The sequence below is a fragment of the Enterobacter cloacae complex sp. IR5422 genome (assembly GCF_049238165.1).
Classification (GTDB): domain Bacteria; phylum Pseudomonadota; class Gammaproteobacteria; order Enterobacterales; family Enterobacteriaceae; genus Enterobacter; species Enterobacter roggenkampii.
On the sequence record NZ_JBMKHT010000001.1, the window covers coordinates 1 to 230,686 of the forward strand.

Consider the following 230,686-nt stretch of genomic DNA (forward strand, 5'->3'; position numbering starts at 1 on the left):
AAATTGGAAAATTGAGCCACAGGACGTCGATAAAGGACGGTTTGGGGCGTCATATCGGGAGCTGCGGACCACTTAATCGCAACTTCCTTAACTATTTTTACACCGACGTGCTGGGGATCTCGGCGCTGGCGGCCAGTACCATCTTCCTGATTGCCCGCGCGTGGGACGCGGTTCACGATCCGCTGTTTGCCAGCATTATGGACACCATTAACAGCCGGTTCGGCAAGTTTCGCCACTTTTTGCTGATCGCCCCGCTGCTGATCACCGGCGTCACGCTGCTGTCGTTCTATAAAATCGAAGCGGACATGACCACCAAAATCCTCTACGCCGGGGTGACGTATATCCTGTGGGGGACGCTGTACGCCATCTCCGATATCCCGTTCTGGTCGATGTCGTCGGTGATGACCAACGACTCCGCCCAGCGCACCCGCGCGGTGACGGCGGCGATGCTCGGGGTGAACGCGGGGATTGCCTGCGCCAACATCTTCTTCCCGAAGCTGGCGGCGTTCTTCGCCCAGTACAGCAGCGATAAAGGCTACTTTATGGCGGCGCTGGTGATGATGCTGGTGGGCCTGCCGCTGATGCTTAACGGCTTTATGCAGATCAAAGAGCGCGTGCCGCCGAGCCCGGAAAAGGTGACCATCCGCGACACCTTCCACAACCTGCGCCAGAACAAGCCGCTGTTTATCGTCCTGCTGTCGTTCTTCTTCTGCGTGTTCCACAACGTGGCGGGTGGTCTCTATATATACTTCTTTATCAACAACCTGGGCGACGGCAGCCTGCAGATGGCGATTGGCGTGATGGGGATTGTCGCGGCGGTGCTGTGCCTGGTCGCCCCGATGCTGACGCGCCGGATGCAGAAGCGGAAGCTGTTTATGATCCTCTGCGGGCTGGACGTGGCGGTGCGCGTGGTGATGTGGTTTGTTGGCTATCAGCAGGTGACGATGCTGTTTATTCTCCTCGGCCTGAGCACGCTGTTCGTGATGATGACCAACATCCTCACCTCGTCGATGATTGCCGACACCATCGAGTACGCGGAGTACCACACCCACAAGCGCTGCGCGGCAATCACCTTCTCCGGGCAGACCTTTACCGGCAAGATGTCGGTGGCGGTGGGCGGCGGGTTAATCGGCGTGTTTCTGACGATGATCGGCTACGTGCCGCAGGCGCAAATCCAGAGTGCAGGCGTGCTGTCGGGGCTGTTCTTCGGGATTTGCCTGCTGCCGGCGATAGGGTCGCTGATCCGCATGGGCTTTATGTCGCGCTTTACCTTTACCGAGGAGAAGCATGCGGAGATTTGTCGGCTGCTGGCGGAGCGGAACGCGTCTGCGAAAGCGCCGGGTGGCGGCTGCGCCTTACCCGGCCTACAGGACCAGCCCTTGTAGGCCTGATAAGCGAAGCGCCATCAGGCTTCGCTTTTAAAGACTTACAGCGCCTTCACAAACGCCAGCAGATCTTCGTTGAGCTGGTCCTGGTGGGTCAGCGCGAAGCCGTGCGGCGCGTTGTCGTACACCTTCAGCGTGGCGTTTTTGATCATCTCTGCCGCCAGCTTGCCGGTGCTTTCAAACGGCACGATCTGGTCGTTACTGCCGTGAATAACCAGCGTCGGCACGTCGATTTTCGCCATATCCGGGCGGAAGTCGGTTTCGCCGAAGGCGGTCACGCAGTCGATGGTGCCCTTCAGGGACGCCAGCAGGGCGATGTTCAGCGTCTGGGTCAGGGCACCGGCGGAAACGGTCTGCCCGGCGTTGATGCCGTAGAACGGGGTGGCGAAGTCGCTGATGAACTGGGCGCGATCTTTACGCAGTCCGTCGCGAATGCCGTCGAACACGCTCTGATCCACACCCTGCGGGAAGGTCTCAGATTTACCAAAGATCGGCGTGACCGCGCCCAGCAGCGCCAGACCGGCCACGCGCGCGCTGCCGTAGTTGTTGATGTAGCGGGTCACGTCGCCGCCGCCCATGGAGAAGCCCACCAGCGTAACGTCCTGGAGGTCCAGGGTGGTGATCAGGTCGTTGATGTCGGATGCAAAGGTGTCGTAGTCGTAACCGTTCCACGGCTGATCCGAGCGGCCAAACCCGCGACGGTCAAAGGCGATGGCGCGGAAGCCGCGCTCCGCCAGGTAGTTCAGCTGGCTGTCCCACATGTCGCCGTCCAGCGGCCAGCCGTGGCTGAAGAGAACCGGTTTGCCCGCGCCGCAATCTTTGTAGTAAATCTGCGTGCCGTCTTTTGCCTTAAACGTTGCCATAGTGTGTTCCTGTGCAGGTGATGGTTGTGGTTATACCGGCGCGACCAGGTAGCGAATAGCCGGTGATGTTGTGCCCTGATGAAAAGCCAGAACGCGGCTCTGCAGCAGGAGGTCATTCATGGTGTGGCGCTCCTGCTGGCGCAGATGCTCAATCCAGGAGCCCATCAGGAAGGTCTCGATAAACAGGCCGGGGCGCTCGATATCCTCGTACACCGCCCAGCTCATCGCCCCGGCGCGGCGGCGTACCCGGCGCAGCTCGTGGACCGCCTCCAGGAAGGCCTTCGCGTTGTGCGGGTCAATGAGGTACTCGTGCGAGACCAGCACCGGGCCGCGCTCGTTCGGCAGGTCGATCTCCACGCCGTCCAGCGGCTGGCCGCTCAGGTCGAGGTTCAATTCCGGGTCTTTCTCCAGCTTCCAGCGGAACACGGTGGCGCTTGCCAGCACCATCCCCAGCGTGGCGACCACCAGCGCGGTCGGGGTGCCGAACTGCGACGCGATCTGCCCCCAGATGGCGCTGCCAGTGGTCATTGAGCCGAAGAACACCGTCAGGTAGACCGCCAGCGCGCGGGCCTTCACCCAGCGGGCGGCGCTGCGCTGGGCGCCGAGGTTCAGCGTCGAGAGCACCGCAATCCACGCGAAGCCGGTGAAGAACTCAAACAGGTTGAGCAGCCAGACGTGGCGCACAAACGCCAGCGCCAGCATGGTGAGGGCAAAGACCAGGCTCGCGGCCACCATCAGGCGGTCGGCGTTCAGCCGCTGGCGCAGGCGCGGCAGCAGGATCGCCCCGGCAATCGCCCCCAGGCCAATGCAGGCCAGCATCACGCCGTAGCCCGCCGGGCCTAAGCCCAGCTCGCGGCGCGCCACCAGCGGCAGCAGCGCCCAGCCCGCGCTGCCGAAAACGAAGAACGCCACGGTACGCACCAGCACGTTGCGCAGCACCGGGGCGGCGTGCACGTAGCGGATGCCGGTGCGCACCGCAGAGAAGAAGTGCTCCGGCGGCAGACGCTGAATGGACGGGGCCGGACGCCAGCGCCACAGTACCCACGCCACGCCCACCACGGACAGCGCGTTCAGGGCAAACACCATCCACGGCCCGGCGAGCGACAGCAGGAAACCGCCCAGCGCGGGGCCAATCGCCCGGCTGATGTTCACCCCGAGCGAGTTCAGCGCCACGGCGGCGCCCAGCTCCGGCTTGCTCACCAGATCGGGCACCACGGCCTGGAACGGCGGCGAGCTCATCGCCGCGCCCACGCTCAGCAGAAACGTCGCCACCAGCAGCACGGCGGGGGTAACGTGTCCGGTGAAGGAGAGCGCCGTCAGCCCGGCGGCGGCGATGAACACCCACAGCTGGGAGAAGAGCAGGTATTTACGTCGGTCGACGATGTCTGCCATCACCCCGGACGGCAGGGCGAAGAGGAACATCGGCAGGCTGCTGGCCGCCTGCACCAGCGCGATATCCAGCGGATCGGCGCTCAGGGTCAGCATGCTCCAGTTGATGCCGACGTCGCTCATCCATGAGCCGACGTTAGAGACCACCGTGGCGATCCACAGCATGCGGAACACCGGCTGGCTCAGCGGCTGCCACGGCGAAACCGTCGGTGCGGGCGTCGTCTCGACGTGTGCGTCGCGAACGTCGTTAACCTGGGTCATGCGAACCTCTCCGTTGCCTTACGCTGCAGCCGCCACTGGCCCGGCCCGGTGAGGGCGAGAGTGGTGAAGATAATCAGCAGCAGCCAGCCAAACTGCCCTTCGGCAATCGACCAGTTCGGGTGGACCGCCAGCATCGCCACCAGCAGCACGGCGATGATCGGCAGGCACGCCAGGCGGGTGTAGACGCCCGCAATGATCAACAGCGGGCAGATCACCTCCGCGAATATTGCCGGGATCAGGCTCGCGTAAGGCCCGAAGCCAAACGGATCTTCAATGCGCGTCAGCTCTTCGCTGAAGTGCAGCACCTTCGGCAGGCCGTGGACGTACAGCAGCAGCAGGCTGCCGGTCAGGCGCAGGAAGAACAGCCCCAGGTCGACCCGGGGCGGCACAGTGGTGTTTTTCATCAGAATGCAAAGCAGCTGCAGCCCAGCGCCCCCCAGAAAGCGTTATCGTCGGATACCGGCATCGCTGACGTGCGGGCGAAATCGTGCTGGTGGCTGTGAACCCCGCACGGGCCGCTGCAGTGGTGAGCCACACTCATGCCCACGCGGGCGGCCTGCGGCGGCGCGCTGCGGTAGTGACCCGGCACCTTCACCACCGGGGACCACTCGGGCAGGACCGGGATGGCCGGGGGCGCGAGCGGGCCAAAGCTGCCTGCGGCGTAGACGATGTCGCCGTTCACCACCGTGAGAACGGACTCGATGCCCTTGATCTCCTCTTCCGGCACGCGGAAGTAGTCTTTGCTCAGCACCGCCAGATCGGCGAGCTGGCCGACCTTGATCTGCCCCTTCTGGTTCTGCTCGCTGGAGAACCACGCGCTGCCCTGGGTCCAGAGCATCAGGGCGGTATCGCGATCCAGTCGGGCGCTGTGATCGTACATCTGCATCCCGCCGACGGTGCGGCCGGAGACCAGCCAGTAGAGCGCGGTCCACGGGTTGTAGCTCGCCACGCGGGTGGCATCGGTGCCTAAGCCCACCGGCACGCCGGTCTCGAGCATTTTCGCCACCGGCGGCGTGTGGCGGGTGGCTTCGATGCCGTAACGCTCGGCAAAGTATTCCCCCTGGAAGGCCATGCGGTGCTGGACGGCAATGCCGCCGCCGAGCGCTTTGATGCGGTCGATGTTGGCCTGGGTGACGGTTTCCGCGTGGTCGAAGAACCAGTGCAGACCGTTGAACGGAATGTCGCGGTTCACCTTCTCGAAGACGTCCAGCATGCGGCTGATGGATTCGTTATAGGTGGCGTGCAGGCGGAACGGCCAGCGGTGCTCCACCAGATGGCGCACCACGCGCTCCAGCTCGTCCTCCATGCCCGGCGCGAGGTCCGGGCGCGGCTCGAGGAAATCTTCAAAATCGGCGGCAGAGAAGACCAGCATCTCGCCCGCGCCGTTGTGGCGGAAGAAGTCACTGCCCTGGCCCGGCGTGAGCATGTCGGTCCATTTTTCAAAGTCTTCCAGCTCGTGGCCCGGACGCTGGGTAAACAGGTTGTAGGCGATGCGGATGGTCATCTGCTTCTTCTCGTGCAGCTCGGCAATCACCTCGTAATCTTCCGGGTAGTTCTGGAAGCCGCCGCCCGCGTCGATGGCGCTGGTCAGCCCCAGACGGTTCAGCTCGCGCATGAACTGGCGGGTGGAATTCACCTGCTGCTCCAGCGGCAGCTTCGGCCCTTTGGCCAGCGTGGCGTAGAGGATCATGGCGTTCGGACGGGCAATCAGCATCCCGGTCGGGTTGCCGTTGGCGTCGCGCTGGATCTCGCCGCCCGGCGGGTTTGGCGTGTCTTTGGTGTAGCCGACCACCTTCAGCGCGGCGCGGTTGAGCAGGGCGCGGTCGTACAGGTGCAGGATGAAGACCGGGGTATCCGGCGCGGCGTCGTTGATTTCGTCCAGGGTTGGCATGCGGCGCTCGGCAAACTGGAACTCGGTCCAGCCGCCCACCACGCGCACCCACTGCGGCGACGGGGTGCGCAGCGCCTGCTCTTTCAGCATCCGCAGGGCGTCGGCCAGGGACGGCACGCCTTCCCAGCGCAGCTCGAGGTTGTAGTTCAGCCCGCCGCGGATCAGGTGCAGGTGCGAGTCGTTCAGGCCGGGGATGGCGGTGTGGCCTTTTAAGTCGACCACTTTGGTGCCGTCGCCGTGGTGCTGCATCACCTCGGCGACGGTACCCACTTCCAGAAATTTTCCGTCGCGCACGGCAACGGCTTCCGCGACGGGGTTTTCGCGATCGACGGTGTGAAACTGGCCGTTAACCAGAATGAGATCGGCTTTACCGAGGGTAACCATAACTGCTCCTGACTGAGAGGGGAATGGTCAGGATTATGGGAACCGGTTTCGGAAAAGATCCAGTTATACAATAGGATAGGTATACCAAAGTATAACTATACCTAAGGTTAACTATACGAAGAGATAATTACGCGCGGAGAGGGAAAACCGCAGGATGAGGGTGACTTTATCGTCGCGGCGCTCGCGGCGATTTCTACCCTTAACCACTGGAAAATGCTATGACCTCTTCAAAGCTCGAAGTGTTAACCCCTGCGAACTGTCAGATCATCTTTATCGATCACCAGCCACAGATGGCGTTTGGCGTGCAGTCGATTGACCGTCAGGTGCTGAAAAACAACACCGTGGCGCTGGCGAAAGCGGCTAAGGTGTTCAACATCCCGACCATCATCACCACCGTTGAGACCGAAAGCTTCTCCGGTAACACCTATCCGGAGCTGCTGGACGTGTTCCCGGGCCAGGACATTCTGGAGCGTACCTCCATGAACTCCTGGGACGACCAGAAGGTGCGCGACGCGCTGAAGGCCAACGGCAAGAAGAAGGTGGTGGTGGCCGGCCTGTGGACCGAAGTGTGCAACAACAGCTTTGCCCTGTGCGCGATGCTGGAAGGTGACTACGAAATTTATATGGTGGCGGACGCGTCCGGCGGCACCTCCAAAGAAGCCCACGACTACGCGATGCAGCGCATGATCCAGGCGGGCGTGATCCCGGTGACCTGGCAGCAGGTGATGCTGGAGTGGCAGCGCGACTGGGCGCGTAAAGAGACCTACACCGCGGTGATGGACATCGTGCGCGAGCACTCCGGCGCGTACGGCATGGGCGTGGATTACGCCTACACCATGGTGCACAAAGCGCCGTCTCGCCAGAAGAGCGAGCACCGCACCTTAGCGCCGGTTCCGGCTCGCTAAGTCCCGTCGGCGGGCTGGTCCCTCATCCGGCTCGCCGCTGCCTCTTTCTCTGGAGTTCACGATGAGTACTGGGCTGATATCCCTTGCGGCAGGCGTGTTGATTGGCCTGATGTATGCCGTGCTGAAGGTGCGCTCCCCCGCGCCGCCCGCGCTGGCGCTGATTGGCCTGCTGGGGATGCTGGCGGGTGAACAGGCGACGCGCCATCTCTTATCCCGCGACGGCGCGCCGCCGCCTCAGGCGATCGTTCCGCAGGCCAGTTCGCAGACGGGAGCGTCGTCATGAAAGCATGGATAATTTCGCTGGTGTGCGGCGTGGGTGCTGGGGTAATTTACGCTCTGCTCGACGTCCATTCCCCGGCGCCGCCGGTTGTCGCCCTGCTTGGCCTGTTTGGCATGCTGGTGGGTGAACAGCTCATCCCGGTGGGACGGCGTTTACTGAGTCGCGAACCGCTTACCCTCGCCTGGTTTCGTCACGAATGCGTACCGAAAATCAGCGGCACGGCGCCCCCTGCGCCCGCGAAGGATACCCGCGACGTTAAATGACTGGTTAGAGGAATAACAGCATGACGCTGCCGTGGCGCATTGCCATCATTGATGACGAACGTTCCGTCCGCAGCGGGTTGAGTAATCTCCTGGAGTCGGAAGGCTATTCGACCGATACGTTTGATTCGGCAGAGGTATTTCTGAGCCATCCGCTCGCCCTGTCCGGCGCGGCGCTGGTGATCACCGATATCAAGCTGCGGGGCATGAGCGGCCTTGAGCTGTTTGACAAGCTGCGGCTGCTGGCCGTACCGCCGCCGCCCGTGCTCTTTATCTCCGGTCATGCTGATGAAAATATGCAGCGGTACGCTCTCGGTCTGGGCGCCGCTGCTTTTTTGCGTAAGCCGATTAACATCGATATTCTGCTGGATCATATTCAGCGGGAGCTGGCCCGCCGACAATAAGGATCGCGGATGAACGAAAACGAGCAGCCTGCATTCTGGCCCGCCCAGGGGAATCTTCACCAGGGGCGGGTTTTTGTCCTTAAAGAGGATGTGATTTTTACCGTGCTGGCGCAGGAGGGCGGAATCGCCTGGATGCACGCGCGACATCCTCATTCCGGCGGCTCGTTCATTATCGCCACCGCGGTCAGCGACGAAGAGGAAGAGCGGGCCACCCGGCTGCTCAAAAACGAGTTTGCGCTGCGCGATATGCTGCAGGACAGCTGGGCCATTCGCGCCGTCGCCTCCACCCAGTACCGGGGACGCTTCGCGCTGGTGTACGCCCCGTTTTCCTTTGAGCTACTGGCGCGGCGCGCGGGCAGGGCGATCTCGGGGATCGCGCGCTTTATCGAGCTGGCGATCCAGATCTGCGTCCCTCTGCGCCAGATGCATCTGCAAAACCTGATCCACGGCGATATCAAGCCCGGCAGCATTTTTGTTCAGCACGATGCCACCTGCCGTCTGGGCAGCTTTGGCCTCTCCTGCACGCTCTCCGATGCTTTCTCCCAGACCCGGCTTGCCGTTTCGGGCGGTACGCCTGCGTGGATGTCGCCGGAACACACCTCCCGCACCCAGCGTCCCGTGGATAACCGCAGCGATCTCTACAGCCTCGGCATGGTGCTGTATGAACTCCTGACCGGCCGCCTGCCGTTTGAGCTGGGAAAGGACGACCAGACCAACTGGGCGCATTACCACATCGCCTCGGCGCCGCTGGCCCCGGATGCGATACGCCCGGACGTGCCGGGGATGCTGTCGACCATCATCCTGAAGCTGCTGGAAAAGCACCCCGATAACCGCTACCAGACGGTCGACGGGCTGATTGCCGACCTTCGCCGCTGCCAGGCGACGCTGACCTGCGAGGGCGAAATCGTCGCCTTTACTCCCGGCCAGCAGGACCGTACCCCGGCGATCCATCTGGCGGACTCCCTGTTCGCGACCCATCCGCAGGCGAACGACGTCATTGCCGCGTTTGAGCGGGTGGGGCAGAACCGCGTGCCGGAGCTGGTGACCATCGGCGGGCCGTCGGGGATCGGCAAATCCTCGATCATCGCGACGGTGCTTAAAACGCTGCAGCAGCGCACGGTGCTGCTGGCGGTGGGCAAAGTCGATCAGTTTTCACCGTCGCTGCCCTACGGCGTATTAAGCTCCGCGTTCCGCACCCTGACGCTGCACCTGCTGGGGCTGCCGGCAGACGAGGTGGCGAAGTGGAAAATCCGCCTCTCGCGCGCCCTTGAAGGCTATGAAGAACTGGCCGTCAGCCTGGTGCCCGAGCTGGGCCTGCTGCTTGAGCGCAAGCCGCGCTTCTCGGCGGATACGTTTTCAATTGATGCCCGGGCGCGCTTCAGCCATATGGTGCTGGCGCTGGTGAAAACCTTTGCCTCGCAGGGCTGCCCGCTGGTGCTGGTGCTGGACGATCTTCAGTGGAGCGACGCCGCCAGCCTGCAAACGCTCAACGCTCTGCTGGTGAACTGCGGCGCCATCCCGCTGCTGGTGGTTGTCGCTCACCGCGATATCGGCTCGTTGTCCGACCCCACGCTGCAACAGCAGCTGGCGAGCCTGCCGGAGGCGGCACAGCACGCGAGCGAGATTGTCCCGCAGGCGCTCTCTGTTAAAGCCGTGGCGCGCTGGCTGGCAACGGTGTTTCGCACCCGCAGCGCGGCGACGACCGACCTTGCCACCCTGATCCACGAGAAGACGGGCGGCAACCCGCTTTTTGTGCATGAATTTTTCCGCCGCATCGTCGACGACGGGCTGGTGGTGCATAACAAATACCAGGACAAGTGGCATTACGATCTGCAGGCGATCCGCGCCCGGCATTACACCGAAAACGTCGTCACCCTGGTGCTGGAGCAGCTCGAAGAGCTGCCCGACGAGACGCGCCGCCTGCTGGGCAGCATCGCCTGTCTCGGCGGCACGGGCGAGATGGAGATGATCTGCCGCGTGGTCGGCATGTCGATGGCGGAAATGCGCTATGCGCTGCACCCGGCGGTGATGGCGCAGCTTATCGTGCTGACGGAAAAAAAGTACGCCTTCACCCACGACCGGGTGCAGGAGGCCGCCTTTGCGCTGCTGGATCGGCATGAGAAAAGCCATCTTCACCTGACCACCGCCAGCCTGCTGGCCGACGCCGCGCGCCAGGCGGCGGGGAATGAGCTGCTGTTCCGCGCCGTACATCACGTCACGGCCGCACTGGACAGCATCCAGCCCGCTCCGCAGCGCCAGCGGTTCCGCGAGCTGAGCCTGCTGGCCGCGCGACGCGCGAAGCGTTCGGGAGATTATCTTTCGGCGCTGAGCTATATCCAGACCGCCAGAGCGCTGGGCAACGCCGGGACGGTGTCGGACTTTATGCTCGATATCGAAGAGGCGGGCTGCGAGTTTGCGCTGGGGCACCTGGAGCGGACCCGCGAGCTGTGTGACGCCATCCTCGGCTGCCCCGGCGGGCTGACCGAAAAAGCGCTGGCGGCCAACCTGCTGGTGGAAGTCTACATTCGTCAGTCGGACAGCCGTCTGGCGCTGGAGGCGGCGCTCTGCTGGCTGGGGGTGTTTGGCATCCAGATTGGCCGCTATCCGGAAGATGCCGACTGCGACGAGGCCTGGGAACGCTTTTGCAACCGCGCAAATGACGCGCCGCAACATCTCTTTGCCCCGCTCTCGCGGATGGAGAACCCGGAAACGGAAGCGGTGATGAACCTGCTCTACAGCGCCAGCATTTGCGCCAGCTTCATCTGCCCGCGCCTGCACTTTTTACTGCTCTGCCGCATGATGCACCTGACCCTCGACCACGGCATCACCGGCGCCTCCACCACGGCGATGGCCTGGTTTGGCGTGCTGATGGGCCACCGCTACGCCGAGTATCGCCTCGGGTTTCAGTACGGCACGCTGGCCCGCGAGCTGGTGACCCGCCACGGCTACGATGCCTTTGAAGCCAAGACCCTGCTGCCGCTGGACCAGCTCAGCGTCTGGACCCAGCCTTTGTCGTTCACCATCGAGTGCGCGAAAGCCTGCTTCAGCGCGGCGGTCACCCACGGGGATATGACGATGGCCTGCTTTGCGGCCTGCCACCAAGTGATCAACTTCCTCTCGCGGGGCGATCACCTGGACGGGGTGCTGACCAGCATCGATCGCGGCCTGGCGTTCGTGCGTAAAACCCACTTCCAGGACGTGGAAAGCATTTTGATGGTGCAGCGCGGCTACGTTGAGTTCCTGCGCACGCCGGTCATCGGCACCTGGACCGCGTCGCAGGTCTTGCCCGAGGCGCTGCTTCCCGCGTCGCCGGAGCAGGCACCGGAGCAGACCTCCACCATGCTGTTCTGGTACTGGCTCTATCGCGGCATGGCGCACTTTACCTGCGGCGAGTACGCCGACGCGCAGGCGGATCTGGAGATGGCGGGGTGGTACGCGTGGTCCGCGCCGGGGCACGTCCATCTGCTGGATTACCATCTTTACAGCGCTCTGGCGCTCTCCCGTCAGCTGACGCCGGAGACCTTCTCGGCGAACCACCGCCGCAGCATTCACGCCCACTACGACAAAATTGCCCTCTGGGCGCGCATTAATCCGGGCACGTTCGCGGATAAAGAGGCGCTGATCTACGCCGAAATCGTGCGTCTGGACGGGATGAACAGCATCGCGCTTGAGCAGTACGAGAAGGCGGTCCGGCTCTCCCGCGAGGGTGGGTTTAATCCGATTAACGCCCTGGCCCACGAGCTGGCGGGCCGCTTTGCGCTGGCCTGCGGCTATCCAACCGCCTCGGACGCACACTTCCGCGGGGCCATCTCCGCCTGGGGCCGCGCGGGCGCGCAGGCCAAGGTGCGCCAGCTGGAGCAGGATTTCCCGCACCTGCTGGCCTCCGGGCAGGCGAGCGCCTATGACACGGTAGCGTTCGCCCAGAACGAGACCATCCGCGATCTGCAGAGCGTGATCAAAGCCTCCCGCGCGCTGTCGGAAGAGATCAACCTTGAGCGCTTAATCGAAAACCTGATGACGATCCTCCTCGAACGCGCCGGGGCGCAGCGCGGGCTGCTGCTTCGCGTGAGCGATAGCCTCATTCCGGAGATCGAGGCCAGCGCCTGGACCAGCACCGACGGCGTGCGGGTGCGGATCCTGAAAGACGTGCCGACGGCGACCGACCTGCCGCTGTCGGTGCTCGCGGCGGTGATCCGCACCGGGCAGGAGATCCGCACCGGCAGGCCGGAGGAGTTTCACCCCTTCAGTCAGGACCCCTATCTGGTGACCTCGGGGGCGGCGGTGATGTGCGTCCCGATGTTCAAACAGGCGCGGCTGGTGGGCGTGCTGTACCTGGAAAACCGGCTGATGCCGGAAGTGTTTACCGCCGAGCACTCGCGCGTGGTCAGCCTGCTGGGCGCGCAGGCGGCGGTCTCCCTGGAGACGGCGCGGCTGTACGCCGAGCTGCTGGCGGAGAACATCCAGCGCCGCCGGGTGGAGAAAGAGCTGCGCGCCAGCCAGACCTCGCTGATGCTGGGCGAGCAGATCAGCCACACCGGCAGCTGGCGCTGGGAGCTGGAGCAGGATCTGATGTTTGTCTCGGACGAGTACGCCCGCATTCTCGGCCTGCCCGAGCAGCAAAAGACGATCTCCATGGCGGAGTTTTTGACCTTCGTCCATGAGGACGATTACGCCCGCATCAGCGCCATTGTTACCCAAAGCGTGCGCGACGGGCTCTCGATGCGCGCGGAGTTTCGCGTTAAGCGTCCCGACGGCTCAACGCGCTACATCCTTGGCATTGGCGATCCGGTGGGCGTGGGCAGCGAGGTGAACGAGTATTACGGCATCATCACCGATATCACCAGCCAGCGCGCCGCGGAGGATGCCATGCGGGTGGCGCAGGCGGATCTGGCGCGGGTGTCCCGGGCCACCACCGTCGGACAGCTGACCTCCTCCATCGCCCATGAGATCAACCAGCCGCTGATGTCGATCGTCTCGAACGCCGGAGCGAGCCTGCGCTGGCTCAGCCGCGAGCCCGCCCGGCTGGATAAAGTGCGGGAAGGGCTGGAGGAGATCGCCGCAGAAGGCGCGCGGGCGGGGGAGATCATTCGCAGCATTCAGTCCCTGACGCGCAAGCAGGATCCCACCTTCTCGCGTATCGACATGCACTCCCTGATCCACCATATCATCACGCTTTCGCGCAGCGAGCTGGAGCAGCGACACATAAGCGTTGATTATCTGTTGAACGCCAGCGACAGCTTTATCACCGGCGATAGCGTGCAGATCCAGCAGGTGCTGTTGAATCTGGTGATGAACGCGGTTGAGGCGATGGCCGAGGTGAAGGAGCGTGCCAGCACCATCACCCTCAGCACCAGCAACGCGGACGGGAAGGTGATCGTTGAGATCGCCGACACCGGCAGCGGCATTGAGCCCGAGCGGCTGGAGCAGATTTTTGACTCGTTCTATTCCACCAAGCCGCAGGGAATGGGGATGGGGCTGACCATCAGCGCCAGCATTATCGAGCGCCACTGCGGGAAGCTGAGCGCGCGCCGCCGGGAGCCGCACGGCACGGTATTTGCCTTCGCGCTGCCGCTGGCCGCGCAGGAAGCGTAAACGTTACTCCGCGGGCTGGCTTTTGGTCAGGCGCTCAACGGCCCTGACCAGCTCGGCCACGGAGCGCACCTGCATTTTCTCCATCACGCGGCGGCGGTGCACCTTCACCGTGATCTCGCTGACGCCCAGCTCCGCGGCAATTTGTTTGTTCAGCATGCCGCTTATCGCCAGCGTCAGCACCTCGTGCTCGCGCGGCGTGAGGGACATGTGGCGCTGCTTCAGGGCGTAGTGCTCTTTATTGCGCTCGGCGTTGTTTTCCGCCAGCTGCAGTGCGGATTCGATGGCGTCGATCAGCGCGTTAGATTCGACGGGCTTGGTGAGGAATTCGTAAGCGCCACCTTTGATGGCGCGCACCGACATCGGGATGGTGCCGTGGCCGGTGAGGAAAATAATCGGGATTTCGCGCCCGCTTTCCTTGAGGGCGTCTGCTACCTCAAAACCCGAAATGGCGGGCATTTGCATATCGAGGATCACGCACGACGGCAGATCCTCAAAGCGGTATTGCAGAAACGCTTCTGCCGATGAAAAGCCGATGGCGTTCAGGCCTGCCGATTCCAGCAGCCCGATCACGGACTGTCTGACGGCGTCATCGTCATCTACCACATACACAATGTGTTCCATTCACCGCCCCGGTGCTGATTGACATGTCGAGGATGCAAACAGTCACTACGGCGACGTAAGAGACTGTTTATGCTGCCTTTCATCTTAACACATTAACTATCATTATCATTTAACAATATGATAACCGTATGAAGTATAGCGAGCCGGGGCGGGGGCGGTGAAGGAACGAAACGCTGTTTTTATGCACCGACAAGCTCAATGCGGTTGCCGTCCGGGTCCGCGATCACCGCCTCATAAAAGCCGTCTCCGGTCAGGCGCGGAGCGCTGAGCAGCGTGCCGTTGGCCTGGGCTCGCTCGGCCATGCTGTCCACTTTTGCCTTGCTGCCAACATTGATGGCGATATGCGCCCAGCCGATAAACTCCGGGTGCAGCGGAGCGTCGGGCAGCTCCGGCAGCGTCATGAGCTCGATGGTCGGACCGTCATCCAGCGTAATAAAGTGTGATTCAAACCCCGGACGATTTTTACTGACGTAGCGTTCGTTGCTGCGGCCATTAAAAACCGTTTCCCAGAACTGAACCTGGGCGTTCAGGCTGCGGGTCCAGAGTGCAACATGGGCAATATGCATAAGTTCCCTCGTGATGTGTCGGTGAGGACTTTCACCGGTAAAACAGGCTACACTCTGGTTTTGAGCGCGACAAGCTGAGGAAAAGACAATGCACTACACACTGAAAGAAAGCGACAAGGATAAAGCGGAAGGGTCAAACGGCGCGGGCGCTCTGCAGCAAAAACTGCTGGAGTCCCGTTCGATTGTGATCTCCGGTGAGATCAACCAGGAGCTGGCGCAGAAAGTGATCACCCAGATGATCCTGCTGCAAAGCGTCAGCAACGATCCGATCAAGCTGTACATCAACAGCCAGGGCGGCCATGTGGAAGCGGGCGACACCATCCACGACTTCATCAAATTCATTCGCCCGGAAGTGCACGTCATCGGCACCGGCTGGGTGGCGAGCGCCGGGATCACCATCTTCCTGGCCGCGAAAAAAGAGCACCGCTACTCGCTGCCAAATACCCGCTTTATGATCCACCAGCCGCTGGGCGGCGTGCGCGGCCAGGCGACGGATATTGAGATCGAAGCGCGCGAGATCATCCGCATGCTGGATCGCGTGAACAAGCTGATCGCTGACGCTACCGGCCAGCCGCTGGAAAAAGTGAAAAAAGACACCGACCGCAACTTCTGGATGTCCCCGGCGGAAGCGCTGGACTACGGCATCGTGGGCAAGCTGATCACCCATTATGACGAGCTGAAGCTGGACTAAGTTTTTACCGCCGTGTACGTGTCGGGTGGCGGCTACGCCTTACCCGACCTACACGCCCTCGTTTGACCCATGACAAGTTCCCCCTCTGCTTTCTTACCTATAATCGCGCCTGTTTCCCCTCTCACTGGTGCTACCCATGGCGTATCAACTGAACCTGAACTGGCCGGAATTTCTTGAGAAATACTGGCAAAAACAACCCGTTGTGCTGAAAAATGCCTTCCCGAATTTTGTCGATCCGATTACCCCGGACGAGCTGGCGGGGCTGGCGATGGAGCCGGAGGTCGATAGCCGTCTGGTGAGCCATTTCAACGGTAAATGGCAGGCCAGCAATGGCCCGTTCGAGCACTTCGACGATCTGGGCGAAACCGGCTGGTCGCTGCTGGCGCAGGCGGTGAACCACTGGCATATGCCCGCCGCGGAGCTGGTGCGTCCGTTCCGCGTTCTGCCGGACTGGCGTCTGGACGATCTGATGATCTCCTTCTCCGTGCCCGGCGGCGGCGTGGGTCCGCATATCGATCAGTACGACGTGTTTATCATTCAGGGGATGGGCAGCCGCCGCTGGCGCGTGGGCGACAAGCTGCCGATGCGTCAGTTCTGCCCGCATCCGGCGCTGCTGCATGTGGATCCGTTCGAGCCGATTATTGACGAAGATCTGGCCCCGGGCGATATCCTCTACATCCCGCCTGGATTCCCGCACGACGGCTTTACCCATGAAACGGCGCTCAACTACTCCGTCGGCTTCCGCGGGCCGAACGGCCGCGATCTGATCAGCAGCTTCGCCGATTACGCGCTGGAAAACGATCTGGGCGGCGAGCACTACAGCGATCCGGATCTGACCTGTCGCGAACACCCGGGCCGCGTGGAGCAGTACGAGCTCGATCGCATTCGTCAGATGATGATCGACATGATCGGCAAGCCGGACGATTTCACAAAATGGTTTGGCAGCTTTGTCTCCACGCCGCGCCACGAGCTGGATATCGCCGCCGCCGAGCCGCCGTACGCGCCGGAAGAGGTGCTGGACGCGCTACAGGGCGGCGAAACGCTGTCTCGCCTGAGCGGCCTGCGCGTGCTGAACATCAACGGCAGCTTCTTCATCAACAGCGAACAGCTGGAGACGGTAGACGCGAAGGCGGCGGATGCGCTGTGCCGCTACACCGAACTCGGTCAGGCCGAGCTGGGCGATGCGCTGAAAAACCCGGCGTTTGTCGAGGAGCTCACCGGGCTGATTAATCAGGGGTACTGGTACTTCGACGAGTAGTGCGGCCTGTTGCCCGGTGGCGCTGCGCTTACCGGGCCTACAACGGCGAGAACGTAGGCCGGGTAAGGCGAAGCCGCCACCCGGCAAAAACTACTCCTCCATCGCAATCACAATCGCTTCACCCATCTTCCTCAACGCCTCGCGATTTTTCTCCGTTGGCGGCAGCGCCACGTTGATCCGCAGGCAGTTGCGGTACTTCCCGGAGGCGGAAAACAGCGACCCGGCCGCCGCCTGGATTTTCAGCCGGCACAGCTGCTTGCTAACGCACACCATATCCACGTTTTCCGGCAGCTCCACCCACAGCAGGAAGCTGCCCTGCGGGCGCGTGACGCAAATCTCTGCCGGAAAATACTGCCGCACCCAGCAGGTGTAGGTTTCCATATTCTGCTGATAAATCTGGCGCATGCGCCGTACGTGGCGATGGTAATGGCCGTCGCGGATAAACGCCGCCACCGCCATCTGCGTGCCCGGCACGTTAAACCCGCCCGCGGCGTATTTCATGTGCATCACCCGGTCGTAGTAGCGCCCCGGCACAATCCAGCCGACGCGCAGGCCCGGCGCCACGGTTTTGGTAAACGAGCTGCAGAGGATCACGCGGCCGTCGATATCCATGGAATGAATGGTGCGCGGGCGCGGGTACTCCGCCGCCAGCTCGCCGTAAATATCATCCTCGACAATCACGATATCGTGCCGCTGGGCGAGGGCCAGCACCTGCTTTTTCCGCGCCTCCGGCATGATAAACCCGAGCGGGTTATTGCAGTTGGGCACCAGGATCACCGCCTTGATCGGCCACTGCTCCATTGCCAGCTCTAGCGCTTCGATGCTGATCCCGGTTTCAGAGTCGGTGGGAATTTCAATCGCCTTGATGTCAAACCCGCGCAGCATCTGCATGGTGCCGTGAAACGACGGTGATTCCACCGCCACGATATCCCCCGGTTTGCACACCGACAGCAGGGCGATCGACAGCGCGCCGTGGCAGCCGTTGGTGATCACAATGTCGCTTGCCGAGACGGTGGAGCCGCCGTCCAGCATCAGACGGGCGATCTGCTCGCGCAGCTCCAGGCGCCCGTCAAGCACGTCATAGCTCAGCATCTCGCCGGGGTTATGTTGCGCGATGCGGCTCATCTCGCGCCACAGGGGCTTCAGGCTCGGCTGGTTAATGTCCGGCGAACCGCCGCCGAAGGAGATCATCTCTTTGTCGGCGCGGGCGTCCAGCAGCATCATCACCTCATCCCACTGGGTAACGTCCACCGGGCGCTGCACCGGGCGCGTCATCGCCGGGACGGGCGGCTGGGCCTTGCGCGGCGAGACAAAATAGCCGGAGCGCGGCTGAGGCGTGATCAACTGGAGGTTCTCGAGGATCTGGTAGGCCTGCTGTATGGTGCTGATGCTCACGCCGTGCTCCTGGCTCAGCGCGCGCACCGACGGCAGACGTTCGCCGCTGCGATACAGCCCTTGTTCAATGCGTTCTGCCAGAAGGTTGGCGAGATGTTGATAGCGCGTCATGCTGTATCCTCTGTTTTCACCATACAGATTATAAAACCAGTACAGATTGCTGCGAAAATTGCCATGCAGATACTGTTTTAGCGGATCTGTATGTTAAACAAAAGTTGTTTTTGCATCTGTATTGCACAGGCCGATTTCCGGGATGATAACCCCACTGACACAGTGAGGAGAGCATCATGGAATTCTACGAGAATCGTTCAAAACGTCCGTTTGTTGTGTTTGTCTGGCTCGCGAAAACGCTGCGTAACTGGTATCGCATCAACCGCACCCGCCGCATCCTGAGCCAGATGAGCGACGAGCAACTCAAGGACGTTGGGTTATCGCGATATGATGTGTGAGCCTTATCATCGCCCGGTGGCGCTACGCTTACCGGGCCTACGGGATCGAGTAGGCCGGGTAAGGCGAAGCCGCCACCCGGCGATGTTTAGCGCAACAGCGCAAGCGTCTGCCGCTTCGGTCTTTCCAGCAAATCCAGCGCCTCCTGATACGAGCGCACGTTGTTATAGCCCATCACCAGCCCGTAGCGTTTGCCTGACCCGCGATACCACTCCGATAGCGCATTGACCTGCAGCTGTTGTTCCTGCCAGCAGCGGGCCACTTCCCGGTCGCAGCTCCCTTTGGTGAGAAACGCCACGATATGCATCCCGCCGTCGTTTTGCTCGGTGAAAAACAGATCGCCATATACCTCCTGCAGGGCGGCAATCATCCCGTCGCGGCGGGTCTGATACAGCGCGCGCATCTTTTTCAGGTGACGGAAAAAATGCCCTTCGTTGAGAAACGCGGTGAGGATCTTTTGCGTCAGCACCGGCTGGCCGCTGGTGGTGATGTCCGCGCAGTCGGTAAAGGCCCCGACGGTGCTGGCGGGCATCACCACGTAGCCCATGCGCAGCGACGGCATAATGGTTTTACTGAAGGAGCCCATAAAAATCACCCGATCGCGCTGGTCGAGGCTTTTCAGCGACGGCAGCACCTTGCGCGTATAGTGAAACTCTCCGTCGTAATCGTCTTCGATAATCCACGCCTCGTTCTGGCTGGCCCAGTCGAGCAGCTGCTGTTTACGCGGCAGCGAGAGCGTGACCGCCAGCGGACTCTGGTGCGACGGGGTGACGATGGCAAAACGGGCGTCGCGATGGTGGCGGAGCAGGTAGTCCGTGTCGATGCCGCAGCGATCGACCGGCACCGTGTGCAGGCGCGGCACGATCCGCTTCAGCAACTGCTGGCCCATAAAATAGCCCGGATCTTCAAACACCACCTTGTCGCTGCGGCTGGCGAGGGTGTCGAGGATCAGCCGCAGGCTGCCGCTGTAGCCACTGGTGATCAGCACCTGCTCGGCGGTGCAGGACAAGCCGCGCGAGATGTTGAGGTAGCTGGCGATGGCCTGGCGCAGCGGATACCAGCCCAGCACCGGCGGGTTGAGCATCTCCTCCTGACGCATGGCCCGCGTTGCCTGGCCCGCCAGCAGCAGCCACTTTTTATACGGGAAGCTGTCGAGGGCGGGGATGCCGGGGCGCAGAAAACCCGCCCGCTCGCGCTGGCTGATGAGCGAGGCCGGAAGCGCTCCGGTGGGCTGCTCCGCCGGGGCATGCTTGTCCGGCAGCAGGAGGTCCGGGTTAACCCGCGTGCCGCGCGCCCCCTGGCTCACCAGATACCCTTCACCCGTCAGAATGGCATACGCCGTTTCGACGGTTTTACGCGCCACCTTCAGCTCTTCCGCCAGCACGCGGATGGCAGGCACCTTATCGCCCGGCTTCAGCACGCCGCGCATAATGTTGTCGCGATAGCGGGAATAAATCTCGTGATAGCCCGGCTTCATGTCCTACCTCGTTTCACGATTTTTGTATCTTTTTACTATGTCATGAACGGCGTAGATTTGCCTCATCGCACGGCACATGCCGCACAAAAAGAGGAAAGACCATGAGCACTCGCGTTAACCACCATAAAGCTACACCTGCCCTCGCCAACGCGCTGTCTGTCCTGAGCATGGAGGTGGCAAAAACCTCCATCGATCCGGCGCTGAAGCACCTGATCGACATTCGCGTGTCGCAGCTGAACGGCTGTACGTTCTGTCTGGATATGCACTCAAAAGAGGCGAAAATCGCCGGCGAGCGCGAGCTGCGCCTGTACCATCTGGCGGCCTGGCGCGAGTCCCCGCTGTTCAGCGCCCGCGAGAAAGCGGCGCTGGCGTTCACCGAAGCGCTGACCCAGATTGGCGTACACGGCGTGAGCGACGCCCTCTACCGCAGCGTGGCGGAGCACTTCTCGGACGTGGAGATTTCAGAGCTGAACTTCGCCATCGTGGCGATCAACGCCTGGAACCGCCTGGGCATTACCTCCCGCATGGCGCCCGGCTCGCTGGACGCGGCGTACGGGCTGAATAAGGCTAACCTGGAATAATCCCGCGCTCGCGGATCATCGCCACCAGCGCCCGCAGTCCCGGCGGGACGTGGCGATGGCCCGGGTAGTACAGGCGCAGCCCGGCAAACGGCTGCGCCCAGTCGTTTAAGACGCTCACCAGCTCCCCGCTTTTCAGCTCGTCCTGAATATAGAGTTCCGGTAAAAATCCCATCCCTAACCCCGCTTTTACGGCGCGGATCGAGGCAAAAAGATCGGACGTCGCAAAGCGCGGCGGCACGGCAAGCGCGTACGTTTCCCCCCGACGGGCCAGCTCCCAGCGGTAGATCCCACCGTGAGCCATACGCATGCCGATCCCCTGATGTGAAAGCAGATCGTCCGGCGTCTCGGGTATGCCGTGAAGGGCGAAATAGTCCGGCGTGGCGGTGACGAGCTGGCGGATCTCACCGGTCAGCGGCACGGCGATCATGTCCTGCGGAACGGACTCTTCGAGGCGGATCCCCGCGTCATAGCCTTCGGCGACGATGTCGATCATCCTTGCTTCGCTCACCGTTTCCACGCGCATTTTCGGGTAGCGGATCATGAAGTCGATCAGCAGCTGGTCCAGAAACAGCGTGCCGATATGGTTCGGCACGTTGAGGCGCAGCGTTCCGGCGGGTTCCCCGGTGTCGCTGTGGATCGCCTCCCCGGCGAGACGGATCTCCTGTAGCGCCGGGCCGATACGCGCCACGTAGCGCTGTCCGGCGTCGGTGAGCGCCACGCTGCGGGTGGTGCGGTTGAAAAGTCGCGTCTGAAGGCGGCTCTCCAGCCCGGCGATGGCGTTGCTGACCGCCGTGGCGGACATCCCCAGCTCCTGCGCCGCACCGCGAAAACTGCCGCGCCGTACCACCGCCATCACCACTTCCAGCTCTGTCAGACCTGAACGATGCATAGATTATCCTGAAAATCGAAACAACCCTTGCAGCATAGCGTGGATTATCGCAACGGAGAAGCCGTGACAGACTGGGCTCACACAGCCTGAGGAGGTTTATATGCACACCATCGAACAGATCTTTATTAACGGCGAATTTGTTACCCCGCACGGTACCGAGTGGTTTGATTTGTACAACCCGGCGACGGCGCAGGTCATCGGTCAGGTTCGTCTGGCGGATGAGGTTGACGCAGCGCGCGCCGTTGCGGCGGCGAAAGCGGCGTTTCCGGCGTGGTCCCGGACCACAAAGCAGGAACGCATCGCCGCGCTCAAGCGCATGCACGCCGCCGTGGCCGCCCGTCACGACGATCTGCTGGCAGCGGTCATTGAAGAGTACGGCGCGCCCGCCTCGCGCTCGGCATGGATGGCAAGCTATCCGGCAGAGGTGATTGCTCAGGCCATCGAGGCGCTGGAGGCGTTTGAGTTTGTCACCTCCGCAGGTGCCGCAACGGTGCAGATGACGCCGCTCGGCGTGTCCGGGCTGATTACGCCGTGGAACAGCGATGCGGGGTTTATCTGCGGCAAACTGGCGGCCGCGCTGGCGGCGGGCTGCACGGCGGTCATCAAGCCGAGTGAAATGAGCGCCCTGCAAACGCAGATTGTCACCGAAGCGCTGCGCGACGCCGCGCTGCCGCCGGGCGTGTTTAACATCGTCACCGGACGCGGCGAGACGGTGGGCGAAACGCTCAGCCGCCACCCGGACGTCGCGAAAATCTCGTTCACCGGTTCCACGAATACCGGCAAGGCGATCCTGCGCAACGCGGCAGAAAGCTTTAAGCGCGTCACGCTGGAGTTGGGCGGTAAATCGCCGACGATCCTGCTGAATGATGTGGATCTCGTGCAGGCGATCCCGCTGGTGATCCAGGCCGGGTTTATGAACAGCGGGCAGGCGTGCGTGGCCGGGACGCGCATTCTGGTGCCTTACTCGCGCAAGGCGGAGATCGAAACCGCGCTGGCGCAGGCCGTGGCGGCGGTGAAATCCGGCGACCCGCGCAACAGTGCGACAGACGTCGGCCCGATGGTCAGCGAAAAGCAGTGGCTGCGGGTGCAGGGCTATATCCGCAAAGGAATCGAAGAAGGGGCGCGCCTGCTGGCGGGCGGCGAAGGGCGACCGGACGGCACGCGGGACGGCTGGTTCGTGCGTCCGACGCTGTTTGCCGACGTGAACAACCAGATGACGGTTGCCCGCGACGAGATTTTCGGCCCGGTGCTGTGCGTCATCCCTTATCAGGACGAGGCGGAGGCGATCGCCATTGCCAACGATACCGAGTACGGCCTGAGCGCGATGGTGCTGGGCGCCGATGTGGACCGCGCGCGACGCGTGGCACAGCAGATTGTTTCCGGTCGCGTGCTGGTGAACACCCTGGCTCATGAACCGAAAGCGCCATTTGGTGGCTTCAAACACTCCGGCGTGGGGCGCGAGATGGGCGAGTGGGGAATTCGGGCGTTTATGGAGCCGAGGTCGATGGTGGGCTAAAACCCGCCCGGTGGCGCTGCGCTTACCGGGCCTACATGAGCCGTAGGCCGGATAAGCGCAGCGCCATCCGGCACAACGCTTCGCTCTTTGCCGAAGCATTGTGCTTTTCCCTCCTGCATTCTCTCCCCAACATCACAACGGAGAGAAAACCATGATCGCAGTCCTTTTCGAAGCCAAAGCCGAGCCTGCCCATCAGGCGCGCTATCTTCAGCTTGCCGCAGAGCTTAAGCCGCTGCTGGCGGACATCGACGGCTTTATTGATATCGAACGGTTCCAGAGCCTGACCACCGACGGCAAAATCCTCTCCCTTTCCTGGTGGCGGGATGAAGAGGCCGTCCGCCGCTGGAAGCAGAACGTCTTTCATCAGGCGGCGCAGGCCGAAGGGCGGGCGTCGATTTTTTCTTTCTACCGTATTCGGGTGGCGCAGCTGGTGCGGGAATACAGTTCCGAAACCGGAGGGCACGCGGCGTGTCTATCCTGACTCAGTACAGCGACCATGCGAATCACCTTATTCTGCTGACGGATGATGATAAGCTGGCCGCAGAGATCACCGAACCCTGGGCGGCCCATGCTTAAGACGAGTTTACCCCCCGATAACAGCGCGATGCTGGAAAAGGCGATTGCCGCGGTGGCGGCTGCCATGGCCGATCCGTCGCGCGTGAAGATGCTCTGTGCGCTAATGGACGGGCGGGCGTGGACGGCCACTGAACTGAGTGCGGCGGCAGACGTTGCGCCGTCGACCGCCAGCGGGCATCTTGCCCGGCTGGTTGAAGGGCAGCTAATAACCTGCCTGTCGCAAGGGCGGCATCGCTATTATCGTCTTGCCGGGCACGACGTGGCGGCGCTGGTGGAACAGATGATGGGGCTTTCGTGGAGCCGCATTACCCCGCCGGAAACCAGCGCGCCGAAAGCCATGCGTGACGCCCGGACCTGCTACGACCATCTCGCAGGCGCGGTGGCGGTGCAGATCTATGATTTCATGCAGGCGGAAGGCTGGCTGGAGGCTGACGGTTCCGCATTGACCCTCTATGGCCGGGAGCAGTTCCTGGCGCTCGGTATTCCGTTAAGCGCGCATCCGCGCCGGAAGGCCTGCTGCGCCTGCCTGGACTGGAGCGAGCGACGGTTTCACCTGGGCGGAGAAGCCGGTGCGTTGTTGCTCGACCATCTGGAAAGTAAAGGCTGGATCCAGCGGGTGGCGGGGTATCGGGAGGTGGTGGTGACGGCGTCGGGGAAGGCCGCTGTAAAAAGACTTTTTAGCCGCTAAAAATGCCCGGTGGCGCTGCGCTTACCGGGCCTACGCGTACATCGCTTCCAGTAACACCTTTCGCAATTCCTGCGCTTTAACTTCTCGTTTCTTGATACTTACCCTGATAACTATTATCTTGACCGCGTGTGACGAGAGGTTTCCCCATGAGTGAAGAAGAACTGTTCTGCCGCAGGCCGATGGGCATGCGGATGGCGATGATCGTGCGCCAGTGGCGTGCCGTCATCGACGACGCCATTCTCGATACCGGGTTAACCCAGTCGAGCTGGACGGTGATGATGCAGCTTCATCAGCTCGGGGATAACGTCTCAATGAGTGAGCTTGCGGAGGTGCAGGGCATTGAACTGCCGCCGCTGATGCGCACCCTCACACAGCTGGAAAAACAGGGTTACCTGCTGCGCACCACATCGCCTTATGACAAGCGCATCCGGCTTCTGACGCTGACGCCTGAGGGAAAAGCCATATTAAAAAGGCTCACTCAGGTGATTGAGACGTATCAGGCGCGCGTATCGCAAAACATCGCGCCGGAACATCTCGACATTTTCAGCGCCACGTTGAATCAAATCGCCTGCAATTTGCGGACAATCCGCGAAGAAGATAACAAGACCGAAAAATAATGACCCCTGAACAAAAGTTTGCCCGCTGGGTAAGGGTGAGTATTGCCTCTTTCCTGCTGATGTTTGTCTACTTTATCGTCGCGGATATCTGGATCCCGCTGACGCCGGACTCCACCGTGATGCGCGTGGTGACGCCGGTGTCTCCGCGCGTCTCCGGCTACGTGGCGGCGGTACATGTCCATAACAACAGCCAGGTGAAGAGAGGCGATCTGCTGTTTGAACTCGACGACACGCCGTTTCGCAATAAGGTAGAAGCGGCGCAAATCGCGCTCGAGCAGGCTCGCCTGTCCAACGAACAGCTGGATGCGCAGATCGCTGCCGCGCAGGCCAGCCTGAAAACCGCCGTGCTGACCGCGCGTAACGACAAAGTGACCTTTGATCGCTACCAGAAGCTGAGCACCCTGCAGAACGTCTCGCAGGCGGATCTGGATAAGGTTCGCACCACCTGGCAGAGCAGCGAGCAGTCCGTCAGCACGATTCAGGCCAACATCCGCAACCTGCGCATCCAGCGTGGTGAGCGCGAAGAACACCGCAACGTGACGCTGCAAAAATACCGCAACGCGCTGGATGACGCTGAGCTGAACCTCGGCTGGACGAAGGTCTACGCCCAGGCGGACGGCACGGTCAGTAACCTGCAGCTGAGCCCGGGCTTCTACGCTTCATCCGGTTCGGCCGCGCTGGCGCTGGTAAACAACCAGACCGATATCGTGGCCGATTTCCGTGAGAAGAGCCTGCGCCATACCCATCAGGGCACCGATGCGGCCGTGGTGTTTGACGCCTTCCCGGGACACGTTTTCCGCGCCCACGTCACCAGCAGCGACGCGGGGATCCTCGCAGGTCAGGAGGCCGTTAATGGCCAGCTCTCCGAGCCGGAAACCTCTAACCGCTGGGTACGCGATGCCCAGCGCATGCGCATTCACGTCTCGCTGGACGAGCCGCTGCCGAAGCATCTGCCGACCGGCGCCCGCGCGACCGTGCAGCTCTACAACAGCGAAGGGCCGTTTGCGCGCTTCTTCTCCGGGATGCAGATCCACCTGGTGAGCCTGCTTCACTATGTCTATTAGCACCCTGGCGCGGGTGTTTACCCCGCACGGCAATATCGTCTATACGGCAAACGACTTTCGCCAGACCCTGCGCATCGTCTTTGCCGGGATGATTGCGCTGAGCATTTCGAGCTTCTACAACACCCGCTACGGCGTGTTTTTCGTGGTCTACCCGATCATGCTGCTGTCGCTGGTGCCGGTGTTTAACCGCCACGTGGCGAAGCAGTTTATCTTCAGCGCATCGCTGAACTGCGTCGAAATGGTGATCATCATCGGCTATCTGTCGCAATGGCCGGCGATCATGACGCTGGTGGTCTTCGCCCTCTACGTGATGCGTTTTCGCTTTATGAGTAAAGGGCCGCTGTTTTTGTTCGGGTCCATGGGCGTGGTGTGCCAGAGCGTGATGCTCAACTTTATGAGCTACCCCACCACCAACTGGCATACGCTTTTGTTCTCGAACATCGAAGCCAGCGTGATGGCGGTGTGCCTGAGCGCGCTGATGAACTATCTCCTGCCGGACGTGGAGCCCCGCAAGCCGCCGCCGCTGATCGAGAAAGACGACGCCCGCGTGCGCCACGAGTCGCTGCTCTCCGGCACCGTCGCGACGATGATTTTCGTGGTGTTTCAGATCAGCGACTTAAGCGATTCGCTCTCGGCGCTGATGGCAGGGATTTTGATCCTGTTCCCGATGCACTATCGCGGCGCGGTGATGAGCTCCATCTGGCGCGTGGTCGGCGTGGTGCTGGGCTGCCTCTATATTTTGGTGGTGCAGCTGATCCTCTACGATCACAGCAGCCATATGCTGTTGATGATGCCGCTGATCGGCCTTGGGCTGGCGTTTGGCGCGCGGCTGCACGTAATGGAGAAGGTCGGGGCGGGCGTGGGGTTCTCCAGCATCACCACCATCGGCATTATGTTCGGGCAGAACATGCACCCGGACACTGACCTGGTGTTCAGCGATCTCTACCGCATCACCTCCGTTACCTTTTCGCTGGTGGCGACGCTGACGATGGTCTTTCTGATGCACCTGATCCTCAACCGCTTCGAGGCGACGCGCTACGTCATCGCGCCGCCCAAAGTAGATTAATGTCCCAGCACGGCAGGCAGCTGCGAGAGTAAAAACAGGATCAGGCCAATCGTCCCGCCCACCAGCGTACCGTTGACGCGGATAAACTGCAGATCCTTGCCAATGTTCAGTTCAATCTGGCGGGACATGTCTTTGGCGTCCCAGCTTTTGACCGTGTCGCTGATGTGGCGGGTCAGAAACGCCGCGAAATCCGGCGCCACGCGATGCGCGGCCTGCTCCAGATGCTCGTTCAGCGACGCCCGCAGGCTGGCGTCGTTAGACAGCGTTTCGCCAAACCACAGCCCGGCGTTGGCGATGCGCTGCTTCACGCGCGAGTCCTCACTCTGCATATCCGCCTTCAGCCACTGGCGCAGGTCGGCCCACATCTCCCCCAGATAGCGGTTAAACGCCTCGTCGTTTTTCAGGTAGTGCTTAATGTTGTCGGCTTTTGCCGCCATGTCCGGATCGTTTTTCAGGTTGTCGATAAGCTTCAGCGTGGCGCGGTCAAACGCCTGGCGGATCTGGTGCGTGCGGTCGTGGCTGATATCGTCCAGCAGCGTGTTGACCGCGTTCGATACCATCTCCGCACTCTGATCGCCCAGCCACTCGGTGGGCAGCACCATCGCCTTGCGCGGGTGCTCGGTCTTCAGCCAGTGGACAATCTGGTCGGCAATAAAGTCCCGCGTGCTTTCTCGCTGAATCAGGGTAATCAGGCGGTTGATGATGGCGTCCAGCAGCACCTGGTGGCGGTTGTTTTTGGTCATGCTCTCCAGCATCACGGCGCTGGTTTCGGTGAAGTCGACCTTGTCGATGGCCTTATGCACCGCGCGTTTGAGCAGGCGCTGAATGCGCCCGTCGTCGGTGAGTTCGAGAAAACCGCTCATCACCTGCATCAGATGCAGCCCGACGCGCTGGGCGTTGTCGGGCTTGCTGAACCAGGCGCCAATCATCTGTGCGGGCTCATAGCGGCGGATCAACGCCACCAGCGACTGGGTATCCAGAAACTTCTCCTGCACGAACTGGCCGAGATTGTCGCCAATCCGGTCTTTATTGCGCGGGATGATCGCCGTATGGCGCGAGATAAAGGGAATGGGCACCCGGCGGAAAAGCGCGACCACCGCAAACCAGTCCGCCAGCGCGCCGACCATCGCCGCCTCGGCAATGGCCTTGACGCCGCGCACCCAGAAGGTCTGCGGCAGGAACAGGGTGGTGATAAAGGCCGCGGCGGCAACCAGCAGCAGCGACAGCGCCAGCAGCTTGGCGCGTTTGAGTTCAGCTATTTTTTCCATGGGTTAAGGATAGAGGGAAGCGGGGGGAAAGTGCAAAGCAGGGAGCGTTATGGCATTCCCGCTTCTGGAACCTGCCTTCCGGAATTAAACACCTTTTTACATATTTGGTTAAATCCTTGCGTAATTTGTATATGCTTTTTTGTATATACAATCAGGGAAGGGTACACTATGCCAACGGAGTATGAGTGGGATAGCAATAAGGCGAAAAGTAACCTGCAAAAACATGGCATACGCTTTGAGGATGCGGTTATGGTTTTCGACGATCCTTATCATTTGTCTGTTCAGGATCGCTATGAGAACGGTGAATTTCGCTGGCAAACCATCGGCCTTGTGCAAGGTCTTCTTGTTATTCTGGTCGCACATACGGTACGTTTTGAAAGCGGAGGAGAAATCATCCGTATCATTAGCGCACGAAAGGCGGACCGCAAAGAGAGGAGCCGTTATGAGCATCGTTAAACATAAACGCGGCAGTGCGCCTGAGGTAAGCGCTCGTCGTGTGGCTGAGCTCAAAGCATTAGCTGAAAAACCAGATGCGGAGATTGATTACAGCGATATTCCTGCCACGGACGATGAACAGTGGTCAGGGGCGGTGCGAGGGAAGTTCTATCGACCACTCAAAACTCAGGCATCTGTACGCATTGACGCCGATGTGATGGAGTGGCTTAAACGGCCTGGGAAAGGTTATCAGACGCGGCTCAATGCCATTTTGCGTGAAGCAATGCTGCGCGATCAAAACAAAAAATAAATAGCGGGCAGCGTTTGGCTGCCCGCTATCTCAGCGTATATTTCCCAGCAGCCGCCACATCACCCACCCGCCAAACCCCATCAGCACCACCCCCGCCGTGCGCTCTATCAGCCACAGCGCACGGCTGAGCTTCTGCTGGACCGCGGGCAAACCCATCAGCGACACCAGTGCCAGATCCCACGCCAGCACCACCGTCACCATCCAGACGCCGCAGGTCGCCTGCTGAAGCAGCGTGACGTCCGGCCCCAGTAGCGCCGTCATCAGCGCCAGATAAAACAGCGCATTCTTCGGGTTAAGCAGCGCCGAGCCGAGCCCCAGCAGGATCTGCTTGCGCAGCGAGGGGCAGCGCTGATGGGTTTCATGCAGCCTCATCGCCTGCGGTTGGCTGCGCACCAGATGCGAGCCGATCCACAGCAGGTACAGCGCCCCGCAAAGCTCTATCAGCGTAAACAGCCACGCAAACTGCCGCAGCGCGCTCCAGCCGATAATCACCAGAACAATATAAAGCGCGTTACCCGCGGCGATGCCGACGCACAATCCGGCGCTGCCGCGCAGTCGGTAGCGCGCCGCGTAGCCCACCAGCAGGAAGAAGTCCGGCCCCGGGCTTAACAGGGCGACAAAATGCGCCAGCGCCAGGGCGAGAAAAGCGGAAGGGAAGAACAGTTCCATAGCAACCTCGGTTAACAATCTGAGGTCAGGCTACGGTGATGCCAACGTTATTTATTGTCAGATATTGATCGGCCCGTCGCGTACTGGCGCGGCGTGGCGGCGGTATAGCTGACGAAGGTCTTATGAAAATGGCTCTGGTCGGCAAAGCCGCTCTGGTAGCCAACGTCGGCGATGTCGTCCCCGGCACGTAGCCGTGCTTTGGCGAACTCCACGCGAGAGATGTTGAGGAAGCTGCCCGGCGTCAGGCCGGTATCCTGCCGGAAGGTGCGGATCAGCGTCTCCTTGCGCAGCGAGAATCGTTGGGCAAGTTCGTCAAGCGAAGGCGGTGCGGCCAGGTCGGCAAGAAACGCCTGCCGCACGTGCTGGCTGGTTGAGCGAAGCGCGTCTGCGTTTTCCACGCGGCGGGGCAGGGCTGAAAGCAGCGTGTCCACGGATACAGGCGACATCGCCTCAACAATATCCAGGTAGCGCTTAAAGAGCGCAGGGTCGCGAATCACCTGTAACGCCAGAGGAATATCGGTGTCGATATAGAGCATATAGTAGCTGCGCCGTTGCCCGGCGACGGGGTTGCAGCTGTGCGGCGCAGAGGCCGGGATCACAATGAGGTCCCCGGGGTTAAGGATGTATTCTTTGTCATGACAAATGCAGCAGGTCTGGCCTTCCATAATCGCGCCGATAGAGAGCTGAGGGTGACTGTGGCGTTTGTACGCCTGCGTGCTCTGCCACGTGCTGCGCAGCTCAAGGCCTGAGGCGTGGTGAAAAGTCTGCCGGATATGTCGGGTATCGGTCATATGAACTCCTTCTGGACGTTTTTTATACCACGTCAGCGAACCGTCTTGCAGCGCTTCATTAAGAACCTTCCGGATATACCCAACTTTACGTCCACAGCCAGTCATGTTGACTACCCTTAATACCCTAAGCGGTAAAACAAGGAGATTCGACATGGCTTATCAGACAGTAAATCCTGCCACTAACCAGCTCATCAAAGAATACCCCTCACATACCGACGCGGATATCGAAGCGGCGCTGAAGGCGGCCGATGCGCTTTACCATTCGGACTGGGCGAAAGGCGACATCAATCAGCGCCTGCCGGTGCTGCATAAGCTTGCCGATCTGATCGACGAGCGCACCGAGGAGCTGGCGAAAATTGCCAGTCAGGAGATGGGCAAGCTCATCGAACAGAGCCGTGGCGAAGTGAAGCTGTGCGCGCAGATCGCCCGCTACTACGCCGACAACGCGAAGCAGTTCCTGGCCCCGGTGAAGTATCAATCCGAACTCGGGGAAGCGTGGGTGGAACATCACCCCATCGGCGTGCTGATGGCCGTTGAGCCGTGGAACTTCCCGTATTACCAGCTGATGCGCGTTCTGGCGCCAAACCTGGCGGCGGGTAACCCCGTTATCGCCAAGCATGCCAGCATCGTGCCGCACTGCGCCGAGACCTTTGCCCACCTGGTGCGTGAGGCGGGGGCGCCGGAAGGGGCGTGGACCAACCTGTTTATCTCGTCCGAGCAGGTGGCGAACATCATTGCTGACGATCGCGTGCAGGGTGCCGCATTAACCGGCTCCGAAAAAGCCGGCAGCGTGGTGGCCGCGCAGGCGGCGAAGCACATCAAGAAATCCACCCTTGAACTGGGCGGTAACGACGTGTTCGTGGTGCTGGACGATGCGGACCTGGACAAAGCCGTCAGGATTGGCGTGAATGCGCGGCTCAACAACGCCGGGCAGGTCTGTACCGCGGCGAAGCGCTTTATCCTGCATGAAAAGATTGCCGACACCTTCCTGAGCAAATTCACCGAGGCGTTTAAGCAGGTGAAGATTGGCGATCCGCTCGACGAAAGCACCACGCTGGGGCCGCTGTCGTCGAAAGATGCGCTAGAAACGCTGACCAAACAGGTCAACGAGGCGGTGAAAAACGGCGCGACGCTGCACTATGGCGGCAAGCCGGTGCAGCGTGAGGGGAGCTTCTTCGAACCGACGATCCTGACGAATATCTCGCGCGACAACCCGGCGTACTTTGAAGAGTTCTTCGGCCCGGTGGCGCAGATGTACGTGGTAAAAAACGACGACGAGGCGGTCGCGCTGGCGAACGACTCCCACTACGGCCTGGGTGGGGCGGTATTCAGCCAGAATATCGAGCGCGCGAAAAAAATGGCGTCGCGGATTGAGACCGGGATGGTGTATATCAACTGGCTCACCGATACCGCGCCAGAGCTGCCGTTCGGCGGCGTGAAGCGCTCCGGTTACGGACGCGAGCTGTCGGATCTGGGGATCAAAGAGTTTGTGAACCAGAAGCTGGTGGTGGTGCGTCAGTAAGAGGCCATAAAAAAAACCTGCCAACCGGCAGGTTTTTTTATGGGGATTATTGCACTTCGATCTTGTCCCAGCCGCTTTTGAACATGCAGCTGTCAACCAGCGTATCCCGGCGATATTCATTCGCGTCTTCAACCGTGTAGCTCGTGGAAATATCCTTTTTCTTTTTCGATTTGTCCGTTTTTTCCGAGCTCGAACCGGTCACCACGTTATCCGGGGGAAGATCGATCAGCGCCTGCGCTTCGCATTCCGTGAGCTTTTTATTCATTTCCGCATCGCTGACGCCCGGTTTCACCCATTTGTACTGGACGCAGCCGGTGAGCATCAGCGTGAGGCTCAGAACGCAAAGCGCGGTCATGCGGTGTTTCATCAGAAGGTGACTCCACCGCCTACATATGCGCCGTCAATCAGCGTGTGGCCAGGGCGGCCGTCCTTGCCATCAACGCTCACGTGGCGGTAGCCCACTTTCAGGGTCACAGGCGTAATTGGCGTCCAGCTTACGCCGCCGTTGGCTTCCACGTAGTTTTTCACGCTGTTGTTCAGCCCTTCTGGCGCCACGTAGCCTTCACCGTACACGTGGATGCTGTCGGTCAGGGCAACGTTCACACCGCCGCCGATCGGGAACGCCACGCCGTTATCGCCTTTCTTCGGGCCGATGTAAATGGCTTTGGCACCCGCATTCAGCATCACCGGGCCCACTTCCAGGTTATAGCCTGCGCCCACGCCGCCGGTCTGGGTACCGTCATCGGTGTTTTTAAGCCAGTTGCTTTCGGCATACAGGCCGGATGAGGATTTCCCCATCTCGAGGTTGAGGTTGGTAAAGTTTTTACCCTGCTCAATGCTGCCGCCCATTGCCAGAGCGGAACCCGAGAGGGTGGTCAGAGCAGAAAGAAGAAGGATATTCAGTTTTTTCATGTTTTATGCCTCGTCATTAAATTCATCTGGGGGCACCTTAACAAGCGATGTTTATGACTGCAAATGTGATGAAGGTCGCTGTTTTATGCTGATATTGTTAACTTTTTTATTTGAAATGTTGCATTCATGTTTGATTGTCGAGGTGTCAACGCGTGATGTTTGGACGTTTAGGCACCGTTTAATTTTTTGACTAAACATAAACTGAACGAGGAAGGGATAGTGATTAGAGGTGAATTAATTGGGTTTCTAATAATTTCCAGAAGTATTTCAGATGTCACACAATACAACACAACCTTACATTTCAGGGCAATGAATATACGTTCACCCGCGCACGTCGGTTGCCTTTCTATGTCATTTTTCTGACACGTTTATTCTTTACGTTGTTGGCTTCACTCACTGGACACTAACAATATGAAAAGAAAAATTATTCCTGTGCTTATCGGTTGTGCGCTCTCTTTCTCTGGCCTGGCTGCGCAGCCTACCGCTGAGCGCTATATCGTCAGCTTCCCTGACGGCTCCCATGTGAAATACAGCGGCGCGTTTGCCGATGCGTTCCCGAACGGGCTTCCGGTGGGGATTGGCTCTGGCCTGCTGTTTACGGGCAAGCAGGGCGATGCCCTGACGTTTGCGACCGTGACCGATCGCGGTCCCAACGCCGATGCGCCAAAAATGGGTAAAAACGAAGCCAAAATCTTTGTTACGCCGGATTTCGCGCCGCTCCTGATGACCATCCGCGTCCAGAACGGCAAAGCGGAGGCGGTTGATGCCCGCCCGCTGCATGACGATAAAGGCGAGATTAACGGTCTGCCGCTGCAAAGCGGCGTGATTGGCTCCACCAATGAAGTGGCGTTCAGCGACACCCTCAAGGTCCTGAAAGGTGATAACCGCGGACTGGATACGGAAGGCATTACGCCGGACGGCAAAGGCGGCTACTGGCTGTGCGACGAGTACGGCCCGTTCCTGATTAACGTCGACAGCAAAGGGAAAATCCTCGCGATCCACGGGCCGCAGGCCGCGGAAGGGGAAAAATCTATCGCGGACGGTCTGCCAAACATCATCAAATGGCGCCAGCCCAACCGGGGCTTTGAAGGCCTGACCCGGATGCCGGACGGACGTATTATCACCGCCGTGCAGAGCACGCTGGACATCGACGGGAAGAGCAAAAAGCAGGCGCTGTTCACCCGTCTGGTGAGCTTCGACCCGGCGACCGGCAAAACCGCGATGTACGGTTACCCTATCGACAGCGCGGCCTACGACAAAAACAGCGATGCCAAAATCGGCGACATCGTGGCGCTCGATAATCAGCACATCCTGCTGATTGAGCAGGGAAGCGATAAAAACGACGGGATGCGCAACCTGATCTACAAGGTGGATCTCAGCAGGGCGAGCGATCTTTCCGCCTTTGACAAGCCGGGCGAGTACCCGGAGTTTGATGATGAGAAAACCCTGGCGCAGCGCGGCATTACCCTTGCGGCAAAAACGCAGGTGGTCGATCTTCGCGCGCTGGGCTGGCAGCAGGAGAAGGCTGAAGGACTGGCGCTGATCGACAGCAAAACGCTTGCGGTGGCGAACGATAACGATTTTGGCGTGAAGGTCGCGATGCAAAACCCGGTCGAGGGCAAGAAGCTTAAGGATTACCGGGTGAACGCGGAAGGCAAGCTGACGCTGGATGATAAACCGGTGGAAACCACGCTCAGCGTGAAGCCGCTGAAGAAGCCGGAGTCCGACAGCGAGCTGTGGATTGTGACGCTGCCGGAGGCGGTGAAATAAGTTTACCGCTCACCCCTCTCCCCACAGGGGAGAGGGGGATTGTTCGGAGCGCATAGTTAAGCGGGGAGGCTATTTCTTCAGCCCCGCAAACGCCGCCCGAATCTCCTCTTCCGGCAGCTGGATGCCAATAAACACCATCACGCTGTGCGGCGCTTCATCGCCCCACGGTCGGTCCCAGTCGGCGCTGTACAGGCGCTGCACGCCCTGGAACAGCAGGCGGTTCGGCTCGCCGTCAATCCACAGCATCCCTTTGTAGCGCAGCAGCCTGTCGGCAAACGACAGCAGCAGGTTCTCCATCACGCGGGAGACCTCGCTGATATCCACCGGGTAATCCAGCTCCACCACAATCGACGCCACGTCGTTTTGCTTGTCGGACATAAAGTGGAAGCGCGGTTTTGCGGTGACGTTCTCTTCAAGCATAAAGCCGCTGGTGTTGAACAGCTGAGACAGGTCGATATCGCCGTGCGTCACCGTATAAATCGGCGCGCGGGAGTTGATGCGCGTCAGGCGCTCGCGAAGCTTAACGCTTTCGCCCGCCACGTCGGTTTTGGTCAGCAGGATGCGGTCGGCGTAGCCCACCTGAGACTGGGCGATGGTGAACTGGTTCATCTGATCGTCGGCGTGGACCGCATCAACCAGGGCAATTACGCCGTCCAGCAGGTAGCGCTGGCAAAGGATCTCATGCGAGAAAAAGGTCTGAATGATCGGGCCGGGGTCGGCCATGCCGGTGCACTCAATCACCAGACGGTCAAAGTCGATGTCGCCGCGGTCGCGGCTGTCGAGCAGGTCCAGCAGGGCGTCTTCCAGTTCATTAGAGCGGGTGCAGCAGATGCAGCCGTTGGTCAGGGTTTTGATCTGCGTGGCGCGATCGCCAATCAGCTGGTCGTCTACGGAGACTTCGCCAAATTCGTTTTCGATGACGGCGATTTTGAAGCCGTGCTGCTCGTTCAGAATATGGCGCAGCAGGGTGGTTTTACCGGCGCCGAGGAAACCGGTCAGCAGGGTAACGGCAATCGGGGTCATGGTCTCTCCTTTAGCAGCAGCGGACGCCGCCTTCTCCACTTCCGCCGTAGCGCGCTTCCTGACGCTCGCGGAAGAATTCGGTGTAGGTCATGTACGGCTTATCCGGATGGTTGGTCTTCATATGCTCAACGTAGTTGTCATAGTCCGGGATGCCAATCAGCATTTTCGCCGCCTGACCGAGGTATTTTTTTGCTTCGCCTAAGTTACCAAACATAACGTGTCCTGATAAGAAAAAGCCCGGTGGCGCGCAGCGATCCGGGCCTACAGTACCGTTGTAGGGCGGGTCAGCGCAGCGCCGCCCGCCATTGTTTTAGTGGTGTGAAGAGGTCTTCACGCCGCCTTCCGGTACCGGCACGTACGGGGTTTCTTTATCCGTGCGGCCATCGATGTTGCGCACTTTCATCCAGGTTTTGATGCCGTAGAAGATGATGCTGTACACCACCACCAGGAACAGAATGCTCAGACCCGCGTTGGTGTAGTTGTTCACCACGATATGGTTCATGTTGGCAATCTGCTGCGCGGTTAAATCCGCGCCGCCTGCAGCAATCTTCTCTTTGTACTGGTTAGCCATGAAGAAGAAGCCTTCCAGCTGCGGGTTGGTGCTGAACAGCTTCAGACCCAGCGCCCAGGTGGTGCAGAGCAGCAGCCACAGCGCAGGCACCACGGTAACCCAGATGTATTTGGTACGTTTCATCTTCACGAGGACCACGGTACCCAGCACCAGGGCCACGGCAGCCAGCATCTGGTTAGAGATACCGAACAGCGGCCACAGGCTCTTCACGCCGCCGAGTGGGTCAACCACGCCCTGATACAGCAGATAACCCCACAGGCCTACGCAGCCCGCGGTGCCGAGTACGCCCGCCACCAGAGAGTCGGTTTTCTTCAGGAACGGCACGAAGTTACCCAGCAGATCCTGCAGCATGAAGCGGCCCGCACGGGTACCGGCATCCAGCGCGGTGAGGATGAACAGCGCTTCGAACAGAATACCGAAGTGGTACCAGAAGCCCATGTCCGCCCACGGCAGCACTTTGTGGAACACGTGTGCGATACCTACCGCCAGCGTCGGTGCACCACCTGCGCGGTTCAGCACGGACGGTTCGCCGATGTCTTTCGCGGTCTGCATGATCTGCTCAGGCGAAATCACAAAGCCCCAGGAGCTGACGGTCGCCGCCGCGTGTGCGCTGGCCTCTTTCAGCTGGGCCATGATCAGCGCGGTATTTTCGCCGCCCATCTCATGCAGGTTAGGCATGGTGATGCCCAGACCCGCTGGTGGCGTGTTCATCGCGAAGTACAGGCCAGGCTCGATAATCGACGCCGCAACCAGCGCCATGATCGCCACGAAGGACTCCATGAGCATTGCGCCGTAACCGATGAAGCGCGCGTCGGTTTCATTGGCCATCAGCTTCGGCGTGGTGCCGGAGGAGATCAGCGCGTGGAAGCCAGACACGGCACCGCAGGCGATAGTGATAAACAGGAACGGGAACAGGGCGCCTTTCCACAGCGGACCGGTACCGTCAATGTACTGGGTTACCGCCGGCATTTTCAGCTCAGGGTTGATGATCACAATCCCGATGGCCAGCCCGACGATCACGCCGATTTTCAGGAAGGTCGCCAGGTAGTCGCGCGGAGCCAGAATCAGCCACACCGGCTGCAGGGCAGAAACGAATGCGTAACCGATCAGCGCGAAGGTGATGGTGGTGTCTTTAAAGGTCAGCGCCGGGCCCCAGTACGGGTCGTGCGCAATCACGCCGCCGAAGTAGATGGAGGCGACCAGCAGCACGATACCGATCACCGAGACCTCGCCAACGCGGCCAGGGCGCAGGAAGCGCATGTAGATGCCCATGAACAGCGCAATCGGTACGGTAGAGCAGACGGTGAAGACGCCCCACGGACTTTCGGCCAGCGCTTTCACCACGATCAGCGCCAGCACCGCGAGGATGATGATCATGATCAGGAAGCAGCCAAAGAGGGCGATGGTGCCCGGCACGCGGCCCATCTCTTCTTTGATCATCTCACCCAGCGACGAACCGTTACGGCGCGATGAGATAAACAGCACCATAAAGTCCTGCACTGCACCCGCCAGCACCACGCCCGCCAGCAGCCAGAGCGTACCCGGCAGGTAGCCCATCTGCGCGGCCAGTACCGGGCCGACCAGCGGGCCAGCGCCTGCGATGGCGGCAAAGTGGTGACCAAACAGCACGTAGCGGTTGGTAGGCACGTAGTTCAGGCCGTCATTGTTAATGACCGCCGGGGTGGCACGCGTCGGGTCGAGCTTCATGACCTTCTGCGCGATGTATAAGCTGTAGTAGCGATAAGCCACAAGGTAGACGGAAACCGACGCGACCACGATCCACAGGGCGCTGACGTGTTCGCCCCGGCGTAATGCGACAACCGCCAGACAGAAAGCACCGAGGATCCCGAGTAAGGCCCAGGGCACGTGCTTCAGTAGTTTTTTAGTATCCATAGTAAGACCTGGTTTTTTATGTAAAGAAAAAAGGGTCAGGGTTCGTTGTGAGGAGGTATTGATTAATGCTGGAGCGATCGTGCCAGATCCCCGCGCGCGTAAAGGACGGTAAATGAATGAGTGGTTGAAAGTGCCGGGTGAGCGGTCAAAGGCGGCGACGAGCGGTTTCGGCGCGCCGCCGGAGGGCGAAATTATGTGATTGAGATCACTTGATTATTCGGGTTGCGCTCTACGGCCAGATAGCTCTCCAGCGTCCTGATGAATTTCTCCTTCAGCCAGCTCGGTTCCAGGATCTGAATATGGGGGAGCCAGTAGAACAGCAGCGGCAGGATCTGGTTCTCGTGGGCCGCCTGGCAGCGCAGCGTGACGCCGTCCTGCTGCTCCTCCAGCAGCTCCTGTTCCGGCAGAAGATCCCGGCGCAGGAAGTAATGTGAAATATTATCTTTGATGAATATTTTCACCGCGAAAGTATCTTCGGACACCCAGGGATCGAGGCTTTTCTCCAGCAGCTCAAGAACATTTTCTTCGGGAGTGAAGGTCGTTTTCTGAATATCAAACCAGCTAATCTGGCTCAATGAGAAGGATTTCAGCCGGCTATTTTCGGTGGCTTGTAAATACCATATATTTTTTTTGTTAATGAGTTTATAGGGATTAATCAGGCGGGTTTTACCCTTATAAACGATCTGGCAAACATTATGGTTTTTAATCGATTTCTCGATTTTCGTTAAATGACGGCGAATATCGCGTTCTACCGTATGTTCCGCTTCATTGCCAAGAATAAGAATATGGTTTTCGTCTACGCGCGTTTCAAGCTTTTGCCAGAATTCCATATTTCTTTCAGGGAAAAAGCTGTCGGCATTCAGAAAGTTAGCCAGAGTGTGATGCAATCCTTGCCCACCCGGCGATTGTGCGGAATGAATCAGCCGATATAGACCGTTACCGGTATGTTCAACAATGGGCGAGAGGGCATTTAAATCCCGGTAGACGGTGCGTTCGGTAATTTTAAATTTCTCCATTAGCGCACCGCGGTTTACCACACCGTTTAAATGTAGCTCAAGGAGAATATCGACCAGACGTTCAGCCGAGCGGCTCCGCGTCGTTTTAGCCATAAGGTCATCCTGTATATATAGGTATGCGCTGAATGATGCGGGTGCACTGACAGGCGGCGTCAGTATTCAGGCACAGAAAATTTCTCTTATGGGTATATAACGGCGTGATTTAGCGGAAACCTTAGGAGTTTTTGCAGAAAGCGGCGCTGGCCGGAAAAAAGGCCAGCGCGAGGCGGGTCACACGGCGACTTCCGTCTCCAGCATGACCGGGTGGAAGCGGCGTCTGAAGTAGATCAGGCCGTGGCCCGCGTCACTCAGAATGATGTTTTTAATTTCAACCAGATAAACCAGATGCGTGCCGATGGTTTGCACCTGGCTTATTTCGCCTTCAAGGCTGGCCAGCGCGCCCTTGAGTACCGGCTGCGCCAGCGGCCCTTTCTGCCAGCAGGAGAGGGCAAAACGATCCTCCATCGTCATACCGGTCATCCCGGCGAAATGGCGCGCCATGATCTCCTGCTCGTGGTTCAGCACGTTAACGCACAGCCTGCCGTTACCCTGGAATACCGGGTTCATGGCGCTGTTGGCGTTGATGCACACCATGACCGACGGCGGGGTGTCCGTGACCGAGCAGACGGCGGTGGCGGTGATGCCGCAGCGGCCCGCCTCGCCCTCGGTGGTGACCACGTTAACCGCCGCCGACAGGCTACTCATTGCGTCGCGAAAACGCAGGCGTTGTTCATCTGAATACATTGCAACCTCCCGCTGCGCTATTTCAGCAGCTTGTCCAGCATGTTGATATCGCTGTTGTTGTGCAGGTGTGGCACCGTCCAGCCGTGTTGGTCGTATTCGGACATACAGCGGTCGACCATCGCCATCATCTTGTCCATATTGCCGGAGCTCTGCGCCTGGCGCAGACACTGCAGGCGAATTTCATCCTGACTGCCGGAGTAGTTAATTTCGTACAGCTCGTGACGGCCGCCAAACTCGCTGCCGATGGCGTCCCACATCAGCTTCAAAATCTTGATGCGTTCGACGTGGTCCATGCCGTTGGAGCCGCGCACGTATTTCGCCAGATACTGGTCGATCTGCGGGTTGTTCAGGTCCCGCGCGCTGGACGGCAGGTAGATCAGCCCGGAGGTGACGTTACGCTCGATGATGTTCTTGATCTTGGTGTAGGCCATCGGGGCCATCACGCGGTAGGTCTGCAACGCCGCGTGGTCAGGAAGATACGCACCGTTGACCCACGGCGTGGCTTCGGAACACATGGAGTCGCTCAGCGCCCAGAACATGTTGCGCCAGGCCACCACTTCGCCGAGATCCGCCTGCACGCCGCGGAACTCCAGGGTGCCGGTGCACTCCAGGGATTTCTTCAGCAGGGCGGTGATGAAGTCGAGCTTCACCGCCAGGCGCACGCAGGCCTGCAGCGGGTACATTCGCGCAAAGCCGCCTTCCATCGTCCACCGGCGGCAGCGGTCGAAATCGCGGTAAATCAGCACGTTTTCCCACGGGATCAGCACGTGATCCATCACCAGGATCGCGTCGTTCTCGTCAAAGCGGCTGGAGAGCGGGTAGTCGTACGGGGAGCCGGTTGCGCCTGCCACCATCTCGTAGGAGGCGCGGGAGATCAGCTTCACGCCCTCGGCGTCCATCGGCGCGACGAACATCAGCGCGAAGTCTGGGTTTTCGCCCATCACCTGCGCGGAGCCGAAGCCGATCATGTTGTAGTGGGTCAGGGCGGAGTTGGTGGCCACCACTTTCGCGCCGCTGACGATAATCCCGGCGTCGGTCTCTTTCTCCAGCTTGATGTAGACGTCTTTTACCTCGTCCGCCGGCTTGTGGCGGTCGATCGGCGGGTTAACGATGGCGTGGTTGAAGTACAGGCCGGTTTCCTGAATACGGGTGTACCAGTTGCGGGCGTTCTGCTCGAACTGGCCGTAGAAGGCCGGGTTGGCGCCCAGCGCGCAGCCGAACGCGGCTTTGTAGTCCGGCGTGCGGCCCATCCAGCCGTAGCTCAGGCGTGACCACTCGGCGATGGCGTCGCGCTGCTGGCGCAGGTCGTCGGCGCTTTTCGCCACGCGGAAGAACTTGTGGGTATAGCCGCCGCTGCCGGTGTCGGTGCCCCAGCACAGCGTGTCCTGCATGTCCGGCTTGTGCAGCGCGTCGTACATCTGCGCGATGGAGGCCGCCGCATTGCGAAACGCCGGATGGGTGGTGACGTCTTTGACGCGCTCGCCGTAGATGTAAATCTCACGCCCGTCCTGCAGGCTTTTTAAATACTCTTCACCGGTTAACGGGCGTTTGGCATCAGCGCGGAACTCTTCAGGCTTCATAGGGACCTCGTATCGGAATTGTGTTGTTAAATTTATGTTTTGTTTTTGTTGTTTAATTGAAGCCTGAGAGGGGCGTAACGTGAAGGGACGATTGGGACAACGACGGGTACTTTTCGGGTGGGTTGTGGTTTTGTGATCTGTGCGGCTTTTCGGCGGGTGGCGCTGCGCTTACCCGCCCTACGAACCGTGATGCGTTCAGGAAACCGGTACTTTCTGCGCCCGATATGCGCTCGGCGAGCACCCCACTAAGCGATTAAAAAAGCGGGCGAAATAGGCCGGATCTTTGAACCCCAGCTGCCAGGCAATCTCGCTGACGGTGCTGTCGGAGAAGAGCAGCAGGCGTCGGGCCTCGCGCAGCTGGCGGTCGAAGATCAGCCGTTTTGGCGGGCGGTTGGCGAAGCGGCGACAGATATCGGTCAGGCGGGATTCGGTCAGGTGCAGCTCGCTGGCGTATTCCGGCACCGTCCAGTGCTGGTGGTAGTGGCTGTCGATCAGCTGGGTAAAGCGCTGGAACAGCTTCAGCTCGCCGCGCATGCCGCCTGACGCGTGGTCGTCGAGCTTCGCGTTGCGCAGCAGCAGGGTAAACACCGCCTGGGCCAGCAGGGCCAGCGTATGCTCGCGCCCGGGCAGCTGCTCCGTGGATTCCCGGGCAATCAGCTGCCAGTAGTGCTTTAGCGCCGCCAGCTCGTCCGGCCTGTCGGCAAGCGAAAGGCAGATCCCCGGCAGGCCAAACGCCTCCCGCGTGCCGGGGTAGAGCACCTCCAGCAGCGGCCAGATCAGATCCTCGCGCACCGTCAGCACGTGTCCGTCGCTGTCGGATTCGGTGATAAACGCGTGCGGCACCGACGGCGGGGTGAGGACGAACAGCGGGGCCTGCACCGAATAGCGGTGATCGTCGAGCTGGAGCTCAATCTGCCCGGTATCGAGAAAGTGCATCTGAAAGTACTGGTCGTGACGATGCGCCTGCATGTCGCGGCCAAAAAAGGCCGCCATGCGGGCGAACGACTGGTAGTGCACATCGTCGGTGCCCAGACTTTCGTCGTACTCCTTGCTGATATCAATGTTGGCGATAGGGCTCTGGCACACGATCGTTCCTCTGTTGATCCCGCTGCGTCATCGGAATGCGCGTCAGCACCAGCGCGCCGACCACCAGCAGACCCGCCACGAACCACAGTCCCGAGCTGAAGCTGCCGGTCGCGTCGCGCAGGATCCCAATCAGCAATGGGCTAACGGCGGAGCCGACGTTGCCGATGGCGTTGATCACCGCCAGCGCCACCGCGCGGGACTGCAGGCTAATCACCCGATCCGGCGTGGTCCAGAATATCGCCATGGCGGTAAACGATCCGGTTGAGGCCATGATGATGCCAAGCAGCTGGATCAGGCTGTGATCGGTCGCGGAGGCCAGCATCCATCCCGCCGCGGCGAACAGGTACGGCAGGATGGTGTGCTTTTTTCGCTCTTTCAGCCTGTCGGAGCGGCGGCTCCACCAGATCATCCCGAGGATGGTGCAGAACTGCGGGATCGCCGCCAGCAGGCCGATGACGATGTTGCTGCTCCCCGTGTTAAAGCTTTGCAGGATTTGCGGGGTCCAGATGTTGATCGCGCTCAGCGTATTGGTCAGGCAGAAGTAGGCCAGCGTGTAGAGCAGCACCGCCGGGGTCAGCACCTCGCGCAGCGTCGAGCGCGGCGTGACGGATTGGGCAATGGCAACCTCCTGCTCGCGGGCGATCATCGTTTTGAGCGCCCGCTTTTCGTCCTCATCCAGCCAGGTGGCCTGATCCGGCGTGTCGTTGAGGTAAAACCAGGTCACCACGCCGAGCACCACCGACGGCAGCCCTTCCAGCAGGAACAGCCACTGCCAGCCCTTGAGGTTCCACAGCCCGTCCATCGCCAGAATGTACCCGGAGAGGATTGAGCCGAGCATCATGGTGACCGGCATGGCAATCATAAACAGCGCGTTGGCGCGGGCGCGGTGATAGGCCGGGAACCACCAGGTGAGGTAGACCAGAATCCCCGGTAGGAAGCCGGCTTCGGCAATGCCCACCAGCATGCGCAGGACGTAGAGAGTTTCGGGGCTGGTGGCGAACATGGTGCAGGTGGAGGCAATACCCCACACTACCATGATCCCGGCGATCCAGCGGCGCGCGCCGATCTTCGCCAGCATGATGTTGCTCGGGATCCCGCACAGCACGTAGGTGACGTAAAACAGCGTCGCGGCCAGGCCAAACATGGTTGACGTGAGGCCCAGATCTTTACCCATCGTCAGCCCGGCAAAGCCGATATTGATGCGATCGAGAAACGAAAAGACAAACAGGATAAAGAGAAAGACGATCAGGCGTCGGAACAGCTTGTTAATGGCGCGATGTTCAACAGCTTTATTATCATGGGTTTGCAGGGTAGAGGTCGTCATGGTGCGCTCCAGATCTTACGTTTAGTAGACGGATTTATTGTTATTAACTGACGTAACCGGTTTTTCGATAAAGCGTGCCGCCAGCGCTTCCGCGCCGCGGGCGAGCAGGGTCGTGTCGACCCCGACGGCGACAAACCGCGCGCCGAGTTCAAGATAGCGTTTTGCCAGCGGCTCGTTCGCCATCAGGATGCCGGGGGCTTTACCCGCAGCGCGTATCTGTGCGATCGCCTGTTCAATGGCGGCCTGCACCTCCGGGTGCTGCGGATTGCCGGCAAAGCCCATGTCGGCGCTGAGATCCGCCGGGCCGATAAACACGCCGTCGACGCCTTCCACGTCCAGGATCTGCGGCAGGTTTTTCAGCGCCTCGCGGGTTTCGATCTGCACCAGCACGCACATGGCGTCGTTGGCCTGCTGCAGGTAATCCGGAATACGGTTCCAGCGCGAGGCGCGCGCCAGGGCGCTGCCGACGCCGCGAATGCCCGCGGGCGGGTAGCGGGTGGCACGTACCGCCTGCCGCGCTTCGTCGGCGTTTTGTACCATCGGCACCAGCAGAGTTTGTGCGCCCACGTCCAGCAGCTGTTTGATCTGCACCGGGTCGTTCCACGACGGGCGGACCACCGGCTGGCTGGGATAAGGGGCGATGGCCTGCAGCTGGGTCAGGACGGTCTGCACGCTGTTCGGCGCGTGCTCGCCGTCGATCAGCAGCCAGTCGAAGCCTGCTCCGGCCAGCAGCTCCGCGCTGTAGCTGCTGGTCAGCCCCAGCCATAGCCCAATTTGCGGACGGCCCGCCTTCAGCGCCGCTTTGAATGCGTTTTGCATGGTTATCTCCTAGACAAAGCGGCAGCTGATGGAGCCCATGTTGCCGTAGTCGACGTGGAAGGTGTCGCCTCTGCTGGCGGGCACCGGGCGGGTAAACGAGCCGCCGAGAACGATCTGGCCAGGCTCCAGCTGCACGTCATACGGGGCGAGCTTGTTTGCCAGCCACGCCACGCCGTTCGCCGGGTGGTTAAGCACGCCTGCGGCGACGCCGGTCTCTTCGATCACGCCGTTGCGGTAGAGCAGGGCGGAGATCCAGCGCAGGTCCAGCTCGTCGGGCTTAATCGGACGGCCGCCGAGGATCACCCCCGCGTTGGCGGCGTTATCGGAGATGGTGTCGAACACCTTGCGCGGGCGCTGGGTGTCCGGGTCGACGTTGTGGCAGCGGGCGTCGATCAGCTCCAGCGCGGGGATCACGTAGTCCGTGGCGTTATAGACGTCGAAGATCGTGCAGTTCGGGCCGCGCAGCGGTTTTGCCAGCACGAACGCCAGCTCCACTTCAATGCGCGGGACGATAAAGCGGTCAACCGGGATGTCGCTGCCGTCGTGGAAGAACATGTCGTCCAGCAGCGCGCCGTAGTCCGGCTCGCTAATCTGCGAGCTGGCCTGCATCGCTTTGGACGTCAGGCCGATCTTGTGGCCCTTCAGCACGCGGCCTTCGGCAATTTTCAGGCTGACCCATTCGCGCTGGACGGCGTAGGCGTCGTCGATAGTGATCGTCGGGTAGTCGAGGGAGATCTGGCGGATCTGCTCCCGGGACTGCTCCGCCTGATGCAGACGATGGGCGATCAGGGTATGGGTGTGTTTATCGAGCATGGCGTATCCTTTATGCGGCTGTTGCCGGGTGGCGCTGCGCTTACCCGGCCTACGTTCGAGCCGTTGTAGGTCCGGTAAGCGAAGCGCCACCGGGCGAAAAAGATGTCTACTTAAACAACGCGTGCACGTTGTTTTGTTTGTAATTGAGCGTCGGGTGCAGCTCGTCCAGCTCAAACGACAGCGCCAGATAGCGGCTCGCCATCAGCGCCGCGAAGTGCGTTTTAATCAGCGCAAACAGCATTTCACCGACCTCTTCCCGGCTCTCCAGGCTGCGCCCCGCGCCAATCTTCAGCGTCATATGGACAAAGGCGTAATCGTGCTTGCCGTCGGCCATCTGCCAGGTGTCCAGCCAGTGGGCGCGGCTGCGGATACCGCCGATAGGGAAGATGCCCGTGGCGGCGAGCGCCTCGTTCACTTTGGCGAACAGCCCCGGCAGGTCGGCCTGCTCGCGGATGTTGTCGGTACATTCAGCTATAAAGTGCGGCATGGTGGCTCCTTAGGCGGGCAGCGGGAAAACGGCGTTGACCTGGCCGGTGCCGGAGCTGGCGAACAGCTCGGTGAGAAACTCCACCTTGCCGTCGTATTTGTCCCAGCCGAGCATCCCCAGCAGCATCACCGTGTCGTGCATATTGCCCTCGCCGTAGCAGTAGTCGGCGTACTCCGGCAGCATGCTGCAGAATTCTTTGAACTGACCCTCGCGCCACAGCTTCACCACGCGCTCGTCCATCTGGCGGTCGAACTCCCGGGTGTAGCTGTTCATCCCTTCTTCCGCGCGCTGGTCGTCGATAAAGCGGTGCGACAGCGAGCCGCTGGCGAGCACCGCCACGGTGCCGTCATATTTTTCGATGGCGCTGACGATGGCCTCGCCCAGCCTGCGGCTGTCGGCGAAGTCGTGAACCGTGCAGAACGCCGAGATGGAGACCACTTTGAAGTGCTTATCCGCGTTCATGTAGCGCATTGGCACCAGCGTGCCGTACTCAAGCTTGAGGCTCGGAATGTTGTGCGCTTTGGCGCGCACGCCACGCTTCACCGCCTCGTCGGCGATCAGCTGGCCGAGTTCCGGGTTGCCGTCGTAGTCGTAGGTCATGTCGCGGATAAAGTGCGGCAGCTCGTTGCTGGTGTAGACGCCCGAAAAATGGTCCGCACAGTTGATGTGATACGCGCTGTTCACCAGCCAGTGGGTGTCGAAGACGATAATGGTATCGACGCCCAGCTCCCGGCAGCGCTTGCTGATCTCTTTGTGTCCGTCGATGGCGCCCTGGCGGCAGCCGTGGTTTTTGCCCGGCAGTTCGGAGAGATACATCGACGGCACGTGGGTGATTTTTGCCGCTAACGCTAATTTGCCCATTTTCAGATCCCCCACTTTGGAATCGGATGGTCGCCCATGGAGATGCAGACGTTCTTCATCTCCGCGAATACTTCGAAGCTGTACTCGCCGCCCTCGCGGCCGGTGCCGGAGGCCTTCACGCCGCCAAACGGCTGGCGCAGGTCGCGCACGTTCTGGGTGTTGACGAACACCATGCCGGCTTCAATGCTGCGCGCCAGGCGCAGCACTTTGCTGACGTCCTGGGTCCAGATATACGACGCCAGGCCGTACTCCACGTCGTTGGCCAGGCGCAGCCCTTCCGCTTCGTCCTTAAACGGCAGCAGGCAGGCCACCGGCCCGAAGATCTCCTCCTGCGCCACGCGCATGCGGTTATCAACATCCGCCAGCACGGTCGGACGCAGGAAGTTGCCGCCCTTCAGGTGCGCAGGCAGATCGGTCGGTTTGTCCGGGCCGCCCGCCAGCAGGGTTGCGCCTTCCTCGATGCCGAGGCGGATATAGCCGGAGACTTTTTCCCAGTGCTGCTGGCTGATGAGCGCGCCAATCTGGGTGTTCGGATCGGTCGGGTCGCCCACGCGCAGGCGGCTGGCGCGCTCGGCAAAGCGCTTGACGAATTCCGGGTAGATGCTCTGCTGGATAAAGATGCGCGAGCCCGCGGTGCAGCGCTCGCCGTTGATGGAGAAGATGGTGAACAGGGCGGCGTCCAGCGCGCGCTCGATATCCGCGTCTTCAAAAATCAGCACCGGGGATTTGCCGCCCAGCTCCATGGAGTACTTCTTCAGCCCGGCGTTTTTCATGATGTTGCGCCCGGTGGCGGTGCCGCCGGTGAAGGAGACCGCGCGCACGTCGTGATGCCGCACCAGCGCATCGCCTGCCGTCGCGCCGTAGCCCTGCACCACGTTGAGCACGCCCGCCGGAATACCCGCCTCCAGGGCGAGCTCGCCCAGACGGTCGGCGGTGAGAGGGGAGAGCTCGGACATCTTCAGCACCGCGGTATTGCCTAAGGCCAGACAGGGCGCGACCTTCCAGGTGGCGGTCATAAACGGCACGTTCCACGGCGACACCAGCGCGCAGACGCCCACCGGCTGCACCAGGGTGTAGTTGAGCATCTTGTCGTCGACCGGGTAGGTCTTGCCGTTCATCTGCTGGCACACCTCGGCGAAGAATTCGAAGTTGTGCGAGGCGCGGGGGATCAGCACGTTTTTGGTCTGGTGGATCGGCAGGCCGGTGTCGGCGGTTTCCATGGCGGCGATCTCGGGCACGTTCTGGTCGATCAGATCCCCCAGGCGACGCATCAGGCGCGCGCGCTCCTTCGTCGGCAGGTTGGCCCACTTCGGAAACGCCTCTTTGGCGGCGGCAACGGCCTGATGGATTTCGGCTTCGCCGCCGGAGGCCACTTCTGCCAGGACCTCGCCGGAGGCCGGGTTAGTGGTGTGGAAGTAGTCGCTGCCCGCGACGTTTTTACCGTTGATCCAATGGTTTATCTTTTTCATTTTGCCGTCTCCTCACTCACAATTCGGTTCACCAGGCGTCCCACGCCTTCCACTTCCACCACCACCTCATCGCCCGGCACCACGTCGGACAGCCCCTTCGGCGTGCCGGTGGCAATCATGTCGCCCGGCTGCAGGGTCATAAAGTCGCTCAGGTAGGCGATCAGGTACGGGATGCTGAAGATCAGATCCGCCGTGGTGCCTTCCTGGCGCAGCTCGCCGTTTACGAAGGTGCGCAGGGCGAGGTTGTGCGGGTCGGGAATGGCTTCTTTTGGCACGATGTTGGGGGAAATGGGGGTCAGCCCGTCGCGGCTTTTCACCCGCAGGTTCGGGCGGTAGTAGTTTTCGAGATAGTCACGAATGGCGTAGTCGTTGCAGACCGTATAGCCCGCAACATAGTCCATCGCCTCGGCTTCGCTAACCTTGCGGGCCGTTTTGCCGATGACCACCACCAGCTCCGCTTCATAGTGCATGTACTCGACGTTGTTCGGGCGCACCGAGGTCTGGTTGTCGCCGTTGAAGGTGTTCGGCGCTTTGATAAAGACCAGCGGCTCGGTGGGCGGCTTGAAGTCCAGCTCGCTGGCGTGATCGGCATAGTTCAGGCCGAGGGCAAACAGCGTGGCGTGCGGCGGCGTGCGGTGCGCAATAGTGACGTCGCGCTCGTCCACCACCGGGTTTTCCAGCGGTGGAAACCCTTCTGCCAGAATACGCACGCGATCGCCCGGGCGGATCTCAACGCGGCTGTGCGGGGTACCGAGCAGGATCGCATCGCCGGGATTAAGGGTGGCGAACTCGCTCAGGGCGCTCAGCAGTTCGGCAGCGTTACGCTGCAGATCGGCGGTGTTCCAGTGGTCCGCTTCGCGGCCGTTGATCTCCGTGATGATGGTCAGGCTATCCACGTTATCAACGGCGACCGGTTCGCCGAGCGGGCAGAATCCGTCGCGGCATTTGGCCTTGATGGCCGGGCGGTAGAAGCTCTCTTCCGGCAGGCTCACCTCGTTGGCCAGCGCATATCCGGCGATGTACGCCGCGGCGTCCTCCACGCGCACCTTGCTGGCGGTTTTACCGACCACCAGCGCTACCGTGGCGCCGCTCAGCACCGTTTCCCCCTGCGGGAACGGAATGGGGTCGCCCGCGCGAATCACGGTGTTATGCGGTTTGATAAACCACACCGCCGTTTTCGGCGGCGTGTTGTAGGGGGCTTTTTCAAACGCCTCTCGCCAGGCTTCGCGCGGGCTCTGATGGTTGAGGGCGACGGCAAAGACGGTACCTTTCATTCACATACTCCTCAGGCCGGAGGTCCGGTTTGGATTTCATTAATATGTTAATGATCTGGTTTTATGCTTTTGCTGATTATTTCGCAATCAGAAGTGAAAGATTTGTGATACGAATAACAATAAATTTACATATTGGTTTTTATTGATATTAAAATCAGAGGGTTAATAAAATTAGTGGGTTTCTGTTAGACTTTTTGACGGAAAACGTGTTGTTTATAAAAGCATCTTTTATGAATTGTTTACGTGTTAATGATGTGAAGGGGAGAGGCTATGCATGATTCATTAACCATCGCGCTGCTGCAGGCGCGGGAAGCGGCGATGTCCTACTTCCGCCCGATCGTGAAGCGCCATAACCTGACCGAGCAGCAGTGGCGCATTGTGCGCGTGCTGGCTGAACATCCGTCGATGGATTTTCACGATCTGGCGTTTCGCACCTGCATTTTGCGCCCGAGCCTCACCGGCATTCTGACGCGCATGGAGCGCGACGGCCTGGTGCTGCGCTTAAAGCCGCTGAACGACCAGCGCAAGCTGTACGTCTCGCTGACCAAAGAGGGCAATGCGCTGTATGAGCACGCCCAGGCGCAGGTGGAGGAGGCGTATCAGCAGATTGAGGCGGAATATACGCCGGAGAAGATGAAACAGCTGACGGCGCTGCTGGAAGAGTTTATTGAACTCGGAAACCGACATAACGCAGCGCGGGAAGAAGAGTAAAAACCACAAATTTCAGGATGAATTTCGTAAAGTTTTCCCTTTCCAGGCCGAAAATTCTGTATCTGTCTGAGGAAAGAGAAAACATGTTAAACCGTATCAAGATTGTCACCAGCTTAATGCTGGTTTTAGCGATATTTGGCCTTTTACAACTCACATCCGGTGGTCTTTTCTTTAATGCTCTGAAGAATGACAAAGAGAATTTCACCGTCCTGCAAACCATTCGCCAGCAACAGTCCACGCTGAACGGCAGCTGGGTAGCGTTGCTGCAAACCCGTAATACCCTGAACCGCGCGGGTATTCGCTACATGATGGATCAGAGCAATATCGGTAGCGGCGCGACCGTGAACGATTTGATGCAAATCGCGTCTGCGTCTCTAAAACAGGCGGAAAAAAACTGGGCTGCCTACGAAGCCCTGCCGCGCGATCCGCGTCAAAGCGATGCGGATGCCATGGAGATCAAGCGTAACTATGATATTTACCACGGCGCGCTGGCGGAGCTGATCCAGCTGCTGGGCGCGGGCAAAATCAACGCCTTCTTCGACCAGCCAACCCAGAGTTACCAGGACGGTTTTGAGAAGCAGTACGTGAGCTACCTGCAGCAGAACGACAAGCTGTACCAGATGGCGGTCGAAGACAGCAACAGCTCCTACAGCCAGGCTATCTGGGTGCTGATCGGCGTCCTGATTGCCGTGCTGGTGGTGATTGTGGCCGTCTGGCTCAACATCAAGCAGACGCTGATCTCCCCGCTGAATCGTCTGATCGACAACATTCGCCATATCGCCAGCGGCGACCTGGTGAAGCGCATTGAGGTTCAGGGCACCAACGAGATGGGTGAACTGGCCGACTCGCTGCGCCATATGCAGGGCGAACTGGTGCGTACCGTTGGCGACGTGCGTAACGGCGCGAATGCGATCTACAGCGGCGCGAGTGAAATCGCGATGGGCAACAACGACCTCTCCTCCCGTACTGAACAGCAGGCCGCTTCCCTGGAAGAGACCGCTGCCAGCATGGAGCAGCTGACGGCGACCGTTAAGCAGAACGCCGAGAACGCCCGTCAGGCGAGCCATCTTGCGCTGAGCGCCTCTGAAACCGCGCAGAAAGGCGGCAAAGTGGTGGACAACGTGGTGCAGACCATGCGCGATATCGCGGGCAGTTCGCAGAAAATTGCCGACATTATCAGCGTGATCGACGGCATTGCTTTCCAGACCAACATCCTGGCACTGAACGCGGCGGTAGAAGCGGCGCGTGCGGGCGAGCAGGGCCGTGGTTTTGCGGTGGTGGCAGGTGAAGTGCGTAACCTGGCCCAGCGCAGCGCCCAGGCGGCACGCGAGATCAAGAGCCTGATCGAAGACTCCGTGGGCCGCGTGGAAGTGGGTTCAACGCTGGTCGAAAGCGCCGGTGAAACCATGGGTGAGATCGTGAATGCGGTCACCCGCGTCACGGACATCATGGGTGAAATCGCCTCTGCGTCTGACGAGCAGAGCCGCGGTATCGACCAGGTCGGTCTGGCGGTGGCAGAGATGGATCGCGTGACCCAGCAGAACGCCTCGCTGGTGGAAGAGTCTGCCGCAGCGGCAGCCGCACTGGAAGAGCAGGCAAGCCGTCTGACGCAGGCCGTGGCGGTGTTCCGCATTCAGCAGGAGCAGATGAAAGCGCGTGAGTTCGCTTCTGCGAAAACCGTTGCAGCACCGGCGATGGCGCGTAAAACGGTTACCGCTGATGCTGGTGATAACTGGGAAACGTTCTAACCCGTATGTTGTGCCGGGTGGCGGCTGCGCCTTACCCGGCCTACGGTTTGTGGCTTTTGCCGGGTGGCGGCTGCGCCTTACCCGGCCTACGGTTTGTGGTTTTGTAGGCCCGGTAAGCGCAGCGCCACCGGGCGATATTACAGAGGCAGGCGCATGGCGCAGCGCGTTTCATACGCGAAACCGTGCGCTGTCTCTTCTTCCCTTTTCTGACGCAGTTCAGGCGTCAGCGTCGTTATTTTTTCAAACCCCAGCCGCGCATAGAACGGCGCATTCCACGGGACGTTCCTGAACGTCGTCAGCGTCAGCGCGGTCAGCCCCCTTTTACGGGCGCAATCTGCCACGCAGGCGATGAGCTGCCTGCCGATCCCTTTTCCCTGCCAGTCCAGATCAACCGAGAGTTCGACAATAAACAGTGAAGACGGATGGGCTTCGGCAAGGATAAACCCGACGGGCTGGTCGTTTGCCAGCGCCAGCCAGCTTAACCCGCGTTCGACATAGCCGAGGTGTTGCTCAGCGGAAATGACCTCGCCATCGGCAAGCCAGGCGAGTGCCGGGAAGTCACGGAAGCGCCCGGCCGCCGCGCGTTCAATGGCGGGCAGGGCGGCAATGTCGTTGAGGGTGGTGGGGCGAATGCGAAGAGTCATGGCGGCAAGTATAGCCTGACCCGTCGACATTATTCCGAGCAGATCAGCACCGGCGAATAGAAATTGCTGATCACCAGCGCGTCTTCCGGCGTGCGCTCTATTGTCAGGAGCCTTTTATTGCCCAGCGTCAGGCCGGCAACGTATTTTTCAAAGACCCCGGGCGGCATGGCGTCATGGCTAAAACGCTCCACTTTTTGAATAGCGATCTCATACAGTTCGCCCTCCACGTGACGCCATTTAAACATCTCCTGGCGGGAAACCTCCCAGCTGCGTGGGGCATTCACCACGCTGCCGTTAACCGTGATGTACCCGGTTTTGTCGGGATGAAAACGCATAATGATCTCACCGTCAAAGGTGAAATCGTGGTTGTCGCGCCGGTCGGAAAAGGTCAGGTTTCCGTCGCAGGCCACCGACAGCGGGGGCGTGTGAAAGTACCACGCCAGCACGGTGCCCAGCAGCAGCAGGTTGAGGATCAGGATTAGCCAAACTTTTTTGTGTCTCATCATCACCACTCGTAATAGTAAAGCGTACGACAGGCGCTGGCTTTACCCTGCGTGAGGGAACATTGGGAGAGCACCAGCCGCCCTTCGTGGCCGTAGAAAAGCGTTCTCTGAATGTGCATGTAGAAAATTGAATTTTTCAGGCACGGAAGATGGCCGTCCTTCTGAAGCGTTTGCGCCAGCGCTATTGCCTTCCCGTGAAATACGTCCGCCAGCGGCGTAAAGGTGTAGACCGGGCAGGTGCCGATATGCGTCAGCAGATGGATCTCCCTTTGTGAATTTTCTGGCTTGATCAGCGCGATCCAGAGGCATAGCGCAACGACGACCAGCGTGAGCGCGCCGCAGAACAGCCATTCAGGGCGAACGCGCCATGCAGGTTTCGCCGTTTCGGCGGTCGGCGGGGCCTCCTCCAGCGGAGTGACCGTAACGTCCGCGCTGAGCATAAAGCCCGTTTTCGGTACGGTAACGATAAGCAGCGCGTCGGGAAGCAGGGCCGCCAGCATCTTGCGCAGAATGCTGATGTACTGGTTTAAGGAGTTGTTAGACCCCTGAAGCCCTCGCCGATCCCAGACTTCCTGGAGAAAGGTTTCCCGTTCAACCACGTTCCCATGATGCTGAACCAGCAGCTTCATGATGGTATTGGCCGTACAGGTGAGGAGCTGCGCATCCTCATCCGGCGCATTGATAAGAGAAACAGAACCGTCCTCGTCGTTATAGACGATGGCGTCAGCAAGCAGGTATTTCATAAGTTGTTGTAATAAAAACAGAGATAAAAAATAAAAAGAGAAGGTCTACGCCTTCCGGGCTGCATTGCTGGCTATTTTAACGCCACTGTTACCGATAACATTGATCCAGACAGGATTTTGGGTGGTTTAATAAGTCAGCGTGATAATCACGTCATCAATAAATTCCCCGGTACCGGTTAGCGGCTGTGCCGGGACCTCGCCGTAAACGGTGTAGTTCTGGGTGCCGCCAGCGGGATTGGTGACCTGCAGCGCATCGCCGCTGCTTTGATCTCCCCAGCGTTGCGTGGCCGCCTCATCCTGCCAGAGCCCGTAGCGCAGGCACTGGCCCTCGTTGTTGCAGAGCTGCCGCTGATTACCGCTGGCATGGTTGCCTTTGCCCATGGCAAGGGTGAATGCGGTTCCGGCCGGGCAGCGCGTGGTCAGGGTGGCGGTGGAACGCGTCGGACGCAGGGTCGCGGTGCTGGTCAGGGTGCCGAAGTTAAGGGGCGTCACGCGCTCGATGTAGCATCCCTGGCTGATTTCGGCCTGCGCGCTGGTGCCGCCCTGCACCTGCTCCCCCTCTGCGGAACCGTCCGAGCAGTTTTGCAGGGCATCCTGACGCAGGGCGCTGTGCCAGGCGATGCGCAGATTCATGTTGTAGTTGTAATAGTGGTAGGCCGGAAGCTGGCTTTGCCCTGCCGGAATGGTGGCGATAAGCGGAAAGGTACCGCTGACGTTGGCATTGCTTTGCGCGGCCAGAGTCTGCTGAATCAGGTTCCCGCTGCTGGCAGGCCCCAGCTCCTGAGAGCGTGCTGCGCCGTTCAGCAGGCGGAAGAGGAGGGTGTACTGTTTTCCTTCCTGGTCCCCCGGCGAGATCATCTCAAAGGGCGGGGCGTCTACGCTGCTCAGGCAGACGTTGAGATATTCCGTCCTGCCCTCGTTGTCGGCCTGGCAGCTAAACTTGACCTCGGTGTTGACGGAGGTGGTATTGCCCGCCACGACGTTGCCAAAGTTAATGGCGGGCATGGAGGTTATCCAGCAGGCTGCCGCCATCGCCTTTACGGACAGGACGAGCAGCAATAATAACGGCGCTCTTAATGACACAGTTGTTCTCCCATATTCTGTATAGATGATGCGGTACGGGGCGCCGGAAGCGCGACCCGGCACTCTCCCTCACCGGTCTTCACCACCAGTTCACCCGGCAGGGGCGGATCTTCAAGCCAGATAAAGCCATCGCGGCCCACGATGGTGGCACCCTGCGGCGTTGACACGACGCTGCCCAGCGGGAGCGGCCTGCGGCGGCTGTCGACCAGCCGGGCCTGAACCGTGACGGCGTGATGGACGTTAAAATCGACTTTGACCGCGCTGTTGTTGCCCGGCCTGGCATGCATGTCGGTGACGGGGGCGATCACATCGGCAGGCAGATCGAGCGGGTTAATGCTGACTTTGCTGTTGTGGTAGCGCGGCAGGTCGGTCAGCAGAAGATAACCGTCCTCATCCGTTTCACCGGCCGGACGGTTTTCCAGCATCACCGGTACGTGCCCAATGCCGTGCGTGGAGACCAGCGCCATGCCCTGCTGGATGTAGCGCAGCGCGTGCAGGCTGCAGTCCAGCAGCGTCAGGCTCCCTTCGGCTGAGGCGTACTGGTTGCGCTGGCTGGCACCTTGCTGCAGCCCAACGTGCCATTCGCCCGCGCGGCCCAGATAGCCTGCGTCTGCATATCTTTCACGTCGTTCGCCAAAGCCCTGGCCCAGCTCCCATGACCAGCCGCCGGCCTCATCGTCCGGCTGGTGGCGGTAATCCATGCGTGGTTTATCCCGGCTGGCCTGAACGGAGAGCGTGTCCTCGCGACCCAATGGGACGGAAAGCAGTAGCTGAACCTGACTCGACGCATCCGTAAACGAGCGGGTATAGCTCAGCGTGGTGGAGATGTGTGCCGGCAGCGACACCGACCAGGAGGCATTGAGGTAGCGCTGCGTGCTGCCCTGAATGTTCTGCTGTACCCAGCCCGCGCCCAGGGTGCCGAAGTGGGGGACGGACTGGCTTACCCAAACGCTGTCGCTGCGTCTGACGGGGGCGGCACCGCTCATGCGGGCGTTGTCGGCGAAATCCGCCTCGGTGCGGACGGTGCTGGCAGAAATGCCCGTTCCTCTGCCGTTCCACTGCCAGCCGAGGCCCCACTGAACGCCCTGACCGTAAGGGCTGTCGCTCACGGCAACGTGCTGGCTAACCACCCCTACGGCGGGAGAGACCAGCCAGTCAGCGCCCGTGCCCACGTTGTGCAGCCTGCGCTGCTGCTCCGTATGCAGTGCCAGCGTCAGGTGATTATTCACCCCATAGCGCCAGCCCGCGTCCAGCAGCGGCGAGGCGGCATAGTCGTCGGAGTGCAGGGCGTAGTTTTCCCGCATCCAGCCGATGTCCAGCGAACCGCTGCTGAGCCCTTCCGCCAGCATGCCCGGCGCGCCGTAGAGATCGAGCTGTACGGTGCGACGCTGGCCGTTGATATCGGTAATGACCACCTCCGCCTGCCCGCTTCCGGTGAAGGAGGGCAGGGTATCCAGCAGAAAGTCACCCGGCGTGACGCGCTGGCTGCTCTGCTTAAGGCCGTCGATATACAAATCGACCGTGGAAGGCAGTACGGCCGTGTCGCTGTAGCGGCTGCGCGGTTCAGTATTGAGTTGCGGATTGAGCTCAAAATTACGTGCCCAGTGCAGCCCGCCAAAGCGCACCTGTCGGCTCCAGCGGGCGCCAGTGGTGATGCTGTCGCCCAGCGCCAGCGTGGTCAGCGAGTCGGTGTTGTCCCACTGCCAGCGGGTTTCGAGACGCGTGTGGGTCGGTCGACCGGCGCTGTTTTCCTCCCCGGCATGGCTTGAGAAACTGCTGCTGAACGTTCCGGGTAATCCTCCGGATGCGGTCAGCATGGTCTGGGCGTTGAGCTGGCGCTTCCCCTGCACATCGCTGGCGTAGAGCGCGTATCCGAGCGTATAGGCGCTGACGGGTTGTGCATCAGGGTAGCGATACATCGGCGCGGGCTTTGAGGCGGTGAGATGCTGCTGGCCCTCGAGCGCCTCTGCCTCAGCGGTAATCGACACCTGCTGGGACAGCACGTCGAGATTAACCTTCAGGCCCGGCAGGGACGTCAGCTCAACCCATTCGGCACGATCGTCCGGGGCGTGAAGCCCCAGCTTTTTCATGTCGCTGTGGCTTATCCATAACGCATTATCCACCACCCGGCAGGCCCAGAGCTCGCCTCGCGGGGCGTGGTTCACGGTAATGGCCAGCCATTGTACGGTGTCGGCGGGTTCAGTCCGGGCTGACAGCATGAGCGGTAGCCAAAACAGGAGCGCGAGAAGCGAGCGGGCGCAGGGGTATCTGGCTGGCATGGTGGTCATCATTGAGATAGACGCGCAGCGTGCTGAGCGCGTGACGTGAAGCGTGTTTAAGCGGCAAAAGGGCGGTTTGTCCCGGGAGCACATAGCCCGCCAGGCCTTTAATCGACCCTACAACCTGCCCATCGGCCGTCAGGGCCTCAAGGTGGCTGAGACGGATGTGGCGGTTTCCGGCGTTAAAGCAGCGAAGGGTGGCCGGTATTTCAGACTGCTCACAGCTCAGGGCATCGTGGCTGACGGGCGCGCTCTGGTTCCCGGCAATAAACACCGGAATCGAGTAGCGCAGCAGGAAGTGCACCGCGGTGGGATTGGCGGCACGGGACGTGGCGTCCGGCAGTTCGTCGATAACCAGCCGGTAACTTTGCTCCTGTGCACGGATGCCGGGCTGCATGACGATAATACGCACCAGCTGCTGCTGGCCCGGCGCCAGTGATGTCATCGCCGGGCTGCTGACCACCTCCCCGGTGGCCAGCAGAACATCTTTACCGTTTTTTTGCGTCCATTCGTACACCCGAATCTGCGCATGGATGGCCGCTTTCCCACTGTTAGTGAGATAGACCGCCGCTGCCCGCTGGTCGCTCTGCAGATCGAGCGTTACCGGGGCCACCTGAAGCGTGGCGGCCAGCGCGTAGCGTGACAGCAGCGCCAGCATCATGAGCCACAGAATGAAGCAGGAAAGATAGCGACGCACGATCAGTACTCCAGTTTTAACGTGATATCGTCGCTGTAGGTACCTGCCTGGGCGGTTGTCAGCGCCCCGGCGTCAATCACGCCATACAGCGTTTCTTCCTGTTCCGCACCGTTGCCGGTATCGTCCAGGCCATTCGTGCCGGTGATTTGCGTCTGTTTGCCTTCGTCAGCAAAGAGTTTCCACGCAATCTTCTGCGCGCCCGTGTCGCCGTTTTCCGGCTTCAGCCAGAAGGTTCCATTTTCGCCGTCGTTGCTGGTGGCGGTCAGAGTGAACGGCGTGCCGTTGGTACAGACGATATCGACCTGCGTTTTGGCCTGGATTTCGCTCGACTCATCGGAGCCGTGACGCGAGAAGTTGAGGTCGTTGGCTTTGAGGGTGCACGACTTCACGACCTCAAGTGATACGTGCATCGTCGCGCTTGCGGTGCTGTCTGCGGCGATCGCAGCAGCAGGAAGCAGGAGAACGGAACAACATACAGCGGTGGGAATAATTTTCATGATCTTATTTCCTGACGTGAGTAACAGTGCAATTACAAAGCGAATGACTGAGCGTCCAGCAGGCAGCGTTTTTGATGGAATGCCGCCAGGTTGTGGCAGCAACAAGTGGGGCAAGGCCATAAACAGGCATTGCCGCGCAGAACGATGACCATATCGCCAGCATTCGGAATGAGAGGGGTCATTTTCTGCCCCACAGATAGCCCTGGCCGTAATCGGCCGCGCTGGCGCGGGCCAGTGCGAAATCACCTGCGGTTTCAATGCCTTCGATCAGCACCTTGCTGGCGACGCGCTTGCACTGGCGGGTGAGATGCAGAAACTTCGCCTGCTCGGTCCGTCCGTTCCAGAAGGTATGTTTGTCAATTTTGATGCCGCAGAAGCGGATCTGGCTGGTCAGAAGTTCGGGAAGAAGGTCTTCGCAAACATCGTCTGCCCACACTTCTATCCCCCACTGATGGAGCGTTGCGATGCATTTCCGCAGCGCCCGGCTTTGCGTATCGTCGAGTTGTACCATCGAATGGAGATCGGTGACCTCGATAGCAAGTCTCTCCGGGCAGGGTGTTTCTTCTTTGAGCCTGTCGAGGAAGTCCGTGTCCAGCAGTAAATCCGATGTCGCATTGAGGTAATACTTGTCGCCATCCTTGCAAAACATGGCGTGACGAAGCTGCGCAAAGAAGTGCGCTTTACGCTGGGTCGCGGTCATCGAGCCAAAGTAATCTTCAAGATTGACGTGGGGCTTTGCCGTGGACAATACCTCCCAGGCAATCACATTTTCACTGCGCAGTGCCCGGATGGATTCGAACTTATAGCCGGTTAGCATGATAAAAGTGCGTAACGCTCCGTGGTGATTTCAGGAGCTGCACATTTTATAGATTTGGTTTTTGACAGGATATTTATAGATAAAAATGGCTTATATAAAGTGTTTTTATCTATTTTATAAGATTTATAAAGGATTATTTATTTTCATAAGCGCCCGGCAGAACGCCGGGCGCGACGCGCATTAACCCGCTTTGCTGATGATTTTGATTTCGACCATGCCAATTCCGATCTCGCGCGGCGAATGCCCAAGGATATTTCCCTCATTCGTGGACTGCGGGTCCGGCGGTACAATCACCAGGGTATTGCTGCGCGAAGGATTCTCAAAATGCAGCGTTTGTGTGCTCACGTCGTTTCCAAGCGTTAACGTCTGCTCCCGATCGCCCACGCGCACGGGTACGGGCTTGTTAGCATTAGGCCCATAGGCCCTGGCGGTGATCACCAGATCAAATTGTTCCGGCAGGGGATGGGTGTACTCAATTTTCACCTCATTGCCCAGCTGCGCGTTGGACCAGCGTCCCCAGGACTCCGGCCGCGAGATGCCGCTAAACTGTTTCACTTCCTCCGGCGCGCCGGCCACGTTAAAGATAAAGCTGTCCGCTTTGTAGCGAATATCGTTGTCGACGATTTTCAGCATATCGACGTTACGCTGATAGCGCGCGGTATCTATCACCGTATCTTTAAAGGCGGTTTTGCCCTTCCACTGCGCCTTATCCACGTGCTGAACGGTTTGCTCTCCGCCAAGCTGGCCCTGCGAGACGCACCAGTCGGTCGAGAGCGCCAGCGGCTGCGACCAGAGCTGGCCCATTTTGTAGCACCGGTCGACCCAGACGAAGTTATCGCGTGGCGCAAAATCGGCCAGCTGGTAGCGCAGCGGCGCGGAATACTCGCTTTCCGGCAACGGCTCAACGCGTCCTTCCGAGACGCGCAGCAGCAGCGGCAGACGGAAGTTGCTGCCCGAGAAGGCAATGGTGTTTTTATCCCGATCGACGGTGAAGTCCTTCATCTCTTTCGGGAAGTTCCACAGGCGGATGATGTCTGGCTTCCAGGCGAGAATTTTTTCCTTCATGTTGAGGAACACTTCCGACAGGGATTGCCCCGACAGCGTGCTGCGGCCCAGGCCAATAAAGTTGTCGCCGCCCAGAATGTCCAGCACGGTGGCGCCGTTATCCATGGAGTTGCGTTTGGTGGCGATCTCCTCCTGCTGCGGCTTGTCGCCGCGCAGGACGAAGAACAGGTTGCTGCGATCCTGCTTGTTGAGCTGATCCCACGCGCTGTTTTTCATCGCCAGATGGTCAGATGAGACGACGATGACGGTATTTTTAAACCAGGGCGAGGCTTTGATTTTCTCGACCAGTGCGGCGATGTGCTCCTGACTGCAGGTGACGGCGCTGAACGATTTGTTGTTTTTGCCATCAATCTCATAGCTTTTGCGCTTGCAGGTGCGCGAGACAAACCCGTCCGGATGGTGGGTGTCCACCGTCAGCGCAAAGAGAGAGAAACGCTTGCCCGCGCGGGACAGCTCCTCGAATTTCTTCCAGGTTTCGTCGAGTACCGTATCGTCATAGAAGCCCCAGTCGTTGCGGTAGCTCGGATCGGCAACCGTCGTTTTTAACTCTTCTGAGCCGTACAGGTGGTCAAAACCGTGGGATTTCAGGAACACATCTTTTCCGGCGAAGCGCAGGTTTGCTCCCTGCATAAAATAGTTTTCGTAGCCGGAGTTTTTCAGGATATCGCCGAGGCAAATATTCTGCGGGAAGAAGGTCGACATGGAGGCTGAGGCGTTACCTTCAAAAGGCGCGAACAGCGGGATACCACACTGGGAGGCAACCATCCCGGCAATCGTATAATCCGTGCCGGGCAGCTGCATGGTGTGGCTGAAATCGAGACCTTCATTTTTCAGCGCGCCCAAATCTGGCGTCAGGTCCGGGAAGGCATCGTTATCAAAGTAGGTGCGCTCCAGGCTTTCACCGTAGATATAGACGAGATTGAGCGTCGGGTTGGCGATCGTTTTCGACGGCTCTTTGTAGTAAGCCGCGAAATCCGGATCGCCATCGCGCGACTGGGATTTCACCAGCTCGGTGATCTGATGGAACGCCGGGCTGGCGTCGACGGAGGCCAGCGCCAGGAATAACGCCAGCAGGCTGTAGCCATGATGGTGCGGATGATGGCGACGGCGACGCAGCACCCAGGCCAGCGCGCCAAAAATCATCACCAGCGCGACGATAAGGCCGAGCCCCGGAAGTATGTACTTACCCACACCTGCGCCCGTCAGGCTGTTCGTCAGGGTGTAGAGCACCGCATCGTTAATACCGTCACCGGTAAAGTAATCGCTGGCGTATAAGGTAATGTTTAAAATAATAAAAATGCCGAGCACCACCAGCGTGGCGATAAACCACCAGGTGTGACGGCCGGCTTTCCAGGCGTAAACGCCGACAGAAGCCAGAAAAAGGATAAGAGACAAGAATTCTGACAACAGCATATCCTCATGACGCCAGGTGCTTCGCTGGCTAACTGTTTATTTTTTGGGTGATACAATGTAATTGCGATGTCGTTAAGCTGCAATTTTAGTGTCACGAAAGTGTGCTGTTGTTAGGATTTGGTTTAGAAAATCGTTTTTATGAAGATGTGCACATCCTGACAAACGGACGCTGAGACGGTGGCAGGCAGGAAAAACGCTCATTTAGCGCCGCGCTGCAAGACTATCGTACTAAACGCGGCGTGTTGTGGCAGAAAATGGGGTGGATCAGGAGATGAAATTAACGCCTTGTTTCAGCACCAGATCGCAGGCTTTGGTTTTCACCTGTTTGGCCAGAGAAGAGTTGCCGAGGGTGCTCAGGTTAAGCTGCTGACCGTTCTGCGCGTTAAGCAGGCCCTGAATGCCGTCCATGTAGTTGGTGTCCGCTTTTTGCTCCTGGGTATCCAGACCCAGTTTACCCAGCACCTGGTTTTTCACGTTTTGCGCGTCGGTCACGGAGGCCAGCTTTTGCTTCGCGCAATATTCCAGAATCCCCGCCGCGTTGTTCATCGTCCCCGCACTGAGGCTCTGGGAACTGTTGCCCAGCAGGCTGGTGAGGGAAGAGGCGGAAAGTCCGCCCTGCGTGCTGCTGCTCTCTTTGGTCAGCTCATTTGCTGCGCTTGACAGGGATTCCTGCCAGGACGCCGCCTGCGCTGCGCCGGTTACCAGCAGCGCGCCTAAAAAGGTGCTGATTAGAATCTGTTTTTTCATCATGGCTCTCTCAAAAAGGTCCGTTTTGGGCCGAAGGGGTTCCAGTATATACCTGCGACCTGTCGGCGATTCCTGGAACTGTCTTAATACTCTTTCCCGGTGACGCGGCTGCGGTAACTGTCCCAGTCGAAGATGACATACAGGCTGTTACCCAGCTTCATGCGGTCCATGACGCGTTCCCCCAGCAGGCGGGTCATCTCGTCGATATTATGGTTCGTCAGCATGCCGGTAGGGCGCTTGGACGAGGAGCGGCGATCGACAATCTGGTTGATGATCACTTTTTCATAGCGGGATTCCGTCTGAACGCCAATCTCATCGATGACCAGCAGGTCGACGTTACTCAGATCGTTAAGCAGCTGTTCTTCGCTGGTTTCACGGTTGCTGAAGGTGTCTTTCATCGCGGACATGATATCGGCCACGGTGATGATGAGGACCGATTTACCGCGCAGAAGCAGCTCGTTGCAGATGGCGGCAGCAAGGTGGTTTTTGCCGGTGCCCGGCTTGCCGCTAAAGATGAAGCTGGTGATATTGCCGTCGAATTCATCCACGTACTGACGCGCGGCGGCGAGCGCGTTCATCTGCCCGGTGGTCTCAATTTTATAGTTATCGAACGAGCAGTTCTGGTGCAGGGGACGAATACCGGAACGGTTAAAGGTGCGCTGCATTTTCATCGCCCGATTTTCGCGGGCGAGCGCGGCGGCGCGGATCTTGCCTTGCTCTTTTTGCCACGCCAGCAGCTCTTCACCGGTGGTGAATGCAGGCTTCACGTTGGCAGGCATCATTTTTTGCAGACGTTTCATCAGGTCGCCGACGTTCTTCATTTCGCACCTCGGAATCCGCTGGGGATCTGTTTATCCGGTTCTGAAAAGGCATTGATATCACGTTTTGGCTGGCCGTTGTTGCCAGCGCGGGTAATCTGGAGATGACGCGCGAGCTTTTGCTGCCACTGAATATGGGTGAACACTTTACCCTCCGCCTGCCACCAGGCGGTAAACGCGGCAAGCTCTTCCGCTGTGGCGGGTTGGGTTAACGCAATGCCCCACAGCGCGGCCTGCCGCTGAAAATCTGCATCCGGCTGCCAGCCCGCATAGAGGGCAAATTTACCCATCGGAACGGTCACGGGAACGTTAACCGGTTCATCAAAGAACTGGGTATCCAGCGTGACATCGCTTGCCGGGCGTGCCAATTGCGCTTCGATCTCCAGAAGCTGTGCCAGACGTTCCGGTGTGATTGCGTAAAACGCTGGCGCGTTGTCGGCAAAAACCGCAACCGTGCCGCCTTCGGCGTGGGTCAACACACCGCGTGGGTCGCGCATAAAGGCATCAATACCAGCAATGCTGGTGGTCAGAATTCTGGAGGACATAACGCTTACTCTACTGATTACTACGGGCGTGATATGGGCTTATGGTAGCACAGAGAGGGGAAAGGAAAGGAGGGGATTTCCCCGGTGGCGCTGCGCTTACCGGGGCTACAGTCGTAGGCCGAATAAGCGCAGCGCCATCAGGCAGTTATCACGCAATGATGTTCAGCGTGACGTCGATGTTGCCGCGGGTCGCGTTAGAGTACGGGCAAACAATGTGTGCCGCATCGACCAGCTTTTTAGCTTCCGCAGGATCCATACCTTCAACATGGATGTTCAGTTTTGCTTCGATACCAAAACCGGTAGGCAGCGGACCAATACCCACTTCGCCTTCAATAAAGGCATCTTTTGGCAGGGTAAATTTGTCGCGTGCCGCCACGAACTTCATCGCGCCCAGGAAGCAGGCAGAGTAGCCCGCGGCAAACAGCTGCTCAGGGTTCGTCACCTCTCCACCCATGCCGCCCATCTCTTTTGGCACACCCAGTTTGACGTCCAGTACGCCATTGGAGGAGGTGGCACGGCCGTCACGGCCACCGGTGGCTTTTGCTTTGGCGGTATAAACAACTTTTTCTAAAGACATGGCAGGTTCCTCATTTTGTTTTAATGCGTGCTATTAAATAGCGTGCTATATATATAGGTAAATAATGACGCGTAAAGTATAGCGTTACGCGCGGTGTAGCTGTTGTCGCAAAAGTTCGAGCTGCTGTTTGAGTGCCAGCAAGGTGTCTGTATCACACTGCGCTGCGCAACCTACCGCATGGGGAATACCCAATGCCTGCTGCTGGAGTTCACGTCCCGCTTCACTCAGGGTGACGGCGACCTGACGCTCGTCTTTGCGCGAACGGTGGCGGTTGATGAGCCCGGCGCTTTCCAGACGTTTCAACAGCGGCGTCAGGGTCGCAGAGTCAAGAAACAGCCGTTCACCGATGTCCGACACCGTCATATCATCCTGCTCCCACAGCACCAGCATCACCAGATATTGCGGGTAGGTCAGGTTCAGCGGTGCCAGCAGCTGCCGGTACAGCTTGTTAAGCGCCAGGTTTGCCGAATAGAGGGCAAAGCAGAGCTGGTTATCCAGCTTGAGCGCAGCGGTTGCATCGTTCGTTTTCGCGTTCATGAGATGAATATAGGTAGTGTGCGATTTAATTGCAAGCAATTTTATGGGCAGGTGTAACGGAGCGCCACCTGAACGGCCATTTTACGGTAGTGCTGGCGCTGCGCCTGCTCGTCTGCGCCTTCTTCAAACAGCAGCGTAAAGGTGTAGCTGTTGGCAACGTAGTGAAAGCTGAAGCTGCTTATCAGACGATGAAGATCGCGGGCGTCAACCGTCTCACTGAAGAGCTGTTTTTCTTTCCCCCGGCGCAGGATCTCCTCCAGCAGATCGAGCGCGCTGCGGTTGACCTGGCGGAGATAGCTCGACTGCTGCATAAAGCGGCCGCGCTGCATGTTTTCCATGCAGATAATCCGGATGTAGTCAGGGTGGTCGGCATGATAGTCAAAGGTGGCTTCAACCAGATTGACCAGCGCTTCGACCGGGGGCATTCCCGTCAGGCTTAGCGCTTTTTCGCTGGCGCGAATCTGGGTGTAAACATGTTCAAGTACGAGGAGATAGAGGTTCTCTTTATTCTTGAAATGGTAAACCACCATGCGTTTGGTGGTGCCCGCTTTCTCTGCGATCTGCTCCATCCGTGCACCGTTCAATCCATACTCGGCAAAAAGCGCGATGGCGCTCTGAAAGATTTTCTCTTTCAGGCTGGATTCTTCACTGTGCTCGGGGTGTTCGCTGCCAGGGTTAGCCACATCCTTTCCTTATTTTCACCAAACGGACCAGACGGATTATCTCCACGGCAGCGAAATAACACAAATATCAAACGCGTGGGCGTTTACGGTACAGCCACAGGCCGGGGATCGACAGCCCGATGGAGAGCGCGCCGACGATGGACGAGGCCTTAAGAAAGTTGCTGAGAAGAAGGATCATCTGAGGCTCGGTATAGCCGAAATGGCTGATTTTCACCGCGGAAATCATCGCGGTATAGGCCGATATCCCCGGAAACATGGGGATCACGGCCGCAACGGTGAATACTTTGGGATGCGCCAGATACCAGCGCGACCACTGGATGCCGATACTGCCGACCAGCATGGATGCCATAAATGTTGACCATTCGATATTAAAACCCGCCGTCATCATCACCATTCGCGAGCCATGGCCTATCGCGCCCAGCAGCGCACACCACGGCAGCGCGCGTTGCGGTACGTTAAATACCATCGCGAAGCCGACGGCAGGAATGGCGGCCAGAAGCATGTCCTGAGCGAGCGCCAGCAGAAAATCGATCACGCCCATCCGCGTAACCCCCAAAGTGTCATGGCCATGACCACGCCGATGCAGGTCGCCAGCGTCAGCAGGCTGGCGATAGCCCAGCGAGCCAGGCCGGTATTGATGTGCCCTTTAAACATGTCGGCGACAGCGTTGATCAACGGAAAGCCCGGGACCAGCAGAAGCACGCTGGCGGCCATGGCAACGGTCGGCGTGTTGGCAAACTGCGGCAGGCGCAGCAGCAGACCGGAAACCGTAGTGGCGACAAACGCGGTAATGCAGAAGTTAATTTGCGGATGCAGCTGCCGATGCGTCAGCAGCTGGCGAACATACATGGCGATACTGCTGGCGAAAAAGGTGATGATTGCACCGTCCCAGCCGCCTTTGTTGAGCTTACAAAAGCAGGCGCACGAGAGCCCTACCATCACCACGACGAGCCAGCGCGGATAACGTAATGGCTTGATCTGGTTGAACCGTTTTTCAATGTCACTGAGATCGAGAAGCTTATGTTCTGCAAGGATGACAATGTGCTGCACTTCGGTCACGACGTGCATGTTGATGCCGCGGTCATGGTTTTTGCGCGTTGAGGTCAGGCACTGACCGTCCTTGATTGTGGTCAGCACAATGGCGTTGGATGAGATTGCGCTTTCGACGCTGTCCATCCCTAGCGCCAGCCCCAGCCGGGTGGAAAGCTCCTCAACCAGCGCGCTTTCCGCGCCGTGCTGGAGCAGAAAAAGACCGCACTGAATACATAGCCGCGTGATAGCACGCTGCGTTGACCGCTCTGCCTGCATGTATTGTCCTGAAAAAAGATGGATAGCTATCTGTTAACCCATAGTGGGTACTTTTAGCACAGAGTGCAGTCCCTCTTGCTGTGGGCCAGATCAAGGTTTGTGCAAACAGTTGCGGTCCGTGTCGTGGAAGAGGGAATGGATTAATTTATCAATACCGTGAATTATAAATACCAAAATATAAAATATTTGTATTTAGTTATTCTAATTTTATATTGTCGTTATTTTAATGTCTCCACAATTAATTTTTGTTTCGCTTTGTGAGATATTACTGCTGTTTAGGCATTTCTTAAACTAAGCATACATCTCATCTTCTGCTTGTATTAACCAGTCTTACACTCAGGGACGAAAATACTCATACGTTGATGCGTTTTAACGTTACTCATCAAATGAAAAATGGACACGGAGGGTCTATGTTGTCATTGCATGGTAAGCATGGCGTTGTCATTAGCCGGATGCCCGTGATGCAAAACGGGTTAGGGGGCCTGATGGCACGTCATTTCCCCGAATTTGAATTGAGCTATTGCCGCTCATTGCAGGAATTAACGCTGCTCCAGTTGCGCCGCGCGGACGTCATTATTGCCGATATTTCAGGCGAATACAGAAACCCTCGGGGTGCGCTTGAAGAGTATTACGGTTTATTGAATCAATACCGGGATATTCACTGGATCTTTTTAGTCTCGCGGCCGCTTTACCCTATTGCGGTTGAGTTACTTATGCGCCCGGAAAGCACGTTGCTTTCTGACATGGAGCCTATTGAAGGCGTGGTTAACGCTATTCGGGCCGGTAGCGAGCGGGCAGAGCGGATTAGCCAGACGTTATTAACTCCGGAACCACAGAGTACGGAGAATGAAAATGAACACGTTATCGCGCTCACGCACTCCGAACGTAAGGTCCTGCGTCTGTTAGGGAAAGGATGGGGGATTAACCAAATCGCCACATTGCTCAAGAAGAGCAATAAAACCATCAGTGCGCAGAAAAACAGTGCGATGCGACGGCTGTCATTACGAAGTAATGCGGATATGTATGCCTGGATCAACAGTACACAGGGAATGAGAGAGCTGAGTTTGCTATCAGCCTATGGAGAGTTCGAGGAATGGAAAAAACCGATTCAACAAGACATATCGCCATCATCGAAAATTGCGCGATGAGTGCCGTCGGGCTACAGCATCTTTTTGCGATGCCCGGCCTGAGCCATTATCAGCTACACCTGTTTAGTGAATTTGACAGTTTTAAGAATGCACTTCATCACGTTAATTTTTTCTCGCTGATCTACTCCCTTTCCGATGCGCGAGAGGAGCGCCGTAACTGCCTGGCGCACCTGCGGGATCTGGCGTTTACGCACGGTCATATCCAGCGCATCATTTTGGTTTCTGACGAGATGGAAGCACGGCTAATTAGCCATCTTTCGCCATCGCGCCTGCACGGAGTAGTCAGTAAATCGGTGACGCTTGAGCATCTGCAGAAGGAACTTGTGGAGTTGCTGAGCGAAACGCTGCGCATCAATGACAATATGCTGAATCACTGGTACCGGAGTCAGAACAGGATGCTAAGCCCCACAGAACGGGCAATATTGCGTTATATGTCCTGCGGGTATTCCATCCCTGAAATCGCGGCACAGCTTGAACGGAATATTAAGACCATTCGGGCACATAAGTTTAATGCGATGGTGAAACTGGGCGTAAATTCAGACGTAGGGTTGCTCGATGCGGCGGATATTATTACGCATCTTCCTGCAAGAGAGCCGCAATGTTTGGCTCTCCTCACGCCCACATTTTTATAACCCGTCTTTTGCGCGCCAGATACACTCTGGCGCGTCAATCAGATACAGACATCCACCCATTTTGCGGAAGTCAGTTCTGCCATTCTGTCAGGTGAAATGCGCACAGCGCTGTGAATTGCGCCTGCGGCGGGCAGCACTTCGGCGTACTGCTTCAAAGAGATATCGCAATATACCGCGAGCGGGTTTTCCAGTCCGAACGGACATACACCGCCAACGGGATGACCGGTAATGGTCACCACTTCATCACTGCTGAGCATGCGCGCTTTCGCACCGAAGGTGTCTTTGAGCTTTTTGTTATCCAGACGCGCGTCGCCTTTCGCCACCACCAGGATCACCTCATTTTTAACCTTGAGTGACAGGGTCTTGGCGATTTGTCCCGGCTCGACACGATGGGCGGCAGCAGCCAACGCAACGGTAGCAGTACTTTGACTAAGCTCAATAACGTCTATATCCGGCGCGTTGTCGGCAAAAAACTGCTGTACAGACTGCAAACTCATTGTTTCCTCCTGACAAATATCCTGCGTAATCTGTCATAAGAATTTATGCTCTGTAAATATCTCTTAAGTAACAAATACCCCAAACGGCTGATTTCTGGATCCCCTTCACAATCACAGAAACCGGTTACAGTAACCGGTTGCAGAGCGCGGAGCGTAGATTAATACTGAGTACGTAACGTCCCCTGTATCCAATAATAAGAGCCAAATATGAAACCATTTCGTCTGAGCAGTACCGCTGGTTGGCAAGCCAGCAAGGTTGTGAAGCTGATGTATGGAACAACGTGCGGCGCGTATGTGCCCGTAACAAACGTCTGACAGGAGATCTGCCATGTCTGCCAACCATGCTGCGTTTAATCTGATATTCCGTTTCGTCGAAAATTACGTCAGCCCGATAGCCGGGCGGATCTCTTCCCAGCGTCACGTTATGGCGATTCGTGACGGCTTCATCTCCGCGATGCCGTTTATGATTGTGGGTTCTTTTTTGTTAGTCTTTGCTTACCCACCTTTTTCGCCTGATACCACCTGGGGTTTCGCCCGCGCCTGGCTGGATATGGCGAAGCAGTTTGAAGGCCAAATCCTGACGCCGTTTGATATGACGATGGGCATCATGTCCATTTATATCTGTGCCGCCATTGCCTATAACCTTGGCAAACACTACGTCAAATCTCACCAGCTGGACCCCTTTATGTGCGCCATGCTGTCGCTGATGGCGTTTCTGCTGGTCGCGGCACCGAAAACCAAAGGCACGCTCCCTGTCGACAGTCTGGGGGGAACGGGCATTTTTACCGCGATTCTGGTGGCGATTTATTGCGTTGAGATGATGCGTTTCCTCAAAGCGCATAACATCGGCATTCGTCTGCCGGACCAGGTCCCGCCGATGATCAAAAACTCTTTTGATCTGCTGATCCCGGTGCTGGTGGTGGTGTTGACCCTCTATCCTCTGAGCCTGGTGATTCAGTCTCAGTTTGGCATGCTGATCCCGCAGGCCATTATGTCGGTCTTTAAACCTCTGGTTTCCGCGGCAGATTCTCTGCCTGCGATCCTGCTGGCCGTGTTGATTGGTCATCTGCTCTGGTTCGCCGGGATCCACGGCGCCGCCATCGTCTCCGGGATGCTGCAGATGTTCTGGCTGACGAACCTGGGCGCTAACCAGACCGCGCTGGCCGCCGGTCAGCCTCTGCCGCATATCTTCATGGAGGCGTTCTGGACGTTCTTTATCGTAATTGGCGGGTCGGGCGCCACGATGGGATTGGTGATTTGCTATCTGCGCAGCCGTTCAGCGCATTTACGCTCTATCGGGCGTTTGAGCGTGGTACCCAGCTTCTTTAACATCAACGAGCCGGTCATTTTCGGTACGCCAATCGTGATGAACCCGGTGTTCTTTATCCCGTTCCTGCTGGCACCGATGGTTAACGCCGTGCTGGCGTGGGCGGCGATGACGTTTGATTTGATTGGGCGCGTCATCTCCGTGGTTCCCTGGACGGCACCGGCGCCGATAGGCGCAGCGTGGGCCCTGGGCTGGGATTTCCGCGCGGCGATTCTGGTTGTGGTTCTGGCCTGCGTATCGGCGATCATCTACTTCCCGTTCTTCAAAGTGTATGAGAAGCAGCTGCTGGAGCAGGAAGCGGAAGAAGCGCAGCGTAGCGCGGAAGAGGACAATCAGCAGGTGGCATAGGTAAAAACAAAACGGCAACCCAGGTTGCCGTTTTTTGTTTTTGTCGGCCCGGTAAGCGAAGCGCCACCGGGCAAATCACTGCTCTACTTCAGCGTGCAATCCCCACACTGCTTAACGTCCGGCAGGCGATAGCGCTGGCAGCAGGTGCGGCGAACCAGAAGCCCATCACGGAGCACGACGGTACGGAATAGCGGATTGTCCCGGCCATCGGAAAGCTGCTTTGCAAAGAAGCAGGACTGACGCAGGGCCTCAACGTTCTCATCACCGAGAAGCGGCTTCATTTCCGTTAAATACCAGTGGATTAAATAGCCCGTATTGCTCCAGATAAGCTTCCCGTTAATCTCTCCCGTCGCTTCCAGCGCTTCCACCACCGGGATCAGGGCCTGCGTGATGAGCCGCTCCATACGTTCCTGAGCAGTGAGGCGTTCAGCGCTGTGGTCTTCGTGGAGATCAATCCAGAAGCAGGCAGCACGTCCGGTTTCGTGAAACTCGACGTGGAAATTATCCGGCGAGAGTTCAAGCATGCTCTTCTGTGTTAACAGCGCCAGCATGAGCGGAGGCACCATCAGCCCGATATACCACTGCGCCCAGAGGGAGAGCAGGGGTTTATTTTCCCGCGTAAGGGTAGGCTGATTGCGATAGATATGGTCGGAATAGGTGGCCAGCAGTGATTGCAGCTTAGACGGTTGGCGCCACTCTGAGAGCGTCATCGCGTGGGACGGGGGCGCTTCATCAAGCCGGATAAAGTCCAGCAGGTGGGCACGCGTTTCCGCAATCTTTTCCCGTATCGCATCTGCAAGCGAAGCATTCCCGCTGGTGAGCGGCGCTCGCCAGAGGAGAGGTTCGACGATGTGTGCGGTATGCGTGGCCATAGTATAGATAGAAATCTAAATGATAATGATTGCCAATCCTAACTATTGCTCATACCAATGGCAAGACTTTTGTCCTGGTGACCTCGTCGGTAGGTTTATGCCGTCTGAATCTCTTCGCTTAGCAGAATGTTATTGCGTCCCATATGCTTTGCTTCATAGAGGGCTTTGTCCGCTTTTTCCAGCGCGCCTTCCACGTCTTCATCCTCGAAAATGGCGATGCCAATGCTGATAGTGACGTTTGTCGCGACGCTTTCGTTAAACAGATGCGGGATTTTCAAATCATACACTTTCTGACGGATCCGCTCGGCCGTCTGGCGAGCGTGTTCGAGTGAAATGTTGGTCAGCAGCACCATAAACTCTTCCCCACCAAAACGCGCCACAATATCGCGAGAACGTACGGCGTCACGGATTGCCGCAGAGACGCGCTTCAGCGCCTGGTCGCCCATCATATGGCCGTAATGGTCGTTATAGGCTTTGAAGTGGTCGATATCCATCAGCAGGACAAAGTGTTCGCCATTTTCTACCGTGGGCAGATTCTCCAGACGGCTTTGCAGACCGCGACGATTATAGAGCCCGGTAAGCGGGTCCATCATGCTGAGGTCGGTAAGGGTTTCTCGTTCTTCCAGAAGGCGAGAGAGCAGCTCCTGAGCGAAACGGTCGTTGCGTCTTTGCAAAATGTTATGAATAGCAATTGCCACCACAGGAAGTGCGAAAGAATAGGTCATTCGCAGCCATATATCGTGATCGCTTAACCACAGGCAGACAATAAAGGTGGGCAATGAATGCAGCGTAAACGCTTTGATATTACTGGCGAACGCCAGCGTGCCGATAAAAAGTACCGTTAAAAGAGCAATTAGCAAATATGTCGCATGGTCCTGAGTAATTAAGGCGAATTTGGAGACAATTTGCCAGGCCCATAAAATACCGAAGATCGCTGAAACGACAGGAATATTTATCTTCCGCGCGCGCTTTCTCCAGTGCCAGACGAACAGGCCAGTACTGATGGCGAAAATAGCAATCAGAGGGGCAGAAAACAGGCGTACAGAATTGAGCGGATTTGTTACCGAGAACACTGCCGAGGTTGCGTTCAGAAATAAAAATAAACGTAACGATAATTGATATTTTCTGTGAACCAAAGACCGCCAGGATTGTGATGTCATAGTCGCGTGTTTTTATTAAAATTTAATTAAAACAGATAAATAGGTGTTATTTCGCAATAAAATATGCAAAAAACTCAAAGAGTAATTATCAGAAAATCTTTAGACGTTGTTAACAGGTGCGCAATTTATCACCTTAGACAATTCCTGTCATTACGGGAAAGGTAAAGGTCGATGGATTTTGATTCATTCAGCTGGCAAATGATAATTTTTGTTATATGATATTGGTTATCATTATCGTTGATAGAGGGAAAAGTATGTTGAACAGAGCGCTGGGCAGTGGTTGGGGGGTACTGCTACCGGGAGCCATTCTCGGCGGTTTGACGTTTGCCGATCTCTCTCTCGATACCTGGAAAGTCATCATCGCGTCAGGACTGTTAGCCACGTCAGGCATGATCTGGCATAAGCAACTACGTCACTTTGTTTTACTGCCATCCTGTGTCGCGCTGGTCAGCGGAATTCTGGTGATACTGATGAGTTTGAAATAACAGGGATAAAGAAGAAATTCAGAGGGGTTGTAAGATAATTGGTGCGAGGGGGGGGACTCGAACCCCCACATCCGTAAGGACACTAACACCTGAAGCTAGCGCGTCTACCAATTCCGCCACCTTCGCACAGTCATCTTACTCTTTATTGCTATGTTGATATCGCCTCGTTGGTGCGAGGGGGGGGACTCGAACCCCCACATCCGTAAGGACACTAACACCTGAAGCTAGCGCGTCTACCAATTCCGCCACCTTCGCCCAGTGCGAGCAATATCATCGTGATTTATGGTGCGAGGGGGGGGACTCGAACCCCCACATCCGTAAGGACACTAACACCTGAAGCTAGCGCGTCTACCAATTCCGCCACCTTCGCATACCATCGATACTGTAAAAGTATCGTAACCACGGAGGCGCATTCTAGATGTTTTCAGCTTTACGTCAACAGAAAAGTGCGCGTGATGCCTTGATTGATGCAAAAATGGCCGATGGACGCGCCGTGTATAGCCGGATGGCGCTTTCGCTTATCCGGCCTGGAGGGGAGGCGATTACTTTTTGGCCTGACGCGTCATCACGGTGCGGTAGACCTTAAAGCGGCCGGTCTGGGCGATAACTTCGTGGAAGCCAAAAGTTTCATCCAGCACTTTCGGGTACGCCAGGAAGGCGTTCGCGACGATACGCAGCTCACCGCCGCTGTTGAGGTGACGAACTGCGCCACGGATCAGCGCTTGTGCCGCTTCCAGGCTGGTCTCCATACCGTCGTGGAACGGCGGGTTAGAGATGATCATGTCGAAGCGACCGGTGATGTCGGAGAAGACGTTGCTGGCAATGACTTCGCCTTCAATGCCGTTTGCGGCAAGCGTTGCGCGGCTGGCTTCAACCGCCGGGGCGCTCACGTCACACAGGGTTAAGCGCACTTTTGGCGAATGGCTGGCGAGCACGGTAGAGAGCACGCCCGCGCCGCAGCCTACGTCCAGCACTTTGCCTTTGGTGTGCGGCGTCAGGGTGGAAAGCAGCAGCTTGCTGCCCGTATCCAGCGCATCGCGGCTGAACACGCCCGGCAGGGTTTTGATGGTCAGGCCGTCAAGCTGGTACTCGTCCCAGTATGCCTGCGCATCAAACGTTGTCTGTTTTTCCAGACGGCCATGGTACAGACCACAGCGGCGAGCGCTGTCGACTTTATTCAGCGGCGCGTAGCCTTCCAGCAGCTGTTCCGCGCTACGCACGCCGCTGCGGTTTTCACCGACCACGAAAATATCGCAGCCGACCGGCAGCAGGGAGAGCAGGTTCATCAGCTGGAACTGGGCTTCCGGTTTATTCTTCGGCCAGTAGTAGATCAGCGTATCGCAGTCGGCGATATCGCTCTGCTCTGCCACCAGGCTAAAGCGCGCGCGCTCGCCCATCTGGCGGCTCAGCACCTGCCAGTGGTGGTAGTATTGGGTGTGGGCACGGCTTTCAGCACAGTCGAAACGCGCGGGCAGGTCATCCTGCATATCTCCGGCAAACAGAATACGGCTTTCTTCGAAATCATCACTGTGACGCAGCAAGACTTCACTTGCCGGGGTAAATGCAGACATGAATTGTTCCTCAATAAACTCAGGCGGGGATTATAGTAGGTAGATGGCGCACTTTCGACACATTTGCTATATTTGCGCGCCTGAGAGACAGGAGTTTTCCCTATGACATCCCGACGAGACTGGCAGTTGCAGCAGCTGGGCATTACCCAGTGGGCTTTGCGTCGCCCGACGGCGTTGCAGGGCGAAATCGCTATCTCCATCCCGGCGCACGTTCGCCTGGTGATGGTGGCGGAAGAACTGCCTGCCCTGAATGACCCCCTGATCGGTGATGTTCTTCGCAGCCTGAAGCTGACGGCCGACCAGGTTTTACCGCTGACGCCAGAGCGTGTCGCGATGCTGCCTCCTGATAGCCGCTGTAACAGCTGGCGTATCGGAGAGGCAAATGAGATCTCTCTTCAGGGGAGCCAGATCTGCACGCCAGCGCTGGACGAACTGAAAGCCAACCCAAAAGCGCGCAGCGCGCTATGGCAACAAATCTGCGAATATGAACACGATTTCTTCCCTCACGACGCCTGACCTGTCCACCGCGTTCGCGATTGAAACACGCGCCCACGCGTTTCCGTGGAGCGAAAAAACCTTCGCCAGCAATCAGGGCGAACGGTATCTGAACTACCGCCTGGACGTTGACGGCACCATGGCCGCTTTCGCGATCACGCAGGTTGTTCTTGATGAAGCGACGCTGTTTAATATCGCGGTTGATCCCGCGTTTCAGCGCCGCGGGCTGGGAAGAGAACTGCTTGAGCACCTCATCCGTGAGCTCGAAACCCGTGACGTTTTCACCCTGTGGCTGGAGGTGCGCGCGTCGAATGTCGCCGCCATCGCGCTCTATGAAAGCTTAGGCTTTAACGAGGCGACAATCCGCCGTAACTACTACCCCACCGCAGAGGGACGTGAAGACGCCATCATAATGGCTCTGCCGATTGGATAATAAAAAATAAGGTTGTAACGATGAAATGGGACTGGATTTTCTTTGATGCCGACGAAACGCTGTTTACGTTCGACTCGTTCGGCGGCCTGCAGCGGATGTTTCTCGACTATAGCGTAACCTTCACCGCTGAAGATTTTCAGGACTATCAGGCGGTCAACAAACCGCTGTGGGTGGATTACCAGAACGGTGCCATCACCGCGTTACAGCTTCAGCACCAGCGCTTTGACGTCTGGGCGGAACGCTTAAAGGTCAGTCCGGGAACGCTGAACGAGGCTTTTCTCAACGCCATGGCCGATATTTGTGCGCCCCTGCCGGGCGCGGTTTCCCTGCTGAATGCGTTGAAAGGTAAGGTGAAACTGGGGATCATCACCAACGGTTTTACCGCCCTGCAGCAGATCCGCCTTGAGCGCACCGGCCTGCGCGATCATTTTGACGCGCTGGTGATCTCGGAAGAGGTTGGCGTGCCGAAGCCGGATCCGCGAATTTTCGACTACGCGCTGGCGCAGGCCGGCAATCCCGACCGCGATCGTGTCCTGATGGTGGGGGATACCGCAGAGTCAGATATTCTGGGCGGCATGAAGGCTGGTCTGTCGACCGTCTGGCTCAATGCGCATGGCCGCGTGAAGCCTGAAGGCATCGAGCCGACCTGGACCGTGACGTCGTTGAACGAACTGGAGCAACTCCTGTGTAAACAATGATTGCCTGCCCCCCGTTGATGGGTAAAATAGCCGCAATTTTGTATTCCATGATGCGTGGCGTGCTGCCGCGCTTATAAAAGAAGATTTAATTATGACGTTGTCTCCTTATCTGCAAGAGGTGGCCAAGCGCCGCACTTTTGCCATTATCTCGCACCCGGATGCCGGTAAAACGACCATCACTGAGAAGGTGTTGCTGTTCGGACAGGCGATCCAGACTGCGGGTACCGTTAAAGGCCGTGGCTCCAGCCAGCATGCAAAATCCGACTGGATGGAGATGGAAAAGCAGCGTGGTATTTCGATTACCACCTCCGTGATGCAGTTCCCGTATCATGACTGCCTGGTGAACCTGCTGGACACCCCGGGTCACGAAGACTTCTCCGAAGATACCTACCGTACCCTGACGGCGGTGGACTGCTGTCTGATGGTGATCGACGCCGCGAAAGGTGTAGAAGATCGTACCCGTAAGCTGATGGAAGTCACCCGTCTGCGCGATACGCCGATCCTCACCTTTATGAACAAACTCGACCGTGACATCCGCGATCCGATGGAGCTGATGGATGAAGTGGAAAACGAGCTGAAGATCGCCTGTGCGCCAATTACCTGGCCAATTGGCTGTGGTAAGCTGTTCAAAGGCGTTTATCACCTCTATAAAGACGAAACCTACCTGTATCAGACCGGTAAAGGCCACACCATTCAGGAAGTGCGCATCGTGAAAGGTCTGGACAACCCGGATCTGGACGCGGCGGTCGGCGAAGAGCTGGCCGCGCAGCTGCGCGACGAGCTGGAGCTGGTCAAGGGCGCGTCTCACGAATTCGACAAAGAGCTGTTCCTGAGCGGCGAAATTACCCCGGTCTTCTTCGGTACCGCACTGGGTAACTTCGGCGTTGACCACATGCTCGACGGTCTGGTGGAGTGGGCGCCGCAGCCGATGCCGCGCAAAACCGACACCCGTGAAGTGGAAGCGAAAGAAGAGAAGTTCACCGGATTCGTGTTTAAGATTCAGGCCAACATGGACCCGAAACACCGTGACCGCGTGGCCTTTATGCGCGTGGTGTCCGGTAAATATGAAAAGGGCATGAAGCTGCGCCAGGTGCGTATCGGGAAAGACGTTGTCATCTCCGACGCGCTGACCTTTATGGCAGGTGATCGTTCCCACGTTGAAGAGGCCTATCCGGGCGACATCATCGGGCTGCACAACCACGGCACCATCCAGATCGGTGATACCTTCACCCAGGGCGAAATGATGAAGTTCACCGGTATTCCGAACTTCGCGCCGGAGCTGTTCCGTCGCATTCGTCTGCGCGATCCGCTTAAGCAGAAACAGCTGCTGAAAGGCCTGGTTCAGCTCTCCGAAGAAGGCGCCGTGCAGGTGTTCCGCCCGATTGCGAACAACGATCTGATCGTGGGTGCGGTCGGCGTGCTGCAGTTTGACGTGGTCGTTGCGCGCCTGAAGAGCGAATACAACGTAGAAGCGATTTACGAATCGGTGAACGTCGCGACCGCGCGCTGGGTTGAGTGTTCTGACGTGAAGAAATTCGAAGAATTCAAGCGTAAGAATGAAGTTCAGCTGGCGCTGGATGGCGGCGATAACCTGACCTATATCGCGCCAACGATGGTCAACCTGAACCTGACGCAGGAACGTTATCCGGACGTTCAGTTCCGTAAAACCCGCGAGCACTAATCCCCTCTCAGAGCACGGCATTCGCCGTGCTCTTCTTTATTTCCTGTCTTATTAATCCCTTGCGGAATGTTCTTAATTCAACGCAATTTCACGCTATTCGCCCATTTTTTACCCAATTCTGAAAGCGGCTCTGTGAGAGTGATCTATATTTAACTCAGTGTTTAACACCGGGCGTGGATAAATTAACTGTTCAATGCATGGCTTTAGGTTATCCATTTTGCTCGTGTGTTTATTCGCAATATATATCACTACTAAGGAAGTACGTAGCCCGAATAACGGGTCAACACAGGAATAGATCGATGAATATGACAAGACTGAAGATTTCTAAAACTCTGCTGGCTGTAACACTGGGTAGCGTTCTGGTGAGCGGCTCCGCCCTGGCGGAAAGCAGCACCATGGATAAAGCACAATCCACGGCCGATAGCGCAGGGCAAAAAATCGATAGCTCTATGAATAAAGTCGGCAATTTCATGGATGACAGCTCTATCACAGCAAAAGTGAAGGCCGCACTGGTGGATGATGAAGCCATCAAGAGCACCGATATTTCCGTTAAGACCGACAAGAAAGTGGTCACGCTGAGCGGCTTTGTTGAAAGCCAGGCTCAGGCTGAACAGGCGGTGAAAGTGGCGAAAGGCGTCGAAGGCGTCGCCTCCGTCAGCGATAAGCTGCACGTCCGTGACGGCAAAAACGCGTCGGTGAAAGGTTATGCCGGTGATGCAGCCACCACCAGCGAAATCAAAGCTAAACTTTTAGCAGATGACATCGTGCCGTCCCGTAAGGTGAAAGTGGAAACCACCGATGGCGTGGTTCAGCTTTCCGGTACGGTAGATTCGCAGGCGCAAAGTGAACGTGCCGAGTCCATCGCGAAGGCGATTGATGGTGTGAAAAGCGTTAAAAACGATCTGAAAACGAAGTAAATCTCGACCATTCGCCCGTCTGGCTAAACCCTGCGGGCGAAATAAGAACGACTCTGGAAAAACGCCGGTGAGTGACCTGAGCGCTCACGTTTAGCGGCCGACATTAACTATGGTAAAGGAGAAGCTTATGTTTCGTTGGGGCATTATATTTCTGGTTATCGCGTTAATTGCCGCCGCATTGGGCTTTGGTGGACTGGCAGGTACAGCGGCATGGGCAGCTAAAATTGTCTTCGTTGTGGGTATTATTCTGTTCCTGGTCAGCCTGTTTACAGGGCGTCGACGTCCATAGCAAACGCAATATTCCGTCAACAAAATAAAGCCAGTCACTGTGACTGGCTTTTTCTTATTTGCGTAATAGGTCGGGTGCGTTACTGTGGTGTTATAAAATAATCAAAACAGGAAAGCAGAGGTGGGGCAACGAATTCCCGTTACGCTCGGCAACATTGCGCCGCTGACGTTAAAACCGTTTCGCGCGGGTCAACTCGCGCTGGTCTGCGAGGGTGGCGGACAGCGCGGCATTTTCACCGCTGGCGTGCTGGACGAATTTATGCGCGCGCAGTTCAACCCCTTTGACCTTTACTTCGGCACCTCTGCCGGGGCGCAGAACCTCTCTGCCTATGTCTGTAACCAGCCCGGCTACGCGCGAAAGGTCATCATGCGCTACACCACGGCGAAAGAATTTTTTAACCCGGTGCGGTTTGTGCGCGGCGGCAACCTGATCGATCTCGACTGGCTGCTGGAGTCAACCTCCAGCCAGATGCCGCTGGCCATGGATACTGCCGCCCGTCTGTTTGATAGCGGTAAACAATTCTGGATGTGCGCCAGCCGGGGCGATGACTATTCCCCGGGCTATTTTTCGCCTCAGAAAGAGAACTGGCTGGACATCATCCGCGCCTCCAGCGCGATCCCCGGCTTTTATCGTACCGGCGCCCTGCTGGACGGTATTAGCTATCTGGACGGGGGGATCAGTGACGCGGTGCCGGTGCAGGAAGCCGCCCGTCGCGGGGCGAAAACCATTGTGGTGATTCGTACCGTACCGTCGCAAATGTATTACACCCCGCAGTGGTTTAAGCGGATGGAGCGCTGGCTGGGCGACAGCAGCCTGCAGCCGCTGGTGAACATCGCGAAGCAGCATGAAACCACCTACGGCGCGATGCAGCGCTTCATTGAGAAACCGCCGGGCAAGCTGCGTATTTTTGAAATTTATCCGCCTAAGCCGCTGCTGAGCATGGCGCTGGGCAGCCGCGTTCCTGCGCTGCGCATGGATTACAAAACGGGGCGGCTGTGTGGGCGCTACTTCCTGGCGACGGTGGGGAAAATGCTGGCGGAGCAGCCGCCGCTTCATCGCCATAAACGCATTATTACGCCGCCTGCGATTGTCGCCAACGACGCCCTGACGGTGCCCCTGGTTGACATTCCGCAGGCGAATGACGCTTTACTGGATAACGAGGATCTGGCGTGATGCACCGCTTTGTCGACACCCATTGCCACTTTGATTTCCCGCCGTTTACGGGAGATGAAGAGCAAAGCATTGCGAAAGCGGCCGAGGCAGGCGTTCAGGCCATTATTGTGCCTTCAGTGGAAGCGGCTTACTTTTCCCGGGTGCTGGATCTTGCTGCACAGCACCCCGCGCTCTATGCGGCGCTTGGCCTGCATCCGATCGTGATTGAGCGGCATCGGGATGAGGACATTGAGCGACTTGATGAGATAGTGCAGACCGCAGGCGACAAGCTTGTCGCCATCGGTGAGATCGGCCTCGATCTTTATCGCGAGGAGCCGCATTTTGAGCGCCAGCAGACGATCCTCGACGCGCAGCTCAGGCTGGCGAAGCGTCACGATCTGCCGGTGATCCTTCATTCAAGACGCACGCACGATAAGCTGGCAATGCACCTGAAGCGTATCGATTTGCCGCGTAAGGGCGTCGTGCATGGTTTCTCAGGCAGCCTGCAGCAGGCGCAGCGTTTTATCGAGCTGGGCTACAAAATCGGCGTTGGGGGCACCATCACCTATCCGCGCGCCAGTAAAACCCGTGACGTGATGGCACAGCTGCCGCTGTCGGCGCTTCTGCTGGAAACTGACGCGCCGGATATGCCGCTGAACGGTTTTCAGGGCCAGCCGAATCGCCCGGAACAGGCGGCGCGCGTGTTCACAGCCCTGTGTGAACTGCGAAAAGAGCCTGAAGAGGTGATTGCCGGTGCGCTGCTGGAAAATACGCAGTCGGTATTTGGCATCACGCTATAGATAAAGCGCCGGGCGGATCACCGTAATCTTCTGTTTTTCCAGCGCCCGCGCCAGCGGTTCAACGTCTTCCGGCGTGGCGCTGCGCCATGACGCCGCCTCACCGTACACGCCATGCGCATGAAAAGCGTTGAGGCGTACCGGCACGTTTCCCAGCCCGTGGATAAACGCCGTCAGCGGCTTCAGATGTTCCAGATAATCACACTGTTCCGGAATCACCAGCAGGCGGAGCTCCGTTAAACGATTACGATCTGCCAGCCAGCGGATACTCTGCTTGATCTGCGGGTTTTCGCGCCCGGTCAGGAAGCGGTGGTGTTCGTTCCCCCATGCTTTCAGGTCCAGCATCGCGCCATCCATTACCGGCAGCAGCTTTTGCCAGCCGGTTTCGCTTAACAAACCGTTGCTGTCGACCAGGCAGGTCAGATGATTCAGGTCGGGATCGGCTTTGATCGCGGTGAACAGCGTCACTAAAAACGGTAATTGCGTTGTGGCCTCACCGCCGCTCACGGTGATCCCCTCGATAAACGGTGCGGATTTGCGGATCTGTGAAAGGATCTCCTCCACGCTCAGGCGGTGTGCCATGGGCGTTGCCTGCTGCTGGCACAGGTGCAGGCAGGTGTCGCACTGCTGGCAGTCACTCTCCTGCCACCAGACGCGTCCCGCCTGTATGGTCAGCGCGTCGTGCGGGCAGTGGGGCACGCAGTCCCCGCAGTCGTTGCAGCGGCCGATCGTCCACGGGTTGTGGCAGGTTTTACAGCGCAGGTTGCAGCCCTGCAGGAACAGGGCCAGGCGGCTGCCCGGCCCGTCCACGCAAGAGAAGGGGATGACCTGACTAACTAAAGCGCATCTGCTGTTCATGGCTTATCACGCGCGGCTGACGTTCCAGAATACGGGTATTGCGTGCGGCCTCTTCCCCCAGCCACGTGGTGTTCGTTCTTGAACCCGCTTCCCGGTATTTCTCCAGATCCGACAAGCGAACCATATAGCCGGTCACGCGTACCAGATCGTTACCGGCCACATTCGCGGTGAACTCACGCATACCGGCCCTGAACGCCCCCAGGCAAAGCTGAACCACCGCCTGCGGATTGCGTTTTACCGTCTCATCCAGCGTTAAAATATCGCTGATCCCGGAAGCGTAGTGCTTGTGGTGCGGCGCCACCGCCAGCAGGTGGCTGATGGGATCCGGCTCGTCGCCGTAGGGCAGGCGCGCGCCCGGCGTGGTGCCCGAATCGGAGCTGATCCCCGACTGCGCATGCAGCATCGCGCGCTGCTTCCAGCCGTGTTTCACCGGCGTGTTTTCGACAAACGCCGCAAGCTGTTCGCTGATGCGATAGCCCAGCGCGTTGGCCTGCTCGTCTTTGCCGTAACGCCCAGTCATCCCGGCTTTCTCACAGAGCACGTTTACCGCTTCTGCCAGGCCGTACATGCCAAACATCGGCACAAACCGATCGGCATCAATCAGCCCCTCTTTCACCAGGAAGCTATTCTCAAAGAAGCCGGATTGTTGATACAGGAAATCGCAGCGGGCATCGATGATGGCCATTTGCTGCTGGCAGTAATGCGGGAGGGCGCGGCTGAAGAAGTCTTCCATTGACGTACTGTGTTCGGCGATGGCCTTGAGGTTGAGGCGCACCAGGGTGCTGCCACCGCCTGCCAGAGGCAGGGAGTTGTAACAGCTCACTACGCCGTAATGGCCTTTTGTGAAAATTTTATCATTCACCGGGCCATTAGAAATATGCGGTTTGCTGCATTCACATATGTTTTTCGCCACCTCAAGCAGCAAATCATCCGGGGTGATCGCTGGATCATAAATAAAGGTCAGGTTCGGCGCGACCTGCTTCAGCTCTGCATCGGCACGCAGAATGGCACGGGTAATGGGCGTATCTTCCGGCCCGATATTGGCATGCATAAAGGCATCCGGCAGCGTACGGTCGAGATAGCGCCAGAAACGTTTTATTCGGCTATTGATTTCTTCTTGTGTTAGAATTCTAACATAAGGTTGCAGCAACGCATCAAGCTGACCGAGATAGACCGGCATCGATGTGACGGACGGAACATGGTGGTAGAGGATGGTTAACAGTGAGAGGGCGTCGTCGAGATCTTTTGCCCCTTCCAGCTCCAGCCATTCTGAACCATTAGCCAGAAATTTTGCGTAATCCGGCAGAACGTAACGGGGTTTGTAAGGCGCATGGCCTTCGAACATGTCGCAGATGAACCCCTCGTCCAGCGCGGCGCGCGCAGCTTCAGGAAGTGCCGGATACGGCAGGTTGTTTTCCGCTTCCAGCGCCAGAAAATGACGTTTTTGTTCCGGGGATAACGCCGGGCTTGTCACAATCTGCTGGCAACGTTGTTGCAGGGCGTCGGGGCTGGAGTGGGACATGTTCGCTTCCTTGAGTGTTCTGCGGATGATGAACGGATTGTAGAAAGCCTGCCTGTCGGCACTTTTGATCCGACAGGGGGTATCGCTGCTTTAGTCGGCAATATGCGCGCTAAAGTTTGAAGAAGATCACATTACAGTAATGCAAATTTGCATGCAGTTTTTATTAACTGTGATGAATGTCGAAGTGTGGATGCGGGTGGATGTTAGAATACTCACAGACCCGCAAGGTAAAATTTATACGGCACTGCCGTTGGAGAATGTTATGACCGATTTAACTGCAAGCAGCCTGCGCGCGTTGAAACTGATGGACCTGACTACCCTGAACGATGACGACACCAATGAGAAAGTCATCGCCCTGTGCCATCAGGCGAAAACGCCGGTGGGCAACACCGCAGCCGTTTGTATCTACCCGCGCTTTATCCCGATTGCCCGTAAGACGCTGAACGAGCAGGGCACCCCGGACGTGCGCATTGCAACCGTCACTAACTTCCCGCATGGCAACGATGATATCGAGATTGCGCTGGCAGAAACCCGCGCGGCGATTGCCTACGGCGCAGACGAAGTGGATGTGGTGTTCCCGTACCGCGCGCTGATCGCCGGCAACGAGCAGGTCGGTTTTGACCTGGTGAAGGCCTGTAAAGACGCGTGTGCGGCGGCAAACGTGCTGCTGAAAGTGATCATCGAAACCGGCGAGCTGAAAGAAGAGGCGCTGATTCGTAAAGCCTCTGAAATCTCCATCAAAGCCGGTGCGGATTTCATTAAAACCTCTACCGGTAAAGTACCGGTAAATGCGACCCCGGAAAGCGCGCGCATCATGATGGAAGTGATCCGCGACATGGGCGTGTCCAAAACCGTGGGCTTCAAACCTGCGGGCGGCGTGCGTACCGCGGAAGACGCGCAGCAGTTCCTGGCGATTGCCGACGAGCTGTTTGGCGCCGACTGGGCCGATTCCCGTCACTACCGCTTCGGCGCCTCCAGCCTGCTGGCCAGCCTGCTGAAAGCGCTGGGTCACGGCGACGGTAAGAGCGCAAGCAGCTACTAAGTTTGAATTGCCGGGTGGCGCTACGCTTACCCGGCCTACCCGGATCGTGGTCGGGTAAACCGTACCCGCCACCATTCACCCGATTCCTCATGGGGGTTACCGTGTTTCTCGCACAAGAAATTATTCGTAAAAAATGTGATGGTCATGCATTAAGCGACGAAGAGATCCGCTTCTTCATCAACGGCATTCGTGATAACACCGTCTCAGAAGGGCAGATTGCGGCTCTGGCGATGACCATTTTCTTCCACGATATGTCGATGCCTGAGCGCGTGTCGCTGACCATGGCGATGCGAGATTCAGGAACCGTTCTGGACTGGAAAAGCCTCAACCTCAACGGCCCGATTGTGGACAAACACTCCACCGGCGGCGTGGGCGACGTGACCTCCCTGATGCTCGGCCCTATGGTGGCAGCCTGCGGCGGTTACGTTCCTATGATCTCCGGGCGCGGCCTGGGCCACACCGGCGGTACGCTCGACAAACTGGAAGCCATTCCGGGCTTCGATATCTTCCCGGATGACAACCGCTTCCGCGACATTATTAAAGACGTTGGTGTGGCGATTATCGGCCAGACCAGCTCTCTTGCTCCGGCAGACAAGCGTTTCTACGCGACCCGCGACATCACCGCGACCGTTGACTCCATCCCGCTGATCACCGCCTCTATCCTGGCGAAGAAGCTGGCAGAAGGGCTGGACGCGCTGGTGATGGACGTGAAGGTAGGCAGCGGCGCGTTTATGCCAACCTATGAACTCTCTGAGGCGCTGGCCGAAGCGATCGTTGGCGTCTCCAACGGCGCGGGCGTGCGCACTACCGCACTGCTCACCGACATGAACCAGGTGCTGGCTTCCAGCGCCGGTAACGCCGTCGAAGTGCGTGAAGCCGTCCAGTTCCTGACAGGCGAATACCGCAACCCGCGTCTGTTCGACGTCACCATGGCGCTGTGCGTGGAGATGTTAATCTCCGGCAAACTGGCCAAAGACGACGCCGACGCCCGCGCGAAGCTACAGGCGGTACTGGACAACGGCAAAGCGGCGGAGATCTTTGGCCGCATGGTTGCGGCGCAGAAAGGCCCAACCGACTTCGTCGAAAACTATGCGAAGTACCTGCCGACCGCGACGCTCAGCAAAGCGGTGTATGCCGATAGCGAAGGTTTCGTCTCCGCTATGGACACCCGTGCGCTCGGCATGGCGGTGGTCTCGATGGGCGGCGGCCGTCGTCAGGCATCTGACACTATTGATTACAGCGTCGGCTTTACCGATATGGCCCGTCTGGGCGACAGCGTTGACGGCCAACGTCCGCTGGCGGTGATCCACGCCAAAGATGAAGCCAGCTGGCAGGAAGCGGCGAAAGCGGTGAAGGCGGCTATTACGCTTGACAATAAAGCGCCGGAAACCACACCGACTGTCTATCGCCGTATCACCGAATAGCGGTATACTGATCTGATCGATAATTTTTGAAGCACTACGTACGGAGAACAATTATGAAACGTGCATTTATTATGGTGCTGGACTCATTCGGCATCGGCGCAACCGAAGATGCGGAACGTTTTGGTGACGTGGGTTCCGATACCATGGGTCACATCGCGGAAGCCTGTGCGAAAGGCGAAGCGGATAACGGTCGTAAAGGCCCTCTGACTCTACCCAACCTGACCCGCCTCGGGCTGGTGAAAGCGCATGAAGGTTCTACCGGTAAAATCGCAGCCGGTATGGATGCTAACGCGGAAGTCGTGGGCGCCTACGCCTGGGCGCACGAGCTCTCCTCCGGTAAAGACACCCCGTCCGGTCACTGGGAAATCGCCGGTGTGCCGGTGCTGTTCGACTGGGGTTACTTCTCCGATCACGAGAACAGCTTCCCGCAGGAGCTGCTCGATAAGCTGGTGAAGCGTGCCAACCTGCCGGGTTACCTCGGCAACTGCCACTCCTCCGGTACCGTGATTCTTGACCAGCTCGGCGAAGAGCATATGAAAACCGGCAAGCCGATTTTCTACACTTCTGCTGACTCCGTGTTCCAGATTGCCTGCCACGAAGAGACCTTTGGCCTGGATAAACTCTACGAGCTGTGCGAAATCGCCCGTGAAGAGCTGACCGAAGGCGGCTACAACATTGGCCGCGTGATCGCGCGTCCGTTTATTGGTGACAAAGCGGGTAACTTCCAGCGTACCGGTAACCGTCACGATCTGGCCGTTGAGCCGCCGGCGCCAACCGTGCTGCAGAAGCTGGTTGATGAGAAAGGCGGTCACGTGGTTTCTGTAGGTAAAATCGCGGATATCTACGCTAACTGCGGCATCACCAAAAAGGTCAAAGCGACCGGACTCGATGCGCTGTTCGATGCCACCATCAAAGAGATGAAAGAAGCGGGCGACAAGACCATTGTCTTCACCAACTTCGTCGATTTCGACTCCTCCTGGGGTCACCGTCGCGACGTAGCGGGTTATGCTGCGGGTCTTGAGCTGTTCGACCGCCGCCTGCCGGAGCTGATGGAGCTGGTGGGTGAAGATGACATTCTGATCCTGACCGCGGACCACGGCTGCGATCCAACCTGGACCGGTACCGATCACACCCGTGAGCACATTCCGGTGCTGGTGTACGGCCCGAAAGTGAAGCCGGGTTCGCTGGGTCACCGTGAAACCTTCGCGGACATTGGCCAGACCCTGGCGAAATACTTTGGTACGTCTGACATGGAATATGGCAAAGCCATGTTCTGATGTCATTGCCCGGTGGCGCTTCGCTTACCGGGCCTACGGTTTTGTAGGCCGGGTAAGGCGTAGCCGCCACCCGGCAAAAACAACAAGTTAAAAGGAACTGAAGATGGCAACTCCTCACATTAATGCAGAAATGGGTGATTTCGCTGACGTCGTATTGATGCCGGGCGACCCGCTGCGCGCGAAGCACATTGCAGAAACCTTCCTGGAAGACGTGCGTGAAGTGAACAACGTTCGCGGCATGCTGGGCTTCACGGGTACTTATAAAGGCCGCAAAATCTCCGTTATGGGCCACGGCATGGGTATCCCATCCTGCTCCATCTACACCAAAGAGCTGATCACCGATTTCGGTGTGAAGAAAATCATCCGCGTAGGCTCCTGCGGTGCGGTGCGCATGGACGTTAAGCTGCGTGACGTGGTGATCGGCATGGGCGCGTGTACCGACTCTAAAGTCAACCGCATCCGCTTTAAGGATCATGACTTTGCGGCCATCGCTGACTTTGACATGGTGCGTAACGCGGTTGACGCGGCAAAAGCGCTGGGCGTTGACGCGCGCGTGGGCAACCTGTTCTCTGCCGATCTGTTCTACTCGCCAGAAGGCGACATGTTCGACGTGATGGAAAAATACGGCATCCTGGGCGTGGAAATGGAAGCGGCCGGTATCTACGGCGTAGCGGCTGAATTCGGTGCGAAAGCGCTGACCATCTGCACCGTATCTGACCATATCCGTACCCACGAGCAGACTACCGCTGCCGAGCGTCAGACCACCTTCAACGACATGATCAAAATCGCGCTGGAATCCGTTCTGCTGGGCGATAAAGAGTAAGAGCTGTTGTGCCGGGTGGCGGCCTCGCCTGACCCGGCCTACGGTTTTGTAAGCCCGCTAAGCGCAGCGCAAGCGGGCTTTTTTACTAGCGCACGGCCTGTGCAACCCATGCTGACAAATCCCTTAACTCTTTTTCCTGCTCCGGAAAATCGCCGATCAGCGCATCACACTCCTGCTGCAACATATCCGCCCGATACAAACAGCCCTGCAGACGAGCGGCTAACGCCTCTAACGGTGCCGGATTGAGACTATCCGTAAAGACCTGCGTGCGGGTGATATGGCCTTTCTCCACGTCGAAGTGCAGCTCCACGCCGCCCCAGGTAAACCGTTCGTCCAGCAGATGGGAAAAGGCAGGGGCCTGACCGAAGTTCCACTCCCAGCTGCTCTGGCGCGCAAAGGTTTCCGCGAAGTTGGGCAGGTCCGGTGTTTTGTCAGGGGAGATCGCTTCAGCTTCTACCCGCTCGCCGTAATGTTCGAAGAAGGCTTCACGAATCGCATCGCAAATCTGCTCGTGAGTAATCCCGGGCAGCAGTTCCACCAGATTCGCCACGCGCCCGCGCACGGAGGTGATGCCCTTAGCCTGTAGCTTTTTCTTATCTGGATTAAGGTAGTTAGCCAGACGGCTGAGATCGGCGTTCAACAGCAGGGTGCCGTGGTGGAATCCGCGATCCATCGTTTCGCGATAGGCAGAGCCGGATACCTTGCGGTCGCCATCGGGCGTTTTGACCACCAGATCGTTACGTCCGGAGGCTTCCGCCGTCACGCCGAGCGAATTGAGCGCGTTGAGGACGATGGACGTTGAGATGGTTTTGTCGTATTCCGGTTTGCCCGCCATAAAGGTAAAGCAGGTATTGCCCAGATCGTGGAATACCGCGCCGCCGCCGCTGCTGCGGCGCGCCAGACGGACGTTGTCCTCTTCCATACGGCGGGTGTTGCACTCTTTCCACGGGTTTTGCGCACGACCAATAACCACCGTATCGGCATTGCGCCAGAGAAACAGTACGCGCTGGGTGGCAGGCATCTGGCGGAAGATGCACTCCTCCACTGCCAGGTTAAACCAGGGATCGTAAGAGTCAGAGATAAGCAGGCGTAACGTCGACATGGCAGAGTTCCTTTTCCAAATCATCCGCCTACTTTATCACTATTCTTTCTTCTCGCTCTCTTCGTCTTCGGGGACTGACCGGCTGGCGGTCAGCAGGAACGGGGATTGCTGCCAGCGCGTGCGCTTGCCCCGAAGCAGAGTGCGTGCCAGCACAACGCCGATGGCGAGTGAAAGCAGCAGCATCAGGCGCAGAATATTGGTGGTATTATCGACCTGTTTGGCTTCAGTGGGCAGGGTGTGGGTATCAAGGGTGAGGCGCAGATAGCCCAGCGGGCCATTCTTCCCCTGAATAGGTTCAACAAGCTGTTGGTTGAAGTAGCCGCCGGCTTTTTTGCCGTCCAGCGCCAGCCTGTCTCGCACGTCGACGTGCTCGCCCGCGCGGGCAATCAGGTTGCCTTGCTCATCATAGACACCGGCATCAAGAATGCGGCTGTTCTCCGTGAGCAGGCGTAAAACCTGGCCTATCCGCTTCTCGTCAGGCGTTTCGTTACGCATGGACGGCGCGACGTTGAGCGTGACCTGGCGTGCCAGCGTGCGGGCCAGCTCTTCAAACTGCGGGTTGCGTTGCCGTTGATGGTTCTGGCTAAACCACGATGCCCCTTGCATTAGCACCACTAAGAGTGCGAGACAGGAAAGGACAATCACGGCGCGATGGAGCCGGAATTTCAGTTTTGCGCGAGCCATATTCCACCTGCTGAAAATTTACGGCTTAATGTTGCCAGAAGTGATGGTTACAGGGTAGCCTCATGCGTTATTTTCCCTCTGCAACCTTCCGGCGCGAACGAAATTACAGGAGCTTTAATGCCGAACATTACCTGGTGTGACCTGCCAACGGATGTCTCTTTATGGCCAGGATTGCCGCTCTCTTTAAGTGGCGATGAGGTGATGCCTCTGGATTACCACGCCGGTCGTAGCGGCTGGCTGCTGTACGGACGCGGTCTGGATAAGCAACGCCTGACCCAGTATCAAACCAAACTGGGGGCCGCGATGGTCATCGTCGCCGCCTGGTGCGTGGAAGACTACCAGGTCATTCGCCTGGCGGGCTCTCTGACCCAGCGCGCCACGCGCCTGGCGCATGACGCCGGGCTGGATGTCGCACCGCTGGGTAAAATTCCGCACCTGAAAACGCCTGGCCTGCTGGTCATGGACATGGACTCTACCGCCATTCAGATCGAGTGTATCGACGAAATTGCGAAGCTGGCGGGCAGCGGCGAGCTGGTGGCGGAAGTCACCGAGCGTGCGATGCGCGGCGAGCTGGATTTCACCGCCAGCCTGAGACAGCGCGTGGCGACCCTGAAAGGGGCCGATGCCAACATTCTGCGCCAGGTGCGCGACGTGCTGCCGCTGATGCCCGGGCTGACGCAGCTGGTGCTGAAGCTGCAGTCCCTCGGCTGGAAGGTGGCGATCGCCTCCGGTGGCTTCACCTTCTTCGCGGATTATCTGCGGGAAAAACTGCATCTGACCACCGTGGTGGCCAACGAGCTGGAGATCATGGACGGCAAGCTGACCGGTCAGGTGATCGGCGATATTGTGGATGCCCAGTACAAAGCCAATACGCTGACGCGCCTCGCGGAAAAATATGAAATTCCGGTTGTCCAGACCGTCGCCATCGGTGACGGCGCGAACGACCTGCCGATGATCAAAGCGGCCGGCCTGGGCATTGCCTACCATGCCAAGCCAAAAGTGAATGAAAAGACGGAAGTGACTATCCGTCACGCTGACCTGATGGGGGTGTTCTGCATTCTCTCCGGCAGCCTTAATCAGAAATAACGGTCTGCTTTGTAGGCCGGGTAAGCGTAAGCGCCACCCGGCATGCAGGCCGCAGAGAAATAACGAGGTAAACCGTGGCGAAAGCTCCAAAACGCGCATTTGTCTGTAATGAATGTGGTGCGGATTATCCGCGCTGGCAGGGGCAATGCAGCGCCTGCCATGCCTGGAACACCATCACCGAAGTGCGTGGTGTGGCGGCTTCGCCGAGCGTGGCGCGCAATGAACGCCTGAGTGGCTATGCGGGCAATGCAGGCGTGTCGAAGGTACAAAAACTTTCAGACATCAGCCTGGAGGCGCTGCCGCGCTTCTCCACCGGCTTCAAGGAATTTGACCGCGTGCTCGGCGGCGGCGTGGTGCCGGGCAGCGCGATCCTGATCGGCGGTAACCCGGGCGCGGGTAAATCGACTCTGCTGCTGCAAACGCTTTGCAAGCTCGCCGAACAGATGAAAACCCTGTACGTCACGGGCGAAGAATCACTCCAGCAGGTGGCGATGCGCGCGCACCGCCTGGGCCTGCCGACCGGCAACCTGAATATGCTGTCGGAAACCAGCATCGAGCAGATCTGCATGATCGCCGAAGAAGAGCAGCCTAAGCTGATGGTGATCGACTCCATCCAGGTGATGCACATGGCGGACATCCAGTCCTCGCCGGGCAGCGTCGCGCAGGTGCGTGAAACCGCGGCCTACCTGACGCGCTTTGCCAAAACGCGCGGCGTGGCGATTGTGATGGTGGGTCACGTGACCAAAGACGGCTCGCTGGCGGGACCGAAGGTGCTTGAACACTGTATCGACTGCTCCGTGATGCTCGACGGCGACGCGGACTCTCGCTTCCGTACCCTGCGCAGCCATAAAAACCGCTTTGGTGCGGTGAACGAGTTAGGCGTGTTTGCCATGACCGAGCTGGGGCTGCGTGAAGTCAGCAACCCGTCGGCCATCTTCCTGAGCCGGGGAGATGAAATCACCTCCGGCAGTTCGGTGATGGTGCTGTGGGAAGGGACGCGCCCGCTGCTCGTCGAAATTCAGGCGCTGGTGGATCACTCGATGATGGGCAACCCGCGGCGCGTAGCGGTTGGTCTGGAACAGAACCGCCTGGCAATCCTGCTGGCGGTGCTGCACCGTCACGGCGGGCTGCAGATGGCGGATCAGGACGTCTTCGTGAACGTGGTCGGCGGCGTCAAAGTCACCGAGACCAGCGCAGACCTGGCGCTGCTGCTGGCGATGGTCTCCAGCCTGCGCGACAGACCGCTGCCGCAGGATCTGGTCGTCTTTGGCGAAGTGGGCCTCGCCGGGGAAATCCGTCCGGTGCCGAGCGGCCAGGAGCGTATCTCCGAGGCGGCAAAACACGGTTTCCGTCGGGCTATCGTTCCCGCTGCCAACGTGCCGAAAAAAATCCCGGAAGGGATGCAGGTCTTTGGCGTGAAGAAACTCGCAGATGCGTTAAATGTCTTTGACGACTTATAATTACGTATTCGATTTTGCAGGAGGCACCGTAATTTATGTCATCATTTGACTACATCAAGACCGCTATCCGCCAGAAAGGCTGCACGTTGCAGCAGGTGGCAGACGCCAGCGGCATGACCAAAGGCTACCTGAGCCAACTGCTGAACGCCAAAATCAAAAGCCCCAGCGCGCAGAAGCTGGAAGCGCTGCACCGCTTTCTGGGGCTGGAATTCCCGCGTATGCAAAAGAACATCGGCGTGGTGTTTGGCAAGTTTTACCCGCTGCATACCGGGCATATCTATCTGATCCAGCGCGCCTGTAGCCAGGTGGACGAGTTGCACATCATCATGGGGTACGACGAAACCCGCGATCGTCAGCTGTTTGAAGACAGCGCCATGTCGCAGCAGCCGACCGTGCCGGACCGTCTGCGCTGGCTGCTTCAGACCTTCAAGTACCAGAAAAACATTCGCATTCATGCCTTTAACGAAGAGGGTATGGAGCCGTACCCGCACGGCTGGGACGTGTGGAGCAACGGCATCAAAGCGTTTATGGAAGAGAAGGGCATTGCGCCTAACTGGATCTACACCTCTGAAGAGTCTGATGCGCCGCAGTTCCGCGAGCATCTGGGCATTGAGACGGTGCTGATCGACCCGAAACGCACCTTCATGAACATCAGCGGAGCGCAGATCCGCGAAAACCCGTTCCGCTACTGGGATTACATTCCGACCGAAGTGAAGCCGTTCTTTGTGCGCACCGTCGCGATCCTGGGCGGCGAGTCGAGCGGTAAATCAACGCTGGTCAACAAGCTCGCTAACATCTTCAACACCACCAGCGCGTGGGAGTACGGCCGTGACTATGTCTTCTCGCACCTGGGTGGCGACGAGATGGCGCTGCAGTATTCCGACTATGACAAAATTGCGCTCGGGCATGCCCAGTACATTGATTTCGCGGTGAAATACGCCAACAAGGTGGCATTTATCGATACCGATTTTGTCACCACCCAGGCGTTCTGCAAAAAATACGAAGGGCGCGAGCACCCGTTCGTGCAGGCGCTGATTGACGAATATCGCTTTGACCTGGTGATCCTGCTGGAAAACAACACCCCGTGGGTGGCCGACGGCATGCGCAGCCTCGGCAGCTCGGTGGACAGGCGGGAATTCCAGTCCATGCTGGTGGAGATGCTCAACGAAAACAACGTTGAGTTTGTGCACGTTGAAGAGTCAGACTACGACTCCCGTTTCCTGCGCTGCGTCGAACTGGTGAAGGAGATGATGGGGGAGCAGGGTTAATAACTTTCCCCTCACGCTAACCCTCTCCCAATGGGAGAGGGCCGGGATGAGGGAATCAGTCCACTCAGAACTCAACCACCACTTTCCCACGCATATGCCCGTCCAGCACCTTGCGGTGCGCCTCGGTAATGCTTTCCACGCTCAGCCCGTGCAGCGTTTCACTCAGTGAGCTTTCCACCACGCCGTTATCCACCAGCTTCGCCACCTCATTGAGGATCTCACCCTGACGCGCCATATCAGCGGTCTGGTACATGCTGCGGGTGTACATAAATTCCCAGTGCAGGGCGGCGGATTTGGACTTCAGCTTGTCCTGGTTCAGCGGGTGTTCATTCTCCACGATAGAACAGATATGCCCCTGCGGTGCAATCAGGTCGCTGACCGCATCCCAGTGCCCGTCGGTGTCGTTGAGGATGAAAATGTAATCCACAAAGGGCAGCCCGTGCTTCGCCAGTTCGCCTTTCAGATCGCGGTAGTTCACCACCACATCTGCACCGCGATCGCGGCACCACCGGGCGGAATCTTCACGGGACGCCGTTGCGATCACCTTTACCTTGCTGTTGTGCTTCGCAAACGGGATCGCCAGCGATCCCACCCCGCCCGCACCGCCGATGATCAGCAGGGTTTTGTCCGTACCGGCATCCTGAATATTCAGCCGTTCAAACAGGCCTTCCCACGCGGTGAGCGCGGTCAACGGCAGCGCGGCGGCAGCCGCCCAGCCGAGGCTTGACGGTTTGTGCCCGACAATGCGCGCATCGATCAGCTGATGTGTGGTGTTGCTGCCCGGACGGGTGATGTCGCCTGCGTACCACACTTCATCTCCCGGTTTGAATCCGGTCACGCCAGCCCCAACGGCTTTGACGATCCCGCTGGCATCCCATCCGAGAATACGCGGCTCGTTCAGCCCGTTCTTAGCAATGCCCGCGTGGACTTTGGTATCGACTGGGTTAATGGAGACGGCTTTCACCTCCACCAGAAGATCGTGCTCGCCGGGCTGCGGCATCGGTGGAGTGATTTCAATGAAAGTAGAGGGATTTTCAGGGTTAACGGCGATGGCTTTAACTGACATGGTGTGCTCCTCAATGGCATGCGTTTTGTTGAGGCTAGTCTATTAAGTGGCCATCTGCGTGATAAGATGGACAATTAAGAACTCAGCGTTCGTGCAGGATGAACAATCATGTTTAAACAGCTGCAGGATATGGCGCTATTCGCGCTGGTGGCCGAGATGGGCAGCTTTACCGCGGCAGCCCAGAAGGCGGAGCTGCCAAAATCCAGCGTAAGCCAGCGGATTAGCCAGCTGGAGCAGCAGGTGGGCATTCGCCTGCTTAACCGCACCACACGCAGGCTGAACCTGACGTTTGCGGGCGAGCACTATCTGGTGCACTGCCGTGAAATGCTGGCGGCCAGCGAGCGGGCGGAGTACGCCATCCAGCGCCTGCGCGAAAACCCCAGCGGGCGGCTGCGCATCACCTGCCCGGCGGGGATTGGCGCGACGCTGCTGGCGCATATGAATGCCGAGTTCCAGCTTCGCTATCCCGAGGTTTCGCTGGACGTGTCGATCTCTGATGACGTGGTGGATCTGGTCGAGGCCGGCTTTGACGTGGCGCTGCGTACCGGCAAGCCGCAGGACTCCTCCCTGATTGGCCGCATGATCGGGCACTGCCCGCGTTACATGCTGGCCTCGCCGGACTATCTGGCGCGCCGTGGGCCGCTAACGCATCCCCGTCAGCTGGTGGAGCACCGCAGCATTACGCATCGGGCGTGGTCAGAGTGGCTTCTGCGAAGCGAGAGCGAGGATTACCGCTACCTGCCGGATAACGCGCACATGACCGATAACCTGGTATACGCCCGCGAATGTGCGATTGCCGGTGCGGGGATTACGCTCCTTCCGGCTTTTTTGCTGGAAGATAAGGTCGAGAAAGGGGCGCTGGTGCAGGTACTGCCGGAGTGGAACGTTGAAGGAAACGACCTGTGGCTGGCCTATCCGAGCCGTAAGCTCAACTCACCCGCGCTGATGAGCTATATCGACTTTGCAATGCAGTTTGACGAGGTGAAGCGGTATTACGTGGGTAAATAAAAAAGCCGGGTGGCGGCTTCGCCTTACCCGGCCTACAAACTGCGCAGTACCGTAGGCCGGGTAAGGCGAAGCCGCCACCCGGCACTCAGGCACTTATTTCGCAATACGCTTGTACTTAATACGCTTCGGCTCCAGCGCGTCGGCGCCCAGCGTGCGTTTCTTGTACTCTTCGTATTCGGTGAAGTTACCTTCGAAGAACTCCACTTTACCTTCGTCCTGATAGTCCAGAATGTGGGTCGCGATACGGTCAAGGAACCAGCGGTCGTGCGAGATAACCATTGCACAGCCCGGGAACTCCAGCAGGGCGTTTTCCAGCGCGCGCAGGGTTTCGATATCCAGGTCGTTGGTTGGTTCATCGAGCAGCAGAACGTTACCGCCTACCTGCAGCAGCTTCGCCAGGTGCAGACGTCCGCGCTCACCGCCGGACAGCTCGCCCACGCGTTTGCCCTGGTCGGTGCCTTTGAAGTTAAAGCGGCCAACGTAGGCGCGGCTTGGCATCTCGGTGTTGCCGATACGCATGATATCCAGACCGCCGGAGACTTCTTCCCACACGGTTTTGCTGTTATCCATCGCGTCGCGGAACTGGTCAACGGAGGCCAGCTTCACGGTCTCACCCAGGGTGATAGAGCCGCTGTCTGGCTGTTCCTGACCGGACATCATGCGGAACAGGGTCGATTTACCCGCGCCGTTCGGACCGATGATGCCCACGATAGCGCCTTTCGGTACGGAGAAGGTCAGATCGTCGATCAGCACGCGGTCGCCGTAGGACTTACGCAGGTTGGTCACTTCAACCACTTTATCCCCCAGACGTGCTCCAGGTGGAATAAACAGTTCGTTGGTTTCGTTACGTTTCTGGTATTCGGTGTTGTTCAGCTCTTCGAAGCGTGCCAGACGGGCTTTGCCCTTAGACTGACGGCCTTTCGTGCCCTGACGCACCCACTCCAGCTCTTTCTCGATAGACTTACGGCGCGCCGCTTCCTGAGACGCTTCCTGAGCCAGACGCTGATCTTTCTGCTCCAGCCAGGAGGAGTAGTTGCCTTCCCACGGAATACCTTCACCGCGGTCCAGCTCCAGGATCCAGCCGGCGACGTTGTCGAGGAAGTAACGGTCGTGGGTGATCGCCACAACGGTGCCTTCGAAGTCGTGCAGGAAGCGCTCCAGCCACGCCACGGATTCCGCATCCAGGTGGTTAGTCGGTTCGTCGAGCAGCAGCATGTCTGGTTTTTCCAGCAGCAGGCGGCACAGCGCCACGCGGCGGCGTTCCCCCCCGGAGAGGTTCGCGATTTTTGCATCCCAGTCCGGCAGACGCAGGGCATCCGCCGCGCGCTCCAGCTGCACGTTCAGGTTGTGACCGTCGTGCGCCTGGATGATCTCTTCATACTTGCCCTGCTGTGCGGCCAGCTTGTCGAAGTCCGCATCCGGTTCGGCATATTTGGCATACACTTCATCCAGACCTTTCAGGGCGTTAACCACTTCGGACACCGCTTCTTCAACGGATTCGCGAACGGTGTGTTCCGGGTTCAGCTGAGGTTCCTGCGGCAGGTAGCCAATCTTGATGCCAGGCTGCGGACGGGCTTCACCTTCGATGTCTGTATCAATGCCGGCCATGATGCGCAGCAGGGTGGACTTACCGGCACCGTTGAGACCCAGAACACCGATTTTTGCGCCCGGGAAGAAGCTCAGCGAGATATTTTTAAGAATATGACGTTTCGGCGGGACAACTTTGCCGACACGATGCATGGTATAAACGAATTGAGCCACGTTGGACTTCGCCTCTTTTATCGTAATGAGAAGGAATTTCAGCCTCGAAGTGTAGCCTTTTTCCCGCCCTAATCCCAGCCAGGAACGTCGGGAGTGTTAAAACGCGCAAGAAAGGTAAAAAAGTGTCCATGACGTGGCGCGTTGCAGGATGCCTGGTTAGCATAAGTTAATGAGACTTTGACGTGGCAAGACGCTGCAATTGACGAAAAAACAATGAGGAAGAGCTTGTGGAAAAAGCCAAACGGGTGGTCTGGCGTCTGCTGGCTGCCAGCGTATGCGTAATGGCGGTAAGCCAGGCGGTGCATGCCGATTCACTGGATGAACAACGTAACCGGTATGCCCAGATTAAACAGGCATGGGACAACAAGCAGATGGATACCGTGCAGGCGCTGATGCCGACGCTCAAGGATTATCCGCTGTATCCGTATCTGGAGTATCGTCAAATTACGGACGATCTCATGAACCAGCCCACCGTTACCGTGAATAACTTCATTCAGGCGAACCCGACCCTGCCGCCAGCCCGGAATCTTCAGTCTCGTTTTGTGAACGAACTGGCGCGACGTGAAGACTGGCGCGGGCTGCTGGCGTTTAGCCCTGAAAAGCCGAATACCACCGAAGCGCAGTGTAACTACTACTACGCAAAATGGGCGACCGGCCAGCAGGAAGAGGCCTGGGCCGGGGCGAAAGAGCTCTGGCTGACCGGGAAAAACCAGCCGAACGCCTGTGATTCCCTGTTCGGCGCGTGGCGTGCTTCCGGCAAGCAGGATCCGCTGTCCTACCTCGAGCGTATCCGCCTGGCGATGAAAGCCGGTAATACGCGTCTGGTGACTGCGCTGGCGGGGCAGATGCCGTCCGATTACCAGACGATTTCCACGGCAGTTATCTCGCTGGCAAACGATCCCAACAGCGTCCTGACCTTTGCCCGCAGTACGGGCGCGACCGATTTTACCCGCCAGATGGCGGCGGTGGCTTTTGCCAGCGTGGCGCGTGACGATGTGGAAAACGCGCGGCTGATGATCCCGCAGCTGGTGCAGGCGCAGCAGCTTAATGAGGAGCAAACGCAGGAGCTGCGCGATATCGTGGCGTGGCGACTGATGGGCACCGATGTGACCGACGAGCAGGCGCGCTGGCGAGACGATGCGATTATGCGTTCGAACTCCACGTCGCTGGTGGAACGCCGCGTGCGAATGGCGCTGGGTACGGGCGACCGTCGTGGGCTCAATACCTGGCTCGCCCGGTTGCCTATGGAGGCCAAAGAGAAAGATGAATGGCGTTACTGGCAGGCCGATCTGCTGCTGGAGCGCGGTCGTGATGATGAGGCCAAAGAAATTCTTCATACGCTGATGCAGCAGCGCGGGTTCTACCCGATGGCGGCCGCGCAGCGCCTGGGCGAGGAGTACACCTTCCGCATCGATAAAGCGCCCGCTAACGCGAATCCGGCGCTGACCCAGGGGCCAGAAATGGCGCGCGTTCGCGAGCTGATGTACTGGAATATGGACAACACCGCGCGCAGCGAGTGGGCGAATCTGGTGACCAGCCGCACCACCGATGAAAAAGCTCAGCTTGCCCGGTATGCGTTTGATAACCACTGGTGGGATCTGAGCGTGCAGGCGACGATCGCCGGTAAGCTGTGGGATCATCTCGAAGAGCGTTTCCCGCTGGCTTACAAGGATCTGTTCGATCGCTACACCCGCGGCAAAGATATCCCGCAAAGTTACGCGATGGCGATTGCCCGTCAGGAAAGCGCCTGGAACCCGAAAGTCCGTTCCCCGGTGGGTGCCAGCGGCCTGATGCAGATCATGCCGGGCACGGCGACGCACACGGTGAAGATGTTTAACATCCCTCGATACAGTAGCCCGTCACAGCTTCTCGATCCGGATACCAACATCAACATCGGTACCAGCTACCTGCAGTATGTGTACCAGCAGTTCGGCAATAACCGCATCTTCTCGTCGGCGGCATACAACGCGGGACCGGGTCGCGTGCGCACCTGGCTCGGCAACAGCGCCGGACGCATCGACGCCGTGGCGTTTGTCGAGAGCATCCCGTTCTCGGAAACGCGCGGCTACGTGAAGAACGTGCTGGCTTATGACGCCTACTATCGCTACTTCATGGGGCAGAAAGATACCCTGATGAGCGATGCCGAGTGGCAGAGACGTTACTGATCGGCGTGGGTTGTGTTATGCTGTACTCGCTAAAGAGTACAAGAGGCAGCATAACATGACCCAGCATTCCCCGTATTCCTCGGCGATGGCCGAACAGCGTAACCAGGAGTGGCTTCGTTTTGTGGAGCTGCTTCGCCAGTCTTACGAGCAGGATTTGCACCTACCCCTCATGCAGCTGATGCTCACGCCGGACGAGCGTGAGGCGCTGGGCACGCGCGTGCGCATCATTGAAGAGCTATTGCGCGGCGAGATGAGCCAGCGCGAGCTGAAAAACGAGCTGGGCGCGGGCATCGCGACCATCACCCGTGGATCGAACAGCCTGAAGTCGGCGCCCGTTGAGCTGCGCCAGTGGCTGGAAGCGGTGTTGTTGAAAAACGCCTAACGATAGATCGCGTTATGGAACGGGCTTAACGCCAGGATCACCGCCTGATGGTAAACGCCTGAACGCGTCAGCGCGCCTGCGGTAAAGACGCCAATCGCCCCTTCTTTACGGCCAATCTCATCAATGCCGGTGTACTGCGACATCACCGGCCCGAGCGCTTCACCCGCACGCACTTTTTCCAGAATGATTTCCGGCAGGGGCAGGGTGGCCGAACGCGCTTCGCCGCGCTGTTCACGGCTTTCGATCACCACCCAGCTAAAGGTTGCACCTTCGTCGATACCGGCTTCAATCGCCACCCAAAAGTCCGCATCCGGGGCCGCAGCTCTGGCATTTGCCACGCGATTTCGTGCGCCAGCGCGCGTTTCCTCGCTGCCAAACGGCTGTTCAGGAACGCCACTCTCGACGCCGATGGCCTCAATATGGCAGGATCCTGCGCCGAAGATCTCGTCAAATGCCCTTAGAATTGCCTGAATTTTGGCAGGATTAGTGGTAGCAGAGACAACATGGTGCATAATTAAGCTCGATTCAAAAAAAACTCATCGCAGTATAACGGAAAAAAAGCATGTTACAGGTATACCTTGTTCGCCACGGTGAAACGCAGTGGAACGCCGAGCGACGTATTCAAGGCCAGTCAGACAGTCCTCTCACTGAGAAGGGTGTGCAGCAAGCGTGGCAGGTGGCGGAACGCGCCAGAACGCTGGGCATTACCCACGTGATTACCAGCGATTTAGGTCGCACACAGCAGACGGCGCGCATCATCGCGGACGCCTGCGGCTGTGACGTCATGCTTGAGCCGCGCCTGCGCGAGCTGGATATGGGCGTGCTGGAAAAACGCCATATCGATACGCTGACGGAAACGGAAGAGGGCTGGCGCCGCACGCTGGTAAACGGTACCGAAGATGGCCGTATTCCTGAGGGCGAATCCATGCAGGAGCTCAGCGTACGTATGCATGCCGCCCTGGCGGAATGCCTGAAGCTCCCGGCAGGAAGCCGTCCGCTGCTGGTGAGTCATGGGATTGCGTTGGGATGCCTGGTGAGCACCATTCTGGGATTACCGGCATACGCTGAGCGCCGTTTGCGTCTGCGCAACTGCTCTATTTCCCGAATTGATTATCAGGAAAGCGCGTGGCTGGCGTCAGGTTGGGTGGTGGAGATGGCAGGGGACATTTCGCATCTCGATGCCCCTGCGCTTGACGAACTGCAGCGTTAACGACGTATTGGAATCAAGAATTCCATACGCAGATTGATTGGGCCTTCTTCCGGTTTCGCATCCTGAGCCGGGTAGTAGCGCTCAATGTCCTGACCTTTACGGCGATTCAGATTCAGCATCGGCATGCAGGTTCCGTAAACGGTCAGGATAAACTCCTGCACCCCCGTTCCCAGCCCTTCATAGGCGAACATCACGTATTCGCCACCTTCCAGCACGACAGGCTTCGAACCCTGAATGTAGCCATTGGCCATCTCTGGCGTCAGCGCGGTGGTGTAGAACACCTCCTGCTCGTCGTCTTTTTCCTGGCTCGGGTGCGTTTCGTTGAGACCATACAGAATCGGCGGGATCGCCGGCGCGTGGCTCAGGAAATCACGCCAGAACTGGACGCGCATCTGATGACGGAACTCGGAAATCTGCTCCAGCGAACAGGAGTAGCTCTGCGTCGTGCCGATCAGATGGGTTTCCGGCAGGGTAATAATTTCATACTTCGGCATCGCGAACTCGCCCAGACGCAGCGGCGGACGCATGCCAAACGAGCTCCAGTCAGGCGAGCGACGATACAGCGCTGGCGTCAACGAGAACTGTTTTTTAAAGGCGCGGGTGAAGGTCTGCTGCGAATCGAAACGATATTGCAAGGCAATATCCAGAATCGGGCGCGCGGTCAGGCGCAGAGCCACAGCAGATTTCGATAAACGACGTGCGCGAATATAGGCCCCGATAGCATGACCGGTGACATCCTTGAACATCCTTTGCAGATGCCACTTGGAATAGCCTGCTTTAGCCGCCACATTATCCAGTGACAAAGGCTGGTCGAGATGACCTTCCAGCCAGGTGAGCAGGTCGCGAATAATTCCAGCCTGATCCATATACTATCCTCATCCTTAAAACAGCAGGTGCCTGATAACAGGTTAGTGGATAATAGCATTTTTTGATGTTTTAGCATTCAGTGTTTTTTTTGCGCATTCATGCTTTTTGTAGGGCATTATGGGCAAATATATTCTAATCCTGTGATCTTGCTACATTTTTGTCTAAAGTGTTGAATAATCGCTCAGTGTAATTTTAAAGAATGGTAACAATATGAAATACAAGACTTTGCTCTTCACCGCGCTGATGTTGATGGCCGGGCGCGTGGCACAGGCGGAACAGATAGGTTCTGTCGACACCGTGTTCAAAATGTTTGGCCCGGACCACAAAATCGTGGTGGAGGCGTTTGACGATCCGGACGTGAAAAACGTCACCTGCTATGTCAGCCGTGCGAAAACGGGCGGTATCAAGGGCGGTCTGGGGCTGGCGGAAGACACCTCCGATGCGGCGATCTCCTGTCAGCAGGTGGGCCCGGTTGAATTGAGCGATAAAATTAAAAACGGCAAAGCGCAGGGCGACGTGGTATTCCAGAAACGAACCTCGCTGGTGTTCAAAAAGCTGCAGGTTGTGCGTTTCTATGATGCCAAACGCAATACGCTGGCTTACCTGGCCTATTCCGACAAAGTGGTGGAAGGTTCACCGAAAAACGCGATCAGCGCGGTGCCGATAATGCCGTGGCGGGAATAAAAAAAACGGCGCAAATGCGCCGTTTTTTATTGCGTTAACTGCGGGATTACTCCTGCAGGTCACCGCAGAAACGGTACCCTTCGCCGTGGATCGTGGCGATGATTTCCGGCGTATCTGGCGTAGATTCGAAGTGCTTACGAATACGACGGATGGTGACGTCTACGGTACGGTCGTGCGGCTTCAGCTCACGGCCGGTCATTTTCTTCAGCAGCTCTGCACGGGACTGGATCTTGCCCGGGTTTTCGCAGAAGTGCAGCATCGCGCGGAATTCACTGCGCGGCAGTTTATACTGCTCGCCGTTCGGGCTAATCAGCGAACGGCTATTGATATCAAGTTCCCAGCCGTTGAATTTGTAGCTATCGACGCTACGGCGCTCTTCGCTGACCGTGCCCAGGTTCATGGTGCGGGACAGCAGGTTGCGTGCACGAATGGTTAACTCGCGAGGGTTGAACGGCTTGGTGATGTAATCATCCGCACCGATTTCCAGGCCAAGAATTTTATCAACTTCGTTGTCACGGCCCGTCAGGAACATTAACGCGACGTTCGCCTGCTCGCGCAGTTCGCGCGCCAGAAGAAGACCGTTTTTGCCCGGCAGGTTGATATCCATGATCACCAGGTTGATATCATTTTCAGAAAGGATCTGATGCATCTCTGCGCCATCGGTCGCTTCAAAGACATCGTAGCCTTCTGCTTCGAAAATGCTCTTTAACGTGTTGCGTGTTACCAACTCGTCTTCAACGATAAGAATGTGCGGGGTCTGCATGTTTGCTACCTAAATTGCCAACTAAATCGAAACAGGAAGTACAAAAGTCCCTGACCTGCCTGATGCATGTCGCAAATTAACATGATCGGCTTAACGTGACTAAAGTACGTAATTGCGTTCTTGATGCACTTTCCATCAACGTCAACAACATCATTAGCTTGGTCTTGGGTACTTTCCCTTTGGACCCGACAGTGTCAAAAACGGCTGTCATCCTAACCATTTTAACAGCAACATAACAGGCTAAGTGACACCAGACACCCAATAAAACTACGCTTCGTTGACATATATCAAGTTCAATTGTAGCACGTTAACAGTTTGATGAAATCATCGTAGCCGAATGCTAGCCTTTGTCACAATTTTTCAATAAACCAACTAGTTGCGGACATTGATTTATAAACGAAGCGAATCCAATCAGAATAGAGTATTCATGTCACTATTATCATTATAAAACATAGGGATAATAGTGTTCTGTTAACATTCTAACTGATTGTTCAGACACAGAATAGTTTAGCGTTTTTAATTTGTTATGAAACGCTATTTCGGTGATTTGTGTTGCAATTTTGTAAATTCGCGCTGCGTAATATGTTGAAGTGCATCACATTTTTACCGGCTAACTGATTAAAAAGAGAGCATAAATGCATCTGTCGATTGTACTGGTTGCACCAGCCAGAGCAGAAAATATAGGCGCAGCGGCGCGTGCGATGAAGACCATGGGTTTTACCGATTTACGTATTGTGGACAGCACGGCCCATCTGGAGCCAGCCGCCCGGTGGGTGGCGCACGGTTCGGGAGATATTCTCGATAATATAACCACTTACGCTACGCTTGCCGACGCGCTGCATGACATTTCGTTTACCGTTGCAACCACCGCGCGCAGCCGAGCGAAGTTCCACTATTACGCCACGCCTGCTGAACTGGTACCCATGCTCGAAGAGAAAAGCCAGTGGCTGGAGAAAGCCGCGCTGGTATTTGGACGTGAAGATTCCGGATTAACCAACGAAGAGCTGGAATTGGCGGACGTTCTTACCGGTGCGCCGATGGTGGCCGATTATCCTTCCCTGAATTTGGGCCAGGCGGTCATGGTCTATTGCTATCAATTAGCCTCCCTAATGCAAATCCCTCAACCTCAGCCAGAAGCGGCAAATGAAAATCAGCTGGCCGCGCTGCGAACTCGCGTGCAGGGGCTGTTATCGAGCCTTGGCGTCGCGGACGATCAGAAAATGGCCGACTGGCTGCAGCAGCGTCTTGGTCGTCTTGAGCAACGGGACACCGCCATGTTGCACCGTTTGCTGCACGATATTGAAAAAAAATTGGCCGAGTAAAATACTGCCATAAGTTTTTACTATGGCGAATAAGTCTGTCTGAACGGGTTGCGTTTGGGGTAATCGGATGAAAATAAAGCGGCACGCAGCGGGACCTGAGAGTCTCCCAAAATGTGATCAAATTAAAAATCCATTGACTTAAGGGGCCCGATCCTTTAACCCTAAAAGAATACAGCACAGACAGATAATAATGACAGAGTACACAACATCCATGAAACGCATCAGCATCACCACCATTACCACAACCATCATCATTACCACAGGTAACGATGCGGGCTGACGCGTACAGGAAAAACAGAAAAAAGCCCGCACCTGAACAGTGCGGGCTTTTTTTTCGGCTAAAGGAAACGAGGTAGAACCATGCGAGTGTTGAAGTTCGGCGGTACATCAGTGGCAAATGCAGAACGTTTTCTGCGTGTTGCCGATATCCTGGAAAGCAACGCCAGGCAGGGGCAGGTTGCGACCGTGCTCTCTGCCCCGGCAAAAATCACGAACCATCTGGTGGCGATGATTGAAAAAACCATCGGTGGTCAGGATGCACTTCCGAACATCAGCGACGCAGAGCGTATCTTCGCTGACTTACTGCAAGGCCTGGCAGAAGCGCTGCCTGGCTTCCCGCATGCGCAACTGAAGTCTTTTGTTGAACAAGAATTCGCGCAAATTAAACATGTCCTGCACGGCATCAGCCTTCTCGGCCAGTGCCCGGACAGCATCAATGCAGCGCTGATTTGTCGCGGTGAAAAACTCTCTATCGCCATCATGGCCGGCGTGCTGGAAGCGCGCGGCCATAGCGTGACCGTGATCGATCCCGTTGAAAAACTGGTGGCGGTGGGCCACTACCTCGAATCCACCGTTGATATTGCCGAATCAACCCGCCGTATCGCCGCCAGCAAAATTCCGTCTGACCACATGATCCTGATGGCAGGCTTCACCGCCGGTAACGAGAAGGGCGAGCTGGTGGTGCTGGGCCGTAACGGTTCCGACTACTCCGCCGCCGTGCTGGCCGCCTGTTTACGCGCGGACTGTTGTGAGATCTGGACTGATGTTGACGGCGTGTATACCTGCGATCCGCGCCAGGTACCGGACGCCAGGCTGCTGAAGTCGATGTCGTACCAGGAAGCGATGGAGCTTTCCTACTTCGGCGCCAAAGTACTTCACCCGCGTACCATCTCCCCGATTGCCCAGTTCCAGATCCCTTGCCTGATTAAAAACACCGGTAACCCGCAGGCGCCGGGAACGCTGATTGGCGCGAGTACCGATGAGGACGGACTGCCGGTGAAAGGCATCTCCAACCTGAACAACATGGCGATGTTCAGCGTCTCGGGTCCGGGGATGAAAGGGATGGTCGGCATGGCGGCACGCGTGTTTGCGGCCATGTCCCGCAACGGTATTTCGGTGGTGCTGATCACCCAGTCATCCTCCGAGTACAGCATCAGCTTCTGCGTGCCGCAGGCTGACTGCCTTCGCGCCCGCCGCGCGCTGGAGGAAGAGTTCTATCTGGAGCTGAAAGAAGAATTGCTGGAGCCGCTCGCGATTCAGGAGCGTCTGGCGATCATCTCCGTGGTGGGCGACGGTATGCGCACCCTGCGCGGTATCTCCGCCAAATTCTTTGCCGCGCTGGCGCGCGCCAATATCAATATCGTGGCGATTGCCCAGGGCTCGTCAGAGCGTTCAATTTCTGTTGTTGTGGATAACGACGATGCCACCACCGGCGTTCGTGTGGTTCACCAGATGCTGTTCAACACCGATCAGGTTATCGAGCTGTTCCTGATTGGCGTGGGCGGCGTCGGCGGCGCGCTGCTGGAGCAGGTGAAGCGTCAGCAGGAATGGCTTAAGAAGAAACACATCGACCTGCGCGTCTGCGGGATCGCGAATTCCAGAGCGCTGCTGACCAACGTCCACGGCCTGAACCTGGAAAACTGGCAGGCCGAGATGAATGAGGCAAAAGAGCCGTTCAACCTGGGGCGCCTGATCCGTCTGGTAAAAGAGTATCATCTGCTTAACCCGGTCATCGTCGACTGTACCTCGAACCAGGCGGTGGCCGACCAGTACGCGGACTTCCTGCGCGAAGGTTTCCACGTGGTGACGCCGAACAAAAAGGCCAACACCTCGTCGATGGATTACTATCACCAGCTGCGCCTGGCAGCGAGCAAGTCGCGCCGCAAGTTCCTCTACGACACCAACGTGGGGGCAGGCCTGCCGGTTATCGAGAACCTGCAGAACCTGCTTAACGCGGGCGATGAGCTGCAGCGTTTCTCCGGCATTCTCTCCGGCTCGCTGTCGTTTATCTTCGGCAAGCTGGATGAGGGAATGAGCCTCTCGGAGGCCACCCGCGCCGCGCGCGAGCTGGGCTATACCGAGCCGGATCCGCGTGACGACCTTTCCGGTATGGACGTGGCGCGCAAGCTGCTGATCCTCGCGCGCGAAACGGGCCGTGAGCTTGAGCTTTCCGATATCGTGATTGAGCCGGTCCTGCCGGCAGAATTTGACAGCAGCGGTGACGTCAGCGCCTTTATGGCCAAGCTGCCGCAGCTTGACGACGCGTTTGCCGCCCGCGTGGCGAAAGCCCGTGATGAAGGTAAGGTATTGCGCTATGTTGGCAACATTGAAGAAGATGGCGTGTGTCGGGTGAAGATTGCCGAAGTGGATGGCAACGACCCGCTGTACAAAGTCAAAAACGGCGAAAACGCCCTCGCGTTTTACAGCCACTATTATCAGCCACTGCCGCTGGTGCTTCGCGGCTATGGCGCAGGGAACGACGTTACGGCGGCGGGTGTCTTTGCCGATCTGCTGCGTACCCTGTCATGGAAGTTAGGAGTTTAACATGGTCAAAGTTTATGCCCCGGCTTCCAGCGCGAATATGAGCGTCGGATTTGATGTGCTGGGTGCGGCGGTGACGCCGGTGGACGGTTCGCTGCTGGGCGATACGGTGACGGTGGAAGCGGCAGACAGCTTCAGCCTGAATAACGTGGGTCGCTTCGCCAGCAAACTGCCGTCTGAGCCACGCGAGAATATCGTCTATCAGTGCTGGGAGCGTTTCTGTCAGGAGATCGGTAAAAACGTGCCGGTCGCCATGACGCTGGAAAAAAGTATGCCGATTGGCTCCGGGCTGGGTTCCAGCGCCTGCTCGGTGGTCGCCGCGCTGGTGGCGATGAACGAGCACTGCGGCAAGCCGCTGAACAACAACCGCCTGCTTGCCTTAATGGGCGAGCTGGAAGGGCGTATCTCCGGCAGCATTCATTATGACAACGTCGCGCCATGCTTCCTCGGCGGCATGCAGCTGATGATCGAAGAAAATGGCATCATCAGCCAGCAGGTGCCAGGGTTTGATGAGTGGCTGTGGGTGCTGGCCTATCCGGGTATCAAGGTATCAACCGCGGAAGCGCGTGCGATCCTGCCCGCGCAGTATCGCCGTCAGGACTGTATCGCCCACGGGCGTCATCTGGCGGGCTTTATCCACGCCTGCTACACCCGTCAGCCGCAGCTGGCGGCCAAACTGATGAAGGACGTCATTGCCGAGCCGTACCGCACGAAGCTGCTGCCCGGCTTTAACGAGGCCCGACAGGCGTCCATGGATATCGGCGCGCAGGCGTGCGGCATCTCCGGCTCCGGCCCGACGCTGTTCGCCCTGTGCGACAAGCCTGACACTGCGCAGCGCGTGGCGGACTGGCTCTCTAAACACTACCTGCAAAATCAGGAAGGCTTTGTTCATATTTGCCGTCTGGACACGGCTGGCGCACGAGTACTGGGATAATTAATGAAACTCTACAACCTTAAAGATCATAACGAGCAGGTCAGCTTCGCGCAGGCGGTGACTCAGGGACTGGGCAAAAATCAGGGGCTGTTTTTCCCGCATGACCTGCCGGAATTCCAGCTGACCGAGATTGATGACCTGCTGAAGCAGGATTTTGTCACCCGCAGCACCAAAATTCTGTCCGCGTTTATCGGCGATGAAATTCCGCAGGAGCTGCTGGAAGAGCGCGTACGCGCGGCATTCGCCTTCCCGGCGCCGGTTCAGCAGGTTGAGCCTGATGTTGGCTGCCTGGAGCTGTTCCACGGTCCGACGCTGGCGTTCAAAGACTTCGGCGGCCGCTTTATGGCGCAGATGCTGACCCACATCAGTGGCGACAAGCCGGTGACCATCCTGACCGCGACCTCCGGGGATACCGGCGCGGCGGTCGCCCACGCGTTCTACGGCCTGAAAAACGTCCGCGTGGTGATCCTCTATCCGAAAGGCAAAATCAGCCCGCTGCAGGAGAAACTGTTCTGTACCCTCGGCGGCAACATTGAAACCGTGGCAATTGACGGCGATTTCGATGCCTGCCAGGCGCTGGTCAAGCAGGCCTTCGACGACGAAGAGCTGAAGGTGGCGCTGGGTCTGAACTCCGCCAACTCCATCAACATCAGCCGTCTGCTGGCGCAGATCTGCTACTACTTCGAAGCGGTGGCGCAGCTGCCGCAGGACGCGCGTAACCAGCTGGTGATCTCCGTGCCGAGCGGTAACTTCGGCGATCTGACGGCAGGCCTGCTGGCGAAATCCCTGGGACTGCCGGTGAAACGCTTTATCGCCGCCACCAACGCCAATGACACCGTGCCGCGCTTCCTGAAAGACGGGAAGTGGGCGCCGAACGCGACTCAGGCCACGCTCTCCAATGCGATGGATGTGTCTCAGCCGAACAACTGGCCGCGCGTGGAAGAGCTGTTCCGCCGTAAGATCTGGCGCCTGGGTGACCTGGGCTATGCTGCGGTGACGGATGAGACCACCAAATCCACCATGCGCGAGCTGAAGGCGGTGGGGTATACCTCTGAACCGCACGCGGCAATTGCTTACCGCGCGCTGCGCGACCAGCTTAACCCAGGTGAATACGGCCTGTTCCTGGGGACCGCACATCCGGCGAAGTTCAAAGAGAGCGTGGAGGCGATCCTGGGCGAAACGCTGCCGCTGCCGAAAGAACTGGCCGAGCGTGCCGACCTGCCGCTGCTGTCCCATGAGCTGCCGGCGGACTTTGCGGCGCTGCGTAAGCTGATGATGACCCGCGCGTGATTTTTGTCGGGTGCGGCTACGCCTTACCCGACCTACAACTGATGATGACGCGTGCGTGATTGTGTTGCCCGGTGGCGGCTTCGCCTTACCGGGCCTACAAAGACGAACAAATCGTAGGCCGGGTAAGCGAAGCGCCACCCGGCTTTTTTTGTGAAGAAATTAAGGAGAAAAATAGCAGGGAAAAAGCAGAAATTCCCAATAAATGCGGTCACTTAGCGTTTAGGATTGCAGAGAATAACATCCCCCGTTCCCCTCGCGTAATCTCCTTACAACGGCCCACGTTGGGCAACGATAATAAGGAGTCACCGATGTCAAAACTGAAACCTGCGCTGATTGCGCTTTCACTGATGCTGGTCGCTCCCATGGCGGTTCAGGCATCCGAAATCACCCTCGTACCTGCGGTCAAACTGCAGATTGGCGACCGGGATAATAACGGGCACTACTGGGACGGTGGCCGCTGGCGCGACCATGACTGGTGGAAGGCGCATTATGACTGGCGCGATAACCGCTGGCGTCCTCACGATGAGCATCGCGAGCGTGACCATCATCATGACGATCATCTTCCAGGTCCGGACTGGAAACACCACTAATGCAAAACCCCGCCAGCCGGCGGGGTTTGTTTTTACTGCTCGTGGCGCTTAAACACCAGTTCGCCTTTCCCTGACGACGCCTCGTCAAAGAAATAGCCTTCGCTGTTGAAGGCGGTTAGCTGCTCCGGCTTCGTCAGGCGGTTCTGAATGATGTAGCGGCTCATCAGACCGCGCGCTTTCTTGGCGTAGAAGCTGATCACTTTGAACTTGCCGTTTTTCTCGTCGAGGAATACCGGCTTGATGATGTCGGCATCCAGCTTTTTCGGCTTCACCGACTTGTAGTATTCATCGGACGCCAGGTTAATCACCACGTTATCGCCCTGCGCGCGCAGCGCCGCATTCAGCTTATCGGTAATGATATCGCCCCAGAAATGGTACAGATCTTTGCCTTTGGCATTCTCCAGGCGAATCCCCATCTCCAGACGATAAGGCTGCATCAGATCCAGCGGGCGCAGTACGCCGTACAGGCCCGACAGCATGCGCAGATGCTGCTGGGCAAAATCAAAATCGGCTTCGCTAAAATCTTCCGCCTGCAGGCCGGTGTACACGTCGCCTTTAAACGCCAGAATCGCCTGGCGAGCGTTGGCAGGGGTGAAATCCGGGTGCCACTCGTGAAAGCGGGTCGCGTTCAAATCGGCCAGCTTGTCGCTGATGCTCATCAGCGAGGCGATTTGCGGCGCAGAGAGCTTACACGCTTCGCGGATCAGCTGTTGCGAATAGTCCAGCAGTTCAGGCTGGGTATAGCGCTCGGTGGCGAGCGGGCTCTGGTAGTCGAGCGTTTTTGCAGGTGAAATCAGAATCAGCATATCCAGTCCTTGCAGGAAATTTAGAGCGACTTTAGCAAAAAATCGCCCTGAATTGATCGATAGCTGTTATTGCCGCGGCAAATCATCCCACGTGCCGGGGGCAAGCTGCGCCTTGATATCGGGATAGCGGGCGGGATCAAAGACCGGCGGAACGCCGAGTTTGCGCTGGCGCAGATAGTCTCTGGCAATCAGGGTCACCACGGGCGAGAGCAGCAGGATCGCCGTGAGGTTAGTGATTGCCATCAGCGCCATAATGATATCGGCCAGCTGCCAGACCAGCGGCATACTGAGCAGGGAGCCTGCTATCACCATCAGGATAACCCCCAGACGCAGAGTTCCGATCGCGGCGCGGGAGTCGAGTTTCAGGAAAATAAGGTTATTTTCGGCGTAGAGGTAATTCACCACGATTGAGCTGAAGGCAAACAAGATCAGGATGAGCGAGACAAATCCGGCTCCCCAGCCGCCGGTCAGGGTCACCAGCGCCTGCTGGAGAAGCTGTATCCCGACGGTTCCCGACGCGTGGGGTACGGGGCCTGCCAGCAGCAAAATCATGGCGCTGGCGGAACAGATAATAATGGTATCGGTAAAGACGCCAATCATCTGCACAATGCCTTGTGCGGCCGGGTGTGGCGGCCAGGAAGAGGCGGCGGCTGCCGCATTGGGGGTTGACCCCATACCGGCTTCATTGGAGAACATGCCCCGCTGAAAACCCGCCATCAGCGCCTGGCTGAAGGTGTAGCCCAGCGCGCCGGATGCCACTTCGCGCCAGCCAAAGGCGCTTTTGACGATAGTGGCAAGCACGCCCGGCACCTGGTCGAGATGCAGTGCGGCGACGAACAGGCTCGCGGCAACCCAGAGCAGCGCCATAATGGGCACCAGCCACTGCATCAGGCGAGCGATACCCTTGAGACCGAATGAAATGGTAAGCAGAACGATCGAAGCTAAAGCGAGACCCGCGAGCCACTCGGGGCAGGAGAAGGCATAGCGCATGGCATGGGCGACCGAGTTCGCCTGGACGGTATTAAAAATAAGACCGTACGCGAGCAGTAAAAAAAGCGAGAACAGGACGCCCATCCAGCGCATCCCCAGGCCACGCGCCATGTACCAGGCTGGACCACCGCGAAACTGGCCGCGCTTATCTTTCTCTTTGTAGAGTTGCGCAAGCGAACTTTCGGCAAAGGAGGTGGCCATACCGAGAAGTGCCGTCATCCACATCCAGAAGACCGCGCCTGGCCCACCGGCGCTGATGGCCAGTGCTACCCCCGCCAGATTCCCGCTGCCCAGGCGTGCCGCAAGGCTAGTACAGAGCGCCTGAAACGACGTTAATCCGCCCGGCTGGGGCGTGACGCTGTTTTTCAGACTTCTGCCAAACTTGCGAATATAGCGAAACTGGATAAACCCACTGCGTAGCGTAAACCAAATACCTGCTCCCAGAAGCAGGTAAATCATTATCGAACCCCAGAGGACTTCGTTAATAAAGAAAAAGAAATCAGGCATTAACGTCCCTCTTGTTGATGCCAACGTGAATATGTAAGCGCTACCACTGATTGGGCATGCTGTTGCTTAGCAGCCTGTTAATATTCTGAGTTTATCATACTCTGCCTAAGCGCACTGTCTGCGGTTGCGCTACCCCTCCGTCGTGTTATCATCAGGGCAGACCGGTTACATCCCCCTAACAAGTAAACCTGTCATTTTTCCGCTGCAGGCATGCTGTCGGTAGCGTGAATTATCCAGGGCACGTTAAAAGAGAAACACTATCATGACGGATAAATTGACCTCCCTTCGTCAGTTCACCACTGTCGTAGCTGACACCGGAGATATCGCGGCAATGAAGCTGTACCAGCCGCAGGATGCCACAACTAACCCTTCTCTGATCCTTAACGCCGCACAGATCCCTGAGTATCGCAAACTGATTGACGAGGCTGTGACCTGGGCTAAAGCGCAGAGCAACGACCGCGCGCAGCAGGTTGTGGACGCTACTGATAAACTGGCCGTGAACATCGGTCTGGAGATCCTGAAACTGGTTCCGGGCCGTATCTCTACCGAAGTGGACGCGCGTCTCTCCTACGACACCGAAGCGTCTATCGCGAAAGCAAAACGTCTGATCAAACTGTACAACGATGCGGGCATCAGCAACGATCGTATCCTGATCAAACTGGCTTCTACCTGGCAGGGTATCCGCGCGGCAGAGCAGCTGGAAAAAGAGGGTATCAACTGTAACCTGACCCTGCTGTTCTCCTTCGCACAGGCGCGTGCATGTGCAGAAGCTGGCGTATACCTGATTTCTCCGTTCGTGGGCCGTATTCTGGACTGGTACAAAGCCAACACCGATAAGAAAGAGTACGCACCGGCTGAAGATCCAGGCGTGATTTCCGTGACTGAAATCTACGAATACTACAAACAGCATGGCTATGAGACTGTGGTTATGGGCGCAAGCTTCCGTAACGTCGGTGAAATCATCGAGCTGGCTGGCTGTGACCGCCTGACCATTGCGCCAGCGCTGCTGAAAGAGCTGGCAGAAAGCGAAGGCACCCTGGAGCGTAAACTGTCTTACACCGGTGAAGTGAAAGCACGCCCAGAGCGCATCACTGAATCCGAGTTCCTGTGGCAGCACAACCAGGATCCAATGGCGGTAGACAAGCTGGCGGACGGTATCCGTAAGTTTGCTGTTGACCAGGAAAAACTGGAAAAAATGATCGGCGACCTGCTGTAATCATTCCGCGTGACCGGGCTCCCGGTCACGCGACTGCTTTCGTACCCTGTCTGAATTTCCTCTCTGCGTGTATCATTCCCTTTAATCAGTACTCTTTGAATGGAATGGATATGAATACCTTACGCATCGGCTTAGTGTCGATTTCTGACCGCGCCTCCAGCGGTGTTTACCAGGATAAAGGCATCCCCGCTCTGGAAGCGTGGCTGGCCAGTGCACTGACTACCCCGTTTGAGATCCAGACTCGCCTGATTCCCGACGAACAGCCGATTATCGAGCAGACCCTGTGTGAACTGGTGGATGAGATGAGCTGTCACCTGGTGTTAACCACCGGCGGAACCGGGCCCGCGCGCCGTGATGTGACGCCGGACGCGACGTTGGCGATTGCCGATCGTGAAATGCCGGGCTTCGGCGAACAGATGCGCCAGATCAGTCTACACTTTGTCCCGACGGCCATTCTTTCCCGCCAGGTAGGGGTGATCCGCAAGCAGGCGTTGATTCTGAACCTCCCGGGGCAGCCGAAGTCGATCAAAGAGACGCTGGAAGGGCTAAAAGCGGAAGACGGCAGCGTCATCGTTCACGGCATCTTTGCAAGTGTACCGTATTGTATACAGCTGCTTGACGGCCCGTATGTCGAAACCGATGAGAAAGTGGTAGCAGCTTTTCGTCCTAAAAACGCGCGTCGCGAAACAATCTCCTGAAATTAATCAATATGTGACATAAGCTGAAGCGGCGATAGCGTGGTAACGGTTTTACGGTATAGTAATTTTTTCTTTACGATTTCTGTAAAAATAAATCCACAATACACGCATAATGGTTCGCTATGTCACATAACGCCCGACCTCTGAATCGACAGGACTACAAAACCCTCACGCTCGCGGCCTTAGGCGGTGCGCTGGAGTTTTACGACTTCATTATCTTCGTCTTCTTCGCTGCCGTAGTGGGGGAGCTCTTCTTCCCGGCCGATATACCGGAGTGGCTGCGTCAGGTGCAAACCTTCGGCATTTTTGCTGCCGGGTATCTGGCGCGTCCGCTGGGCGGCATTATTATGGCCCACTTTGGCGATCTGGTTGGGCGTAAAAAGATGTTTACCCTCAGCATCCTGCTGATGGCGGTCCCCACGCTGGCCATTGGTCTGCTGCCCACCTATGCCTCGATGGGCATTCTCGCGCCGCTGCTGCTGTTGCTGATGCGCGTGCTTCAGGGCGCGGCGATTGGCGGTGAAGTGCCGGGCGCGTGGGTGTTTGTCGCAGAGCATGTTCCGGCGCGCCGGATTGGTATCGCCTGTGGAACCTTAACCGCGGGGCTGACCATCGGGATCCTGCTCGGCTCGGTGGTCGCCACCATTGTAAATACCAGCATGACGCAGCAGGCCGTACACGACTGGGGCTGGCGTATTCCGTTCCTGCTGGGCGGGGCGTTTGGCCTGGTGGCGATGTACCTGCGCCGCTGGCTGCAGGAGACACCGATTTTCCTGGAGATGCAGCAGCGTAAAGCGCTGGCGCAGGAGCTGCCGGTGAAGGCGGTTGTGGTACGTCATAAAAAGGCGGTGGTGGTGTCGATGCTGCTCACCTGGCTACTCTCGGCCGGGATTGTGGTGGTGATATTGATGTCTCCGGTGTGGCTGCAAAAGCAGTACGGTTTCGCCCCAGCCGTGACGCTACAGGCGAACAGTATCGCGACAATCATGCTCTGCTTTGGCTGCCTGGCCGCCGGGCTGGCGGCAGATCGTTTCGGGGCCAGCGTTACCTTTATTGTCGGCAGCCTGCTACTGGCCGCATCAAGCTGGGCGTTTTACCATCTGGCAGGCAGCCATCCTGAACAGCTGTTCCTGCTGTACGGCGTGGTAGGGCTGTGCGTGGGCGTAGTCGGCGCGGTGCCTTACGTCATGGTGCGCGCGTTCCCGCCGGAGGTTCGCTTCACCGGGATCTCATTTTCCTACAACGTGTCGTATGCCATTTTCGGTGGGCTGACGCCGATTGCGGTGACGGTCCTGATGGGCGTCTCTCCCATGGCTCCGGCCTGGTACGTGCTGGCGCTGTCGGTGATGGGGCTAGTATTGGGATTTTGGCTTCGTCAGGCGGGGGGATGTCGTGCCCGCGAGGCGGACACGACAGAGGGATCAGTGTTTTTCACCAATCGGTAGCACGGTGCGGTCAAACTGCTCGTTCAGCACTTCACCCATTGCCAGGTAGATAGCGCTTGCGCCGCAAACCAGACCAATCCAGCCGGCAACGTGAACGATGCCTTCGTTATCCACCAGGTGACCGATTGCCAGCAGGGCAAACAGCACGGTCAGGCTCAGGAAGACGAACTGCAGCATGCGGTTGCCTTTCAGGGTACCGAAGAACATGAACAGGGTGAAGACGCCCCACAGGCCCAGGTAGACGCCCAGGAAGTGGGCGTTTGCCGCGTCTGCCATGCCCATTTTAGGCAGCAGCAGAATGGCGACCAGGGTCAGCCAAAAAGAACCGTAAGAGGTGAAGGCGGTTAAGCCGAAGGTATTGCCTTTCTTATATTCCAGCAGGCCCGCAAAGATTTGCGCGATACCGCCATAAAAAATGCCCATCGCCAGGATGATGCCATCCATCGGGAACATCCCGATATTGTGCAGGTTCAGCAGAATAGTGGTCATGCCAAAACCCATCAGGCCCAGCGGAGCCGGATTAGCCAACTTAGTGTTGCCCATAAGTCCTCAAAAAAATCATCATTAATATGGTGAAATGGTTAAACCCGCGTCAGTTCTCCCTGACGGGGCGCGGCATCATAATGGGCGCAATCGATGGCGTCTATGATCTCATCAGGGTGAAATTAAAATTTTTTTTATGCTTGCCCCTTGATGGATGCCGTCGCGACCCCATCTTGTAGTCAACCACAGTGTGTGGACCTGAAAAAAATCAAATCTGGGCAGTTGAAAAAGCACGTTCTGCCCTTATTACAGGTACACAACCACATGTTGACTGAATTTTTAGTGGAGACGTTTAGATGGGTAAAATTATTGGTATCGACCTGGGTACTACCAACTCTTGTGTAGCGATTATGGATGGCACTACTGCACGCGTGCTGGAGAACGCCGAGGGCGATCGCACCACGCCTTCTATCATTGCTTATACCCAGGACGGTGAAACTCTGGTTGGTCAGCCGGCTAAACGTCAGGCAGTGACAAACCCGCAAAACACTCTGTTTGCGATTAAACGCCTGATCGGTCGCCGCTTCCAGGACGAAGAAGTTCAGCGTGACGTTTCCATCATGCCTTACAAAATCATCGCGGCAGATAACGGCGATGCATGGCTTGATGTGAAAGGCACCAAAACAGCACCACCGCAGATTTCTGCTGAAGTGCTGAAAAAAATGAAGAAAACCGCGGAAGATTACCTGGGTGAGCCGGTAACTGAAGCTGTTATCACCGTTCCTGCATACTTCAACGATGCTCAGCGTCAGGCAACCAAAGATGCTGGCCGTATCGCAGGTCTGGAAGTAAAACGTATCATCAACGAACCAACCGCGGCTGCTCTGGCTTACGGTCTGGATAAAGAAGTCGGCAACCGTACTATCGCGGTTTACGACCTGGGTGGTGGTACCTTCGATATCTCTATTATCGAAATCGACGAAGTTGACGGCGAAAAAACCTTCGAAGTTCTGGCAACCAACGGTGATACCCACCTGGGTGGTGAAGACTTCGATACCCGTCTGATCAACTACCTCGTTGACGAGTTCAAGAAAGATCAGGGCATTGACCTGCGTAACGATCCGCTGGCTATGCAGCGCCTGAAAGAAGCCGCTGAGAAAGCGAAGATCGAACTGTCTTCCGCTCAGCAGACCGACGTGAACCTGCCGTACATCACTGCAGACGCGACCGGTCCTAAACACATGAACATCAAAGTGACCCGTGCGAAACTGGAAAGCCTGGTAGAAGACCTGGTGAACCGTTCTATCGAGCCGCTGAAAGTTGCTCTGCAGGACGCTGGCCTGTCCGTGTCTGATATCAACGACGTTATCCTCGTTGGTGGCCAGACCCGTATGCCAATGGTGCAGAAGAAAGTGGCTGAGTTCTTTGGTAAAGAGCCACGTAAAGACGTTAACCCGGACGAAGCAGTGGCTATCGGTGCTGCGGTTCAGGGTGGCGTACTGACCGGTGAAGTGAAAGACGTACTGCTGCTGGACGTTACCCCGCTGTCTCTGGGTATCGAAACCATGGGCGGTGTGATGACTGCGCTCATCAACAAAAACACCACCATCCCAACCAAGCACAGCCAGGTGTTCTCTACCGCTGAAGACAACCAGTCTGCGGTAACCATCCATGTGCTGCAGGGTGAGCGTAAGCGTGCGGCGGATAACAAATCTCTGGGTCAGTTCAACCTGGACGGTATTAAGCCGGCACCGCGCGGCATGCCACAGATCGAAGTCACCTTCGACATCGATGCTGACGGTATCCTGCACGTGTCTGCGAAAGACAAAAACAGCGGTAAAGAGCAGAAGATCACCATCAAGGCATCTTCTGGTCTGAACGAAGCGGAAATCGAAAAAATGGTTCGCGATGCCGAAGCTAACGCGGAATCCGACCGTAAGTTCGAAGAGCTGGTTCAGACCCGCAACCAGGGTGACCATCTGCTGCACAGCACCCGTAAGCAGGTTGAAGAAGCAGGCGATAAACTGCCAGCGGAAGACAAGACTGCTATCGAAGCTGCACTGAGTGCGCTGGAATCCTCACTGAAAGGTGAAGATAAAGCGGACATCGAAGCGAAGATGCAGGAACTGGCACAGGCTTCTCAGAAGCTGATGGAAATCGCTCAGCAGCAGCACGCTCAACAGCAGGCGGGCGCTGACGCTTCGGCGAACAATGCGAAAGACGACGACGTTGTCGACGCTGAGTTCGAAGAAGTTAAAGATAAAAAATAATCGCCCTGATGCAGGGTAATTAATCGGCACGGGCGTAGGAGAACTCTCCACGCCCGTGCTCGCATGTTAAGGGGCTTAAAAAAACCAATGGCAAAGCAAGACTATTACGAGATTTTAGGCGTTCCGAAAACTGCGGAAGAGCGTGAAATCAAAAAGGCGTATAAGCGCCTGGCCATGAAATTCCACCCGGACCGTAATCAGGGTGACAAAGAGGCTGAAGCCAAATTTAAAGAGATCAAAGAAGCCTACGAAGTCCTGACCGATGCACAAAAACGTGCAGCTTATGACCAGTACGGTCACGCAGCCTTTGAACAGGGCGGCATGGGCGGCGGTGGATTCGGTGGCGGCGGCTTTGGCGGCGGCGCCGACTTCAGCGATATCTTTGGTGATGTGTTTGGCGACATCTTCGGCGGCGGTCGTGGTCGTCAGCGCGCGGCGCGCGGCGCGGATCTGCGCTACAACATGGATCTGACGCTGGAAGAGGCCGTTCGCGGTGTTACCAAAGAGATCCGTATTCCGACGCTGGAAGAGTGTGACGTCTGCCACGGCAGCGGCGCGAAAGCGGGTACCCAGCCTCAGACCTGTCCAACCTGTCACGGCTCCGGTCAGGTCCAGATGCGTCAGGGCTTCTTCGCGGTACAGCAGGCCTGTCCTCACTGTCACGGTCGCGGTACGCTGATTAAAGATCCGTGCACCAAATGCCACGGCCACGGTCGCGTTGAGAAAACCAAGACCCTGTCCGTTAAAATCCCGGCTGGCGTGGATACGGGCGACCGCATCCGTCTGGCGGGTGAGGGTGAAGCTGGCGAACACGGCGCACCGGCAGGCGATCTGTACGTTCAGGTGCAGGTGAAACAGCACGCTATCTTCGAGCGCGAAGGGAACAACCTGTACTGTGAAGTGCCGATCAACTTCGCGATGGCGGCTCTCGGCGGCGAAATCGAAGTGCCGACGCTGGATGGTCGCGTCAATCTGAAGATCCCGGGCGAGACCCAGACCGGTAAGCTGTTCCGCATGCGCGGGAAAGGCGTTAAATCCGTTCGCGGTGGTGCGCAGGGCGACCTGCTGTGCCGCGTCGTCGTGGAAACGCCGGTTGGCCTGAACGATAAGCAGAAACAGCTGCTGAAAGAGTTGCAGGAAAGCTTTGGTGGTCCGACGGGTGAGAAAAACAGCCCGCGTTCCAAAAGCTTCTTCGATGGCGTCAAAAAATTCTTCGATGATTTGACCCGCTAATCCGTTAGCTGGTTTTCATCTTCAAAAAGCCCGGAAGCGATTCCGGGCTTTTTTTATTTACGGTTATTGCTCGGTAAAAGTGAATCTATACTCAATATTAATCTGTTTTTGCCGAGCTATTTGGCTTGGTATTATGGTTTTATCGAGGTATTGTTGTAAAAGAGAGAACTTAAATGAAATTACTACACCGTTTCTTTAGCAGTGAGGCGTCCGGTGGCGTGCTCCTGATTATTGCCGCAGCGGCCGCGATGGTGCTGGCTAATCTTGGCATCACGCGGGATCTCTATCATGCATTTCTGGAAACGCCCGTTGAGCTGAAGGTCGGGGCGCTGGAAATTAACAAGAACATGCTGCTGTGGATCAACGATGCGCTGATGGCGGTGTTCTTCCTGCTGGTGGGGCTTGAAGTTAAGCGTGAGCTGGTTCTGGGCTCGCTTGCCAGCCGCCAGCGCGCGGCGTTCCCGGTCATTGCCGCGCTCGGTGGGATGGTGGTGCCGGCGCTGCTCTTCCTGGCGTTCACCTGGCAGGATCCGGTTGCACGTCACGGCTGGGCGATCCCGGCCGCGACGGATATTGCCTTTGCGCTCGGGGTGCTGGCCTTGCTGGGAAGCCGCGTGCCGGTTGCGCTGAAAATCTTCCTGATGGCGCTGGCGATCATCGATGATCTTGGCGCCATTGTGATTATCGCGCTGTTCTACACCAGCGATCTGTCGATCCTGTCTCTGAGCGTGGCCGCAGGCGCGATTGCGGTGCTGGCGCTGCTGAACATCTTTAATGTGCGCCGCATCGGTATCTACATCCTCGTGGGGATGGTGCTGTGGACGGCGGTGCTGAAATCCGGCGTGCACGCCACGCTGGCTGGGGTGATCGTCGGCTTCTTCGTACCGCTTAAGCCGCAGGACGGCAAGTCGCCGGCCAAACAGCTGGAGCATGTGCTGCACCCGTGGGTCGCCTTTATGATCCTGCCCCTGTTTGCGTTTGCTAACGCCGGGGTTTCGCTGGGCGGCGTGACGCTGGACGGGCTGACGTCCGTGCTGCCGCTGGGCATTATTGCCGGTCTGTTTATCGGTAAGCCGCTGGGTATTAGCCTCTTTTGCTGGCTGGCGACGAAACTGAAGCTGGCGTCATTGCCGCACGGCACCACGTTTAAGCAGATTATGGCCGTCGGCGTGCTGTGTGGAATAGGATTTACGATGTCGATCTTTATCTCGACGCTGGCATTTGGCGCGCATGCGCCTGAGCTGATCGTCTGGGCGAAACTCGGCATTCTCATCGGGTCATTACTGGCCGCCGTAATTGGTTATACCTTGTTGAAGGTGAAATTGTCCGGACAGGCCGTCCAGGCATAACGGAACACCGGGAGGAGGCGATCCTTCTCCCGAAACACACTCAAGGAGCGAAGACGCGATGTCTCATTTGAATTACAACCATCTTTACTACTTCTGGCACGTCTACAGACAGGGCTCGGTGGTCGGGGCTGCAGAGGCGCTCTACCTGACGCCGCAAACCATCACCGGGCAAATCAAGGCGCTGGAAGAACGTTTGCAGGGCAAGCTGTTCAAGCGTAAGGGGCGCGGGATTGAACCCAGCGAGCTGGGTGAGTTGGTTTTCCGCTACGCGGACAAAATGTTTACCCTTAGCCAGGAGATGCTGGATATCGTCAACTACCGCAAAGAGTCGAACCTGCTCTTTGATGTTGGCGTGGCGGATGCGCTGTCCAAACGGCTGGTGAGCGGCGTGCTGGATGCGGCGGTGGTTGAAGATGAACAAATTCATCTTCGCTGCTTTGAATCCACCCACGAGATGCTGCTGGAACAGCTGAGCCAGCACAAACTGGATATGATTATCTCGGATTGTCCGATCGACTCGACGCAGCAGGAAGGGCTGTTCTCGGTGAAAATTGGGGAATGCGGCGTGAGCTTCTGGTGCATTAATCCGCCGCCGGAGAAACCCTTCCCGGCCTGCCTGGAAGAGCGTCGACTGCTGGTGCCGGGAAGGCGTTCCATGCTGGGGCGCAAGCTCCTGAACTGGTTTAACTCGCAGGGGCTGAACGTGGAAATCCTCGGCGAATTTGACGATGCGGCGCTGATGAAAGCCTTTGGTGAAGCGCACAACGCCATCTTCGTTGCGCCAACGCTCTACGCGCACGATCTCTATTCGGACGACAAGATTACGGAGATAGGCAGAGTGGATAACGTGATGGAGGAGTATCACGCCATCTTTGCTGAAAGGATGATTCAGCATCCGGCGGTACAGCGAATCTGTAACCGTGACTACTCGGCGCTGTTTACGCCACCGGCAATCTGAAGATATAAAAAAACCCGCGTTAAGCGGGTTCTTTTAAAACAAGCAACAACAAGCGGCCATTAAGCCAGTTTGTTGATCTGCGCGGTCAGGTTTGCTTTATGACGCGCTGCTTTGTTTTTGTGGATCAGACCTTTAGCAGCCTGACGATCCACGATGGGTTGCATTTCGTTAAATGCGTTCTGCGCAGCAGCTTTGTCGCCAGCTTCGATAGCTGCGTATACTTTCTTGATGAAAGTACGCATCATAGAGCGACGGCTTGCATTGTGCTTACGAGCCTTTTCAGACTGAATAGCACGTTTCTTAGCTGATTTGATATTAGCCAAGGTCCAACTCCCAAATATGATCTATGTGGACAATTCAAAGGCCGAGGAATATGCCCTCTATACCTTCTTTTGTCAATGGATTTGTGCAAATAAGCGCCGTTAATGTGGCGACGCTACGTTACGTAGTGATGGCGCAGGATTCTACCAGCTTGTTGTCCGTGAATACAGCTTTTCGGCATAAAAATCGCAGTTCGCGAGCAGATTTTTTCGCTGCGAAAGGTCAGCCTGATGAAATCATTACGGCTTTCTGTTTTGCACGAACAATCGCCGGTTAACCTTAACCGCTGTACAAGGTATACTTTGGCGATTTTCACTGTTTTGAGCCAGACATGAAGCTGATACGCGGCATACATAATCTCAGCAGAGCCCCGCACGGGTGCGTGCTGACCATTGGTAATTTCGACGGCGTGCATCGTGGTCATCAGGCGCTGTTGCAGGGATTGCGTAAAGAAGGGGAGGCTCGCGGCCTGCCCGTTGTAGTGATGATTTTCGAACCGCAGCCGCTGGAGCTGTTCGCGGGCGACAAATCTCCCGCCCGTCTTACACGCCTGCGCGAGAAGTTGCGCTATCTGGCTCAGTCCGGCGTGGACTATGTATTGTGCGTACGTTTCGATCGCCGCTTTGCCGCGCTGACAGCACAAAATTTCGTCAGCGACCTGCTGGTGAAGCGTCTTGGCGTGCAGTTTCTTGCCGTGGGCGATGATTTCCGCTTTGGCGCTGGTCGTCAGGGTGATTTCTTGCTATTACAGAAGGCTGGTCTGGAGTACGGTTTTGACGTCACCAGCGCGATGACCTTCTGTGAAGGCGGCGTGCGCGTCAGCAGCACGGCAGTGCGGCAGGCGCTGGCCAACGATGAACTGGATACGGCAGAAAACCTGCTGGGACATCCGTTCACCATCTCTGGTCGCGTGGTCCATGGCGATGCGCTGGGCCGCACGATAGGTTTCCCGACGGCGAATATACCGCTGCGTCGTCAGGTTTCCCCGGTTAAAGGGGTCTATGCGGTAGAAGTGGCAGGACTGGGCGATAAGCCGTTCTACGGCGTCGCCAACATTGGCACGCGTCCGACCGTCGCCGGTGTGCGTCAACAGTTAGAAGTGCACCTGCTGGACGTTGTAATGGACCTGTATGGTCGCCATATAGATGTGATACTGCGTAAAAAAATACGCAACGAGCAGCGATTTGGTTCGCTGGATGAACTCAAAGCGCAAATTGCGCGAGATGAATTAACAGCCCGCGAGTTTTTTGGGCTTTGAACCCGGCTTAACTGCCTACGTGATAAATACGGAACCGAGAATCTGATGAGTGACTATAAATCAACCCTGAATTTGCCGGAAACAGGGTTCCCGATGCGCGGCGATCTCGCCAAGCGTGAACCGGGAATGCTGGCGCGTTGGACCGATGATGACCTGTACGGCATCATTCGTGCAGCCAAAAAAGGCAAAAAAACCTTCATTCTGCATGATGGCCCTCCCTATGCGAATGGCAGCATTCATATTGGTCACTCTGTAAACAAGATTCTGAAAGACATTATCGTGAAGTCCAAAGGACTCGCGGGATATGACTCGCCTTACGTTCCGGGCTGGGACTGCCACGGCCTGCCAATCGAGCTGAAAGTTGAGCAGGAATTTGGCAAGCCTGGTGAGAAATTCACCGCCGCCGAGTTCCGTGCGAAGTGCCGCGAATACGCAGCCACCCAGGTTGACGGTCAGCGCGCTGACTTCATTCGTCTGGGCGTACTGGGCGACTGGTCGCATCCGTACCTGACCATGGACTTCAAAACCGAAGCCAACATCATCCGTGCGCTGGGCAAAATTATCGGTAACGGCCACCTGCACAAAGGCGCGAAGCCGGTGCACTGGTGCGTGGACTGCCGTTCTGCGCTGGCAGAAGCGGAAGTGGAGTATTACGACAAAACCTCTCCATCTATCGACGTGGCGTTCCACGCCGTCGATCAGGATGCGGTGAAAGCCAAATTTGGCGTGTCGTCCGTTAACGGCCCGATCTCGCTGGTGATCTGGACCACCACCCCGTGGACCCTGCCAGCCAACCGCGCGATCTCCCTATCCGGTGAGTTCGAATACGCGCTGGTGCAGATTGACGGCCAGGCGGTTATCCTGGCGAAAGATCTGGTTGAAAGCGTGCTGAAGCGCGCGAATATCGCCGACTACACCGTGCTGGGCACAGTAAAAGGCGACGCGCTTGAGCTGATGCGCTTCAAACACCCGTTCCTGGACTTCGACGTTCCGGCGATCCTGGGCGACCACGTAACGCTGGACGCGGGTACCGGTGCGGTACATACCGCCGGTGGCCACGGTCCTGACGACTACAACATCAGCCTGAAGTACGGTCTGGAAATCGCTAACCCGGTGGGGCCGGACGGCTCCTACCTGCCTGGCACCTACCCGGCGCTGGACGGCATCAACGTCTTCAAAGCGAACGACATTATTGTCGACATGCTGCGCACCAGCGGCGCGCTGCTGCACGTTGAAAAAATGCAGCATAGCTATCCGTGCTGCTGGCGTCACAAGACGCCAATCATCTTCCGTGCGACCCCGCAGTGGTTCGTCAGCATGGATCAGAAGGGCCTGCGCGAGCAGTCTCTGAAAGAGATCAAAGGCGTGCAGTGGATCCCGGACTGGGGCCAGGCGCGTATCGAATCCATGGTGGCTAACCGTCCTGACTGGTGTATCTCCCGTCAGCGTACCTGGGGCGTGCCGATGTCGCTGTTCGTGCATAAAGAGACGCAGGAGCTGCACCCGAACACCCTCGAACTGATGGAAGAAGTGGCGAAGCGCGTCGAAGTTGACGGCATTCAGGCGTGGTGGGATCTCGACGCCCGTGACATCCTGGGCGCTGATGCGGACAGCTACGAGAAAGTGCCGGATACCCTGGACGTATGGTTCGATTCCGGGTCTACCCACTCCTCCGTGGTTGACGTGCGTCCGGAATTTGCCGGTCACGCTGCCGATATGTATCTGGAAGGGTCTGACCAACACCGCGGCTGGTTCATGTCATCTCTGATGATCTCCACCGCCATGAAGGGTAAAGCGCCTTACCGTCAGGTACTGACTCACGGTTTCACCGTGGATGGTCAGGGCCGTAAGATGTCCAAATCTATCGGTAATACCGTTTCTCCGCAGGACGTGATGAACAAGCTGGGCGCAGACATTCTGCGTCTGTGGGTGGCGTCGACCGACTACACCGGCGAAATGGCGGTGTCTGACGAGATCCTGAAACGCGCTGCCGACAGCTATCGCCGTATCCGTAACACCGCGCGCTTCCTGCTGGCGAACCTGAACGGGTTTGATCCGGCAAAAGACATGGTGAAACCGGAAGAGATGGTGGTGCTGGACCGCTGGGCGGTAGGCTGCGCGAAAGCGGCGCAGGAAGATATCCTGAAGGCCTATGAGTCTTATGACTTCCACGAAGTGGTGCAGCGCCTGATGCGCTTCTGTTCCATTGAGATGGGCTCGTTCTACCTCGACATCATCAAAGACCGCCAGTACACCGCGAAAGCGGACAGCGTGGCGCGTCGTAGCTGCCAGACCGCGCTGTTCCATATCGCAGAAGCGCTGGTACGCTGGATGGCGCCGATCATGTCCTTCACCGCGGATGAAATCTGGGGTTACCTGCCGGGCGATCGTGAGAAGTATGTCTTCACCGGCGAATGGTACGAAGGTCTGTTCGATCTCTCCAGCACCGAAGCGATGAACGATGCCTTCTGGGACGAGCTGCTGAAAGTGCGTGGCGAAGTGAACAAGGTTATCGAGCAGGCGCGTGCTGACAAGAAAGTCGGCGGCTCTCTGGAAGCTGCAGTGACCCTGTACGCGGAGCCAGAGCTGGCGGCGAAGCTGACGGCGCTGGGCGATGAATTACGATTTGTCCTGTTGACCTCCGGTGCGAAAGTTGCGGATTATGCCGAGGCTTCTGCTGATGCTCAGCAGAGCGAACTGCTCAAAGGACTGAAAGTCGCGCTGAGCAAAGCCGACGGTGAGAAATGCCCGCGCTGCTGGCATTACACTACCGATATCGGCCAGGTGGCGGAACACGCAGACATCTGCGGACGCTGTGTAAGCAACGTCGCCGGTGACGGCGAAAAACGTAAGTTTGCCTGATGAGTAAAACTCTCTGTTCAACAGGACTGCGCTGGCTGTGGCTGGTTGTGGTGGTGTTGATTATCGATCTGGGCAGCAAGTTCCTGATCCTCCAGAATTTCGCTCTGGGGGAGACGGTGCCGCTGTTCCCGTCGCTTAACCTGCACTACGCGCGCAACTACGGTGCGGCGTTCAGTTTCCTTGCCGACAGCGGTGGCTGGCAGCGCTGGTTCTTTGCGGGTATCGCTCTCGGTATCTGCGTGATCCTGGCGGTGCTGATGTACCGCTCGAAGGCAACGCAAAAGCTGAATAACATCGCCTACGCGCTGATCATTGGCGGCGCGCTGGGCAACCTGTTTGATCGCCTGTGGCACGGCTTTGTGGTCGATATGATCGACTTCTACGTCGGCGACTGGCACTTCGCGACCTTTAACCTCGCCGATAGCGCCATTTGCATCGGTGCGGCGTTAATCGTGCTGGAAGGCTTCTTGCCGAAACCGGCCGCGAAAGAGCAGGCGTAAGCATCAATGCCGGGTGGCGCTACGCTTACCCGGCCTACCGAATTTGTGGCTTCCCGTAGGCCCGGTAAGCGTAGCGCCACCGGGCAACAGGTGACCCAAAACAAGCGAGCAATTTGCATGTCTAAATCCGTACAGAGCAACAGCGCGGTTCTCGTTCACTTTACGCTGAAGCTGGATGACGGCTCCACGGCCGAATCCACCCGCAACAACGGCAAACCGGCCCTGTTTCGTCTTGGTGATACCTCCCTGTCTGAAGGCCTTGAACAGCAGCTTCTGGGTCTGAAAGAGGGTGAGAAAAAAGCCTTTTCGCTGGAGCCGGATGCCGCGTTTGGTGTCCCGAGCCCGGATCTGATCCAGTACTTCTCCCGTCGTGAGTTTATGGACGCGGGTGAACCGGAGATCGGGGCAATTATGCTCTTTACCGCTATGGACGGCAGCGAAATGCCTGGCGTGATCCGCGAAATCAACGGCGACTCGATTACCGTTGACTTCAACCATCCGCTTGCCGGGCGTACCGTTCATTTTGATATTGAAGTGCTGGAAATCGATCCGGCACTGGAGGCCTGAGATGCAGATCCTGTTGGCTAACCCGCGCGGCTTTTGCGCCGGTGTAGACCGCGCTATCAGCATTGTTGAAAACGCGCTGGAAATTTACGGCGCGCCGATTTATGTGCGTCACGAAGTGGTGCATAACCGCTACGTGGTCGACAGCCTGCGCGATCGCGGTGCCATCTTTATCGAGCAGATCAGCGAAGTGCCTGACGGTGCGATCCTGATTTTCTCCGCGCACGGCGTCTCTCAGGCGGTCCGTAACGAAGCGAAAAGTCGCGATCTGACCGTCTTCGATGCCACCTGTCCATTAGTGACAAAAGTGCATATGGAAGTGGCGCGCGCCAGCCGCCGTGGTGAAGAGTCGATCCTGATTGGCCATGCCGGCCACCCGGAAGTTGAAGGCACCATGGGCCAGTACAGCAACCCGGAAGGGGGAATGTACCTGGTGGAGTCGCCGGAAGATGTCCTGACGCTGAACGTGAAAAACGAAGCGCGCCTGTCGTTTATGACCCAGACGACGCTCTCTGTCGACGATACCTCAGACGTGATTGACGCCCTGCGTCAGCGCTTCCCGAAAATCGTCGGGCCGCGCAAGGATGACATTTGCTACGCCACCACCAATCGTCAGGAAGCGGTGCGCGCGCTGGCTGAACAGGCGGACGTGGTGCTGGTGGTCGGCTCTAAGAACTCCTCCAACTCTAACCGTCTGGCTGAACTGGCACAGCGAATGGGGAAGGCGGCGTTCCTGATCGACGATGCCACGGATATTCAGGAAGCGTGGGTTAAAGACGCGGCCTGCGTTGGCGTGACGGCCGGGGCGTCCGCGCCGGATATTCTGGTACAAAACGTCATTTCCCGCCTGCAGGAGCTGGGCGGCGGCGAAGCGGTGCCGCTGGAAGGACGTGAAGAGAACATTGTTTTCGAAGTACCGAAAGAACTGAGAATCGACGCCCGCGAAGTCGAATAGTCCCTTTTCTGATGAAAGGCCAGCACCTCCTGTGCTGGCCTTTTTTTTACCCGTTACTTTATCGTGACGACAAAATCATGTCTTTTACTGATATTTAAGTCGGTTTCACGTTAAATTCTAATTATTGGTGTTTTCAGTTGGCAGTGCTCAGAAAGGCTGGTTAATCTGAAAACGGTTTACATCATTTTAACGTAAGAGAATAACTATGCATGATGCACAGATCCGTGTCGCCATTGCGGGCGCGGGTGGACGTATGGGCCGTCAGCTGATTCAGGCGGCACTTCAGATGGATGGCGTAGCACTTGGCGCGGCGCTGGAGCGTGACGGTTCATCACTTCTGGGGACCGATGCTGGTGAGCTGGCGGGCGCGGGAAAGACCGGCGTCACCGTACAAAGCAGCCTGGAGGCGGTTAAAGAGGACTTCGATGTCTTCATCGATTTTACCCGCCCGGAAGGGACGCTCGCGCATCTGGCATTTTGCCGCCAGCACGGCAAGGGGATGGTGATCGGCACCACCGGTTTTGACGATGCGGGCAAGCAGGCTATCCAGGATGCATCCAAAGAGATTGCGATTGTCTTCGCCGCAAACTTTAGCGTGGGGGTTAATGTCATGCTGAAGCTGCTGGAGAAGGCCGCGAAGGTGATGGGCAACTACACCGATATTGAGATTGTTGAAGCTCACCACCGCTATAAGGTTGATGCGCCATCCGGCACGGCGCTGGCGATGGGCGAAGCGATTGCTCATGCACTTGATAAAGATTTAAAAGACTGTGCGGTCTATGCCCGCGAAGGCCACACCGGGGAACGCGTGCCAGGCACCATTGGTTTCGCAACCGTCCGGGCGGGTGACATCGTCGGCGAACATACCGCGATGTTCGCCGATATTGGCGAGCGCGTCGAAATTACACATAAAGCGTCTAGCCGAATGACGTTTGCCAATGGTGCCGTTCGGTCCGCTTTGTGGCTGAAAGAGAAAAAAAATGGTCTTTTTGATATGAGAGATGTGCTGGATCTCAACAATTTGTAAGCATTATTACCCATCGTGATGTGGTTATTGCAGTCGTAATTATTTGATTGCATAGGGCAATAATTTATTGCCCTTTTATTTTATATGTTTCGTGATTATTTTGTGCATTTAGCCTTGAAAGTATAGCTATTCCTCTTGATTCTCGTTATAGAAATGTAAATTTTGACCATTTGGTCCACTTTTTGATGCTGCGTCCACTCATTTTTCATTAAACCCGGCGCGCAAGCGTTTTCCGCAGTGATTTACCTGATCTTTTTGTCGCTTAAGCTTCACTCGCCTCGCCAGATACGCAAAAGACTAAACAAAATATCGGTTTTAAGTTGACTTTTACCCACCAAATCTCCAGAATGCCGCCGTTTGCCAAAAATCCGCTGGCAACACATTTGCATTGATCCATGACATGGTTATGAATTAATATGCAAATAAAGTGAGTGAATATTCTCTGGAGGGTGTTTTGATTAAGTCAGCGCTATTGGTTCTGGAAGACGGAACCCAGTTTATCGGTCGGGCCATAGGGGCAACGGGTTCGGCGGTTGGGGAAGTCGTTTTCAATACTTCAATGACCGGTTATCAAGAAATCCTCACTGATCCTTCCTATTCTCGCCAAATCGTTACTCTTACTTATCCTCATATCGGCAATGTCGGCACCAATGCGGCTGACGAAGAATCCTCTCAGGTACATGCGCAAGGCCTTGTCATTCGTGACCTGCCGCTGATTGCCAGCAACTTCCGCAACACTGAAGATCTCTCTTCTTACCTGAAGCGCCATAACATCGTGGCGATTGCCGATATCGATACCCGTAAGTTAACGCGTCTGCTGCGCGAGAAGGGTGCACAGAACGGCTGCATCATCGCAGGTGATAACCTCGATGCGACGCTGGCGCTGGAAAAAGCGAAAGCTTTCCCGGGCCTGAACGGCATGGACCTGGCGAAAGAAGTGACTACCGCTGAAGCCTACAGCTGGACTCAGGGTAGCTGGACGCTGGAAGGCGACCTGCCGGAAGCGAAAAAAGAGAGCGAGCTGCCGTTCCACGTGGTGGCCTACGATTTTGGCGCCAAGCGCAACATCCTGCGCATGCTGGTTGACCGCGGCTGCCGCCTGACGGTGGTGCCTGCACAAACGTCTGCCGAAGACGTGTTGAAGATGAATCCGGACGGTATTTTCCTGTCCAACGGTCCTGGCGACCCGGCGCCGTGCGATTACGCCATCGCCGCCATTAAGTCCTTCCTGGAAACCGATATCCCGGTATTCGGCATCTGCCTCGGCCATCAGCTGCTGGCGCTGGCGAGCGGTGCGAACACCGTTAAGATGAAGTTCGGCCACCACGGTGGTAACCACCCGGTGAAAGACATCGATAACAACACGGTGATGATCACCGCGCAGAACCACGGCTTTGCCGTCGATGAAGCCTCAATGCCGGCTAACCTGCGCGTGACCCATAAGTCGCTGTTCGATGGCACCCTGCAGGGGATTCATCGCACCGATAAGCCAGCGTTCAGCTTCCAGGGCCACCCGGAAGCGAGCCCGGGCCCACACGACGCCGCACCGCTGTTCGATCACTTCATCGAACTCATCGAGCAATACCGTAAGACCGCTAAATAATCAGGAGCCGAGAAGACAATGCCAAAACGTACAGACATAAAAAGCATCCTGATCCTTGGCGCTGGCCCGATCGTTATCGGCCAGGCCTGCGAATTCGACTACTCCGGCGCGCAGGCGTGTAAAGCCCTGCGTGAAGAGGGTTACCGCGTTATCCTGGTGAACTCTAACCCGGCGACCATCATGACCGACCCGGAAATGGCTGATGCAACCTACATTGAGCCGATTCACTGGGAAGTGGTGCGTAAAATCATCGAAAAAGAGCGTCCGGACGCGGTGCTGCCAACCATGGGCGGCCAGACGGCGTTGAACTGCGCGCTGGAGCTGGAGCGTCAGGGCGTGCTGGCCGAGTTCGGCGTGACCATGATTGGCGCGACCGCCGACGCGATTGATAAAGCCGAAGACCGTCGCCGCTTCGACGTGGCGATGAAGAAAATCGGCCTCGACACCGCGCGCTCCGGTATCGCACACAACATGGAAGAAGCGCTGGCCGTTGCGGCTGAAGTGGGCTATCCGTGCATCATCCGTCCATCGTTCACCATGGGCGGCACCGGCGGCGGTATTGCCTACAACCGCGAAGAGTTCGAAGAAATTTGCGAACGCGGTCTGGATCTTTCCCCAACCAAAGAGCTGCTGATTGATGAATCGCTGATTGGCTGGAAAGAGTACGAGATGGAAGTGGTGCGTGATAAAAACGACAACTGCATCATCGTCTGCTCCATCGAAAACTTCGATGCGATGGGTATCCACACCGGCGACTCCATCACCGTTGCGCCAGCCCAGACGCTGACCGACAAAGAGTACCAAATCATGCGTAACGCCTCGATGGCGGTACTGCGTGAAATCGGTGTGGAAACCGGCGGTTCTAACGTACAGTTCTCCGTAAACCCGAAAACCGGCCGTCTGATTGTTATCGAAATGAACCCGCGCGTGTCCCGTTCCTCCGCGCTGGCCTCTAAAGCGACCGGCTTCCCGATTGCGAAAGTGGCGGCGAAACTGGCGGTGGGTTATACCCTCGATGAGCTGATGAACGACATCACCGGTGGCCGCACCCCTGCGTCCTTCGAGCCGTCCATCGACTACGTTGTGACCAAAATTCCGCGCTTCAACTTCGAGAAATTTGCCGGCGCCAACGACCGTCTGACCACCCAGATGAAATCCGTCGGTGAAGTGATGGCGATTGGCCGCACGCAGCAGGAATCCCTGCAGAAAGCGCTGCGTGGCCTCGAAGTGGGCGCGACCGGCTTTGACCCGAAAGTGAGCCTGGACGACCCTGAAGCGCTGACCAAAATCCGCCGCGAGCTGAAAGACGCGGGTGCGGAGCGCATCTGGTACATCGCCGATGCCTTCCGTGCCGGCCTGTCCGTCGACGGCGTGTTCAACCTGACCAACATCGACCGCTGGTTCCTGGTACAGATTGAAGAGCTGGTGCGTCTGGAAGAGAAAGTGGCAGAGCTGGGCATCAACGGCCTGGACGCAGACTTCCTGCGCATGCTGAAGCGTAAAGGCTTCGCCGATGCGCGCTTGGCTAAACTGGCGGGCGTGCGCGAAGCGGAGATCCGCAAGCTGCGCGACCAGTACGACCTGCACCCGGTTTACAAGCGCGTCGACACCTGTGCGGCAGAGTTTTCTACCGACACCGCGTACATGTACTCCACCTATGAAGACGAGTGCGAAGCAAATCCGTCAGTTGACCGCGACAAGATTATGGTGCTGGGCGGCGGTCCAAACCGTATCGGCCAGGGCATCGAGTTCGACTACTGCTGCGTACACGCCTCGCTGGCGCTGCGTGAAGACGGTTACGAGACCATCATGGTCAACTGTAACCCGGAAACCGTCTCCACCGACTACGACACCTCTGACCGCCTCTACTTCGAGCCGGTGACGCTGGAAGACGTGCTGGAAATCGTGCGCATCGAGAAGCCAAAAGGCGTTATCGTGCAGTACGGTGGCCAGACTCCGCTGAAGCTGGCGCGCGCGCTGGAAGCGGCAGGCGTGCCGGTTATCGGTACCAGCCCGGATGCGATTGACCGCGCGGAAGACCGTGAACGTTTCCAGCAGGCGGTTGACCGTCTGAAGCTGAAACAGCCGGCGAACGCCACGGTGACGGCCATCGAACAGGCCGTAGAGAAGGCGAAAGAGATTGGCTACCCGCTGGTGGTGCGTCCTTCCTACGTCCTGGGCGGCCGCGCGATGGAAATCGTCTACGACGAAGCCGACCTGCGCCGCTACTTCCAGACGGCGGTGAGCGTCTCCAACGATGCGCCAGTGCTGCTCGACCGCTTCCTTGACGACGCGGTGGAAGTGGACGTTGACGCCATCTGCGACGGCGAAATGGTGCTGATTGGCGGCATCATGGAGCATATCGAGCAGGCGGGCGTACACTCCGGCGACTCCGCCTGTTCTCTGCCAGCGTACACCCTGAGCCAGGAAATTCAGGACGTGATGCGCCAGCAGGTACAGAAGCTGGCCTTCGAGCTGCAGGTTCGCGGCCTGATGAACGTCCAGTTCGCGGTGAAAGATAACGAAGTCTACCTGATTGAAGTCAACCCGCGTGCGGCACGTACCGTACCGTTCGTCTCTAAAGCCACCGGTATTCCGCTGGCGAAAGTGGCGGCGCGCGTGATGGCAGGCCAGACGCTGGCACAGCAGGGCGTGACCAAAGAGATCATTCCACCGTACTACTCGGTGAAAGAAGTGGTGCTGCCGTTCAACAAATTCCCGGGCGTTGACCCGCTGTTAGGGCCAGAAATGCGCTCCACCGGGGAAGTGATGGGCGTGGGTCGCACCTTCGCAGAAGCGTTTGCCAAGGCGCAGCTGGGCAGCAGCTCTACCATGAGAAAATCGGGCCGTGCGCTGCTCTCCGTTCGCGAAGGCGATAAAGAGCGCGTGGTTGACCTTGCGGCCAAGCTGCTGAAGCAGGGCTTTGAGCTGGACGCGACCCACGGTACGGCAATTGTGCTGGGCGAAGCGGGTATCAACCCGCGTCTGGTGAACAAGGTGCATGAAGGTCGTCCGCACATTCAGGATCGTATCAAGAATGGCGAATACACCTACATCATCAACACCACCGCAGGCCGCCAGGCGATTGAAGACTCCAAGCTGATTCGCCGCAGCGCGCTGCAGTACAAAGTGCACTACGACACCACCCTGAACGGCGGTTTCGCAACGGCCATGGCGCTGAATGCGGATGCTACCGAGAAGGTGATTTCGGTTCAGGAAATGCACGCGCAGATTAGCAAGTAATCTGTGTAGGCCCGGCAAGCGGTAGCGCCGCCGGGCAAATGGCGGGTGGCGCTTCGCTTACCCGCCCTACTTTTTTCTTTATCTATCTTCAGAACCTTCTGGTTTTTCATCCTCTTTCAGTCAGTTAGCCTAAAATTGTTAGGTCGATAACGAAATTCAACTGAGAGCAGGGGAAAACACCATGCAAAATAAATTACTGATCGCCACCCTTCTTGCCGCTACTGCAACGTTTACCGTCGCGGGCTGTTCCTCTAACCAGGCAGTGAAAACCACCGATGGCAAAACCATTGTCACCGACGGAAAACCACAGGTCGATGACGATACCGGTCTGGTGTCGTATAAAAATGCGGAAACGGGTCAGACCGAGCAGATCAACCGCGATCAGGTGAAATCAATGGGCGAGCTGGATAACTAATAAAAAAAGCCGTGGCGTTTGCCACGGCTTTTAGTCTTTCAGGAACGATTACCAGCGGTGGTTCAGCAGGATATGACCGCCATAAGCAGCATAGCTGTTCTCACCCCACTCGCCGCTGGCGCGCAGGGAGAGCGTCGTGGTTTCGTTCAGGTTGCCGGTGACGCCCAGCTCTAACTGACCACGATCTTCCGGCGTATCGTTGCTGACGGTCTCGCCGTTAAACGCCAGATCGTTCTGACCTGCGCCTTTCAGCCAGTTCACGGCAACGTACGGCTGCCAGGCTTTCACGTCTTTCTGTTCGAAGTAGCTTGATTTGACGCCCAGACGACCAAACAGACCGTCGTTGTCCAGCGTGGTAATCCGCACGCCGTCGCGATCGGTATGGTTTTCCTGATCCAGATAGCTGTAGATAACCTGCGCCTGAGGTTCGATTTTCCAGGTGCGCTCATTTTCTGAATCAATCACCCATGCATGGCCCACTTCGACGGATGCCGCGAAGCCTTCACTGTTGTAATCTTCATCATTACGGTTGCTGGTTACTTTATTGTTGTACCAGCTATAGGCGGCCCAGGTATCAACGTAGCTGCCCAGACGCAGCTTCTGATCTTCCTGCCAGGTTGCATACAGGCCGACGTTAAAGCCATCCACTTTGCCCTGCGCATCACGTACGTTGTGTTTTGCATCAGAGTGGGTCTTCGCCTGGCCTGCCCCGAACATGCCACCCGCACGCAGGATGCCGTTGTCCATTGGCTTACTCATGAAGTCGCTGCCTACCTGAAGGACAGTGGTGGTGGTGTCATAGCTGACTTTGTCACCGCCCGCATTGTTTTCATGGTAGCGACCTTTGACGTACATCCAGGTGTTGAGATCTTCCTCGTTACGGAAGGTGATCTGATCGCGATCGTCACGCTTGTGCAGGAACATGCTCTGCGCGGCAAGATAGTTACCTAAGTAAGCGCCGACCTCAGGAGCCATGACTTCGGGACCGCTATTGCTGCCGTTATCGGTGTTACCACCGTTGTCAGTGTTACTGCCGTTTTCGGTGTTACTGCCGTTGTCGGTATTACCGCCATTGTCGGTGTTACTGCCGTTGTCGGTATTACCACCGTTGTCGGTATTACCACCGTTGTCGGTATTATTGCCGTTGTCGGTATCGGTATCGTCTGCCGGAATGTCTGATGGCGTTGCCTTCGATTCCAGATACCAGTTTCCGTCGCCGTGCTGATAAAGATTATACTCATACGCACCCGCAACAACCGGTTTTGCCAGGGTGAGCTGAGCTTCTGAACTGCCGCCAACTCTGACAATTTCCATCCCGTTTACGGTTTGCGCGCCCAGCCCCCCCATGTTGCTGACGCTGACCCCGGATTGGCCAAAGCTGCTCCCGGTGATGGTGAGATGGTCGGTTGGTGCATTATCCTCACCGAGCGTACTGTTTAACACGATCTGGCTGCCCGCGGAGCCGGTATAGTCGCCGTTAATGGTGAAATTGTTGCCAACGCTGTTATTGGCGGCGCTGAGCAACAGTTTGCCGCCATTAGCCACGTTGCCGTTGATAGTATCAACGCCGGCAGCGCTGAGCGTGGCGTTACCCTGGACTGCATTCCATGCCGCCAGCGTACCGCCGTTAAGAATGGCAATGTTATTGTTCACTTCACCTGCGGTTGCAAAGGTCGCGCCGTTATCAATGGTCACGGTGGCGTTACTGCCCTTGACACCGAGTGTTGCTCCTGAAGATACCAGCGTAGTGCCGCCGTGAAGAACCGTATCCCCTGTATAGCTATTTTTGCCCGTCAGGGTCAGCGTGTTGGAATCAACTTTTTCGACGTTACCGCTACCGGTCATATTGGTGGCGAAAGTGAAATTGCTTCCCTGATTAAAAGTGACGGTACCGTTGTTGGTGAGTCCACCGCTGAGCGTCGCTGTTTTTTCGCCATCACCAAGTTGCAGCGAGGCGTCTTTGGCCACCCGTGTAATACCGGTATTCGATACCGCGCCAGACAGGGTTAATGCGCCCGTGTTTATCAGCAAGGAGTCGCCTGAGCCAATTATGTCAAGCTTGCCTGACAGTGCCCAGCTTTCGCCGTTCATTGTGACACTGGCAAAACCATCGCCTTCATTCAGACCAGTAAAGTTACTGTCTTCCGAACCCATGCCGAGCAATTCCAGGGTATTTCCTTTGGAATTTGTGGAAATTACGTCACCGATGAGGTTGGAGCCAGTGTCGAGAAGTAACGCGTTATTTTTATCGCTGGCAAACATAATGGCATTTTTTTCACCACTAATCGTTCCGCTATTCTTTATATCTAATTTTGCAGTATCTTTTACATTGATACCGTTCTGGGTTCCCTGCACAGTGGCACTGTTAAACACCTTGGTGTTGCCATTAGTTGCCATAATAGCATCACCGTTTGTACCGATAACTTTGCCACTGTTATTAATGCCAATACCAACCTGCGTACTTAAATCTGTTTTTCCTTTTATCATTCCAGTGCTGGTGTTGATAATGTTTACTGCGGATGAGTTTTCGCTGACAAAGATGCCATTTTCCGCACCGATAATGTTTCCACTGTTATTAAAGTCCCCGAGTATTGACTGAATGTTAACTGCATTCGCGGTGGTGGAGGAAATATTTGCACCGATGCCGTTATTAATTACAATGCGCTGTACACTAGTATTAATATCCAGGCCATTTCCCGTGCCAGAAATATTCCCATTATTAGTGGCATTTGTGATGGTAAACCCAGAGATAGATACCGCAGCTTCACTATCGGCGGAGGAGATTGTCACGTCTTTATTAATAATATATTCAGCATCGACTGAGAAATCTTGAGGAACAGAAGTTGATTGCTCAATCGTTGCAGAAAACGCAACCGTAGGGGTGAATATCAACAAGGCAGGAAATATCTTCCCCAGAGTTTTGGTTGTATTATTTAATTTGAAGAATTTGTTGCTCATGTACACATCCATTTGAGAGAGAAGGAACATCAGATAACGTGCGAAAACGTATATTGGCCGTCTTAAAGCGTAAGCTCAAAACAAAAAGCATAAAATTATTATATTTTCAATGGGTTATGTACAGGTTGATTTGTTAAATAATGACTTAAGCCTCTCTAAAAATATCTGCTGATAATATGAGTAGGCATAACTATTTTGTGGGGTGAATTTATCGCGCACATGGCTCTTCTTGTTTTGCGCCACTGTTGCGGCTAAAGCGGGGGCGGTTGTCAATACTTGCATTTTACTTTGAAGCGTTAGATAGCCCCTTTCAGTCGGGGTGTTAACTGTTTACACTCATTACTACAACAAAAGTAAAAGACAGGCATATTCATGATTCTGATAATTTATGCGCACCCCTATCCGCAGCACTCGCATGCGAATAAGCGGATGCTTGAGCAGGTAAGGACGCTTGAAAACGTCGAGATACGTTCCCTCTATCAACTCTATCCCGATTTCAACATCGATATTGCCGCCGAACAGGAGGCGCTCTCCCGTGCCGATCTGATCGTCTGGCAGCATCCTATGCAGTGGTACAGCACGCCCCCACTCCTGAAATTGTGGATTGATAAAGTCTTCTCCCACGGCTGGGCGTATGGCCACAATGGCCATGCCCTAAAAGGGAAAAGCCTGATGTGGGCGGTCACCACGGGTGGAGGGGAAAGCCACTTTGATATTGGTTCATTCCCGGGGTTTGAGGTTCTGGCACAGCCGCTGCAGGCGACCGCACTTTATTGCGGGCTGAACTGGCTCCCGCCTTTTGCGATGCACTGCACCTTTGTCTGCGACGATGAAACGCTGCAGGCGCAGGCGCGCCATTATAAACAACGCTTACTTGAGTGGCAGGAGGCGCACCATGGATAGCCATACGCTGATACAGGCGCTGATTTACCTCGGCGCGGCGGCGCTGATTGTGCCCGTGGCGGTTCGCCTGGGACTGGGCTCTGTTCTCGGCTATCTGATTGCGGGCTGCGTCATTGGGCCGTGGGGCTTTCGACTGGTGACGGATGCAGAGGCAATCCTCCATTTCGCTGAAATCGGTGTTGTGCTGATGCTCTTTGTGATTGGTCTGGAACTCGATCCGCAGCGCCTGTGGAAGCTTCGCGCCTCGGTGTTTGGCGGCGGGGCGCTGCAGATGGTGTCCTGCGGCCTGCTGCTGGGTGGGTTCTGCATCCTGCTGGGCATGGACTGGAAAGTGGCAGAGCTTATCGGCATGACGCTGGCGCTCTCCTCGACCGCCATTGCCATGCAGGCCATGAACGAGCGCAATCTGACGGTCTCCCAGATGGGACGCAGCGCGTTCTCGGTGCTGCTGTTCCAGGACATTGCCGCTATCCCGCTGGTGGCGATGATCCCACTGCTGGCGGCCAGCGGTTCCGCCACGACGCTGGGGGCGTTCGCGCTGTCGGCATTAAAAGTCGTGGGGGCGCTGGCGCTGGTGGTGCTGCTTGGTCGCTACGTCACCCGTCCACTGCTGCGGTTCGTTGCCCGCTCGGGCCTTCGCGAAGTGTTCAGCGCCGTGGCGCTCTTCCTGGTGTTTGGCTTTGGTTTGCTGCTGGAGGAAGCCGGGCTGTCGATGGCGATGGGGGCGTTCCTCGCAGGCGTTCTGCTGGCGAGTTCCGAATACCGTCACGCGCTGGAAAGCGATATTGAGCCGTTTAAAGGCTTGCTGCTGGGGCTGTTTTTCATCGGCGTGGGGATGTCCGTCGACTTCGGCACGCTGGTGACGCACCCGCTGCGGATCGTCATCCTGCTGGTCGGCTTCCTGATCATTAAAATGGCGATGCTGTGGCTGATTGCGCGTCCGCTGAAGGTGCCGAATAAGCAGCGCAGCTGGTTTGCGGTTCTGCTGGGGCAGGGGAGTGAATTTGCGTTTGTGGTCTTTGGCGCAGCACAGATGGCAAACGTCCTCGACCCAGAATGGGCGAAAGCGCTGACGCTCGCGGTCGCGCTGTCGATGGCCGCGACGCCTATTCTGCTGGTGGTGCTGACGCGTCTGGAAAAATCGGGTAGCGAGCAGGAGCGCGAAGCCGATGAAATTGACGAAGAGCAGCCGCGCGTCATTATTGCCGGATTTGGCCGCTATGGGCAGATCGTTGGCCGTCTGCTGCTGTCCAGCGGGGTGAAAATGGTTATCCTCGATCACGACCCCGACCATGTCGATACCCTGCGAAAATTTGATATGAAGGTGTTTTACGGCGATGCAACCCGCGTCGATCTGCTGGAATCTGCCGGGGCGGCAAAAGCGGAGGTGTTGATTAACGCCATTGACGATCCGGAGACCAGCATGCAGATGGTGGAAATGGCGAAAGAACATTTCCCGAATCTGACCATCATTTCCCGCGCCCGCGATGTGGATCACTATATCCGGCTGCGGCAGGCGGGGGTAGAAGCACCGGAGCGTGAAACCTTTGAAGGCGCGCTGAAGTCTGGCCGCATGGCGCTGGAAAATCTGGGGCTCGGCGCGTACGAAGCGCGCGAGCGTGCGGACCTGTTCCGCCGCTTTAATACTGAGATGGTGGAAGAGATGGCGGCGATGGCCGGGAGTACGGCCACCGAGCGTGCGGCGGTGTTTAAACGCACCAGCGCGATGCTGACGGAAATCATTAACGAGGACCGTAATCACCTGTCGCTGATCCAGCGTCACGGCTGGCAGGGAACGGAAGAGGGCAAGCATACCGGGGATCCGGCTGACGAACCGGAGAGTAAACCTTCCGCGTGAAGTGGAGTTGCCAGCAATAATAAAAAATTTCTTTATCTTTACCCTGCCGCCAGTCGACGAAAGATTAAGCTTTCCGTATAGTGGCGGCAATTTTTTGCATCCGGGAAATTTTCAATGATCAGTCTGATTGCAGCGCTGGCGGTGGACCGCGTTATCGGTATGGAAAATGCCATGCCGTGGAACCTGCCTGCCGATCTCGCATGGTTTAAACGTACTACGTTAAACAAGCCGGTAGTGATGGGCCGCCTGACCTGGGAGTCGATTGGTCGTCCATTGCCGGGCCGTAAAAATATCGTTATCAGCAGCCAGCCGGGCACTGACGATCGCGTCGAATGGGTAAAATCAGTCGACGAGGCGATTGCTGCATGCGGCAATGCCGAAGAGATCATGGTGATTGGCGGCGGGCGCGTGTACGAGCAGTTCCTGCCAAAAGCGCAGAAGCTGTATCTGACCCACATTGATGCGGAAGTGGAAGGGGATACCCATTTCCCTGACTACGATCCGGACGAGTGGGAATCGGTGTTCAGTGAATTCCACGACGCGGATGCACAGAACTCCCACAGCTACTGCTTCGAGATTCTGGAACGTCGTTAAGTGATTTTTTCCCTCTCCCGGCCGGGAGAGGGAAGTGCATATCAGGAGGCAACCGCCTCGTCTCCCCCTAAATCCAGCTGTCGGTTGGACGGCTGAACAAAGTAAGTTTTATCTTCCCAGCGTAAGCAGGTTAACTCTCCGCCCCAGCAGCATCCGGTATCCAGGCCGTAGATCCCTTCCGGCGTTCCTTTTCCTTCCAGTGCAGCCCAGTGACCAAATACCACGTTGTACTCACTTGTCACCGGCCCCGGAATGGCAAACCACGGTTTTAGCGGAGCGGGCGCGCTCTCCGGCGTCTCTTTGGAATACATGTCCAGCTGTCCGTTCGGGAAGCAGAAACGCATGCGGGTGAAGGCGTTGGTAATAAAGCGCAGACGCGCCAGACCGCTGAGATCCTCACTCCAGTGGTTCGGCATATCGCCGTACATGGCATCGAGGAAGAAAGGATAGGAGTCGCTCGCCAGCACCGCCTCAACGTCACGCGCACAGGTTTTCGCCGTCTCAAGATCCCATTGTGGCGTGATCCCGGCATGCGCCATGACCAGCTTTTTCTCTTCGTCGACCTGCAGCAGCGGCTGACGGCGCAGCCAGTTAATCAGATCGTCGGCATCTGGCGCATCCAGCAGCGGGGTGAGGCGATCTTTAGGTTTGTTGCGGCTGATCCCGGCGAACACCGCCAGCAGGTGCAGATCGTGATTGCCCAGCACCATGCGCACGCTGTCGCCTAGCGATTTGACGAAACGTAATACTTCAAGGGAGCCGGGGCCACGCGCGACTAAATCGCCCGTCAGCCAGAGTGTGTCCTGTCCTGGCGTAAAGTCGACCTGTTTTAATAATGCGATCAGTTCATCGTAGCAACCGTGAACGTCGCCAATCAGATATGTAGACATTAGATTAATGAATGAGTGTGGTTACGGCGAGACGGAACACAGGAATGGCAACGCGGAAATCATTGCCATCGACGTCGACCATTTCATAATGGCCTTGCATGGTACCCATCGGCGTTTCAATCACCGCGCCGCTGGTGTACTGGTACTCTTCGCCAGGGGCGATATGAGGCTGTTCACCGACCACACCTTCCCCCTGGACTTCGATTTCGCGGCCATTGCCGTTGGTGATAAGCCAGTAGCGTCCGCGCAGCTGCACGGGCGTCCGCCCCAGATTGCGAATGGTCACGGTGTAAGCAAAGACAAAACGTTCTTCATCCGGTGAGGACTGTGATTCAACATAAACGCTTTGTACATGGACACATACGCGGGGCGAATCAATCATGGCTTAACTCTCCTTCGGCGGCGCATTTTCGCTGATGTAATTAGCCAGCTTGCAGTACTGCTCTACGGAGATGTTCTCCGCACGCATTGCCGGGTCGATCCCAAGCTCAGCTAACACCTCAACGGTGAAGGAATTGCTGAGGCTGTTACGGATCGTTTTACGACGCTGGTTAAAGGCTTCAGTGGTGATGCGGCTCAGTACACGCAGATCTTTTACCGGGTACGGTTTCGTTTTGTGCGGCACAAGGCTCACAACCGCTGAATCCACTTTCGGTGGTGGTGTGAACGCTGACGGCGGTACTTCGAGTACCGGGATCACGTTGCAGTAATATTGCGCCATCACGCTTAAACGACCATACGCTTTACTGTTCGGGCCTGCAACCAGGCGGTTAACCACCTCTTTTTGCAACATGAAGTGCATGTCGGCAATGGCATCAGTATAGCTAAAGAGGTGGAACATGAGCGGCGTGGAGATGTTATACGGCAGGTTGCCGAACACGCGCAGCGGCTGACCCATTTTTTCTGACAGTTCGCCGAAGTTCATGGTCATGGCGTCCTGCTGATAGATGGTCAGCTTCGGCCCGAGGAACGGGTGCGTTTGCAGGCGTGCGGCCAGATCGCGGTCCAGTTCGATGACGGTCAGTTCGTCGAGGCGTTCGCCTACCGGCTCGGTCAGCGCGGCAAGACCCGGGCCGATTTCGACCATCGCCTGGCCTTTTTGTGGATTAATAGCCGAGACAATGCTTTCGATCACGAACTGATCGTTAAGGAAGTTTTGCCCGAAACGTTTACGGGCTAAGTGGCCCTGATGGACTCGATTAGTCATTGAGTATTAACAATCATTTTGATGGCGAGATTAAGCGCCGTAATAAAACTGCCGACATCCGCCTTCCCCTGGCCTGCCAGATCCAGCGCAGTACCGTGGTCAACGGACGTTCGAATAAAGGGTAAACCGAGGGTGATATTCACGCCGCGGCCAAAGCCCTGGTATTTTAGCACGGGCAGGCCCTGATCGTGGTACATCGCGAGCACGGCGTCGGCATTATCCAGGTATTTCGGCTGGAAAAGGGTATCAGCAGGCAGCGGACCGCTGAGATTCATCCCCTTCGCCCGCATTTCGTTGAGTACCGGAATGATGGTGTCGATCTCTTCGGTACCCATGTGCCCGCCTTCGCCGGCGTGCGGATTCAGCCCGCAGACCAGCACATGCGGCTGCGGGATCCCAAATTTTGTCTGCAGATCGTGATGCAAAATCCCGATGATCTCGCGCAGGAGTTCAGGCGTGATCGCATCCGGAATCGCTTTGATCGGCAGATGGGTGGTCACCAGCGCAACGCGCATTTCTTCCGTCGCCAGCATCATCACCACTTTCGGACTGTGCGAGCGCTCTTCAAAGAACTCCGTATGCCCGGTAAACGGTATACCCGCTTCGTTGATGACGCCTTTGTGGACGGGGCCGGTAATCAGGGCGGCAAATTCGCCCTTCAGGCAACCGTCGCAGGCGCGCGCAAGGGTTTCAACGACATAGTGGCCGTTTTCCGTGCTGAGCTGGCCAGGAATGACCGGCGTACGAAGGGGAACAGAAAGAAGGGTGAGGGTACCGGCTTGCTGCGGTGCAGGCTGTTGACCTTCAACGTAAGGGATGAGCGTTAAAGGCAGACCGAGCAGCGCTGCCCGGTCTTGTAACAGTGTTGCATCGGCGCAGACAACCAGTTCTACTGGCCAGCTGCGCTGGGCAAGCTGGACAACGAGGTCAGGCCCAATCCCGGCGGGTTCGCCGGGCGTGATAACAACACGATGCTGTTTCATTAGTTGCTCAGCACTTTCACGTAAGCACTGGCGCGTTGTTCCTGCATCCAGGTGGCTGCTTCTTCAGAGAACTTACGGTTAAACAGCATGCGGTAGGCTCTGTCTTTCTGTGCTGCATCCGTTTTATCAACGTTACGGGTGTCCATCAGCTCGATCAGATGCCAGCCAAACGAAGAGTGGACCGGCGCGCTGATCTGGCCTTTGTTCAGTTTCATCAACGCGTCACGGAAGGCAGGATCGTAAATATCCGCCGCTGCCCAGCCCAGATCGCCACCCTGGTTAGCAGAGCCAGGATCCTGAGAGAACTCTTTTGCTGCCTTCGCAAACGAGGTTTTACCGCTCTTAATATCTGCCGCAATCTGTTCCAGCTTCGCACGCGCCTGATCGTCAGTCATGATTGGTGACGGCTTCAGCAGAATGTGGCGAGCGTGAACTTCGGTAACGGAGATATTTTGGCTCTGGCCGCGCAGATCGTTCACTTTCAGAATGTGGAAGCCCACGCCTGAACGGATTGGACCGACTATATCGCCTTTTTTAGCCGTGCTCAGTGCCTGAGCAAAGAGGGATGGCAGCTCCTGAATACGTCCCCAGCCCATCTGGCCGCCTTTCAGCGCCTGTTGGTCTGCGGAGTAGGTAATGGCCAGCTTGCCAAAGTCACCGCCGTTACGCGCCTGTTCGACAATTGAACGCGCCTGGCTTTCTGCTTCCGCAGCCTGATCGGACGTAGGGTTCTCTGGCAGTGGGATCAGAATGTGGCTCAGGTTCAGCTCTGTGCTTGCATCGTTCTGGTTACCCACCTGTTTTGCCAGCGCGTCCACTTCCTGAGGCAGGATAGTGACGCGGCGACGCACTTCGTTGTTACGCACTTCCGAAATCAGCATCTCTTTACGGATCTGGTTACGGTAGGTAGCGTAGCTGATACCGTCATAGGCCAGACGGCTGCGCATCTGGTCTAAAGACATATTGTTCTGCTTCGCGATGTTAGCGATCGCCTGATCGAGCTGCTCGTCAGTGACCTTCACACCCATTTTCTGCCCCATCTGAAGAACGATCTGATCCATGATCAGACGCTCCAGGATCTGGTGGCGCAGCGTGGCGTCATCCGGAAGCTGCTGACCCGCTTCGCCCGAATTGAGCTTCACCGATTTCATCAGACCGTCAACGTCACTTTCAAGCACGACGCCGTTGTTAACCACAGCAGCGACTTTATCAACAACCTGGGGGGCCGCGAAGCTGGTATTCGCAACCATAGCGACACCGAGCAGCAGCGTTTTCCAGTTCTTCATACTTTTTCCATTTCAATTAACCGCAAAGCGGATTACGTTGCAAATCAAGCACATTACAAGGAACTGCGGTAAGGCAGAATGTTCGAGCGCAGCATTTTCTGCGTACCCAGACCGTAGTTGGAACTCAGGCCGCGTAACTCGAAGTTAAAGCCAATCACGTTATCGTATTTGCTCTGATTGTTTTCCCAGCCGTTAAGCTTACGTTCGTAACCGACACGCAGCGCGTAGCAGCAGGAGTTATATTGCAGACCTACCATCTGGTCAGCAGCTTTATTGGTGTTAGTGTCAAAGTAGTAAGCGCCTACGATTGACCAACGGTCGGCGATAGGCCAACTCGCTGCCGCACCGACCTGAGAAATACCATCCGAATATTGCGGTGATTTCCAGTAGTTGATGCTGTTCTGGTCATTGCTTTTCGGTAGCGTTGCCTGAATGTATTCCGGGCTAGCGTAGCGATAGCTTACCTGAATCATGCGATCTTCATCACGACGATACTCTATGGCGGCACTACTGTTAGCAACATTGTCGAGACGCGTGTCATATTGCACACCGCCACGCAGGCCCCAACGGTCAGTCATACGCCAGTAGGTATCTCCCGCCCAAACTATCGATCCCGTTTTGTTGTCTTTCTCCCACTGAATATTGTCATCGCCCGTGCGAGACTCTGTGAAGTAGTAGATTTGACCCACAGAAACGTTAAAACGTTCAACGGCTGCATCATCATAAACACGTGTTGTGACGCCGGTCGTTAACTGGTTCGCTGAGGCGATACGGTCCAGACCACCGTAAGTACGGTCACGGAACAGACCACTATAGTCAGACTGCAGTAAAGAGGAGTCGTAGTTCTGAATGTTGCTCTGGTCGCGGTATGGCACGTACAAATACTGCATACGCGGTTCAAGCGTCTGGGTATAACCATCCGCCAGCAGGGCCATATCACGCTCGAAAATCAGCTTGCCGTCCATTTTAAACTGAGGGAGCGTTCGGTTGACCGACTCTTCCAGATGCGCACTGTTAGTTGAGTTGTAATTATCAAGATTTTTTTGCTGATAGTGAGTCGCCATCAGCTTGGCTTCGGTATTCAGGCTTGCCCAGTCGTTAGACCACGGCAGATTGATCGTCGGCTCAAGGTGAACACGCGTGGCTTCAGGCATATCCGAATCCGTGTTAACGAAATGCACCGCCTGAGCGTAAACATGGGTGTCGAATGGACCTACATCATTCTGATACCAGTTGACGTCCAGCTGTGGCTCAGCACCATAGGTAGGCGTGGACTGGTCAGAAAACACCTGGAATTTCTTGGTCGAGACGGTTGCATCAAAGCTCTGCACCGCATAGCCTACGCTGAATTTCTGCGTAGCATAGCCATCAGTACTCGAGCCGTATTTGGACGAAAAGTCATTAAAATAAGCCGAATCGCTGACTTTGGTGTAATCAACATTAAAGCGCCACACCTGATCCATCACCCCGGAATGCTGCCAGTAGTACAGCCAGCGGTGACGGTTATCACCAGAAACGTTTCTGGCGTCGTCCTTGTAAACGTTATCCGACGGCAGATAATCCAGCTCCATCAGACCCGCACCTGCCTGAGTCAGATAGCGGAACTCGTTCTCCCACATGACGTTACCGCGCTTGTGGATATAGTGCGGCGTGATCGTCGCATCCATGTTAGGCGCGATGTTCCAGTAATACGGCAGGTAGAACTCAAAGTAGTTCGTGGTGCTGTATTTGGCATTCGGGATCAGGAAACCGGAGCGACGTTTGTCACCCACCGGAAGCTGCAGATAAGGGCTGTAGAATATGGGGACCGGACCCACCTTGAAGCGGGCGTTCCAGATCTCTGCGACCTGCTCTTCGCGGTCATGGATAACTTCGCTCCCGACCACGCTCCAGGTATTTGAACCCGGCAGACACGACGTGAACGTGCCATTTTCCAGGATCGTATAGCGGTTTTCACCGCGCTGTTTCATCAGGTCCGCGTCACCGCGCCCCTGGCGACCCACCATCTGGTAATCACCTTTCCAGACGTTAGTGTCTTTGGTATTCAGGTTTGACCAGGCTTTCGGACCTTTCAGGATGACCTGATTGTCGTCATAGTGCACATTACCCAGCGCATCCACCGTTCGTACCGGCTCGGCCGCACCTTCCGGCTGCTTCTGGTGCAACTGCACTTCATCTGCCTGCAGGCGGCTATTGCCCTGGTTAATATCGACATTGCCTGTAAAGGTGGCATTGTCAGGGTAAGTCCCTTTTGAACTGTCGGCAGTAATGGTTACCGGCAAGCTATTGGTATCGCCACTCACCAGTGGGCGATTATAACTTGGGACGCCAAGCATACACTGCGAGGCGAGATCGGCCGCCAGCCCCTGTTGACTGTACAGGGCGGTGCCAATCATTGTGGCCAGGAGGGTGGGGATACGTTTTTTCATACGTTGTATTTTATTGTTCCGTCATCAGTGGCTACGGCTTACAAACGCTCAGAGACTATCTTACTCATCTGCGCAGTACCAGCGTTAATCCTGCCCGTTTGCGTGCCAGAGTGTTAGGCTCGCTATCGAATGACGAGTATGATAAAGCAAATTATAGGCGATGTCCTTCAATTGACCGTGACTTGAACACAGTGATGATGACGTTGCGTCGGCCAGGAATATGACTATCCGGGGAGTATATGCAGTATTGGGGTAAAATAATCGGCGTTGCGTTCGCCATCATCATGGGTGCCGGGTTCTGGGGAATAGTGCTGGGGCTTATTATTGGCCATATGTTTGATAAGGCGCGCAGCCGTAAAATGGCCTGGTTTGCCAACCAGCGCGAGCGCCAGTCACTCTTTTTCTCCACCACTTTTGAGGTGATGGGGCATTTAACCAAATCCAAAGGGCGCGTCACGGAAGCCGATATTCAGATTGCCAGCGTCTTTATGGATCGCATGAATCTGCACGGTGACTCCCGCCTGGAGGCGCAAAATGCGTTTCGCATCGGGAAATCCGATAACTACCCGCTTCGCGAAAAAATGCGCCAGTTCCGCAGCATCTGCTTCGGCCGTTTTGATTTAATTCGGATGTTTCTGGAAATCCAGATTCAGGCGGCCTTCGCCGACGGCTCGCTTCACCCTAACGAACGCGATGTTTTATACGTGATTGCGGAAGAGCTGGGTATCTCCCGTATGCAGTTCGATCAGTTCCTGCGCATGATGCAGGGTGGCGCGCAGTTTGGCGGCGGGTATCACCAGCAGTCTTCTGGCGGTGCCTGGCAGCAGGCGCAGCGTGGTCCGACGCTGGAAGATGCCTGCAACGTGCTTGGCGTAAAACCCTCTGACGATCAGACCACCATCAAACGTGCCTATCGTAAGCTCATGAGCGAGCACCATCCAGACAAGCTCGTTGCAAAAGGCTTACCGCCTGAAATGATGGAGATGGCGAAGCAAAAAGCGCAGGAAATTCAGAAAGCGTACGAGCTGATTAAAGAGAAGAAAGGCTTCAAATAAGCCCCTTTTTAGAATGATGAAGGGCCTGACGGCATGAGCTGCCAGGCCCTTTATACAGGGTTACCAGCTGTAGCGCACGTTCAGGCTACCGTTTACATCGCTGTAATCATTATCACCTTTCTGTCCGGAGACCTGGGCAATAACGCTCCATTGCTTGCTCACATTTGCCTGAATACCTGCTTTCAGCTCCGCACGATCGGCAGGAAGGTCCTGTTTGATCTGTGTGTCACCAAAGTTGACTGCCGTGTCTTCAGAGGTATGCAGCCAGTTGGCCTCCGCAAACGGCTGGATAACCGCGTCGTTCGACTTATTCATCTTGCTGTCAATGCGCAGGCCTAAACGGGTGGTCCAGCTTTCGCCGTTTTGCCCATCAATCGTCGTGCCGCTGCTGTCTTTGATATCATCCGCACTGTAATCCTGCCAGACGACCTGTGCCTGCGGCGTGAGGCTCAACGTGTTGTCGCCGAGTGCGATATCGTAGCGGTAGCCTGTTTCCAGCGAAACGGCGTTGGCGTTTGAATCGTAATCCGTTGAGCCAACGTCACCGTTATCTACGCTGTTGTGGTACATCCCATACTGATACCAACTGTCGACATAAAAACCCTGATGCTGTTGGGCATCGGCAAACCACGTTGCATAGATTCCGAGGTTATAGCCATCGACTTTACCGTCAGCGCTAAAGCGGCTGCCGTCAGCACCTTTATTGCCAGTGCTGTCGCTGCTGGCGTTCATATAGCTACCCATAACCCCGACCACCAGGCTTTGTTCGCCGTTGTTCCAGGCGGCAACATCGCCCCCAATCTGGAACTGGGAGTAGTTGCTGTCGATATCAATATTGCTCTCTGCTGCAGTAGACTGGTTCTTACCTGCTTTGAAACGCGCCCATGTCGTGCCGTTTTCCGATTTGAACTGACTGCCTTCTCGGTCTGACAGGGTCTGCATTTGCAGATCGCGAGCCAGCCACTGGTTGCTGAGGTATGAACCGATATCGGCACGATACTGAGGCGTTACGTCGCCATTATCACTCGTGGCCTGGGAACGAAGATACCAGTCCCCTGAGTCCTGATACAGGCGGTATTCGTAGGCGTTAATCTGGACCTGATTACCCTGAACAAAGGTGCCGTTTGATTCACCGCCTACCTTAATCACTTCAATACCGTTTTGGGTCAGTGCGCCCTGACCACCAACGTTGTTAATGTACAGGGTGGTGTTCCCGGACGTATTCCCCGTAATGTTAAGCATATCGGTTGGAGACGTGTCGTCGCCTAACTGCGTATTTAGCGTCACAGAACCCTGGTTGCTGGTGTAATCGCCGTTTACGATCAGCGTGTTGCCGGTCGTCGCACCATTGGTTCCCTCAATATTGCCGCTGACAATGCTGCCTGCGTTGCTCAGATCACCATTGATCGTGAGCGTGTCGTTGAACTGAACGGTGCCCTTGTTATTAACATTGCCGTTCACCACACCGTTGGAACCGCCAAACGTGGCGCCTGCCGCGACATTCACGGCCTGCTCGCTGTTTTGTACGCCGATAACGCCAGCCTCGTCCAGCCAGAGCGTGCCCTGGTTCACATCCGTTGTGCCGCTGTAACTATTTGCGGCATTAAGGATCAGCGTACCTTGCCCCTCTTTGTTCAGCGATTTTCCGTCCCATCCGGTCGTGGCTTCGGCATTTTGATCGACAAGCGCCGTGCTCAGCGTAAAGCTGCCGTCAGGATTGTTCAGAGTGAAAGTGCCGTGAGCCGCTGTTGCCGCTGGGTTCTGGCTGGCATACCAGGTTAATGACGGTGTCAGGACGTAATTGGTCACGTCGGCGGGATCAATGGTGCCGCTAAAGGTGATGAAGTCAACGGAGCCAGATGCCATGCCCGCGACGGTGAGGTTGGTAAAATTGCCATTGATTGCATTTTCAGCGTCAATCACCGTGAAGGCGCTATCCGCGGAAAGCGTGCTGGCACTACCGTAACCTGTAATATTTAGTGTGCCATCAAGCGTCGCATTCTGAGCGACAATAGGTGCACTGGTCGCGTTTGCGTCAAGATAGACATCAGTTTGGCTGTTAGCCAGAAGGGTGAAATTACCGACATTGAGTGTACCAGTACTGCCGTTTTCATCGCCGAGTGTGATGCGTCCGCTGCTGGTAAGATTACCGACGCTGGAATCGGCCGTCAGCAGCCATTGGCTGTTCGCATCCAGCGTCATGCTGACGTTATCACCGCTGGCCTTAACGGCGCCGGACAGCTTGCTGTTTTCAGCGCGAAGGGTGACTGCATCAGTGGTATTGGCCACGGTGAGCAGATTGTCTGCGTTCATCGTTTGCACATTCTTCACGTTAATATCGGCAGATCCGGAATCCACCGCAAAAGCACTTCCTCCTGACGCGGTTGCCGTAATGCTCCCTCCGTCAATCGTAGCGACATTTTTTCCACCGCTGAACGAGAAGGCGACATTGCTACCGGAAACGTTGCTGTGGGTGACGGTCGCGCTGCTGGCGCTTTCTAAGGCAATGGCAGCAGATTGTTCGCTGGTGATATCTGTGCTGTTCGCCTCAAGGGCTCCACCGTGAGTCATCGCCACTGCCCGCGAATTTTCTCCGGACGCGATCGTTGAACCGTTATTCAGTACGAATGTGCTCTTTGCCCCGTCAGAAGATATTGCGTCAGCATTTTTCCCATGAGTGACGATATGAGTGTCAGTGAGTTCTGCGCGTCCGGTATTCATTATGCCAACTGACTGCTCACCGTAAGTTTCAACGTGGGATGCCGCTAAATTAAATGTGTTGGTATAGTTTTGAATACCAAAGCTCTGGCTTCCGGTAGTGGTAATCGTGACGTTTGAGCCGGTCAATTCACCGTCGTTATATATACCTGCATTACCAAAATCTCCCGTGGTGTTTATATTCACATTGTCTAATGAAAGGGTGGCATATCGGTTAACAATAGCCCGAGCCATGCCATACCCGGAAGTCGTAATGGTCGCGTTTTTTATCGTCAGGTCTGCGCCATTCAATATCTCAACACCATAAGAACCCTCTCCCGTCGCCGTATAGCTCCCCCCGTCAATGGTGCCTTTTGCATTAGAGCTAAACAATACGGCAGATGCGATCTCGCCTTCCGTCGAAACGGTAAGGTTGTTCAACATGGCTTCTGAGTTATCACCGACAATGGTTATCGCATGACTGCCTTCCCCGGAAGTGCGGATTGTGGATCCCGAATCATCGAGCGTGATTTTCGCTCCATTCGACACGGATAGCCCCATGCCTGCGTCCCCGGTTGTGGATATCGTTAAGGCGCCGTTATCGGTGACGATGACATCAGAGCCAGAGGCGGATACCGCCGAGGTATTAGGGCTCGTCGTTGAATATTCACCACTGATGGTATTACTACCCGGGACTGCAACAAACGTCGTGTCACTGGCGTGTGCGGTACCCACAACACCTGTCAAGATAAACGTTGCGATCGCGCTTCCGGCGCGTACGCAGGATTTAACTTTGCTGTCCCCTTTTGAAAACTCCGAGGCAACGATGTACATATTTCTGGCGCAATTCCAGACGATGTTATACGAACGGTTCATACACTTCCTTGTGAATCAATGAGTAAACTAAGTGTGGCTGTTGAGTAGAAAAATAACTCCGTTTGGATAGGGTAGAGTTAGTATTTCCTTAAAATGAGCTGGATTATCAGTAATAAATTGCATCGTGTTCAATTTAATATTTTTTAATCCAAACCTTAGTCTTTCTAAAAATACTGAGTGTTATTTAAGGAAGAGATAATTATCGTGAATGAACTTGGGCGGGTTTTCAGATGAGCTGGGGAGATATATATGCTGTGTGAATATTTACCGTCGACAGTGAGCTAACAGTAAATATTCACATCAGGAATTTAAAAATCGACCGGGGCTTTAAACGTCATCGCGTTACCGAAGGCCGGATGGGTGATGGTAAGCGTCTGCGCGTGCAGCTGCAGACGTGGCGCTAAGGCCAGCGCTTCAGGCGGCGCGTAAAAGCGGTCGCCCAGAATCGGATGACCCAGCGCAAGCATATGCACGCGCAGCTGGTGTGAACGTCCGGTAATCGGCTTAAGCAGGACGCGCGCGGTATTATCCGGCGCGTACTCAAGCACTTCATACTCGGTTTGCGCGGCCTTGCCGGTTTCATAACACACCTTCTGCTTTGGCCGATTCGGCCAGTCGCAGATCAGCGGTAAATCCACCAGCCCTTCCGCCTGCGCCGGGTGACCCCAGACGCGGGCGACATACTGCTTCTTCGGCTCGCGCTCGCGGAACTGGCGCTTCAGCTCGCGTTCTGCCGCTTTGTTCAGCGCCACCACAATCACGCCGCTGGTCGCCATGTCCAGGCGATGGACCGACTCCGCCTGAGGATAATCGCGCTGAATGCGCGTCATCACGCTGTCTTTGTGCTCGTCCAGACGACCCGGCACGGACAACAGCCCGCTGGGCTTGTTGACCACCATAATGTGTTCATCCTGATACAGAATGACCAGCCAGGGATCCTGCGGCGGATTGTACGGCTCCATCACCATCTTGCGCTCCGTTTACTGATGCGTCACAACGATAAGACGCAGGGCATCCAGACGCCAGCTTGCCTGATCCAGGCTTTCCAGCACCTGCTGACGGTTGCTTTCAATCGCCGCCAGCTCGTCGTCACGGATGTTCGGGTTCACGGCCTTCAACGCCTCCAGACGCGACAGCTCTGCAGACAGTTTCTCGTCGGCTTCACCGCGCGCGGCGTCAATCAGCGCTCTGGCCGCTTTTTCAATCTGGGTTTCACCCTGCTGGAGAATGGCATGCACGTCCTGCTGCACCGCATTGACCAGCTTGCTGCCGGTATGGCGGTTCACCGCGCTCAGCTGGCGGTTGAAACTCTCAAATTCAACCTGTCCTGCGAGGTTCGTGCCGTTTTTATCCAGCAGCAGACGCACCGGCGTTGGTGGCAGGAAGCGGTTGAGCTGCAGCTGTTTCGGCGCCTGCGCTTCCACAACATAGATCAGCTCCAGCAGCAGCGTGCCTACGGGCAGCGCCTTGTTTTTCAACAGGGAGATGGTGCTGCTGCCGGTATCGCCAGAGAGGATCAGATCCAGCCCGTTACGGATCAGCGGGTGTTCCCAGGTGATGAACTGGGCATCTTCGCGGGACAGCGCCACATCACGCTCGAAGGTGATGGTGCAGCCATCTTCCGGCAGGCCCGGGAAATCCGGCACCAGCATGTGATCGGACGGGGTCAGGACAATCAGGTTCTCGCCGCGGTCGTCCTGGTTAATGCCAACGATGTCGAACAGGTTCATGGAGAAGCTGATGAGGCTGGTGTCATCATCCTGCTCTTCAATGCTCTCAGCCAGCGCCTGCGCTTTTTCACCGCCGTTGGAGTGGATCTCCAGCAGACGGTCGCGGCCTTGTTCAAGCTGCGCTTTCAGCGCGTCGTGCTTCTCACGACAGGACTTAATCAGATCGTCAAAGCCGTCGGTGTTTTCCGGCGCGGCCAGATAGCCGATCAGATCGCCGTGCACCTGATCGTAAATGGTGCGGCCCGTCGGGCAGGTATGTTCAAACGCATCCAGACCTTCGTGGAACCAGCGCACCAGCACGGACTGGGCCGTTTTTTCCAGATACGGCACGTGGATCTGAATATCGTGCGCCTGACCGATACGATCCAGACGACCAATACGCTGCTCCAGCAGATCCGGGTTGAACGGCAGATCGAACATCACCAGGTTGCTGGCGAACTGGAAGTTACGGCCTTCAGAACCGATTTCAGAGCAGAGCATAACCTGAGCGCCGCTGTCCTCTTCGGCAAACCACGCCGCGGCGCGGTCGCGTTCAACGATGGACATGCCTTCGTGGAACACGGCGGCGCGAATGCCTTCGCGCTCGCGCAGGACCTGCTCCAGCTGCAGCGCGGTGGCCGCCTTGGCGCAGATCACCAGCACCTTTTGGGAGCGGTGCGCGGTCAGGTAGCCCATCAGCCACTCTACGCGCGGATCGAAGTTCCACCAGGTGCCGGTATCGCCTTCAAATTCCTGGTAGATTTGTTCCGGGTAGAGCATGTCGCGGGCGCGCTCTTCCTGCGTTTTGCGCGCGCCCATGATGCCGGAAACTTTAATTGCCGTCTGATACTGCGTCGGCAGCGGCAGCTTAATGGTATGCAGCTCGCGTTTCGGGAACCCTTTCACACCGTTACGGGTGTTACGGAACAGGACGCGACTGGTGCCGTGGCGATCCATCAGCATGTCGATCAGCTCTTTACGCGCGGATTCCGCGTTGTCGCTGTCGCTGTTAGCGGCCTGCAGCAGCGGCTCGATATCCTGCTCGCCAATCAGATCGCTCAGGGTGTTGAGTTCGTCATCAGAAAGACGCTTGCCCGCCAGCAGCAGCGCGACGGCATCCGCAACCGGACGGTAGTTATTCTGTTCTTCCACAAACTGCCAGAAGTCGTGGAAACGGTTTGGATCGAGCAGGCGCAGACGGGCGAAGTGGCTTTCCAGACCCAGCTGTTCCGGCGTAGCGGTCAACAGCAGGACACCAGGCACGCGCTCGGCAAGCTGCTCGATAGCCATATATTCGCGGCTCGGCGCGTCTTCGCTCCAGACCAGGTGGTGCGCTTCGTCGACGACCATCAGGTCCCACTCGGCATCGCACAGATGCTCAAGACGCTGCTTGCTGCGGCGCACGAAGTCGAGAGAACAAATCACCAGCTGTTCGGTTTCAAACGGGTTGTCCGCATCGTGCTGGGCTTCGGCGTAGCGTTCGTCATCGAACAGAGAGAAGCGCAGGTTAAAGCGGCGCAGCATCTCAACCAGCCACTGGTGCTGTAAGGTTTCTGGCACCACAATCAGCACGCGCTCGGCAGCGCCGGAAAGCAGCTGTTGGTGCAGGATCATGCCCGCCTCGATGGTTTTACCCAGGCCCACTTCATCTGCCAGCAGCACGCGCGGCGCATGGCGACGGCCCACGTCATGGGCGATGTTCAGCTGGTGGGGGATCAGGCTGGTGCGCTGGCCGCGCAGGCCGCTCCAGGGCATGCGGTACTGTTCACTCTGGAACTTACGCGCGCGATAGCGCAGGGAGAAGCGATCCATACGGTCGATTTGCCCGGCAAACAGGCGGTCCTGCGGCTTGCTGAACACCAGCTTGCTGTCGAGCAGCACTTCGCGCAGGATGACATTGGCCTCGTCGGTGTCCAGGCGAGTGCCGATGTAGGCGAGCAGTCCATTCTCTTCTTTTACGTCTTCAATCTTGAGCTGCCAGCCGTCGTGGCTGGTCACGGTGTCACCCGGATTAAACATCACGCGGGTTACAGGGGAGTCATTGCGGGCGTACAGGCGGTTTTCACCGGTGGCAGGGAAGAGGAGGGTAACCATGCGCGCATCAACGGCAACGACGGTTCCTAATCCAAGTTCGCTTTCTGTATCGCTGATCCAGCGTTGACCAAGTGTAAAAGGCATAGTTGTTCGGCTCTAATCTTTAATTGCAGGCAATAGTTCGACTACCGTCAAAAAAGACGGTCATCGAAAAATGGGTCCGGGAATGGAAAGGGCGCTATGGTACTGGATGGCAGCCATTTCGTCACGCGTCAAAATAGGCCAAGTTGCCCTGTCACTAGTGTAGCAAAATCATCGTCGATGAAGGGCAAAATTCCGTCGGCAACCGGCTGAAGCTGACGCGTCAGATAGTGTTCATAATCCAGAGGCGAGTGCTGATAATCCAACGGTTCCGGACCGTTTATCGTCCAGACGTATTTGATGGTTCCCCGATTCTGATACTGCGGCGCGCGGCCACGGCGGACGTTTTCTTCGTCCGCGAGGCGCGCGGCGCGAACGTGCGGAGGAACGTTACGCTGGTACTCCGCGAGCGGGCGGCGCAGGCGTTTGCGATACACCAGCTGCGCGTCAAGTTCGCCTGCCATCAGGCTGGCTATCGTCTCGCGCACGTAGTCCTGATACGGCTCATTGCGAAATACCCGCAGATAGAGCGTTTGCTGGAACTGCTGGGCCAGCGGCGTCCAGTCGGTACGCACTGTCTCGAGCCCTTTAAAGACCATCCGCTGCGCGTCGCCTTCCTGAATCAGCCCGGCATAGCGCTTCTTGCTGCCCTGATCGGTACCGCGGATGGTGGGCATTAAGAAGCGGGCAAAATGGGTTTCAAATTCCAGCTCCAGCGCGCTGGTTAACCGCGCTTTCTGCAGATGTTCCTGCCACCAGTCGTTCACGAAGGCAACCAGCGCTTTGCCGATTTGCGTGGCATCGTCTTCGGAATGCGCGCCCTTAAGCCATACAAAGGTGGAGTCCGTGTCGCCGTAGATGACGTCATAGCCCCGGGATTCAATCAGCGCTTTAGTCTGACGCATGATCTCGTGCCCACGCATGGTGATCGACGACGCCAGCCGCGGGTCGAAGAAGCGACAGGCGCTGGTGCCCAGCACCCCGTAGAAGGCGTTCATGATGATTTTCAGCGCCTGTGAGAGGGGCTTGTTGCCGTGGCGCTTGGCCTCGTCGCGGCCGTGCCAGATGTTGCCTACGATGTCGGGCAGGCAGTGTTTTTCCCGCGAGAAGCGTGCGCCGAGGAAGCCTTCGGTGCTGTGTTCATCATCCGGCTGGGCCAGCCCCTCAACCAGCCCGACGGGATCGATCAGGAAGGTGCGAATTATCGACGGGTAGAGGCTTTTGTAGTCCAGGACCAGAACGGAGTCATACAGTCCTGGTCGGGAATCCATGACGTACCCGCCGGGGCTGGCCTGCGGCGGCACGTCCCCGAGGTTGGGGGCAACGTATCCTGCCCGGTGCATTCGGGGAAAATAGAGGTGGCTAAAGGCCGCCACGGAGCCGCCGTGCCTGTCCGCCGCGAGTCCGTTCACCGTCGCGCGCTCCAGCAGGAAGGGCATGATCTCGGTTTTGTGGAAAATCCGCGTGACCAGCTCACAGTCTTTCAGGTTATAGGTGGCGAGCGCGGGCTTGTCTTCGTTAAAGCGCCGGTCGATCTCGTCCATTCTGTCCCAGGGGTTGTCGATGGATTTGCCTTCGCCAAGCAGCTCCTGCGCCACCGCTTCGAGGGCGAATGACGAGAAGTTCCAGAAGGCGGACTTGAGCGCCTCGATGCCGTCGATAATCAGGCGGCCGTTCGCCTGTGCGAAGAAAACGCCGTTCTTAAAACCGTGTTCGCGCCACTCAAGCTCGCTGTTGCCGCGCCCGAGCATCAGCGGGATGCGGTAACGCTCGGCGTGTTTTTGCAGCACGCGCAGGTCGAACTGCACCACGTTCCAGCCGATCAGAACGTCGGGATCGAAGTCGGCAAACCACTGGTTGAGCTTCTCCAGCAGCTGCGGCCGGCTGGTAACATACTCAAGCCGGAAATCCAGCGCGGAGGCATCACCATTCGGTGGCCCGAGCATATAGACAACCCGATCGCCGCAGCCTTCAAGTCCTATGCAGTACAGTTCGCCGTGACGGGTGGTTTCGATATCCAGGGAGACCCACTTCAGCGGCGGGCGGTAATGCGGGTTCGGCTTTAGCCGCGCGTTGATGAGACCGCCATTTTGCGGAGAACCATCGACCCAGACGGGCGCGGTAATAAACCGCTCCATCAGAAAGCGTTCGGGTGGGCGGATATCCGCTTCGTAGAGCGTCACGCCTGCTTCACGGAGCAGTTTTTCATAGCGCATCAGCTGACGATGGGCGCGACAGTAGAGGCCATAAACCGGCTGACGGTGGAAATCTTTCAGTTCAAGCGGGGTAATGCGCCAGCCGTTTTCACCGCGCAGCAGCTGTTTCACTTTTTCGACGTGCGCTTCAGGAATAAAGGCCACGGATTCCTGCGGGGGCAGCGTAACGTATAGCGGACCGTTATCGGTTGCCAGCCAGAACGCGACCTCGGTGCCCTGAGGGGTATCCCGCCAGTGTCGGGTCAGTAAAAAGCCTTCTTGCGCCTGCGTCACGCCGCTATCCCACAAAACAAAACCAGGCCTGATTATAGCCTGGTTGAATGTTTTATGCTGGGGATATATACAGTTTATTGTCCGTAATAGGCCTTCGCGCCGTGCTTGCGCAGATAATGCTTATCGAGCAGGGTCTGCTGCATGTCCGGCAGCTGCGGCGCCAGCTGGCGGCAGAAGATCCCCATGTAGGCGACTTCCTCCAGCACGATGGCGTTATGCACCGCGTCTTCTGCGTTTTTCCCCCAGGCAAACGGGCCGTGGGAGTGCACCAGCACGCCGGGCATTTGCGCCGCGTCGATACCCTGTTTTTCAAAGGTTTCGACGATCACGTTCCCGGTTTCCCATTCGTACTCACCGTTAATCTCCGCATCGGTCATCAGACGCGTACAGGGAATGGTGCCGTAAAAGTAGTCCGCGTGGGTGGTGCCGGTCGCCGGGATGGACTGGCCCGCCTGCGCCCAGATGGTGGCATGGCGTGAATGGGTATGCACGATACCGCCGATGGTTGGGAATGAGCGGTAGAGCAGGCGGTGAGTTGGCGTATCGGAGGAGGGCTTTTTGTTCCCTTCCACCACTTCACCCGTTTCGATGCTGACCACCACCATATCGTCCGCCGTCATCACCGCGTAATCGACGCCGGAAGGCTTGATCACAAACACGCCTTTATCGCGGTCAACGGCGCTGACGTTGCCCCAGGTCAGGGTGACCAGATTATGTTTCGGCAGCGCCAGGTTGGCTTCGAGCACCTGGCGTTTGAGCTCTTCTAACATTGTTGTCTCCAGTGCCGGATGGCGCTTCGCTTATCCGGCCTACAGAACCGTAGGCCCGGTAAACGCGGTGCCACCGGGCATTCAGGGCTTAGCGTTTTGAACCGTAATAGACTTCGTTCCAGCGCAGCGCGTCTTTAAAGGCGGGCAGGCGGGTATCGTTATCAATCACGGTCAGCTCGATATCATGCAGCTCGGCGAACTGACGCATGTCGTTCAGATCCAGCGCGTGGCTGAAGACGGTATGGTGCGCGCCGCCGGCCAGGATCCAGGCTTCTGACGCGGTCGGCAGATCCGGCTGTGCTTTCCACAGGGCGTTGGCGACCGGCAGTTTCGGCAGGGAGTGTGGCGTTTCAACCGCATCGACGCAGTTCACCAGCAGGCGGAAACGATCGCCCAGATCGATCAGGCTGGCGTTGATGGCCGGGCCCGTGCGGGTGTTGAAGATCAGACGCGCCGGATCGGCTTTACCGCCGATGCCGAGGTACTGCACGTCGAGGATCGGTTTTTCCTCTACCGCGATGGAAGGACACACTTCCAGCATGTGCGAGCCGAGCACCAGGTCATTGCCGTTTTCGAAGTGGTAGGTGTAGTCCTCCATAAAGGAGGTGCCGCCCTGCAGACCGGTCGACATCACCTTCATGATGCGAAGCAGAGCGGCAGTTTTCCAGTCGCCTTCGCCCGCAAAGCCGTAGCCCTGCTGCATCAGGCGTTGTACCGCCAGACCCGGCAGCTGTTTCAGACCGTGGAGGTCTTCAAAGGTGGTGGTAAACGCGTGGAAGCCGCCCTGTTCCAGGAAGCGCTTCATGCCCAGCTCGATGCGCGCCGCGTCCAGCACGTTCTGGCGCTTGTCGCCGTTGATTTGTGCCGCAGGCGTCAGGCGGTAGCGGCTTTCGTACTCGTCCACTAACGCGCTCACGTCGCCATCGCTGATGTCATTTACCACCTGCACCAGATCGCCCACCGCCCAGGTATTCACGGAGAAGCCGAACTTGATCTGCGCGGCCACTTTATCGCCGTCGGTGACCGCCACTTCACGCATGTTGTCGCCGAAACGCACCACTTTCAGGTGGCGGGTATCCTGCTTAGAGACCGCCTGACGCATCCAGGCGCCGATACGCTGTTGCGCCTTGCCATCCTGCCAGTGGCCGGTGACCACCGCGTGCTGCTGACGCATACGCGCGCCGATGAAGCCGAACTCGCGGCCGCCGTGTGCGGTCTGGTTCAGGTTCATAAAGTCCATGTCGATGCTGTCCCACGGCAGGGAGGCGTTGAACTGGGTATGGAACTGCAGCAGCGGTTTGTTGAGGATAGACAGGCCGTTGATCCACATTTTTGCCGGTGAGAAGGTGTGCAGCCACACCACCAGACCGGCGCATTTATCGTCGTAGTTGGCGTCGCGGCAGATGTGGGTGATTTCGTCCGGCGTCGTGCCCAGCGGTTTCAGCACCAGTTTGCACGGCAGTTTGGCTTCCGCGTTCAGCGCGTTAACGACGTGCTCCGCGTGTTTCGTTACCTGCTGCAGCGCTTCCGGTCCGTAAAGATGCTGGCTGCCAATCACAAACCACACTTCATAGTTATTAAAAATGGTCATCATCGTGTCCTTAATGGGTCAGGGTTGCCGTAGTGTCCGCGGTGCTTTTGGCCGGGGCGGCGACAGGGAGATAGTGAAGTTCGGCGCTTTTTGCCCATTGCTGGTAGCGCTGATAAAGCTGTTCAAAGCGTTGTGCCTGCTGGGCACGCGGCTGAAGGGTGTTTTCGACGGCACTCGCCATATGCTGCTGCGCGGTGGGGATATCCGCATGGACGCCAGCGGCTACGGCGGCGAAAATTGCCGCCCCCAGCGCGCAGCACTGATCGGAGGCCACAATCTGGAGCGGACGGTTCAGCACGTCGCAGCAGGCCTGCATGATCACCGGGTTTTTACGGGCGATGCCGCCCAGCGCCATCACGTTATTCACGTCGATGCCCTGCTCGGTGAAGCACTCCATAATCGCGCGGGCGCCGAAGGCGGTGGCGGCAATCAGACCGCCGAACAGCGCAGGCGCGTCGGTCGCCAGGTTGAGGTCGGTAATCACCCCTTTCAGGCGCTGGTTGGCAAACGGCGTGCGGCGGCCGTTAAACCAGTCCAGCACCACCGGGAGGTGGTCGAGAGACGGATTTTTAGCCCAGGCGTCGGTAAGCTGCGGTAGGAGCTGTTTTTTGCTCTCGGCGATCTGGGTTTTCAGTTCAGGATGTGCCGCCGCCAGCCGATCCAGCGGCCAGCCGAGCACGCGGCCAAACCAGGCGTAGATATCGCCAAACGCGGACTGACCGGCTTCGAGGCCGATAAAGTCTGGCACCACGCTGCCGTCAACCTGGCCGCAGATGCCTTTTACCGCGCGGTCGCCTACGGTGGCTTTATCTGCCGTCAGGATGTCGCAGGTGGAGGTGCCGATCACTTTTACCAGCGTGTTTGGCTGTGCGCCCGCGCCCACGGCGCCCATATGGCAGTCAAACGCACCGCCGGAGATAGCTACGTTCTGCGGCAGGCCGAGACGCGTCGCCCACTCTTCGCAGAGGGTGCCGACGGGAATATCGGCGGTGAAGGTGTCGGTAAACAGCGGGTATGACAGGCTCTTGTTGACGATCGGGTCGAGCTCATCAAAGAACGCGGCCGGAGGCAGGCCGCCCCAGCTTTCATGCCACAGGGATTTATGCCCGGCGCTGCAGCGGCCGCGGCGGATATCCTGCGGGCGCGTGGTGCCGGAGAGCAGGGCGGGAACCCAGTCGCATAGCTCAATCCATGACGCCGCTGCCTGTGCGACAGACGCGTCCGCGCGGGTGACGTGCAGGATCTTGGCCCAGAACCACTCGCTGGAGTAAATCCCGCCGATATAACGTGAGTAGTCCGTTTTGCCCGGCTGATGGCATAAGCGGGTGATGGCTTCGGCCTCTTCCACGGCGGTATGGTCTTTCCACAGCACGAACATGGCGTTCGGGTTGTCGGCAAACTCCGGGCGCAGTGCCAGCACGCGGCCTTCGGCATCGACAGGGGCAGGCGTAGAGCCGGTGCTGTCGACGCCAATCCCCACAACATCGGCCCGCTGGGCGTCGGTCAGGTCCGCCAGAACGGTTTTGAGCGCCGCTTCCATCGATTCGATGTAGTCCCGCGGGTGGTGACGGAACTGGTTGTTTGGCGCATCGCAGTAGCGCCCCTCTTGCCAGCGCGGATACCACTCAACGCTGGTTGCTATCTCCTGGCCGGACGTACAGTCCACTGCCAGCGCGCGAACTGAATCGCTGCCAAAATCGAGGCCAATCGCAATTGCCATGGTGTTGCTCCATCGAAAAAACAGGTATGGAAGAACATTAGAGACTGGGGACAAAAGTCGTCAGGCAGGATCCGCTAATCTTATGGACTAAATTGCTGTTACAACGGAAAGTGTGACGCCGTGCAAATATTCAATGTGGACATTTCTGCCGCACTTATAGACACTTTTGTTACTGGTTATCTGCCTGCTCTGGCGGAGAAATCAGGGGGAAAGGCTGAAACATGGCGGACGTAAAAGCGGCGTGATGCTTTTTGGATCTTTTCGCGGGCCATTTTTAACCTGCATTTAGTGATATGGACAATTGGTTTCCTTCAGGACCCTTGGGAGAACTGAATCTATGGCCGAAACGCAGAACGATCCCCTGCTGCCGGGATACTCGTTTAACGCGCACCTTGTGGCGGGGCTGACCCCTATCGAGGCTGAGGGATATCTCGACTTTTACGTCGACCGACCGCTCGGGATGAAAGGGTATATCCTCAACCTGACCGTGCGGGGGGAAGGGATCATCAAGAACGGTGACCAGCAGTTCGTCTGCCGCCCGGGGGATATCCTGCTGTTCCCGCCGGGGGAGATCCACCACTATGGCCGTCATCCGGATGCCAAAGAGTGGTATCACCAGTGGGTCTACTTCCGTCCGCGCGCCTACTGGCAGGAGTGGCTTTCCTGGCCGGCTATTTTTGCACACACCGGGTTTTATCGCCCGGATGAGGTGCATCTGGCGCAGTTTCGCGAGCTTTTTGCGCAGATTATCGAGGCGGGGCAGGCTGGTGGACGCTATGCCGAACTGCTGGCGATAAACCTCCTTGAACAGCTGCTGCTGCGACGGATGGAGGCGATTAACGCGTCGCTGAATCCGCCGCTGGATAACCGCGTGCGCGACGCCTGCCAGTACATCAGCGACCACCTGGCCGATAGCCAGTTTGATATCGCCAGCGTTGCCCAGCACGTCTGCCTGTCGCCGTCGCGGCTGTCGCACCTGTTCCGCCAGCAGCTTGGCGTCAGCGTACTGAGCTGGCGCGAGGATCAGCGCATCAGCCAGGCGAAGCTGCTGCTCAGCACCACCCGGATGCCCATCGCCACCGTGGGGCGCAACGTGGGCTTTGAGGATCAGCTCTATTTCTCCCGCGTATTTAAAAAATGCACCGGTGCCAGCCCCAGTGAATTCCGCGCGGGATGTGAATAAACGGTAAAAAAAGATAAACAAACAGGTGAATGCGGGAAGCAACCTGTAAACTATTCAGACAATTGTTGCCTTGACGCGGTGCGGGGCGCTAAGCAGAATCGCTGATTCGTTTTCTGACCGGAATAGTTATGCAGGCATTGCTGGAACACTTTATTACCCAGTCCGTTATGTACTCGCTCATCGCCGTGGCGCTGGTGGCGTTTCTGGAATCGCTGGCGCTTGTCGGGTTAATCCTGCCCGGCACCGTGATGATGGCGGGGCTTGGGGCGCTTATCGGCAGCGGTGAGGTCAATTTCTGGCAGGCATGGCTGGCCGGGATTATCGGCTGTCTGCTGGGGGACTGGATCTCATTCTGGCTGGGCTGGCGCTTTAAGAAGCCGTTGCACCGCTGGTCGTTCATGAAAAAGAACAAAGCGTTGCTCGATAAAACCGAGCATGCGCTGCACCAGCACAGCATGTTTACCATCCTCGTGGGCCGCTTTGTTGGGCCAACGCGTCCGCTGGTGCCGATGGTGGCCGGGATGCTGGATCTCCCCGTCGCGAAGTTTGTGGTGCCGAACATCATCGGCTGCGTCTTTTGGCCGCCGTTCTATTTCCTGCCGGGGATCCTGGCGGGCGCGGCCATCGATATTCCTGACGGTATGCAAAGCGGTGAGTTCAAGTGGCTGCTGCTGGGCACGGCGGTCCTGCTGTGGCTGGCGGTCTGGCTCTGCTGGCGGCTGTGGCGCAGCGCGAAAGCGAGCGTCGATCGCCTGACGCGCTATCTCCCGCGCTCTCGTCTTTTGTGGCTGGCCCCGCTGACGCTGGGTGTGGCCGTGGTGGCCCTGGTCGCGCTGATTCGCCACCCGCTGATGCCGGTGTATGGCGAGATCCTGTTGAAAGTTGTGAGCCGTTAAGCGCCGGGCGGCACTGCGTTTGCCCGGCCTACGGTTTTATACCCAATAATCCAGAAGCGCTTTCTTTTCCGCTCATTAATGCTTCTGTTGCTCCATCCCACAAAATGCGTCCCTCCGCGATCACCACCGATCGCGGCGCAATCCGTGCGGCATCTTCGATACTGTGCGACACCATCAGCATCGTCAGCTGCTGGCGCTGGCAGACCTCCTGCACCAGGGCGAGCATCTCCTGACGCAGCGCGGGATCGAGCGCCGAGAACGGCTCATCCAGCAGCAGCAGCGGCTGCTCGCGCACCAGACAACGCGCCAGCGCCACGCGCTGACGCTGGCCGCCGGAGAGCTCGCCCGGCAGCCTGTCGATGAATTCAGCGATCCCCATCTGTGCGGCAATCACTTCAAGTTTTTCGCGTTGGGCATCGTTCAGCCTGAGCCCCGGATGCATTCCCAGCGCGATGTTTTGCCGCACCGTCAGATGGGTAAACAGGTTGTTTTCCTGAAACAGCATCGACACAGGGCGTTTAGCCGGAGGGGCGTTGGTGAAATCACGATTATCGATGGCTATCGACCCGCTGGCAGGTTGCAGAAAACCGGCGATCAAATTGAGCAAGGTGCTTTTCCCGGCACCGCTTGGGCCAAGCACCGCAATACGCTCGCCCTGCTGAACGGAGAGCGTAAAGCGCATCGGCAGATGCTGATAGAGCCAGGTTACATCAGTCAGTTTTAACATCACGCCCCGGGAGTTTTTCGATAACGGTAAATAAGGCAAAGCACAGCAGCAGCAGTAACAGCGCGGTAACCGCGCCGTCCTGACTGCGGTAAGAGCCGATTTGCTGATAAAGCCAGTACGGCAGCGTGCGGAAATCGTCATTACCGAACAGCGCCACGACCCCAAAGTCTCCAATGGAGAGCACGCAGGCAAACGCCAGCGCCTGAGCCAGCGGACGTTTTAGCGCGCGCAGTTCCACAACCTTCAGCCGCTGCCAGCCCTGCATGCCCAGCGACTGACACAGCAAACCGTAGCGGCTGTTGACGTCGCGCATCGGGTTTTCCAGCACCTTAAGCGCGTAGGGGATGGCCATTAAGGCGTTAGTGAAAATCACAATGCCATCGGCCCTTTCCGGCAGGCCGAGGGTGCTGTTGAACAGTAAAAAGAAGCCCGTTGCCAGCACGATACCCGGCATCGCCAGTATCAGCATGCCCGTCAGTTCCAGCATTTGTCCGGCTTTTTGCGCCTGGCGGGCGTATAGCTCACGGCTGCTCCACAGCAGCATCATGGTCAGCATAACGCACAGCAATCCGGCAGCCAGCGCTATGCGTACCGAGGTCCAGGTCGCCTGCCAGAGAACGGGCTGTTGCAGGACGGACATAAGATTGAGGTTCAGGCCGTCAACGATAACGGCCAGCAGCGGCGGCAGCAACAGCAGCAGCGCCAGCGCGATCAGGATAACATCACTGACGCGGCTGTGCAGGCTGTCCTGCGGATCGCGCCAGCCGGTTATTTGATGACTACCTGCGGGAATGGCTTTACTCAGCCGCTGGCTCAACAGCACCAGCACCAGACAGCACGCCATCTGGACTATCGCCAGCAGCGCGGCGCGACCGGGATCGTAGTCGTAACTCAGCGCCTGGTAAATCGCCAGCTCAATGGTGGTGGCCTGCGGCCCGCCGCCAAGTGACAGCACGGTGGCAAAGCTGGCAAAGCAGAGCATAAAGATTAATGCCGCCACGGGCGGGAGCTGGCGGCGCAGCCACGGCCATTCGACAAAACGGAAGAACGACCAGCCGCGTATGCCGAGCTGGGCGGCAATCTGCCGCTGCTCGCCGGGAATATTCTCCAGCGCCTGCAAAAAGAGGCGCGTTGCCATCGGCATATTGAAAAACACGTGCGCCAGCAGAATGCCCTGCAGCCCGTAAGGCGAGAATGACCACTCAATACCAAGCTGGCCGAACAGCGAGGCCAGCCAGCCCTGACGACCGTAGACACTCAGAATGCCAAAAACGGCCACCAGAACCGGCAGGATCAGCGTCATGGCGCACAGGCGCAGCAGGGCCTGCCTGCCGGGGAAACGCCGCCGATAGAGCGCGCGAGCAAGAAAAATAGCCGGGATCGCCGACAGCAGGGCAGAAAGAGACGCCTGCCAGAAGGAGAACCGGATAACGTGCCAGAGGTAGCTGTCGTGCCAGAGGGCGAGCAGGTCGCTCTCCGGTGCGTTAAACCACAGCGCAAGAAAGGCTCCCAGACTGACCGCCACCATCACGACGGCGGCGAGCAATCCGGGGAGTAACCAGCCGGGAATTAACGGCTGACGGCGCGTTGCCATTCACTTACCCATGCGGCACGCTGCGCGGCGACCTGCTGCGGCGTAAACTCCAGCGAGGTTTTCGGCTTGGTCAACTGTTCAAAACCTGCAGGCAGCGCAACGCTGGTGACCGGATACATCCAGTTGCCCGCTGGAATGGCGTTCTGGAATGCCGGTGAAACCATAAACTTCAGGAACTTCTCGGCCAGCTCCGGCTGTTTGCTGGCGGCGGTACGCGCGGCCACTTCCACCTGCAGATAGTGCCCTTCCGCAAAATCAGCCGCAGCATAGTTGTCTTTCTTCTCGGCGATAATGTGGTAGGCCGGGGAGGTGGTGTAGCTCAGCACCAGATCGCTTTCGCCTTTCAGGAACAGGCCATAGGCTTCGCTCCAGCCTTTGGTCACGGTGACGGTTTTGGCGGCCAGCTTCTGCCACGCTTCCGGCGCCTTATCGCCGTAGACTTTCTGCATCCACAGCAGCAGGCCCAGGCCCGGCGTGCTGGTCCGCGGGTCTTCGTAAATCACGCGCCACTTCTGGTCGCTTTCCACCAGCTCTTTCAGGCTCTTCGGCGGGTTTTTCAGCTTGTTTTTATCGTAGACGAAAGCAAAGTAGCCGTAGTCGAACGGGACAAAGGTGTCGTTCTTCCAGCCGCCCGGCACGTTAACGGCCTCTGCCGCGACGCCGCTTTTGGCAAAGAGGTTGGTTTGCGAGGCGGCTTCCAGCAGGTTGTTATCCAGTCCGAGCACCACGTCGGCCTTGCTGTTTTTCCCTTCCATGCGCAGGCGGTTGAGCAGCGAAACGCCATCTTCCAGCGCCACGAACTTCAGCTCGCAGTTGCAGTCGGCTTCAAAGGCTTTTTTGACAACCGGGCCAGGGCCCCAGTCGGCAGAGAAGGAGTCATAGGTGTAGACCGTCAGAACGGGCTTGGCTAAAGCGGGCAGCGCGAACAGCGCCAGCAGGGGGAGAACTTTTTTTAACACTTTGCACCTCAGGGTTGAGTGGCAAAGGATTTTGAGCAACAGCCTCAAATCCCTTCGCCGGCGTTATCCGGATCAGGTTCGACGGGTATTATCTCAGCGCACATCTGTGATGCAGCACCCCGTTGAGAACGGCGCTATTGTAATGATTTGGTGAATATTACGAAAGCGTTATGGCTCCGGGGGCGCAAACCAGGCGGATTTAAAATCAAACCAGCCCAGGGTGTTCATCCGCAGGCCGCGCATGCTGCGCTGGCCCTGGATCATCAGCCAGTGGTGGATCAGCGGGACGATCGCCTGCTCGGCCAGCAGCTGCTGGCACCATACGGCAAGATTCATCTCGCCCGCACGCCACTGAGCGGCATCCTGCTGCCAGTCCCGGTCGATGCAGTGCTGGATCAGCGGGACTTCATACAAATGCGAGAAGAGGGAAAAATCGAGCGGCAGGGTGAAGTTGGCGCTGTTCAGCCAGATATCGCTGGCGATTTCCCCCTGATGCCATTCGTCATAGTCCACTTCCCTGATGTCCAGCCTGACTCCTTCCGCTGCCAGCAGGCGGGTCATGATCCTCGCGATAAAACGATGCTCAACATGATCGCGGTAGTAGGTCAGGGTGATGGACTCCAGCCCTGCGGGTTTGTCGCAGCGCGTTGGTCGGGCATGGTGCCAGCGCGGAAGCAGGCCGTACGCCGGGAACCAGTATGTCTGGTACTGCTCTTCCGCATGGTAGATAAGATTGGAAGGAGACAGCACGTGGCTGATCCACTTGCGGACAGCCGGGTTTGCCCCACGGTGGGTGCGGCGGTCAAAGAGGAGATAGTAGCAGCCCTCCTCCAGGCGGCTCTCCACGGCCTTTTCTCCGGTGGTGGGGCCTTCAAGCGTCAGCCCGCAGCTCAGGTCTTCATTGAGATCCGGCAATACCCACACGTTCACTTCGTCGATCAGCGCCCGATAGCCAAAGTAGTCATCGAACGCGCGGATTTTCAGCTGGTTGCTGTTATTGCGGGAGACGGAGTAGGGCCCGGTGCCAATCGGCAGGCTGGCAAAATTGTTCAGTGATTCCCACTCGGCAGGCAAAATCATCGACGGCACATAGCCCAGCAGCCAGGGAAGCCACTTGTCCTGCTGCGCCAGCTCGATATCCAGCGTCCAGGCCGTGGGGGAGTGGATGCGCGAAATATGCGAGTAGAGCGGCAGCCTGCGGGCGCGTTCCAGAGAGGCGATGACGTCGTGCATCTCCAGTTCGCGACCGTGGTGAAAGTGGATGCCGGGGCGTAAGAAGAAGCGCCAGTGGCGCGGGGAAAGCTGCTGCCAGTGGTGCGCGATATCCGCCTCCAGTTCCCCGTTTTCCTCATTTATCCGCGTCAGGCCGCTGAAGATTTGTCGGGCCATGTGGGTTTCAGAACGCCGTAACGCCGTGCCGGGCAACAGATTTTTCATCGGACGGTAGTAGAGCACCCGCAGAATGTGTCGGCCCTGACGAAAACTGCGTCCGAGATGGGAGACCAGCATCTGGCGCACGGCGGCCTTGTCGCCCACCAGCTGGACCAGCTGATCGATACGGTCCTGCTCGAGCAGGTCTTCTGCACGCTGCTGCTGCAATGCCAGCCCGGTGTAGAGAAAGGTCAGCCGCGAGCGTTTCCCGCGTCCCGCCTCCGCTTCCCAGCTTAACCACCCCTGCTGCTGCATGGTATTGAGCAGCGTGCGCATATGGCGGCGGGAACAGCTAAGCAGGTCAGCCAGCTCGTTGAGCGTGGTTTCCTGCGATTGCCCCTCGCAGCACTGCCAGAGGCGGATAAATTGTTGCTGCAGACGACCGGAAGGCATAAAAGAGGAACTCCTGACAAAAAACCAGCAATTTATTAATCCCTATATTAGGCCAATAATGCTTCCCGATGAAGCGAGGAGGTAAATGATGAAGAGGTCTACCGCACGTCAGTTTTATCAGCAGTACTTTTCAGCGACAAAAGGATCGTCCTGGCTGGCCCGCCCGTGTGCAGAGCAACGGCTGAAAATGTTAGAAGAACTGATGCAGTGGGACGTTACGAAACCGGCCTCTTCTCGCTGACTCGCCTCGATCATGTGTGACTGAGTATTGGTGCTAATCACCCGCCAGCAAAATGTTTTTGCTGGCTTTTTTCGTTTATTCTTTCACCCAATTTCGATTCGCTTTCACAAGGACTTGCGCATGCTGTGGTTGATGACGATGGGGCGACGCCTGAACGGCGTGTATGCCGCTTTTATGCTGGTGGCCTTTATGATGGGCGTGGCGGGAGCGCTGCAGGCGCCGACGCTGAGCCTGTTTCTCAGCCGCGAGGTGGGGGCACAGCCGTTCTGGGTGGGGCTGTTTTATACCGTCAACGCGATAGCCGGGATCCTGGTCAGCCTCGCGCTGGCGAAGCGATCGGACAGCCAGGGCGATCGTCGTAAGCTGATCCTCTTTTGCTGCGCCATGGCCGTGGGTAACGCGCTGCTCTTTGCTTTCAATCGTCATTACCTGACGCTCATTACCTGCGGCGTGCTGCTCGCCTCTCTTGCGAACACCGCCATGCCGCAGCTGTTCGCGCTGGCCCGGGAATATGCGGATAGCTCGGCGCGGGAAGTGGTGATGTTCAGCTCGGTGATGCGTGCCCAGCTCTCGCTGGCGTGGGTCATTGGCCCGCCGCTGGCCTTCATGCTGGCGTTGAACTACGGCTTTACCGCGATGTTCTCCATCGCGGCCGGGATTTTTGTCATCAGCCTGGCGCTGATTGCCTTCGCACTGCCGTCCGTGGCGCGCGTCGAACAGACAGCGGATAAACCGCTCACCCAGGTGAGCGGCTGGCAGGACAAAAACGTCCGCATGCTGTTTATTGCCTCCACGCTGATGTGGACCTGCAACACCATGTACATCATCGACATGCCGCTGTGGATCAGCAGCGATCTGGGCTTACCGGACAAGCTCGCGGGGATCTTAATGGGCACCGCTGCCGGGCTGGAAATTCCGGCGATGATTCTGGCGGGTTATTACGTTAAGCGCTTTGGGAAGCGTCGGATGATGATCGTCGCCGTGGCGGCCGGGGTGCTGTTCTACGCGGGGCTGATCCTTTTCCATTCGCGTGAAGCGCTGCTGGCGCTGCAGCTGTTTAATGCTGTGTTTATTGGCATCGTTGCCGGGATCGGCATGCTCTGGTTCCAGGATTTAATGCCGGGCCGCGCCGGGTCGGCGACCACGCTTTTTACCAACAGCATTTCGACCGGAGTGATCCTGGCGGGGGTGATTCAGGGGGCGCTGGCGCAAAGTTACGGGCATGGCTCAGTTTACTGGATGATTGCGGCGATTTCGGTGGTTACGCTTGGGCTGACTTGCCGGGTTAAGGATGTCTGATTCTGGAAGGCGGCTTTACGAAACAAATCAATGGCCCGCTTTTTGCGGGCCATTGTCTTTAGCCCATAAACGCAGGCTGTTTTTTCTCGTACGCGGAGATGGCGTCTTCGTGCTGGAGCGTCAAACCAATGCTGTCCAGACCGTTCAGCATGCAGTGGCGGCGGAACGCATCAATGCTGAAGCTGTAGGTTTTATCCCCGGCTTTCACCACTTCCCCTTCCAGATCCACTTCAAACGCCATGCCCGGGTTCGCCTTAACCAGCGTGAACAATTCATCGACCTGTTCGTCGCTCAGCGTCACCGGCAGCAGCTGGTTGTTGAAGCTGTTGCCGTAAAAGATATCCGCGAAGCTGGGGGCAATGACCACTTTAAAGCCGTAGTCCGTGAGCGCCCACGGCGCATGTTCACGGGATGAACCACAGCCAAAGTTTTCCCGCGCCAGCAGGATGGATGCGCCTTTGTACTCCGGGAAGTTCAGAACGAATTCCGGATTAGGCACCTCGCCTTTATCGTCCAGGAAACGCCAGTCGTTGAACAGGTGCGCGCCAAAGCCGGTGCGGGTCACCTTCTGCAAAAACTGCTTAGGAATGATCGCGTCCGTATCAACGTTAGCGGCGTCCAGCGGGACAACACGGCCCGTATGTTGGGTAAATTTCTCTGCCATGATTGTCTCCTTATTTCAGGCTGCGAATGTCGGCGAAATGGCCGGTGACTGCCGCAGCGGCGGCCATTGCCGGGCTGACCAGATGGGTGCGCCCACCGCGGCCCTGACGGCCTTCAAAGTTACGGTTGCTGGTGGAGGCACAGCGCTCACCCGGATTCAGGCGATCGTTATTCATGGCCAGGCACATGGAGCAGCCAGGCAGGCGCCACTCGAATCCTGCTTCGATAAAGATCTTATCCAGACCTTCGGCTTCCGCCTGGGCTTTCACCGGACCGGAGCCTGGAACCACCAGCGCCTGCACGCCCGGTGCGACTTTACGGCCTTTGGCAATCTCTGCCGCCGCACGCAAATCTTCGATACGGGAGTTGGTGCAGGAGCCGATAAATACCTTATCAATGGTCACGTCGGTCAACGGTACGCCGGGTTTCAGCCCCATATAGGCCAGCGCTTTTTCCGCACTGGCGCGCTCGACCGGATCGGCGAAGGAGGCCGGATCGGGAATGGCGTCGTTGACGGAAATTACCTGGCCCGGGTTGGTTCCCCAGGTCACCTGAGGGGCAATCTCTTCTGCCTGCAGCGTGACAACGGTATCAAACGTTGCCCCGTCGTCGGTTTTCAGGGTTTTCCAGTACGCTACCGCGTCGTCAAAATCCTGGCCTTTCGGCGCGTGCAGACGGCCCTTCACATAGTTGAAGGTCGTTTCATCTGGCGCGACCAGACCGGCTTTGGCACCCATCTCAATGGCCATATTGCACAGGGTCATGCGACCCTCCATGCTCAGCGCCTGAATCGCGTCGCCGCAGAATTCAACGACGTGGCCGGTACCGCCTGCGCTGCCGGTTTTACCGATGATCGCCAGCACGATGTCTTTCGCGGTAATGCCAGGTGCCGCCTTGCCCTTCACTTCAATCTTCATCGTTTTGGCGCGGCCCTGCTTCAGGGTCTGCGTCGCCAGCACGTGTTCAACTTCAGACGTGCCAATCCCGAACGCCAGGGCGCCAAACGCGCCGTGGGTTGCGGTATGGGAGTCGCCGCAGACGATGGTCATGCCCGGCAGGGTAATTCCCTGCTCTGGACCCATCACGTGAACGATGCCCTGATAGGGGTGGTTCAGATCGTACAGCTCAACGCCAAATTCGTTGCAGTTCTTGATCAGCTCCTGCATCTGGATACGCGCCATCTCACCCGAGGCATTAATGTCTTTGGTCTGGGTGGAAACGTTGTGATCCATCGTCGCGAAGGTTTTACCCGGCTGACGTACCGGGCGCTTGTGCGCGCGCAGGCCGTCAAATGCCTGAGGAGAGGTCACTTCGTGTACCAGATGACGGTCAATGTACAGCAGTGGGGTTTCGTTTGGTGCCTCGTAGACAACGTGCGCATCAAACAATTTTTCGTATAACGTTTTGGCCATGATTACACCCCTTCAGCGACATAGCGGGCAATAATGTCGCCCATTTCATCGGTACTGACTGCCGCCGCGCCGCGTGATAAATCACCGGTACGAACGCCTTCTTCTAACGCCCGGTTAATGGCATTTTCAATCGCGGTTGCTGCATCGCCTGCATCCAGGCTGTAGCGCAGCAGCAGGGCCAGAGAGAGGATCTGCGCAATCGGGTTAGCGATGTTTTTGCCCGCAATATCCGGCGCGGAACCGCCTGCCGGCTCGTACAGGCCAAAACCTTCTTCATTCAGGCTGGCGGATGGCAGCATGCCCATAGAGCCGGTGATCATCGCGCACTCGTCTGACAAAATGTCGCCGAACAGGTTGGAGCACAGCAGGACGTCAAACTGAGACGGATCCTTGATCAGCTGCATCGTCGCGTTGTCGATGTACATGTGCGACAGCTCAACGTCCGGGTACTGCTTCGCGACTTCGCTGACGATCTCGCGCCACAAGATGGAAGACTGCAGCACGTTCGCTTTATCAATGGAGGTCACTTTATGGCGGCGCTTGCGCGCTGACTCAAAGGCGATATGGGCGATACGTTCAATTTCGAAGCGGTGATAGACCTCAGTGTCGAACGCCTTCTCATGCTGGCCGCTGCCTTCGCGCCCTTTTGGCTGACCGAAATAGATCCCGCCGGTCAGTTCACGCACGCACAGAATGTCGAAGCCGTTGGCGGCGATATCCGCGCGCAGCGGGCAGAACTCTTCCAGGCCCTGATACAGCTTCGCCGGACGCAGGTTGCTGAACAGCTTGAAATGTTTACGCAGCGGCAGCAGCGCGCCGCGCTCTGGCTGCTCTGCAGGCGGCAGGTGTTCCCAATTCGGGCCACCGACGGAACCAAACAGCACGGCATCGGCATTTTCACAGCCTTCCACGGTCGCTTTCGGCAGTGGCGTACCGTGGTTATCAATCGCAATACCGCCCACATCGTAGTGGCTGGTGGTGATTTTCATCGCAAAACGCGCGCGAACGGCTTCCAGTACTTTCAGCGCCTGTGCCATCACTTCCGGGCCAATACCGTCGCCCGGTAACACAGCAATATGGTAATTCTTCGACATTACACGGTTTCCTTGTTGTTCTCTTTATTCTGAGCTTTGCGTTGCAACTCTTTTTCGACTTCGGCGGCGCGCCAGATGTTGTTCAGCACATGCACCATCGCTTTCGCGGAGGATTCAACGATATCGGTCGCCAGGCCCACGCCATGGAAACGGCGGCCATTGTGGGTCACAACAATGTCGACCTGGCCCAGCGCATCTTTGCCGTGGCCCTTGGCCGTCAGGTCATATTTCACCAGCTCAACGTCGTACTCGGTGACGCGGTTGATCGCCTGATAAATGGCATCCACAGGGCCGTTTCCGTTCGCCGCTTCGGCCTTAATTTCATCACCGCAGGCCAGCTTGACAGAGGCAGTGGCGATGTCGCTGGAGCCGGACTGCACGTTGAAGTAATCCAGACGGAAGTGCTCTGGCTCTTCCTGCTGCTTGTTAATAAAGGCCAGCGCTTCCAGGTCGTAGTCGAACACCTGACCTTTTTTATCGGCCAGCTTCAGGAAAGCGTCGTACAGCTGATCCATGTTGTAATCGCTGTCCTTATAACCCATCTCTTCCATGCGGTGCTTCACCGCCGCACGGCCGGAACGGGAGGTCAGGTTCAACTGGACCTGATTCAGGCCAATGGATTCCGGGGTCATAATTTCGTAGTTTTCACGGTTTTTCAGCACACCATCCTGGTGAATGCCGGAGGAGTGCGCAAAGGCGCCCGTGCCGACGATCGCTTTGTTGGCCGGAATCGGCATGTTGCAAATCTGGCTGACGGTCTGGCTGGTGCGCCAGATCTCGTTGTGATTGATGCGGGTGTGCACGTCCATGATGTCTTTGCGCACTTTGATAGCCATGATCACTTCTTCCAGCGAGCAGTTGCCCGCGCGTTCACCGATACCGTTCATCGCGCCTTCTACCTGACGCGCGCCAGCGTGGACGGCTGCGATGGCATTGCCCACGGCCAGACCCAAATCATCGTGGGTGTGGACGGAGATAATCGCTTTATCAATGTTCGGTACGCGGTCATACAGGCCGGTGATGATATTGGCGAACTCAAACGGCATGGTGTAGCCGACAGTGTCCGGAATGTTGATGGTTTTGGCGCCGGCATTGATGGCGGCTTCCACCACACGGGCCAGATCTTCAATCGGCGTGCGGCCCGCATCTTCACAGGAGAATTCAACGTCATCGGTGTAGTTGCGTGCGCGTTTGACCATATATACCGCGCGCTCAATCACCTCATCCAGCGTACTGCGCAGCTTGGTGGCGATGTGCATAGGTGAGGTGGCAATAAAGGTGTGGATACGGAACGCTTCGGCCACTTTCAGCGACTCGGCCGCGACGTCGATATCTTTTTCAACACAGCGTGCCAGACCGCACACGCGGCTGTTTTTAATGGTGCGGGCGATAGTCTGGACGGATTCGAAATCGCCCGGAGACGAGACCGGGAAACCCACCTCCATCACGTCGACACCCATACGTTCGAGAGCCAGCGCGATCTGCAGTTTCTCTTTTACACTCAGGCTTGCCTGTAATGCCTGTTCACCGTCACGTAAAGTAGTATCGAAAATAATGACTTGCTGGCTCATGGGTTAGGTCCTTGTCAGTCTTAGGGCGCCTTGCTACGAGCATAAAAAAACCCGCGCAGTGGCGCGGGTTTTTAGTCTTACTGGTGACGATTCAACGCTGAATTTCGCCCGCCAGTCTACCGCGCACAGTGGATGCGTTTAGTAGTAGTAGACCGGTGAAACGAATGGTGCGAATCATGAATCGTGCTCCGTTAAATTCAATATGCTTTTAGTGGTACTGGATACGCCAGTTGATGTCAACCCCTGATGATAAAAACGGGCCCGACGGGCGTAATCAGCAGGATAATTACTTTAGCTAATTGTGCTGGTTTTGGCTTTTATGACCCGACTAATTGTCTAATTTTGGACTGAAGAAAACAGTTGCAGAAACAAATAAATATAATTGTTTCAAATGAGTGACGCGGGTTACTGAGAATGTTCTGTACGTAAAGGGTTTTAATATCATTAAGTTATAATTATGGTGAATCTATTGCGCTTCGCTGAAAAACGAAAAGAGATAACATGTTATTAACTAACTGCAGAGCGGTGGCGATAACAGTTTAATAATACTTAAGTCATCATTAACCTGGCGGTCATTGTGTATTTGTTTGGTTTATGGTTTCATTTCAATCCTAAAGTCAAACATATCATTTGCGCTATTTTCTTTTCGTTTATATAGCGTCTTTATATATTCTGAATTTTAAATAATTCTCTTTCGCTGATCGTATTTGCATGATAAATCATATTTTTCGAGATGATTAGCGTACGTTGGCAAAGGGAGTTTAGCGTGACAGTGGAGTCAGAAGTGCCAGAAAATAATATTAAACAACCTCAAGCTACTGATGGGATTAAACCGCAGTTACGCACGGTGGATCTTAATCTTCTGACGGTGTTTGATGCGGTCATGCAGGAACAGAATATCACCCGTGCCGCCCAGGCGTTGGGGATGTCGCAACCTGCTGTGAGTAATGCCGTTGCCAGACTCAAGCTCATGTTTAACGACGAATTATTCGTTCGTTACGGGAGGGGGATCCAGCCTACGGCGCGCGCATTCCAGCTGTTCGGTTCCATCCGCCAGGCGTTGCAGTTGGTGCAAAATGAGCTGCCGGGATCGGGCTTTGAACCCTTGAGCAGCGAGCGCGTATTCCATCTTTGTGTCTGCAGTCCATTAGATAATTATTTAACGTCGATTATTTATAATAAAGTCGAAGAAATCGCACCAAATATCAATCTGGTTTTTAAATCATCCCTGAATCAAAACACGGAACATCAGTTACGCTATCAGGAGATCGAATTCGTTCTGGGGTATGAAGAGTTCCGTCGTCCGGAATTTTCCTGCGTATCGCTCTTTAAAGATGAAATGGTTCTTGTCGCCAGTAAAAAACACCCACGTCTGAATTCTCCGCTGCGAGAACACGATGTTTATAACGAACAGCACGCCGTTGTTGCTCTCGACAGATATGCTTCCTTTAGCCTGCCGTGGTATGACACTGCGGATAAACAGGCGTGCGTGGCTTATCAGGGCATGGCTATGGTCAGCGTATTAAACGTGGTCTCCCAGACACAGCTGGTGGCGATTGCACCGCGCTGGCTGGCAGAAGAGTTTTCTGACCCATTAAATCTGCAAATTTTGCCATTGCCGCTTAAGTTAAATAGCCGAACCTGTTATCTCTCCTGGCATGAAGCGGCCGGACGGGATAAAGGACACCAGTGGATGGAAGAGTTGCTGGTTGGTATCTGTCGCCGGTAAACGCATCGGGATAAATCGCATCGGATCATGTGATTTATCCTGAGTTTTTTTGGATAGTTGCTATTTTGTTCTGTGAGTCTTTTTTTCGGGCGGCTCTTCGGCACGCAAAAATAGATGATTTCCTGCATTGTCCTGCTTTTCAGCGATGATTTATCACACCGTCCTCTATTCTCAGAGGAATTAACCATATCTTCTGTTAACGGCTGCGTTTTCTGCTTTACGCACCGTTTATCTCCCCGGGTTTGCTAATTGCCTGCCTCATAACGAGCGGTTAAGGTAAAGAACACTCTGCAAAATATAAGATTGGTTCATCCCAATCGTAAGACGGTGCGGAAATGAATTCGGCAGTCCGTCTATAACAAAATGCCTGGAGGCAAAGCATGGAGATGTTGTCTGGCGCGGAAATGGTCGTCCGGTCGCTGATCGATCAGGGCGTAAAGCAAGTGTTCGGCTACCCTGGCGGCGCGGTCCTCGATATTTATGATGCCCTCCATACGGTAGGGGGCATTGACCATGTTCTGGTACGTCACGAGCAGGCGGCCGTACACATGGCCGACGGCCTGGCGCGTGCGACGGGTGAAGTGGGCGTGGTGTTAGTCACGTCCGGCCCCGGCGCGACAAACGCCATTACCGGCATTGCGACGGCGTATATGGACTCTATCCCGCTGGTGATCCTCTCCGGGCAGGTAGCCACCTCGCTGATTGGCTACGATGCTTTTCAGGAGTGCGACATGGTCGGGATTTCGCGTCCCGTGGTGAAGCACAGCTTCCTGGTTAAGCAAACCGAAGATATTCCCGGCGTACTGAAAAAAGCCTTCTGGCTGGCGGCAAGCGGACGCCCGGGACCGGTGGTGGTCGATCTGCCTAAAGACATTCTGAACCCGGCAAACAAGCTGCCTTACGTCTGGCCGGAATCGGTGAGCATGCGTTCTTACAACCCGACAACGCAGGGGCATAAAGGTCAGATCAAGCGGGCGTTGCAAACGCTTCTGGCAGCCAAGAAACCGGTCGTCTATGTCGGGGGCGGAGCGATCAACGCAGCCTGTGAAGCCCAGCTTCGTGAACTGATTGAAAAACTCAACCTTCCTGTTGCGTCGTCGCTGATGGGGCTGGGGGCGTTTCCCGCCACCCACCGCCAGGCGCTGGGTATGCTGGGTATGCACGGTACCTATGAAGCCAACATGACGATGCATCACTCCGATGTGATCTTTGCCGTCGGTGTGCGTTTTGACGATCGTACCACCAACAACCTGGCGAAATATTGCCCGAATGCCACCGTGCTGCATATTGATATCGATCCGACGTCAATATCTAAAACGGTGTCGGCTGATGTGCCGATCGTCGGTGATGCCCGTCAGGTTCTGGAACAGATGCTGGATCTGCTGGCCCAGGAGAAAGCGACCCAGCCGCTGGATGAGATCCGCGACTGGTGGCAGCAGATTGAACAGTGGCGCGCGCGTCAGTGCCTGAAATATGACACGCAGAGCGAAAACATTAAGCCGCAGGCGGTCATCGAAGCGGTGTGGCGACTGACGAAAGGTGAAGCGTATGTGACCTCAGACGTGGGCCAGCACCAGATGTTTGCTGCCCTGTATTATCCGTTTGATAAACCGCGACACTGGATCAACTCGGGTGGCTTAGGCACCATGGGCTTTGGTCTGCCTGCCGCGCTGGGCGTGAAGCTGGCGCTGCCGGATGAAACCGTCGTCTGCGTGACCGGAGACGGAAGTATCCAGATGAACATTCAGGAACTGTCTACCGCGCTGCAGTATGAACTGCCGGTTCTCGTGCTGAACCTGAATAACGGCTACCTCGGCATGGTGAAGCAGTGGCAGGATATGATTTATTCTGGCCGTCACTCACAGTCATACATGAAATCGCTGCCGGATTTTGTTCGTCTTGCTGAAGCTTACGGCCATGTTGGCATGCGGGTAACCGATCCGGCCGAGCTGGAAACGAAGCTCGCACAAGCGCTTGAGCACGTTAAAAACAACCGCCTCGTCTTTATGGATGTGATTGTTGATGGAACCGAGCACGTCTATCCGATGCATATTCGGGGTGGTGGTATGGATGAAATGTGGTTAAGCAAAACGGAGAGAACCTGATATGCGCCGGATATTATCAGTTTTACTGGAAAACGAGTCTGGCGCACTGTCGCGCGTCATTGGCCTTTTTGCGCAGCGCGGCTATAACATTGAAAGCCTGACCGTCGCCCCGACGGAAGACCCAACGCTGTCGCGCATGACGATCCAAACCGTCGGCGACGCTAAGGTGCTTGAACAGATTGAGAAACAGCTGCACAAGCTGGTCGACGTGCTGCGCGTGAGCGAGCTGGGGCAAGGGGCCTACGTTGAACGCGAGGTCATGCTGGTGAAAATTCAGGCCAGCGGCTACGGGCGTGAAGAAGTCAAACGCAATGCGGATATTTTCCGCGGACAGATTATCGACGTCACGCCTTCTCTTTATACCGTTCAGCTGGTCGGGACGAGCGACAAGCTGGATGCGTTCCTGGCGTCCGTACGGGATGTCGCAAAAATTGTCGAGGTGGCGAGATCGGGGGTTGTGGGTCTGTCACGCGGCGAGAAAATCATGCGTTAGTTGTCAAAAAGGTTCGCCTCTTTCTGCCCGGTCACCAAAGCCGGGCTTTTTTTTGCGTAATCAGCCGACAACGCAGATAAAAGCGGTTGCCGCGAAGGCTTTTCTGCGTTTAGATGTTAAAAGATTTAACCATAACCTTGACAGGGCCATGGACTCTTTTCTTTTTTTAAGGGGCAATTGTGAAACTGGATGAAATCGCCCGGCTAGCCGGCGTGTCACGAACAACGGCCAGCTATGTGATTAACGGTAAAGCAAAGCAGTACCGTGTCAGCGACAAGACCGTTGAAAAAGTTATGGCGGTGGTTCGTGAACATAACTACCATCCGAATGCTGTCGCAGCCGGTCTGCGCGCCGGGCGCACCCGCTCTATTGGTCTGGTGATCCCGGACTTGGAAAACACCAGCTATACCCGTATCGCCAACTATCTTGAACGTCAGGCGCGTCAGCGCGGCTATCAACTGCTGATTGCCTGCTCGGAAGACCAGCCTGATAACGAGATGCGCTGCATTGAACATCTGCTTCAGCGCCAGGTGGATGCCATTATTGTTTCGACCTCCTTACCGCCGGAGCATCCTTTCTACCAGCGCTGGGCGAATGATCCGTTCCCGATCGTTGCGCTTGACCGTGCCCTCGATCGCGAGCATTTCACCAGCGTGGTGGGTGCCGATCAGGATGATGCCGAAATGCTGGCCGCAGAGCTGCGGACGTTCCCGGCGGAAACGGTGCTGTATCTTGGCGCGCTGCCTGAACTTTCCGTGAGCTTCCTGCGCGAGCAGGGATTCAGAACGGCATGGAAAGACGATCCGCGCGAGGTTCACTACCTCTATGCCAACAGCTACGAACGTGAAGCCGCCGCGCAGCTTTTCGAAAAATGGCTGGAAACGCATCCAATGCCTCAGGCGCTGTTCACTACCTCGTTTGCGCTCTTGCAGGGTGTCATGGATGTGACCTTACGTCGTGAAGGTAAACTGCCTTCCGATCTGGCGATTGCCACGTTCGGGGATAATGAGCTGCTCGACTTCCTTCAGTGCCCGGTGCTGGCGGTTGCACAGCGCCATCGCGATGTGGCTGAACGCGTGCTGGAGATTGTGCTGGCAAGTCTGGATGAACCCCGCAAACCGAAGCCGGGCCTGACGCGTATCAAACGTAACCTCTACCATCGCGGAATTTTGAGCCGCCAAAAATGAAATGACCGGGGCGGTGAAATCTGCCCCTTTTTGCTGCAATAATTCGTGCAGATAATTCCCGGAAAGAAATTAGGATAATTCTTGGGAGATCATAATCGCCTATTTTTTTTTATTCATTTTGGCTTTTAAATTGCCCTTTAAACAACATCTCAGCGATTTTAAACGGCACTCTTTGTATTATTTTGTTACAAACCCTCTTCGGTCGATGAATATTCAGACGTTTTTTCCTCTTCCTTTGACAGCTTACGCGATAACCACTGCGCTTACCGCTCGCCTGAGTGAATCTGGCGCTGTCATCCCCTGAGAATCTGTCATAAAATGCTGCCCGCGTCGCAAACTGACACTTTATATTTATCTGCGATGATATTGAGTGAGCCTTAACGCTAGTGTGCATATTCGGTTTTTTTCTTACAAATATTCATAACGTTAATTTTGCCTCGCCAGTTGTGCAGTTATTAACCAGGACTGTTTATCTCTGTAAATAGAAGGCTTTCGAGTCCTTATGCCGAGAGTCCTGGCTTGACAAGCTTTTCCCTCGCTCCGTAAACTCCTTTAGGTGGGAATTTGTGGGTTAAAGTGGTGAGGAGGGGTGAGACTGGCATGTTCCGTGGAGCTACGTTAGTCAATCTCGACAGTAAAGGGCGTTTATCGGTACCAACCCGATACCGCGACCAGCTGATTGAGAACGCTGCGGGTCAAATGGTTTGCACCATTGACATTAACTCCCCCTGCCTGCTGCTTTACCCCCTGCCTGAATGGGAAATTATTGAGCAAAAGCTGTCGCGACTGTCGAGCATGAACCCGCAGGAACGCCGCGTGCAGCGGTTGTTATTGGGACATGCCAGTGAATGTCAGATGGATAACGCAGGACGATTACTGATTGCCCCTGTGTTACGGCAACATGCCGGTCTGACCAAAGAAGTGATGCTGGTCGGGCAGTTCAACAAATTTGAACTGTGGGATGAAACGACCTGGTATCAACAGGTCAAGGAAGATATCGACGCTGAGCAGTCTGATTCCGCGACATTATCGGAACGGCTGCAGGACTTGTCTCTATAAATATGATGGAAAATTATAAACATAAAACGGTGTTACTGGACGAGGCCGTTAACGGCCTGAATATTCGTCCGGATGGCATCTACATTGATGGCACTTTTGGTCGCGGTGGTCACTCGCGTTTGATCCTCTCCCAACTGGGTGAGGAGGGGCGTCTGCTGGCAATCGATCGCGATCCGCAGGCAATTGCCGTTGCACAGACTATCAATGACCCACGCTTTTCCATCGTGCATGGACCCTTTTCTGCGCTCGCGGACTATGTGGCTGAGCGCGGCCTGACGGGCAAGATCGACGGGATTCTTCTCGATCTTGGCGTCTCTTCACCCCAACTTGATGATGCTGAACGCGGTTTCTCCTTTATGCGCGATGGTCCGCTGGACATGCGTATGGACCCGACTCGCGGCCAGTCTGCCGCCGAGTGGTTACAGACCGCTGATGAAGCGGATATTGCATGGGTCATCAAAACCTTCGGCGAAGAGCGCTTTGGCAAACGTATTGCGCGCGCCATTGTTGAGCGCAATCGCATTGAGCCGATGACCCGCACCAAAGAGTTGGCCGAGGTGATCGCGGCGGCAACGCCGGTGAAGGATAAGCACAAACATCCCGCGACCCGTACCTTCCAGGCGGTTCGCATCTGGGTAAACAGTGAACTGGAGGAAATAGAGCTGGCGCTAAAAAGCTCGCTCGACGTGCTGGCCCCGGGTGGGCGGTTATCCATCATCAGCTTCCATTCGCTGGAAGACCGTATTGTGAAACGCTTTATGCGTGAACAAAGCCGCGGTCCACAGGTACCCGCGGGGCTGCCGATGACGGAAGAACAACTCAGGAAGCTGGGTGGCCGTCAGTTGCGAGCATTAGGCAAGTTGATGCCGGGCGAAGAAGAGGTGGCAGAGAATCCACGCGCCCGTAGTTCAGTGCTGCGTGTTGCAGAGAGGACGAACGCATGATCGGCAGAGTGACAGAGACCCTAAGCAAAGTTAAGGATTCGTTAGGAAGCAACGAGCGCCATGCCTTGCCTGGCGTGATCGGCGACGATCTTTTGCGGTTTGGGAAACTGCCACTCTGTCTGTTCATTTGCATCATTGTCACGGCTGTGACGGTGGTCACCACCGCCCACCACACACGTTTATTGACTGCGCAACGCGAGCAGATGGTACTGGAACGCGATGCGCTGGATATTGAATGGCGAAATCTGATCCTTGAAGAAAACGCGCTCGGCGATCACAGCCGGGTTGAACGGATCGCAACGGAAAAGCTGCAGCTGCAGCATGTTGATCCTTCACAGGAAAATATCGTAGTACAAAAATAAGGGAAAACGCGACGCATGAAAGCAGCGGCAAAAACGCTAAAACCAAAACGTCAGGAAGAACAGGCCAACTTTATCAGTTGGCGTTTTGCGTTGCTTTGCGGCTGCATTTTACTGGCGCTGGGTTTTCTGCTGGGCCGCGTGGCCTGGCTGCAAATCGTCGCCCCTGACATGCTGGTACGTCAGGGCGATATGCGCTCTCTTCGCGTTCAGGAGGTTTCCACGTCCCGCGGGATGATCACCGACCGCTCCGGTCGTCCGCTGGCGGTGAGCGTGCCGGTGAAAGCGATCTGGGCCGATCCGAAAGAGCTGCACGACGCCGGTGGCATTACCCTTGATAACCGCTGGAAAGCCCTGTCTGATGCGCTGAAAATGCCGCTGGATCAGCTGGCTTCCCGCGTTAACGCGAACCCGAAAGGACGTTTTATCTATCTGGCGCGTCAGGTTAACCCTGACATGGCGGACTACATTCGCAAACTGAAGCTGCCGGGTATTCATCTGCGTGAAGAATCCCGCCGTTACTACCCATCCGGCGAAGTAACCGCTCACCTCATTGGCTTTACCAACGTCGACAGCCAGGGGATTGAGGGCGTTGAGAAAAGCTTCGATAAGTGGCTCACCGGCCAGCCGGGCGAGCGAATCGTGCGTAAGGACCGTTACGGGCGCGTCATCGAAGATATCTCTTCCACGGACAGTCAGGCAGCGCATAACCTGGCCCTGAGTATCGACGAGCGCCTGCAGGCGCTGGTCTACCGCGAGTTGAACAACGCGGTGGCGTTCAACAAGGCGGAGTCAGGCAGCGCCGTGCTGGTGGATGTCAGCACCGGTGAAGTGCTGGCGATGGCCAACAGCCCGTCCTACAACCCGAACAACTTTACCGGCACCGCAAAAGATGCCATGCGTAACCGGGCAATTACCGACGTGTTCGAACCCGGCTCCACGGTGAAGCCGATGGTGGTGATGACCGCGCTCCAGCGCGGTATTGTCAATGAAAACACGGTCCTGAACACTGTCCCATACCGTATTAACGGCCACGAGATAAAAGACGTGGCGCGCTACAGCGAATTGACCCTGACCGGGGTGTTACAGAAGTCGAGTAACGTCGGTGTTTCAAAGCTGGCGTTAGCGATGCCGTCCTCAGCGTTAGTAGAGACTTACTCACGTTTTGGACTGGGAAAGGCGACCAATTTGGGGTTGGTCGGAGAACGCAGTGGCTTATATCCTCAAAAACAACGGTGGTCTGACATAGAGAGGGCCACCTTCTCTTTCGGCTATGGGCTAATGGTAACCCCGTTACAGTTAGCACGAGTCTACGCAACGATTGGCAGCTATGGCGTCTATCGCCCGCTGTCGATTACCAAAGTTGATCCACCGGTCCCGGGCGAGCGTATCTTCCCGGAATCTATCGTTCGTACCGTGGTGCACATGATGGAAAGCGTGGCGCTGCCGGGCGGCGGCGGCGTGAAGGCGGCGATTAAAGGCTATCGTATCGCCATTAAAACCGGTACAGCGAAAAAAGTGGGGCCAGACGGCCGCTACATCAACAAATACATTGCCTATACCGCAGGCGTTGCGCCTGCAAGCAATCCGCGTTTTGCGCTGGTGGTCGTGATAAACGATCCACAGGCGGGTAAATACTACGGCGGCGCCGTCTCCGCGCCTGTGTTCGGGGCCATCATGGGCGGCGTGTTACGCACCATGAACATTGAACCGGATGCGCTGGCGACGGGCGAAAAAAGTGAATTTGTAATTAATCAAGGCGAGGGTACAGGTGGCAGATCGTAATTTGCGCGACCTTCTCGCTCCGTGGGTGCCAAATGCACCGGAGCGAGCACTGCGAGAGATGGTACTGGACAGCCGCGTAGCGGCTTCTGGCGATCTTTTTGTGGCGGTGGTCGGTCATCAGGCGGACGGGCGTCGTTATATCCCGCAGGCGATTGCGCAAGGTGTGGCTGCCATTATTGCTGAGGCTAAAGATGAGGCAACCGACGGTGAGATCCGTGAAATGCACGGCGTGCCGGTCATCTATCTCAGCCAGTTAAACGAACGTCTTTCCGCACTGGCGGGACGTTTTTATCACGAACCTTCCGACCAGCTGCGTCTGGTTGGCGTAACGGGTACGAACGGTAAAACCACCACCACGCAGCTGATGGCGCAGTGGGCACAGCTGCTGGGTGAAACCGGTGCGGTGATGGGGACCGTGGGTAACGGTCTGCTGGGCAAAGTGAGCCCGACGGAAAACACCACCGGCTCGGCGGTTGACGTACAGCACGTGCTTGCCGGTCTGGCAGGGCAGGGAGCAACCTTTGCCGCGATGGAGGTCTCTTCGCACGGTCTGGTACAGCACCGCGTCGCGGCGCTGAAATTTGCTGCATCCGTGTTTACCAACCTGAGCCGCGACCATCTTGATTATCATGGCGATATGGAGCACTACGAAGCCGCGAAATGGCTGCTGTTCTCTACTCACCATTACGGTCAGGCCATCATCAACGCCGACGATGAAGTGGGCCGCCGCTGGCTGGCGAAGCTGCCGGATGCGGTTGCCGTCTCGATGGAAGACCATATCAATCCGAACTGCCACGGCCGCTGGCTGAAGGCGGTTGAGGTGAATTATCACGACAGCGGGGCGACCATCCGCTTTGCCTCTTCCTGGGGTGAAGGCGAAATTGAAAGCCGCCTGATGGGGGCGTTTAACGTCAGCAACCTGCTGCTGGCCCTGGCAACGCTGCTGGCGCTGGGTTACCCGATGGCTGAACTGCTGAAAACCGCCGCGCGACTGCAGCCGGTTTGTGGCCGTATGGAAGTATTTAGCGCGCCGGGTAAGCCGACCGTTGTGGTTGATTATGCCCACACGCCGGATGCGCTGGAAAAAGCGCTGGAAGCGGCGCGCCTGCACTGTACCGGTAAGCTCTGGTGCGTGTTTGGCTGCGGCGGCGATCGCGACAAAGGCAAACGCCCGCTAATGGGGGCGATTGCGGAACAGTTCGCGGATATTCCGGTTGTCACCGATGACAACCCGCGTACCGAAGAGCCGCGCGCCATCATTAATGACATTCTGGCGGGTATGCTGGACGCAGGTCGCGCGCGCGTCGTGGAAGGCCGGGCGGAAGCCGTGACGAACGCCATCATGCAGGCACAGGAGAATGATGTTGTTCTGCTGGCGGGCAAAGGCCATGAAGATTATCAGATCGTTGGCAATCGCCGTCTGGACTACTCGGATCGCGTAACGGCAGCTCGCCTGCTGGGAGTTGTCGCATGATTAGCCTCTCCTTAAGCCAGGCCGCAGAAGTACTGCACGGCGACCTGCACGGGCAAGACCTGACCATCGATGCCGTGACGACGGACACCCGTAAAGTCACCGCAGGCTGTCTGTTTGTGGCGCTGAAAGGCGAGCGTTTTGACGCGCATGATTTTGCCGAGCAGGCCAAAGAGAACGGCGCCGGTGCGCTGCTGGTCAGCCGCAAGCTTGATATCGATCTGCCGCAGGTTGTGGTGAAAGATACGCGTCTCGCGTTCGGTGAGCTGGCTGCCTGGGTTCGTCAGCAGGTGCCGGCTCGCGTCGTCGCGCTGACAGGGTCATCAGGCAAAACGTCAGTGAAAGAGATGACGGCGGCGATCCTCAGCCAGTGCGGCAATACGCTTTTTACCGCGGGCAACCTCAATAATGACATCGGCGTGCCGATGACATTGCTTCGCCTGACCAAAGAGCATGACTATGCGGTGATCGAGTTAGGCGCAAACCACCAGGGTGAAATCGCCTGGACCGTAAGCCTGACTCGCCCGGAAGCGGCGCTGGTGAATAACCTCGCGGCTGCGCACCTGGAAGGCTTTGGCTCGCTGGAAGGCGTGGCGAAAGCGAAAGGCGAGATTTACACCGGCCTGCCGGATAACGGTATCGCCATTCTGAACGCCGACAACAACGACTGGCTGAACTGGCAGAGCATCATTGGTGCGCGTAAAACCTGGCGCTTCTCCCCAAATGCGGCCAACAGTGATTTTACGGCGACCAATATCCATGTGACGTCGCACGGCACCGAGTTCACCCTCACGACCCCAACGGGTGGCGTGGAGGTGCTGCTGCCGCTGCCGGGTCGCCATAACATCGCCAATGCCCTTGCGGCGGCGGCGCTGGCAACGGCGGTGGGCGCTTCACATGAGGCAATCAAAGCCGGGCTGGCGAACCTGAAAGCCGTGCCGGGACGCCTGTTCCCGATTCAGCTTTCGGAAAACAAGCTGCTGCTGGATGATTCCTACAACGCGAACGTTGGCTCGATGACGGCGGCGGTGCAGGTGTTATCTGAAATGCCGGGCTACCGCATCATGGTGGTTGGCGACATGGCAGAACTGGGCGACGAAAGCGAAGCCTGTCATACCCAGGTCGGTGAAGCGGCGAAAGCGGCGGGGCTGGACTGTGTACTGAGCACAGGAAAACTGAGCCAGGCGATTAGCCAGGCCAGCGGCGTTGGCGAGCATTTTGCCGATAAAGCCGCGATGATTGAGCGCCTTAAGGCATTAATGACAGAAAAACAAATTGTGACAGTGTTAGTGAAAGGTTCACGTAGTGCCGCCATGGAAGAGGTTGTGCACGCATTACAGGAGAACGGGACATGTTAGTTTGGCTGGCCGAACATTTGGTCAAATATTACTCAGGCTTTAACGTCTTTTCATATCTGACGTTTCGCGCCATCGTCAGCCTGCTGACTGCGCTGTTCATCTCGTTGTGGATGGGCCCGCGCATGATTGCCCGTCTGCAAAAGCTCTCTTTCGGCCAGGTTGTGCGTAACGACGGCCCGGAATCGCACTTCAGCAAGCGCGGTACGCCAACCATGGGCGGGATCATGATCCTGACTGCCATCGTCGTTTCCGTGCTGTTGTGGGCGTACCCGTCCAACCCGTACGTCTGGTGTGTGCTGACGGTACTGGTGGGTTACGGGATCATCGGTTTTGTTGATGATTACCGCAAAGTCGTCCGCAAAGATACCAAAGGCCTGATTGCCCGCTGGAAGTATTTCTGGATGTCGGTGATCGCGCTGGGCGTGGCCTTCGCGCTGTATCTTGCCGGGAAAGACACGCCAGCGACCGAGCTGGTCGTGCCGTTCTTTAAAGACGTAATGCCGCAACTGGGTCTGTTCTACATTCTGCTGGCGTACTTTGTGATTGTTGGCACCGGTAACGCCGTTAACCTGACCGACGGTCTGGATGGCCTGGCAATCATGCCTACCGTCTTCGTGGCGGCCGGTTTTGCGCTGGTGGCGTGGGCGACCGGTAACATGAACTTTGCGAACTACCTGCACATCCCTTATCTGCGTCATGCGGGTGAACTGGTGATCGTCTGTACGGCGATTGTCGGCGCGGGTCTTGGCTTCCTGTGGTTCAACACCTATCCGGCTCAGGTCTTTATGGGTGACGTCGGTTCACTGGCTTTGGGCGGCGCGCTGGGCATTATTGCCGTGCTGCTGCGCCAGGAGTTCCTGCTGGTGATCATGGGCGGCGTGTTTGTGGTTGAGACGCTGTCGGTGATTTTGCAGGTCGGCTCCTTCAAGCTGCGCGGTCAGCGCATCTTCCGTATGGCGCCGATTCACCACCACTATGAACTGAAAGGCTGGCCGGAGCCGCGCGTCATTGTGCGCTTCTGGATTATTTCGCTGATGCTGGTGCTGATTGGCCTGGCAACGCTGAAGGTACGTTAATCATGGCAGATTACCAGGGCAAAAAAGTCGTTATCATCGGGTTGGGCCTCACGGGGCTCTCCTGCGTGGACTTTTTCCTCGCGCGTGGCGTGACGCCGCGCGTGATGGATACGCGTGTCTCTCCGCCGGGTCTGGACAAGCTGCCGGAACAGGTTGAACGCCACCTTGGTGGTCTGAATGATGACTGGCTGCTGGCAGCCGATCTGATTGTCGCCAGCCCGGGTATGGCGCTGGCGCATCCTTCCCTGAGCGCTGCCGCAGATGCGGGCGTTGAGATTGTTGGCGATATCGAGCTGTTCTGCCGCGAAGCGCAGGCTCCCGTTATCGCGATTACCGGTTCTAACGGTAAAAGCACCGTCACCACCCTGGTGGGGGAAATGGCGAAAGCGGCGGGCATGAACGTCGGCGTTGGCGGTAACATTGGTTTGCCTGCTCTGATGCTGCTGGATAAAGGCTGTGAACTGTATGTTCTCGAGCTTTCCAGCTTCCAGCTGGAAACGACCTCCAGCCTGCATGCTGCCGCTGCGACGATCCTCAACGTGACTGAAGATCACATGGACAGATATCCCTTTGGTCTGCAGCAGTACCGTGCCGCCAAGCTGCGCGTTTATGAGAATGCCAAAGTCTGCGTGGTGAACGCCGATGACGCGCTGACCATGCCGGTGCGTGGCGCAGACGACCGCTGCATTAGTTTTGGCATCACCATGGGTGATTATCATCTGAACCGCCAGCTGGGTGAAACCTGGCTGCGCGTGAAAGGTGAGAAAGTGCTGAACGTGAAAGAGATGAAGCTCTCTGGGCAGCACAACTATACCAATGCGCTGGCGGCGCTGGCGCTGGCGGACGCAGTGGGGCTGCCGCGCTCCTCAAGCCTGAAAGCATTAACCACGTTTTCCGGCCTGGCACACCGTTTCCAGCTGGCGCTGGAGCACAACGGCGTGCGCTGGATCAACGACTCCAAAGCCACCAACGTGGGCAGTACGGAGGCCGCGCTGAACGGGCTGCACGTTGACGGTACCCTGCATCTGCTGCTGGGTGGCGACGGTAAGTCAGCTGATTTCTCGTCCCTGAAGCCGTATCTCTCCGGCGATAACATCCGTCTCTACTGCTTCGGCCGTGACGGCAGCGAGCTGGCTGAACTGCGCCCTGATGTCGCCGAGCAAACCGAAACCATGGAACAGGCGATGCGGCTGATTGCCCCTCGCGTGAAGCCGGGTGATATGGTGCTGCTCTCTCCGGCCTGTGCCAGTCTCGATCAATTCAAGAATTTCGAACAGCGTGGTGATGTCTTTACCCGCCTGGCGAAGGAGTTAGGCTGATGCGTTTATCTCTCCCTCGCCTGAAAATGCCGCGCCTGCCAGGATTTGGGATCCTGGTGTGGTTGTTTGCGGCGCTTAAAGGCTGGGTGATGGGCTCTCGTCAAAAAGATAACGACAGCCTGATCATGTACGACCGCACGCTGTTCTGGCTCACAATGGGGCTCGCGGCGGTCGGCTTTATTATGGTGACGTCAGCGTCAATGCCCGTCGGGCAGCGTCTGGCGAACGATCCTTTCCTGTTTGCCAAACGTGATGGTCTGTACATCATCCTGGCATTCTGCCTGGCGCTGGTGACCTTGCGTCTACCGATGGAGTTCTGGCAGCGGCACAGTACGGCGATGCTGATCGCCTCGATCATTATGCTGCTGATCGTTCTGGTGGTGGGGAGTTCCGTAAACGGGGCATCACGCTGGATCGCCTTTGGTCCGCTGCGTATTCAGCCTGCGGAATTTACCAAGCTCTCCCTGTTCTGCTACCTGGCGAACTACCTGGTGCGTAAAGTAGATGAAGTGCGTAACAACCTGCGCGGCTTCTTAAAACCGATGGGCGTGATTCTGGTGCTGGCGGTCTTACTGCTGGCGCAGCCTGACCTCGGTACCGTGGTGGTACTGTTTGTGACCACGCTGGCCATGCTGTTCCTGGCGGGCGCGAAGCTGTGGCAGTTCATCGCCATCATTGGGATGGGGATTTCAGCGGTTGTGCTGCTGATCCTCGCCGAGCCTTACCGTATTCGCCGCGTGACCTCTTTCTGGAACCCGTGGGAAGACCCGTTCGGCAGCGGTTATCAGCTGACGCAGTCACTCATGGCCTTTGGTCGTGGTGAGCTCTGGGGGCAGGGGCTGGGTAACTCGGTACAGAAACTGGAGTATTTACCGGAAGCGCATACTGACTTCATCTTCTCCATTATTGCGGAAGAACTGGGTTATATCGGTGTGGTATTAGCGCTATTAATGGTATTCTTCGTCGCTTTCCGCGCCATGTCCATCGGCCGGAAAGCGCTGGAGATCGATCACCGTTTCTCAGGCTTCCTGGCCTGCTCAATTGGTATCTGGTTTAGTTTCCAGGCATTGGTTAACGTCGGGGCCGCAGCGGGTATGCTGCCGACCAAAGGCCTGACGTTGCCGTTGATCAGTTATGGTGGTTCCAGTCTGTTGATTATGTCGACGGCCATCATGCTGTTGTTGCGCATAGATTATGAAACGCGTCTGGAAAAAGCCCAGGCGTTTACACGAGGTTCACGATGAATCAACCGAAGCGGTTAATGGTGATGGCAGGCGGTACCGGCGGACACGTGTTCCCGGGACTGGCGGTTGCGCACCATTTAATGGATCAGGGCTGGCAGGTACGCTGGCTGGGAACCGCAGACCGCATGGAGGCCGACCTGGTACCGAAACACGGTATTGAGATCGACTTTATTCGTATTTCCGGCCTGCGCGGCAAAGGCCTCAAGGCAATGCTGCTGGCTCCGGTGCGCATTTTTAACGCCTGGCGTCAGGCGCGCACCATTATGAAGCGCTTTAAGCCCGATGTGGTGCTGGGCATGGGCGGCTATGTCTCGGGGCCGGGCGGGCTGGCAGCGTGGTCGTTAGGTATTCCCGTCGTGCTGCATGAGCAGAACGGTATTGCCGGTCTGACCAACAAATGGCTGGCGAAAATCGCCACCAAAGTTATGCAGGCGTTTCCCGGCGCGTTCCCGAAAGCGGACGTGGTAGGTAACCCGGTCCGTGTGGACGTGCTGGCGCTGCCGTTGCCGGACGCTCGCCTGGCGGGCCGTGAAGGGCCGGTTCGTGTGCTGGTCGTCGGTGGCTCTCAGGGGGCACGCATTTTAAACCAGACGATGCCGCAGGTTGCTGCAAAGCTGGGGGATGCCGTCACCATCTGGCACCAGAGCGGAAAAGGCGCTCAGCAGACCGTTGAGCAGGCTTACGCCGAGGCGGGGCAGCCGCAGCATAACGTGACGGAATTTATCGACGACATGGCGGCAGCGTATGCCTGGGCCGATGTCGTGGTCTGTCGTTCTGGCGCCTTAACGGTAAGCGAAATCGCTGCCGCGGGTCTGCCAGCCCTGTTTGTGCCTTTCCAGCACAAAGACAGACAGCAGTACTGGAATGCCCTGCCGCTTGAGAAAGCCGGTGCGGCGAAAATTTTTGAGCAGCCACAATTTACCGCTGACGCGGTCGCCACCACCCTGGCGGGCTGGAACAGAGACGTATTGCTTGAGATGGCTGAACGCGCGCGCGCGGCGGCTATCCCTGATGCGACGGAACGGGTGGCAAAAGAAGTGAGCCTGGCAGCCCAGGCTTAACCCTCGCAGCGCGTGAAGCGCGGCACGAATTTTAAGTAGTCGATGGCGTTTAGAGAATGAATACACAACAACTGGCAAAACTGCGTTCAATCGTGCCCGAGATGCGTCGCGTCCGGCACATTCACTTTGTTGGCATCGGTGGTGCTGGCATGGGCGGTATTGCCGAAGTGTTAGCTAACGAAGGCTATCAGATCAGCGGGTCTGACCTGGCGCCAAACCCTGTAACGCAGCAGCTGGCGTCGCTTGGGGCGACTATCTATTTCAACCATCGCCCGGAAAACGTGCGCGATGCGAGCGTGGTCGTGGTCTCAAGCGCCATCTCTTCTGACAACCCGGAAATCGTTGCCGCTCACGACGCGCGCATTCCGGTGATCCGCCGTGCAGAAATGCTGGCGGAACTGATGCGCTTCCGCCACGGCATCGCGATTGCCGGGACCCACGGTAAAACCACGACCACGGCGATGGTTTCCAGTATTTATGCAGAAGCGGGTCTCGACCCGACGTTCGTCAACGGCGGCCTGGTCAAAGCCGCGGGCGTACATGCGCGTCTGGGCCACAGTCGTTATCTGATTGCTGAAGCGGACGAGAGCGACGCGTCGTTCCTGCACCTGCAGCCGATGGTGGCGATTGTCACCAACATCGAAGCTGACCATATGGATACCTACCAGGGTGACTTCGAGAACTTAAAGCAGACCTTTATCAACTTCCTGCACAACCTGCCGTTCTACGGGCGCGCGGTGATGTGCGTGGACGATCCGGTGATCCGCGAGTTGCTGCCGCGCGTGGGTCGTCAAATCACCACCTACGGCTTCAGCGAAGACGCTGACGTCCGCGTGGAAGAGTACAAACAGATTGGCGCGCAGGGACACTTCACGCTGGCGCGTCAGGACAAAGAGCTGCTGCACGTGACGCTGAATGCGCCAGGGCGCCATAACGCGCTCAATGCCGCAGCGGCAGTGGCCGTCGCGACGGAAGAAGGCATTGATGATGATGCGATTCTGCGCGCACTGGAAAGCTTCCAGGGCACCGGGCGTCGTTTCGATTTCCTCGGTGAATTTCCGCTGGATCCGGTAAACGGTAAAGCCGGTACGGCGATGCTGGTGGACGACTATGGTCATCATCCGACCGAAGTGGACGCCACCATTAAAGCCGCTCGTGCAGGCTGGCCGGACAAAAATCTGGTGATGGTGTTCCAGCCGCACCGCTTCACGCGTACGCGCGATCTGTATGACGATTTCGCCAGCGTCCTGTCACAGGTAGACACCCTGTTAATGCTGGATGTGTACGCCGCAGGCGAGACGCCGATTCCTGGTGCAGACAGCCGTTCTCTTTGTCGCACCATTCGTGGACGCGGTAAAGTTGACCCTATTCTGGTTTCTGACCCTGCGCAGGTGGCGGAAATTCTGGCACCGGTCCTGACAGGTAACGATCTGATTCTGATTCAGGGCGCGGGAAATATCGGCAAAATCGCCCGTACCTTAGCTGAAATCAAACTGAAGCCGCAAAACCAGGAGGATGAGCATCATGGCTGATAAGATTGCTGTCCTGTCTGGCGGCACCTCCGCCGAGCGCGAGGTTTCCCTGAATTCCGGCGCCGCTGTACTGGCGGGCCTGCGTGAAGGTGGCGTTAATGCGCACCTGGTCGATCCAAAAGAGGTCGACGTGACGCAGTTAAAAGCCATGGGCTTCGATAAAGTCTTTATCGCTTTACACGGTCGTGGCGGCGAAGACGGCACCCTGCAGGGGCTTCTGGATCTGATCGGTCTGCCATACACCGGCAGCGGCGTGATGGCGTCTGCTATCTCTATGGATAAACTGCGCAGCAAGCTGCTGTGGCAGGGCGCAGGTTTACCTGTTGCGCCATGGGTGGCGCTGACGCGTCGCGAATTTGAATTGGGCCTGCCGGATAGCGTTAATGCACGCATTGCTGAACTGGGCTTACCGGTTATTGTAAAGCCCAGTCGGGAAGGCTCCAGCGTGGGAATGTCCAAAGTCGACAAAGCTGACGATTTAGCGTCCGCTTTAGCGCTGGCATTTCAACATGATGATGAAGTTCTGATAGAAAAATGGCTTAGCGGGCCGGAATTTACCGTCGCGATGCTTGGCGAAGAAATTTTACCGTCAATCCGTATCCAACCCGCCGGAGTCTTCTATGATTATGAGGCGAAGTATCTCTCTGATGAGACGCAATATTTCTGCCCAAGTGGTCTTGAAGCTGAGCGTGAAGCCGATTTACAGTCCCTGGTGCTTAAAGCCTGGCATGTTCTGGGTTGCCAGGGCTGGGGACGCATCGACGTGATGCAGGACCGGGATGGACAATTTTATCTGCTGGAAGCCAACACCTCTCCGGGTATGACGAGCCACAGCCTTGTGCCGATGGCTGCGCGTCAGGCGGGGATGAGCTTCTCGCAGTTAGTCGTACGCATTCTGGACCAGGCGGGCTGATATGTCTCAGGCTGCATTGAACACGCGCAACCGCGATGACGAGGAAGAATACACCTCTTCACGCCGCAGTAATGGAACGCGTCTTGCAGGCATCATTTTCCTGCTCGGGGTACTGTGCACCGTGTTTATCAGCGGCTGGATGGTCCTGGGCTGGATGGAAGATGCGCAGCGGTTGCCGCTTTCTAAGCTGGTGGTCACCGGTGAGCGTCACTACACGCGTAACGACGATATTCGCCAGTCAATACTGGCACTGGGCTCGCCTGGCACCTTTATGACGCAGGACGTCAATATTATCCAGAGCCAGATTGAACGTCTGCCATGGATAAAACAGGCGAGCGTAAGAAAGCAATGGCCTGATGAATTGAAGATTCATCTGGTTGAATATGTGCCCATTGCGCGTTGGAATGATCAGCACATGGTTGACGTCGACGGAAATTCCTTCAGCGTCCCGACCGATCGTGTCAACAAGCAGAATTTACCGATGTTGTATGGCCCTGAAGGCAGCGAAAACGAGGTTTTACAGGGTTTTCGTGAAATGGGCCAGGTGCTGGCGAAGGACAGGTTTACGTTAAAAGATGCTGCAATGACGGCGCGCCGCTCCTGGCAGCTTACGTTAACGAACGGCATTAAGCTCAACCTGGGACGCGGGGACACCATGAAGCGTCTGGCGCGTTTTGTCGAACTTTACCCGGTTTTACAGCAGCAGGCACAGACTGACGGCAAACGGATAAGCTACGTTGATTTGCGCTATGACTCAGGCGCAGCAGTCGGTTGGGTACCGGCTCCGGTCGAGGAACCTAATCAGCAACAGAATCAGGCACAGGTACAGGCAGAACAACAATGATCAAGGCGACGGACAGAAAACTGGTAGTTGGACTGGAGATTGGCACCGCGAAGGTTGCCGCTTTAGTAGGGGAAGTTCTGCCCGACGGTATGGTCAATATCATTGGCGTGGGCAGTTGCCCGTCACGTGGTATGGATAAAGGTGGGGTAAACGATCTTGAATCGGTGGTGAAATGCGTCCAGCGCGCCATCGATCAGGCTGAATTGATGGCAGATTGCCAGATTTCTTCTGTCTATCTTGCCCTTTCTGGTAAGCACATTAGCTGCCAGAACGAAATCGGTATGGTGCCGATTTCCGAAGAGGAAGTGACGCAGGAAGACGTTGAAAACGTTGTGCATACGGCGAAGTCCGTGCGTGTTCGCGATGAGCATCGCGTATTGCACGTGATCCCGCAGGAATATGCGATTGACTACCAGGAAGGGATCAAAAACCCGGTTGGTCTGTCAGGCGTTCGTATGCAGGCAAAAGTGCACCTGATCACATGTCACAACGATATGGCGAAGAACATTGTAAAAGCCGTTGAACGTTGTGGCCTGAAAGTTGACCAACTTATTTTCGCTGGTCTGGCGGCAAGTTATTCCGTACTGACCGAAGATGAACGTGAACTGGGTGTCTGTGTGGTCGATATTGGTGGTGGTACAATGGACATGGCCGTGTATACCGGCGGTGCGCTGCGCCACACCAAAGTGATCCCGTACGCAGGGAACGTCGTGACCAGCGATATTGCTTACGCTTTTGGTACGCCACCGAGCGATGCAGAAGCGATTAAAGTGCGCCACGGCTGTGCGCTGGGTTCTATCGTTGGCAAAGATGAGAGCGTTGAAGTGCCTAGCGTCGGTGGTCGTCCACCGCGCAGCCTGCAGCGCCAGACGTTGGCTGAGGTGATTGAGCCGCGCTATACCGAGCTGCTCAACCTGGTCAACGAAGAAATTTTACAGTTACAGGAACAGCTTCGTCAGCAGGGTGTTAAACATCATCTTGCGGCGGGGATTGTATTAACCGGCGGTGCAGCGCAAATTGAAGGTCTTGCGGCCTGTGCGCAGCGCGTCTTCCATACGCAGGTACGTATTGGGGCGCCGCTGAATATCACCGGTTTAACGGATTATGCTCAGGAGCCGTATTATTCAACGGCTGTGGGCCTGCTCCACTACGGGAAGGAATCTCATCTCAGTGGTGAAGCGGAAGTGGAAAAACGCGTCTCAGTGGGGTCGTGGGTCAAACGACTGAACAACTGGTTGCGAAAAGAGTTTTAATTTTTTTAAGAGACCGGAGAGAATTAGCGGTCTCGGGCGACAGGCACAACGGAGAGAGAAATTATGTTTGAACCTATGGAACTGACCAACGACGCGGTGATTAAAGTCATCGGCGTCGGTGGCGGCGGCGGTAACGCCGTAGAGCATATGGTGCGTGAACGCATTGAAGGTGTTGAATTCTTCGCGGTTAACACCGATGCGCAGGCACTGCGTAAGACGGCGGTAGGCCAGACTATCCAGATCGGCGGTGGTATCACCAAAGGGCTGGGAGCTGGGGCTAACCCGGAAGTGGGTCGCAATGCGGCTGAAGAAGATCGTGAAGCCCTGCGCGCTGCACTGGAAGGTGCGGACATGGTCTTCATCGCAGCAGGTATGGGTGGCGGTACCGGTACCGGCGCAGCACCTGTTGTCGCTGAAGTAGCTAAAGATTTAGGTATCCTGACCGTTGCTGTCGTGACCAAGCCTTTCAATTTTGAAGGCAAGAAGCGTATGGCCTTCGCGGAGCAGGGTATCACCGAGCTGTCCAAGCATGTGGACTCGCTGATCACCATCCCGAACGACAAACTGTTGAAAGTTCTGGGTCGCGGTATCTCCCTGCTGGACGCCTTCGGTGCAGCAAACGACGTGCTGAAAGGCGCGGTTCAGGGGATCGCTGAACTGATTACCCGTCCTGGCCTGATGAACGTTGACTTTGCAGACGTTCGCACCGTGATGTCCGAAATGGGCTACGCGATGATGGGCTCTGGCGTGGCGAGCGGCGAAGACCGTGCAGAAGAAGCGGCTGAAATGGCTATCTCTTCTCCACTGCTGGAAGATATCGACCTGTCTGGTGCGCGCGGCGTGCTGGTCAACATTACCGCTGGCTTTGACCTGCGTCTGGATGAGTTCGAAACCGTGGGTAACACCATCCGTGCGTTCGCCTCTGACAACGCTACCGTGGTAATCGGTACTTCGCTTGACCCTGAAATGAACGACGAGCTGCGTGTTACCGTTGTTGCAACCGGTATCGGTATGGACAAGCGTCCTGAGATCACCTTAGTGACTAACAAGCAGACTCAGCAACCGGTAATGGATCGTTACCAGCAGCACGGTATGTCTCCGCTGACTCAGGAGCAGAAACCGGCCGCGAAAGTGGTGAACGACCCAACGCCGCAAACGGCGAAAGAGCCAGATTATCTGGATATCCCGGCGTTCCTGCGTAAGCAAGCTGATTAAGAATTGGCTGGAATTAGGGGATTTGCGCTCTTTGTGCTAAACTGGCCCACCGTTAGTGATATACACTCTCGGTTGGATAGTTAATTTGGCGAGATTATACGATGATCAAACAAAGGACACTTAAACGTATCGTTCAGGCGACGGGTGTCGGTTTACATACCGGCAAGAAAGTCACGCTGACGTTACGCCCTGCGCCGGCCAATACCGGGGTCATCTATCGTCGCACCGACTTGAATCCACCGGTAGATTTTCCGGCCGATGCCAAATCTGTGCGTGATACTATGCTCTGTACTTGTCTGGTGAACGAGCATGACGTGCGGATTTCTACCGTAGAGCACCTGAACGCCGCCCTGGCGGGTCTGGGTATCGACAACATTATTGTTGAAGTCGATGCGCCAGAAATCCCGATTATGGATGGCAGTGCTGCACCGTTCGTCTATCTGTTGCTGGATGCCGGCATCGAAGAACTGAACTGCGCGAAGAAATTTGTCCGCATCAAAGAGACCGTTCGCGTCGAAGATGGCGACAAGTGGGCTGAATTTAAACCGTACAATGGTTTCTCGCTGGACTTTACCATCGACTTTAACCATCCGGCGATTGATTCCAGCACCCAGCGCTATGCGATGAACTTCTCTGCTGATGCGTTTATGCGCCAGATCAGCCGAGCCCGTACGTTTGGCTTCATGCGTGATATCGAATATCTGCAGTCCCGCGGCCTGTGCCTGGGCGGCAGCTTCGATTGTGCCATCGTTGTTGACGATTATCGCGTACTGAACGAAGACGGCCTGCGTTTCGAAGATGAATTCGTTCGTCACAAAATGCTGGACGCTATCGGCGACCTGTTCATGTGTGGTCACAACATCATAGGTGCATTTACCGCGTTCAAATCCGGTCATGCGCTGAACAACAAACTGTTGCAGGCCGTCCTGGCAAAACAGGAAGCCTGGGAATATGTGACCTTCGAAGACGAAGCTGAACTGCCGCTAGCTTTCAAAGCGCCAAGCATGGTTCTGGCGTAACGGTTCACGCCGTTTCGTTAAAAAATCGACTGGTTAACCTGGTACTCTCTCCGGCCAGGAAGACCAGTCGTTTTTATTTTTACCCTTCTTTGTTTGTCCCAGCGTTATTTCTTGTCTGTCCTGCGTAGAAAGTGTGTGCGTTAGCTGCATTCTTGACCGTTTTTCCCCGCGGCGGCACCTCATTCCTGCTGATGTGTATTGGCTTTAGTGGTAATATCTGGGCGCTTAAAAAAATAACTGAAGATAGCCTGTAGCAGGCTGGCTTATGTGGTGGAGCAAGTGAGCGGAATACTGACGCGCTGGCGACAATTTGGCAGACGTTACTTCTGGCCGCATCTCTTATTAGGGATGGTCGCGGCGAGTTTCGGCTTGCCTGCGCTCAGCAACAGTGCCGAAGCGGCGACGCCGACGAAGACCTCTACCAGCAAACACGATCTCAATACGCGGGTTAACTTTACAAATCTCGCCTGGCTCGAAGCCAGTCGCCGCCCGAATTTCTCCGTTGATTACTGGCACCAGCACGCTATCCGCACGGTTATCCGTCATCTCTCCTTCGCGATGGCGCCGCAGGCAATGCCTGTTGCGGAAGAGGCGCTGCCGGTGCAGGCGCAGCATCTTGCCCTGCTGGACACGCTCAACGCGCTGCTCACGCAGGACAGCCAGCCGCCGGTCATGGTTCGCCAGACGGCGCATCGCGCGCTCGTTCCTCCTGTTTCATTCTCTGTTTCAACCTGGATTAGCCAGGTTCACGGCATTCGCGCCGGGCCTCAACGCCTCAGCTAAATTAACTTTTTCAATACCTTAATTTATCTGCCCATGATGGGGCGTTTGAGAATTTATTATGCTAATCAAATTATTAACTAAAGTTTTTGGTAGTCGTAACGATCGTACCCTGCGCCGTATGCGCAAAGCTGTTGCCGTCATCAACGGTATGGAACCGGCGATGGAGAAGCTCTCTGATGATGAGCTGAAAGCGAAAACGGCGGAATTTCGTGCGCGTCTGGAAAAAGGTGAAACCTTAGAAAGCCTGATCCCGGAAGCATTTGCTGTCGTGCGTGAAGCAAGTAAGCGCGTGTTCGGCATGCGTCACTTCGACGTTCAGCTGCTGGGCGGGATGGTGCTTAACGAACGCTGCATCGCGGAAATGCGTACCGGTGAAGGTAAAACCCTGACCGCAACGCTGCCGGCTTACCTGAATGCGTTGACCGGTAAAGGCGTTCACGTCGTTACCGTCAACGACTATCTGGCGCAGCGTGACGCCGAAAACAACCGTCCACTGTTCGAATTCCTCGGCATGACCGTCGGCATCAACATGTCTGGCCTGCCTGCACCAGCCAAGCGTGAAGCGTATAACGCGGACATTACCTACGGTACCAACAACGAATACGGCTTCGACTACCTGCGTGACAACATGGCGTTCAGCCCTGAAGAGCGCGTCCAGCGTAAGCTGCACTACGCGCTGGTGGATGAGGTGGACTCCATCCTGATCGATGAAGCGCGTACTCCGCTTATCATCTCCGGCCCGGCTGAAGACAGCTCCGAGATGTACCGTAAGGTCGACAAAATCATTCCACACCTGCTGCGCCAGGAGAAAGAAGACTCGGATACCTTCCAGGGTGAAGGTCACTTCTCCGTGGATGAAAAAGCGCGCCAGGTGAACCTGACCGAGCGTGGTCTGGTGAAAATCGAAGAGCTGCTGGTGGCTGAAGGCATTATGGAAGAGGGCGAGTCTCTGTACTCCCCAAGCAACATCATGCTGATGCACCATGTGACCGCCGCGCTGCGTGCCCACGCGCTGTTCACCCGCGACGTCGACTACATCGTAAAAGACGGCGAAGTGATCATTGTCGATGAGCACACCGGTCGTACCATGCAGGGACGTCGCTGGTCTGACGGTCTGCACCAGGCTGTAGAAGCCAAAGAAGGCGTGGATATTCAAAACGAAAACCAGACGCTGGCGTCTATCACCTTCCAGAACTACTTCCGTCTGTACGAGAAGCTGGCGGGCATGACCGGTACAGCCGATACCGAAGCGTTTGAATTCAGCTCTATCTACAAGCTGGATACCGTGGTCGTTCCAACCAACCGTCCGATGATCCGTAAGGATATGCCGGACCTGGTATACATGACTGAAGCGGAAAAAATTCAGGCGATCATCGAAGACATTCGCGAGCGTACTGCTAAAGGCCAGCCGGTTCTGGTGGGGACCATCTCCATTGAAAAATCCGAAGTGGTTTCTCACGAGCTGACGAAAGCGGGCATCAAGCACAACGTACTGAACGCCAAATTCCACGCCAAAGAAGCGGATATTGTTGCGCAGGCAGGTTATCCGGCTGCGGTAACCATCGCCACCAACATGGCGGGTCGTGGTACCGATATTATGCTGGGCGGAAGCTGGCAGGCCGAGGTGGCTGAGCTGGAAAACCCAACGCCTGAACAGATTGCTCAGATTAAGGCCGACTGGCAGGTGCGTCACGACGCGGTGCTGGCATCCGGCGGTCTGCATATCATTGGTACCGAGCGTCACGAATCGCGTCGTATCGATAACCAGCTGCGTGGCCGTGCGGGTCGTCAGGGTGATGCCGGTTCTTCCCGCTTCTACCTGTCGATGGAAGATGCGCTGATGCGTATTTTCGCCTCCGACCGCGTGTCCGGCATGATGCGCAAGCTGGGCATGAAGCCGGGTGAAGCCATTGAACACCCGTGGGTTACCAAAGCGATCGCGAACGCACAGCGTAAAGTGGAAAGCCGCAACTTTGATATTCGTAAGCAGCTGCTGGAATACGATGACGTGGCTAACGACCAGCGTCGTGCGATCTACACCCAGCGTAACGAACTGCTGGACGTGTCCGACGTGAGCGAAACCATCAACAGCATCCGCGAAGATGTGTTTAAAGCCACGATTGATGCGCACATTCCGCCGCAGTCTCTGGAAGAGATGTGGGACATCGAAGGCCTGCAGGAACGTCTGAAAAACGACTTTGACCTCGATCTGCCTATTAAAGAGTGGCTGGATAAAGAGCCTGAGCTGCACGAAGAGACCCTGCGCGAGCGTATCTACGAAACCGCGCTGGACGTCTACAAGCGCAAGGAAGAAGTGGTTGGCGCTGAAATGATGCGTCACTTCGAAAAAGGCGTGATGCTGCAGACGCTGGACTCCCTGTGGAAAGAGCACCTGGCGGCGATGGACTACCTGCGTCAGGGTATCCACCTGCGTGGCTATGCGCAGAAAGATCCGAAGCAGGAATACAAGCGTGAGTCCTTCTCCATGTTTGCCTCTATGCTTGAGTCGCTGAAGTATGAAGTCATCAGCACCCTGAGCAAGGTTCAGGTGCGTATGCCGGAAGAGGTGGAAGCGATGGAACAGCAGCGTCGTGAAGAAGCCGAGCGTCTGGCACAAATGCAACAGCTGAGCCATCAGACCGACGACAGCGAAGCCGCAGCGGCGATCGCCGCGCAAACCGGCGATCGTAAAGTGGGTCGTAACGATCCATGCCCTTGCGGTTCTGGTAAAAAGTACAAGGCGTGCCACGGCCGTCTGAGCTAAGTTCATAAAAAAACAAAAAGGCGCAGAAATCTGCGCCTTTTTTATGGAAGTGACAATATGAAAATACTGCAAATTGCCGTCGGGATTATTCGCAACCCGCAAAACCAAATCTTTATCACCCAGCGTGCTGCCGACGCCCATATGGCGAACAAATGGGAGTTTCCTGGCGGAAAAATTGAGGCCGGTGAAACCCCGGAAGCGGCGCTGGTTCGCGAGCTTCAGGAAGAAGTTGGGATCACCCCGCTTGGCGCAACGCTGTTTGATAAGCTTGAGTACCAGTTCCCGGACAGACACATCACGCTGTGGTTCTGGCTGGTGGAAAACTGGGAAGGTGAACCCTGGGGGAAAGAGGGGCAGCCGGGTAACTGGGTGGAGCTTCAGGCAAGTGATGCCGAAAAATTCCCGCCAGCTAATGAACCTGTGATCCTGCGGTTAGTCGAACAACCGAAGGCCTGCTAAGCGACGCGCCAGCAGGCTTTACAGATTACTGCTGGTTTTCACTCCAGTCATCGCTGTCCGAAAGATCGCCTTTACTCGGAATGCGTTTCTCTTCCGCCGCCCATTCGCCCAGGTCAATAAGCTGGCAGCGTTTGCAGCAGAATGGGCGGAACGGACTCACTTCGCCCCAGACAACGGTTTTGCCACAGGTCGGGCAGTTTACGGTGGTGACATCAGACATCGGCACTCCTTAACAACAGGCCAGTTCAAAATCGAGGCGTTCCGGCACGGTGCCATTTTCGCTGTCCAGCGGCATAAAGCGAATCGCAAAGCGGCTCTTATGCCCGGAAATTTGCGGATAAAGCTGTTCGCCAAGCGATAAATTCAGGCGCAGAAGATCGGCATCATCACCGTTGTCCTGGTAGAAACCGTTCAGGCTGGTTTGCTTGCGGAACGGCGCTGAGTTACGGATCAGATCGAGGATCAGCGACAGCGTCTGGTGCATCGGCTCCAGGCTTGCCAGCCAGCTGTTCACCTGCGCGTCACGCTGCGCTTGTGGCATATGGAGCCACATATGCAGCGTCGGCAGGTCGAAGCTGCAGCAACCGCCAGGGATGCTCAGGCGCTGGCGCACCAGGCCAATCAGGCGGTCCTCACGCAAAAACTGCCCGACGCGCGGTGCGGCCATCAGGATGCTGCTGCTGGTTTTAAGCTGCTGACGAAGGGAATCGATACGGCTTACGTCCACCCCCGGAACCTCAGCCCATGCCTGCAATTTACGCTGCTGGCGCTCCAGCTCTTTAAGCAATTCTGTGCGGACATCGCCGCGTTCAATCACATCCAGCAGATCGCCTACATTGCGGAAGAAGTGCAACGCCGTAGCGTGATCGTTAACCGGCAGATGTTGTGAAAGCTGCTGAATGAGGAATTCGATGCGCAGCCAGGTACGCATTTTTTCGTTGAGCGGATGCTCAAAAAGGATGTGAGTCGACATTATGGTTTTTCCTGTGCAACGGCCTGCCCGGCTAACGTCAGATACTGCGCGTGCAGACGGGCAACATCCGATGCAATAGCATCTGGTGCGCCGTTATTATCAATAACATCATCCGCCACGGCAAGGCGCTGAGCGCGCGTGGCCTGAGCGGCGAGAATATGTTCAGCATGCTCGCGCGAGACGTGGTCTCGCATCATGGTTCTCTGGATTTGCGTCTCGGGTGCGACATCAATCACCAGTACCCGATCGGCTTTCTGATGCAGCTGATTTTCCACCAGCAGCGGAACCACCCACAAGACATAGGGCGAGCGGGCTTCGGCTATCTGACGCTGTGTTTCCTGGTGGATAATGGGATGGAGCAGGGCATTAAGCCAGGCTTTTTCCGCTGAATCGGAAAAAATGCATTCGCGAAGCTGACGGCGATTTAGCGTGCCATCGGCATTGATGATTGCCTGGCCAAAATGTTCTGCGATGGCCTTAAGCGCGGGTGTATTGGGCTCTACCACCTGGCGGGCAATAATATCGGCATCGATAATCGTGATACCCAAACGAGAAAACGCGTCTGCAACGGTACTTTTGCCACTACCGATGCCACCGGTTAATGCAACGATATACCCCATTAAATCAAATCCTGGGAATTATTCATTATTAAAATCAGTTGATTAAAACTCTCAGGTGCGCCAGCAACTGTTTAGCCCTGTTTACCGGCTTTTTACCAGGTAAATTTATAGGATTGTAGCGTAAAAAAAGAGAATTTCGCAGTCTTGCGGAGCAGGTATTAGTGCGTATGATAGCGTCACTGGAGTTGTGCTTTTAACATATTTGCCTCTAACCCCAGGAATCCGCACATGCGTATCGAAGAAGATCTGAAGTTAGGTTTCAAAGACGTTCTTATCCGCCCTAAACGCTCTACACTGAAAAGTCGCTCAGACGTTGAACTCGAACGTCAATTCACCTTTAAGCATTCCGGTCAGACCTGGTCTGGCGTGCCGATCATCGCTGCCAACATGGATACTGTGGGAACCTTTGAGATGGCAACCGCGCTGGCACAGTTCGACATCCTCACCGCCGTGCACAAACATTACAGCCCTGAAGAGTGGGATGCGTTTGTGGCGTCCGCCTCTGCTGATGTGGTGAAGCACGTGATGGTCTCCACCGGCACCTCCGATGCGGATTTCGAGAAGACCAAACAGATCCTGAAGGCTAACCCGGCGCTGAACTTCGTTTGTATTGATGTGGCGAACGGTTACTCCGAGCACTTCGTACAGTTCGTCAGCAAGGCGCGTGAGGCCTGGCCGACGAAAACCATCATCGCGGGCAACGTGGTGACCGGTGAAATGTGTGAAGAGCTGATCCTCTCCGGTGCCGATATCGTGAAAGTGGGCATCGGTCCGGGCTCCGTATGCACCACGCGCGTCAAAACCGGCGTCGGTTATCCGCAGCTCTCTGCCGTCATTGAATGTGCCGATGCGGCGCACGGTCTGGGCGGCCAGATCATCAGCGACGGTGGTTGCACCATGCCGGGTGATGTTGCAAAGGCCTTCGGCGGCGGCGCGGACTTCGTGATGCTCGGCGGCATGCTGGCAGGCCATGAAGAGAGTGGCGGTACCGTAGTAGAAGAGAACGGCGAGAAATTTATGCTGTTCTACGGTATGAGCTCTGAGTCTGCGATGACCCGTCACGTCGGCGGCGTGGCAAAATACCGTGCGGCAGAAGGTAAAACCGTCAAGCTGCCTCTGCGCGGTCCGGTTGAAAACACCGCACGCGATATCCTCGGCGGCCTGCGCTCTGCCTGCACCTACGTTGGCGCCTCCCGCCTGAAAGAGCTGACAAAGCGTACGACGTTTATTCGCGTTCAGGAACAAGAAAACCGCGTATTCAACAGCCTGTAATGGCTATCGCTGGCGCATGCCCGTGCGCCAGCCCTGTTGTACTATCCCGCGCTCATTGCATCTCCCAGGTGGAATATCGGCAGGTACATTGCCACCACCAGCGTACCGATAATGACCCCCGTCACTATCAGAAGCACTGGCTCCAGAAGCGCCGCCAGATTCTCTGCACGTTGAAAGGTCTGTTCCGTATGATGGCGGGCAAGGTTTGCCAGCATGATATCCAGCGCACCTGACATTTCACCGGTTCGTAAAAGCTGAACACAGAGCGGGGTAAAGATTGCCGCTCTTTGAAAGGATGACCAGACGGGAAGGCCTTTTTCAATGTCCTCCCGCACGCCGCGCAGTATTCCCTGCCAGTACTGACTTTCAACGGTCTCCTCGGCACTCTCCAGGCCCTGTAAAAAGGGGATACCCGCCTGTTGCGTGAGTGACAGCACGGTAAAGACGTGTCCCAGCTTTTGACCTTTTGCCAGTGCGCCCATCACGGGCGTATGCAGCAGGATGCACTGCCAGCGAGGATTCTGCCGCAGAGCCCAGGCGACGGCTAAGGGGGCTAATAGCAGGGTGAACAACGCAAGGGCATATGACTGCATAAAGGCGGCCATCCCCATAACCATCTGTGTCAGCACGGGAAGCGGGGTATTAAACGTTTTGTAGATCGCGGCAAATTCGGGCAGGACCAGAGTGACCATCGCCAGCACGACGAGCACAGCCAGCGTCAGGACGATCGCCGGGTAGCGCAGCGCCTTTTTCACTTTCGCACTGAGCTGCTGCTGCGCTTTTTGTTGCTGCGCGAGCTGACGACAGCACACCTCCAGCTTCCCGGTCAGCTCTCCGGTTTTCACCATCGAGACATGCAGCGGGCTAAAAACGGCTGGCCACTTTTTTAGCGACTCAGAAAACGGGCATCCTTCACTGAGCTCATCGGCAATGCTTTGCAGCAGCGCCTGCCACGGTTTTAACGGATGTTGCTCTGCCAGCATTTGCAGGCTGTGGGACAGCGTCAGCCCAGCCTGCAGCAGCGAGGCGAGCTGATGAAACATCTCGTCGCAGTGGTGCGGCCGCCAGCGGTGTCGCTGTGCGCATCGGGTCAGCGTCAAAGGATGGAGGTCGTTACGCATCAGCCGGGTGAAGGCCGCATTGCGGTCTGTGGCCCAGAGTGTCCCGCTTCGGGGTTCTCCATCTTTGGTGAGCGCACGCCAGCGCCAGAGCTGATTAGCCGCCATTGGGCATTCCCAGGACGCGCAGCAACTCTTCAATCGTGGTTAGCCCTTGTTCGACGGCCCTGCAGCCGTGTTCAAAAAGAGAAACCATCCCCGCCTGCCGGGCGCTCGCCTCTATGACGTCAGTTCCCGCCCCGCTGGCAATGGCCTGCCGCAGGGCATTGTCGATGGCGAGTACTTCAAAAATGGCCACGCGGCCATAAAAGCCGTGATAACAGCGATCGCAGCCGGTGGGCTGCCAGCGTGGAAGCGGCCTGGGCCATACTGAGCGAGGTAGTTGAGCCTGATCGCGGGTTTCCCGGCGACAATGTGGGCACAAACGCCGGACCAGTCGCTGGGCAATCACCATCGTCAGCGCGGAAGAAATCATCCAGCGCGCGACGCCCATCTGCTCCAGGCGAATCAGCGTTTCCGTCGTCGAGTTGGTGTGCAGGGTCGACAGCACCAGATGCCCGGTCTGGGCAGCATTAATGGCAATCCCGGCCGTTTCTCCGTCACGGATTTCGCCGACCATAATGATGTCGGGATCCTGACGTAGCAGTGCGCGCAGCACGTTCTGGAAGGTTAAACCCGCCCGGGGATTAATCTGCGTCTGGTTTAATCCGGCAAGGGGGATCTCAATAGGATCTTCCACGCTGCAGATGTTGACGTCAGGGGTGTTACGCGACTGCAGCGCGCTGTACAGCGTCACGGTTTTGCCGCTGCCGGTAGGGCCGGTGACCAGAATCAGCCCCTGCGGCTGGTGGAGAACCGCATTAAAACAGGCCAACTGTTCAGCATTCATGCCAAGCGCTTTCGGCTCAAGGGCCTGCGGAACCTGATGCAGGAGGCGCAGCACAATTTTTTCGCCGCCGCTGCAGGGAAGCGTCGCGATCCGAAACGAGACCGGCTCATTGGCCAGTTCAATCGTAAACTGGCCGTCCTGAGGCAGCCGGCGTTCTGCAATATCCAGGTTACCCAGCACTTTTAAACGTGCGCTTAACAGGTTAGCCAGTTCAGCGGCAAGCGGAGGCTGCGGACAAAGTACGCCGTCGATACGTAAACGAATCTGGCACGCGTGCTCCATCGGTTCGATATGAATATCAGAGGCGCGCTGGTTGATTGCCTGCTGCAGCGTGTGGTTAAGGACATCTACCGTAGAGTGTGTTTGCGAAACGCCGGGCAGATGCGATTGTGACGTGAGCTGCCGGTGTTTTTCCATGCGCTCCGCGCTCCAGCACTCAATATCAATCCGTTTCTGGGTCGCGAAACGCAGCGCCTCCATGAGTTCGGTCGCGGGCTTTCCCACGACGGCAATGTTGATCCTCTCACTGTCGCTGGATAGCAGCAGTGCGTGATGGCGAAGACAAAGCGCCACGAGTTGATCGGTATTCATTCTCCGCTCCTCAGTTATTGCTGAAGCGGAAAACGTCTTCGCAGGCCTGCTTCAGAGCGCTATCAGCACTGATGTTGCAGACGCGCGTCCAGCCCGTCATCCCGTTGCCGTTGTTCCACTGCGGCGTCATGACCACTTCCAGCCCGTTAAGACTTTCCTGTCCTGTTAAGGTCACGATCCCTTTCGCTACGCTCATTCCGGAAACGTAGCGTGTCGTGGTGGGGGAAGGGATGCCGTTGCTGTTGGCATCGCAGCTCTCCACACCACCGTGATCCAGCGCGCAAAGTTCAATGGCGGTGCGGTAGGGAACGAAGGTTTGCAGCATATCGGTCAGCGCCGCTTTGCGCAGGTAGTTCTGATAGGCAGGTATGCCGATGGCGCTCAGAATCGCAATAATGCCGATGACCACCATCAGCTCAATAAGAGTGAATCCGTGTTGTCTGTTCATATCTGCTCCTTACGTTAAGTGGCGCTACTCTGTCAGCGCAAAAGGGCAGAAACGAGGGGCAAAAAAGGGAACGAGAAAGCGCGTTCAGAGAATTAATGCGGTGTTGCAGGAAAGAACAGCGGATTTGCGAGCGGGGCTGAAATTCCCCTCTCCAGGCGGAGAGGGGAGGAATCACTATTTAAAACGCATCGAGAGGTCGAGAGCGCGAACGTGCTTGGTCAGCGCGCCGACTGAGATGTAATCCACGCCGGTTTCGGCGAATTCACGGATCGTTTCGAAGGTGACGTTTCCGGAGACTTCGAGCTGGGCCCGGCCATTGGTCAGTTTTACCGCCTCACGCATCTGCTCGGTTTCGAAGTTATCGAGCATGATGATATCGGCCCCGGCCTTAATCGCCTGCTCCAGCTCGTCCAGGTTTTCCACTTCTACTTCAACCGGCACATCCGGATGCAGCCAGAAGGCCTTCTCCACCGCCTGACGTACGGAACCCGATGCAATAATGTGGTTCTCTTTAATCAGGAAAGCGTCGGACAGGCCCAGACGATGGTTTGCGCCGCCGCCGCAGAGCACCGCGTACTTCAGCGCCGTGCGCAGGCCCGGCAGCGTTTTGCGGGTATCCAGCAGCTGGGTTCGGGTGCCGGCCAGCAGGTCAACGTAACGACGCACTTCGCTGGCGACGCCAGAGAGCGTTTGTACAAAATTGAGCGCGGTACGTTCGCCGGTCAGCAAGACGCGGGAAGGGCCGTCCAGCTCGAACAGCGGCTGATTTGGCGTGACGCTATCGCCGTCCTCCACGTGCCATGTGACCTGCACATCATCGCCCGCCAGCTGGGTAAAGACCTCTTCAACCCAGCGCTTGCCGCAAAAAACACCTTCTTCGCGGGTGATAATGACCGCGTGGGAGCGCGTCTCTTTCGGCAACAATTGTGCGGTAATATCTTTATCGGCATTGACGTCACCGCCCAGATCTTCTTTCAAAGCATGGGCAACGCTTGCCGGAATATCCATATTAATACGTTCCAGAAGCGCTTCACGTCGGTGGTCGGGGTTGTAGCGGCGAGGCGGCATGATAAAACTCCAAATTGGTAACGAATCAAAATATTGAAACATGCTACTCTGAACCGAGTAACAGCACCATACATAAGGAGTTCCAGCATGTTGTTAGAAAACGGATGGCTGGTGGATGCGCGGCATGTGCCTTCGCCGCACCACGACTGCCGCCCGGAGGATGAAAAGCCCACACTGCTGGTGGTTCATTATATTAGTCTCCCGCCGGGGGAATTCGGCGGCCCGTGGATCGATGCGTTATTCACGGGAACGATAGATCCCGATGCCCATCCTTTCTTTGCTGAGATTGCGCTTCTGCGCGTGTCGGCTCATTGCCTGATTCGTCGCGATGGTGAAGTGGTTCAGTATGTTCCCTTTGATAAGCGCGCCTGGCATGCCGGGGTGTCGATGTATCACGGGCGCGAACGGTGCAACGATTTTTCTATCGGGATCGAACTGGAAGGCACGGATACCACGCCCTACACCGATTCACAGTATCAACAGCTAGCGGCTGTGACCCGCACGCTTATCGGACTTTACCCGGCCATCGCCGACAATATTACCGGGCACAGCGATATCGCTCCGGCGAGAAAAACCGATCCCGGCCCGGCATTTGACTGGCCGCGGTTCCGCGCCATGCTCACCGCGTCGTCAGAATAAGGAGATACCATGACGTTGTTTACCATGCTGCTGGTTATCATCGCTGAACGCCTGTTCAAGCTCGGTGAGCACTGGCATCTGGATCACCGGCTGGAGGTGTTATTCCGCCGTATTAAGCACTTTTCCATGCTGCGCACGCTGCTGATGATGGCGGGCGTGATGGTGATTACGTTCCTGCTGCTGCGCGCGCTGTATGGACTCTTTTTCAACGTGCCGCTGTTGGTGGTGTGGATCCTGCTCGGCGTGCTGTGCATTGGTGCGGGCAAGGTGCGTTTGCACTATCACGCGTACCTGAAAGCCGCCTCCCGTGACGATGCCCATGCGCGCAATGCCATGGCGAGCGAGCTGACGATGATCCACGGCGTGCCGCCGGACTGCGACGAGCGCGAGTTCCTGCGCGAACTGCAGAACGCGCTGCTGTGGATTAACTTCCGTTACTACCTGGCGCCGCTGTTCTGGTTTGTGGTGGGCGGTCCATGGGGACCGGTCTTGCTGATGGGGTATGCGTTTCTGCGCGCCTGGCAGACCTGGCTTGCCCGCTATCTGACGCCGCACGAGCGTTTGCTGTCCGGCATTGATGCCATCCTGCACGTGGTTGACTGGCTTCCGGTGCGTCTGGTGGGCGTGGTGTACGCGTTAATTGGCCACGGTGAAAAAGCGCTGCCCGCGTGGTTCGCCTCGCTTGCCGACCGCCATACGTCGCAGTATCAGGTGTTAACGCGTCTGGCGCAGTTCTCGCTGGCGCGCGAGCCGCATACCGACAAGATTGAAACGCCGAAAGCCGCTGTCTCCATGGCGAAGAAAACGTCGTTTGTGGTCGTGGTTATCGTGGCGCTGCTGACGATCTACGGCACGCTGGTGTAAGCCAGCGCGCCGTAACGATTAAAGCGTGTCCGCAGGCGGGATGCCGAAATCAGGCATCCCGTTTTCATTCCAGCGGACGCGCTTCAGGCGGGTATGGCGGTTTGGATCGTACAGCGGATCGCCCTCAATTTCGGTGTAGTTCCGCGCGTGATACACCAGCACATCTTCCCCTTCCGGCGTTTGCGTAAAGCTGTTGTGTCCCGGGCCGTACTGGCGATTTTCGTAGCTGGTGGCGAATACGGGGCGCGGGGATTTGTGCCAGTTCAATGGGTTTTGCGGATCGGCATTCAGGTCTATCCACAGCAGCCCCATGCAGTAGTTCTCGTCGGTGGCGCTGGCGGAATAGCTGATAAACAGTTTGTTGCCATGGAACAGCACCGCCGGGCCTTCGTTGACCCAAAACCCGCGACACTCCCAGTCATACTCCGGCTTGCTGAGCATCACAGGCTCGCCTTTCAGCGTCCACGGGTTCGCCATTTCACACAGATAAAGGTTGGAGTTCCCGGAGATGTCCGGCGCTTTTTGCGCCCACAGATACCAGCGTTTTCCCTGATGCACAAAGGTGGTGGCGTCCAGGGCGAAGGTGTCGAACGGGGTTTCGATCTGGCCTTTTTCTACCCACCTGCCAGTGAGCGGATCGTCGTCGGTACATTCAATGGCAAACATGCGGTGCTGGAACATCCCGAGCGCGTCGAGCGCCTGGGTGTGCGTCGCGGCAAAATAGATGTACCACTTTCCGTCAATGTGGTGCAGTTCCGGCGCCCATATCAGCTGGCTCATTGGGCCGGCGTCGGGTTTACGCCAGACCACCACCTCTGCGGCATGACGTAAGCCTTCCAGCGAGTCCGCGAGGCGGATCGCCAGCCTGTCGTACTGCGGCACGGAGGCGATAAAGTAATATTGCCCATCGTGGCGCAGGATATACGGGTCGGCGCGTTGTTCAATAAACGGGTTTGGCCAGGTTTGCATTCGGCTTTCCTTATTTAGTCTCAGCGGCTTTCAGTTCCTGATAATCGTTCAGCTCGTGGTAGTTGTTGCGGCGTTTTTCCAGATCGAGCTGGATCTGCTTCATGGTTTCACGATCCACCTTCAGCAGGCGCACCACGCCCGCGGTAATCAAATAACCCACCCCCGGGATAACGGTAAACAGCAGCACAATCCCGTTGATGGCGTCTGCGCTTTGCGCTTTCGCCCCCGCGTCGTAGCCGTACCAGGAGAGCAGAAAACCGACCATCGCCCCGGCAATCGCCAGCCCCAGCTTGAGGAAGAAGATGTTGCCCGAGAAGCTGATGCCGGTGATGCGTTTCCCGGTTTTCCACTCGCCGTAGTCGTCCACGTCGGCCATCAGCGACCAGTGCAGCGGAGACGGGATCTGGTGCAGGATGTTCAGCAGGACGTAGAGCACTACTATGGTGACGGTCGCTTTCGGGTCGAAGAAATAAAAGGCGCAGGAGAAAATCGCCAGCACGATGTTGGTCCAGAAGAAGACCTTCAGCTTGCACCAGCGGTCGGTCAGCACTTTTGCCAGCACGCTGCCGAGCATCATGCCGACAACGCCCAGGCTGATAAACAGCGTGGCGAAGTGAGTGCTCTGGCCCATCACCCAGGTGACGTAATACATGGTGGCCGCCATGCGGATAAAACCCGGGCAGACGTTGCAGAGCGTCAGGAGCAGAATGCGCACCCACTGGTCGTTCTTCCACACGTCTTTCAGGTCGTTTTTCAACTGGTCATTGGTCTGGACTGCCGGGCGCACGCGCTCGCGCACGGTGGCGAAGCAGAACAGGAACATGCAGGTGCCAATCAGCGCCAGCACGGTCATGGCCATCTGGTAGCCTTTGGCTTTGTTGTCCCCGCCAAACCAATCTGCCATGGGCAGCAGCGTTAATGAGAGCAGCAGCGTGGCGATGCCGACCAGCACGAAGCGATACGACTGGCAGGCAACGCGCTCTTTAGGATCGTTAGTGATCACCCCGCCCAGCGAGCAGTAGGGGATGTTGATGGCGGTGTAGGTGAGCGACAGCAGGAAGTAGGTGACAAAGGCATAGATAACTTTGCTGTTATAGCTCCACTCTGGCGTGGTGAACATCAGGATGCTGAACAGCGCGTAGGGGAAAGCGATCCACAGCAGCCATGGACGAAACCGGCCATATTTGCTGCGGGTGCGGTCGGCAATCGCGCCCATGATCGGGTCCGTTACGGCGTCAATCACGCGGACGGACAGCAGCAGCACGCCGACCAGCGCAGGGGCCAGTCCAAAAATATCCGTATAAAAATAGTTAACAAACAGCATGATGGCGCCGAAGATGATGTTACATCCGGCGTCGCCCATCCCATAGCCGATCTTTTCTTTTACTGACAGCTTTGCGTTATCCATAGACTGCTCTCCGGGTTACGGTATGGAGAGAATTATTTGCTGGCGAAGGGATATATGCGTTGCAGTATCAGGGCGGTGATATGGATAAATGCGCTGTGGGCGTGAAAGTGTGAGGGAGGTAACAACGCGCGGCACCTGTAAAAACAGGTACCGCGGAGAGGCTTAGTGCGCCTTCATGGCATTACGGCTTTTCTGACTGAAGAGATAGCCAACGCCGAGTACTGCAATCCAGACCGGGATCAGGTAGACGGAAATCGCCATACCTGGGGTGAGCAGCATGATCACCAGCACGGCCGCCATGAACAGCAGGCAGATCCAGTTACCCAGCGGATAGAGCAGGGCAGGGAAGCGCGTGGTGACGCCCTGCTGCTGCTTCGCGCGGCGGAACTTCATGTGCGCCAGGCTGATCATCGCCCAGTTGATGACCAGCGCAGAGACCACCAGCGCCATCAGCAGGCCAAACGCCGATTCCGGTGCCATGTAGTTAATGAGCACGCACAGGGCGGTCACGATGGCGGAAACAATGATGGTATTCACCGGCACGCCACGTTTATCAACGTTAAGCAGCATCTTCGGCGCGTTACCCTGTTGGGCGAGGCCGAACAGCATGCGGCTGTTGCAGTATACGCAGCTGTTGTAAACGGAGAGCGCTGCGGTCAGCACCACGATGTTCAGCGCGTTGGCGACAAAGGTATCGCCCAGCTCGTGGAAGATCAGCACAAACGGGCTGGTGTCAGCAGTCACGCGCGTCCACGGCAGCAGGGAGAGCAGCACCGCCAGTGAGCCCACATAGAAGATCAGGATGCGGTAGATAACCTGATTTGTGGCTTTCGGGATGCTCTGCTCCGGGTTGTCGGCTTCAGCAGCGGTGATGCCCACCAGTTCCAGGCCGCCGAAGGAGAACATAATGATCGCCATCATCATCACCAGGCCGGTCATGCCGTGAGGCAGGAAGCCACCCTGTTCCCAGAGGTTGCGCACCGTGGCCTGCGGGCCGCCGTTGCCGCTGAACAGCAGCCAGCCGCCGAAGATAATCATCGCCACCACGGCAATGACCTTGATGATGGCAAACCAGAACTCCATCTCCCCGAACACTTTAACGTTGGTCAGGTTAATGGCGTTGATAATGACGAAGAAGGCTGCAGCAGAAGCCCAGGTTGGGATTTCGGGATACCAGAACTGAATGTATTTCCCGACGGCGGTCAGTTCGGCCATGGCAACCAGAACGTACAGCACCCAGTAGTTCCAGCCCGAGGCGAAACCGGCAAAGCTGCCCCAGTACTTATAGGCAAAGTGGCTGAAGGAGCCTGCGACCGGCTCTTCTACTACCATTTCGCCCAGCTGGCGCATGATCAGAAAAGCAATGAAACCCGCAATCGCGTAACCCAAAATAATGCCCGGACCGGCAGACTGGATAACGGATGCGCTGCCCAGAAACAGGCCGGTACCAATCGCACCGCCCAGTGCGATGAGCTGAATATGGCGGTTTTTAAGCCCGCGCTTTAGCTGATCGCCGTGCTGTTGAGCTTCCATTTGAAACCTCGTGTGTGGTTGTTATGTTCACGCTGAGCGTGTGTAATTATGAAAATCCATATTCTGTATTTATTTCTTTACGGTTAACGAGACCGAAAAAAGCGGAGATGACTTCCGTAAGCGCCAGAATAGTGGTAAGTGCCTGCGAATGCACCTGCTTTATGAAGGGGTGATGACGACTTGAATAAAAAGAAAGCATTTGTAAATCGGCCCGCTCGTTGTTCCTCACCCAACCTATAGAATAGAAATGCGCCTTAAGTGGGCGAATTTTCATTATTTGCCTTGTTGAATCGCTTCAGATTGCAAAAACCCTCGTTTCATTATGGTTAAAACTCCCTCTTTGGGGGTAATCAACTCATTTGTGCAAAGTTACATTTCTGAAACGTTATTTCTGTAAGGTTGTTAAAATGTGCAGGGTTTACTGATTTCAATCAAAACCAATATGGACAGAAGGTGAATACTTTGTTACTTTAGCGATACGAAATAGAAATTGGTAAGACCAATTGACTCCGGGCAAAAAGGCGTAAGACAGGGAATATGGCCTACAGCAAAATTCGCCAACCAAAACTATCTGATGTGATTGAGCAGCAGCTGGAGTTTTTAATCCTCGAAGGGACTCTGCGCCCGGGTGAGAAACTTCCGCCAGAACGCGAACTGGCAAAACAGTTCGACGTTTCACGTCCCTCTCTGCGTGAGGCGATTCAACGTCTCGAAGCAAAGGGCTTGCTGCTTCGTCGCCAGGGCGGCGGAACCTTTGTGCAAAACAGCCTGTGGCAGAGCTTCAGCGATCCGCTGGTAGAACTTCTCTCTGACCACCCAGAATCCCAGTTTGACCTGCTTGAGACCCGTCACGCGCTGGAAGGTATTGCGGCCTATTACGCCGCCCTTCGCAGCACTGATGAAGATCGCGTGCGTATCCGCGAGCTGCATCAGGCCATTGAACGGGCACAGCAGTCCGGCGATTTAGACGCCGAGTCCAGCGCCGTCGTCCAGTATCAAATTGCCGTCACCGAAGCGGCCCACAACGTGGTGCTCCTCCATCTGCTACGCTGCATGGAGCCGATGCTGGCCCAGAACGTTCGTCAAAATTTTGAATTGTTGTATGCCCGTCGGGACATGCTCCCACTGGTAAGCAACCATCGCACCCGAGTATTCGAGGCGATAATGGCCGGGGAACCGGAGCAGGCGCGCGAAGCGTCGCACCGCCATCTGGCTTTCATTGAGGAAATCTTGCTGGACCGCAGCCGTGAACAATCGCGTCGCGAACGTTCATTACGCCGCATACAGCAACGAAAGGATTAAGCGCCAGGTACTTTTAGAGCGCGGCAACTAAACGCAGAACCTGTCTTATTGTGTTCTTGCCCAAGAGCACAATGGGACAGGTTCCAGACAAATCAACGTATTAGATAGATAAGGAATACCCCCATGTCAGAACGTCTCCAAAATGACGTGGATCCGATCGAAACTCGCGACTGGCTACAGGCGATCGAATCGGTCATCCGTGAAGAAGGTGTTGAGCGCGCTCAGTATCTGATTGATCAGCTGCTTTCTGAAGCCCGCAAAGGCGGCGTGAAGGTTGCTTCAGGTGCAGGGGCTAGCAACTACGTAAACACGATTGCCGTTGAAGACGAACCGGAATACCCGGGCAATCTGGATCTGGAACGTCGTATCCGTTCTGCAATCCGCTGGAACGCCATCATGACCGTTCTGCGCGCATCCAAGAAAGACCTGGAACTGGGTGGCCACATGGCGTCCTTCCAGTCTTCTGCGACCGTTTACGAAGTGTGCTTCAACCACTTCTTCCGTGCAGCGAACGAGAAAGACGGCGGCGATCTGGTGTACTTCCAGGGCCACATCTCTCCGGGCATCTATGCACGTGCATTCCTGGAAGGTCGTCTGACTGAAGAGCAGATGAACAACTTCCGTCAGGAAGTTCACGGTAAAGGTCTGTCTTCTTACCCGCACCCTAAACTGATGCCTGAATTCTGGCAGTTCCCGACCGTATCCATGGGTCTGGGCCCAATCGGTGCGATCTACCAGGCGAAATTCCTGAAGTATCTGGAACATCGTGGTCTGAAAGACACCTCTGAGCAGACCGTATACGCCTTCCTGGGCGACGGCGAAATGGATGAGCCAGAATCTAAAGGCGCGATCACCATCGCGACCCGTGAGAAGTTGGACAACCTGTGCTTCATCATCAACTGTAACCTGCAGCGTCTGGATGGTCCGGTAACCGGTAACGGCAAGATCATCAACGAACTGGAAGGCATCTTCGCAGGTGCTGGCTGGAACGTGATCAAAGTCATGTGGGGTTCCCGTTGGGACGAACTGCTGCGTAAAGACACCAGCGGTAAACTGATCCAGCTGATGAACGAAACCGTTGACGGTGACTACCAGACCTTCAAATCCAAAGACGGTGCCTACGTGCGTGAGCACTTCTTCGGCAAATATCCAGAAACCGCAGCCCTGGTTGCAGACTGGACTGATGAGCAGATCTGGGCCCTGAACCGCGGTGGTCACGATCCGAAGAAAATCTACGCTGCACTGAAAAAAGCGCGTGAAACCAAAGGTAAAGCGACTGTAATCCTGGCCCACACCATCAAAGGTTACGGCATGGGTGATACCGCAGAAGGTAAAAACATCGCTCACCAGGTTAAGAAAATGAACATGGACGGCGTGCGCTATATCCGCGACCGTTTCAACGTTCCAGTGACCGATGAGCAGGTCGAAAACCTGTCTTACATCACCTTCCCGGAAGGCTCCGAAGAGCACAAGTACCTGCACGAACGTCGTCAGGCGCTGAAAGGCTACCTGCCAGCTCGTCAGCCTAACTTCACCGAGAAGCTGGAACTGCCAGCGCTGGAAGACTTCTCTCAGCTGCTGGAAGAGCAGAACAAAGAGATCTCTACCACTATCGCTTTCGTTCGTGCCCTGAACGTGATGCTGAAAAACAAGTCGATCAAAGATCGCCTCGTGCCAATCATCGCCGACGAAGCGCGTACTTTCGGTATGGAAGGTCTGTTCCGTCAGATCGGTATCTACAGCCCGAACGGCCAGCAGTACACCCCGCAGGACCGTGAGCAGGTTGCATACTACAAAGAAGACGAGAAAGGTCAGATCCTGCAGGAAGGTATCAACGAGCTGGGCGCAGGCGCATCCTGGCTGGCCGCTGCGACCTCTTACAGCACCAACAACCTGCCGATGATCCCGTTCTACATTTACTACTCCATGTTCGGGTTCCAGCGTATCGGTGACCTGTGCTGGCAGGCAGGCGACCAGCAGGCTCGCGGCTTCCTGATCGGTGGTACTTCCGGTCGTACGACCCTGAACGGTGAAGGTCTGCAGCACGAAGATGGTCACAGCCACATTCAGTCTCTGACTATCCCTAACTGTATCTCTTACGACCCGTCTTACGCGTATGAAGTGGCAGTCATCATGCATGACGGTCTGCAGCGCATGTACGGTGAAGCGCAGGAGAACATTTACTACTACATCACCACCCTGAACGAAAACTACCACATGCCGGCAATGCCAGCAGGTGCCGAGGAAGGTATCCGTAAAGGTATCTACAAACTCGAAACCATCGAAGGTAGCAAAGGTAAAGTTCAGCTGCTGGGCTCCGGTTCTATCCTGCGTCACGTTCGTGAAGCAGCGCAGATCCTGGCGAAAGACTACGGTGTCGGTTCCGACGTGTACTCTGTGACCTCCTTCACTGAACTGGCGCGTGATGGCCAGGATTGTGAGCGCTGGAACATGCTGCACCCACTGGAAACCCCACGCGTACCGTACATCGCTCAGGTGATGAACGACGCGCCAGCGGTGGCGTCTACTGACTATATGAAACTGTTCGCTGAGCAGGTTCGTACTTACGTTCCAGCTGATGATTATCGCGTTCTGGGTACTGACGGCTTCGGTCGTTCTGACAGCCGCGAAAACCTGCGTCACCACTTCGAAGTTGATGCTTCTTACGTGGTTGTAGCAGCACTGGGCGAACTGGCTAAACGTGGCGAAATCGATAAGAAAGTGGTTGCAGACGCAATTACCAAATTCAACATCGATGCAGAAAAAGTTAACCCGCGTCTGGCGTAAGAGGTAAAAGAATAATGGCTATCGAAATCAATGTACCGGACATCGGGGCTGATGAAGTTGAAATCACCGAGATCCTGGTCAAAGTAGGCGACAAAGTTGAAGCTGAACAGTCGCTGATCACCGTAGAAGGCGACAAAGCCTCTATGGAAGTCCCGTCTCCTCAGGCTGGCATCGTTAAAGAGATCAAAGTCTCTGTTGGCGATAAAACCGAGACTGGCAAACTGATCATGATTTTCGATTCCGCCGACGGTGCAGCAGCTGCTGCACCTGCGCAGGAAGAGAAGAAAGCCGCTCCGGCCGCCGCTGCTCCAGCAGCTGCCGCGAGCGCGAAAGAAGTGAACGTGCCGGACATCGGCGGTGACGAAGTTGAAGTCACTGAGATCCTGGTGAAAGTGGGCGATACCGTTGCGGCCGAGCAGTCACTGATCACCGTAGAAGGCGATAAAGCCTCTATGGAAGTGCCAGCGCCGTTCGCAGGTACCGTTAAAGAGATCAAGATTAACACCGGCGACAAAGTGTCTACCGGCTCTCTGATCATGATCTTCGAAGTGGCAGGTGCTGCACCTGCTGCCGCGCCTGCACAGGCCGCTGCTCCGGCTCCGGCCGCTGCACCAGCTGCTGCTGGCGGCGCGAAAGACGTTAACGTACCGGACATCGGCGGTGACGAAGTTGAAGTCACCGAAGTGATGGTAAAAGTGGGCGACAAAGTTGCCGCTGAACAGTCACTGATCACCGTTGAAGGCGACAAGGCTTCCATGGAAGTGCCTGCGCCGTTCGCGGGTACCGTTAAAGAGATCAAAATCAGCACCGGCGACAAAGTGTCTACCGGCTCTCTGATCATGGTCTTCGAAGTGGAAGGCGCTGCGCCTGCCGCAGCTCCGGCTGCCGCGGCTGCTCCAGCACCGGCTGCTGCTCCGGCTCAGGCTGCTAAACCAGCGGCACCTGCTGCAAAAGCGGAAAGCAAATCTGAGTTCGCTGAAAACGACGCTTACGTCCACGCGACCCCGCTGATTCGTCGCCTGGCGCGCGAATTCGGCGTGAACCTGGCGAAAGTGAAAGGGACTGGCCGTAAAGGTCGTATCCTGCGCGAAGACGTTCAGACCTACGTGAAAGACGCGGTGAAACGCGCCGAAGCTGCACCAGCTGCAGCCGCTGGCGGCGGTATTCCGGGCATGCTGCCATGGCCGAAAGTGGACTTCAGCAAGTTCGGCGAAATCGAAGAAGTGGAGCTGGGCCGTATCCAGAAAATCTCTGGTGCGAACCTGAGCCGTAACTGGGTGATGATCCCGCACGTTACGCACTTCGATAAGACCGATATCACCGATCTGGAAGCGTTCCGTAAACAGCAGAACGCCGAAGCTGAGAAGCGTAAACTGGACGTGAAATTCACCCCAGTGGTCTTCATCATGAAGGCGGTTGCTGCGGCTCTGGAACAGATGCCACGCTTCAACAGCTCCCTGTCCGAAGACGGCCAGAAGCTGACGCTGAAGAAATACATCAACATCGGTGTTGCGGTTGATACGCCAAATGGTCTGGTTGTTCCGGTCTTCAAAGACGTGAACAAGAAGAGCATCACTGAGCTGTCCCGTGAACTGACCACCATCTCCAAGAAAGCGCGTGATGGTAAGCTGACTGCCGGCGAAATGCAGGGCGGCTGCTTCACCATCTCCAGCATCGGCGGCCTGGGTACCACCCACTTCGCGCCGATTGTGAACGCGCCGGAAGTGGCTATCCTCGGTGTGTCCAAGTCCGCGATGGAGCCGGTGTGGAATGGCAAAGAGTTCGTGCCGCGTCTGATGATGCCAATCTCTCTGTCCTTCGACCACCGCGTGATCGACGGTGCTGATGGTGCGCGTTTCATCACCATCATCAACAACATGCTGAGCGACATTCGCCGCCTGGTGATGTAATCGAAAAGCCGGCCAGTCGGCCGGCTTTTTTCTGATAATCTCATGGCGTTTGTGAGGTTATTGGCGAAAGCGACAATTCGTGAGCCGTTTGTTGTTTCAAAATTGTTAACAATTTTGTAAACTGCGGGCGGATAGAACGACCCGGTGGACGACGGGTATAAACTAAGAGGTCATGATGAGCACAGAAATCAAAACTCAGGTCGTAGTACTTGGGGCAGGCCCGGCAGGTTACTCCGCAGCATTTCGCGCAGCGGATTTAGGTCTGGAAACCGTCATCGTAGAACGTTACAGCACCCTCGGCGGTGTTTGTCTGAACGTCGGCTGTATCCCTTCTAAAGCGCTGCTGCACGTAGCGAAAGTTATCGAAGAAGCCAAAGCGCTGGCTGAACACGGTATCGTCTTCGGCGAGCCGAAAACCGACATCGACAAAATTCGTACCTGGAAAGAGAAAGTTATCACTCAGCTGACCGGCGGTCTGGCGGGTATGGCCAAAGGCCGTAAAGTGAAGGTGGTAAACGGTCTGGGTAAATTCACCGGTGCGAACACCCTGGAAGTGGAAGGCGAAAACGGCAAAACCGTGATCAACTTCGACAACGCGATCATCGCGGCAGGCTCTCGCCCAATCGAACTGCCATTCATTCCACATGAAGATCCACGCGTGTGGGATTCCACCGATGCGCTGGAGCTGAAAACCGTTCCTAAGCGTCTGCTGGTGATGGGCGGCGGTATCATCGGTCTGGAAATGGGTACCGTGTACCACGCGCTGGGTTCAGAGATCGACGTGGTTGAAATGTTCGACCAGGTTATCCCGGCTGCTGACAAAGACATCGTTAAAGTCTTCACCAAGCGCATCAGCAAGAAATTCAACCTGATGCTGGAAACCAAAGTGACTGCCGTTGAAGCGAAAGAAGACGGTATTTACGTTTCCATGGAAGGCAAAAAAGCCCCATCCGAACCACAGCGTTACGACGCCGTGCTGGTGGCGATCGGCCGTGTGCCGAACGGTAAGAACCTCGACGCGGGCAAAGCTGGCGTGGAAGTGGACGACCGTGGCTTCATCCGCGTTGACAAACAGCTGCGCACCAACGTGCCGCACATCTTTGCTATCGGCGATATCGTCGGTCAGCCAATGCTGGCGCACAAAGGTGTTCACGAAGGTCACGTTGCCGCTGAAGTTATCGCCGGCATGAAGCACTACTTCGATCCGAAAGTGATCCCATCTATCGCGTACACCGAGCCAGAAGTGGCATGGGTGGGTCTGACTGAGAAAGAAGCGAAAGAGAAAGGCATCAGCTACGAAACCGCCACCTTCCCGTGGGCTGCTTCTGGCCGTGCTATCGCGTCCGACTGCGCAGACGGTATGACCAAACTGATCTTCGACAAAGAGACTCACCGCGTAATCGGTGGTGCGATTGTCGGTACCAACGGCGGCGAGCTGCTGGGTGAAATCGGTCTGGCTATCGAAATGGGCTGCGACGCGGAAGACATCGCGCTGACCATCCACGCTCACCCAACTCTGCACGAGTCCGTGGGCCTGGCGGCAGAAGTGTTTGAAGGCAGCATCACCGACCTGCCAAACGCGAAAGCGAAGAAGAAATAAGTTCTTCAGATGAAAAAAAGCGGCCTGAGGCCGCTTTTTTTATGCGCTGCGTTCAGGGAGCCACGGGTTGCCAGGTTTTATCCGGGTTATAGGCGGTTAACGCCCGGGCTTTCTGCTCAGAATCCTTGCCGAGATCGGACTGATACACCTTGTCGTCCTGATTTATCACAAAGCTCATCACGCCCGTTTGACCGTGGCTGACCGGCCACGCCACCATCGCAAAACCGTTATTATCCGGCAGGATCCGGAAGCGATAGCCGTGATAGCCGGTACCCGGCTCTTTCGGGCTAAATGCCGGCCCGAGCGGACTGGGCGTTTCGCCGGGTGAGACGGGCCAGTACAAACCGTCTTTCTTCCCTTCCGAGCTGACAATCTTCTGCGCGTATTTCTGGTTCATCGCAAAGTAGCTTTGCTGCGCATCAACATAGGCATGCAGGGCTTCAATGGCGGCAAGTTCGTTACGCCCGATTTCACGGGTCAGGATCTCTTCAGCCCCTTCTTTGATATCGAATTGCCAGCCGGCGGTGGTTTTGATCACCGGAATGGGAAGCTGCCAGTCGTTGTCTCCAACAACAAGATGCGCCGTATCTCCTTCGACAACGGTGTTATGACGAACTTTCCAGTCGCGCAGGAAACGATCGACGGCATCCGGATCAACGCCTTCGGGGGGGAGAAAATCGCGCCAGTTTTCTCCAAGCAGATTGCTCATCGCGCGCTCATTATGCTCACTAATGGCGCTGGCCAGCGCATCGGTCGCCTGGTCGGGCGTGCTAAAGGACTGCTGCGCCATCACCGAGGCCGAAAGCATGAACAACACCATTCCACTGAGTAGTTTACTTTTCATGTCGGTTCCCTTAGCGATGTCTCAATTCACGGCGTTCAGCGCGTCCACCAGATACCTGACGGGGCTGCTGCTGGCGAGCCGCAAGCTGCCTGCTTTGCGCACCGCGCTGCTGCTGCGCCTGCCAGTTCGCGGAACGGCTGTCGTTGCCGCTCAGCGCATTGGCCCGGGGCTGACCGTTTCGCTGCTGCAGAGCGCGTTGCTGCGCGGGCTGTGAAACGCGTTTCTCCTGTCTTTGGGTTACAGCCTGACGATTTTCTCGCTGCTGCGTGGTGGTCCGCTTCGCCGTCTGCGGTTTGGTGTCGTAGCCACGGTAGTTGTTGCGCTGCGAAATTTGCTTCAGCTGTTCACTTGAGGCCTGACGCTGCTCATCTTTCGTGTCGGGACGTGCCGTTTGCGGGAAGGTTTTCCCCGTGGATTTCTCCATCTGGCTCAGGGCCGCCTGACGCTGGCTATCCCGGTTAACCGGTTTTTGCTGCGTTGAGCTTAGCCCGGTGACTGTGCTGGTGGAGTGGAAACGGGTGTTGAGCTGGTTAGTCGGATAGGGCACACCCTCCCGGTAGGCCGGGTTATGCTGCCAGGTACGGTTGGCGTCCGTCAGACGCTGTCCGCTGATTTTATTGAAGTTCTCAACGTTGATATTGATGTTGTTATCACCGTTGCGGTTGTAGCCGCCGTGATTATCCCAGTCACCGTCATGGTGGTGGTCCCAGTCATCGTCGTCATCCCAGTCGATATTGCTGAAAATGGCATAGGTTGTGGCAACGCCCAGGCTGAAGCCTAAGCCGTTGACGAAGCTGTTGCCAAACTGCTCTCCGGGCGTGGGCGGGAGATAGGTGGGTGGATAGGCGGTGTTGGGCCAGGTCCCGTAAACCGTATTGGGGTTATAGGTGGGAACATAAACGACCTGCGGATCGGCAGATTCAATTTTGATCACCGTTGGGGCGGGCGCAGACGCGGTTGTTGTTGTTGCCTCGGTGGCGCGGGTTTTCGCTGGTGCTGGCTTTGTCACGGTGGTGACCGTCTGCTGAGGCGTAGATTGTAAAGCACCGGTCTTCTGTGCCAGCGCGCGCAGGCGTTGAACGGAATCCATCACGTCTTTCGGCTGCGCGAGAAACGCATCCCCCAGATTTTGTACCCACGGCGGGTTTTCACCCATCAGCGACATAAGCTGAGGAAACGCGACCAGCGATTTTACGCTCGGATCCCAGGGCTGGCTGGCAACGGCCTGAATGGCGGCGTCCCCTTCCATTTTAGGGTTGTCTTTTGACCACTGAGCCGCCTGAATCACGTTGGCCGGGTAAGTCGAGGCCATCAGAATTTGTGAAAGCAGGGCGTCAGGGTAGAGCGCAATGGGGGCAACCCACTGATCGATTTGCGCGGCAGTGTAGGTCGGCGCGACCACAGGGGCGGGCTGGGCTACGGCAGGTGCCGCCGGTTGTTGAGCGACGGGGGCTGGCGCAACGGGTTCCGTTGCACGACTTTTGACAAACAAGACGCCTGAGGCGGCAAGCAGCCCGGCACTGCACAGAAGGATGAGCAGATGTGGCTTAAAGGGCAACTTCATAAAATGACTCCAACGAGACCAGCGCTGTGCCGTGAGGCGTTACGGTTGGCGTGAGTATTATTCACCCGTCTTTTACTGTTTTGACTTTTATTGGGAAGCGTCCGGTACGTCCGGATAAAGAGTGTGAGTATTTATTACACAATTATATCTGATGAAGAAAAAACTGAAGCGTCACGGTGCAGAAGAACCGCAAAATGATGCCCTAAATCCCCGCTACACCATGCTTAACGATTCAGCAAACTTTTTAATGTTGCTTTTTTGTAAACGGATTAACACTGTGCAGAAATCCTGCTATGCTGCCCGACGCGGTATCGGGCATTTACCCTACAAACTGCTGTCTCACAGGAGCGTGAAGAGAACGCCCGCCGCATATGACAATGAGAGCGAGGAGAACCGTCGTGCTAGAAGAATACCGTAAGCACGTAGCAGAACGTGCCGCCGAGGGAATTGTACCCAAACCTTTAGATGCAACCCAAATGGCCGCGCTCGTCGAGCTGCTGAAGAACCCGCCTAAGGGCGAAGAAGAATTCCTGTTAGATCTGCTGATCAACCGCGTACCGCCTGGCGTAGATGAAGCTGCCTACGTAAAAGCCGGATTCCTTGCTGCTATCGCCAAAGGCGAAGCCACCTCCCCACTGGTTACTCCTGAAAAAGCCATTGAACTGCTCGGCACCATGCAGGGTGGTTACAACATTCATCCGCTGATCGACGCGCTGGATAACGACAAGCTGGCACCGATTGCCGCTAAAGCGCTCTCGTCTACGCTGCTGATGTTCGATAACTTCTACGATGTGGAAGAAAAAGCCAAAGCTGGCAACGTCTATGCGAAGCAGGTGATGCAGTCCTGGGCCGATGCCGAATGGTTCCTGAATCGTCCAGCGCTGGCTGAAAAAATTACCGTTACTGTTTTCAAAGTGACCGGTGAAACCAACACCGATGACCTCTCTCCGGCACCGGACGCGTGGTCTCGCCCGGATATCCCGCTGCACGCCCTGGCGATGCTGAAAAACGCCCGTGAAGGCATTGAGCCGGATCAGCCGGGCGTTGTCGGCCCGATCAAACAGATCGAAGCGTTGCAGAAAAAAGGTTTCCCGCTGGCTTACGTGGGTGACGTTGTGGGTACCGGCTCTTCCCGTAAGTCCGCCACCAACTCCGTCCTCTGGTTTATGGGTGACGACATTCCGCATGTGCCGAACAAGCGCGGCGGCGGCCTGTGCCTGGGCGGTAAGATTGCCCCAATCTTCTTCAATACCATGGAAGATGCGGGCGCACTGCCAATTGAAGTGGATGTCTCTAACCTGAACATGGGCGACGTGATTGACGTTTACCCGTACAAAGGCGAAGTCCGTAACCACGACACCAATGAGCTGCTGGCAAGCTTCGAGCTGAAAACCGACGTGCTGATTGACGAAGTGCGCGCCGGTGGCCGTATTCCGCTGATCATCGGCCGCGGCCTGACCACCAAAGCGCGTGAAGCGCTGGGCCTGCCGCACTCAGACGTGTTCCGTCATGCGAAAGACGTAGCGGAAAGCAACCGCGGCTTCTCGCTGGCACAGAAAATGGTGGGTCGCGCCTGCGGCGTCGCCGGTATCCGTCCTGGCGCCTACTGCGAGCCGAAGATGACCTCCGTAGGCTCTCAGGACACCACTGGCCCAATGACCCGTGACGAACTGAAAGACCTGGCGTGCCTGGGCTTCTCTTCCGATCTGGTGATGCAGTCCTTCTGCCACACTGCAGCGTATCCGAAGCCGGTTGACGTGACCACGCACCACACGCTGCCTGACTTCATTATGAACCGTGGCGGTGTCTCCCTGCGCCCGGGCGATGGCGTCATCCACTCCTGGCTGAACCGCATGCTGCTGCCGGATACCGTGGGTACCGGCGGTGACTCCCATACCCGTTTCCCAATCGGTATCTCCTTCCCGGCGGGCTCCGGTCTGGTGGCGTTTGCTGCCGCGACCGGCGTGATGCCGCTGGATATGCCGGAATCGGTGCTGGTGCGCTTCAAAGGTAAAATGCAGCCGGGTATTACCCTGCGCGACCTGGTTCACGCGATCCCGCTGTATGCGATTAAACAGGGTCTGCTGACCGTTGAGAAGAAAGGGAAGAAAAACATCTTCTCTGGTCGCATTCTGGAAATTGAAGGTCTGCCGGATCTGAAGGTTGAGCAGGCGTTCGAGCTGACCGATGCCTCCGCCGAGCGTTCGGCTGCGGGCTGTACCATCAAGCTGAACAAAGAGCCGATTATTGAGTATCTGAACTCTAACATCGTGCTGCTGAAGTGGATGATTGCAGAAGGCTACGGCGACCGTCGTACGCTGGAGCGTCGTATCCAGGGCATGGAAAAATGGCTGGCCGATCCGCAGCTGCTGGAAGCCGATGCTGACGCAGAGTACGCGGCGGTGATCGACATCGATCTGGCGGATATCAAAGAGCCAATCCTGTGTGCACCGAACGATCCGGACGACGCGCGTCCGCTGTCTGAGGTCCAGGGCGAGAAGATCGACGAAGTGTTCATTGGTTCGTGCATGACCAACATCGGTCACTTCCGCGCGGCCGGTAAGCTGCTGGATACCCACAAAGGCCAGCTGCCAACCCGTCTGTGGGTGGCGCCGCCAACCCGTATGGACGCGGCTCAGCTGACCGAAGAGGGCTACTACAGCGTGTTTGGTAAGAGCGGGGCGCGTATTGAAATTCCTGGCTGTTCCCTGTGTATGGGCAACCAGGCGCGCGTCGCCGACGGCGCGACGGTGGTCTCCACCTCGACCCGTAACTTCCCGAACCGTTTAGGTACCGGTGCGAACGTCTTCCTGGCCTCTGCGGAGCTGGCGGCGGTTGCGGCGCTGATTGGCAAACTGCCAACGCCGGAAGAGTACCAGACCTTTGTGGCTC

205 protein-coding genes, 3 tRNA genes, 3 pseudogenes, 1 riboswitch and 1 other annotated feature (1 of these 213 cut by a window edge) are annotated in these 230,686 nt (G+C 57.0%); of the genes and pseudogenes, 110 read left to right on the forward strand and 101 right to left on the reverse strand.

Annotation, left to right across the window (positions count from 1 at the left end; genetic code table 11):
- The first annotated feature begins 29 nt into the window (after positions 1-29).
- Positions 30-1,385: an MFS transporter gene (locus ACOTXT_RS00005; RefSeq protein WP_421625278.1), complete on the forward strand. Its 1,356-nt coding sequence runs from the start codon at positions 30-32 to the stop codon at positions 1,383-1,385.
- A gap of 41 nt (positions 1,386-1,426) precedes the next feature.
- Here the strand turns inward: ACOTXT_RS00005 and ACOTXT_RS00010 are convergent, their stop codons facing one another.
- From ACOTXT_RS00010 to ACOTXT_RS00025, 4 genes are read right to left on the reverse strand one after another with little or no spacing between them, the layout of a single operon-like run.
- A complete protein-coding gene (locus tag ACOTXT_RS00010) occupies positions 1,427-2,248 on the reverse strand; it encodes an alpha/beta fold hydrolase (RefSeq protein ID WP_055321648.1) in 822 nt (273 codons plus the stop codon).
- A gap of 30 nt (positions 2,249-2,278) precedes the next feature.
- Positions 2,279-3,898 carry an MFS transporter gene (locus ACOTXT_RS00015; protein ID WP_055321647.1) on the reverse strand — a complete coding sequence of 540 codons (1,620 nt, stop codon included), beginning with the start codon at positions 3,896-3,898 and terminating at the stop codon, positions 2,279-2,281.
- Entirely contained in the window at positions 3,895-4,302 is a 408-nt protein-coding gene (locus tag ACOTXT_RS00020; protein WP_055321646.1) for a DoxX family protein, read from the reverse strand. Before ACOTXT_RS00020 ends, ACOTXT_RS00015 begins: the two co-directional genes overlap by 4 nt.
- Positions 4,302-6,173 carry an amidohydrolase gene (locus ACOTXT_RS00025; RefSeq protein WP_023345366.1) on the reverse strand — a complete coding sequence of 624 codons (1,872 nt, stop codon included), beginning with the start codon at positions 6,171-6,173 and terminating at the stop codon, positions 4,302-4,304. The genes ACOTXT_RS00020 and ACOTXT_RS00025 overlap by 1 nt, the downstream gene beginning before the upstream one ends.
- Before the next feature lie 218 nt (positions 6,174-6,391).
- On the opposite strand from ACOTXT_RS00025, the gene ACOTXT_RS00030 reads away from it, so the two are divergent.
- The 5 genes from ACOTXT_RS00030 (at position 6,392) to ACOTXT_RS00050 (ending at position 13,614) form a co-directional block, all read left to right on the forward strand.
- A complete protein-coding gene (locus tag ACOTXT_RS00030; protein ID WP_008501349.1) occupies positions 6,392-7,078 on the forward strand; it encodes a hydrolase in 687 nt (228 codons plus the stop codon).
- Positions 7,079-7,139: 61 nt separating this feature from the next.
- Positions 7,140-7,361, forward strand: coding sequence for a DUF1427 family protein (locus ACOTXT_RS00035; protein ID WP_008501348.1), 222 nt, complete (start codon positions 7,140-7,142; stop codon positions 7,359-7,361).
- Positions 7,358-7,621, forward strand: coding sequence for a XapX domain-containing protein (locus ACOTXT_RS00040; RefSeq protein ID WP_008501347.1), 264 nt, complete (start codon positions 7,358-7,360; stop codon positions 7,619-7,621). Before ACOTXT_RS00035 ends, ACOTXT_RS00040 begins: the two co-directional genes overlap by 4 nt.
- Before the next feature lie 20 nt (positions 7,622-7,641).
- On the forward strand, positions 7,642-8,022 hold the full coding sequence (locus ACOTXT_RS00045; protein ID WP_008501346.1) for a response regulator transcription factor: 381 nt from the start codon (positions 7,642-7,644) through the stop codon (positions 8,020-8,022).
- A gap of 9 nt (positions 8,023-8,031) precedes the next feature.
- The gene (locus ACOTXT_RS00050; RefSeq protein WP_055321645.1) at positions 8,032-13,614 is read left to right on the forward strand and encodes a trifunctional serine/threonine-protein kinase/ATP-binding protein/sensor histidine kinase; all 5,583 of its coding nucleotides are present in this window, start codon (positions 8,032-8,034) and stop codon (positions 13,612-13,614) included.
- 3 nt (positions 13,615-13,617) lie between these two features.
- On the opposite strand, the gene ACOTXT_RS00055 is transcribed toward ACOTXT_RS00050, so the two are convergent.
- On the reverse strand, positions 13,618-14,235 hold the full coding sequence (locus ACOTXT_RS00055; RefSeq protein WP_008501344.1) for a response regulator transcription factor: 618 nt from the start codon (positions 14,233-14,235) through the stop codon (positions 13,618-13,620).
- A gap of 179 nt (positions 14,236-14,414) precedes the next feature.
- Positions 14,415-14,801 carry a VOC family protein gene (locus tag ACOTXT_RS00060; RefSeq protein WP_023293372.1) on the reverse strand — a complete coding sequence of 129 codons (387 nt, stop codon included), beginning with the start codon at positions 14,799-14,801 and terminating at the stop codon, positions 14,415-14,417.
- Between the two features lie 82 nt (positions 14,802-14,883).
- Here ACOTXT_RS00060 and ACOTXT_RS00065 point away from each other — a divergent pair.
- Together ACOTXT_RS00065 and ACOTXT_RS00070 are read left to right on the forward strand one after the other, a co-directional pair.
- Positions 14,884-15,492 (forward strand): annotated as a pseudogene (locus ACOTXT_RS00065) (ATP-dependent Clp protease proteolytic subunit); the annotation flags it as partial.
- 136 nt (positions 15,493-15,628) lie between these two features.
- Entirely contained in the window at positions 15,629-16,750 is a 1,122-nt protein-coding gene (locus tag ACOTXT_RS00070) for a cupin domain-containing protein (RefSeq protein WP_023326636.1), read from the forward strand.
- 90 nt (positions 16,751-16,840) lie between these two features.
- Here ACOTXT_RS00070 and ACOTXT_RS00075 read toward each other — a convergent pair whose 3' ends face one another.
- Positions 16,841-18,256, reverse strand: coding sequence for a PLP-dependent aminotransferase family protein (locus ACOTXT_RS00075; protein ID WP_047072530.1), 1,416 nt, complete (start codon positions 18,254-18,256; stop codon positions 16,841-16,843).
- Between the two features lie 176 nt (positions 18,257-18,432).
- Here ACOTXT_RS00075 and ACOTXT_RS00080 point away from each other — a divergent pair, with 176 nt between their 5' ends.
- Entirely contained in the window at positions 18,433-18,594 is a 162-nt protein-coding gene (locus ACOTXT_RS00080; RefSeq protein ID WP_055321644.1) for a DUF1127 domain-containing protein, read from the forward strand.
- Positions 18,595-18,680: 86 nt separating this feature from the next.
- Here ACOTXT_RS00080 and ACOTXT_RS00085 read toward each other — a convergent pair whose 3' ends face one another.
- Positions 18,681-20,069 (reverse strand): PLP-dependent aminotransferase family protein, encoded by a 1,389-nt coding sequence (locus tag ACOTXT_RS00085; protein WP_055321643.1) that lies wholly within the window; start codon positions 20,067-20,069, stop codon positions 18,681-18,683.
- Between the two features lie 101 nt (positions 20,070-20,170).
- On the opposite strand from ACOTXT_RS00085, the gene ACOTXT_RS00090 reads away from it, so the two are divergent.
- On the forward strand, positions 20,171-20,650 hold the full coding sequence (locus ACOTXT_RS00090) for a carboxymuconolactone decarboxylase family protein (protein ID WP_055321642.1): 480 nt from the start codon (positions 20,171-20,173) through the stop codon (positions 20,648-20,650).
- On the opposite strand, the gene ACOTXT_RS00095 is transcribed toward ACOTXT_RS00090, so the two are convergent.
- Positions 20,637-21,539, reverse strand: coding sequence for a LysR family transcriptional regulator (locus ACOTXT_RS00095; RefSeq protein WP_333165430.1), 903 nt, complete (start codon positions 21,537-21,539; stop codon positions 20,637-20,639). The two genes, ACOTXT_RS00090 and ACOTXT_RS00095, sit on opposite strands and share 14 nt — an antisense overlap.
- Before the next feature lie 100 nt (positions 21,540-21,639).
- Here ACOTXT_RS00095 and ACOTXT_RS00100 point away from each other — a divergent pair, with 100 nt between their 5' ends.
- The 7 genes and pseudogenes from ACOTXT_RS00100 to ACOTXT_RS00130 all read left to right on the forward strand — a co-directional run bounded on the left by ACOTXT_RS00100 (position 21,640) and on the right by ACOTXT_RS00130 (position 27,066).
- Entirely contained in the window at positions 21,640-23,055 is a 1,416-nt protein-coding gene (locus tag ACOTXT_RS00100) for an aldehyde dehydrogenase family protein (protein ID WP_063930061.1), read from the forward strand.
- A gap of 151 nt (positions 23,056-23,206) precedes the next feature.
- Positions 23,207-23,536 (forward strand): antibiotic biosynthesis monooxygenase family protein, encoded by a 330-nt coding sequence (locus tag ACOTXT_RS00105; protein ID WP_023345375.1) that lies wholly within the window; start codon positions 23,207-23,209, stop codon positions 23,534-23,536.
- Positions 23,515-23,631 (forward strand): annotated as a pseudogene (locus tag ACOTXT_RS00110) (amino acid-binding protein); the annotation flags it as partial. The gene ACOTXT_RS00105 and the pseudogene ACOTXT_RS00110, both read left to right, overlap by 22 nt.
- Complete coding sequence (locus ACOTXT_RS00115; protein ID WP_023293362.1) at positions 23,624-24,319, forward strand: ArsR/SmtB family transcription factor; 696 nt, start codon at positions 23,624-23,626, stop codon at positions 24,317-24,319. The pseudogene ACOTXT_RS00110 and the gene ACOTXT_RS00115, both read left to right, overlap by 8 nt.
- A gap of 146 nt (positions 24,320-24,465) precedes the next feature.
- Positions 24,466-24,936, forward strand: coding sequence for a MarR family winged helix-turn-helix transcriptional regulator (locus ACOTXT_RS00120; protein WP_008501325.1), 471 nt, complete (start codon positions 24,466-24,468; stop codon positions 24,934-24,936).
- Entirely contained in the window at positions 24,933-26,000 is a 1,068-nt protein-coding gene (locus ACOTXT_RS00125) for an HlyD family secretion protein (protein WP_100245850.1), read from the forward strand. The genes ACOTXT_RS00120 and ACOTXT_RS00125 overlap by 4 nt, the downstream gene beginning before the upstream one ends.
- On the forward strand, positions 25,990-27,066 hold the full coding sequence (locus ACOTXT_RS00130; protein ID WP_055321639.1) for a DUF2955 domain-containing protein: 1,077 nt from the start codon (positions 25,990-25,992) through the stop codon (positions 27,064-27,066). Before ACOTXT_RS00125 ends, ACOTXT_RS00130 begins: the two co-directional genes overlap by 11 nt.
- On the opposite strand, the gene ACOTXT_RS00135 is transcribed toward ACOTXT_RS00130, so the two are convergent.
- On the reverse strand, positions 27,063-28,334 hold the full coding sequence (locus ACOTXT_RS00135; RefSeq protein ID WP_047747942.1) for a DUF445 domain-containing protein: 1,272 nt from the start codon (positions 28,332-28,334) through the stop codon (positions 27,063-27,065). The genes ACOTXT_RS00130 and ACOTXT_RS00135 overlap by 4 nt on opposite strands.
- A gap of 168 nt (positions 28,335-28,502) precedes the next feature.
- Here ACOTXT_RS00135 and ACOTXT_RS00140 point away from each other — a divergent pair, with 168 nt between their 5' ends.
- A complete protein-coding gene (locus ACOTXT_RS00140) occupies positions 28,503-28,790 on the forward strand; it encodes a BrnT family toxin (RefSeq protein WP_025912099.1) in 288 nt (95 codons plus the stop codon).
- Complete coding sequence (locus ACOTXT_RS00145) at positions 28,777-29,079, forward strand: BrnA antitoxin family protein (RefSeq protein WP_023293359.1); 303 nt, start codon at positions 28,777-28,779, stop codon at positions 29,077-29,079. The genes ACOTXT_RS00140 and ACOTXT_RS00145 overlap by 14 nt, the downstream gene beginning before the upstream one ends.
- Positions 29,080-29,109: 30 nt before the next feature.
- Here ACOTXT_RS00145 and ACOTXT_RS00150 read toward each other — a convergent pair whose 3' ends face one another.
- Together ACOTXT_RS00150 and ACOTXT_RS00155 are read right to left on the reverse strand one after the other, a co-directional pair.
- On the reverse strand, positions 29,110-29,748 hold the full coding sequence (locus tag ACOTXT_RS00150; RefSeq protein WP_333165426.1) for a LysE family translocator: 639 nt from the start codon (positions 29,746-29,748) through the stop codon (positions 29,110-29,112).
- A gap of 47 nt (positions 29,749-29,795) precedes the next feature.
- A complete protein-coding gene (locus ACOTXT_RS00155; RefSeq protein WP_055321637.1) occupies positions 29,796-30,539 on the reverse strand; it encodes a helix-turn-helix transcriptional regulator in 744 nt (247 codons plus the stop codon).
- Positions 30,540-30,690: 151 nt separating this feature from the next.
- On the opposite strand from ACOTXT_RS00155, the gene ACOTXT_RS00160 reads away from it, so the two are divergent.
- Positions 30,691-32,061 (forward strand): NAD-dependent succinate-semialdehyde dehydrogenase, encoded by a 1,371-nt coding sequence (locus ACOTXT_RS00160; RefSeq protein WP_045409223.1) that lies wholly within the window; start codon positions 30,691-30,693, stop codon positions 32,059-32,061.
- Between the two features lie 46 nt (positions 32,062-32,107).
- On the opposite strand, the gene ACOTXT_RS00165 is transcribed toward ACOTXT_RS00160, so the two are convergent.
- A complete protein-coding gene (locus ACOTXT_RS00165) occupies positions 32,108-32,428 on the reverse strand; it encodes a hypothetical protein (RefSeq protein ID WP_008501314.1) in 321 nt (106 codons plus the stop codon).
- Positions 32,428-32,973, reverse strand: a complete 546-nt coding sequence (locus tag ACOTXT_RS00170; RefSeq protein ID WP_055321636.1) for a YfaZ family outer membrane protein — start codon at positions 32,971-32,973, stop codon at positions 32,428-32,430. Before ACOTXT_RS00170 ends, ACOTXT_RS00165 begins: the two co-directional genes overlap by 1 nt.
- A gap of 411 nt (positions 32,974-33,384) precedes the next feature.
- On the opposite strand from ACOTXT_RS00170, the gene ACOTXT_RS00175 reads away from it, so the two are divergent.
- Complete coding sequence (locus ACOTXT_RS00175; protein WP_055321635.1) at positions 33,385-34,743, forward strand: esterase-like activity of phytase family protein; 1,359 nt, start codon at positions 33,385-33,387, stop codon at positions 34,741-34,743.
- 69 nt (positions 34,744-34,812) lie between these two features.
- Here the strand turns inward: ACOTXT_RS00175 and yjiA are convergent, their stop codons facing one another.
- The 14 genes from yjiA to hpaG all read right to left on the reverse strand — a co-directional run bounded on the left by yjiA (position 34,813) and on the right by hpaG (position 49,742).
- A complete protein-coding gene (gene yjiA / locus ACOTXT_RS00180) occupies positions 34,813-35,766 on the reverse strand; it encodes a GTPase (protein ID WP_047747949.1) in 954 nt (317 codons plus the stop codon).
- A 10-nt stretch (positions 35,767-35,776) separates the two neighbouring features.
- Positions 35,777-35,980 (reverse strand): YbdD/YjiX family protein, encoded by a 204-nt coding sequence (locus tag ACOTXT_RS00185; protein WP_003856610.1) that lies wholly within the window; start codon positions 35,978-35,980, stop codon positions 35,777-35,779.
- A 96-nt stretch (positions 35,981-36,076) separates the two neighbouring features.
- Positions 36,077-38,230 (reverse strand): carbon starvation CstA family protein, encoded by a 2,154-nt coding sequence (locus ACOTXT_RS00190; RefSeq protein WP_333165420.1) that lies wholly within the window; start codon positions 38,228-38,230, stop codon positions 36,077-36,079.
- Between the two features lie 191 nt (positions 38,231-38,421).
- A complete protein-coding gene (locus tag ACOTXT_RS00195; protein WP_333165417.1) occupies positions 38,422-39,339 on the reverse strand; it encodes a helix-turn-helix transcriptional regulator in 918 nt (305 codons plus the stop codon).
- Positions 39,340-39,516: 177 nt separating this feature from the next.
- Positions 39,517-40,029 (reverse strand): 4-hydroxyphenylacetate 3-monooxygenase reductase subunit, encoded by a 513-nt coding sequence (locus ACOTXT_RS00200; RefSeq protein WP_333165415.1) that lies wholly within the window; start codon positions 40,027-40,029, stop codon positions 39,517-39,519.
- A gap of 17 nt (positions 40,030-40,046) precedes the next feature.
- Positions 40,047-41,609: a 4-hydroxyphenylacetate 3-monooxygenase, oxygenase component gene (hpaB, locus tag ACOTXT_RS00205; RefSeq protein WP_316462741.1), complete on the reverse strand. Its 1,563-nt coding sequence runs from the start codon at positions 41,607-41,609 to the stop codon at positions 40,047-40,049.
- A 195-nt stretch (positions 41,610-41,804) separates the two neighbouring features.
- Positions 41,805-42,695 (reverse strand): 4-hydroxyphenylacetate catabolism regulatory protein HpaA, encoded by an 891-nt coding sequence (hpaA, locus tag ACOTXT_RS00210; protein ID WP_047747950.1) that lies wholly within the window; start codon positions 42,693-42,695, stop codon positions 41,805-41,807.
- A complete protein-coding gene (gene hpaX / locus ACOTXT_RS00215; protein ID WP_055321633.1) occupies positions 42,667-44,019 on the reverse strand; it encodes a 4-hydroxyphenylacetate permease in 1,353 nt (450 codons plus the stop codon). Before hpaX ends, hpaA begins: the two co-directional genes overlap by 29 nt.
- A 21-nt stretch (positions 44,020-44,040) precedes the next feature.
- Entirely contained in the window at positions 44,041-44,838 is a 798-nt protein-coding gene (gene hpaI, locus ACOTXT_RS00220; protein ID WP_055321632.1) for a 4-hydroxy-2-oxoheptanedioate aldolase, read from the reverse strand.
- Positions 44,839-44,847: 9 nt separating this feature from the next.
- On the reverse strand, positions 44,848-45,651 hold the full coding sequence (gene hpaH, locus ACOTXT_RS00225) for a 2-oxo-hept-4-ene-1,7-dioate hydratase (protein WP_021240607.1): 804 nt from the start codon (positions 45,649-45,651) through the stop codon (positions 44,848-44,850).
- Between the two features lie 106 nt (positions 45,652-45,757).
- Positions 45,758-46,138, reverse strand: coding sequence for a 5-carboxymethyl-2-hydroxymuconate Delta-isomerase (locus ACOTXT_RS00230; protein ID WP_008502110.1), 381 nt, complete (start codon positions 46,136-46,138; stop codon positions 45,758-45,760).
- Positions 46,139-46,147: 9 nt separating this feature from the next.
- Entirely contained in the window at positions 46,148-46,999 is an 852-nt protein-coding gene (gene hpaD, locus ACOTXT_RS00235; RefSeq protein ID WP_008502109.1) for a 3,4-dihydroxyphenylacetate 2,3-dioxygenase, read from the reverse strand.
- Positions 47,000-47,001: 2 nt separating this feature from the next.
- A complete protein-coding gene (gene hpaE / locus ACOTXT_RS00240; RefSeq protein ID WP_055321631.1) occupies positions 47,002-48,468 on the reverse strand; it encodes a 5-carboxymethyl-2-hydroxymuconate semialdehyde dehydrogenase in 1,467 nt (488 codons plus the stop codon).
- Positions 48,465-49,742, reverse strand: a complete 1,278-nt coding sequence (hpaG, locus tag ACOTXT_RS00245) for a 4-hydroxyphenylacetate degradation bifunctional isomerase/decarboxylase (protein ID WP_333165408.1) — start codon at positions 49,740-49,742, stop codon at positions 48,465-48,467. The genes hpaE and hpaG overlap by 4 nt, the downstream gene beginning before the upstream one ends.
- Positions 49,743-50,012: 270 nt before the next feature.
- Here hpaG and hpaR point away from each other — a divergent pair, with 270 nt between their 5' ends.
- Positions 50,013-50,453 carry a homoprotocatechuate degradation operon regulator HpaR gene (gene hpaR, locus ACOTXT_RS00250; RefSeq protein ID WP_008502106.1) on the forward strand — a complete coding sequence of 147 codons (441 nt, stop codon included), beginning with the start codon at positions 50,013-50,015 and terminating at the stop codon, positions 50,451-50,453.
- 83 nt (positions 50,454-50,536) lie between these two features.
- Positions 50,537-52,201: a methyl-accepting chemotaxis protein gene (gene tsr, locus ACOTXT_RS00255; protein WP_023293346.1), complete on the forward strand. Its 1,665-nt coding sequence runs from the start codon at positions 50,537-50,539 to the stop codon at positions 52,199-52,201.
- A 137-nt stretch (positions 52,202-52,338) separates the two neighbouring features.
- On the opposite strand, the gene ACOTXT_RS00260 is transcribed toward tsr, so the two are convergent.
- The 17 genes from ACOTXT_RS00260 to ACOTXT_RS00340 form a co-directional block, all read right to left on the reverse strand.
- Positions 52,339-52,845 (reverse strand): GNAT family N-acetyltransferase, encoded by a 507-nt coding sequence (locus ACOTXT_RS00260; protein ID WP_055321629.1) that lies wholly within the window; start codon positions 52,843-52,845, stop codon positions 52,339-52,341.
- A gap of 29 nt (positions 52,846-52,874) precedes the next feature.
- A complete protein-coding gene (locus tag ACOTXT_RS00265; RefSeq protein ID WP_032635519.1) occupies positions 52,875-53,348 on the reverse strand; it encodes a hypothetical protein in 474 nt (157 codons plus the stop codon).
- 2 nt (positions 53,349-53,350) lie between these two features.
- A complete protein-coding gene (locus ACOTXT_RS00270) occupies positions 53,351-54,091 on the reverse strand; it encodes a winged helix-turn-helix domain-containing protein (protein WP_023326651.1) in 741 nt (246 codons plus the stop codon).
- Between the two features lie 126 nt (positions 54,092-54,217).
- Entirely contained in the window at positions 54,218-55,174 is a 957-nt protein-coding gene (locus ACOTXT_RS00275; protein WP_025912122.1) for a Csu type fimbrial protein, read from the reverse strand.
- Complete coding sequence (locus ACOTXT_RS00280) at positions 55,165-57,453, reverse strand: fimbria/pilus outer membrane usher protein (RefSeq protein WP_333165403.1); 2,289 nt, start codon at positions 57,451-57,453, stop codon at positions 55,165-55,167. The genes ACOTXT_RS00275 and ACOTXT_RS00280 overlap by 10 nt, the downstream gene beginning before the upstream one ends.
- The gene (locus ACOTXT_RS00285) at positions 57,374-58,150 is read right to left on the reverse strand and encodes a fimbrial biogenesis chaperone (RefSeq protein WP_055321626.1); all 777 of its coding nucleotides are present in this window, start codon (positions 58,148-58,150) and stop codon (positions 57,374-57,376) included. Before ACOTXT_RS00285 ends, ACOTXT_RS00280 begins: the two co-directional genes overlap by 80 nt.
- A 2-nt stretch (positions 58,151-58,152) precedes the next feature.
- Positions 58,153-58,647, reverse strand: a complete 495-nt coding sequence (locus tag ACOTXT_RS00290) for a Csu type fimbrial protein (RefSeq protein WP_008502098.1) — start codon at positions 58,645-58,647, stop codon at positions 58,153-58,155.
- A 178-nt stretch (positions 58,648-58,825) separates the two neighbouring features.
- Positions 58,826-59,464: an EAL domain-containing protein gene (locus ACOTXT_RS00295; RefSeq protein ID WP_021240598.1), complete on the reverse strand. Its 639-nt coding sequence runs from the start codon at positions 59,462-59,464 to the stop codon at positions 58,826-58,828.
- A gap of 180 nt (positions 59,465-59,644) precedes the next feature.
- Positions 59,645-61,936 carry a phosphatidylglycerol--membrane-oligosaccharide glycerophosphotransferase gene (opgB, locus tag ACOTXT_RS00300; RefSeq protein ID WP_032676075.1) on the reverse strand — a complete coding sequence of 764 codons (2,292 nt, stop codon included), beginning with the start codon at positions 61,934-61,936 and terminating at the stop codon, positions 59,645-59,647.
- Positions 61,937-62,206: 270 nt separating this feature from the next.
- Positions 62,207-62,689 (reverse strand): DUF2501 domain-containing protein, encoded by a 483-nt coding sequence (locus tag ACOTXT_RS00305; RefSeq protein ID WP_021240596.1) that lies wholly within the window; start codon positions 62,687-62,689, stop codon positions 62,207-62,209.
- Positions 62,690-62,772: 83 nt separating this feature from the next.
- Entirely contained in the window at positions 62,773-63,510 is a 738-nt protein-coding gene (gene dnaC, locus ACOTXT_RS00310; RefSeq protein ID WP_333165397.1) for a DNA replication protein DnaC, read from the reverse strand.
- Positions 63,507-64,052: a primosomal protein DnaT gene (gene dnaT / locus ACOTXT_RS00315; protein WP_021240595.1), complete on the reverse strand. Its 546-nt coding sequence runs from the start codon at positions 64,050-64,052 to the stop codon at positions 63,507-63,509. The genes dnaC and dnaT overlap by 4 nt, the downstream gene beginning before the upstream one ends.
- Positions 64,053-64,200: 148 nt before the next feature.
- Positions 64,201-64,629 carry an organic hydroperoxide resistance protein gene (locus tag ACOTXT_RS00320; RefSeq protein ID WP_333165394.1) on the reverse strand — a complete coding sequence of 143 codons (429 nt, stop codon included), beginning with the start codon at positions 64,627-64,629 and terminating at the stop codon, positions 64,201-64,203.
- Between the two features lie 84 nt (positions 64,630-64,713).
- A complete protein-coding gene (locus ACOTXT_RS00325; protein ID WP_023293337.1) occupies positions 64,714-65,166 on the reverse strand; it encodes a MarR family winged helix-turn-helix transcriptional regulator in 453 nt (150 codons plus the stop codon).
- A 41-nt stretch (positions 65,167-65,207) separates the two neighbouring features.
- On the reverse strand, positions 65,208-65,849 hold the full coding sequence (locus tag ACOTXT_RS00330) for a TetR family transcriptional regulator (protein WP_008502090.1): 642 nt from the start codon (positions 65,847-65,849) through the stop codon (positions 65,208-65,210).
- A gap of 67 nt (positions 65,850-65,916) precedes the next feature.
- On the reverse strand, positions 65,917-66,390 hold the full coding sequence (locus tag ACOTXT_RS00335; RefSeq protein ID WP_020885295.1) for a threonine/serine exporter: 474 nt from the start codon (positions 66,388-66,390) through the stop codon (positions 65,917-65,919).
- The gene (locus ACOTXT_RS00340; protein ID WP_021240591.1) at positions 66,381-67,157 is read right to left on the reverse strand and encodes a threonine/serine ThrE exporter family protein; all 777 of its coding nucleotides are present in this window, start codon (positions 67,155-67,157) and stop codon (positions 66,381-66,383) included. Before ACOTXT_RS00340 ends, ACOTXT_RS00335 begins: the two co-directional genes overlap by 10 nt.
- Positions 67,158-67,567: 410 nt before the next feature.
- Here ACOTXT_RS00340 and ACOTXT_RS00345 point away from each other — a divergent pair, with 410 nt between their 5' ends.
- Positions 67,568-68,305, forward strand: a complete 738-nt coding sequence (locus ACOTXT_RS00345) for a helix-turn-helix transcriptional regulator (RefSeq protein ID WP_008502087.1) — start codon at positions 67,568-67,570, stop codon at positions 68,303-68,305.
- Complete coding sequence (gene bglJ, locus ACOTXT_RS00350; RefSeq protein WP_032622978.1) at positions 68,302-68,937, forward strand: DNA-binding transcriptional activator BglJ; 636 nt, start codon at positions 68,302-68,304, stop codon at positions 68,935-68,937. Before ACOTXT_RS00345 ends, bglJ begins: the two co-directional genes overlap by 4 nt.
- Positions 68,938-68,975: 38 nt before the next feature.
- Here bglJ and ACOTXT_RS00355 read toward each other — a convergent pair whose 3' ends face one another.
- Positions 68,976-69,434, reverse strand: a complete 459-nt coding sequence (locus tag ACOTXT_RS00355) for a YbaK/EbsC family protein (RefSeq protein ID WP_008502085.1) — start codon at positions 69,432-69,434, stop codon at positions 68,976-68,978.
- A gap of 328 nt (positions 69,435-69,762) precedes the next feature.
- Here ACOTXT_RS00355 and ACOTXT_RS00360 point away from each other — a divergent pair, with 328 nt between their 5' ends.
- Positions 69,763-71,109, forward strand: coding sequence for a PTS sugar transporter subunit IIC (locus ACOTXT_RS00360; RefSeq protein ID WP_045415546.1), 1,347 nt, complete (start codon positions 69,763-69,765; stop codon positions 71,107-71,109).
- An 83-nt stretch (positions 71,110-71,192) separates the two neighbouring features.
- Here ACOTXT_RS00360 and fhuF read toward each other — a convergent pair whose 3' ends face one another.
- Positions 71,193-71,981 (reverse strand): siderophore-iron reductase FhuF, encoded by a 789-nt coding sequence (gene fhuF, locus ACOTXT_RS00365; protein ID WP_021240589.1) that lies wholly within the window; start codon positions 71,979-71,981, stop codon positions 71,193-71,195.
- Positions 71,982-72,076: 95 nt separating this feature from the next.
- Positions 72,077-73,141, reverse strand: a complete 1,065-nt coding sequence (locus tag ACOTXT_RS00370; RefSeq protein WP_023293335.1) for a GGDEF domain-containing protein — start codon at positions 73,139-73,141, stop codon at positions 72,077-72,079.
- Positions 73,142-73,356: 215 nt separating this feature from the next.
- Between ACOTXT_RS00370 and ACOTXT_RS00375 the strand changes: the two genes are divergently transcribed.
- The gene (locus tag ACOTXT_RS00375; protein ID WP_172513796.1) at positions 73,357-73,626 is read left to right on the forward strand and encodes a DUF1435 domain-containing protein; all 270 of its coding nucleotides are present in this window, start codon (positions 73,357-73,359) and stop codon (positions 73,624-73,626) included.
- 39 nt (positions 73,627-73,665) lie between these two features.
- Here ACOTXT_RS00375 and ACOTXT_RS00380 read toward each other — a convergent pair.
- The 4 genes from ACOTXT_RS00380 to rsmC all read right to left on the reverse strand — a co-directional run bounded on the left by ACOTXT_RS00380 (position 73,666) and on the right by rsmC (position 75,197).
- Positions 73,666-73,752, reverse strand: a tRNA-Leu gene (locus tag ACOTXT_RS00380).
- 42 nt (positions 73,753-73,794) lie between these two features.
- Positions 73,795-73,881 (reverse strand) — tRNA-Leu (locus ACOTXT_RS00385).
- Between the two features lie 28 nt (positions 73,882-73,909).
- Positions 73,910-73,996, reverse strand: a tRNA-Leu gene (locus tag ACOTXT_RS00390).
- Positions 73,997-74,168: 172 nt separating this feature from the next.
- Positions 74,169-75,197 (reverse strand): 16S rRNA (guanine(1207)-N(2))-methyltransferase RsmC, encoded by a 1,029-nt coding sequence (gene rsmC, locus ACOTXT_RS00395; protein ID WP_008502080.1) that lies wholly within the window; start codon positions 75,195-75,197, stop codon positions 74,169-74,171.
- A gap of 102 nt (positions 75,198-75,299) precedes the next feature.
- On the opposite strand from rsmC, the gene ACOTXT_RS00400 reads away from it, so the two are divergent.
- From ACOTXT_RS00400 to ACOTXT_RS00435, 8 genes are all read left to right on the forward strand, one after another.
- Positions 75,300-75,713, forward strand: coding sequence for a DNA polymerase III subunit psi (locus ACOTXT_RS00400; RefSeq protein WP_021240586.1), 414 nt, complete (start codon positions 75,300-75,302; stop codon positions 75,711-75,713).
- Positions 75,682-76,125, forward strand: coding sequence for a ribosomal protein S18-alanine N-acetyltransferase (gene rimI / locus ACOTXT_RS00405; RefSeq protein WP_008502078.1), 444 nt, complete (start codon positions 75,682-75,684; stop codon positions 76,123-76,125). The genes ACOTXT_RS00400 and rimI overlap by 32 nt, the downstream gene beginning before the upstream one ends.
- A 20-nt stretch (positions 76,126-76,145) precedes the next feature.
- On the forward strand, positions 76,146-76,823 hold the full coding sequence (gene yjjG / locus ACOTXT_RS00410; RefSeq protein ID WP_008502077.1) for a pyrimidine 5'-nucleotidase: 678 nt from the start codon (positions 76,146-76,148) through the stop codon (positions 76,821-76,823).
- 91 nt (positions 76,824-76,914) lie between these two features.
- On the forward strand, positions 76,915-78,504 hold the full coding sequence (gene prfC / locus ACOTXT_RS00415) for a peptide chain release factor 3 (protein ID WP_008502076.1): 1,590 nt from the start codon (positions 76,915-76,917) through the stop codon (positions 78,502-78,504).
- 299 nt (positions 78,505-78,803) lie between these two features.
- On the forward strand, positions 78,804-79,421 hold the full coding sequence (gene osmY / locus ACOTXT_RS00420) for a molecular chaperone OsmY (RefSeq protein ID WP_008502075.1): 618 nt from the start codon (positions 78,804-78,806) through the stop codon (positions 79,419-79,421).
- A gap of 127 nt (positions 79,422-79,548) precedes the next feature.
- Entirely contained in the window at positions 79,549-79,710 is a 162-nt protein-coding gene (locus ACOTXT_RS00425; protein WP_003856556.1) for a DUF1328 domain-containing protein, read from the forward strand.
- Between the two features lie 120 nt (positions 79,711-79,830).
- Positions 79,831-80,883 (forward strand): patatin-like phospholipase family protein, encoded by a 1,053-nt coding sequence (locus tag ACOTXT_RS00430; RefSeq protein ID WP_023293332.1) that lies wholly within the window; start codon positions 79,831-79,833, stop codon positions 80,881-80,883.
- Positions 80,880-81,662, forward strand: coding sequence for a TatD family hydrolase (locus ACOTXT_RS00435; RefSeq protein ID WP_074168452.1), 783 nt, complete (start codon positions 80,880-80,882; stop codon positions 81,660-81,662). The genes ACOTXT_RS00430 and ACOTXT_RS00435 overlap by 4 nt, the downstream gene beginning before the upstream one ends.
- Here ACOTXT_RS00435 and ACOTXT_RS00440 read toward each other — a convergent pair.
- Both ACOTXT_RS00440 and ACOTXT_RS00445 read right to left on the reverse strand, forming a co-directional pair.
- On the reverse strand, positions 81,657-82,517 hold the full coding sequence (locus tag ACOTXT_RS00440) for a YjjW family glycine radical enzyme activase (RefSeq protein WP_055321731.1): 861 nt from the start codon (positions 82,515-82,517) through the stop codon (positions 81,657-81,659). The genes ACOTXT_RS00435 and ACOTXT_RS00440 overlap by 6 nt on opposite strands.
- The gene (locus tag ACOTXT_RS00445) at positions 82,492-84,039 is read right to left on the reverse strand and encodes a YjjI family glycine radical enzyme (protein ID WP_055321732.1); all 1,548 of its coding nucleotides are present in this window, start codon (positions 84,037-84,039) and stop codon (positions 82,492-82,494) included. The genes ACOTXT_RS00440 and ACOTXT_RS00445 overlap by 26 nt, the downstream gene beginning before the upstream one ends.
- Before the next feature lie 262 nt (positions 84,040-84,301).
- Here ACOTXT_RS00445 and deoC point away from each other — a divergent pair, with 262 nt between their 5' ends.
- From deoC to deoD, 4 genes are all read left to right on the forward strand, one after another.
- Positions 84,302-85,081, forward strand: coding sequence for a deoxyribose-phosphate aldolase (gene deoC, locus ACOTXT_RS00450; RefSeq protein ID WP_023293328.1), 780 nt, complete (start codon positions 84,302-84,304; stop codon positions 85,079-85,081).
- A gap of 101 nt (positions 85,082-85,182) precedes the next feature.
- Positions 85,183-86,505 carry a thymidine phosphorylase gene (deoA, locus tag ACOTXT_RS00455; protein ID WP_421625274.1) on the forward strand — a complete coding sequence of 441 codons (1,323 nt, stop codon included), beginning with the start codon at positions 85,183-85,185 and terminating at the stop codon, positions 86,503-86,505.
- Between the two features lie 53 nt (positions 86,506-86,558).
- A complete protein-coding gene (deoB, locus tag ACOTXT_RS00460) occupies positions 86,559-87,782 on the forward strand; it encodes a phosphopentomutase (RefSeq protein WP_046091472.1) in 1,224 nt (407 codons plus the stop codon).
- Between the two features lie 103 nt (positions 87,783-87,885).
- Positions 87,886-88,605 (forward strand): purine-nucleoside phosphorylase, encoded by a 720-nt coding sequence (gene deoD / locus ACOTXT_RS00465; RefSeq protein ID WP_003856538.1) that lies wholly within the window; start codon positions 87,886-87,888, stop codon positions 88,603-88,605.
- An 85-nt stretch (positions 88,606-88,690) separates the two neighbouring features.
- Here deoD and lplA read toward each other — a convergent pair whose 3' ends face one another.
- Together lplA and ACOTXT_RS00475 are read right to left on the reverse strand one after the other, a co-directional pair.
- Positions 88,691-89,707 carry a lipoate--protein ligase LplA gene (lplA, locus tag ACOTXT_RS00470; protein WP_039023920.1) on the reverse strand — a complete coding sequence of 339 codons (1,017 nt, stop codon included), beginning with the start codon at positions 89,705-89,707 and terminating at the stop codon, positions 88,691-88,693.
- A 39-nt stretch (positions 89,708-89,746) separates the two neighbouring features.
- Entirely contained in the window at positions 89,747-90,391 is a 645-nt protein-coding gene (locus tag ACOTXT_RS00475; RefSeq protein WP_008502067.1) for a YtjB family periplasmic protein, read from the reverse strand.
- Between the two features lie 117 nt (positions 90,392-90,508).
- On the opposite strand from ACOTXT_RS00475, the gene serB reads away from it, so the two are divergent.
- The 3 genes from serB to nadR all read left to right on the forward strand — a co-directional run bounded on the left by serB (position 90,509) and on the right by nadR (position 94,205).
- Complete coding sequence (gene serB, locus ACOTXT_RS00480) at positions 90,509-91,477, forward strand: phosphoserine phosphatase (protein WP_008502066.1); 969 nt, start codon at positions 90,509-90,511, stop codon at positions 91,475-91,477.
- Between the two features lie 74 nt (positions 91,478-91,551).
- Complete coding sequence (gene radA, locus ACOTXT_RS00485; RefSeq protein ID WP_234099297.1) at positions 91,552-92,937, forward strand: DNA repair protein RadA; 1,386 nt, start codon at positions 91,552-91,554, stop codon at positions 92,935-92,937.
- Positions 92,938-92,972: 35 nt separating this feature from the next.
- On the forward strand, positions 92,973-94,205 hold the full coding sequence (gene nadR, locus ACOTXT_RS00490) for a multifunctional transcriptional regulator/nicotinamide-nucleotide adenylyltransferase/ribosylnicotinamide kinase NadR (RefSeq protein WP_006810194.1): 1,233 nt from the start codon (positions 92,973-92,975) through the stop codon (positions 94,203-94,205).
- A 64-nt stretch (positions 94,206-94,269) separates the two neighbouring features.
- On the opposite strand, the gene ACOTXT_RS00495 is transcribed toward nadR, so the two are convergent.
- A complete protein-coding gene (locus ACOTXT_RS00495; RefSeq protein WP_234099296.1) occupies positions 94,270-95,271 on the reverse strand; it encodes a zinc-binding alcohol dehydrogenase family protein in 1,002 nt (333 codons plus the stop codon).
- Positions 95,272-95,379: 108 nt separating this feature from the next.
- Here ACOTXT_RS00495 and ACOTXT_RS00500 point away from each other — a divergent pair, with 108 nt between their 5' ends.
- Positions 95,380-96,279: a LysR family transcriptional regulator gene (locus ACOTXT_RS00500; RefSeq protein WP_021240577.1), complete on the forward strand. Its 900-nt coding sequence runs from the start codon at positions 95,380-95,382 to the stop codon at positions 96,277-96,279.
- A gap of 93 nt (positions 96,280-96,372) precedes the next feature.
- Here ACOTXT_RS00500 and ettA read toward each other — a convergent pair whose 3' ends face one another.
- Positions 96,373-98,040, reverse strand: coding sequence for an energy-dependent translational throttle protein EttA (gene ettA, locus ACOTXT_RS00505; RefSeq protein ID WP_028015858.1), 1,668 nt, complete (start codon positions 98,038-98,040; stop codon positions 96,373-96,375).
- Positions 98,041-98,267: 227 nt separating this feature from the next.
- Here ettA and sltY point away from each other — a divergent pair, with 227 nt between their 5' ends.
- On the forward strand, positions 98,268-100,205 hold the full coding sequence (gene sltY, locus ACOTXT_RS00510; protein ID WP_333164319.1) for a murein transglycosylase: 1,938 nt from the start codon (positions 98,268-98,270) through the stop codon (positions 100,203-100,205).
- A 55-nt stretch (positions 100,206-100,260) separates the two neighbouring features.
- Positions 100,261-100,587 (forward strand): trp operon repressor, encoded by a 327-nt coding sequence (gene trpR, locus ACOTXT_RS00515; protein ID WP_039265268.1) that lies wholly within the window; start codon positions 100,261-100,263, stop codon positions 100,585-100,587.
- On the opposite strand, the gene yjjX is transcribed toward trpR, so the two are convergent.
- A complete protein-coding gene (gene yjjX / locus ACOTXT_RS00520) occupies positions 100,584-101,099 on the reverse strand; it encodes an inosine/xanthosine triphosphatase (RefSeq protein ID WP_008502058.1) in 516 nt (171 codons plus the stop codon). The two genes, trpR and yjjX, sit on opposite strands and share 4 nt — an antisense overlap.
- Before the next feature lie 50 nt (positions 101,100-101,149).
- Here yjjX and gpmB point away from each other — a divergent pair, with 50 nt between their 5' ends.
- The gene (gpmB, locus tag ACOTXT_RS00525; protein ID WP_008502057.1) at positions 101,150-101,797 is read left to right on the forward strand and encodes a 2,3-diphosphoglycerate-dependent phosphoglycerate mutase GpmB; all 648 of its coding nucleotides are present in this window, start codon (positions 101,150-101,152) and stop codon (positions 101,795-101,797) included.
- Here the strand turns inward: gpmB and robA are convergent.
- Entirely contained in the window at positions 101,794-102,663 is an 870-nt protein-coding gene (robA, locus tag ACOTXT_RS00530) for an MDR efflux pump AcrAB transcriptional activator RobA (protein WP_008502056.1), read from the reverse strand. The genes gpmB and robA overlap by 4 nt on opposite strands.
- Before the next feature lie 211 nt (positions 102,664-102,874).
- Between robA and creA the strand changes: the two genes are divergently transcribed.
- The gene (gene creA / locus ACOTXT_RS00535; RefSeq protein WP_023293322.1) at positions 102,875-103,348 is read left to right on the forward strand and encodes a protein CreA; all 474 of its coding nucleotides are present in this window, start codon (positions 102,875-102,877) and stop codon (positions 103,346-103,348) included.
- A 46-nt stretch (positions 103,349-103,394) separates the two neighbouring features.
- Here creA and arcA read toward each other — a convergent pair whose 3' ends face one another.
- Positions 103,395-104,111 (reverse strand): two-component system response regulator ArcA, encoded by a 717-nt coding sequence (gene arcA / locus ACOTXT_RS00540; RefSeq protein WP_003856501.1) that lies wholly within the window; start codon positions 104,109-104,111, stop codon positions 103,395-103,397.
- 95 nt (positions 104,112-104,206) lie between these two features.
- Here arcA and yjjY point away from each other — a divergent pair, with 95 nt between their 5' ends.
- The 7 genes from yjjY to ACOTXT_RS00575 all read left to right on the forward strand — a co-directional run bounded on the left by yjjY (position 104,207) and on the right by ACOTXT_RS00575 (position 111,067).
- Positions 104,207-104,347, forward strand: a complete 141-nt coding sequence (gene yjjY, locus ACOTXT_RS00545; protein ID WP_085928893.1) for a protein YjjY — start codon at positions 104,207-104,209, stop codon at positions 104,345-104,347.
- Positions 104,348-104,746: 399 nt separating this feature from the next.
- Positions 104,747-105,433, forward strand: coding sequence for a tRNA/rRNA methyltransferase (locus ACOTXT_RS00550; protein ID WP_008502053.1), 687 nt, complete (start codon positions 104,747-104,749; stop codon positions 105,431-105,433).
- A 211-nt stretch (positions 105,434-105,644) separates the two neighbouring features.
- Positions 105,645-105,713: a thr operon leader peptide gene (thrL, locus tag ACOTXT_RS00555; protein WP_015572623.1), complete on the forward strand. Its 69-nt coding sequence runs from the start codon at positions 105,645-105,647 to the stop codon at positions 105,711-105,713.
- Positions 105,652-105,769 (forward strand) — a sequence feature (Thr leader region). Its footprint overlaps the gene before it by 62 nt.
- A 24-nt stretch (positions 105,770-105,793) precedes the next feature.
- On the forward strand, positions 105,794-108,256 hold the full coding sequence (gene thrA, locus ACOTXT_RS00560; RefSeq protein ID WP_333164322.1) for a bifunctional aspartate kinase/homoserine dehydrogenase I: 2,463 nt from the start codon (positions 105,794-105,796) through the stop codon (positions 108,254-108,256).
- Between the two features lies 1 nt (position 108,257).
- On the forward strand, positions 108,258-109,187 hold the full coding sequence (thrB, locus tag ACOTXT_RS00565; RefSeq protein WP_021240567.1) for a homoserine kinase: 930 nt from the start codon (positions 108,258-108,260) through the stop codon (positions 109,185-109,187).
- Positions 109,188-109,190: 3 nt separating this feature from the next.
- Positions 109,191-110,477 (forward strand): threonine synthase, encoded by a 1,287-nt coding sequence (gene thrC, locus ACOTXT_RS00570; RefSeq protein WP_023345407.1) that lies wholly within the window; start codon positions 109,191-109,193, stop codon positions 110,475-110,477.
- A gap of 308 nt (positions 110,478-110,785) precedes the next feature.
- On the forward strand, positions 110,786-111,067 hold the full coding sequence (locus tag ACOTXT_RS00575; RefSeq protein ID WP_333164326.1) for a DUF2502 domain-containing protein: 282 nt from the start codon (positions 110,786-110,788) through the stop codon (positions 111,065-111,067).
- Between the two features lie 32 nt (positions 111,068-111,099).
- Here the strand turns inward: ACOTXT_RS00575 and yaaA are convergent, their stop codons facing one another.
- Together yaaA and ACOTXT_RS00585 are read right to left on the reverse strand one after the other, a co-directional pair.
- Positions 111,100-111,873 (reverse strand): peroxide stress protein YaaA, encoded by a 774-nt coding sequence (gene yaaA / locus ACOTXT_RS00580; RefSeq protein ID WP_333164329.1) that lies wholly within the window; start codon positions 111,871-111,873, stop codon positions 111,100-111,102.
- Positions 111,874-111,939: 66 nt separating this feature from the next.
- Positions 111,940-113,370 (reverse strand): alanine/glycine:cation symporter family protein, encoded by a 1,431-nt coding sequence (locus ACOTXT_RS00585; protein WP_070532849.1) that lies wholly within the window; start codon positions 113,368-113,370, stop codon positions 111,940-111,942.
- A 262-nt stretch (positions 113,371-113,632) separates the two neighbouring features.
- On the opposite strand from ACOTXT_RS00585, the gene tal reads away from it, so the two are divergent.
- The 3 genes from tal to ACOTXT_RS00600 all read left to right on the forward strand — a co-directional run bounded on the left by tal (position 113,633) and on the right by ACOTXT_RS00600 (position 116,729).
- Positions 113,633-114,586, forward strand: a complete 954-nt coding sequence (gene tal / locus ACOTXT_RS00590) for a transaldolase (protein ID WP_008502045.1) — start codon at positions 113,633-113,635, stop codon at positions 114,584-114,586.
- Between the two features lie 110 nt (positions 114,587-114,696).
- Positions 114,697-115,284, forward strand: a complete 588-nt coding sequence (gene mog / locus ACOTXT_RS00595) for a molybdopterin adenylyltransferase (protein ID WP_008502044.1) — start codon at positions 114,697-114,699, stop codon at positions 115,282-115,284.
- A gap of 122 nt (positions 115,285-115,406) precedes the next feature.
- Entirely contained in the window at positions 115,407-116,729 is a 1,323-nt protein-coding gene (locus ACOTXT_RS00600; RefSeq protein ID WP_032654925.1) for an MFS transporter, read from the forward strand.
- Here ACOTXT_RS00600 and satP read toward each other — a convergent pair.
- The gene (gene satP / locus ACOTXT_RS00605; RefSeq protein WP_008502042.1) at positions 116,706-117,272 is read right to left on the reverse strand and encodes an acetate uptake transporter; all 567 of its coding nucleotides are present in this window, start codon (positions 117,270-117,272) and stop codon (positions 116,706-116,708) included. The two genes, ACOTXT_RS00600 and satP, sit on opposite strands and share 24 nt — an antisense overlap.
- A 296-nt stretch (positions 117,273-117,568) precedes the next feature.
- On the opposite strand from satP, the gene dnaK reads away from it, so the two are divergent.
- From dnaK to nhaR, 4 genes are all read left to right on the forward strand, one after another.
- Positions 117,569-119,482, forward strand: a complete 1,914-nt coding sequence (gene dnaK, locus ACOTXT_RS00610; protein WP_421625275.1) for a molecular chaperone DnaK — start codon at positions 117,569-117,571, stop codon at positions 119,480-119,482.
- Between the two features lie 87 nt (positions 119,483-119,569).
- Entirely contained in the window at positions 119,570-120,715 is a 1,146-nt protein-coding gene (dnaJ, locus tag ACOTXT_RS00615) for a molecular chaperone DnaJ (RefSeq protein ID WP_008502040.1), read from the forward strand.
- A gap of 173 nt (positions 120,716-120,888) precedes the next feature.
- Positions 120,889-122,064 (forward strand): Na+/H+ antiporter NhaA, encoded by a 1,176-nt coding sequence (gene nhaA, locus ACOTXT_RS00620; protein ID WP_023326672.1) that lies wholly within the window; start codon positions 120,889-120,891, stop codon positions 122,062-122,064.
- A gap of 58 nt (positions 122,065-122,122) precedes the next feature.
- Positions 122,123-123,022: a transcriptional activator NhaR gene (gene nhaR, locus ACOTXT_RS00625; protein WP_008502038.1), complete on the forward strand. Its 900-nt coding sequence runs from the start codon at positions 122,123-122,125 to the stop codon at positions 123,020-123,022.
- 59 nt (positions 123,023-123,081) lie between these two features.
- On the opposite strand, the gene rpsT is transcribed toward nhaR, so the two are convergent.
- Positions 123,082-123,345, reverse strand: a complete 264-nt coding sequence (gene rpsT, locus ACOTXT_RS00630) for a 30S ribosomal protein S20 (protein ID WP_008502037.1) — start codon at positions 123,343-123,345, stop codon at positions 123,082-123,084.
- Between the two features lie 115 nt (positions 123,346-123,460).
- Between rpsT and ACOTXT_RS00635 the strand changes: the two are divergent.
- From ACOTXT_RS00635 to ACOTXT_RS00680, 10 genes and pseudogenes are all read left to right on the forward strand, one after another.
- Positions 123,461-123,667, forward strand: a pseudogene (locus tag ACOTXT_RS00635) (DUF2575 domain-containing protein); the annotation flags it as partial.
- A 7-nt stretch (positions 123,668-123,674) separates the two neighbouring features.
- A complete protein-coding gene (ribF, locus tag ACOTXT_RS00640; protein WP_025912148.1) occupies positions 123,675-124,601 on the forward strand; it encodes a bifunctional riboflavin kinase/FAD synthetase in 927 nt (308 codons plus the stop codon).
- Positions 124,602-124,646: 45 nt separating this feature from the next.
- A complete protein-coding gene (ileS, locus tag ACOTXT_RS00645; protein ID WP_055321743.1) occupies positions 124,647-127,463 on the forward strand; it encodes an isoleucine--tRNA ligase in 2,817 nt (938 codons plus the stop codon).
- Positions 127,463-127,963, forward strand: a complete 501-nt coding sequence (gene lspA / locus ACOTXT_RS00650; RefSeq protein ID WP_008502034.1) for a signal peptidase II — start codon at positions 127,463-127,465, stop codon at positions 127,961-127,963. Before ileS ends, lspA begins: the two co-directional genes overlap by 1 nt.
- Before the next feature lie 117 nt (positions 127,964-128,080).
- Entirely contained in the window at positions 128,081-128,530 is a 450-nt protein-coding gene (fkpB, locus tag ACOTXT_RS00655) for an FKBP-type peptidyl-prolyl cis-trans isomerase (protein WP_023345412.1), read from the forward strand.
- 1 nt (position 128,531) lies between these two features.
- Entirely contained in the window at positions 128,532-129,482 is a 951-nt protein-coding gene (gene ispH, locus ACOTXT_RS00660; protein WP_023293312.1) for a 4-hydroxy-3-methylbut-2-enyl diphosphate reductase, read from the forward strand.
- 205 nt (positions 129,483-129,687) lie between these two features.
- On the forward strand, positions 129,688-130,509 hold the full coding sequence (gene dapB, locus ACOTXT_RS00665) for a 4-hydroxy-tetrahydrodipicolinate reductase (RefSeq protein ID WP_023293311.1): 822 nt from the start codon (positions 129,688-129,690) through the stop codon (positions 130,507-130,509).
- A 454-nt stretch (positions 130,510-130,963) separates the two neighbouring features.
- Positions 130,964-132,112, forward strand: coding sequence for a glutamine-hydrolyzing carbamoyl-phosphate synthase small subunit (gene carA / locus ACOTXT_RS00670; RefSeq protein ID WP_010427050.1), 1,149 nt, complete (start codon positions 130,964-130,966; stop codon positions 132,110-132,112).
- 18 nt (positions 132,113-132,130) lie between these two features.
- Entirely contained in the window at positions 132,131-135,355 is a 3,225-nt protein-coding gene (gene carB, locus ACOTXT_RS00675) for a carbamoyl-phosphate synthase large subunit (protein WP_008502028.1), read from the forward strand.
- Positions 135,356-135,536: 181 nt separating this feature from the next.
- On the forward strand, positions 135,537-135,770 hold the full coding sequence (locus ACOTXT_RS00680; RefSeq protein WP_021240552.1) for a YgdI/YgdR family lipoprotein: 234 nt from the start codon (positions 135,537-135,539) through the stop codon (positions 135,768-135,770).
- Between the two features lie 48 nt (positions 135,771-135,818).
- On the opposite strand, the gene ACOTXT_RS00685 is transcribed toward ACOTXT_RS00680, so the two are convergent.
- Positions 135,819-138,728, reverse strand: coding sequence for an autotransporter outer membrane beta-barrel domain-containing protein (locus ACOTXT_RS00685; RefSeq protein WP_333164338.1), 2,910 nt, complete (start codon positions 138,726-138,728; stop codon positions 135,819-135,821).
- Positions 138,729-139,100: 372 nt separating this feature from the next.
- Here ACOTXT_RS00685 and kefF point away from each other — a divergent pair, with 372 nt between their 5' ends.
- The 3 genes from kefF (at position 139,101) to folA (ending at position 142,083) form a co-directional block, all read left to right on the forward strand.
- Complete coding sequence (gene kefF, locus ACOTXT_RS00690; RefSeq protein WP_008502025.1) at positions 139,101-139,631, forward strand: glutathione-regulated potassium-efflux system oxidoreductase KefF; 531 nt, start codon at positions 139,101-139,103, stop codon at positions 139,629-139,631.
- Positions 139,624-141,489: a glutathione-regulated potassium-efflux system protein KefC gene (kefC, locus tag ACOTXT_RS00695; RefSeq protein ID WP_055321278.1), complete on the forward strand. Its 1,866-nt coding sequence runs from the start codon at positions 139,624-139,626 to the stop codon at positions 141,487-141,489. Before kefF ends, kefC begins: the two co-directional genes overlap by 8 nt.
- Positions 141,490-141,603: 114 nt before the next feature.
- On the forward strand, positions 141,604-142,083 hold the full coding sequence (gene folA / locus ACOTXT_RS00700) for a type 3 dihydrofolate reductase (protein WP_008502023.1): 480 nt from the start codon (positions 141,604-141,606) through the stop codon (positions 142,081-142,083).
- Between the two features lie 41 nt (positions 142,084-142,124).
- Here the strand turns inward: folA and apaH are convergent, their stop codons facing one another.
- Genes apaH through lptD form a run of 6 tightly spaced genes read right to left on the reverse strand, consistent with a single transcriptional unit; the run spans position 142,125 to position 148,878 of the window.
- Positions 142,125-142,973 carry a bis(5'-nucleosyl)-tetraphosphatase (symmetrical) ApaH gene (gene apaH, locus ACOTXT_RS00705; protein WP_032654900.1) on the reverse strand — a complete coding sequence of 283 codons (849 nt, stop codon included), beginning with the start codon at positions 142,971-142,973 and terminating at the stop codon, positions 142,125-142,127.
- Positions 142,974-142,977: 4 nt separating this feature from the next.
- Positions 142,978-143,355, reverse strand: coding sequence for a Co2+/Mg2+ efflux protein ApaG (gene apaG / locus ACOTXT_RS00710; protein ID WP_008502021.1), 378 nt, complete (start codon positions 143,353-143,355; stop codon positions 142,978-142,980).
- Positions 143,356-143,358: 3 nt separating this feature from the next.
- Complete coding sequence (gene rsmA, locus ACOTXT_RS00715) at positions 143,359-144,180, reverse strand: 16S rRNA (adenine(1518)-N(6)/adenine(1519)-N(6))-dimethyltransferase RsmA (RefSeq protein WP_055321279.1); 822 nt, start codon at positions 144,178-144,180, stop codon at positions 143,359-143,361.
- Positions 144,177-145,163, reverse strand: coding sequence for a 4-hydroxythreonine-4-phosphate dehydrogenase PdxA (gene pdxA / locus ACOTXT_RS00720; RefSeq protein WP_008502019.1), 987 nt, complete (start codon positions 145,161-145,163; stop codon positions 144,177-144,179). Before pdxA ends, rsmA begins: the two co-directional genes overlap by 4 nt.
- Positions 145,163-146,449 (reverse strand): peptidylprolyl isomerase SurA, encoded by a 1,287-nt coding sequence (surA, locus tag ACOTXT_RS00725; RefSeq protein WP_008502018.1) that lies wholly within the window; start codon positions 146,447-146,449, stop codon positions 145,163-145,165. The genes pdxA and surA overlap by 1 nt, the downstream gene beginning before the upstream one ends.
- A 53-nt stretch (positions 146,450-146,502) precedes the next feature.
- Complete coding sequence (gene lptD / locus ACOTXT_RS00730) at positions 146,503-148,878, reverse strand: LPS assembly protein LptD (protein WP_055321280.1); 2,376 nt, start codon at positions 148,876-148,878, stop codon at positions 146,503-146,505.
- A gap of 239 nt (positions 148,879-149,117) precedes the next feature.
- Here lptD and djlA point away from each other — a divergent pair, with 239 nt between their 5' ends.
- The gene (djlA, locus tag ACOTXT_RS00735; RefSeq protein ID WP_008502016.1) at positions 149,118-149,933 is read left to right on the forward strand and encodes a co-chaperone DjlA; all 816 of its coding nucleotides are present in this window, start codon (positions 149,118-149,120) and stop codon (positions 149,931-149,933) included.
- Between the two features lie 60 nt (positions 149,934-149,993).
- On the opposite strand, the gene ACOTXT_RS00740 is transcribed toward djlA, so the two are convergent.
- The 7 genes from ACOTXT_RS00740 to araB all read right to left on the reverse strand — a co-directional run bounded on the left by ACOTXT_RS00740 (position 149,994) and on the right by araB (position 163,960).
- On the reverse strand, positions 149,994-153,506 hold the full coding sequence (locus ACOTXT_RS00740) for an autotransporter outer membrane beta-barrel domain-containing protein (RefSeq protein ID WP_333164344.1): 3,513 nt from the start codon (positions 153,504-153,506) through the stop codon (positions 149,994-149,996).
- Between the two features lie 308 nt (positions 153,507-153,814).
- Positions 153,815-154,474, reverse strand: a complete 660-nt coding sequence (gene rluA / locus ACOTXT_RS00745) for a bifunctional tRNA pseudouridine(32) synthase/23S rRNA pseudouridine(746) synthase RluA (protein WP_008502014.1) — start codon at positions 154,472-154,474, stop codon at positions 153,815-153,817.
- Between the two features lie 12 nt (positions 154,475-154,486).
- The gene (rapA, locus tag ACOTXT_RS00750) at positions 154,487-157,393 is read right to left on the reverse strand and encodes an RNA polymerase-associated protein RapA (protein ID WP_055321282.1); all 2,907 of its coding nucleotides are present in this window, start codon (positions 157,391-157,393) and stop codon (positions 154,487-154,489) included.
- Between the two features lie 128 nt (positions 157,394-157,521).
- Positions 157,522-159,879 (reverse strand): DNA polymerase II, encoded by a 2,358-nt coding sequence (polB, locus tag ACOTXT_RS00755; RefSeq protein ID WP_055321290.1) that lies wholly within the window; start codon positions 159,877-159,879, stop codon positions 157,522-157,524.
- A gap of 74 nt (positions 159,880-159,953) precedes the next feature.
- Positions 159,954-160,649 (reverse strand): L-ribulose-5-phosphate 4-epimerase, encoded by a 696-nt coding sequence (araD, locus tag ACOTXT_RS00760; RefSeq protein ID WP_055321283.1) that lies wholly within the window; start codon positions 160,647-160,649, stop codon positions 159,954-159,956.
- An 88-nt stretch (positions 160,650-160,737) separates the two neighbouring features.
- Entirely contained in the window at positions 160,738-162,240 is a 1,503-nt protein-coding gene (araA, locus tag ACOTXT_RS00765) for an L-arabinose isomerase (protein ID WP_008502010.1), read from the reverse strand.
- Positions 162,241-162,250: 10 nt separating this feature from the next.
- On the reverse strand, positions 162,251-163,960 hold the full coding sequence (gene araB / locus ACOTXT_RS00770; RefSeq protein WP_055321284.1) for a ribulokinase: 1,710 nt from the start codon (positions 163,958-163,960) through the stop codon (positions 162,251-162,253).
- Positions 163,961-164,297: 337 nt separating this feature from the next.
- Here araB and araC point away from each other — a divergent pair, with 337 nt between their 5' ends.
- On the forward strand, positions 164,298-165,143 hold the full coding sequence (araC, locus tag ACOTXT_RS00775; RefSeq protein WP_023293301.1) for an arabinose operon transcriptional regulator AraC: 846 nt from the start codon (positions 164,298-164,300) through the stop codon (positions 165,141-165,143).
- A 128-nt stretch (positions 165,144-165,271) separates the two neighbouring features.
- Positions 165,272-166,039 (forward strand): DedA family protein, encoded by a 768-nt coding sequence (locus ACOTXT_RS00780; protein ID WP_008502007.1) that lies wholly within the window; start codon positions 165,272-165,274, stop codon positions 166,037-166,039.
- A gap of 28 nt (positions 166,040-166,067) precedes the next feature.
- On the opposite strand, the gene thiQ is transcribed toward ACOTXT_RS00780, so the two are convergent.
- The 4 genes from thiQ to sgrR form a co-directional block, all read right to left on the reverse strand.
- Positions 166,068-166,766 carry a thiamine ABC transporter ATP-binding protein ThiQ gene (thiQ, locus tag ACOTXT_RS00785; protein ID WP_025912163.1) on the reverse strand — a complete coding sequence of 233 codons (699 nt, stop codon included), beginning with the start codon at positions 166,764-166,766 and terminating at the stop codon, positions 166,068-166,070.
- Complete coding sequence (gene thiP / locus ACOTXT_RS00790) at positions 166,750-168,360, reverse strand: thiamine/thiamine pyrophosphate ABC transporter permease ThiP (RefSeq protein WP_333164350.1); 1,611 nt, start codon at positions 168,358-168,360, stop codon at positions 166,750-166,752. Before thiP ends, thiQ begins: the two co-directional genes overlap by 17 nt.
- On the reverse strand, positions 168,336-169,319 hold the full coding sequence (thiB, locus tag ACOTXT_RS00795; protein ID WP_045371592.1) for a thiamine ABC transporter substrate binding subunit: 984 nt from the start codon (positions 169,317-169,319) through the stop codon (positions 168,336-168,338). The genes thiP and thiB overlap by 25 nt, the downstream gene beginning before the upstream one ends.
- A 31-nt stretch (positions 169,320-169,350) precedes the next feature.
- Positions 169,351-169,451: riboswitch (TPP riboswitch) on the reverse strand.
- Between the two features lie 36 nt (positions 169,452-169,487).
- Positions 169,488-171,143: an HTH-type transcriptional regulator SgrR gene (sgrR, locus tag ACOTXT_RS00800; protein ID WP_055321286.1), complete on the reverse strand. Its 1,656-nt coding sequence runs from the start codon at positions 171,141-171,143 to the stop codon at positions 169,488-169,490.
- Positions 171,144-171,231: 88 nt separating this feature from the next.
- Here sgrR and sgrT point away from each other — a divergent pair, with 88 nt between their 5' ends.
- Both sgrT and ACOTXT_RS00810 read left to right on the forward strand, forming a co-directional pair.
- Positions 171,232-171,384: a glucose uptake inhibitor SgrT gene (sgrT, locus tag ACOTXT_RS00805; protein WP_008502002.1), complete on the forward strand. Its 153-nt coding sequence runs from the start codon at positions 171,232-171,234 to the stop codon at positions 171,382-171,384.
- 120 nt (positions 171,385-171,504) lie between these two features.
- Positions 171,505-172,683 (forward strand): sugar efflux transporter, encoded by a 1,179-nt coding sequence (locus tag ACOTXT_RS00810; RefSeq protein WP_023293296.1) that lies wholly within the window; start codon positions 171,505-171,507, stop codon positions 172,681-172,683.
- A gap of 58 nt (positions 172,684-172,741) precedes the next feature.
- Here ACOTXT_RS00810 and leuD read toward each other — a convergent pair whose 3' ends face one another.
- The 5 genes from leuD to leuL all read right to left on the reverse strand — a co-directional run bounded on the left by leuD (position 172,742) and on the right by leuL (position 177,601).
- Positions 172,742-173,347 carry a 3-isopropylmalate dehydratase small subunit gene (gene leuD / locus ACOTXT_RS00815; protein ID WP_055321287.1) on the reverse strand — a complete coding sequence of 202 codons (606 nt, stop codon included), beginning with the start codon at positions 173,345-173,347 and terminating at the stop codon, positions 172,742-172,744.
- 10 nt (positions 173,348-173,357) lie between these two features.
- Positions 173,358-174,758 carry a 3-isopropylmalate dehydratase large subunit gene (gene leuC, locus ACOTXT_RS00820; RefSeq protein WP_008501999.1) on the reverse strand — a complete coding sequence of 467 codons (1,401 nt, stop codon included), beginning with the start codon at positions 174,756-174,758 and terminating at the stop codon, positions 173,358-173,360.
- A gap of 2 nt (positions 174,759-174,760) precedes the next feature.
- A complete protein-coding gene (gene leuB / locus ACOTXT_RS00825; RefSeq protein WP_055321288.1) occupies positions 174,761-175,852 on the reverse strand; it encodes a 3-isopropylmalate dehydrogenase in 1,092 nt (363 codons plus the stop codon).
- Positions 175,852-177,423 carry a 2-isopropylmalate synthase gene (gene leuA, locus ACOTXT_RS00830; protein WP_021240530.1) on the reverse strand — a complete coding sequence of 524 codons (1,572 nt, stop codon included), beginning with the start codon at positions 177,421-177,423 and terminating at the stop codon, positions 175,852-175,854. The genes leuB and leuA overlap by 1 nt, the downstream gene beginning before the upstream one ends.
- Positions 177,424-177,514: 91 nt before the next feature.
- The gene (gene leuL / locus ACOTXT_RS00835) at positions 177,515-177,601 is read right to left on the reverse strand and encodes a leu operon leader peptide (RefSeq protein ID WP_071530973.1); all 87 of its coding nucleotides are present in this window, start codon (positions 177,599-177,601) and stop codon (positions 177,515-177,517) included.
- Positions 177,602-178,207: 606 nt separating this feature from the next.
- Here leuL and leuO point away from each other — a divergent pair.
- From leuO to mutT, 23 genes are all read left to right on the forward strand, one after another.
- Positions 178,208-179,152: a transcriptional regulator LeuO gene (gene leuO, locus ACOTXT_RS00840; RefSeq protein ID WP_333164363.1), complete on the forward strand. Its 945-nt coding sequence runs from the start codon at positions 178,208-178,210 to the stop codon at positions 179,150-179,152.
- A gap of 380 nt (positions 179,153-179,532) precedes the next feature.
- Positions 179,533-181,257, forward strand: a complete 1,725-nt coding sequence (gene ilvI, locus ACOTXT_RS00845; RefSeq protein ID WP_023293293.1) for an acetolactate synthase 3 large subunit — start codon at positions 179,533-179,535, stop codon at positions 181,255-181,257.
- 1 nt (position 181,258) lies between these two features.
- A complete protein-coding gene (gene ilvN, locus ACOTXT_RS00850; protein ID WP_008501994.1) occupies positions 181,259-181,750 on the forward strand; it encodes an acetolactate synthase small subunit in 492 nt (163 codons plus the stop codon).
- Positions 181,751-181,929: 179 nt separating this feature from the next.
- Entirely contained in the window at positions 181,930-182,937 is a 1,008-nt protein-coding gene (cra, locus tag ACOTXT_RS00855; RefSeq protein ID WP_008501993.1) for a catabolite repressor/activator, read from the forward strand.
- Between the two features lie 600 nt (positions 182,938-183,537).
- Entirely contained in the window at positions 183,538-183,996 is a 459-nt protein-coding gene (mraZ, locus tag ACOTXT_RS00860; RefSeq protein ID WP_021240528.1) for a division/cell wall cluster transcriptional repressor MraZ, read from the forward strand.
- Positions 183,997-183,998: 2 nt separating this feature from the next.
- Positions 183,999-184,940, forward strand: coding sequence for a 16S rRNA (cytosine(1402)-N(4))-methyltransferase RsmH (gene rsmH, locus ACOTXT_RS00865; RefSeq protein WP_021240527.1), 942 nt, complete (start codon positions 183,999-184,001; stop codon positions 184,938-184,940).
- Positions 184,937-185,302, forward strand: a complete 366-nt coding sequence (gene ftsL / locus ACOTXT_RS00870) for a cell division protein FtsL (RefSeq protein WP_008501989.1) — start codon at positions 184,937-184,939, stop codon at positions 185,300-185,302. The genes rsmH and ftsL overlap by 4 nt, the downstream gene beginning before the upstream one ends.
- A 15-nt stretch (positions 185,303-185,317) precedes the next feature.
- Positions 185,318-187,084, forward strand: a complete 1,767-nt coding sequence (locus ACOTXT_RS00875) for a peptidoglycan glycosyltransferase FtsI (RefSeq protein ID WP_008501988.1) — start codon at positions 185,318-185,320, stop codon at positions 187,082-187,084.
- On the forward strand, positions 187,071-188,558 hold the full coding sequence (murE, locus tag ACOTXT_RS00880) for a UDP-N-acetylmuramoyl-L-alanyl-D-glutamate--2,6-diaminopimelate ligase (protein ID WP_023326692.1): 1,488 nt from the start codon (positions 187,071-187,073) through the stop codon (positions 188,556-188,558). The genes ACOTXT_RS00875 and murE overlap by 14 nt, the downstream gene beginning before the upstream one ends.
- The gene (murF, locus tag ACOTXT_RS00885) at positions 188,555-189,913 is read left to right on the forward strand and encodes a UDP-N-acetylmuramoyl-tripeptide--D-alanyl-D-alanine ligase (RefSeq protein WP_023345433.1); all 1,359 of its coding nucleotides are present in this window, start codon (positions 188,555-188,557) and stop codon (positions 189,911-189,913) included. The genes murE and murF overlap by 4 nt, the downstream gene beginning before the upstream one ends.
- Positions 189,907-190,989, forward strand: coding sequence for a phospho-N-acetylmuramoyl-pentapeptide-transferase (gene mraY, locus ACOTXT_RS00890; protein ID WP_008501985.1), 1,083 nt, complete (start codon positions 189,907-189,909; stop codon positions 190,987-190,989). Before murF ends, mraY begins: the two co-directional genes overlap by 7 nt.
- Positions 190,990-190,991: 2 nt before the next feature.
- Complete coding sequence (gene murD, locus ACOTXT_RS00895; protein ID WP_333164355.1) at positions 190,992-192,308, forward strand: UDP-N-acetylmuramoyl-L-alanine--D-glutamate ligase; 1,317 nt, start codon at positions 190,992-190,994, stop codon at positions 192,306-192,308.
- Positions 192,308-193,552, forward strand: a complete 1,245-nt coding sequence (gene ftsW, locus ACOTXT_RS00900; RefSeq protein ID WP_008501983.1) for a cell division protein FtsW — start codon at positions 192,308-192,310, stop codon at positions 193,550-193,552. Before murD ends, ftsW begins: the two co-directional genes overlap by 1 nt.
- Entirely contained in the window at positions 193,549-194,613 is a 1,065-nt protein-coding gene (murG, locus tag ACOTXT_RS00905) for an undecaprenyldiphospho-muramoylpentapeptide beta-N-acetylglucosaminyltransferase (RefSeq protein ID WP_021240525.1), read from the forward strand. The genes ftsW and murG overlap by 4 nt, the downstream gene beginning before the upstream one ends.
- Before the next feature lie 56 nt (positions 194,614-194,669).
- The gene (gene murC, locus ACOTXT_RS00910) at positions 194,670-196,145 is read left to right on the forward strand and encodes a UDP-N-acetylmuramate--L-alanine ligase (RefSeq protein ID WP_023293287.1); all 1,476 of its coding nucleotides are present in this window, start codon (positions 194,670-194,672) and stop codon (positions 196,143-196,145) included.
- A complete protein-coding gene (locus tag ACOTXT_RS00915; protein WP_021240523.1) occupies positions 196,138-197,058 on the forward strand; it encodes a D-alanine--D-alanine ligase in 921 nt (306 codons plus the stop codon). Before murC ends, ACOTXT_RS00915 begins: the two co-directional genes overlap by 8 nt.
- A 1-nt stretch (position 197,059) precedes the next feature.
- Complete coding sequence (gene ftsQ, locus ACOTXT_RS00920; protein ID WP_008501979.1) at positions 197,060-197,902, forward strand: cell division protein FtsQ; 843 nt, start codon at positions 197,060-197,062, stop codon at positions 197,900-197,902.
- Positions 197,899-199,155: a cell division protein FtsA gene (ftsA, locus tag ACOTXT_RS00925; protein WP_006173845.1), complete on the forward strand. Its 1,257-nt coding sequence runs from the start codon at positions 197,899-197,901 to the stop codon at positions 199,153-199,155. The genes ftsQ and ftsA overlap by 4 nt, the downstream gene beginning before the upstream one ends.
- A 63-nt stretch (positions 199,156-199,218) precedes the next feature.
- Entirely contained in the window at positions 199,219-200,370 is a 1,152-nt protein-coding gene (gene ftsZ, locus ACOTXT_RS00930) for a cell division protein FtsZ (protein ID WP_008501978.1), read from the forward strand.
- A gap of 101 nt (positions 200,371-200,471) precedes the next feature.
- Entirely contained in the window at positions 200,472-201,389 is a 918-nt protein-coding gene (lpxC, locus tag ACOTXT_RS00935) for a UDP-3-O-acyl-N-acetylglucosamine deacetylase (RefSeq protein WP_008501977.1), read from the forward strand.
- 279 nt (positions 201,390-201,668) lie between these two features.
- Entirely contained in the window at positions 201,669-202,172 is a 504-nt protein-coding gene (gene secM, locus ACOTXT_RS00940) for a secA translation cis-regulator SecM (RefSeq protein ID WP_072205873.1), read from the forward strand.
- Positions 202,173-202,230: 58 nt separating this feature from the next.
- The gene (gene secA, locus ACOTXT_RS00945; RefSeq protein WP_021240521.1) at positions 202,231-204,936 is read left to right on the forward strand and encodes a preprotein translocase subunit SecA; all 2,706 of its coding nucleotides are present in this window, start codon (positions 202,231-202,233) and stop codon (positions 204,934-204,936) included.
- 57 nt (positions 204,937-204,993) lie between these two features.
- Complete coding sequence (mutT, locus tag ACOTXT_RS00950; protein WP_021240520.1) at positions 204,994-205,395, forward strand: 8-oxo-dGTP diphosphatase MutT; 402 nt, start codon at positions 204,994-204,996, stop codon at positions 205,393-205,395.
- 25 nt (positions 205,396-205,420) lie between these two features.
- Here mutT and yacG read toward each other — a convergent pair whose 3' ends face one another.
- From yacG to coaE, 3 genes are read right to left on the reverse strand one after another with little or no spacing between them, the layout of a single operon-like run.
- On the reverse strand, positions 205,421-205,615 hold the full coding sequence (gene yacG, locus ACOTXT_RS00955) for a DNA gyrase inhibitor YacG (protein ID WP_023615920.1): 195 nt from the start codon (positions 205,613-205,615) through the stop codon (positions 205,421-205,423).
- 9 nt (positions 205,616-205,624) lie between these two features.
- Entirely contained in the window at positions 205,625-206,368 is a 744-nt protein-coding gene (zapD, locus tag ACOTXT_RS00960) for a cell division protein ZapD (RefSeq protein ID WP_008501972.1), read from the reverse strand.
- Positions 206,368-206,988, reverse strand: a complete 621-nt coding sequence (coaE, locus tag ACOTXT_RS00965) for a dephospho-CoA kinase (protein WP_008501971.1) — start codon at positions 206,986-206,988, stop codon at positions 206,368-206,370. The genes zapD and coaE overlap by 1 nt, the downstream gene beginning before the upstream one ends.
- Before the next feature lie 228 nt (positions 206,989-207,216).
- Here coaE and ACOTXT_RS00970 point away from each other — a divergent pair, with 228 nt between their 5' ends.
- The gene (locus tag ACOTXT_RS00970) at positions 207,217-208,260 is read left to right on the forward strand and encodes a GMP reductase (RefSeq protein WP_023293282.1); all 1,044 of its coding nucleotides are present in this window, start codon (positions 207,217-207,219) and stop codon (positions 208,258-208,260) included.
- A gap of 41 nt (positions 208,261-208,301) precedes the next feature.
- On the opposite strand, the gene hofC is transcribed toward ACOTXT_RS00970, so the two are convergent.
- From hofC to nadC, 4 genes are all read right to left on the reverse strand, one after another.
- Entirely contained in the window at positions 208,302-209,486 is a 1,185-nt protein-coding gene (hofC, locus tag ACOTXT_RS00975; protein WP_055321622.1) for a protein transport protein HofC, read from the reverse strand.
- The gene (gene gspE / locus ACOTXT_RS00980) at positions 209,476-210,858 is read right to left on the reverse strand and encodes a type II secretion system protein GspE (RefSeq protein WP_023326701.1); all 1,383 of its coding nucleotides are present in this window, start codon (positions 210,856-210,858) and stop codon (positions 209,476-209,478) included. Before gspE ends, hofC begins: the two co-directional genes overlap by 11 nt.
- Before the next feature lie 10 nt (positions 210,859-210,868).
- Positions 210,869-211,306, reverse strand: a complete 438-nt coding sequence (gene ppdD, locus ACOTXT_RS00985; protein ID WP_008501967.1) for a prepilin peptidase-dependent pilin — start codon at positions 211,304-211,306, stop codon at positions 210,869-210,871.
- Between the two features lie 174 nt (positions 211,307-211,480).
- The gene (gene nadC / locus ACOTXT_RS00990; protein WP_021240514.1) at positions 211,481-212,374 is read right to left on the reverse strand and encodes a carboxylating nicotinate-nucleotide diphosphorylase; all 894 of its coding nucleotides are present in this window, start codon (positions 212,372-212,374) and stop codon (positions 211,481-211,483) included.
- An 87-nt stretch (positions 212,375-212,461) separates the two neighbouring features.
- Here nadC and ampD point away from each other — a divergent pair, with 87 nt between their 5' ends.
- Positions 212,462-213,013 (forward strand): 1,6-anhydro-N-acetylmuramyl-L-alanine amidase AmpD, encoded by a 552-nt coding sequence (ampD, locus tag ACOTXT_RS00995; protein WP_421625276.1) that lies wholly within the window; start codon positions 212,462-212,464, stop codon positions 213,011-213,013.
- Between the two features lie 9 nt (positions 213,014-213,022).
- Complete coding sequence (gene ampE / locus ACOTXT_RS01000; RefSeq protein WP_008501964.1) at positions 213,023-213,877, forward strand: beta-lactamase regulator AmpE; 855 nt, start codon at positions 213,023-213,025, stop codon at positions 213,875-213,877.
- Positions 213,878-213,895: 18 nt separating this feature from the next.
- On the opposite strand, the gene ACOTXT_RS01005 is transcribed toward ampE, so the two are convergent.
- The 4 genes from ACOTXT_RS01005 to ACOTXT_RS01020 all read right to left on the reverse strand — a co-directional run bounded on the left by ACOTXT_RS01005 (position 213,896) and on the right by ACOTXT_RS01020 (position 218,061).
- The gene (locus ACOTXT_RS01005; RefSeq protein ID WP_055321620.1) at positions 213,896-214,846 is read right to left on the reverse strand and encodes a family 43 glycosylhydrolase; all 951 of its coding nucleotides are present in this window, start codon (positions 214,844-214,846) and stop codon (positions 213,896-213,898) included.
- A gap of 10 nt (positions 214,847-214,856) precedes the next feature.
- Positions 214,857-216,254: a glycoside-pentoside-hexuronide (GPH):cation symporter gene (locus ACOTXT_RS01010; RefSeq protein WP_021240511.1), complete on the reverse strand. Its 1,398-nt coding sequence runs from the start codon at positions 216,252-216,254 to the stop codon at positions 214,857-214,859.
- A 162-nt stretch (positions 216,255-216,416) separates the two neighbouring features.
- The gene (gene aroP / locus ACOTXT_RS01015; RefSeq protein WP_055321619.1) at positions 216,417-217,787 is read right to left on the reverse strand and encodes an aromatic amino acid transporter AroP; all 1,371 of its coding nucleotides are present in this window, start codon (positions 217,785-217,787) and stop codon (positions 216,417-216,419) included.
- A 46-nt stretch (positions 217,788-217,833) separates the two neighbouring features.
- Complete coding sequence (locus tag ACOTXT_RS01020) at positions 217,834-218,061, reverse strand: hypothetical protein (RefSeq protein ID WP_021240510.1); 228 nt, start codon at positions 218,059-218,061, stop codon at positions 217,834-217,836.
- Between the two features lie 263 nt (positions 218,062-218,324).
- On the opposite strand from ACOTXT_RS01020, the gene pdhR reads away from it, so the two are divergent.
- From pdhR to lpdA, 4 genes are all read left to right on the forward strand, one after another.
- Positions 218,325-219,089, forward strand: a complete 765-nt coding sequence (gene pdhR / locus ACOTXT_RS01025; protein ID WP_008501960.1) for a pyruvate dehydrogenase complex transcriptional repressor PdhR — start codon at positions 218,325-218,327, stop codon at positions 219,087-219,089.
- A 123-nt stretch (positions 219,090-219,212) separates the two neighbouring features.
- Positions 219,213-221,876 carry a pyruvate dehydrogenase (acetyl-transferring), homodimeric type gene (gene aceE / locus ACOTXT_RS01030; RefSeq protein ID WP_008501959.1) on the forward strand — a complete coding sequence of 888 codons (2,664 nt, stop codon included), beginning with the start codon at positions 219,213-219,215 and terminating at the stop codon, positions 221,874-221,876.
- A gap of 14 nt (positions 221,877-221,890) precedes the next feature.
- Entirely contained in the window at positions 221,891-223,786 is a 1,896-nt protein-coding gene (aceF, locus tag ACOTXT_RS01035) for a pyruvate dehydrogenase complex dihydrolipoyllysine-residue acetyltransferase (protein WP_025912180.1), read from the forward strand.
- A 175-nt stretch (positions 223,787-223,961) separates the two neighbouring features.
- On the forward strand, positions 223,962-225,386 hold the full coding sequence (gene lpdA / locus ACOTXT_RS01040; RefSeq protein WP_003856313.1) for a dihydrolipoyl dehydrogenase: 1,425 nt from the start codon (positions 223,962-223,964) through the stop codon (positions 225,384-225,386).
- Between the two features lie 52 nt (positions 225,387-225,438).
- On the opposite strand, the gene ACOTXT_RS01045 is transcribed toward lpdA, so the two are convergent.
- The gene (locus ACOTXT_RS01045; protein ID WP_333164734.1) at positions 225,439-226,230 is read right to left on the reverse strand and encodes a DUF2950 family protein; all 792 of its coding nucleotides are present in this window, start codon (positions 226,228-226,230) and stop codon (positions 225,439-225,441) included.
- Between the two features lie 10 nt (positions 226,231-226,240).
- Positions 226,241-227,794: a DUF3300 domain-containing protein gene (locus tag ACOTXT_RS01050; protein ID WP_333164737.1), complete on the reverse strand. Its 1,554-nt coding sequence runs from the start codon at positions 227,792-227,794 to the stop codon at positions 226,241-226,243.
- Between the two features lie 398 nt (positions 227,795-228,192).
- On the opposite strand from ACOTXT_RS01050, the gene acnB reads away from it, so the two are divergent.
- Positions 228,193-230,686: the 5' portion of a bifunctional aconitate hydratase 2/2-methylisocitrate dehydratase gene (gene acnB / locus ACOTXT_RS01055; protein ID WP_032675958.1), read on the forward strand. Its footprint extends 104 nt past the window's final position; only the first 2,494 of its 2,598 coding nucleotides appear in the window; the start codon lies at positions 228,193-228,195; its stop codon lies beyond the right edge, outside the window.

Coding starts and splice junctions, on each gene's coding strand:
- nhaA (WP_023326672.1), top strand. CDS start 120,889: ATGAAATTACTACACCGTTTCTTTAGCAGTGAGGCGTCCGGTGGCGTG.
- lspA (WP_008502034.1), top strand. CDS start 127,463: ATGAGTAAAACTCTCTGTTCAACAGGACTGCGCTGGCTGTGGCTGGTT.
- ACOTXT_RS00040 (WP_008501347.1), top strand. CDS start 7,358: ATGAAAGCATGGATAATTTCGCTGGTGTGCGGCGTGGGTGCTGGGGTA.
- fkpB (WP_023345412.1), top strand. CDS start 128,081: ATGTCTAAATCCGTACAGAGCAACAGCGCGGTTCTCGTTCACTTTACG.
- ACOTXT_RS00230 (WP_008502110.1), bottom strand. CDS start 46,138: ATGCCGCACTTTATAGCTGAATGTACCGACAACATCCGCGAGCAGGCC.
- ACOTXT_RS00120 (WP_008501325.1), top strand. CDS start 24,466: ATGAGTGAAGAAGAACTGTTCTGCCGCAGGCCGATGGGCATGCGGATG.
- thrA (WP_333164322.1), top strand. CDS start 105,794: ATGCGAGTGTTGAAGTTCGGCGGTACATCAGTGGCAAATGCAGAACGT.
- trpR (WP_039265268.1), top strand. CDS start 100,261: ATGACCCAGCATTCCCCGTATTCCTCGGCGATGGCCGAACAGCGTAAC.
- satP (WP_008502042.1), bottom strand. CDS start 117,272: ATGGGCAACACTAAGTTGGCTAATCCGGCTCCGCTGGGCCTGATGGGT.
- ampE (WP_008501964.1), top strand. CDS start 213,023: ATGACGTTGTTTACCATGCTGCTGGTTATCATCGCTGAACGCCTGTTC.
- lplA (WP_039023920.1), bottom strand. CDS start 89,707: ATGTCGACGTTACGCCTGCTTATCTCTGACTCTTACGATCCCTGGTTT.
- hpaX (WP_055321633.1), bottom strand. CDS start 44,019: ATGACGACCTCTACCCTGCAAACCCATGATAATAAAGCTGTTGAACAT.
- rapA (WP_055321282.1), bottom strand. CDS start 157,393: ATGCCTTTTACACTTGGTCAACGCTGGATCAGCGATACAGAAAGCGAA.
- ACOTXT_RS00015 (WP_055321647.1), bottom strand. CDS start 3,898: ATGACCCAGGTTAACGACGTTCGCGACGCACACGTCGAGACGACGCCC.
- yjjX (WP_008502058.1), bottom strand. CDS start 101,099: ATGCACCATGTTGTCTCTGCTACCACTAATCCTGCCAAAATTCAGGCA.
- ACOTXT_RS00810 (WP_023293296.1), top strand. CDS start 171,505: ATGCTGTGGTTGATGACGATGGGGCGACGCCTGAACGGCGTGTATGCC.
- ftsW (WP_008501983.1), top strand. CDS start 192,308: ATGCGTTTATCTCTCCCTCGCCTGAAAATGCCGCGCCTGCCAGGATTT.
- zapD (WP_008501972.1), bottom strand. CDS start 206,368: ATGTCGACTCACATCCTTTTTGAGCATCCGCTCAACGAAAAAATGCGT.
- kefF (WP_008502025.1), top strand. CDS start 139,101: ATGATTCTGATAATTTATGCGCACCCCTATCCGCAGCACTCGCATGCG.
- ACOTXT_RS00585 (WP_070532849.1), bottom strand. CDS start 113,370: ATGCCTGATTTCTTTTTCTTTATTAACGAAGTCCTCTGGGGTTCGATA.
- ACOTXT_RS00340 (WP_021240591.1), bottom strand. CDS start 67,157: ATGCAGGCAGAGCGGTCAACGCAGCGTGCTATCACGCGGCTATGTATT.
- ACOTXT_RS00025 (WP_023345366.1), bottom strand. CDS start 6,173: ATGGTTACCCTCGGTAAAGCCGATCTCATTCTGGTTAACGGCCAGTTT.
- ACOTXT_RS00425 (WP_003856556.1), top strand. CDS start 79,549: ATGTTTCGTTGGGGCATTATATTTCTGGTTATCGCGTTAATTGCCGCC.
- mutT (WP_021240520.1), top strand. CDS start 204,994: ATGAAAATACTGCAAATTGCCGTCGGGATTATTCGCAACCCGCAAAAC.
- fhuF (WP_021240589.1), bottom strand. CDS start 71,981: ATGGCCACGCATACCGCACACATCGTCGAACCTCTCCTCTGGCGAGCG.
- murD (WP_333164355.1), top strand. CDS start 190,992: ATGGCAGATTACCAGGGCAAAAAAGTCGTTATCATCGGGTTGGGCCTC.
- hpaG (WP_333165408.1), bottom strand. CDS start 49,742: ATGAAAGGTACCGTCTTTGCCGTCGCCCTCAACCATCAGAGCCCGCGC.
- ppdD (WP_008501967.1), bottom strand. CDS start 211,306: ATGAACAGACAACACGGATTCACTCTTATTGAGCTGATGGTGGTCATC.
- ACOTXT_RS01045 (WP_333164734.1), bottom strand. CDS start 226,230: ATGAAAAGTAAACTACTCAGTGGAATGGTGTTGTTCATGCTTTCGGCC.
- ACOTXT_RS00105 (WP_023345375.1), top strand. CDS start 23,207: ATGATCGCAGTCCTTTTCGAAGCCAAAGCCGAGCCTGCCCATCAGGCG.
- thiP (WP_333164350.1), bottom strand. CDS start 168,360: ATGGCAACGCGCCGTCAGCCGTTAATTCCCGGCTGGTTACTCCCCGGA.
- ACOTXT_RS00055 (WP_008501344.1), bottom strand. CDS start 14,235: ATGGAACACATTGTGTATGTGGTAGATGACGATGACGCCGTCAGACAG.
- rsmA (WP_055321279.1), bottom strand. CDS start 144,180: ATGACTAATCGAGTCCATCAGGGCCACTTAGCCCGTAAACGTTTCGGG.
- robA (WP_008502056.1), bottom strand. CDS start 102,663: ATGGATCAGGCTGGAATTATTCGCGACCTGCTCACCTGGCTGGAAGGT.
- murF (WP_023345433.1), top strand. CDS start 188,555: ATGATTAGCCTCTCCTTAAGCCAGGCCGCAGAAGTACTGCACGGCGAC.
- ilvN (WP_008501994.1), top strand. CDS start 181,259: ATGCGCCGGATATTATCAGTTTTACTGGAAAACGAGTCTGGCGCACTG.
- pdxA (WP_008502019.1), bottom strand. CDS start 145,163: ATGAAACAGCATCGTGTTGTTATCACGCCCGGCGAACCCGCCGGGATT.
- apaH (WP_032654900.1), bottom strand. CDS start 142,973: ATGTCTACATATCTGATTGGCGACGTTCACGGTTGCTACGATGAACTG.
- lptD (WP_055321280.1), bottom strand. CDS start 148,878: ATGAAAAAACGTATCCCCACCCTCCTGGCCACAATGATTGGCACCGCC.
- sgrR (WP_055321286.1), bottom strand. CDS start 171,143: ATGCCTTCCGGTCGTCTGCAGCAACAATTTATCCGCCTCTGGCAGTGC.
- ftsA (WP_006173845.1), top strand. CDS start 197,899: ATGATCAAGGCGACGGACAGAAAACTGGTAGTTGGACTGGAGATTGGC.
- ACOTXT_RS00970 (WP_023293282.1), top strand. CDS start 207,217: ATGCGTATCGAAGAAGATCTGAAGTTAGGTTTCAAAGACGTTCTTATC.
- carB (WP_008502028.1), top strand. CDS start 132,131: ATGCCAAAACGTACAGACATAAAAAGCATCCTGATCCTTGGCGCTGGC.
- lpdA (WP_003856313.1), top strand. CDS start 223,962: ATGAGCACAGAAATCAAAACTCAGGTCGTAGTACTTGGGGCAGGCCCG.
- ACOTXT_RS00575 (WP_333164326.1), top strand. CDS start 110,786: ATGTCAAAACTGAAACCTGCGCTGATTGCGCTTTCACTGATGCTGGTC.
- hpaR (WP_008502106.1), top strand. CDS start 50,013: ATGCATGATTCATTAACCATCGCGCTGCTGCAGGCGCGGGAAGCGGCG.
- ACOTXT_RS00075 (WP_047072530.1), bottom strand. CDS start 18,256: ATGACGCGCTATCAACATCTCGCCAACCTTCTGGCAGAACGCATTGAA.
- secA (WP_021240521.1), top strand. CDS start 202,231: ATGCTAATCAAATTATTAACTAAAGTTTTTGGTAGTCGTAACGATCGT.
- ACOTXT_RS00915 (WP_021240523.1), top strand. CDS start 196,138: ATGGCTGATAAGATTGCTGTCCTGTCTGGCGGCACCTCCGCCGAGCGC.
- ACOTXT_RS00280 (WP_333165403.1), bottom strand. CDS start 57,453: ATGCCAGCCAGATACCCCTGCGCCCGCTCGCTTCTCGCGCTCCTGTTT.
- bglJ (WP_032622978.1), top strand. CDS start 68,302: ATGAGTGCCGTCGGGCTACAGCATCTTTTTGCGATGCCCGGCCTGAGC.
- dnaJ (WP_008502040.1), top strand. CDS start 119,570: ATGGCAAAGCAAGACTATTACGAGATTTTAGGCGTTCCGAAAACTGCG.
- ACOTXT_RS00680 (WP_021240552.1), top strand. CDS start 135,537: ATGCAAAATAAATTACTGATCGCCACCCTTCTTGCCGCTACTGCAACG.
- sgrT (WP_008502002.1), top strand. CDS start 171,232: ATGAAGAGGTCTACCGCACGTCAGTTTTATCAGCAGTACTTTTCAGCG.
- ACOTXT_RS00020 (WP_055321646.1), bottom strand. CDS start 4,302: ATGAAAAACACCACTGTGCCGCCCCGGGTCGACCTGGGGCTGTTCTTC.
- prfC (WP_008502076.1), top strand. CDS start 76,915: ATGACGTTGTCTCCTTATCTGCAAGAGGTGGCCAAGCGCCGCACTTTT.
- araD (WP_055321283.1), bottom strand. CDS start 160,649: ATGTTAGAAGAGCTCAAACGCCAGGTGCTCGAAGCCAACCTGGCGCTG.
- ACOTXT_RS00145 (WP_023293359.1), top strand. CDS start 28,777: ATGAGCATCGTTAAACATAAACGCGGCAGTGCGCCTGAGGTAAGCGCT.
- rsmH (WP_021240527.1), top strand. CDS start 183,999: ATGATGGAAAATTATAAACATAAAACGGTGTTACTGGACGAGGCCGTT.
- dnaT (WP_021240595.1), bottom strand. CDS start 64,052: ATGTCCTCCAGAATTCTGACCACCAGCATTGCTGGTATTGATGCCTTT.
- ACOTXT_RS00100 (WP_063930061.1), top strand. CDS start 21,640: ATGCACACCATCGAACAGATCTTTATTAACGGCGAATTTGTTACCCCG.
- hofC (WP_055321622.1), bottom strand. CDS start 209,486: ATGGCGGCTAATCAGCTCTGGCGCTGGCGTGCGCTCACCAAAGATGGA.
- ACOTXT_RS00085 (WP_055321643.1), bottom strand. CDS start 20,069: ATGAAGCCGGGCTATCACGAGATTTATTCCCGCTATCGCGACAACATT.
- dnaK (WP_421625275.1), top strand. CDS start 117,569: ATGGGTAAAATTATTGGTATCGACCTGGGTACTACCAACTCTTGTGTA.
- ACOTXT_RS01050 (WP_333164737.1), bottom strand. CDS start 227,794: ATGAAGTTGCCCTTTAAGCCACATCTGCTCATCCTTCTGTGCAGTGCC.
- ACOTXT_RS00270 (WP_023326651.1), bottom strand. CDS start 54,091: ATGAAATACCTGCTTGCTGACGCCATCGTCTATAACGACGAGGACGGT.
- ACOTXT_RS00175 (WP_055321635.1), top strand. CDS start 33,385: ATGAAAAGAAAAATTATTCCTGTGCTTATCGGTTGTGCGCTCTCTTTC.
- nadR (WP_006810194.1), top strand. CDS start 92,973: ATGTCATCATTTGACTACATCAAGACCGCTATCCGCCAGAAAGGCTGC.
- folA (WP_008502023.1), top strand. CDS start 141,604: ATGATCAGTCTGATTGCAGCGCTGGCGGTGGACCGCGTTATCGGTATG.
- ACOTXT_RS00030 (WP_008501349.1), top strand. CDS start 6,392: ATGACCTCTTCAAAGCTCGAAGTGTTAACCCCTGCGAACTGTCAGATC.
- tal (WP_008502045.1), top strand. CDS start 113,633: ATGACGGATAAATTGACCTCCCTTCGTCAGTTCACCACTGTCGTAGCT.
- hpaB (WP_316462741.1), bottom strand. CDS start 41,609: ATGAAGCCTGAAGAGTTCCGCGCTGATGCCAAACGCCCGTTAACCGGT.
- mog (WP_008502044.1), top strand. CDS start 114,697: ATGAATACCTTACGCATCGGCTTAGTGTCGATTTCTGACCGCGCCTCC.
- nhaR (WP_008502038.1), top strand. CDS start 122,123: ATGTCTCATTTGAATTACAACCATCTTTACTACTTCTGGCACGTCTAC.
- ACOTXT_RS00185 (WP_003856610.1), bottom strand. CDS start 35,980: ATGTTTGGTAACTTAGGCGAAGCAAAAAAATACCTCGGTCAGGCGGCG.
- yjiA (WP_047747949.1), bottom strand. CDS start 35,766: ATGACCCCGATTGCCGTTACCCTGCTGACCGGTTTCCTCGGCGCCGGT.
- hpaI (WP_055321632.1), bottom strand. CDS start 44,838: ATGCAAAACGCATTCAAAGCGGCGCTGAAGGCGGGCCGTCCGCAAATT.
- gpmB (WP_008502057.1), top strand. CDS start 101,150: ATGTTACAGGTATACCTTGTTCGCCACGGTGAAACGCAGTGGAACGCC.
- ACOTXT_RS00115 (WP_023293362.1), top strand. CDS start 23,624: ATGCTTAAGACGAGTTTACCCCCCGATAACAGCGCGATGCTGGAAAAG.
- ACOTXT_RS00325 (WP_023293337.1), bottom strand. CDS start 65,166: ATGAACGCGAAAACGAACGATGCAACCGCTGCGCTCAAGCTGGATAAC.
- ACOTXT_RS00740 (WP_333164344.1), bottom strand. CDS start 153,506: ATGAACCGTTCGTATAACATCGTCTGGAATTGCGCCAGAAATATGTAC.
- ACOTXT_RS00155 (WP_055321637.1), bottom strand. CDS start 30,539: ATGACCGATACCCGACATATCCGGCAGACTTTTCACCACGCCTCAGGC.
- ACOTXT_RS00095 (WP_333165430.1), bottom strand. CDS start 21,539: ATGCATCGTTCAGGTCTGACAGAGCTGGAAGTGGTGATGGCGGTGGTA.
- ACOTXT_RS00685 (WP_333164338.1), bottom strand. CDS start 138,728: ATGAGCAACAAATTCTTCAAATTAAATAATACAACCAAAACTCTGGGG.
- ileS (WP_055321743.1), top strand. CDS start 124,647: ATGAGTGACTATAAATCAACCCTGAATTTGCCGGAAACAGGGTTCCCG.
- ribF (WP_025912148.1), top strand. CDS start 123,675: ATGAAGCTGATACGCGGCATACATAATCTCAGCAGAGCCCCGCACGGG.
- yacG (WP_023615920.1), bottom strand. CDS start 205,615: ATGTCTGATGTCACCACCGTAAACTGCCCGACCTGTGGCAAAACCGTT.
- gspE (WP_023326701.1), bottom strand. CDS start 210,858: ATGAATACCGATCAACTCGTGGCGCTTTGTCTTCGCCATCACGCACTG.
- ACOTXT_RS00355 (WP_008502085.1), bottom strand. CDS start 69,434: ATGAGTTTGCAGTCTGTACAGCAGTTTTTTGCCGACAACGCGCCGGAT.
- ACOTXT_RS00010 (WP_055321648.1), bottom strand. CDS start 2,248: ATGGCAACGTTTAAGGCAAAAGACGGCACGCAGATTTACTACAAAGAT.
- hpaH (WP_021240607.1), bottom strand. CDS start 45,651: ATGCTCGATAAACACACCCATACCCTGATCGCCCATCGTCTGCATCAG.
- lpxC (WP_008501977.1), top strand. CDS start 200,472: ATGATCAAACAAAGGACACTTAAACGTATCGTTCAGGCGACGGGTGTC.
- aceF (WP_025912180.1), top strand. CDS start 221,891: ATGGCTATCGAAATCAATGTACCGGACATCGGGGCTGATGAAGTTGAA.
- aceE (WP_008501959.1), top strand. CDS start 219,213: ATGTCAGAACGTCTCCAAAATGACGTGGATCCGATCGAAACTCGCGAC.
- aroP (WP_055321619.1), bottom strand. CDS start 217,787: ATGGAAGCTCAACAGCACGGCGATCAGCTAAAGCGCGGGCTTAAAAAC.
- murG (WP_021240525.1), top strand. CDS start 193,549: ATGAATCAACCGAAGCGGTTAATGGTGATGGCAGGCGGTACCGGCGGA.
- ACOTXT_RS00295 (WP_021240598.1), bottom strand. CDS start 59,464: ATGCTAACCGGCTATAAGTTCGAATCCATCCGGGCACTGCGCAGTGAA.
- rimI (WP_008502078.1), top strand. CDS start 75,682: ATGAACACGATTTCTTCCCTCACGACGCCTGACCTGTCCACCGCGTTC.
- mraZ (WP_021240528.1), top strand. CDS start 183,538: ATGTTCCGTGGAGCTACGTTAGTCAATCTCGACAGTAAAGGGCGTTTA.
- pdhR (WP_008501960.1), top strand. CDS start 218,325: ATGGCCTACAGCAAAATTCGCCAACCAAAACTATCTGATGTGATTGAG.
- hpaD (WP_008502109.1), bottom strand. CDS start 46,999: ATGGGCAAATTAGCGTTAGCGGCAAAAATCACCCACGTGCCGTCGATG.
- deoB (WP_046091472.1), top strand. CDS start 86,559: ATGAAACGTGCATTTATTATGGTGCTGGACTCATTCGGCATCGGCGCA.
- ACOTXT_RS00200 (WP_333165415.1), bottom strand. CDS start 40,029: ATGTATTCAGATGAACAACGCCTGCGTTTTCGCGACGCAATGAGTAGC.
- dapB (WP_023293311.1), top strand. CDS start 129,688: ATGCATGATGCACAGATCCGTGTCGCCATTGCGGGCGCGGGTGGACGT.
- leuL (WP_071530973.1), bottom strand. CDS start 177,601: ATGATTCGCACCATTCGTTTCACCGGTCTACTACTACTAAACGCATCC.
- ACOTXT_RS00090 (WP_055321642.1), top strand. CDS start 20,171: ATGAGCACTCGCGTTAACCACCATAAAGCTACACCTGCCCTCGCCAAC.
- apaG (WP_008502021.1), bottom strand. CDS start 143,355: ATGATTGATTCGCCCCGCGTATGTGTCCATGTACAAAGCGTTTATGTT.
- araB (WP_055321284.1), bottom strand. CDS start 163,960: ATGGCAATTGCGATTGGCCTCGATTTTGGCAGCGATTCAGTTCGCGCG.
- ACOTXT_RS00160 (WP_045409223.1), top strand. CDS start 30,691: ATGGCTTATCAGACAGTAAATCCTGCCACTAACCAGCTCATCAAAGAA.
- ACOTXT_RS00495 (WP_234099296.1), bottom strand. CDS start 95,271: ATGTCAGTTAAAGCCATCGCCGTTAACCCTGAAAATCCCTCTACTTTC.
- yjjG (WP_008502077.1), top strand. CDS start 76,146: ATGAAATGGGACTGGATTTTCTTTGATGCCGACGAAACGCTGTTTACG.
- dnaC (WP_333165397.1), bottom strand. CDS start 63,510: ATGAAGAACGTCGGCGACCTGATGAAACGTCTGCAAAAAATGATGCCT.
- ACOTXT_RS00345 (WP_008502087.1), top strand. CDS start 67,568: ATGTTGTCATTGCATGGTAAGCATGGCGTTGTCATTAGCCGGATGCCC.
- ACOTXT_RS00150 (WP_333165426.1), bottom strand. CDS start 29,748: ATGGAACTGTTCTTCCCTTCCGCTTTTCTCGCCCTGGCGCTGGCGCAT.
- ACOTXT_RS00070 (WP_023326636.1), top strand. CDS start 15,629: ATGGCGTATCAACTGAACCTGAACTGGCCGGAATTTCTTGAGAAATAC.
- ACOTXT_RS00305 (WP_021240596.1), bottom strand. CDS start 62,689: ATGAAAAAACAGATTCTAATCAGCACCTTTTTAGGCGCGCTGCTGGTA.
- yaaA (WP_333164329.1), bottom strand. CDS start 111,873: ATGCTGATTCTGATTTCACCTGCAAAAACGCTCGACTACCAGAGCCCG.
- murC (WP_023293287.1), top strand. CDS start 194,670: ATGAATACACAACAACTGGCAAAACTGCGTTCAATCGTGCCCGAGATG.
- ACOTXT_RS01005 (WP_055321620.1), bottom strand. CDS start 214,846: ATGCAAACCTGGCCAAACCCGTTTATTGAACAACGCGCCGACCCGTAT.
- leuD (WP_055321287.1), bottom strand. CDS start 173,347: ATGGCAGAGAAATTTACCCAACATACGGGCCGTGTTGTCCCGCTGGAC.
- coaE (WP_008501971.1), bottom strand. CDS start 206,988: ATGGGGTATATCGTTGCATTAACCGGTGGCATCGGTAGTGGCAAAAGT.
- thrB (WP_021240567.1), top strand. CDS start 108,258: ATGGTCAAAGTTTATGCCCCGGCTTCCAGCGCGAATATGAGCGTCGGA.
- ilvI (WP_023293293.1), top strand. CDS start 179,533: ATGGAGATGTTGTCTGGCGCGGAAATGGTCGTCCGGTCGCTGATCGAT.
- rsmC (WP_008502080.1), bottom strand. CDS start 75,197: ATGTCTGCATTTACCCCGGCAAGTGAAGTCTTGCTGCGTCACAGTGAT.
- mraY (WP_008501985.1), top strand. CDS start 189,907: ATGTTAGTTTGGCTGGCCGAACATTTGGTCAAATATTACTCAGGCTTT.
- ACOTXT_RS00140 (WP_025912099.1), top strand. CDS start 28,503: ATGCCAACGGAGTATGAGTGGGATAGCAATAAGGCGAAAAGTAACCTG.
- ACOTXT_RS00165 (WP_008501314.1), bottom strand. CDS start 32,428: ATGAAACACCGCATGACCGCGCTTTGCGTTCTGAGCCTCACGCTGATG.
- ACOTXT_RS01010 (WP_021240511.1), bottom strand. CDS start 216,254: ATGGATAACGCAAAGCTGTCAGTAAAAGAAAAGATCGGCTATGGGATG.
- serB (WP_008502066.1), top strand. CDS start 90,509: ATGCCGAACATTACCTGGTGTGACCTGCCAACGGATGTCTCTTTATGG.
- ACOTXT_RS00290 (WP_008502098.1), bottom strand. CDS start 58,647: ATGAAAATTATTCCCACCGCTGTATGTTGTTCCGTTCTCCTGCTTCCT.
- araA (WP_008502010.1), bottom strand. CDS start 162,240: ATGACCATTTTTAATAACTATGAAGTGTGGTTTGTGATTGGCAGCCAG.
- arcA (WP_003856501.1), bottom strand. CDS start 104,111: ATGCAGACCCCGCACATTCTTATCGTTGAAGACGAGTTGGTAACACGC.
- thiQ (WP_025912163.1), bottom strand. CDS start 166,766: ATGTTAAAACTGACTGATGTAACCTGGCTCTATCAGCATCTGCCGATG.
- ACOTXT_RS00440 (WP_055321731.1), bottom strand. CDS start 82,517: ATGAACAGCAGATGCGCTTTAGTTAGTCAGGTCATCCCCTTCTCTTGC.
- djlA (WP_008502016.1), top strand. CDS start 149,118: ATGCAGTATTGGGGTAAAATAATCGGCGTTGCGTTCGCCATCATCATG.
- ACOTXT_RS00050 (WP_055321645.1), top strand. CDS start 8,032: ATGAACGAAAACGAGCAGCCTGCATTCTGGCCCGCCCAGGGGAATCTT.
- thrC (WP_023345407.1), top strand. CDS start 109,191: ATGAAACTCTACAACCTTAAAGATCATAACGAGCAGGTCAGCTTCGCG.
- kefC (WP_055321278.1), top strand. CDS start 139,624: ATGGATAGCCATACGCTGATACAGGCGCTGATTTACCTCGGCGCGGCG.
- ACOTXT_RS00260 (WP_055321629.1), bottom strand. CDS start 52,845: ATGACTCTTCGCATTCGCCCCACCACCCTCAACGACATTGCCGCCCTG.
- ACOTXT_RS00170 (WP_055321636.1), bottom strand. CDS start 32,973: ATGAAAAAACTGAATATCCTTCTTCTTTCTGCTCTGACCACCCTCTCG.
- osmY (WP_008502075.1), top strand. CDS start 78,804: ATGAATATGACAAGACTGAAGATTTCTAAAACTCTGCTGGCTGTAACA.
- ACOTXT_RS01020 (WP_021240510.1), bottom strand. CDS start 218,061: ATGAAAATTCGCCCACTTAAGGCGCATTTCTATTCTATAGGTTGGGTG.
- ACOTXT_RS00130 (WP_055321639.1), top strand. CDS start 25,990: ATGTCTATTAGCACCCTGGCGCGGGTGTTTACCCCGCACGGCAATATC.
- ACOTXT_RS00190 (WP_333165420.1), bottom strand. CDS start 38,230: ATGGATACTAAAAAACTACTGAAGCACGTGCCCTGGGCCTTACTCGGG.
- surA (WP_008502018.1), bottom strand. CDS start 146,449: ATGAAGAACTGGAAAACGCTGCTGCTCGGTGTCGCTATGGTTGCGAAT.
- ftsL (WP_008501989.1), top strand. CDS start 184,937: ATGATCGGCAGAGTGACAGAGACCCTAAGCAAAGTTAAGGATTCGTTA.
- ACOTXT_RS00360 (WP_045415546.1), top strand. CDS start 69,763: ATGTCTGCCAACCATGCTGCGTTTAATCTGATATTCCGTTTCGTCGAA.
- ACOTXT_RS00335 (WP_020885295.1), bottom strand. CDS start 66,390: ATGGGCGTGATCGATTTTCTGCTGGCGCTCGCTCAGGACATGCTTCTG.
- araC (WP_023293301.1), top strand. CDS start 164,298: ATGGCCGAAACGCAGAACGATCCCCTGCTGCCGGGATACTCGTTTAAC.
- ACOTXT_RS00875 (WP_008501988.1), top strand. CDS start 185,318: ATGAAAGCAGCGGCAAAAACGCTAAAACCAAAACGTCAGGAAGAACAG.
- ACOTXT_RS00445 (WP_055321732.1), bottom strand. CDS start 84,039: ATGTCCCACTCCAGCCCCGACGCCCTGCAACAACGTTGCCAGCAGATT.
- rluA (WP_008502014.1), bottom strand. CDS start 154,474: ATGGTGATGGAGCCGTACAATCCGCCGCAGGATCCCTGGCTGGTCATT.
- ACOTXT_RS00320 (WP_333165394.1), bottom strand. CDS start 64,629: ATGTCTTTAGAAAAAGTTGTTTATACCGCCAAAGCAAAAGCCACCGGT.
- ACOTXT_RS00265 (WP_032635519.1), bottom strand. CDS start 53,348: ATGAGACACAAAAAAGTTTGGCTAATCCTGATCCTCAACCTGCTGCTG.
- ACOTXT_RS00080 (WP_055321644.1), top strand. CDS start 18,433: ATGGAATTCTACGAGAATCGTTCAAAACGTCCGTTTGTTGTGTTTGTC.
- ACOTXT_RS00370 (WP_023293335.1), bottom strand. CDS start 73,141: ATGACATCACAATCCTGGCGGTCTTTGGTTCACAGAAAATATCAATTA.
- ACOTXT_RS00035 (WP_008501348.1), top strand. CDS start 7,140: ATGAGTACTGGGCTGATATCCCTTGCGGCAGGCGTGTTGATTGGCCTG.
- hpaE (WP_055321631.1), bottom strand. CDS start 48,468: ATGAAAAAGATAAACCATTGGATCAACGGTAAAAACGTCGCGGGCAGC.
- leuC (WP_008501999.1), bottom strand. CDS start 174,758: ATGGCCAAAACGTTATACGAAAAATTGTTTGATGCGCACGTTGTCTAC.
- tsr (WP_023293346.1), top strand. CDS start 50,537: ATGTTAAACCGTATCAAGATTGTCACCAGCTTAATGCTGGTTTTAGCG.
- ACOTXT_RS00060 (WP_023293372.1), bottom strand. CDS start 14,801: ATGCATATTGCCCATGTTGCACTCTGGACCCGCAGCCTGAACGCCCAG.
- deoC (WP_023293328.1), top strand. CDS start 84,302: ATGACCGATTTAACTGCAAGCAGCCTGCGCGCGTTGAAACTGATGGAC.
- leuB (WP_055321288.1), bottom strand. CDS start 175,852: ATGTCGAAGAATTACCATATTGCTGTGTTACCGGGCGACGGTATTGGC.
- ACOTXT_RS00600 (WP_032654925.1), top strand. CDS start 115,407: ATGTCACATAACGCCCGACCTCTGAATCGACAGGACTACAAAACCCTC.
- ACOTXT_RS00400 (WP_021240586.1), top strand. CDS start 75,300: ATGACATCCCGACGAGACTGGCAGTTGCAGCAGCTGGGCATTACCCAG.
- ACOTXT_RS00780 (WP_008502007.1), top strand. CDS start 165,272: ATGCAGGCATTGCTGGAACACTTTATTACCCAGTCCGTTATGTACTCG.
- ACOTXT_RS00135 (WP_047747942.1), bottom strand. CDS start 28,334: ATGGAAAAAATAGCTGAACTCAAACGCGCCAAGCTGCTGGCGCTGTCG.
- ACOTXT_RS00500 (WP_021240577.1), top strand. CDS start 95,380: ATGTTTAAACAGCTGCAGGATATGGCGCTATTCGCGCTGGTGGCCGAG.
- ampD (WP_421625276.1), top strand. CDS start 212,462: ATGTTGTTAGAAAACGGATGGCTGGTGGATGCGCGGCATGTGCCTTCG.
- ACOTXT_RS00375 (WP_172513796.1), top strand. CDS start 73,357: ATGATATTGGTTATCATTATCGTTGATAGAGGGAAAAGTATGTTGAAC.
- ACOTXT_RS00195 (WP_333165417.1), bottom strand. CDS start 39,339: ATGGCTAAAACGACGCGGAGCCGCTCGGCTGAACGTCTGGTCGATATT.
- ftsZ (WP_008501978.1), top strand. CDS start 199,219: ATGTTTGAACCTATGGAACTGACCAACGACGCGGTGATTAAAGTCATC.
- creA (WP_023293322.1), top strand. CDS start 102,875: ATGAAATACAAGACTTTGCTCTTCACCGCGCTGATGTTGATGGCCGGG.
- ACOTXT_RS00475 (WP_008502067.1), bottom strand. CDS start 90,391: ATGGCTCGCGCAAAACTGAAATTCCGGCTCCATCGCGCCGTGATTGTC.
- ftsQ (WP_008501979.1), top strand. CDS start 197,060: ATGTCTCAGGCTGCATTGAACACGCGCAACCGCGATGACGAGGAAGAA.
- leuA (WP_021240530.1), bottom strand. CDS start 177,423: ATGAGCCAGCAAGTCATTATTTTCGATACTACTTTACGTGACGGTGAA.
- ACOTXT_RS00550 (WP_008502053.1), top strand. CDS start 104,747: ATGCATCTGTCGATTGTACTGGTTGCACCAGCCAGAGCAGAAAATATA.
- ispH (WP_023293312.1), top strand. CDS start 128,532: ATGCAGATCCTGTTGGCTAACCCGCGCGGCTTTTGCGCCGGTGTAGAC.
- deoD (WP_003856538.1), top strand. CDS start 87,886: ATGGCAACTCCTCACATTAATGCAGAAATGGGTGATTTCGCTGACGTC.
- ACOTXT_RS00045 (WP_008501346.1), top strand. CDS start 7,642: ATGACGCTGCCGTGGCGCATTGCCATCATTGATGACGAACGTTCCGTC.
- nadC (WP_021240514.1), bottom strand. CDS start 212,374: ATGCCGCCTCGCCGCTACAACCCCGACCACCGACGTGAAGCGCTTCTG.